General features: G+C 39.3%; 188 protein-coding genes, 2 tRNA genes, 6 rRNA genes, 3 riboswitches and 1 other annotated feature (2 of these 200 running past the window's edge). Of the genes, 159 read left to right on the forward strand and 37 right to left on the reverse strand.

Annotation, left to right across the window (positions count from 1 at the left end):
• Both lon and yihA read left to right on the forward strand, forming a co-directional pair.
• Positions 1-663, forward strand: partial view of an endopeptidase La gene (lon, locus tag BR73_RS0104560; protein WP_033164564.1) — the 3' portion only. Its footprint begins 1,650 nt before the window's first position; 663 of the gene's 2,313 nt are visible here — the last part of the coding sequence; the start codon falls outside the window, past its left edge; the stop codon is at positions 661-663.
• Between the two features lie 163 nt (positions 664-826).
• On the forward strand, positions 827-1,429 hold the full coding sequence (gene yihA / locus BR73_RS0104565; RefSeq protein WP_033167084.1) for a ribosome biogenesis GTP-binding protein YihA/YsxC: 603 nt from the start codon (positions 827-829) through the stop codon (positions 1,427-1,429).
• An 85-nt stretch (positions 1,430-1,514) separates the two neighbouring features.
• Here yihA and BR73_RS0104570 read toward each other — a convergent pair whose 3' ends face one another.
• The 3 genes from BR73_RS0104570 to BR73_RS0104580 are packed head-to-tail and all read right to left on the reverse strand — an operon-like array spanning position 1,515 to position 4,215.
• Complete coding sequence (locus BR73_RS0104570; protein ID WP_033164565.1) at positions 1,515-2,036, reverse strand: DUF4364 family protein; 522 nt, start codon at positions 2,034-2,036, stop codon at positions 1,515-1,517.
• A gap of 26 nt (positions 2,037-2,062) precedes the next feature.
• Positions 2,063-3,019: a TIGR01212 family radical SAM protein gene (locus BR73_RS0104575; protein ID WP_347463151.1), complete on the reverse strand. Its 957-nt coding sequence runs from the start codon at positions 3,017-3,019 to the stop codon at positions 2,063-2,065.
• A 41-nt stretch (positions 3,020-3,060) separates the two neighbouring features.
• Positions 3,061-4,215 carry an NADP-dependent malic enzyme gene (locus BR73_RS0104580; RefSeq protein WP_033164566.1) on the reverse strand — a complete coding sequence of 385 codons (1,155 nt, stop codon included), beginning with the start codon at positions 4,213-4,215 and terminating at the stop codon, positions 3,061-3,063.
• A 243-nt stretch (positions 4,216-4,458) separates the two neighbouring features.
• On the opposite strand from BR73_RS0104580, the gene rho reads away from it, so the two are divergent.
• From rho to BR73_RS0104720, 27 genes are all read left to right on the forward strand, one after another.
• Positions 4,459-6,255: a transcription termination factor Rho gene (gene rho / locus BR73_RS0104585; RefSeq protein WP_033164567.1), complete on the forward strand. Its 1,797-nt coding sequence runs from the start codon at positions 4,459-4,461 to the stop codon at positions 6,253-6,255.
• A gap of 116 nt (positions 6,256-6,371) precedes the next feature.
• Complete coding sequence (gene rpmE, locus BR73_RS0104590) at positions 6,372-6,581, forward strand: 50S ribosomal protein L31 (protein ID WP_033164568.1); 210 nt, start codon at positions 6,372-6,374, stop codon at positions 6,579-6,581.
• 118 nt (positions 6,582-6,699) lie between these two features.
• Positions 6,700-8,208, forward strand: coding sequence for a DUF1385 domain-containing protein (locus BR73_RS28145; protein WP_081848540.1), 1,509 nt, complete (start codon positions 6,700-6,702; stop codon positions 8,206-8,208).
• A 7-nt stretch (positions 8,209-8,215) separates the two neighbouring features.
• Complete coding sequence (prmC, locus tag BR73_RS0104600; protein ID WP_347463153.1) at positions 8,216-9,070, forward strand: peptide chain release factor N(5)-glutamine methyltransferase; 855 nt, start codon at positions 8,216-8,218, stop codon at positions 9,068-9,070.
• 115 nt (positions 9,071-9,185) lie between these two features.
• Complete coding sequence (gene prfA, locus BR73_RS0104605; protein WP_033164569.1) at positions 9,186-10,262, forward strand: peptide chain release factor 1; 1,077 nt, start codon at positions 9,186-9,188, stop codon at positions 10,260-10,262.
• A 504-nt stretch (positions 10,263-10,766) separates the two neighbouring features.
• Positions 10,767-11,090, forward strand: a complete 324-nt coding sequence (locus BR73_RS0104610) for a hypothetical protein (protein WP_033164570.1) — start codon at positions 10,767-10,769, stop codon at positions 11,088-11,090.
• A gap of 75 nt (positions 11,091-11,165) precedes the next feature.
• On the forward strand, positions 11,166-13,133 hold the full coding sequence (locus tag BR73_RS0104615) for a hypothetical protein (protein WP_033164571.1): 1,968 nt from the start codon (positions 11,166-11,168) through the stop codon (positions 13,131-13,133).
• 3 nt (positions 13,134-13,136) lie between these two features.
• On the forward strand, positions 13,137-13,787 hold the full coding sequence (locus tag BR73_RS0104620; protein WP_033164572.1) for an ATP-binding cassette domain-containing protein: 651 nt from the start codon (positions 13,137-13,139) through the stop codon (positions 13,785-13,787).
• A gap of 824 nt (positions 13,788-14,611) precedes the next feature.
• Positions 14,612-15,061, forward strand: coding sequence for a GNAT family N-acetyltransferase (locus BR73_RS0104630; RefSeq protein ID WP_033164574.1), 450 nt, complete (start codon positions 14,612-14,614; stop codon positions 15,059-15,061).
• A gap of 619 nt (positions 15,062-15,680) precedes the next feature.
• Positions 15,681-16,421, forward strand: a complete 741-nt coding sequence (locus tag BR73_RS0104635) for a response regulator transcription factor (RefSeq protein WP_051684965.1) — start codon at positions 15,681-15,683, stop codon at positions 16,419-16,421.
• Positions 16,391-17,665, forward strand: a complete 1,275-nt coding sequence (locus BR73_RS0104640) for a HAMP domain-containing sensor histidine kinase (RefSeq protein WP_033164575.1) — start codon at positions 16,391-16,393, stop codon at positions 17,663-17,665. Before BR73_RS0104635 ends, BR73_RS0104640 begins: the two co-directional genes overlap by 31 nt.
• A 280-nt stretch (positions 17,666-17,945) precedes the next feature.
• A complete protein-coding gene (locus BR73_RS0104645) occupies positions 17,946-18,617 on the forward strand; it encodes an ABC transporter ATP-binding protein (protein WP_033164576.1) in 672 nt (223 codons plus the stop codon).
• Positions 18,614-21,061: an ABC transporter permease gene (locus BR73_RS0104650; protein ID WP_033164577.1), complete on the forward strand. Its 2,448-nt coding sequence runs from the start codon at positions 18,614-18,616 to the stop codon at positions 21,059-21,061. Before BR73_RS0104645 ends, BR73_RS0104650 begins: the two co-directional genes overlap by 4 nt.
• Before the next feature lie 59 nt (positions 21,062-21,120).
• Positions 21,121-21,394, forward strand: a binding site (T-box leader).
• A gap of 193 nt (positions 21,395-21,587) precedes the next feature.
• Positions 21,588-23,186, forward strand: coding sequence for a methionine--tRNA ligase (gene metG, locus BR73_RS0104655; RefSeq protein WP_033164578.1), 1,599 nt, complete (start codon positions 21,588-21,590; stop codon positions 23,184-23,186).
• A 139-nt stretch (positions 23,187-23,325) separates the two neighbouring features.
• Positions 23,326-24,126: an RNA methyltransferase gene (locus tag BR73_RS0104660; protein ID WP_033164579.1), complete on the forward strand. Its 801-nt coding sequence runs from the start codon at positions 23,326-23,328 to the stop codon at positions 24,124-24,126.
• Between the two features lie 104 nt (positions 24,127-24,230).
• The gene (locus BR73_RS0104665) at positions 24,231-24,668 is read left to right on the forward strand and encodes an NfeD family protein (protein WP_033164580.1); all 438 of its coding nucleotides are present in this window, start codon (positions 24,231-24,233) and stop codon (positions 24,666-24,668) included.
• A gap of 1 nt (position 24,669) precedes the next feature.
• Positions 24,670-25,593, forward strand: a complete 924-nt coding sequence (locus tag BR73_RS0104670; protein ID WP_033164581.1) for an SPFH domain-containing protein — start codon at positions 24,670-24,672, stop codon at positions 25,591-25,593.
• 767 nt (positions 25,594-26,360) lie between these two features.
• Positions 26,361-27,107, forward strand: a complete 747-nt coding sequence (locus BR73_RS0104675) for a ThuA domain-containing protein (protein WP_033167089.1) — start codon at positions 26,361-26,363, stop codon at positions 27,105-27,107.
• 127 nt (positions 27,108-27,234) lie between these two features.
• A complete protein-coding gene (locus tag BR73_RS27110; protein ID WP_051684966.1) occupies positions 27,235-29,112 on the forward strand; it encodes an LTA synthase family protein in 1,878 nt (625 codons plus the stop codon).
• Between the two features lie 154 nt (positions 29,113-29,266).
• Complete coding sequence (locus tag BR73_RS0104685) at positions 29,267-30,463, forward strand: patatin-like phospholipase family protein (RefSeq protein ID WP_033164582.1); 1,197 nt, start codon at positions 29,267-29,269, stop codon at positions 30,461-30,463.
• Between the two features lie 528 nt (positions 30,464-30,991).
• Positions 30,992-31,933, forward strand: a complete 942-nt coding sequence (gene argF / locus BR73_RS0104690; protein ID WP_347463459.1) for an ornithine carbamoyltransferase — start codon at positions 30,992-30,994, stop codon at positions 31,931-31,933.
• Between the two features lie 274 nt (positions 31,934-32,207).
• Positions 32,208-32,483, forward strand: coding sequence for a hypothetical protein (locus BR73_RS0104695; RefSeq protein WP_033164583.1), 276 nt, complete (start codon positions 32,208-32,210; stop codon positions 32,481-32,483).
• 144 nt (positions 32,484-32,627) lie between these two features.
• Positions 32,628-33,476, forward strand: a complete 849-nt coding sequence (locus tag BR73_RS0104700) for a biotin--[acetyl-CoA-carboxylase] ligase (RefSeq protein ID WP_051684967.1) — start codon at positions 32,628-32,630, stop codon at positions 33,474-33,476.
• A gap of 578 nt (positions 33,477-34,054) precedes the next feature.
• Positions 34,055-35,599: an ABC transporter ATP-binding protein gene (locus BR73_RS0104705; protein WP_242860621.1), complete on the forward strand. Its 1,545-nt coding sequence runs from the start codon at positions 34,055-34,057 to the stop codon at positions 35,597-35,599.
• Entirely contained in the window at positions 35,600-36,664 is a 1,065-nt protein-coding gene (locus BR73_RS0104710; RefSeq protein ID WP_033164585.1) for an ABC transporter permease, read from the forward strand. It begins immediately after the preceding gene.
• Complete coding sequence (locus BR73_RS0104715) at positions 36,664-37,602, forward strand: ABC transporter permease (protein WP_033164586.1); 939 nt, start codon at positions 36,664-36,666, stop codon at positions 37,600-37,602. Before BR73_RS0104710 ends, BR73_RS0104715 begins: the two co-directional genes overlap by 1 nt.
• Before the next feature lie 100 nt (positions 37,603-37,702).
• Positions 37,703-38,755: a BMP family protein gene (locus tag BR73_RS0104720; RefSeq protein ID WP_051684968.1), complete on the forward strand. Its 1,053-nt coding sequence runs from the start codon at positions 37,703-37,705 to the stop codon at positions 38,753-38,755.
• 108 nt (positions 38,756-38,863) lie between these two features.
• Here the strand turns inward: BR73_RS0104720 and BR73_RS28630 are convergent, their stop codons facing one another.
• On the reverse strand, positions 38,864-39,088 hold the full coding sequence (locus tag BR73_RS28630) for a hypothetical protein (protein ID WP_156034594.1): 225 nt from the start codon (positions 39,086-39,088) through the stop codon (positions 38,864-38,866).
• Between the two features lie 325 nt (positions 39,089-39,413).
• Between BR73_RS28630 and BR73_RS0104730 the strand changes: the two genes are divergently transcribed.
• The 9 genes from BR73_RS0104730 to asd all read left to right on the forward strand — a co-directional run bounded on the left by BR73_RS0104730 (position 39,414) and on the right by asd (position 49,090).
• A complete protein-coding gene (locus tag BR73_RS0104730; RefSeq protein WP_033164589.1) occupies positions 39,414-40,082 on the forward strand; it encodes a response regulator transcription factor in 669 nt (222 codons plus the stop codon).
• Between the two features lie 164 nt (positions 40,083-40,246).
• Positions 40,247-41,272, forward strand: a complete 1,026-nt coding sequence (locus BR73_RS0104735; protein WP_156034596.1) for a sensor histidine kinase — start codon at positions 40,247-40,249, stop codon at positions 41,270-41,272.
• A 292-nt stretch (positions 41,273-41,564) separates the two neighbouring features.
• On the forward strand, positions 41,565-42,332 hold the full coding sequence (locus BR73_RS0104740; protein ID WP_033164591.1) for an ABC transporter ATP-binding protein: 768 nt from the start codon (positions 41,565-41,567) through the stop codon (positions 42,330-42,332).
• Positions 42,322-44,556 carry an ABC transporter permease gene (locus BR73_RS0104745; RefSeq protein WP_033164592.1) on the forward strand — a complete coding sequence of 745 codons (2,235 nt, stop codon included), beginning with the start codon at positions 42,322-42,324 and terminating at the stop codon, positions 44,554-44,556. Before BR73_RS0104740 ends, BR73_RS0104745 begins: the two co-directional genes overlap by 11 nt.
• A 189-nt stretch (positions 44,557-44,745) precedes the next feature.
• Positions 44,746-45,567, forward strand: a complete 822-nt coding sequence (locus BR73_RS27115) for a LiaF domain-containing protein (RefSeq protein WP_051684969.1) — start codon at positions 44,746-44,748, stop codon at positions 45,565-45,567.
• A gap of 52 nt (positions 45,568-45,619) precedes the next feature.
• The gene (locus tag BR73_RS0104755) at positions 45,620-45,955 is read left to right on the forward strand and encodes a DUF6145 family protein (RefSeq protein WP_033164593.1); all 336 of its coding nucleotides are present in this window, start codon (positions 45,620-45,622) and stop codon (positions 45,953-45,955) included.
• Positions 45,956-45,978: 23 nt separating this feature from the next.
• Positions 45,979-46,749, forward strand: a complete 771-nt coding sequence (locus BR73_RS0104760; protein ID WP_033164594.1) for a type III pantothenate kinase — start codon at positions 45,979-45,981, stop codon at positions 46,747-46,749.
• Between the two features lie 46 nt (positions 46,750-46,795).
• Entirely contained in the window at positions 46,796-47,776 is a 981-nt protein-coding gene (gene dusB, locus BR73_RS0104765) for a tRNA dihydrouridine synthase DusB (RefSeq protein WP_278248524.1), read from the forward strand.
• A gap of 231 nt (positions 47,777-48,007) precedes the next feature.
• The gene (gene asd, locus BR73_RS0104770; RefSeq protein WP_033164596.1) at positions 48,008-49,090 is read left to right on the forward strand and encodes an aspartate-semialdehyde dehydrogenase; all 1,083 of its coding nucleotides are present in this window, start codon (positions 48,008-48,010) and stop codon (positions 49,088-49,090) included.
• 188 nt (positions 49,091-49,278) lie between these two features.
• On the opposite strand, the gene BR73_RS0104775 is transcribed toward asd, so the two are convergent.
• The gene (locus tag BR73_RS0104775) at positions 49,279-50,010 is read right to left on the reverse strand and encodes a hypothetical protein (RefSeq protein ID WP_033164597.1); all 732 of its coding nucleotides are present in this window, start codon (positions 50,008-50,010) and stop codon (positions 49,279-49,281) included.
• Positions 50,011-50,557: 547 nt separating this feature from the next.
• Between BR73_RS0104775 and BR73_RS0104780 the strand changes: the two genes are divergently transcribed.
• The 3 genes from BR73_RS0104780 (at position 50,558) to BR73_RS0104790 (ending at position 55,472) form a co-directional block, all read left to right on the forward strand.
• Positions 50,558-52,996, forward strand: coding sequence for a glycosyl transferase (locus tag BR73_RS0104780; RefSeq protein ID WP_033164598.1), 2,439 nt, complete (start codon positions 50,558-50,560; stop codon positions 52,994-52,996).
• 189 nt (positions 52,997-53,185) lie between these two features.
• The gene (locus tag BR73_RS27120; RefSeq protein ID WP_051684970.1) at positions 53,186-54,331 is read left to right on the forward strand and encodes an RHS repeat-associated core domain-containing protein; all 1,146 of its coding nucleotides are present in this window, start codon (positions 53,186-53,188) and stop codon (positions 54,329-54,331) included.
• A 205-nt stretch (positions 54,332-54,536) separates the two neighbouring features.
• A complete protein-coding gene (locus tag BR73_RS0104790) occupies positions 54,537-55,472 on the forward strand; it encodes an ankyrin repeat domain-containing protein (protein WP_197032617.1) in 936 nt (311 codons plus the stop codon).
• Between the two features lie 123 nt (positions 55,473-55,595).
• Here the strand turns inward: BR73_RS0104790 and BR73_RS0104795 are convergent, their stop codons facing one another.
• Positions 55,596-56,027: a hypothetical protein gene (locus BR73_RS0104795; protein ID WP_033164600.1), complete on the reverse strand. Its 432-nt coding sequence runs from the start codon at positions 56,025-56,027 to the stop codon at positions 55,596-55,598.
• A 151-nt stretch (positions 56,028-56,178) separates the two neighbouring features.
• Between BR73_RS0104795 and BR73_RS0104800 the strand changes: the two genes are divergently transcribed.
• The 4 genes from BR73_RS0104800 to BR73_RS0104815 all read left to right on the forward strand — a co-directional run bounded on the left by BR73_RS0104800 (position 56,179) and on the right by BR73_RS0104815 (position 60,717).
• Positions 56,179-56,793, forward strand: coding sequence for a TetR/AcrR family transcriptional regulator (locus BR73_RS0104800; RefSeq protein WP_051684971.1), 615 nt, complete (start codon positions 56,179-56,181; stop codon positions 56,791-56,793).
• 319 nt (positions 56,794-57,112) lie between these two features.
• On the forward strand, positions 57,113-59,005 hold the full coding sequence (gene ade / locus BR73_RS0104805; RefSeq protein WP_242860622.1) for an adenine deaminase: 1,893 nt from the start codon (positions 57,113-57,115) through the stop codon (positions 59,003-59,005).
• A 702-nt stretch (positions 59,006-59,707) separates the two neighbouring features.
• Positions 59,708-59,965 (forward strand): hypothetical protein, encoded by a 258-nt coding sequence (locus BR73_RS0104810; RefSeq protein ID WP_033164601.1) that lies wholly within the window; start codon positions 59,708-59,710, stop codon positions 59,963-59,965.
• 134 nt (positions 59,966-60,099) lie between these two features.
• Complete coding sequence (locus tag BR73_RS0104815; RefSeq protein WP_033164602.1) at positions 60,100-60,717, forward strand: ECF transporter S component; 618 nt, start codon at positions 60,100-60,102, stop codon at positions 60,715-60,717.
• Positions 60,718-60,821: 104 nt separating this feature from the next.
• Here BR73_RS0104815 and BR73_RS0104820 read toward each other — a convergent pair whose 3' ends face one another.
• A complete protein-coding gene (locus BR73_RS0104820; protein WP_033164603.1) occupies positions 60,822-61,286 on the reverse strand; it encodes a YaiI/YqxD family protein in 465 nt (154 codons plus the stop codon).
• A 477-nt stretch (positions 61,287-61,763) separates the two neighbouring features.
• Positions 61,764-62,321 carry a prolyl-tRNA synthetase associated domain-containing protein gene (locus BR73_RS0104825; RefSeq protein ID WP_033164604.1) on the reverse strand — a complete coding sequence of 186 codons (558 nt, stop codon included), beginning with the start codon at positions 62,319-62,321 and terminating at the stop codon, positions 61,764-61,766.
• 416 nt (positions 62,322-62,737) lie between these two features.
• Between BR73_RS0104825 and BR73_RS0104830 the strand changes: the two genes are divergently transcribed.
• The 3 genes from BR73_RS0104830 (at position 62,738) to BR73_RS0104840 (ending at position 65,907) form a co-directional block, all read left to right on the forward strand.
• Positions 62,738-63,400, forward strand: a complete 663-nt coding sequence (locus tag BR73_RS0104830) for a response regulator transcription factor (protein ID WP_033164605.1) — start codon at positions 62,738-62,740, stop codon at positions 63,398-63,400.
• Positions 63,397-64,797 carry a HAMP domain-containing sensor histidine kinase gene (locus BR73_RS0104835; RefSeq protein WP_033164606.1) on the forward strand — a complete coding sequence of 467 codons (1,401 nt, stop codon included), beginning with the start codon at positions 63,397-63,399 and terminating at the stop codon, positions 64,795-64,797. The genes BR73_RS0104830 and BR73_RS0104835 overlap by 4 nt, the downstream gene beginning before the upstream one ends.
• Positions 64,798-65,013: 216 nt before the next feature.
• A complete protein-coding gene (locus tag BR73_RS0104840) occupies positions 65,014-65,907 on the forward strand; it encodes a hypothetical protein (protein WP_033164607.1) in 894 nt (297 codons plus the stop codon).
• A gap of 98 nt (positions 65,908-66,005) precedes the next feature.
• On the opposite strand, the gene BR73_RS0104845 is transcribed toward BR73_RS0104840, so the two are convergent.
• Positions 66,006-66,353, reverse strand: coding sequence for a VOC family protein (locus BR73_RS0104845; protein WP_033164608.1), 348 nt, complete (start codon positions 66,351-66,353; stop codon positions 66,006-66,008).
• A 324-nt stretch (positions 66,354-66,677) separates the two neighbouring features.
• On the opposite strand from BR73_RS0104845, the gene BR73_RS27125 reads away from it, so the two are divergent.
• Both BR73_RS27125 and BR73_RS27130 read left to right on the forward strand, forming a co-directional pair.
• Positions 66,678-67,046, forward strand: a complete 369-nt coding sequence (locus BR73_RS27125; RefSeq protein WP_051684972.1) for a helix-turn-helix domain-containing protein — start codon at positions 66,678-66,680, stop codon at positions 67,044-67,046.
• Positions 67,043-67,375 (forward strand): hypothetical protein, encoded by a 333-nt coding sequence (locus tag BR73_RS27130; RefSeq protein WP_051684973.1) that lies wholly within the window; start codon positions 67,043-67,045, stop codon positions 67,373-67,375. The genes BR73_RS27125 and BR73_RS27130 overlap by 4 nt, the downstream gene beginning before the upstream one ends.
• 1,544 nt (positions 67,376-68,919) lie before the next feature.
• On the opposite strand, the gene BR73_RS0104860 is transcribed toward BR73_RS27130, so the two are convergent.
• Positions 68,920-69,792: a hypothetical protein gene (locus BR73_RS0104860; protein ID WP_033164610.1), complete on the reverse strand. Its 873-nt coding sequence runs from the start codon at positions 69,790-69,792 to the stop codon at positions 68,920-68,922.
• A 294-nt stretch (positions 69,793-70,086) separates the two neighbouring features.
• Between BR73_RS0104860 and BR73_RS27135 the strand changes: the two genes are divergently transcribed.
• The 7 genes from BR73_RS27135 (at position 70,087) to BR73_RS28155 (ending at position 80,912) form a co-directional block, all read left to right on the forward strand.
• Positions 70,087-70,344: a hypothetical protein gene (locus BR73_RS27135; protein WP_051684974.1), complete on the forward strand. Its 258-nt coding sequence runs from the start codon at positions 70,087-70,089 to the stop codon at positions 70,342-70,344.
• Positions 70,345-70,711: 367 nt separating this feature from the next.
• Complete coding sequence (locus BR73_RS0104870) at positions 70,712-72,061, forward strand: radical SAM protein (RefSeq protein ID WP_033164611.1); 1,350 nt, start codon at positions 70,712-70,714, stop codon at positions 72,059-72,061.
• A 252-nt stretch (positions 72,062-72,313) separates the two neighbouring features.
• Positions 72,314-74,062: an ABC transporter ATP-binding protein gene (locus BR73_RS0104875; protein WP_033164612.1), complete on the forward strand. Its 1,749-nt coding sequence runs from the start codon at positions 72,314-72,316 to the stop codon at positions 74,060-74,062.
• A gap of 146 nt (positions 74,063-74,208) precedes the next feature.
• On the forward strand, positions 74,209-75,960 hold the full coding sequence (locus BR73_RS0104880) for an ABC transporter ATP-binding protein (protein ID WP_242860623.1): 1,752 nt from the start codon (positions 74,209-74,211) through the stop codon (positions 75,958-75,960).
• Positions 75,961-76,063: 103 nt separating this feature from the next.
• Positions 76,064-77,116 (forward strand): SGNH/GDSL hydrolase family protein, encoded by a 1,053-nt coding sequence (locus BR73_RS0104885; RefSeq protein WP_033164614.1) that lies wholly within the window; start codon positions 76,064-76,066, stop codon positions 77,114-77,116.
• 789 nt (positions 77,117-77,905) lie between these two features.
• Entirely contained in the window at positions 77,906-79,393 is a 1,488-nt protein-coding gene (locus tag BR73_RS0104890) for a serine hydrolase (protein WP_081848541.1), read from the forward strand.
• Between the two features lie 92 nt (positions 79,394-79,485).
• A protein-coding gene (locus tag BR73_RS28155) for an IS3 family transposase (protein WP_242860624.1) occupies positions 79,486-80,912 on the forward strand; the annotation gives its coding sequence in 2 pieces (ribosomal slippage) (positions 79,486-80,011 and positions 80,011-80,912; 1,428 coding nt in all).
• 139 nt (positions 80,913-81,051) lie between these two features.
• Here BR73_RS28155 and BR73_RS0104905 read toward each other — a convergent pair.
• A complete protein-coding gene (locus tag BR73_RS0104905; RefSeq protein WP_033164617.1) occupies positions 81,052-81,441 on the reverse strand; it encodes a RidA family protein in 390 nt (129 codons plus the stop codon).
• A 232-nt stretch (positions 81,442-81,673) separates the two neighbouring features.
• Between BR73_RS0104905 and BR73_RS0104910 the strand changes: the two genes are divergently transcribed.
• From BR73_RS0104910 to BR73_RS27140, 8 genes are all read left to right on the forward strand, one after another.
• Positions 81,674-82,939, forward strand: coding sequence for a GNAT family N-acetyltransferase (locus tag BR73_RS0104910; protein WP_033164618.1), 1,266 nt, complete (start codon positions 81,674-81,676; stop codon positions 82,937-82,939).
• Between the two features lie 162 nt (positions 82,940-83,101).
• Positions 83,102-83,434: a DUF4234 domain-containing protein gene (locus BR73_RS0104915; RefSeq protein ID WP_033164619.1), complete on the forward strand. Its 333-nt coding sequence runs from the start codon at positions 83,102-83,104 to the stop codon at positions 83,432-83,434.
• A gap of 4 nt (positions 83,435-83,438) precedes the next feature.
• A complete protein-coding gene (locus BR73_RS0104920; RefSeq protein ID WP_033164620.1) occupies positions 83,439-83,831 on the forward strand; it encodes a DUF2752 domain-containing protein in 393 nt (130 codons plus the stop codon).
• A 547-nt stretch (positions 83,832-84,378) separates the two neighbouring features.
• The gene (locus BR73_RS0104925; RefSeq protein ID WP_033164621.1) at positions 84,379-85,329 is read left to right on the forward strand and encodes an ABC transporter permease subunit; all 951 of its coding nucleotides are present in this window, start codon (positions 84,379-84,381) and stop codon (positions 85,327-85,329) included.
• Positions 85,330-85,338: 9 nt separating this feature from the next.
• A complete protein-coding gene (locus BR73_RS0104930) occupies positions 85,339-86,271 on the forward strand; it encodes a carbohydrate ABC transporter permease (protein WP_156034602.1) in 933 nt (310 codons plus the stop codon).
• 113 nt (positions 86,272-86,384) lie between these two features.
• Complete coding sequence (locus BR73_RS0104935) at positions 86,385-88,097, forward strand: hypothetical protein (protein WP_051684975.1); 1,713 nt, start codon at positions 86,385-86,387, stop codon at positions 88,095-88,097.
• A gap of 241 nt (positions 88,098-88,338) precedes the next feature.
• Entirely contained in the window at positions 88,339-89,514 is a 1,176-nt protein-coding gene (locus BR73_RS0104940; protein WP_033164622.1) for a cation diffusion facilitator family transporter, read from the forward strand.
• Positions 89,515-89,659: 145 nt separating this feature from the next.
• On the forward strand, positions 89,660-90,772 hold the full coding sequence (locus BR73_RS27140) for a CAP domain-containing protein (RefSeq protein ID WP_051684976.1): 1,113 nt from the start codon (positions 89,660-89,662) through the stop codon (positions 90,770-90,772).
• Between the two features lie 300 nt (positions 90,773-91,072).
• On the opposite strand, the gene gnpA is transcribed toward BR73_RS27140, so the two are convergent.
• Positions 91,073-93,232, reverse strand: coding sequence for a 1,3-beta-galactosyl-N-acetylhexosamine phosphorylase (gene gnpA / locus BR73_RS0104950; protein WP_033164623.1), 2,160 nt, complete (start codon positions 93,230-93,232; stop codon positions 91,073-91,075).
• Positions 93,233-93,277: 45 nt separating this feature from the next.
• Positions 93,278-94,315 (reverse strand): glycoside hydrolase family 88 protein, encoded by a 1,038-nt coding sequence (locus BR73_RS0104955; protein WP_033164624.1) that lies wholly within the window; start codon positions 94,313-94,315, stop codon positions 93,278-93,280.
• A gap of 401 nt (positions 94,316-94,716) precedes the next feature.
• On the opposite strand from BR73_RS0104955, the gene BR73_RS0104960 reads away from it, so the two are divergent.
• Positions 94,717-95,658, forward strand: coding sequence for an AraC family transcriptional regulator (locus BR73_RS0104960; RefSeq protein WP_033164625.1), 942 nt, complete (start codon positions 94,717-94,719; stop codon positions 95,656-95,658).
• A 120-nt stretch (positions 95,659-95,778) separates the two neighbouring features.
• Here BR73_RS0104960 and BR73_RS0104965 read toward each other — a convergent pair whose 3' ends face one another.
• On the reverse strand, positions 95,779-96,549 hold the full coding sequence (locus BR73_RS0104965; protein WP_033164626.1) for an ABC transporter permease: 771 nt from the start codon (positions 96,547-96,549) through the stop codon (positions 95,779-95,781).
• Between the two features lie 133 nt (positions 96,550-96,682).
• Entirely contained in the window at positions 96,683-97,600 is a 918-nt protein-coding gene (locus BR73_RS0104970; RefSeq protein WP_033164627.1) for an ATP-binding cassette domain-containing protein, read from the reverse strand.
• Positions 97,601-97,800: 200 nt separating this feature from the next.
• On the opposite strand from BR73_RS0104970, the gene BR73_RS0104975 reads away from it, so the two are divergent.
• From BR73_RS0104975 to BR73_RS0104990, 4 genes are all read left to right on the forward strand, one after another.
• Positions 97,801-98,154, forward strand: coding sequence for a CidA/LrgA family protein (locus BR73_RS0104975; RefSeq protein WP_033164628.1), 354 nt, complete (start codon positions 97,801-97,803; stop codon positions 98,152-98,154).
• Positions 98,147-98,848, forward strand: coding sequence for an LrgB family protein (locus tag BR73_RS0104980; RefSeq protein ID WP_033164629.1), 702 nt, complete (start codon positions 98,147-98,149; stop codon positions 98,846-98,848). Before BR73_RS0104975 ends, BR73_RS0104980 begins: the two co-directional genes overlap by 8 nt.
• 1,060 nt (positions 98,849-99,908) lie before the next feature.
• Positions 99,909-100,583, forward strand: coding sequence for a FadR/GntR family transcriptional regulator (locus BR73_RS0104985; protein WP_033164630.1), 675 nt, complete (start codon positions 99,909-99,911; stop codon positions 100,581-100,583).
• Between the two features lie 51 nt (positions 100,584-100,634).
• Positions 100,635-101,591, forward strand: coding sequence for an NAD(P)-dependent oxidoreductase (locus BR73_RS0104990; RefSeq protein WP_033164631.1), 957 nt, complete (start codon positions 100,635-100,637; stop codon positions 101,589-101,591).
• Between the two features lie 215 nt (positions 101,592-101,806).
• Here BR73_RS0104990 and BR73_RS0104995 read toward each other — a convergent pair whose 3' ends face one another.
• The 3 genes from BR73_RS0104995 to BR73_RS0105005 all read right to left on the reverse strand — a co-directional run bounded on the left by BR73_RS0104995 (position 101,807) and on the right by BR73_RS0105005 (position 106,171).
• The gene (locus BR73_RS0104995; RefSeq protein WP_033164632.1) at positions 101,807-103,996 is read right to left on the reverse strand and encodes a methyl-accepting chemotaxis protein; all 2,190 of its coding nucleotides are present in this window, start codon (positions 103,994-103,996) and stop codon (positions 101,807-101,809) included.
• A 229-nt stretch (positions 103,997-104,225) separates the two neighbouring features.
• A complete protein-coding gene (locus BR73_RS0105000) occupies positions 104,226-105,113 on the reverse strand; it encodes a metallophosphoesterase (RefSeq protein ID WP_242860715.1) in 888 nt (295 codons plus the stop codon).
• 35 nt (positions 105,114-105,148) lie between these two features.
• Complete coding sequence (locus tag BR73_RS0105005) at positions 105,149-106,171, reverse strand: DUF4474 domain-containing protein (RefSeq protein ID WP_051684977.1); 1,023 nt, start codon at positions 106,169-106,171, stop codon at positions 105,149-105,151.
• A 326-nt stretch (positions 106,172-106,497) separates the two neighbouring features.
• On the opposite strand from BR73_RS0105005, the gene BR73_RS0105010 reads away from it, so the two are divergent.
• Together BR73_RS0105010 and BR73_RS0105015 are read left to right on the forward strand one after the other, a co-directional pair.
• Entirely contained in the window at positions 106,498-107,829 is a 1,332-nt protein-coding gene (locus BR73_RS0105010) for an FAD-dependent oxidoreductase (RefSeq protein ID WP_033164634.1), read from the forward strand.
• A gap of 602 nt (positions 107,830-108,431) precedes the next feature.
• Positions 108,432-109,472 carry a hypothetical protein gene (locus BR73_RS0105015; RefSeq protein ID WP_051684978.1) on the forward strand — a complete coding sequence of 347 codons (1,041 nt, stop codon included), beginning with the start codon at positions 108,432-108,434 and terminating at the stop codon, positions 109,470-109,472.
• Positions 109,473-109,559: 87 nt separating this feature from the next.
• Here the strand turns inward: BR73_RS0105015 and BR73_RS28635 are convergent, their stop codons facing one another.
• On the reverse strand, positions 109,560-109,715 hold the full coding sequence (locus tag BR73_RS28635; RefSeq protein WP_156034604.1) for a hypothetical protein: 156 nt from the start codon (positions 109,713-109,715) through the stop codon (positions 109,560-109,562).
• A gap of 48 nt (positions 109,716-109,763) precedes the next feature.
• Positions 109,764-110,903 carry a sodium ion-translocating decarboxylase subunit beta gene (locus BR73_RS0105020; RefSeq protein WP_033164635.1) on the reverse strand — a complete coding sequence of 380 codons (1,140 nt, stop codon included), beginning with the start codon at positions 110,901-110,903 and terminating at the stop codon, positions 109,764-109,766.
• A 408-nt stretch (positions 110,904-111,311) separates the two neighbouring features.
• Here BR73_RS0105020 and BR73_RS0105025 point away from each other — a divergent pair, with 408 nt between their 5' ends.
• Positions 111,312-112,793 carry a methyltransferase gene (locus tag BR73_RS0105025; protein WP_033164636.1) on the forward strand — a complete coding sequence of 494 codons (1,482 nt, stop codon included), beginning with the start codon at positions 111,312-111,314 and terminating at the stop codon, positions 112,791-112,793.
• 17 nt (positions 112,794-112,810) lie between these two features.
• Positions 112,811-113,068 (forward strand): hypothetical protein, encoded by a 258-nt coding sequence (locus tag BR73_RS0105030; RefSeq protein WP_156034606.1) that lies wholly within the window; start codon positions 112,811-112,813, stop codon positions 113,066-113,068.
• A gap of 589 nt (positions 113,069-113,657) precedes the next feature.
• Here BR73_RS0105030 and BR73_RS0105035 read toward each other — a convergent pair.
• Complete coding sequence (locus BR73_RS0105035; RefSeq protein WP_051684979.1) at positions 113,658-115,199, reverse strand: M56 family metallopeptidase; 1,542 nt, start codon at positions 115,197-115,199, stop codon at positions 113,658-113,660.
• 16 nt (positions 115,200-115,215) lie between these two features.
• Positions 115,216-115,593, reverse strand: a complete 378-nt coding sequence (locus tag BR73_RS0105040; RefSeq protein ID WP_033164638.1) for a BlaI/MecI/CopY family transcriptional regulator — start codon at positions 115,591-115,593, stop codon at positions 115,216-115,218.
• 987 nt (positions 115,594-116,580) lie between these two features.
• Between BR73_RS0105040 and BR73_RS0105045 the strand changes: the two genes are divergently transcribed.
• The 3 genes from BR73_RS0105045 (at position 116,581) to BR73_RS0105060 (ending at position 121,627) form a co-directional block, all read left to right on the forward strand.
• A 16S ribosomal RNA gene (locus BR73_RS0105045) occupies positions 116,581-118,132 on the forward strand.
• 125 nt (positions 118,133-118,257) lie between these two features.
• Positions 118,258-118,375 (forward strand): 5S ribosomal RNA (gene rrf / locus BR73_RS0105050).
• Positions 118,376-118,717: 342 nt separating this feature from the next.
• A 23S ribosomal RNA gene (locus BR73_RS0105060) occupies positions 118,718-121,627 on the forward strand.
• The 16S, 23S and 5S rRNA genes sit together here, the layout of an rRNA operon.
• Positions 121,628-122,543: 916 nt before the next feature.
• Here the strand turns inward: BR73_RS0105060 and BR73_RS28640 are convergent.
• The 3 genes from BR73_RS28640 to BR73_RS0105075 form a co-directional block, all read right to left on the reverse strand.
• A complete protein-coding gene (locus BR73_RS28640) occupies positions 122,544-122,681 on the reverse strand; it encodes a hypothetical protein (RefSeq protein WP_156034608.1) in 138 nt (45 codons plus the stop codon).
• Positions 122,682-122,914: 233 nt separating this feature from the next.
• Complete coding sequence (locus tag BR73_RS0105070; protein ID WP_033164640.1) at positions 122,915-123,844, reverse strand: hypothetical protein; 930 nt, start codon at positions 123,842-123,844, stop codon at positions 122,915-122,917.
• Between the two features lie 203 nt (positions 123,845-124,047).
• Positions 124,048-124,509 (reverse strand): hypothetical protein, encoded by a 462-nt coding sequence (locus tag BR73_RS0105075; RefSeq protein WP_033164641.1) that lies wholly within the window; start codon positions 124,507-124,509, stop codon positions 124,048-124,050.
• Between the two features lie 53 nt (positions 124,510-124,562).
• Here BR73_RS0105075 and BR73_RS0105080 point away from each other — a divergent pair, with 53 nt between their 5' ends.
• The 6 genes from BR73_RS0105080 to rhaD all read left to right on the forward strand — a co-directional run bounded on the left by BR73_RS0105080 (position 124,563) and on the right by rhaD (position 133,088).
• Positions 124,563-125,618: a protein kinase gene (locus BR73_RS0105080; protein ID WP_033164642.1), complete on the forward strand. Its 1,056-nt coding sequence runs from the start codon at positions 124,563-124,565 to the stop codon at positions 125,616-125,618.
• A 1,079-nt stretch (positions 125,619-126,697) separates the two neighbouring features.
• Positions 126,698-128,231 (forward strand): 16S ribosomal RNA (locus BR73_RS0105085).
• A 169-nt stretch (positions 128,232-128,400) separates the two neighbouring features.
• Positions 128,401-128,518 (forward strand): 5S ribosomal RNA (gene rrf, locus BR73_RS0105090).
• 115 nt (positions 128,519-128,633) lie between these two features.
• Positions 128,634-128,702: transfer RNA gene (locus BR73_RS28645), tRNA-OTHER, on the forward strand.
• Positions 128,703-128,923: 221 nt separating this feature from the next.
• Positions 128,924-131,833: ribosomal RNA gene (locus tag BR73_RS0105095) — 23S ribosomal RNA — on the forward strand.
• Between the two features lie 430 nt (positions 131,834-132,263).
• Positions 132,264-133,088, forward strand: coding sequence for a rhamnulose-1-phosphate aldolase (gene rhaD / locus BR73_RS0105100; RefSeq protein ID WP_033164643.1), 825 nt, complete (start codon positions 132,264-132,266; stop codon positions 133,086-133,088).
• Positions 133,089-133,090: 2 nt separating this feature from the next.
• On the opposite strand, the gene BR73_RS0105105 is transcribed toward rhaD, so the two are convergent.
• Positions 133,091-133,909, reverse strand: coding sequence for a glycerophosphodiester phosphodiesterase family protein (locus tag BR73_RS0105105; protein WP_033164644.1), 819 nt, complete (start codon positions 133,907-133,909; stop codon positions 133,091-133,093).
• A 210-nt stretch (positions 133,910-134,119) separates the two neighbouring features.
• Between BR73_RS0105105 and BR73_RS0105110 the strand changes: the two genes are divergently transcribed.
• Positions 134,120-135,829, forward strand: coding sequence for a S8 family peptidase (locus BR73_RS0105110; RefSeq protein ID WP_051684981.1), 1,710 nt, complete (start codon positions 134,120-134,122; stop codon positions 135,827-135,829).
• 15 nt (positions 135,830-135,844) lie between these two features.
• On the opposite strand, the gene BR73_RS0105115 is transcribed toward BR73_RS0105110, so the two are convergent.
• Positions 135,845-136,270 (reverse strand): thioesterase family protein, encoded by a 426-nt coding sequence (locus BR73_RS0105115; RefSeq protein WP_033164645.1) that lies wholly within the window; start codon positions 136,268-136,270, stop codon positions 135,845-135,847.
• Positions 136,271-136,515: 245 nt separating this feature from the next.
• Positions 136,516-136,606, forward strand: a riboswitch (cyclic di-GMP riboswitch).
• A gap of 340 nt (positions 136,607-136,946) precedes the next feature.
• Here BR73_RS0105115 and BR73_RS0105120 point away from each other — a divergent pair.
• From BR73_RS0105120 to BR73_RS27145, 4 genes are all read left to right on the forward strand, one after another.
• Positions 136,947-137,018 (forward strand) — tRNA-Gln (locus BR73_RS0105120).
• A 276-nt stretch (positions 137,019-137,294) separates the two neighbouring features.
• Positions 137,295-138,014: a LytTR family DNA-binding domain-containing protein gene (locus BR73_RS0105125; protein ID WP_033164646.1), complete on the forward strand. Its 720-nt coding sequence runs from the start codon at positions 137,295-137,297 to the stop codon at positions 138,012-138,014.
• Positions 138,015-138,749 (forward strand): ATP-binding protein, encoded by a 735-nt coding sequence (locus BR73_RS0105130; RefSeq protein WP_033164647.1) that lies wholly within the window; start codon positions 138,015-138,017, stop codon positions 138,747-138,749. It begins immediately after the preceding gene.
• A 130-nt stretch (positions 138,750-138,879) separates the two neighbouring features.
• Positions 138,880-140,688 carry a S8 family peptidase gene (locus BR73_RS27145; protein WP_051684982.1) on the forward strand — a complete coding sequence of 603 codons (1,809 nt, stop codon included), beginning with the start codon at positions 138,880-138,882 and terminating at the stop codon, positions 140,686-140,688.
• Positions 140,689-140,838: 150 nt separating this feature from the next.
• Here the strand turns inward: BR73_RS27145 and BR73_RS0105140 are convergent, their stop codons facing one another.
• Positions 140,839-141,489: a membrane protein gene (locus BR73_RS0105140; protein ID WP_033164648.1), complete on the reverse strand. Its 651-nt coding sequence runs from the start codon at positions 141,487-141,489 to the stop codon at positions 140,839-140,841.
• A gap of 344 nt (positions 141,490-141,833) precedes the next feature.
• Between BR73_RS0105140 and BR73_RS0105145 the strand changes: the two genes are divergently transcribed.
• The 5 genes from BR73_RS0105145 (at position 141,834) to BR73_RS0105165 (ending at position 149,723) form a co-directional block, all read left to right on the forward strand.
• Positions 141,834-142,961 (forward strand): tocopherol cyclase family protein, encoded by a 1,128-nt coding sequence (locus tag BR73_RS0105145; protein ID WP_033167106.1) that lies wholly within the window; start codon positions 141,834-141,836, stop codon positions 142,959-142,961.
• Positions 142,962-142,972: 11 nt separating this feature from the next.
• Positions 142,973-144,376, forward strand: coding sequence for a Wadjet anti-phage system protein JetA family protein (locus BR73_RS0105150; protein ID WP_033164649.1), 1,404 nt, complete (start codon positions 142,973-142,975; stop codon positions 144,374-144,376).
• Positions 144,377-144,815: 439 nt separating this feature from the next.
• Positions 144,816-145,463, forward strand: coding sequence for a DUF4194 domain-containing protein (locus BR73_RS0105155; protein ID WP_033164650.1), 648 nt, complete (start codon positions 144,816-144,818; stop codon positions 145,461-145,463).
• Positions 145,420-148,638, forward strand: coding sequence for an SbcC/MukB-like Walker B domain-containing protein (locus tag BR73_RS0105160; RefSeq protein ID WP_033164651.1), 3,219 nt, complete (start codon positions 145,420-145,422; stop codon positions 148,636-148,638). The genes BR73_RS0105155 and BR73_RS0105160 overlap by 44 nt, the downstream gene beginning before the upstream one ends.
• Before the next feature lie 212 nt (positions 148,639-148,850).
• Positions 148,851-149,723, forward strand: a complete 873-nt coding sequence (locus BR73_RS0105165) for a GNAT family N-acetyltransferase (protein ID WP_051684983.1) — start codon at positions 148,851-148,853, stop codon at positions 149,721-149,723.
• A gap of 4 nt (positions 149,724-149,727) precedes the next feature.
• Here BR73_RS0105165 and BR73_RS0105170 read toward each other — a convergent pair whose 3' ends face one another.
• Positions 149,728-151,146 carry a DUF512 domain-containing protein gene (locus BR73_RS0105170; RefSeq protein WP_033164653.1) on the reverse strand — a complete coding sequence of 473 codons (1,419 nt, stop codon included), beginning with the start codon at positions 151,144-151,146 and terminating at the stop codon, positions 149,728-149,730.
• Between the two features lie 357 nt (positions 151,147-151,503).
• Here BR73_RS0105170 and BR73_RS0105175 point away from each other — a divergent pair, with 357 nt between their 5' ends.
• Complete coding sequence (locus BR73_RS0105175) at positions 151,504-152,415, forward strand: LysR family transcriptional regulator (RefSeq protein ID WP_033164654.1); 912 nt, start codon at positions 151,504-151,506, stop codon at positions 152,413-152,415.
• A gap of 691 nt (positions 152,416-153,106) precedes the next feature.
• Complete coding sequence (locus BR73_RS0105180) at positions 153,107-154,219, forward strand: 5-methyltetrahydropteroyltriglutamate--homocysteine S-methyltransferase (RefSeq protein ID WP_033164655.1); 1,113 nt, start codon at positions 153,107-153,109, stop codon at positions 154,217-154,219.
• A 290-nt stretch (positions 154,220-154,509) separates the two neighbouring features.
• Here BR73_RS0105180 and BR73_RS0105185 read toward each other — a convergent pair whose 3' ends face one another.
• From BR73_RS0105185 to BR73_RS0105200, 4 genes are all read right to left on the reverse strand, one after another.
• Complete coding sequence (locus BR73_RS0105185) at positions 154,510-155,337, reverse strand: ABC transporter ATP-binding protein (protein WP_081848543.1); 828 nt, start codon at positions 155,335-155,337, stop codon at positions 154,510-154,512.
• Between the two features lie 33 nt (positions 155,338-155,370).
• On the reverse strand, positions 155,371-156,519 hold the full coding sequence (locus BR73_RS0105190; RefSeq protein WP_051684984.1) for an ABC transporter substrate-binding protein: 1,149 nt from the start codon (positions 156,517-156,519) through the stop codon (positions 155,371-155,373).
• A 129-nt stretch (positions 156,520-156,648) separates the two neighbouring features.
• Positions 156,649-157,377 (reverse strand): ABC transporter permease, encoded by a 729-nt coding sequence (locus BR73_RS0105195; protein ID WP_242860625.1) that lies wholly within the window; start codon positions 157,375-157,377, stop codon positions 156,649-156,651.
• 186 nt (positions 157,378-157,563) lie between these two features.
• Positions 157,564-158,490, reverse strand: coding sequence for a LysR family transcriptional regulator (locus BR73_RS0105200; protein WP_033164657.1), 927 nt, complete (start codon positions 158,488-158,490; stop codon positions 157,564-157,566).
• A 492-nt stretch (positions 158,491-158,982) separates the two neighbouring features.
• Here BR73_RS0105200 and BR73_RS0105205 point away from each other — a divergent pair, with 492 nt between their 5' ends.
• The 14 genes from BR73_RS0105205 to BR73_RS0105275 all read left to right on the forward strand — a co-directional run bounded on the left by BR73_RS0105205 (position 158,983) and on the right by BR73_RS0105275 (position 175,196).
• Positions 158,983-161,034 (forward strand): alkaline phosphatase family protein, encoded by a 2,052-nt coding sequence (locus BR73_RS0105205; protein ID WP_033164658.1) that lies wholly within the window; start codon positions 158,983-158,985, stop codon positions 161,032-161,034.
• A gap of 187 nt (positions 161,035-161,221) precedes the next feature.
• Positions 161,222-161,731 carry a helix-turn-helix domain-containing protein gene (locus BR73_RS27150; protein ID WP_051684986.1) on the forward strand — a complete coding sequence of 170 codons (510 nt, stop codon included), beginning with the start codon at positions 161,222-161,224 and terminating at the stop codon, positions 161,729-161,731.
• Positions 161,732-162,031: 300 nt separating this feature from the next.
• Entirely contained in the window at positions 162,032-163,297 is a 1,266-nt protein-coding gene (locus BR73_RS0105215) for a hypothetical protein (RefSeq protein WP_033164659.1), read from the forward strand.
• Positions 163,298-163,421: 124 nt separating this feature from the next.
• Positions 163,422-164,096, forward strand: a complete 675-nt coding sequence (locus BR73_RS0105220) for a response regulator transcription factor (RefSeq protein ID WP_033164660.1) — start codon at positions 163,422-163,424, stop codon at positions 164,094-164,096.
• The gene (locus BR73_RS0105225) at positions 164,084-165,268 is read left to right on the forward strand and encodes a HAMP domain-containing sensor histidine kinase (protein ID WP_033164661.1); all 1,185 of its coding nucleotides are present in this window, start codon (positions 164,084-164,086) and stop codon (positions 165,266-165,268) included. Before BR73_RS0105220 ends, BR73_RS0105225 begins: the two co-directional genes overlap by 13 nt.
• A 157-nt stretch (positions 165,269-165,425) precedes the next feature.
• A complete protein-coding gene (locus BR73_RS0105230; RefSeq protein ID WP_033164662.1) occupies positions 165,426-166,316 on the forward strand; it encodes an ABC transporter ATP-binding protein in 891 nt (296 codons plus the stop codon).
• Positions 166,307-167,569, forward strand: coding sequence for an ABC transporter permease (locus BR73_RS0105235; RefSeq protein ID WP_033164663.1), 1,263 nt, complete (start codon positions 166,307-166,309; stop codon positions 167,567-167,569). Before BR73_RS0105230 ends, BR73_RS0105235 begins: the two co-directional genes overlap by 10 nt.
• Positions 167,517-168,161, forward strand: a complete 645-nt coding sequence (locus BR73_RS0105240) for a hypothetical protein (RefSeq protein ID WP_051684987.1) — start codon at positions 167,517-167,519, stop codon at positions 168,159-168,161. The genes BR73_RS0105235 and BR73_RS0105240 overlap by 53 nt, the downstream gene beginning before the upstream one ends.
• Positions 168,162-168,691: 530 nt before the next feature.
• Positions 168,692-169,375 (forward strand): hypothetical protein, encoded by a 684-nt coding sequence (locus BR73_RS0105245; protein WP_033164664.1) that lies wholly within the window; start codon positions 168,692-168,694, stop codon positions 169,373-169,375.
• A gap of 190 nt (positions 169,376-169,565) precedes the next feature.
• The gene (locus BR73_RS0105250) at positions 169,566-170,078 is read left to right on the forward strand and encodes a hypothetical protein (protein WP_033164665.1); all 513 of its coding nucleotides are present in this window, start codon (positions 169,566-169,568) and stop codon (positions 170,076-170,078) included.
• A gap of 225 nt (positions 170,079-170,303) precedes the next feature.
• Positions 170,304-171,518 (forward strand): ATP-binding protein, encoded by a 1,215-nt coding sequence (locus BR73_RS0105255; protein ID WP_033164666.1) that lies wholly within the window; start codon positions 170,304-170,306, stop codon positions 171,516-171,518.
• Positions 171,519-172,302: 784 nt separating this feature from the next.
• Positions 172,303-172,797 (forward strand): RNA polymerase sigma factor, encoded by a 495-nt coding sequence (locus BR73_RS0105260; protein ID WP_033167111.1) that lies wholly within the window; start codon positions 172,303-172,305, stop codon positions 172,795-172,797.
• Entirely contained in the window at positions 172,781-173,905 is a 1,125-nt protein-coding gene (locus BR73_RS29050; RefSeq protein ID WP_197032618.1) for a DUF4825 domain-containing protein, read from the forward strand. Before BR73_RS0105260 ends, BR73_RS29050 begins: the two co-directional genes overlap by 17 nt.
• Before the next feature lie 328 nt (positions 173,906-174,233).
• Positions 174,234-175,196: a helix-turn-helix domain-containing protein gene (locus tag BR73_RS0105275; RefSeq protein WP_033164667.1), complete on the forward strand. Its 963-nt coding sequence runs from the start codon at positions 174,234-174,236 to the stop codon at positions 175,194-175,196.
• A gap of 176 nt (positions 175,197-175,372) precedes the next feature.
• On the opposite strand, the gene BR73_RS0105280 is transcribed toward BR73_RS0105275, so the two are convergent.
• The gene (locus tag BR73_RS0105280; RefSeq protein ID WP_051684988.1) at positions 175,373-177,079 is read right to left on the reverse strand and encodes an EAL domain-containing protein; all 1,707 of its coding nucleotides are present in this window, start codon (positions 177,077-177,079) and stop codon (positions 175,373-175,375) included.
• Between the two features lie 74 nt (positions 177,080-177,153).
• Positions 177,154-177,237, reverse strand: a riboswitch (cyclic di-GMP riboswitch).
• Positions 177,238-177,407: 170 nt separating this feature from the next.
• Positions 177,408-177,551: a hypothetical protein gene (locus BR73_RS28650; RefSeq protein WP_156034614.1), complete on the reverse strand. Its 144-nt coding sequence runs from the start codon at positions 177,549-177,551 to the stop codon at positions 177,408-177,410.
• A gap of 108 nt (positions 177,552-177,659) precedes the next feature.
• Between BR73_RS28650 and BR73_RS0105285 the strand changes: the two genes are divergently transcribed.
• The 24 genes from BR73_RS0105285 to BR73_RS0105405 all read left to right on the forward strand — a co-directional run bounded on the left by BR73_RS0105285 (position 177,660) and on the right by BR73_RS0105405 (position 203,659).
• Positions 177,660-178,349 carry a helix-turn-helix transcriptional regulator gene (locus BR73_RS0105285; RefSeq protein ID WP_033164668.1) on the forward strand — a complete coding sequence of 230 codons (690 nt, stop codon included), beginning with the start codon at positions 177,660-177,662 and terminating at the stop codon, positions 178,347-178,349.
• A gap of 59 nt (positions 178,350-178,408) precedes the next feature.
• A protein-coding gene (locus BR73_RS28160; protein ID WP_242860626.1) for an IS3 family transposase occupies positions 178,409-179,541 on the forward strand; the annotation gives its coding sequence in 2 pieces (ribosomal slippage) (positions 178,409-178,655 and positions 178,655-179,541; 1,134 coding nt in all).
• A 24-nt stretch (positions 179,542-179,565) separates the two neighbouring features.
• The gene (locus tag BR73_RS0105300) at positions 179,566-179,889 is read left to right on the forward strand and encodes a hypothetical protein (RefSeq protein WP_156034616.1); all 324 of its coding nucleotides are present in this window, start codon (positions 179,566-179,568) and stop codon (positions 179,887-179,889) included.
• A 92-nt stretch (positions 179,890-179,981) separates the two neighbouring features.
• A complete protein-coding gene (locus tag BR73_RS0105305; RefSeq protein WP_051684989.1) occupies positions 179,982-181,706 on the forward strand; it encodes a heparinase II/III family protein in 1,725 nt (574 codons plus the stop codon).
• Between the two features lie 480 nt (positions 181,707-182,186).
• Entirely contained in the window at positions 182,187-184,097 is a 1,911-nt protein-coding gene (locus BR73_RS0105310; RefSeq protein ID WP_033164672.1) for a proton-conducting transporter membrane subunit, read from the forward strand.
• A complete protein-coding gene (locus BR73_RS0105315; protein ID WP_033164673.1) occupies positions 184,097-184,957 on the forward strand; it encodes a complex I subunit 1 family protein in 861 nt (286 codons plus the stop codon). Before BR73_RS0105310 ends, BR73_RS0105315 begins: the two co-directional genes overlap by 1 nt.
• Positions 184,958-185,225: 268 nt before the next feature.
• On the forward strand, positions 185,226-185,672 hold the full coding sequence (locus BR73_RS0105320) for an NADH-quinone oxidoreductase subunit B family protein (protein ID WP_033164674.1): 447 nt from the start codon (positions 185,226-185,228) through the stop codon (positions 185,670-185,672).
• 58 nt (positions 185,673-185,730) lie between these two features.
• Positions 185,731-186,081: an NADH-quinone oxidoreductase subunit C gene (locus tag BR73_RS0105325; RefSeq protein ID WP_033164675.1), complete on the forward strand. Its 351-nt coding sequence runs from the start codon at positions 185,731-185,733 to the stop codon at positions 186,079-186,081.
• Entirely contained in the window at positions 186,078-187,157 is a 1,080-nt protein-coding gene (locus tag BR73_RS0105330) for a nickel-dependent hydrogenase large subunit (protein WP_033164676.1), read from the forward strand. The genes BR73_RS0105325 and BR73_RS0105330 overlap by 4 nt, the downstream gene beginning before the upstream one ends.
• 244 nt (positions 187,158-187,401) lie before the next feature.
• Positions 187,402-187,740: a 4Fe-4S binding protein gene (locus tag BR73_RS0105335; RefSeq protein ID WP_033164677.1), complete on the forward strand. Its 339-nt coding sequence runs from the start codon at positions 187,402-187,404 to the stop codon at positions 187,738-187,740.
• On the forward strand, positions 187,733-188,074 hold the full coding sequence (gene hypA, locus BR73_RS0105340) for a hydrogenase maturation nickel metallochaperone HypA (RefSeq protein WP_033164678.1): 342 nt from the start codon (positions 187,733-187,735) through the stop codon (positions 188,072-188,074). Before BR73_RS0105335 ends, hypA begins: the two co-directional genes overlap by 8 nt.
• Before the next feature lie 272 nt (positions 188,075-188,346).
• Positions 188,347-189,003 carry a hydrogenase nickel incorporation protein HypB gene (hypB, locus tag BR73_RS0105345; protein WP_033164679.1) on the forward strand — a complete coding sequence of 219 codons (657 nt, stop codon included), beginning with the start codon at positions 188,347-188,349 and terminating at the stop codon, positions 189,001-189,003.
• Positions 188,973-191,279 carry a carbamoyltransferase HypF gene (gene hypF, locus BR73_RS0105350; RefSeq protein ID WP_033164680.1) on the forward strand — a complete coding sequence of 769 codons (2,307 nt, stop codon included), beginning with the start codon at positions 188,973-188,975 and terminating at the stop codon, positions 191,277-191,279. Before hypB ends, hypF begins: the two co-directional genes overlap by 31 nt.
• Before the next feature lie 13 nt (positions 191,280-191,292).
• Positions 191,293-191,520 (forward strand): HypC/HybG/HupF family hydrogenase formation chaperone, encoded by a 228-nt coding sequence (locus tag BR73_RS0105355; RefSeq protein WP_033164681.1) that lies wholly within the window; start codon positions 191,293-191,295, stop codon positions 191,518-191,520.
• A complete protein-coding gene (hypD, locus tag BR73_RS0105360) occupies positions 191,507-192,550 on the forward strand; it encodes a hydrogenase formation protein HypD (protein WP_033164682.1) in 1,044 nt (347 codons plus the stop codon). The genes BR73_RS0105355 and hypD overlap by 14 nt, the downstream gene beginning before the upstream one ends.
• A gap of 309 nt (positions 192,551-192,859) precedes the next feature.
• A complete protein-coding gene (gene hypE / locus BR73_RS0105365) occupies positions 192,860-193,837 on the forward strand; it encodes a hydrogenase expression/formation protein HypE (protein WP_033164683.1) in 978 nt (325 codons plus the stop codon).
• A gap of 207 nt (positions 193,838-194,044) precedes the next feature.
• The gene (locus BR73_RS0105370) at positions 194,045-194,314 is read left to right on the forward strand and encodes a hypothetical protein (RefSeq protein WP_033164684.1); all 270 of its coding nucleotides are present in this window, start codon (positions 194,045-194,047) and stop codon (positions 194,312-194,314) included.
• Between the two features lie 381 nt (positions 194,315-194,695).
• Complete coding sequence (locus tag BR73_RS27155; RefSeq protein ID WP_051684990.1) at positions 194,696-196,156, forward strand: hypothetical protein; 1,461 nt, start codon at positions 194,696-194,698, stop codon at positions 196,154-196,156.
• 16 nt (positions 196,157-196,172) lie between these two features.
• Positions 196,173-196,538 carry a hypothetical protein gene (locus BR73_RS27160; RefSeq protein ID WP_051684991.1) on the forward strand — a complete coding sequence of 122 codons (366 nt, stop codon included), beginning with the start codon at positions 196,173-196,175 and terminating at the stop codon, positions 196,536-196,538.
• Between the two features lie 846 nt (positions 196,539-197,384).
• Positions 197,385-198,212 carry a PRD domain-containing protein gene (locus tag BR73_RS0105385; protein WP_033164685.1) on the forward strand — a complete coding sequence of 276 codons (828 nt, stop codon included), beginning with the start codon at positions 197,385-197,387 and terminating at the stop codon, positions 198,210-198,212.
• Positions 198,213-198,389: 177 nt separating this feature from the next.
• Positions 198,390-199,793, forward strand: a complete 1,404-nt coding sequence (locus tag BR73_RS0105390) for a glycoside hydrolase family 1 protein (RefSeq protein WP_033164686.1) — start codon at positions 198,390-198,392, stop codon at positions 199,791-199,793.
• A gap of 39 nt (positions 199,794-199,832) precedes the next feature.
• Complete coding sequence (gene ptsP, locus BR73_RS0105395; protein WP_033164687.1) at positions 199,833-201,464, forward strand: phosphoenolpyruvate--protein phosphotransferase; 1,632 nt, start codon at positions 199,833-199,835, stop codon at positions 201,462-201,464.
• A gap of 14 nt (positions 201,465-201,478) precedes the next feature.
• Entirely contained in the window at positions 201,479-203,389 is a 1,911-nt protein-coding gene (locus tag BR73_RS0105400; RefSeq protein WP_033164688.1) for a beta-glucoside-specific PTS transporter subunit IIABC, read from the forward strand.
• Between the two features lie 12 nt (positions 203,390-203,401).
• Positions 203,402-203,659, forward strand: a complete 258-nt coding sequence (locus tag BR73_RS0105405) for an HPr family phosphocarrier protein (protein ID WP_033164689.1) — start codon at positions 203,402-203,404, stop codon at positions 203,657-203,659.
• 146 nt (positions 203,660-203,805) lie between these two features.
• On the opposite strand, the gene BR73_RS0105410 is transcribed toward BR73_RS0105405, so the two are convergent.
• Entirely contained in the window at positions 203,806-204,696 is an 891-nt protein-coding gene (locus BR73_RS0105410; protein WP_051684992.1) for an AraC family transcriptional regulator, read from the reverse strand.
• A 262-nt stretch (positions 204,697-204,958) separates the two neighbouring features.
• Between BR73_RS0105410 and BR73_RS0105415 the strand changes: the two genes are divergently transcribed.
• From BR73_RS0105415 to cobI, 10 genes are all read left to right on the forward strand, one after another.
• Complete coding sequence (locus BR73_RS0105415) at positions 204,959-206,041, forward strand: Gfo/Idh/MocA family oxidoreductase (protein ID WP_033164690.1); 1,083 nt, start codon at positions 204,959-204,961, stop codon at positions 206,039-206,041.
• 209 nt (positions 206,042-206,250) lie between these two features.
• A complete protein-coding gene (locus BR73_RS0105420) occupies positions 206,251-207,216 on the forward strand; it encodes a Gfo/Idh/MocA family oxidoreductase (protein WP_033167119.1) in 966 nt (321 codons plus the stop codon).
• A gap of 277 nt (positions 207,217-207,493) precedes the next feature.
• Complete coding sequence (locus tag BR73_RS0105425; RefSeq protein WP_033164691.1) at positions 207,494-208,210, forward strand: sugar phosphate isomerase/epimerase; 717 nt, start codon at positions 207,494-207,496, stop codon at positions 208,208-208,210.
• A gap of 260 nt (positions 208,211-208,470) precedes the next feature.
• Positions 208,471-208,836: a hypothetical protein gene (locus BR73_RS0105430; protein WP_033164692.1), complete on the forward strand. Its 366-nt coding sequence runs from the start codon at positions 208,471-208,473 to the stop codon at positions 208,834-208,836.
• Between the two features lie 390 nt (positions 208,837-209,226).
• Positions 209,227-209,422, forward strand: a riboswitch (cobalamin riboswitch).
• A gap of 287 nt (positions 209,423-209,709) precedes the next feature.
• A complete protein-coding gene (locus BR73_RS0105435; protein WP_033164693.1) occupies positions 209,710-210,471 on the forward strand; it encodes an energy-coupling factor ABC transporter permease in 762 nt (253 codons plus the stop codon).
• Positions 210,461-210,757: an energy-coupling factor ABC transporter substrate-binding protein gene (locus tag BR73_RS0105440; RefSeq protein ID WP_033164694.1), complete on the forward strand. Its 297-nt coding sequence runs from the start codon at positions 210,461-210,463 to the stop codon at positions 210,755-210,757. Before BR73_RS0105435 ends, BR73_RS0105440 begins: the two co-directional genes overlap by 11 nt.
• Before the next feature lie 37 nt (positions 210,758-210,794).
• Positions 210,795-211,571 carry a cobalt ECF transporter T component CbiQ gene (gene cbiQ / locus BR73_RS0105445; protein ID WP_033164695.1) on the forward strand — a complete coding sequence of 259 codons (777 nt, stop codon included), beginning with the start codon at positions 210,795-210,797 and terminating at the stop codon, positions 211,569-211,571.
• Positions 211,572-211,605: 34 nt separating this feature from the next.
• On the forward strand, positions 211,606-212,433 hold the full coding sequence (locus tag BR73_RS0105450; protein WP_033164696.1) for an energy-coupling factor ABC transporter ATP-binding protein: 828 nt from the start codon (positions 211,606-211,608) through the stop codon (positions 212,431-212,433).
• 175 nt (positions 212,434-212,608) lie between these two features.
• The gene (locus tag BR73_RS0105455; RefSeq protein ID WP_033164697.1) at positions 212,609-213,388 is read left to right on the forward strand and encodes a sirohydrochlorin cobaltochelatase; all 780 of its coding nucleotides are present in this window, start codon (positions 212,609-212,611) and stop codon (positions 213,386-213,388) included.
• Positions 213,389-213,405: 17 nt separating this feature from the next.
• A complete protein-coding gene (cobI, locus tag BR73_RS0105460) occupies positions 213,406-214,104 on the forward strand; it encodes a precorrin-2 C(20)-methyltransferase (RefSeq protein WP_033164698.1) in 699 nt (232 codons plus the stop codon).
• Between the two features lies 1 nt (position 214,105).
• Here the strand turns inward: cobI and BR73_RS28655 are convergent, their stop codons facing one another.
• A complete protein-coding gene (locus BR73_RS28655) occupies positions 214,106-214,363 on the reverse strand; it encodes a hypothetical protein (protein ID WP_156034618.1) in 258 nt (85 codons plus the stop codon).
• A gap of 86 nt (positions 214,364-214,449) precedes the next feature.
• On the opposite strand from BR73_RS28655, the gene cbiD reads away from it, so the two are divergent.
• The 16 genes from cbiD to BR73_RS0105545 all read left to right on the forward strand — a co-directional run.
• Complete coding sequence (cbiD, locus tag BR73_RS0105465; protein ID WP_033164699.1) at positions 214,450-215,637, forward strand: cobalt-precorrin-5B (C(1))-methyltransferase CbiD; 1,188 nt, start codon at positions 214,450-214,452, stop codon at positions 215,635-215,637.
• 204 nt (positions 215,638-215,841) lie between these two features.
• Positions 215,842-216,591 (forward strand): precorrin-4 C(11)-methyltransferase, encoded by a 750-nt coding sequence (gene cobM, locus BR73_RS0105470; protein WP_033164700.1) that lies wholly within the window; start codon positions 215,842-215,844, stop codon positions 216,589-216,591.
• A 9-nt stretch (positions 216,592-216,600) separates the two neighbouring features.
• Positions 216,601-217,632: a cobalamin biosynthesis protein gene (locus BR73_RS0105475; protein WP_033164701.1), complete on the forward strand. Its 1,032-nt coding sequence runs from the start codon at positions 216,601-216,603 to the stop codon at positions 217,630-217,632.
• A 122-nt stretch (positions 217,633-217,754) separates the two neighbouring features.
• On the forward strand, positions 217,755-218,477 hold the full coding sequence (gene cobJ / locus BR73_RS0105480) for a precorrin-3B C(17)-methyltransferase (RefSeq protein WP_033164702.1): 723 nt from the start codon (positions 217,755-217,757) through the stop codon (positions 218,475-218,477).
• A 125-nt stretch (positions 218,478-218,602) separates the two neighbouring features.
• Positions 218,603-219,343, forward strand: coding sequence for a precorrin-6A reductase (gene cobK, locus BR73_RS0105485; RefSeq protein ID WP_033167120.1), 741 nt, complete (start codon positions 218,603-218,605; stop codon positions 219,341-219,343).
• A gap of 208 nt (positions 219,344-219,551) precedes the next feature.
• Entirely contained in the window at positions 219,552-220,760 is a 1,209-nt protein-coding gene (gene cbiE, locus BR73_RS0105490; RefSeq protein ID WP_051684994.1) for a precorrin-6y C5,15-methyltransferase (decarboxylating) subunit CbiE, read from the forward strand.
• Between the two features lie 195 nt (positions 220,761-220,955).
• Positions 220,956-222,413 (forward strand): cobyrinate a,c-diamide synthase, encoded by a 1,458-nt coding sequence (locus BR73_RS0105495; protein ID WP_051684995.1) that lies wholly within the window; start codon positions 220,956-220,958, stop codon positions 222,411-222,413.
• An 18-nt stretch (positions 222,414-222,431) separates the two neighbouring features.
• A complete protein-coding gene (locus BR73_RS0105500; protein WP_033167122.1) occupies positions 222,432-223,625 on the forward strand; it encodes a nicotinate-nucleotide--dimethylbenzimidazole phosphoribosyltransferase in 1,194 nt (397 codons plus the stop codon).
• A gap of 29 nt (positions 223,626-223,654) precedes the next feature.
• On the forward strand, positions 223,655-224,206 hold the full coding sequence (locus BR73_RS0105505) for a bifunctional adenosylcobinamide kinase/adenosylcobinamide-phosphate guanylyltransferase (RefSeq protein ID WP_033164704.1): 552 nt from the start codon (positions 223,655-223,657) through the stop codon (positions 224,204-224,206).
• Positions 224,194-224,952 (forward strand): adenosylcobinamide-GDP ribazoletransferase, encoded by a 759-nt coding sequence (locus BR73_RS0105510; RefSeq protein ID WP_033164705.1) that lies wholly within the window; start codon positions 224,194-224,196, stop codon positions 224,950-224,952. The genes BR73_RS0105505 and BR73_RS0105510 overlap by 13 nt, the downstream gene beginning before the upstream one ends.
• A 17-nt stretch (positions 224,953-224,969) precedes the next feature.
• Positions 224,970-225,377: a bifunctional adenosylcobinamide kinase/adenosylcobinamide-phosphate guanylyltransferase gene (locus BR73_RS0105515; protein WP_033164706.1), complete on the forward strand. Its 408-nt coding sequence runs from the start codon at positions 224,970-224,972 to the stop codon at positions 225,375-225,377.
• A gap of 193 nt (positions 225,378-225,570) precedes the next feature.
• Positions 225,571-226,152 (forward strand): histidine phosphatase family protein, encoded by a 582-nt coding sequence (locus BR73_RS0105520; RefSeq protein ID WP_051684997.1) that lies wholly within the window; start codon positions 225,571-225,573, stop codon positions 226,150-226,152.
• A 119-nt stretch (positions 226,153-226,271) separates the two neighbouring features.
• The gene (gene cbiB, locus BR73_RS0105525) at positions 226,272-227,243 is read left to right on the forward strand and encodes an adenosylcobinamide-phosphate synthase CbiB (protein ID WP_033164708.1); all 972 of its coding nucleotides are present in this window, start codon (positions 226,272-226,274) and stop codon (positions 227,241-227,243) included.
• Between the two features lie 101 nt (positions 227,244-227,344).
• Complete coding sequence (locus tag BR73_RS0105530) at positions 227,345-228,394, forward strand: threonine-phosphate decarboxylase (protein WP_033164709.1); 1,050 nt, start codon at positions 227,345-227,347, stop codon at positions 228,392-228,394.
• Positions 228,395-229,004: 610 nt separating this feature from the next.
• Positions 229,005-230,528 (forward strand): cobyric acid synthase, encoded by a 1,524-nt coding sequence (locus BR73_RS0105540; protein WP_033164711.1) that lies wholly within the window; start codon positions 229,005-229,007, stop codon positions 230,526-230,528.
• Between the two features lie 39 nt (positions 230,529-230,567).
• On the forward strand, positions 230,568-230,686 hold the start of the coding sequence (locus BR73_RS0105545; RefSeq protein ID WP_033164712.1) for a cob(I)yrinic acid a,c-diamide adenosyltransferase. 409 nt of this gene lie beyond the right edge of the window; 119 of the gene's 528 nt are visible here — the first part of the coding sequence; its start codon is at positions 230,568-230,570; its stop codon lies off the right edge, out of view.

Genomic DNA, 230,686 nt, shown 5'->3' on the forward strand with positions numbered 1-230,686 from the left:
TGTCGAAAAGCAGCCAAGGAAATTGTAAGCAATAATACGGAAAAAGTACGTGTTAACGATAAAAATCTTGAAAAATTCCTGGGAAAGCAAAGATACTTTTTCCAACAGGCTAATGAGAAGGATGAAGTTGGTATCGTAAGAGGACTTGCCTGGACAAGCGTAGGCGGTGACACATTGCAGATAGAAGTCAATGTAATGCCGGGAAAAGGTAAATTCGAACTTACAGGTCAGCTTGGTGATGTCATGAAGGAATCTGCAAGAGCGGGCATCAGCTATATACGTTCCGTAAGCAATGAGTATGAAATCAGTACAGATTATTTTGATAAGCATGATATTCATATCCATATTCCGGAAGGTGCTGTACCAAAGGATGGACCATCTGCGGGTATTACAATGGCAACTGCCATGCTCTCTGCTATAACCGGCAAACCTGTTAAGGCGGATACTGCAATGACCGGTGAGATTACTCTTAGAGGTAGGGTGCTGCCAATCGGAGGGCTGAAGGAAAAGATATTAGCAGCAAAGACGGCTCATATGAAGCAGGTTTTGGTACCCTTTCAGAATAAGAAGGATATTGAAGAGATATCAGCAGAAATACTGGAAGGTATCGATCTCAAATTTGTAGATAACATGGCGGAAGTAATAAAATATGCCTTTGCATAAATACAACGAATAGATCGTAACACCAGTGCATCCTAAATTCACGACTTGCTGTTTTACGCATAGGTATTACACAGTGTGGAACAACAAGACCGGCACAGGCATTTCAGCTGCCTGGATGAAAACCATATGCTGTTATCTTATAACGGCAGGAAAGGAGAAACATATGCATGTAAAGAACGTCAACCTGGAAACAGTCTGCGGTATAACCAGCACATTACCGGAAAATGATAAACCGGAAATCGCCTTTGCGGGAAAATCAAATGTAGGAAAGTCCTCACTGATAAATGGACTGATGAATCGAAAGTCGTATGCCAGAACCAGCAGTCAGCCCGGAAAAACCCAGACTATTAACTTCTACAATATTAATGAAGAATTGTATTTTGTAGATTTACCAGGCTATGGTTATGCTAAAGTTTCCGAAGCATTAAAAGCAAAATGGGGGAAGATGATTGAGAACTATCTTAAGACCTCCAAGCAGCTTAAGATAATCTTTTTATTATTGGATATAAGGCATGAACCCTCTGTCAATGACAGGCTGATGTACGATTGGATCGTTCATCAGGGCTACGAGCCTGTAATTATCGCAACAAAACTGGATAAGATTAACCGAAGCCAGAAGGATAAGCAGATTAAGCTGATAAGGCAGGGACTTGGTGCAAAAAGCACAACCAGAATTCTTCCTTTCTCAGCCTTGTCAAAACAGGGCAGAGATGAAATATGGGATCTTATCGAAGAAAATATTGAAACAGGCAGTTCAGAAGAATAAATTAAAATACCGGTCTTATTGCAGTATTGGAAGAAATATCCCTGCTCTGCAGCAAGACCGGTATTTTAATTTTCGAGTTTATTTGTTATTCCTTCAAAAGACTGCTTAAGACATAAGAATATATTTCCTGGCTTTGTCCACGCCAGTTTCTGCAGATTTTGGAGGCATCCTCCTCGGTAGGTACGGCTAGATTGATATCTATGATTGGATTCTTTTTTTCCATAACACGCAGGGAAACCGTATATTCATCCTTGCCGGTTTTATGGTATTCGGAAAGAATGGAAGATTCATCTCGTAAGGAATACTTATTTTCCTTTAGATAGCTTATAATCTCCTCTTGAATTGCAGAGGATATCATATTCTGAAAAAAGGAAAGGGTTTCTTCACCAGAAGGGGTTATCTGGTACAGGGAGCTGTGACCGACGGTTTCCACCGTCATGAATTCTTCTTCTGTTAATTCGGATATGCACTGTTGCAGGCTGAAATAATTGGTATATTCCTTGTCCAGGATAAAGTTAGAAATCTGAGCATTTGTCAAAGGGAAATCTACTTTGTCCAAAAGAAAAAGTATAATCAGTTTGTATAGAGTTAACGCATCTGTCTGCATAAAAAGCCTCCTTTCGCAAAAAGAAATTACAACGATTTTCCCTGCCAGGAATCCCTGGCCTTCATCTCTTTATGAATGTGATTTAATACAAGTTTCTTATTACCGCTCCATAATGGGGAGATTAACAGTTTCTTAGGCCCGTCACCGGTAAGCCGGTGTATTACCATGGAATCCGGCAGTTTCTCAATACAGGCTATTAAAAGATCAGTATAATCTTCCAGTTCCATAGCTTTATAGGGTATGTGGGCAAGATCCGTATCTTTAAGTACATGGAGGAGCTGCAGCTTAACACCTTGTATGGGCTGTTTTGCCAGATAGTCCATGGAGGCAAGAACTTTTGAGCTGTCTTCGCCGGGAAGCCCCAGTATCATGTGGGTAATAATCTCTGCTCCAATGGCATTAAGCTCCTCAACGGCTTTCTCAAAGACTGAAAGCGGATATCCTCTTCGGATGAGTTCTGCAGTATCCTCATGAATGGTCTGAAGCCCCAATTCTACCCATAATGGCTTTTTAGCGGCACATTCCGCCAGAAGTTTAAGAACTTCCTCTCCCAGACAATCAGGTCTGGTAGCTATGGATAAGAGGGCAATGTCTTTATGATTCAGTGCCTCCATAAATGTCTTTCGCAGGTAGGAGATTTCACCGTAAGTATTTGTATAAGCCTGAAAATAAGCGATAAAGGAAGCCTCATTTTCTCCGGAATTGACCGGAGCAGCTTTCACAGCTGCCGGAAGCTTCTTGTATATAAGTGCTTTACCGGCTTCAATCTGTTCTGTAACAGATAATAAAGGAGAAGCACCAAAATCGCCACTGCCGCCACTGCTGCAGAAGATACAGCCGCCAAGACCAAGGGTTCCGTCTCTGTTAGGACAGGTAAGACCTGCATTTAAAGAGAGCTTATATATTTTCCTGCCAAAGGTTTCTTTCAGGTAATAATCCAGGGAGTAATAGGGTTTGTCGCCCCTCATTCTTTTCTCTGACAACAGGCGGCTCCTTCCTAAGATTCTGCTAATAGTAAATAAACTTATTTCATAACGTGGGATTTCACGGCATTGCTGACTACCTCACAGACTCTGGGGTCAAAAGGTTGAGGCAGAATATTATCTTCATTCAGCTCATTTTCAGCTACGAGTCCTGCAATTGCAACTGCAGCAGCTAACTTCATCTCTTCCGTAATCTGACTTGCTCTGCTTTCAAGGGCACCTTTAAAGATACCGGGAAAAGCAATAACATTGTTTACCTGATTGGGAAAATCAGATCTTCCGGTTCCGATTACCTTTGCACCGGCTTCTTTTGCAAGGTCCGGCATAATTTCAGGTACAGGATTTGCCATAGCAAACAATATGGCATCTTTATTCATGGATGCGACCATTTCCTTTGATACAATACCGGGAGCGGATACTCCGATAAAGATATCGGCACCTTTTAGGGTATCGCTTAATGAGCCTTCTTTCTTATCCAGGTTGGTTACGGCGGTGAGCTGTTTCTGCATCCAGTTCAGATCCGGCGTATTTTCTGAGAGTATACCAACTCTGTCACAAAGTGTCAGGTTCTTAAAACCGTAGCTTAAGAGCAGTTTGGCAATGGCAATACCTGCAGAACCGGCGCCGTTAATAACCACTCTGGAAGTTTCCTTCTTTCTTCCGGTTACTAAGAGTGCATTGATTACGCCTGCCAGTACAACGATTGCTGTACCGTGCTGATCATCATGAAATACAGGTATAGTAAGGCGTTCTTTCAAACGTTCTTCGATTTCAAAGCAACGGGGGGCAGAGATATCCTCCAGGTTGATACCGCCAAATGCAGGAGCGATTCGGACTACAGTCTCGATGATCTCTTCTGTATCCTGTGTATCCAGACAGATGGGAAATGCATTAACACCTCCAAATTCCTTAAATAACACTGCTTTACCTTCCATAACCGGCATGGCAGCATAGGGGCCGATATTACCCAGACCCAGTACGGCACTGCCGTCTGAAACAACTGCTACGGTATTGGATTTTAAAGTATATTTATAGGCTGCATCCCTATCTTCTGCTATTACCTTGCAGGGTTCAGCAACACCTGGGGTATAAGCAAGTGCCAGGTCCTCTCTGGTTTTAACGGAACATTTTGTCTCTGTTGAAATCTTTCCCTGCCATTGTTCGTGTAATAACAGAGCTTTATCACTGTTTGTCATAAAATTAACCGCCTTCCTTATGAATGCCGCTTGGCTAAAGACATCATATCACTGAAAAGTAGGGAAAGCAAGATAAGAAAATTATATAAAGCTGTGTAAAAGATACTTTATTTTTTGTATATAATAGGTTATAATATATCACAGTAGTAATATTTTGGTTTAATTCATGAGAACTTCTAGATCAAATCGAAACCATTCCCAAATACTTTAAACAATTTTATACTTGTAAAGGAGCAAGAATTCATGGAAGTACAAATTAGTGAAATGTCCTTAGCAGAGCTTAGAACATTAGCAAAGAGCAGAGGCATTAAAAGTGTATCCACCCTGCGTAAACAGGAGCTTATTGATATATTAGGAGCGGGTACAGAGGCAGTGGAAGAAAAGAAGAATATTGCTGGGAAAGGGGAGGCGAAAAAAGAAGTTGAGCTGACGAAACCGGCAAAGCAGCAAACTGTAATTAAAGAAGAACGTGAAACAAAAGAAGAGGCTGGTAAAGAAGAGACGGGCAAAGAAGTATATAATAAAGTAGTATATAATAAAGAAGTGAGTAATAGAGAAGCTAATAATAGAGAAGCAAACAGTAAAGAGCTGATTAATAAAGAACCTATAAACAAAGAACTAACAAATAAAGAAGCGGACAATAAAGAAACAGACAACAAAGAAGAAGAAAAAGCCGCTTCAACTCAGATAAGAAGAAATTACAGAAACGATAATAATACGGATACAAGAAATATCTCCGACACAAGAAGTACTTCCGGAAATCAGGAGGGATATCCCCGCAGAAATCCCCAGAATCCGCAGTATACCCAGAATTTACAGGAAGACGGCCGAAAGAATTCCTATTGGCAGAATGGCAACCAGGAAAATGAAGTCAGAAGAAGCAGCCTGCCCCAGGATACAGAGGCTTTAGATAGTGGTGAGACCAAGGAAGGCATCTTGGAAGTGATGCCTGATGGTTATGGCTTTATCCGCTGCGATAATTATCTGCCCGGTGAGAATGATGTATATGTATCACCTGCTCAGATCAGGCGTTTTTGCTTAAAGACAGGAGATATTGTTGTTGGAAATACCAGAATTAAGAGCCAGGGAGAGAAATTCAGCGCTCTTTTATTTGTTAAGAGTGTTAATGGCTTTCATCCTGCTGAAGCACAGAAACGTAAGAAATTCGAGGATCTGACCCCCATATTCCCCAATGAGAGAATTCACCTTGAAACACCTGGAGCGAATGTATCCATGCGTATGGTGGACCTGGTATCTCCTATTGGAAAAGGACAAAGAGGTATGATTGTTTCCCAGCCTAAGACCGGTAAGACCACACTTTTAAAGCAGATTGCCAAAGCAATTACCATAAATCATCCCGGTGTGAAGCTGATTATTCTTCTGATTGATGAGCGTCCGGAAGAAGTAACGGATATTAAGGAATCCATTGAAGGTAAGAATGTAGAAGTTATCTACTCTACGTTTGATGAACTGCCGGAAAATCATAAAAGAGTATCAGAAATGGTAATTGAGCGTGCTAAACGTCTCGTAGAGCATAAACAGGAAGTAGTAATCCTCTTAGACAGTATAACAAGGCTTGCAAGAGCTTATAACCTTACAGTCCAGGCAAGCGGAAGAACTTTATCCGGTGGTCTGGACCCTGCGGCACTCCATATGCCAAAACGTTTCTTCGGAGCAGCTAGAAATATGAGAGAAGGCGGCAGTCTTACCATACTTGCCACAGCCCTTGTAGATACCGGAAGCCGTATGGATGACGTAGTATTTGAAGAATTTAAGGGAACTGGTAACATGGAACTTGTTCTGGATCGTAACCTTTCTGAGAAGAGAATCTTCCCTGCCATTGACCTTCCCAGATCCAGCACCAGAAGAGACGACCTCTTATTAAGCCAGTCAGAGCTGGAAGCTACTTATCTCATGAGAAAAGCTTTCAATAGCCTGAAATCCGATGATGCTGTAGAACGGATTATAGATATGTTCCTGAAAACGAAGACAAATGCAGAATTTATCGAGACTGTGAAAAAAACGAAATTGATTAATTAGGACTTGCAAACCAAATAATCCTATGTTATAATTAAAAAGCTGTTTTAAATGATGAATTAGTTTGACAATTAGTCAACTTTAAGAAAATTATGTTTGTTTGTAAAGAGGTGAAAAGCATGAAAGAAGGAATCCATCCTAATTATCATCAGGCAAAGGTAGTTTGTAACTGTGGTAATGAATTTGTAACAGGCTCAACAAAGAGCGATATCCACGTAGAAATCTGTTCTAAGTGCCATTCTTTCTATACCGGACAGCAGAAAGCTGCAGCGGCTCGCGGTGCAATTGATAAGTTCAACCGCAGATATGGTCTTAATCAGGAACAATAAATGACAATAATGACTATGTGTTAAAAACAGGTTGAGGTATGATTATCTCAGCCTATTTTTAAATTCGTATTTAGATTTATATTATCAGGGCATGTTTTATCAAAGAAAGGATAAGCATATGAAACCATCAGGAATCGGAGGACAGGCAGTTATTGAAGGCGTAATGATGAAGAATAAAGAACGTTATGCCATTGCCGTAAGAAAGCCGGACAACGAAATTATAGTAAAAGAAGACTCTTTTAACAGTATTGCAGATAAATATAAAGTGTGGAAGCTGCCAATCCTAAGAGGCGTACTGGCTTTTGCAGAGTCCATGTCAATTGGGATTAAGACTCTTAATTTCTCCGCAAGCTTTTATGAAGAAGAGGAAACAGCCAAAGAATCAAAAGTGGACAAGGCTATATCAAAGGTTTTTAAAGATAAAGGAGAAGCAATACTGGCAGCTATCACCATGATTATTGCCGTGGTGCTGGCAGTGGGAATATTTATTGTTCTGCCTGCATTTGCTGCCACTCAGTTAGGTAAGGTTATCTCATCGGACAGCCTGGTTGCCCTGGTTGAGGGTATTATAAGAATTGTCATCTTTGTATTGTATGTAGTTGCAATCTCACAGCTTAAGGACATTAAGCGGGTATTTATGTACCATGGTGCGGAGCACAAGACCATTAATTGTATTGAGAATGGCTTTGAACTAACAGTTGAAAACGTAAAATGGCAGTCCAGACAGCATAAAAGATGCGGAACCAGCTTTTTATTTATCGTTATGTTTGTAAGTGTAATCTTTTTTATGTTTATCCGTACAGATATTACCTGGCTTCGTTATGCAAGCAGAATTATACTGATCCCGGTAATTGCCGGTATATCCTATGAGTTTATCCGTTTTGCCGGAAGAAACGATTCTATTGCAGTCAGAGTGTTAAGCAAACCGGGCATGTGGCTTCAGGGACTTACCACCAGAGAACCTGATGACGATATGATAGAGGTAGCAATTAAATCAGTAGAAGCGGTATTTAACTGGAAAGACTTTTTAGGAGTTGAGGACAGTGAAACCGGTGAGGTTCCAACAGAGGAAGGCAAGACGGCAGGAAACGAAAAACAGTCAGCTGTTCCTGAAGCAAAAGGAAAATCAAACAACCGGACGAAAAACACCAGCAGTAATAAAAACACTTCTAAGAACACACAAAATAATTCTAAGTCAGCTCAGGCAAAATCTGTCCAGAAGACTGGAAGCAATAATAAAAGCAACAATAGTCAGAATAGAGATAATAAGAACATAGAGAATAAAAATCTCAAGTCAGAGGATAGTATAAAGTCAGAGAAAAGTAATCAGAAACAAGCAGATATCCAGAATCAAACAGATGTCCAGAAGCAGGAAAGTACCCAGAAACAGAATTCAGCCGCAAGAAATAATAAAAAAAGTACATCTGGTAAAAAAGACAGAGCAAATACTGCAAGAAGCAATAATCAGAAGAAAGCAGAAGATAATAAAGCTGTAAGAGAAACTGCAGCAACCTCTATGAGAATGGAACCTTTACAGGCAAGGGATATCTTTGAAGAAGAGGATGAAATCTTAAGAGCGTTGGATGACTTTGTGGCTGTTACCGATGAGGCTGACAAGAAGGATTGATCGTAAAATGATAACCATACAAGAGGCTTTTCAAACCGGCAGGAGAGAACTGTCAGACAGTAATATAGAGAATGGTGAAATTGATGCATGGCTGTTATTGTCTTCCTTGCTTCGTATAAGTAAGGCAGAGTATCTCATGAATCCTTTGAAAGAAATGTCACTTGAGGATTATGAAGCCTACCAGGAAGGTATAAAGAAACGCTGTCGTCACATACCACTCCAGTATATAACCGGTGAACAGGAATTTATGGGTTTAAATTTCCGGGTTCGGGAAGGTGTATTAATACCAAGACAGGATACAGAGATACTGGTTATGGAAGCTCTGAAGCTAAGTGAAGGAAAGGGTGTACTTGATATATGCACAGGTTCCGGATGTATCCTTTTATCTTTAGCCAGGCTTGGCGGCATCAAATACGGAACGGGTATAGATATATCAGAAGCAGCACTTGAGATAGCACGGGAAAATGCGGAGGCATTACAGGTTTCCGTTGATTTCATAAAAAGTGATATCTATTCACAGGTTGAAGGAAAATATGATATAATAATATCAAATCCACCATATATTCAAACAGAAGTTATTCCTACCTTAATGGAAGAGGTAAAGGATCATGAACCAGTTATAGCCCTTGACGGTAAGGAAGACGGACTGTTTTTTTACAAAGAGATCTGCAGGGGGTTAAAGGATTATCTTAATCCCGGCGGACACGTCCTTTTTGAGATTGGATATGATCAGGGAGAGGCAGTGAAGAAATTGTTACAGGAAGCAGAAATGAAAAACATTAATATAATAAAAGATTTGGCAGGACTTGACAGAGTAGTTACAGGAACATGGAGTCAGAAAAAAGGGGAACCTTTTACTTAGCGTTTCAAACCTGGAAAGTTTAAAGTGCTAATAATTTGAAATGGGTATTGATACCATAAATTGCAGCGAGTATCAAAAAACCCAATTCAACCAATGTAAAAATGGAGGAACCCAAATGTTTGATAAATTAGAAGATTTATTAATCCGTTACCAGGAATTAACGGATGAATTAAATGACCCAGGTGTAGTAAATGACCAGGCGCGTTTTCGTAAGCTTATGAAGGAGCAGAATGACCTTGCTCCCCTTGTCGAGAAATTCACAGAATATAAGGATACAAAGGCAGGAATTGAAGACAGCCTTATGATGTTAGAGGAAGAAAGCGACGAAGAACTTCGTGAGCTTGCCAAAGAGGAACTGAATTCCTGCAAGGAAAAGATCGAATCAATTGAAAAGGAACTTAAAATCCTTCTTCTTCCCAAAGATCCTAATGATGACAAGAACGTTATCGTGGAAATCAGAGGCGGTGCCGGTGGTGATGAAGCAGCTCTCTTTGCAGCCGAGCTCTTCCGTATGTATTCCAAATACGCCGAAAGCCAGAAGTGGAAGATAGACATGATGAACTTAAATGAAAACGGTCTTGGAGGTTTTAAGGAAGTCGTTTTCATGATTAATGGTAAAGGTGTTTATTCCAAAATGAAGTATGAAAGCGGTGTACACCGTGTACAGCGTATACCGGTAACCGAGTCCGGCGGACGTATCCATACCTCCACCACAACGGTTGCAATTATGCCGGAAGCAGAAGAAGTAGACGTAGAGCTTGATATGAAAGATTGTAAGTTTGATGTATTCCGTTCCTCTGGTAACGGTGGACAGTGCGTTAATACTACTGACTCTGCTGTTCGTCTGACTCATATTCCTACAGGTATCGTAATTTCCTGTCAGGATGAAAAGTCCCAGTTAAAGAACAGGGATAAGGCGTTAAAGGTATTACGAAGCAAGCTTTATGAGCTGGAGCTTGAAAAAGCCCATAATGCAGAGGCAGAAGCCAGAAGAAGCCAGGTGGGAACCGGAGACCGTTCTGAGAAGATCCGTACCTACAATTTTCCTCAGGGACGTGTAACAGACCACCGCATAAAGCTTACCCTTCACCAGCTGGATAATGTTCTTAACGGAGATCTGGAAGAGGTTGTGGACAGTCTTATAGCAGCAGACCAGGCGATGCGCTTAACCAAGCTTAGTGAAGATATGTAAAACACCTTGATTTTATTGGAAATTTTTGTAATTTTAATAATTTTTATAAAAATATGGTCTTTCTGCTTGTCAGAGAGACCATATTTCTTTCTTTTTGTAAGTTACTTTAGCTTAAAATCCTCAAATAAATTTTATTGATATCTTTGTCGTTCCTGAAAAATGTTATAGATAGTTTCTTAGCCTGAAAGAACCAAAAGAACCTTTCAGTAATATGTTATTTGATTTAAAAAGCTTGATTGGATGCATTAAAATTTTTTAACACTATTAGTATTAGTGAAGTTCTGGATGAGAGAAGATTTACTAGATTTTTATTTCATTATTTGGTTTTAATTAACAGATAATATATTTTAACATGGTAAATTTTAACAAAGTAATGTATATTAAATTATTTATTTTATACATTGGAAAATGATGTCATTAAATATGCTATATGATATACTTGAATTGACAAAATTAAACAGGCATAACAATATCAACCTAAACAACCGAAAGGAGGATTTAGAAATGAGAAACATGAAACTGAAATCAAAAGTTGCAGGTCTTGCAGTAGCTTCTCTTGTACTTGGTACACCAATTGCAGCATATGCTATTGATGTAGCTGGTGGCGATTTATACTACAATGGTGGACAAACCAGTTCTGTTGTGTACTCTGAAATAGGCCGCAAAGAGGGTATTACCCGAAACTATATGGTAAAAGCGACCGTAAAGGTTGGGGGAGATACTTATACCAGTGGTTTTCTTTCAAACTATGCTTACAAGGAAGCGAACCGTTCATTTTGGGCTAATGAAACATCTTATTATGACTATTACCCATATGATGCTAAATAATTAATTAGTCTTCTGAGAGGGGCTATTCTTAGCCCCTCTCAATATTTTTATTATTGAGAAGGGGAGTATTGCTCCATGAGAAATTTTTTAAAAGTTTTTGTTTTACTGGAGATAATGTTATTTACTTATATATTCAATAGCTCTATATACAATATATACGAAAAAAATAATATAGCTTCGAATGGTTTATATGGATACACATTTGAAGACGGTAATTCAAATAATTTAGATAGATTTTATGATATGTTTATGGAAAATTATCCGGAATATAAGTTAGAAACCATACATAATACATTAACATCTACTGATAAATCTGTTTATGAGTTACACTGCTATCCTATAAATGATTTTTCTAGAAGACAGCCTATTTCCCAAACTATGCAATTTGAGTACTATGAATTAACAAAAGAAGATTTCTTGGATAGCGTAGGTAATTTCTATACTAATGTTCCTTATGAAAAATTACTGACTATCGCTTCTGAATTAGAAACTAACATCAAACCATTTAAAGATAATACTATACCATATAACATGGTATTTAATTTGAATATTTTGAATTTTGCGATATTATTAGTAATCATTCAGATTATTTATTGTATATATACCTCATATAGTTTTAAAAAAATTGGCATTAAGAAAAGCATGGGGTTTTCAAGTGCACGTATTTTGAAAGAACAAATTTTTAATATAGTTAGATATTATGTTGTTATTTATGTTGTAATTGGATTTATACAAGATATTTTTTATATTCTATCTAGGAGGTTTACATTTTCTTATTTTATATTTCGCTTAATTTTCTTTTTAATTGCTTTGCTCTTAAACATCATTGCTATATTGAATACCTCAGTCTTAATCAAATTGGTAAATTTGGAAGCTATGATAAAAAATAAGACTTTAAATATAAGTACCAATATTTTTGTGCAATTTGTTAAAATAGTATTTTCAATTATGATTGCATTTACAGTCATCACATTACTTAAGCAAAGTAACCAATATAAAGATAGCCAAAAGGCAGTTTTAGATTATAAATATCTTGAGGGTTATTATACTGCAAATGGATTTAATTCAGTAGATTATGATTACGCTTTAAATAACTTAGATATCTTATTAAAGTATTCAGATTCAATGAAAGAATTATATACAAATAATAACTCATTGCTATGTGATAGTAGTGCATTAAATATCAATAAATCTGATATTGCTTCTTCAAGGCCTTATTATGAAACGCATTTTGTAATTGCAAACAAGAATTATCTAAATAATTTTTCTAATATAAATACAGCGATAGGCAATCTAAATACGAGTAAAATAGATACACCTACTATTTTAGTACCAAAAAAATATAAAGAAGATGAGAGCGTTATTAGAGATTTTGTTTTACAGCAATATTATAGACTTTTAAATTATAATCAGTTTTATCATCTACAAGAAGAAACAAGGGTGGCAAATAACTATGACATTATTTATGTAGAAGATAATTCAACAATAAAAATTAACACTGAAAAAGGTTTCTCAGATATGTCAGGAAACATAATAATTCTTGATACAGGAGAGTTCGACGGTTTATATTACTTAGATTCATTAAACACAAGGAGTACTTTTTTTGAGTTGGATTCAAGAGAACAATTTTCAAAATTATTGACAGATTACGGATTGGGTAAATTAGTTACAGCAGGAACATTATTAACTCCATATTTAATGGAACTAGAAGGTGTAACGTTTGTATTAAAAACTATTATCATCTTTGCAATTGTTTTTATTGTTTCTTTGATGTTCATCCTTTATATGTCTAATTACGTTGATGTATTTGTAAATAAACAGAGATATGCACTAAAAGAAATTATGGGTTTCTCTCATTCGAAGATATTGAAAAACAGATACTTTTTATGGGGAATTGCAATAGGTATAACAGTTATTTTTAGTATAATTAGTCCATATTTTTCATGCTTATTTTTAATTATTCTCATAGATTGGGTATTTTGTGAATTGTTATATAAGATATATATACGAAAAGTATTATATGAAATTGAGAAGGGAGCATAATTTATGTGTTATATTAAGCTAGAACATATAAAAAAACAATACAACAAAGAACAAGTATTATTTAATGACTTATGTCTTGACATAAATAAAGGTGAATTTATAGGATTGATTGGAAAAAGTGGGGCAGGAAAAACTACACTGCTCAATATTATTGGTTTAATTACAGACATATCAGAAGGCACAATTCAAATTGACAATTATACAAAATTAACGATGTATAGTAAAAATGCACTTCTATTAAGACGTTACACAATTGGTTATCTATTTCAGAACTATGGATTAATTGAAGATGAAAGTGTGTTATGGAACCTGAAGTTGGCGTTAGAATATAAAAGAATAAGTAAAAAAGAAAAGTTAGAGCGAATCGAAAGGTATCTTAATAAATTTGGATTAATTGATGTCTCCAATAAAAAAGTTTATCAGTTAAGCGGAGGTGAACAGCAACGAATAGCAATTATTAAGCTTATCTTACAAGAGAGTAAAATTATATTAGCAGATGAACCGACATCAGGTCTTGATAAAGATAATGAATTGATTGTTATGAGTTTATTGCAATCACTGAATAAAGAGGGAGTTACGATAATTATGGTAACACATAACTTAAATTTATGCAAATATTTTACAAAGACAGTAGATGTTGAGGTATATAGATAATAATCAGAATTAACTTATAACTGATTTGTTACAATTGTAAACTTATACGGATTTGACACATTACAATGATTTAAGTTGTATGTTAGAATGTGGAGTCTTAATAAGCAAATGTGGCATAAAGAAGAGGTGATTCTTTTTTAGAAACACTGACAATATGCGCCACAGTATCTGTAGGAGTAAAGAGCTGAGATGATAAGTCTTGGCTCTTTTTTTGTGGGGTATCTGATCGGTCAAAAATAAAATACTTAGCCCCATTGTCAAACCTCTTTCATTGTATGGTATGAACTCAAAAATTAAATGCCATTTTTCGCTCCATTTTCTGGGCACACAGGATTTTAATGGCGTTTCTTGTACAGTGCCTACAGTGCTACTGCTCCCTAAATCGCTTTAAAATCACTTGCGAATTGTGGGCGGGTTTTTGCTTAAATCTGTTCTTTAATCATAGTATGTTTTGCTAAAGTACAAGAACAGCTAAGTATCTATCATGACGATTGACAAGGCTCTTTTTTATGTCTAGATATCAGAAATTAAATTATTTTGATACATTTTACTTTAAGATGAAAATTTACTATAATAGAAAACAGTATGGTTCAAGGAATATAGTTGGAAATATTAGATATTAACGCTAAAATAGGTGAATTACTCTTATATTTAAATCCGAAATTTACCTGGCTCATTAGAAGTAAGACTGTTATAATTGTAAAATAAATAATGCAGTTAACTATTTTACATAGAATCAGCTGAGAAAGGAGGAGCATTTATGAAGAATAATAAGCAAAGAATACCAGGGAGGGTTTCGCCTCTTTAAAAAGGATGGATAATAAATGAGACTTGTAGATATAACGAAAGAAAACTGGGAAGAAGTAATCCTGCTTACTTCAAACGAAGATGGCAGCCATACCATTGGCGAAAAATATGTGGCTTCTAATGCATACTCCATCGTACAGTCGATATATGAAAAGGGCTGGGTAACCAAAGCAATTGAGGCTGAGGGGAACCTTATAGGTTTTGCCATGTATGGCTTGTGCGAAGAAGAGAATATCTATGAGATATGCAGGCTGATGCTTGACAGAAGGTATCAGGGAAAAGGCTATGGCAAGCAGACCCTGGCATTAATTCTTGAAGATATGAAAAAGCAATTCCAATGTAAGGAAATTTATTTATCTGTTGCATTGGATAATATAATGGCAAAGGGTTTATATGAAAAAGCAGGTTTTGTTACTACCGGAGAAGTGGTAGATGACGAAGAAGTGTATAAATTGAATATTATTTAGTGTTTACATGTTAAATCCCAAGGTTCTATACTCTGTCGAATACATTCTTCGGTAAGGTAAATCCTTGGGATTTATTATGTATTTTACGGTTGCTTTTAGTTCAAGGTTAAAAATTCATAGTTATTAATCGAAAATCAAGAGCAGGAAATAGTGCCCTCATTCTGGAAAATGCTTTTACAAGGCAATAGAGCAACAGATAACGTAGATTCAGTATATGACTTTAAATTATTTGAAAGTTTATTATATTATAGAAAATGCTAAAGCTAGAGAAAAAGCTAGAGATAAAATTCAATAAAATAATTGAGCTGAGTCAAAAAATTTATGAATTTGACCAGAAAGTAGGTTTAATTTATTTTTGCCAGAGTCACTTACCATCACGTTATTCCAGAAAAAGGTTGTAATATATGAAAATTACAGCTATATTTGAGATAGGATATGACAATATAGTTAAAATTAAGGCCTGAGATTAAAGCCTGAGATTAAAGCCTAAAATTAAGGCCTAAAAATAAATCCTTAAAATTAAAACTTTAAAATATAGTGATGTTTCAAAGGATGAAAAATAGTTCCAGGTCAAATTATATAGAAGCGTTTACTGAACAACTCAACAAAGGACATAGGCATGAATTACAATAATAATTCAGATTTACTACAACCTAATATTCCAACCAGGAACCGGATATTAATCCTTGAGGACGAAGACAGTGTTAACAGAAGTATTGCCTTCCTGTTGGAAAAGGAAGGATATCAGGTATATTCCTGTTTTTCACTTGGAGAAGCCAGGCGGTTATTTCAGAAAGTAAAGCCTCAGCTTATTGTTTGTGATATTACCCTGCCAGATGGCAACGGACTAATGTTCATCCGTGAAGTCCGAAAAGTAAGCCAGGCACATATCATATGTCTTACAGCAATGGACAGAGAAGCGGACCAGGTCATAGGATATGAAGCCGGTGCAGATGACTATGTGACAAAACCCTTCAGTCTGTCTGTACTAACTATGAAGGTGGCAGCTTATTTTCGAAAACAGAGTCCGGTAAATTCAGATGTAATAGAGTCTGGCAGAATAAAATTTTCTATATCTGATATGCGTGTTCAAATAGAAGGTAATTCTATCGATCTTACAAAAAATGAATGGAAGCTGCTTCGATTATTCTTAGAGCACCCAAAGCAGATTTTGTCCAAGAACCAGATATTAGAGCAGCTTTTTGATATGGATGGCAATTTTGCGGATGAGAATACAGTGGCAGTCAATATAAGGAGACTCAGAGAGAAGATAGAACCAGACAGTGCCAAACCTGAGTATATTAAAAATATAAGAGGAATGGGATATTTATGGAATCAGGAATGCAGAAGAAATATATAACAGCCGCGGTGCTCCTGTTTTTTTTGATACTTTTGGCAGTGGCAGGTTTATCCTGGGGAGAATATCAGAATTACAGGGAGAAGATTCAGATAATCAGCAGCATTGCAGCGGAGAACCCAGAAAATACCGATTTTTTAAGGCTTGCTTCTGAACTGCTAAAAGGACAGAAAATAAGCAATGAAAGTATAGGCGAGGATATTCTGAAAGAATATGGATACTTCAGCGGCATTGATAATGTCTACAGCCAGGAACTAAAGGATAAACTGATAACAATCGGCGTATGTTCTTTGTGCTTTTATTGTACTGTTCTTGTTATATTAATCTGGTTATGGAGGAACAACCGAAAGCTGGTAAAGAGTGAGCTTAACAGCCTCGAAGGACTGCTTGTCGATTACAGTAAGGGGGATTATAGAATCACAGACTATGAGGCGCTTAGCGAAAAGGAAGCTGCTATTAAAAGAATTTTAATCCAACTGGAATCCTTGGGGAATTATTTTAAAATGAAGGAAGAACTTATTAACAGGGAAAAAAATGAAACCAAGACCCTGGTAACAGATATCTCCCACCAGCTTAAAACTCCGGTGGCAGCTTTGAAAGCCTGTTTTGATATACTAAGAAGAGAAGATATCAGCCTTGAAGAGAGACAGGAGTTCTTACACCGTTCCGGTGCCATGTTAGCAGGGCTTGAAAATCTTCTGGCAGCATTAATCAATATTTCAAGGTTAGAAACCGGTTTGATTGAGATAAAGATTGCGGAAGCAAATATCTTTAATACCCTGCTGGAGGCAGTTAATCGTGTGTACCAGAAGGCGGAAGCAAAGCAGATAGAAATTGCCATGGAGGCAGCGGAAGAACTGCAGAGCCTTATTATACCCCACGATGCTGGCTGGATGTGTGAAGCTGTGGTAAATCTTCTGGATAACGGGATAAAATATAGTGAAGCGGGCAGTTGTATAACCATAACGATGGCAAAGCGGGTCTCTTTCTTACGAATAGAGATCTCCGATGAAGGAATTGGAATACCAAAAGAAGAATATCATGAGATATTTAAACGCTTTTACCGTGGAAACTCACGTGAGGTTAAGAGCCAGAACGGTTCAGGGGTGGGGCTTTACCTGACCAGGGAGATAATAACCAGACAAAGGGGAATCGTAACGGTTAGCTCCGGTAAAGGAAATGGAAGTAAAGGAAGCTGTTTTATTATACAACTACCATATATAAGTGAAAGTCTTACAGAATTGTAAGACTTTTTTCATGTTCTGTAATGGAATGGAAAGGGAAGGCTGTTATAGTTAGGAATATAGTATAATTCAATGATTAAGTATAAACTTTGTTGTGGCAGCACAGTAATAATATCAGTTATGACAGTAAGATACCTAAGATTCCATTATATAACTACTTTGACTGGTAATCTTACAGGCAGAGGCTATTGCTGAAATATATAATATAACATAGTATTGATTCAGGTAGGTTCATATGGAATGTAAAGGCTCTAAGGTAAAAATGAGAAAGGGGTTATTATAAATGAATACGGTCTTGGAAAGTAAAGATTTATGTAAGTATTACGGTAAGGGAGAAAATGTGGTAAAAGCAGTTCACAATGCTTCCATTGCCATAAAGCAGGGAGAGTTTGTAACTATATTAGGAAAGTCAGGTTCAGGAAAGAGTACCCTGTTACATATGCTTGGGGGACTCGACACACCCACAAGGGGGAAAGTTTTAATAAACGGTAAGGATATCTTTGGTTTGAAAGAGGAGGAACTTACTGTTTTCAGAAGAAGAAAGATTGGATTTGTTTTTCAGGCCTATAATCTGATCTCTTCCATTAACATTTGGGAAAACGTCGTCTTGCCCATAGGACTCGACAACAGACAGTTTGATAAAGAGTTTATAAAGGATATTATAGCTACACTGGGTATTGACAGTAAGATTCACAACCTGCCCTATACCCTGTCCGGAGGACAGCAGCAGAGAGTGGCTATAGCCAGGGCATTGTCAGTAAAACCTGACATCATTTTAGCAGATGAACCTACAGGGAATCTTGACTCCAGAACAGGGGAGGAAGTCATAGGCCTGCTGAAAATGTCTGCCGTAAAATATGGTCAGACCCTGGTTATGATAACTCATGATGAGGAAATCGCTCAAATCGCCGATCGCATACTGGTCATGGAGGACGGAGGTATCAGGGAAAGATGAGCACCTTAACCAATATAGCAATTAACAACAACAGAAGAAATAAAACCCGAAGTATCCTGATAATAATTTCAGTATTTCTTACGACGCTTCTTCTTACGGTTATCCTTACCTGGGGTTATGGTATAGTCAAATCCAATCGGGTAAATGCAGTGAACTTATATGGAAGCTACTATGGCGTATTCAGAGGTTTGTCCTATGAACAAACAGAAGATATGAGACTTCGAAATGAGTTTGCCGAAATTGGATTGATGTCATATGCGGGTGTAATTGAAAACAAGGATAAACTAAGCCTGTTTTTTGCAGATGAAACAGCAAGAAATCTTACCAATATGGACCGGCAGTTAGAAGAAGGTACCTATCCTCTTCAAGAAACGGATATAACTGCCAAGCCGGAATTCTTTCGAAAGCTTGGGATTACAGAACCCAGGGTAGGCGAGGTTATTCAGGTATCTTTCCGGCCGGATCTGAATAGTAAATATGAAAAGAAGAACTTTCGAATCAGCGGTTTAATGAAAGAAAGCAATACAGACATCAATAACAGCACTATGACTGCTTTTATCTCACAAGGTTTCTTTGAAGCAGCAATCTCTAAGAGTAACCGGCAGTTTCACGCGTATTTCGCATTGAATAAATCCATGAAATTAAATTATGATACCGCAAAAGCTAAAATAGAGGAACTAGGGGCTGAATATGGATTGAAGGAAGAGTATATAATGCCAAATGTCTATTTCCTTATAGCTGCATTGGACCCTGGAACGGAAACCATATGGGGAGTGACTTTTCTTGGATTTATTGTCATTCTTTTCTCCATTGTAGTCATCTATAATATTTATCAGGTTGGGTTGGTACAAAAACTTCAGGAATATGGTAAATTAAAAGCTTTGGGAGCTACGAAAAAACAGCTGAAAGAAATTGTTATCCGAGAAGGAATGCTCTTAGGAGCCATTGGAGTTCCCTTAGGCTTAGGTTTTGGATATTTGGTGTCTGTTATTTTCTTTGATTTATTGATGAAACAGGGAAATGCCGTAAGGGGTGATGTGGAAATGACAAAAGTTTCAATCTTTTCACTTCCGCTATTGCTGCTGGTAGCAATACTTGCATTGACAACGGTCTGGCTTGCTCTAAGAAAACCTATAAGAACCGTTTCCGTTCTTTCGCCCATAGAAGCTATCGTTTATCAGGAAAGTAAGGGAAAGGATAAAGGTCTCCGAAAAGGAAGGAGCTCTATTCACCTGATTGGTATTACCCTGGCGGGTCTAAAGGGAAGTCTTAAGAATAATATATCAACTATCTGCACAATGGGACTTTCCTGTGTTCTTTTTGTGGGAATTGCAGGTCTTGCGGGAAATATAAACGATGAATACAATGCCAGAAAAGAGGTAGAGTATGGTAGGTTTTATCTCAGCCTGGATTACTCCTTAAATGACAAAGCATATCCAGAGAATAATCTGGATAGAATCCTTAAGAATAATCCACTTAATAGTGAATTAATAGAAAGAATCAAAGCCATATCTGGTGTCACGGAGGTAAAGGTAAGAAAGCTTCTCGCTGTTCATAAAGAAAAGGGAAACAGCGAAGAAGAAAGCATGGCAGATGTAATGGTATTAAACAAAGAAGACTTTACAAGGTTCAGCAAATACAGCACCACTACCGGTGACTTCAACTATGACAAAGCTTCTTTAGAAAACCTCATATATTATGGCTGGGCTAATTTTATGGAGGATTATGGTTATTATGTGGGGCAGGATATATCAATGGAAATTGCCGAAGGTAGCTCTGGTGAGAAGAGTGGCAGGCATATCTTTCACCTTGCCGGTTCTTTCTCAAACATGGATACGGATTGGGTCATTACTGAAGATACTTATGAAAAACTGAAGGTTTCAGGGGAAACTAACGGGTACCTCTGGATTGACTGTGATAAGAAAGCGGAAGGAAATGTGAAAGAGGAGCTTGAAAAACTCCTGGAAAATACAGACAAGATTACTTTAACTTCTTATGCCAAGGAATTAAAAGCATCACAGATTGCTACCGAAATGATAAAATTTATGGCTTACACATTTCTGGGAGTCATGGGCCTTATAGGCTTTTTAAATATGGCGAATACTATCATTACCCGTATTATTACAAGGCGGCAGGAACTTGGTATCTTACAGGCAGTGGGCATGACAAACCGTCAGCTTAACAAGATGCTCCAAATGGAAGGGCTGCTATTTACGGCAGGAACAGTATTTATAGCATTAGCGGTTGGTACGCCGGCCGGTTATCTGTTATTTCGCTATGGAAAAGAAAATTCCTGGTTTGGATTATATGAATATCATTTTCCCGTGATGGAAATGGGATTAATGGTTGCTGCCATAGCTGTTCTGCAGATCACATTATCCTATCTGTTAAGCAGAAATCTCAAAAAAGCTTCACTGGTGGAGCGGATAAGATACCAGGAATAAAGAATTTTTGATTTGACAACTGGAATTTACTGATTTATAATAACCTAAATCTTACATCAAAAAAGGTTATGAAAAGAAGAGTAAGAAACAAGGAGAACCACAGAGAATCCTCATTTGGTGAGAGGGGATGTTTAAGCTGTTTCTGAAAATGATCTTGGAACTGCGTACCGACTGCATAAGAGTATTATTGCATAGGCTGCGACGGGTGCACCCGTTACCGTGCCGGGCTGTCGATATACCATTTTATATCCGCAGCTGACAAGGCCCTTATTGTGAAATATGGGTAAATTTGAGGTGGTATCGCGAAGCTTAACTATGGCTCTCGTCCTCGAAAATAATTTTTCGGGGGTGAGGGTCTTTTTTATTTGAAAAATACTAGTGAGTTATAAGAATTTGTAAGATAGGAACTCTAGTTTGTGAACCTACAAGTTAATAATTTTATAAAGAATTGTAGCATGTTAGTTGTAATAAAGATACTGTTATATCTTTCGCGAGACAAATCAAATAAAAAAAGTGAGGTTGTAATATGAAACAGAAAATATTAATCGGAGGAGCCTGGCCTTACGCCAATGGTTCTCTCCATATCGGACATATAGCAGGATTACTTCCAGGAGATGTATTAGCAAGATATCATAGAGCTATTGGAAATGATGTATACTATGTGTCCGGCAGTGATTGCCACGGTACACCAGTTACGATCAGGGCAAATAAAGAGGGCAAGACACCGGGGGCTGTAAGCGAAGAGTATCATAAAGAATTTACAAAGTGTTTTACAAAGCTTGGTTTCTCCTATGATTATTATGGGAAAACAACACAGAAAGCCCACAAGGAATTTGTGAAAGACTTTCATAAAAAGCTTTATAACTCCAAGTATGTGTTTGAAAAAGCACTTCCCCAAAGTTATTGTAATCACTGCGGTGAATTCCTGCCTGACAGATATGTGGAAGGAACCTGCCCCTATTGTGGAGGTCTGGCAAGAGGTGATCAATGTGAGATCTGTGGTACTGTTCTGGACACGGAGCAGCTTCTTGAACCGAAGTGTCTTATTTGCGGGGATACACCTGTGCTAAGAGAAAGCAAACATCTGTATCTTGACCTTATAGGACTGCAAACAGAGTTACAAAGTTTAGTGGACAGTCATCCGGGTTGGAGAAAAAATGCAATTTCTTTAACAAATAGGTATCTGGCAGAAGGTCTTAAGGACAGGGCACTTACAAGGGATTTAAAATGGGGAATAGATGTTCCTTTTGACGGATATGAACAGAAGCGGATTTATATCTGGGCAGAAAATGTGCTGGGATACCTTTCAATGAGCAAAGAAGTTGCAGAAAAACGTGATGTGGATTTTAAGGAACTATGGGGAGAAGGAGCAAGGCATTATTATGTGCATGCCAAAGACAATATCCCCTTTCATACCCTTATCCTTCCGGCACTTCTGATTGCAGAAGGAGAAGGGTATCATCTGCCGGATGATATTATATCCAATGAATACCTGACGTTGGAGGGAACTAAAATCTCCACCAGCCGTAATCATGCTATCTGGGTAAAAGATATTTATGAGAGTTATAATCCTGATGCCCTTCGATATTTTCTAATTGCAAATGGTCCGGAGAAGCGGGATACGGATTTTACCTTTCATGAATTTATAAAAAGCAATAATACCGAACTGGTAGGAGCATATGGTAACTTTGTAAACCGGACGCTTGTATTTTTGCATAAATACTTTGATAGTACTGTTACCAATGGGAGCCTGGACTTAGAGATTAAGACCGCAATAGCGGACACTTATGATAAAGCCGGAGCACTTCTTGAGCGAGGATCCATAAAAGAAGCTCTTGAGAGTATTTTAGAACTTGTTAGAGGGTCTAATAAGTTCTTTGATAGGAGAACCCCCTGGACTACCAGAACAACTGATATAAATAGCTGTGAAGATACTCTGTATAACTGTGTTCAGCTGATAGCAAATCTTGCGGTGCTATTTGCTCCCTTTCTGCCCTTTTCATCTGAAAAAGTATCGAAATGGCTGAAAATCAGTAAAGACTGGAAGCTTCAGGTGGTGCCTGCCGGACTGAAACTTCCGGATAGCGATCTGCTATTTGAGAGAATAGAGAAAATTAATCATTGAGTATAAAAAGAGCCCGGACTCTTGCAGTATAGCTGATGTTAAGTTAGAATAAAAGAGTTATAATATGTTAGCGTACAATAATTTTCCCATTATAGAAATATATGAGGCAATTTAAGAAGCAGAGAAGACAGGAGAAACCATGATTAGCAGTACATCAAATCCACAGATAAAAAATCTTATACAGCTACAGACTAAGCCTAAGGAACGCCAGGAGCAGAAAGCTTTTGTTGTGGAAGGCATAAAGATGTTTGAGGAAGCAAAAGCAGGTGGACATCTTATGAAAGCCTATATATCCGAGAAGCTGTATGAGGAAAAGATCAGCCTGCAGCCGGATTATTTTATCGGCACTTCATATGAGATAGTGACAGAGCAGGTAATGAAAGCTGCCAGTGATACTTTGTCGCCCCAGGGGATATTAGCGATTGTAAGAAAACAGGAATATTCCATAGAAGAGCTTATCCGTAAATATGACATAAATTTGGTGCTTTTGGAGGATATACGTGACCCGGGAAATCTTGGTACTATAATAAGGACAGCAGAAGGAGCAGGCGTTACAGGAATTATCTTAAGCCAGGCTTCAGTTGATCTCTATAATCCGAAGGTAATCCGGTCGACAATGGGTGCCATTTACCGAATGCCCATAGTATATTCAGAGGATTTCCTGGAAACCTTAAGGGTAATAAAAGCTGCGGGTATTTCCATATATGCTGCACATTTGAAGGCGGCATCAGAATATGATACGATTTCTTATCCAGAGAAGACTGCTATTCTAGTCGGAAATGAAGCCAGAGGGCTCAGTGAAGAGGCAGCAAGGCTTTCAAACAGTAATATCATTATTCCCATGGAGGGAAAGGTGGAGTCCTTAAATGCCGGTGTTGCTGCTTCTATCCTTATGTATGAGATCTACCGTCAGAAAAGGCAGGGAAAGATTAAAGGTTGATTAGATTTCTTATAGAAAGCTAAAAGATGTCATACAGATATTGTTATTTCTTCATTTATGAAGTAAAATGTAATTATCAAATTTACGGAAGGGGGTAATATTCCGTGGACTCAATTTATTGGCTCGTTGCTCTGACAATACTTCTGATTATCGAAATCATAACACTGGGATTGACATCCATATGGTTTGCCGGAGGTGCATTAGCCGCATTCCTGCTATCCCTGTTCACAGATAATCTGATTTTAGAGGTTGGTGTATTCGTTGCAGTATCTTTAGTCTTACTGTACTTTACAAGACCTATTGCAATGAAATATTTCAATAATAAGCGTGAAAAGACCAACTATGAGGCCTTGGAGGGAAGTTCCGGTAAAGTCCTTGAGAAAATCGACAATTTTAACAGCACCGGTGTTGTGCTGCTTAATGGACTGGAATGGACAGCAAGATCCAGCGATGATACGATCATCCAGGTAGGAAAAAAAGTCATAGTAAGAGAAATCTCCGGTGTGAAATTAATCGTAGAGGAAGAAAGAGAGGGTGTTTAAAGTGCCATATGCATTAATTATTCTTGTAGTTTTATTATTATTAGTAGTAGCGTCCTGTGTTCGAATTGTTCCCCAGGCTCATTCCTATGTAGTAGAACGTTTGGGCGGATATCAGGCAACCTGGAATGTGGGTATCCATTTTATGGTACCTTTCATTGACAAGGTAGCAAAGAAAGTTATTTTAAAGGAACAGGTAGTTGATTTTGCTCCTCAGCCCGTTATCACCAAGGACAACGTAACCATGAAGATTGATACAGTAGTTTTCTTCCAGATTACAGATCCAAAACTGTTTGCGTACGGCGTGGAACGTCCTATTCTTGCAATTGAGAACCTGACAGCTACAACTCTTCGTAATATAATTGGTGATCTGGAGCTGGATCAGACGCTTACTTCCAGAGAAATCATCAATACAAAAATGAGAATTTCCTTAGACGTAGCGACGGACCCTTGGGGAATCAAGGTAAATCGTGTAGAATTAAAGAACATCATTCCTCCAGCAGCTATTCAGGATGCCATGGAGAAACAGATGAAGGCAGAGCGTGAGCGAAGAGAAGCTATCCTTCGTGCAGAAGGTGAGAAGACTTCACAAATTCTTGTAGCAGAAGGTAAGAAACAGTCAACCATTCTGGAAGCAGAAGCAGATAAGGCATCAGCAATTCTTCATGCAGAAGCGCAGAAGGAGGCTACTATAAGAGAAGCAGAGGGTCAAGCAGAAGCTATTCTTACCGTTCAGAAAGCAAATGCTGACGGTATCCGTTTCTTAAACGAAGCGAATCCCAGCATGGCAGTTCTTCAGATTAAGAGCCTTGAGGCTTTCCAAAAGGCAGCTGACGGAAAGGCTACTAAGATTATTATTCCTTCCGAGATTCAGGGTATTGCAGGCCTTGCAAAATCCATTACGGAAGTAGTATCCGATAAACAGTAATATGGACTAACTGCCCTGCCTCTGTCCGGTTGATGGAAGCGGGGCAGTTTTGTGTGTCGGGTTATGTATTCTTTATTCTTCAATTTTGTAATTAATTACGGAAAACTGATTGACAAGAAAGTAAAGGAATAGTATGGTTATTTCTTGGATAAAGGTAATACTAGGGTTATTAGATAATATATGATTTGAATGTCAAAAGTGAGGGTTTTTACAAGGGGACGGCGAACTGCACAAGACAGAAGGAACTCATGCTTCAATTTCAATGTATAAGAAGTCCTAATTCTCTGAAGATTTTGTGCTTGACATAACCTCAAACAGATAACTCGCTGCGCTCAGACAATCTGTTTGAGGTTATAGCACATAATCTTCAGAGAAAAGGACTTTTAATACATTTCCATAGGCACATTCGTTCCTTCTGCCTTGTACATTTCACCTGAAATTGTATGGAAGCGATCTTTTGACATGCTGATTAATAAGAAAAGAATAAAGTAGGATTAGGTTTAGTGCTTAAAAAGATTGATTACGAAAAGCTTTTGATACTTGAATTGCTTAAAAAGATATAATTAGAAAACATAAAATTAGAAAACATAGAATTAATAAAGATAAAATTAATAAACATAAAATCTATTAGTAAACATAGTAATGATAACTCTAGAGACTAGGTGTGAGAGAAAATAAAAAAGAAAGGCTGCCACAGTAAATTCTTTCACATATTATTACGAGTGGCAGAATCACAGGCTTGCCTGGGGTATACAATGGGTGTAAACATGAGTGATAAAATACGTGTAACAATTTGGAATGAATACCGCCATGAGAAAATGGAAGGAAAGATTAAGGATATTTATCCGGAAGGAATCCATAAGGTTTTGGCGGATTGTTTTAAGGGTGAGAACTTTGAGGTGCGTACGGCTACTCTGGATGAGGAATTCCATGGACTGACAGATGAGGTTCTTGAAAGTACGGATGTTCTGTTCTGGTGGGGGCATATGGCACACAATGAAGTAAGTGATGAAATCGTTGAAAAGGTACAGAACAGAGTCTTAAACGGTATGGGACTTGTGGTATTGCATTCAGGTCATCATTCCAAGATCTTCAGACGTTTAATGGGAACCTCCTGTAATTTAAAGTGGAGAGTTGCTGATGAGAAAGAACGATTATGGGTAGTGGAACCGGGACATCCTATTACAGAAGGTATTGGAGAGTATATAGAGCTTCCCAGAGAAGAAATGTATGGGGAACAGTTTGAGATACCAAACCCCGATGAACTGATTTTCATCAGCTGGTTTGAAGGCGGGGAAGTATGCAGAAGCGGCTGCTGCTTTAACAGAGGAAGAGGTAAGATCTTCTATTTCCGTCCGGGTCACGAAGAATACCCTACCTACTATAATAAGGATATTCAAAGAGTATTAGTAAATGCAGCCGGTTATCTGGCACCTGTGAAAAGAGGGGATACAAGACCGGAGCATGCGGAAAATATACCCGTACCTTTGGAGAGCATTAAAAATAAGGAGTAAAATTTTTGAAATCGTTAAGATAAACTTAAGAATTCACTCCTTGATAAAAATTTGGCAATGAGCTATTATAAATTAGAGTTAAATGAGTTAAATTATACGTAAAGTTGTTGTTAAGGAGAGGATGTAAGTGGAAAAAATTAAGGAGATCATCAAGTCTCCCTATATGATTTTATTATTCTTTGCAATCAAATTGGTAGTGTATTACCAGCTTATTAACGTGGATATATCTGATATTACCTTTATACTGGTCAGTGTAATGGCCTTAGGATTGATTTTCCTAAGCTTTATACGAAGCAGGCTAAAGAGGAAGAATATAATATTCCTGGTTGTATACAGCTTGTTAAGTCTCTTGATGTTTGCTGATACGATGTATTACAACTATTATAATCAGACAGTTTCCATTAAGCAATTGTGGCAGGCAGCCAATGTAGCAGCGGTTCCTCAAAGTTTTGTAGCGACACTGATACCTGCAAGCTTCCTTTTATTCGCTGATATACCATTTATTTATTACTATTTTAAAAAGCTCCTGAAACAGGACAGCAATCGTACCGGCTGGAGCTATAAGAGAGAGCTAAAATATCTTGCGATCAGTTTTATAGGATTGTTCTTACTGTTGGTAGTAAATCCTTTTGACAGTAAGACCATTGATAAGGTAAACAGCGTAGAGTTCTTTTCTAACCATGTTAACGATATCTATAATGCAATCGCAGATAATATTGTTACAGAGGAAGTACCTGAGGAACAGGTACTGGATACGGTGAAGGAAGTTACTCCTCAGGTTAGCGGACTTAAATACAAAAATATTGGAGAAGGCAAGAACCTGATTGTATTACAGGTAGAAGCTTTACAGAACTTCGTAATTGGTGCACAGTACAACGGGCAGGTAATAACACCGAATCTCAATGCATTTTTGCAGCAGGATACCTTATATTATGACCGTTATTACACGAACATAGGTAAAGGTAATACAGCGGATGCAGAATTCTCTACCTTAAACAGCCTTTACCCCGTAATAGACAGAGAGTGCTATACACTGTACCAGAATAATACCTTTAACGGACTTCCTTGGTTACTGAGAGATAAGGGGTATGATACACTTGCTATTCACGGCTATAAGGGGGAGTTCTGGAATCGTGAAGCAGCATACCCGGGCCAGGGTTTTGAGAATTTCTACAGCATGGAGGATCTGGATCAGAGTGATATTATCGGTCTTGGTATATCGGATAAATCCATGTTCCGGCAGGCAGCAGATATACTGTCTAAGGAAGAAAAGCCCTTTTTCAGTTTTATAATTTCTTTAACAAGCCATCATCCTTTTGTCATAGAAGATAAAGATGTAACCTTACAGTTAAAAGAAGAAGATAAAGATACTAAATTCGGTTCCTATTTAAAGACCGTGCGTTATTTTGATGAGGCCTTCGGTGAGTTCTTACAGGAATTAAAAGATGCAGGACTGTATGATAACACTGTAATTGCACTTTATGGCGATCACCATGGTCTTAACCTGAACATGGATAATAACAAAGAAATGATGGAAAACTATCTGGGAAGAACTTATGATTATGATGAGATGCTCAGAATCCCTCTAATGATTCATGTACCAGGAAGCGGTGTAAAAGAGACGATTTCAACGACTGGAGGACAAATTGATTTTCTTCCTACAATTGCTAATATTATGGGTCTGGAATTCAATCAGCCTTACATCCTGGGGCAGGATTTAAGTAATGCCACGGATGGATTTGTTGCTTTTACAGCATATCTTTTTGAGGGTTCCTTTATTCACAACGATACCATGTTCGAGATATCCAGAGAAGGTGTGTTTGACGGAAGCAGAGCCTGGAAGATTGGAACAGATGTGCCGGTAGATGCATCTGTTTATGAAGCGGACTATAATAAGGCAATTACCATCAAAAAGACCTCAGAAGAGATTCTGAATCAGGATTTGATCAGTAACTATATTCATAGAGAACCGGTTGCTGAAAGCAATTCAGAAAATAATAAATAAATGACGTAATTACTAAAACACATAATTAATAAAGACATAATTAGTAAAGCAATAATAGATAATCAGCTCATTAACATGCTGTATCAACAAATCTGTATTAGGATTATGAACCAGGCAGACCCATGGCATTCAAATAACCTGAATGGGAGCAAGTATGGCGAAAGAATTTGATTTAACTAAGGAATACGGAATTGTTCTTGAAGGCGGCGGAGCAAAAGGAGCCTACCAGATTGGTGTCTGGAAGGCTCTTTTAGAATGCGGAGTTAAGATAAAAGGTGTCTCCGGTGTATCTGTGGGAGCTCTAAATGGAGCCTTGATGTGCATGGGGGATTATGAAGCCGCTGAAGAGTTATGGAAGAATTTAACCTATTCGGATATCATGAATGTAAATGATAAACAGATGCAGTGTCTGATGAAAAAGGACATAAAAAATCTGGATTTAAAATCTCTTACAAAAGATACCACCAGAGTAATCACAGAACGGGGTATCGATGTGGCACCGTTAAAAGAATTAATCAACAAGTTCATAAATGTGGAAAAGATAAAACAGTCGGGGATGGAATTCGTCTTTGGAACCTTTCTTGTGGATAAGCTAAAGGAACTTGAGATAACAGCTCAGGAAATAGAAGAAGAGAATCTGAAAGATTACCTCCTTGCCAGTGCACTTTTGCCGGCTTTTAAAAGAGAGAAGCTGAATGGGCAGCGCTACCTGGATGGTGGTATGTTCAATAATGTTCCTGTAGATATGCTTATTAACAGGAATTATAAGGATATTATCATCATTAGAATCTTTGGAATGGGACTTCTAAAAAGCGTAAAAATTCCCGAGGATGTTACAATTACACAAATATCCCCCAGAATTAATCTGGGCGGCATGCTGGAGTTTAATTCTGAGAAGAGCAGAAGAAATATAGATCTTGGCTATTTCGATGGTTTGCGCAGTATAAGAGGCTTAAGCGGAAAAATCTATTATCTCAAAGCTGGTTTGAAGGAAGAAGAGGCAGTAATGCGGCTCATTCATATAAATGAAGCAGTGAAGATGGCTTTTTTGGAATATTACAAACTGGACTTTGGAGATGCAGCGGTTTATACCAGACGCTTTTTAGAAGGAGTATGCCAGAACCTTGCAAATAGCTTAAGACTGCAAAAGAACTGGACCTATCATGAATTATACTTAAGTCTTTTGGAGCTGGCTGCGAAAACAGTCCATATATCCAAATTTGCAATCTATACGGAAGAAGAACTGATAAAACGTATAAGAGAAAACTATGAAAAGAGTCAGAAAAGAGGTTATGAAATAGAACTATTTCTTACCCTTGTCATTAAGCTGATAATCCTGCCACCCTCTTAGGATTTATGTGTCTTAGTATAACTGCTAATAAATTTAATAAATAAAAATAATAAATGAAATAATAAATAATTATAAGTGAATAGTTAAAAAATCCTTGCTCATAAAAACAGAAGGATTCGTGAGGTAAATTTAAGGTTTGTTTTACAGTTGAATGCAGATGAAGGAAAGAAAGAGAAGCTCTTTCTATGGCTGCTGACTGTGAAGCAGGCCTTATTCCGTTATTTACAAAGTGCGAAGAGAAAGCTTAATTGGTATAAGGATAGTAATAAGGAGTTAAAAGAAAATCAATTTTTATTATTTTTAACGATATATTTGTAAGTTACAGCAAAATTTATTAGATAAAATAAAATCCAAGAAAAGAAATGAAACTTGACATATGCATAAAAATAAAGTAATATGAATAAATAAACATATAGCTAAACCTTAAGATCAGAAAAAGGAGGTATGCATTGTCCGGCTATGCAGGTGAGAAAGGCAGGACAGATATTTTAATCTTTCATACTATACGGAAAGGTTAAAGTGGCAGAGATGATAATGAATTTAAAAGGACGTAGTTTTCTAACCTTAAAAGATTATACACCTGATGAAATTGAGTATCTCATAGACCTTGCCAAGGACCTTAAAGCAAAGAAAAAGCAAGGTATTACAGGAAACAGTCTCAAGGGGAAGAATATCGCATTAATATTTGAGAAACCTTCCACCAGAACCAGATGTGCATTTACTGTAGGTTGTATCGATGAAGGCGGACATCCTGAATATCTTGGAAAAGATGATATCCAGCTGGGTCACAAGGAAAGTGTTGAAGATACCGCAAGAGTACTTGGACGTATGTTTGACGGCATTGAATTCAGAGGCTTTAAGCAGGAAACTGTAGAGAAGCTGGCCAAATACAGCGGTGTTCCTGTCTGGAACGGTTTAACCGACTTGGACCATCCTACTCAGATCCTGGCAGATTTCCTGACCTTAAAAGAGCAGTTTGGCTCTTTAAAAGGGCTTCATCTGGTGTATGTAGGTGATGGACGTAATAACATGGCTAACAGTCTGATGATTGGAAGTGCCAAATTAGGTCTTAACTTTACCGTGTTGTCCCCCGAAGCCTTATGGACGGAGGAAGCACTTGTGGCAGAATGCCAGGAATATAATAAAATCTCCGGCGGATCGATAACCATAACTGACAATATTGCTGAGGTTAAGGGGGCCGATGCCGTATATACTGATGTATGGTGTTCCATGGGTGAAGAGGCACTGGCAGGAGAGCGTATTGCTCTGCTAAAACCTTATCAGGTTAATACCAGTCTTATGAATGCTGTAGGTACTGAGAAAACAGTCTTTCTTCATTGTCTTCCGGCGGTAAAGGGTTATGAAGTGACGGAAGAAGTATTTGAAGCTCATGCAGATGTAATATTTGATGAGGCAGAAAACAGAATGCATACCATTAAGGCAGTAATGGTGGCAACCCTTGGGAATTAATAGGAAACCTCTAAGAAAAGAAGGTTATCCTTCATAAAGTTACAATTTATCATAGTCAGGGTTTGTGAACAGATTTCAGAAGTCGTTCACAAATTCTGGCTTTTTCCGATGAAAGACGGTATTGATACTTGACGCAGGAACCAGGATTTTATATGATTAAAGGCAAGGATTGTTTATGATACCTGAAAATGGCATCATATCAGCGAGGGAGGAAGAAAAGCATTATTGCGTCTACTGATTATACGCGTACTAAACACGCAGATGGGAACGAAGTATGAATAAACTGATAACGGTAATTAAGGAACAGAAATTAGCATTGGATATAATTAATGTTGCAATAGGATGCGTAATAATCGTATTAGCAATATTCTATTTTATGGACCAGGACAATATTCTGCTTATGGCAGTTGTTCTTTTATTGGCAGGCACCATAAATATATTAAACGGAGTGAAACGGCTAAAGGGGACCAATAAGAGAAACAGTATCGGATTTTTTGCGGTTGGTGTCATAATTTATTTTGTAGCAGCTTCCTTTTTTGCCATGATATAAAGAAACAGCTAATCTGTCTTGGACTTATAGGTTTGGCATAAAACCTATTACCATAAGTGAGTACTTAACAAAGTAACTGGCAGGAATAACTAATAACATCGAAGCGCGGAACGAATATTAATTTTGAGATAGAAAAGGCAGCCAATGAATTATATGAATGTGAAATATATGAATGAAAACGGCAAATTAAATATAGATGAAATGAAAGGTATGCTGTCAGGAAAGTCATTTGGCAGTAAGATATATTACCATGACCAAATAGATTCAACCAATACAGAAGCTAAGAGATTATTGACAGAGCATCGGGGAGAAGGTAAAAAGCTTCATGGGACACTCATTTTGGCAGAGGAGCAGACCAACGGAAGAGGAAGGCTTGGAAGAGACTGGAGCTCACCTCATGAAGGAGGTATATGGATGTCTCTTGCTCTGCAGCCGGAGCTGCCGGCACAAACCTGTCCCATGCTAACAATTATTGCAGCTCTTGCTGTCAATAGTGCCATCAGGCAGCAGACAGGACTTTCCTCCTTCATTAAATGGCCTAATGATATCATTATAAACGGTAAGAAAGTCTGCGGTATCCTGACGGAAATGGCAGGCTTATCCCAGGGAACACCGGATATTGTAATCGGAATAGGCATAAATGCCAACCGAAGTGAATTTCCGGAGGAATTAAGGGACAGTGCAACTTCACTTGCTCTGGAAAAAGGCGGGAAGATTAATAGAAATCTATTAATAGGTGAGATATTAAACCGTCTGGAGGAATATTACCAGCGGTTCCTTAATAGCAGGGATTTATCTGAGCTGAAAGGAGAATACGAAGAATATCTGATTAACAGAGGAAAACAGGTAAGGGTACTGGAAAGGGACGGTGAATATACCGGAACGGCTCTGGGAATTAATGAACAAGGTGCTCTTTTGGTAGAGAGCAAAGAAGAAATCAGAGAAATTATTTCCGGTGAAGTATCGGTTAGAGGACTTCATGGTTATGTATAAGGCTTAAGCCAGGTAGTACAGTGCCTGGAAGGGCAGGTTAAATTGAGAATGAAAATCAATTAATTAAGCAGTTTTCTGCATAAATATTCGAATATTCTTTCGTGAAAAAAAGTATTGACTGTTCAATCAAATAATGATATAGTAACTATCAAATTACTGCTGACTTTAAGCGAGACAAAATGAATAGTAATAAATCAGGTATACAATAGTGTAGATAAATCCTTCTGGATGTATCTGCACTTTTTTTTATGTAATATGAAATTATGCCCTGTTATATAAAAAGCCCTGCCAGGCGGTAGGCAGATGACGTACTTAGGATGAGTCCCTATTGTGAACAGCGTGTCAGCGCCAGAGTCTGACAAGCCAGACTCTTTGTTCTGTAAATGGCTTAAAGTTAATCTGGTATCCATGAAAGGTATTAGTGTGAATTATTAATAAGCATATTTTGCACCCTGATTTTTGGCAGTTCCGTATCTGCAGGCAGATACGGCAAGTAAAAGGGAGTTACTGTGAAATAAGAGAAATTCCACACGTAAATATATGCCTGCGTTCTAAAGTCTGCAGGTTATGAGAAAGGCATGGTTATTAAAATGAGCGAGTATCTCAAGATGGAAAACATAACAAAAAAGTTCGGAGAAGTTTATGCCAACAAGGATATAAACTTTACAGTGCTGGAAGGAGAAGTCCATACACTCCTTGGTGAGAACGGAGCAGGAAAAAGCACGCTGATGAATATTCTTACAGGTCTGTATCAGCCAACAGGCGGTGAAATATATTTAAAGGGTGCCAAGGTTAAGATTGATTCACCCTCCAGAGCAGTAAAGCTTGGAATCGGAATGGTACATCAGCATTTTATGTTAGTGGAAGCCCTTACGGTATTTGAGAATATCATCCTTGGTATTACAAAGGATAAATCCCTGTTCATTAAGAAAGAGGTTCTTCGCAAGGAGATTCTTGAACTGGCAGAACGCTATGGACTGGACATCGAGATTGACAAGCCGGTAACGGAAATATCCGTTGGTGCACAGCAGCGTGTAGAAATACTTAAGGCTTTATACCGCGGAGCGGAGCTTTTGATCCTGGATGAGCCTACGGCAGCGCTTACTGATATTGAAGTAGAAGGACTTTTTAAAATCATCAGAAAGCTAACCGCCGAGAAAAAATCCGTCATCTTTATATCTCATAAGATGAGAGAGGTACTTGAAATCAGCAGTCGTATAACCATCCTCCGTACCGGCCAGACCATTAAGACCCTTACGAAGGAAAGCACCAACGAAACAGAGCTTGCAACCCTCATGATAGGTAAAGAGCTGGTGAATAACGTCTATAAGAAAGTCAAAGGAAAAGCTGAAAAGGTACTGGAGCTGGATAAAGTAAGTTATCATAAGGAATCCAAGCATAACGGTGTCTGCGAAATCTCTTTAAATATCAACAAGGGTGAAATACTTGGTATCGCAGGGGTAGACGGTAACGGTCAATCCCAGTTAGCACAGCTGGTTACCGGAGTACTCTGTCCACAGGAAGGCAGTGTTGCAGTAAATGAACGGAAAGTTGCCAGATTTATTCCAGGTGATTTTATAGAAGCAAATGTATCCCATGTACCGGAAGACAGAAACAAAATGGGGCTTGTAGGAAATATGAGCGTAAAAGAAAACCTGATAATGAAAAGTCTTTACAAAGAGAAAATATCCGTATTAAAAGGCTTGTTTCTGAAACGTAAGGCAATTACTGAATATGCCAATGAAATGAAAGAAAAATACGATATCCGCTGCGCTACCATAGAGCAGGAAATCCGTAATCTCTCAGGGGGTAACCAGCAGAAGGTGGTACTTGCAAGAGAACTGGAGGAAAAGCCGGACCTTCTGATAGCCGTCCATCCCACCAGAGGACTTGATATCGGTGCTACCAGATATGTCCATGACCTGATGATAGCAGCAAGAGACAAAGGCTGCGCCATCCTGCTTATCAGTGCGGATTTTGATGAAGTATTAAAACTTTCAGACCGGATTGCAGTTATGTATGAAGGCAGGATTGCAGGCGTCTATCCGGGAGAGAATCCGCCTATAAACGAAATATCTCTTGCCATGTCAGGAAAAGAGATTACAAAGAAGGAGGCAGTATAAATGAAAATGAAACGACTTCTGATACAGATACTGGTACCAGTGGTATCTATACTGATTTCCTTTCTCGCGGGGGCTATACTGATTGCCGGAATCGGAGGTAATCCGGGAGAAGCTTTCTCCTTTCTGTTAAAAGGAGCTTTTGGTACAAAAGCCAATTTCGGAGAGACCATTGTAAAATCCGTTCCGTTAATCTTTACAGGACTGGCAGCAACCTTTGCCTATAAGTGCGGGGTATTCAATCTTGGTGCGGAGGGTCAGTTTGCAATGGGAGCTGTTGCCAGCATATGGGTATCAACATCACTGACTGGAATATCCGGCATACCTTTGCTGGTCATCAGCCTGATAGCAGGTGTATTAGCCGGTGGTTTATGGGGCTGTATTCCCGGTATCTTAAAAATTACCAGAGGCTTAAATGAAATGATCGTAAGCATTATGCTGAACTATATTGCAATTCTGTTTATGGGGTATCTCTATTCCAGCCCTTTAAGGGAGGGAAGTGTTCCTCAGACAGCGGCAGTTCCTGTAAAGCTTCCCCGGATTATGGAGGGAACAAGACTTCATGCAGGAATTATATTTGCCATCGTCTTAGCACTTCTCCTGTATTACTTTCTGTTTCATACGGCAGCAGGGTTTAAGCTTAGAGCGGTAGGGTTAAATCAGACAGCAGCCCGCTATAATGGCTATTCCGTTAAGAAAATTATGCTGGTATCCTTTATCATCTCCGGAGCCATAGCCGGACTTGGCGGAAGTGTTGAACTTCATGGGACACAGTTCAGGCTGATGGCTGGGTTTGGTGACGGTTACGGATTTGACGGTGTAGCCATTGCATTGATCGGCCAGCTTAATCCCATTGGGACAGTTCTGGTAGCGTACCTCTTTGCGGTATTGCGTACAGGAGCAACTACCATGCAGGCAGGAAGCGGAATGCCCACCTCTGTTATTGATATTATACAGGCATTGATCATTGTCTTTGCCGTAGCCGGCAGTGCCTTAACCAATCTCCCTAAGATCAGACAGGTACTTACCAACATGCTGTCTAAAAAAGCACAGGAGGGTAAAGCATAATGGATTTTTTAAATATGACCTTTATACAGGAACTGCTCCTGTCCACTGTTCGTATGGCAACGCCCATATTGATTGTTGCGCTGGCAGAACTTTATTCGGAAAGAGCCGGACAGGTTAATATCGGATTGGACGGTATCATGGCTTTTGGTGCCCTGGCTGGTTTTATGGTCTGTTACATAACAGGAAATCCCTATCTGGGCTTATTAGCTGGAGCAGCCGGCGGAATCCTTATAAATATGGTATATGCTTTTTGTACCATTACCTTGGGGGCAGAACAGATTGTTTACGGTATGGCGATTAATATCTTTGCTCCGGCAATCGCCTCCTTTATCTACAAGGTTTACTTTGGCATATCCTCAACCCTTGCTCAGGCGACCTTAATGACACCCATGCCCATACCTTTCTTAAGCAAAATACCTTTAATCGGGCCGGTATTCTTTAAGCATACAATTATCGTTTACATTGCCTACCTGTTAGTACCGCTGTCTTTTATTTTCTTTCAGAAGACCAAGGCAGGGCTTAACTTCAGAGCCGTTGGAGAGTATCCAAAGGCGGCAGAATCACTGGGTATTAATGTAGTAAAGCAGAAATACCTTGCCTGTATCATCTGCGGTGCTTTAGCCGGGGTAGGCGGAGCCTATCTGACCACCTGTTATATCAGTACTTATACTGACGGAGTAGTATCAGGACGTGGCTTTATTGCCCTTTCAGCAGTTATCTTCGGCAGATGGATGCCGGGCGGTGTATTAATCGCAGCGCTGCTCTTTGGTTTTACCGATGCCCTTCAGCTGCGTCTTCAGGTATTAAGTTCCCAAACGCCATATCAGCTGCTGGCAATGATTCCTTATATCTGTACTCTCTTTGTGCTTGCTTTCTTCGGTATTAAGAAAGCTGGTCCTAAGGCGAACGGAAAGCCTTATTTCAGAGAAGAGCGTTAATTTGCAGTCGTTTTGGTTAATTACAGGAGGTTAATCCCCAAGGCTTCCTGAATTATATACCTTTCACAACCCACTTTTACAAAACCAGGAGGAAATCATTATGAGAAAGAAATTATTAGCTATCGCCATGACTGTAGCTATGGTCGCAAGTCTTGCAGGCTGCGGCTCCAAGGCAAACACTAACACCTCTAGTAATTCTGCAACCCCTACAGCAGCTGCTGAAGGAAGTACGGAAACTTCCGGTTCAGAAACAACTCCGGCTGCAGACAAGACTTATAAGGTAGCCATGATACTGGATTCATCCATCTCAGATGGCGGCTGGGGTGCAGCCTGTTATAACGCAATGGTATCAGCAGCAGAAGACAGCGGATTCGAAACACTTTATACAGACGGCCTTACAACAGCAGATTTTGCGTCCAGTATCAGAAGCTACTGCGATCTTGGAATCGATTTAATCTTTGCACCCGGTAATCAGTACACAGATGCTGTAAAAGAAGTTGCGGCTGATTATCCCGATGTTAAATTTGCTTTATTAAACGGAACAGTAGAGACAGAGAATATCGTCTCCATCCTTCCAGATGCACAACAGATCGGTTATATGGCAGGTGCACTTGCAGGACTTATGACCAAGACCGGTAAATTAGGTTTTATCGGTGGTATGGAGCTTGATACAACAAAAGCCAAGCTGGCAAATTACGAAGCCGGTGCCAAAGCAGTTAATCCTTCTGTTGAAGTATTCTCCGCTTATGCAGGTTCTTTCTCCGATTCTGCAAAAGGTAAAGAAATTGCTGATTCCATGGTCAGTATGAATAATGTAGATGTTATGTTTGGTGATGCCAGTGCAGTAGACTCCGGTGCCCGTGAAGCTCTTGCAAACTACACTGACAGATTTGATATCGGACAGCCCAGTGATATTCTTGCAACACAGCAGTCCGAGGTAGTTATCGGTAGTGTTGTTACTGATAATGCAACTATGTTAAAACTCTGTATGGAGGACTTAAAGAATGGTACCTACGGAAACAAGACCATTTATGGTAACCTTTCAAACGGCAGTTTAAGTGTCGGAACTTTCAGTGATAAAGTAACCGATGATATTAAGACAAAATATCTTGAATACATCGAACAGATCAAGGATGGTTCCTTTATTAAATAATCCCCTTCCCAACAAGCTTACCACTATAATTTGATAGATTTTATATACCTTCTAATTAACAAAAAAGACTGCAGCCGGATATATGCCACTGGCTGCAGTCTTTTTGTGCTAATCAAAAAGAGCCTGCACAAGAGCCTGCACAAGAGCCTGCACAAGAGCCTGCACAAGAGCCTGCACAAGAGCCTGCACAAGAGCCTGCACAAGAGCCTGCACAAGAGCCTGCACAAGAGCCTGCACAAGAGCCTGCACAAGAGCCTGCACAAGAGCCTGCACAAGAGCCTGCACAAGAGCCTGCACAAGAGCCTGCACAAGAGCCTGCACAAGAGCCTGCACACAAGAGCCTGCACAAGAGCCTGCACAAGAGCCTGCACAAGAGCCTGCACAAGAGCCTGCACAAGAGCCTGCACAAGAGCCTGCACAAGAGCCTGCACAAGAGCCTGCACACAAGAGCCTGCACACAAGAGCCTGCACACAAGAGCCTGCACATAAGAGGCTGCGCATAAGAGCCCTACACATAAAAGCTTGCACATCAAAACCCTTGAAAGATTAATTTGCAAGCATACGTTGGATTTGTGGTGTCTTTGGTTTGAATTAAGTGGATAAATTTAGCTGCTTTTGCTACAATAGGGTATATGATAATAAAGCCAGGAGGAAGCTCATGTATAAGATAGCAGTAGTAGAAGATGACAGGATGATTCGCAGCGAACTGCATCTGCTGCTGACCAATAATGGCTATGAAGTTTGTGATATCCTGGAATTTAACGGGATAGCCGAACAAATTAAGGAATTGCAGCCCCATATTGTATTATTGGATATTAATCTGCCGAAGGAAGACGGACATCAGGTCTGTATGAAGCTGCGTTCATTTTCAAAGCTTCCTATCATCTTTGTGACCAGCCGTGATTCTGATATGGACGAGTTGCAGAGCCTCATGATGGGTGGGGATGATTATATCACCAAGCCTTACAACATTTCCATATTGCTGACGAGGATAGCTCTGTTGTTAAAAAGAGTGTATAAAGATGATAATCAGATGCTTCTTGAGCATAAAGGAATAACTCTGAATATAGAAAACGGTAAAGTAACAAATGCAGGTAATACCATAGACTTTACGAAAAGTGAAACAAGAATTCTGGCATATCTCTTTCGGCATACCGGAAAAATTGTATCAAGGGCTGATATGATAGACTATCTTTGGGATAATGAATTATTTGTGGATGATAATACCTTAAGTGTTAACATGACTCGTATCCGTAAGAAGTTGGAGGAAATTAAGGTGTTCGATTTCATTGAAACAAAACACAGGCAAGGCTATTATGTGGAGTAGAAGCAGTGGGAATATTACAAGCAGATAAAGCATGTAAGGGGAGCCTGAGCGTGTTTGTAAATCCCTGTACCGTTTGGAATGCTTTCCATGGAGATATGCGGCATTTCATTTTTACTTAGAAGGTATTAGCTTTTGTTATAAGTTTTGCAGGTTGAGAGAAAGGTTTGGTTGTTAGCATGAAGTTAACCAATTATGTAAAAGACAAAAGCATACCCATTATCCTGCAGATACTGGGAGCAATAGCGGTTTCTATGTTTCTGGGGAAGGAAAGGAGTTCATCTGATGCTGCAATACTTCTGTTAACCGGCTGGGGGCTTGTTGTTTTCGTTTATTACCTAATAGATTACCAAATCAGGAAACGCTACTATAATATACTTTTTATAAGCCTTGATGAACTGGATCAGAAATATCTTATTTCCGATATCCTGTTAAAACCCCGCAGGCAGGAGGATATTCTGTGGCAGAAGGCATTGCGGATAAGTAATAGGGCAATGCTTGAAGAGATTACACGTATCCGGCACGAAAGCAGTAATTATACGGAATATATTGAGCAGTGGGTCCATGAAGTAAAGACACCTGTCTCTGCAATAAAATTGATATGTGAGAACAGTCCCACAGAAGAAACAAGAAAGATAAAGCAGGAATTAGAACGTGCCAATCGATTTGTGGATCAGGTGCTTTATTTTGCAAGAAGCAGTAATGTGGAGAAGGACTACCTTATCAGAGAGGTAAGCTTAGAGGAAGTGGTAAAGAAGGCCCTGCAGAACAATAAACATCTCTTATTGGAGAAAAAGGTACAGATAAATCTTTCATGTGAACAGAGTGTCTTTACCGACAGCAAATGGATTGTGTTTATATTGGATCAATGTATCGTTAACTCAGTGAAATATGGTGCTGGCAGTATTACGTTTAATAGTGAGGTTAGGGGGAGTAAAACAGTACTCCATATTACCGATAATGGTGTGGGGATAGCCAGGGAGGATTTGCCGCGTATCTTTGAGAAAGGATTTACCGGAAAAAATGGTCATGAGACGGAGAAGTCCACCGGAATGGGTCTGTATTTGTGCAAAAAGCTATGTGATAAGCTGGATGTAGGTATAGAGGCAGAATCTGAAAGGAGCAGCGGAACTACAATTCGCATGGTATTTTCCACAGGCAGACTAATGCACGCCGCTCTTTACAAACAGTAAACAGCCCGGACTATTATACCAGCTGCCGTCATATAGTACGGGATAACACCCTGGCACCTGTGCTTTTAAACCTGTACTCCAGGAGATGTATTCCCGGCTTAAAACCAACTATATAGAAAGCGTGTACGAAGGTATGACTGAAAAGCAACTGGTGCTTCTGAAATAACTTACTTACTTCTTACAAAATTGTAAGAAGTAAGTAAGTTATTTCTATATATTTAACCCTGTAAATAAGGGATAATGTAGTTAACCTTAAGGATTAATATGCTGTTCAACACTAAAAGGAGAGGAAATGAAGGAAATACTTACTATAAAGAATATCGAGAAATATTATGGCAACAAATCCAATGTAACAAAAGCTATCGATGATATCAGCTTCTCTGTCGGGGAAGGGGAATTTATCGGTGTTATGGGTGCTTCCGGTTCCGGTAAAACTACGCTTTTAAATGTAATCTCAACCATTGATACGGTTAGTGCCGGACATATTTATCTGGAGAAAACTGATATCACTGAAATTGATGACAGAAAGCTGGCAGAATTCAGGAGAAGGAATCTGGGATTTGTCTTTCAGGATTTCAATCTGCTGGATACTCTTACCCTGGAAGAGAATATTGCATATGCCCTGACCATTAACAGAATACCAACAGCTGAAATAGCCGTCAAGGTACAGGAGATAGCTGAAAAGCTTGGAATCGGAGACATATTGAAGAAGTATCCTTCTGAGGTATCAGGCGGGCAAAAACAAAGATGTGCCTGTGCAAGAGCCGTAGTGAATAAGCCCAAACTGCTCTTGGCGGATGAACCCACAGGTGCTCTGGACTCTAAATCCGCACAGATGCTCATGGAAACACTGATCAGTATGAATGAAGAGCTTAAGGCAACCATTCTTATGGTAACCCACGATGCGTTCTCTGCCAGTTATGCGAAAAGGATACTGTTTCTGAAGGATGGAAGAATATTTAATGAAATAATCAGAGGGGATAAGACCAGAAAACAGTTCTTTGGCGAGATACTGGATGTTATGACACTGCTTGGAGGTGATTTACGGGATGTACGGTAAACTTGCCTTACGCAATGCTAAAAAATCCGTGAAAGATTATATCATATATATACTTACACTAACTATCTGTGTAGGCTTATTCTATGCCTTTCTATCGGTCTGCAGCAGTTATTATGTAAGTTCCCTGCCTGTAGAATATAACCTTGAAATGCTTCAGCAGCTTATGCGTTTTCCCGTTATAGGTATTACTGCTCTGCTGATATTTCTTATTCAATATGTAAATAACTATATGCTACGAAGAAAACAAAAGGAATTTGCCATTCAGACCCTTCTGGGTATGGAACAAAAGCATACTGCCCTTCTCTTTTTTGTAGAAACGCTTATGATGGGACTGATATCCATAGGGGCTGGAATTATGCTGGGGGTATTTTTTTCTCAGGTATTAACGCTGCATATTATGAATTTCTTTGAAGAGGAATACAGCTTACATTTTTCGTTGTACCCGGATACCTTAATTATAACAGTTATAGGGTTTTTAGGTGCCTTTCTGTTAATAGGATGCCTAAATATACGTAAGATCAGAAGGTTAAAGATTATAGATATGCTGCGGGCTGAGAAAGAACTGCAGAATGACCTGAAGAAGGACTATCTGATGCCCATACTTATTCTGACAGGTGGAGCTGTATCCATACAGAGAGTGATTGATATAATACATTTACACAGGAAATATAAAGAAGCAATAACTGGCGGTGCTATGGCAGCACTTGATATACTGCTGTTTTATTCTAATTTACTGCTGCCTGCCTTGTTTGTAATTACAGTGGTGGTGTTTCTTGCCGCCTGTCTGATTAAGCGAAAATTATTATCTCTTAAGAAGCCGGTTATACTTCTAACGGGACTGGCAGCTTTGATGGTTATCTGCAATCTGCTTATTGTAGCAGGGCATCCGGCCTTTGACAGCAGCACCACCAACAGGGCTTATGTATTTGTTATGGTATATCTGGTATTCCTTCTCTTTACTGTTTTCTATGCACTGTCAGCTCTTATGCAGGTGTTTAAAGAGAAATCCACAAAGCTTAAATACAGAGGGAATATTCTTTTTGTTACAGGTCAGGTTAATGCAAGGTTATCCTCTAATTTTCGCACCATGTCAGTACTGGCTGCAGCTATTTTACTGGCTGTTACCACTTTTATTATTGATCCTATTCTATCGGGATGGGCACTGGGGTATCTTAAGGAAAGAGCTGTATTTGATATACAGATCAGTACGGAGGCTAACTCACATACTACCTATGAAACCCTTCCGGAGGGTGATTTTTCTTATGTAGATACCTATCTTAAAGATAAGGGAATAGAACTTGAGAGTATCTGTAAGGCCGACTTCTTTTATATAAACCAGGATAATTTTATAGCGGGCAATACGGATATGGAACAGCCGGATATGGTAATGCCTTTGTCCCAGTATAATAAACTCCTTACCATGGCAGGTCTTAAGACAATAGAGTTAAAGGATACAGAATTCACCATGCAGTGGCAGTACAGCGTTGTGGAAGCGGAGGTTCAAAAATTTCTGGAAAAGTTTGAGACAATTTCTATTAATCAGAAAGTTCTCAGACAGGCAGAGGATATGAGACACCGGGCCAAGCTTGGTGAAGTAATTTATCCCTACTTTAACGGCCGGGTTATTATTGTGCCGGATTACATCTGTAAAGGGCTGCTTCTTGGAAAGAGCAATTATTATGCAATGACTTCCGATAAACTATCTTTTGAGGCTGCGCTTAAGGTTAATAATGACTTGAAACATATAATAAACAGCAGGGAGACAAAGGATCAATATTCCACCATGGTGCGCCTGCGTACTCTGCAAAGGAATGAAGGGATATCCGGGGCATTGGTTTTTAAACTGCTGTTATTCTATGGAGGAATTGTATTATTTGTCATCAGCTTTACCGTACTGTCACTGCAGCAGCTGGCGGATTCCTCTGAATTTAAGCAGAGATTTCGGATAATCAAAAAGTTAGGGGTAGAAGAGAGCTCCATTAACAGGATTATTTGCTGGCAGATGGGGGTGTGGTTTGGACTCCCTATTCTTACAGCAGGTATCAGTGCTTTGATAACCGGCAGCTTCTATATCAAATGGATGAATCTATATATTGAGACCTTTATTGGGAGAAAGGATTTCTTTGAGTCATTAACGGAGATGCTGTTAATAATTATTGTATTGCTTGGTTGTTATTTTATCAGTACCTGGATTTTGTTTAAGAAGAATATAGAGGCGGATTAAGTAAAATATACCAGTATGAACGGTGGGAGTGCATCAGTTATCAGTAGTCTGATAAACAGAGCGGCGCTCCCATTTTTGCCTGACAACACTTTTATAAGTTGCCCTTGAATTATTCTCCTTTTTTTTATATTATTAAGAGAAGAACTTTGTATTTAAATACCAGGTTCATAAGGTAAAGGGGTTTTGTACATGAAAAAGGATGTAACAAAAATTTTATGGGGCACCTTTCTTGTAGTAATGGGACTTCTCTGGATATGTACCAGCACCGGCTTGATTGAGAGCAGAACCTTTTCCGGACTTCTCTTTGCGTCAATATTAGTACTGATTGGTGTATCGATCATGCTTAAGAATGCAAATCAAGAGAAGGCTGACGGAGATAGCACTGCAGGTAATACAGGTTATTCTTCTAAAGAGAATGAGAGTGGGAGCTTCTCAAAAGAAGACAGCTATGAAGGTGATTTCAGGCAAAGCGGTTATGAAGATGGATTCTCTCAAACGAATTATGAATATGATGCAGGACAAAGTAATAAGGAGGACAGCTTCAGTCATAATGGTTATGAGAAGGATTTCAGTCAGGATAGCTATAAAAATGAATCAGGTTATAACAGCCATATTTATGGGAATGGTAAGGATAATAACTTCAAACAGGACGAAGAGTTCAGACAGACCATAAATAAAGTTACCGGCAAAGAGCATTATAGCAGTATTCTTTCCTCACAAAACGTTATATTTACAGAGGAATTTACAGGAGCTGAGTTAATGGTGCTGGCAGGCGGTATAGAGCTGGATTTAAGGAATGCGGTTATAACAAGGGACATTGTGATAGATGTCAGCTGTATTATGGGGGGAATAACCATATTTCTGCCTTCAAATGTAATGGTGTCAGTAAGCTGTACCCCTATTATGGGAGGGGTGGAGAGTAAGATAGACGGAAGTTATAATAAGAAGGATAGTAATGTTACGGTATATATTCGTGGGACATGCTTTATGGGAGGCATTGAAATACGATAGAATATACCAGGGGCGGGATTATCCCAAACTTAATATCCGAAAGAGAGGTTTTATGTACCAGGAAAATGTAGTTCTATGTGCAAGCAGCTCATATGAACAGAAATATTATTTAAATGAGGATTTTAATGGGTTGCCGGAAAGCATAAAGGAAGAGCTTAAAATTATGTGTGTACTTTTCACGGAAGATGTAGGTGGGGTACTTACTTTGGAATTTGACGAAGAGGGAAACCTGCTCTTTCAGGTAAGCAGTGATGAAGGAGACCTCCTTTATGATGAAATCGGCAGCGTTTTAAAGATCAAGGAATTACAAAGAAGCAAAGAAGAACTTCTGGAATCCCTTGAGTTATTCTACAGAGTATTCTTCCTTGGAGAAGACATGCCGGATTAAGGGAGACAGAAAAGGAGAAAAACATGTTATTAGTAATAGATGTAGGAAATACCAATATCACCTTTGGTGTATTTAAAGAAGAAGAGCTTGTTGCCAGCTTCCGTATGACAACAAAGCTCCAGCGTACCTCAGACGAATATGGCTTTACCATGTGTGGACTGCTTAAAAACAGGGGCATTGAACCTAAAGATGTAGAAGCTGTTATTGTTGCCAGCGTTGTTCCGGGAATCATGCATTCCTTTAAAAACGGAATTATGAAGTACTTAAATCTCAAACCTATGGAAGTCGGTATCGGAACAAAGACCGGACTTATTATAAATATGGCAAATCCCAAGGAACTGGGAGCAGACCGTGTGGTAGATGCTGTGGCTGCTTATGATATCTATGGCGGACCCCTTATTGTAATTGATTTCGGCACGGCCACTACCTATGACTTAATTAGTGCCAAAGGTGAATTTATTGCAGGAATAACCAGCCCCGGAATCAAGATCTGTGCGGATGCTTTATGGAATGAGACTGCAAAGCTTCCGGAAATAGAGATTAAAAAGCCTGATTCCATTCTTGCAAACGAGACGATCTCCAGTATGCAGGCAGGACTTGTGTACGGTTATATCGGACAAACGGAGTATATTGTACGCCAGATTATAGAGGAATCTAAAATTCAGAATGTAAAAGTTATTGCAACCGGAGGTTTAGGTAAGATAATAGCCGATTCCACGGATGTTATTCAGATATATGACCAGCTATTAACCTTAAAAGGTCTTCGTATTATTTATAATAAAAATAAGAAATAGAAGCAGCCTTAAACTTATGTAGTCTTATTAGAAAGAGGAATTCATTTTGCAGATAGGCAAGATCAAAACAGAGGGGAATCTGGTACTGGGGCCAATGGCCGGAGTGACGGATTTACCCTTTCGTCTGTTATGTAAGGAACAGGGAGCGGACTTAATCTATACAGAGATGGTCAGTGCAAAAGGTATACAATATAATAATAAAAATACAGAGGAACTCCTATTGGTTAAAGAGGAGGAAAGACCTGTGTCTTTACAGCTTTTTGGCAGGGATCCGGTTATCTTAAGCGAAACCGCTAAAAAGATCGAACACAGGAACTTTGATATTCTGGATATCAATATGGGCTGCCCGGTACCAAAGGTAGTAAACAATGGTGAAGGTTCAGCACTTATGAAGGAACCGAAACTTATCGGAGAGATTGTTTCTGCTGTATCCAAGGCCATCTCAAAACCTTTGACTATTAAAATACGCAGAGGTTTTAATGAGGCAGAAGTAAATGCTGTGGAGGTTGCCAGGATTGCAGAAGCAAACGGTGCGGCAGCTATTGCTGTTCACGGAAGGACCAGAGAACAGTACTACAGCGGCAAAGCCGACTGGGAAATTATAAGGCAGGTAAAGGAAGCAGTCTCCATACCGGTTATCGGAAACGGGGATGTGGGTACTTATGAAGATGCGGTAAGGATTCAGAAGGAAACCGGATGTGATGGTGTTATGATTGCCAGAGGAGCCCAAGGTAATCCATGGATATTTATGCATATAAAGGAAGCAATGAGGAATAATGCTGCCCCTCTAAAACCTACTATAAGAGAAGCTGTGGATATGATGTTGCGCCACGCAAAACTTGAGGTCATGTATAAGGGAGAGTATGTTGGTATCCGTGAGATGCGTAAGCATGTTGCCTGGTATACCACCGGATATCCCATGGCAGCCAGATTCAGACAGAATGTCAACCTGATAGATACGTATCCTCAGCTGGAGGAACTGCTTTTAGCCTATCAGTCATCTGTTGAAATGATGGATAATAAGTAACAATGACCTGGGTAAAAGTAGGTTAAGATTCTACAAATTAAACAATAAATGAATATTTAGTAGAAAATAGTTGATTTTTATAGACTCTAATAGTAATATATTTATTAGAGCGACAGATGTCCGCGTAGCACGAACACACACTTCCACATCTGCCGCATAAATATGTATTAGGCAGATTAGGTGAATTCACAAGCGACATAAGGTTAAGTGGAGAGCCGGAAAGAGGTTTGTATGAGTAAATTAAGAGTTGGTATCCTTGGTGGTACCGGAATGGTAGGCCAGCGTTTCGTTTCCCTTTTGGAAAATCACCCCTGGTTTGAAGTAGCTGTTATCGCAGCCAGCCCCAGAAGTGCAGGTAAGACTTATGAGGAAGCAGTAGGAAGCAGATGGAAGATGAGTACCCCCATGCCGGAGGCAGTTAAACATATTATTGTGAAAGACGTGAATCAGGTGGAAGAAGTAAGCAGCCAGGTTGATTTTGTCTTTAGTGCAGTTGATATGACCAAAGAAGAGATTAAGGCCATAGAAGAAGCTTATGCAAAAACTGAAACTCCTGTAGTATCCAATAACAGCGCTCATAGATGGACCCCTGATGTTCCCATGGTGGTTCCGGAACTTAATCCTGAACATTTGGAACTGATTCCTTTTCAGAGAGAAAGACTTGGAACGAAGAAAGGTTTTATCGTTGTAAAACCGAACTGTTCTATTCAGAGCTATACCCCTGCATTATTCGCTTTAAAGGAATATGGTCCTAAGTTAGTGGTAGCAACCACCTACCAGGCCATATCAGGTGCCGGGAAGAACTTTGATGAATGGCCTGAAATGATAGATAATGTTATTCCCTACATTGGTGGTGAAGAAGAAAAGAGCGAGCAGGAGCCCCTGAAGATATTTGGTAAGGTTGTTGAGGGTAAGCTTGAAAAAGCACAGGGACCTTTAATTACCACTCAATGTATCAGAGTTCCGGTATCAGACGGACATACTGCAGCAATTTTTGTTAACTTTGAGAAGAAGCCCTCCAAGGAAGAAATCTTAAAGGTCTGGAAGGAATTTAAGGGTCTTCCACAGGAATTAGAGCTTCCTATGGCGCCTAAACAGTTTATTCAGTATTTAGAGGAAGACAATCGTCCTCAGACCAAACTTGACAGAGATTATGAGGGAGGAATGGGTGTTTCCATCGGTCGCCTTAGAGAAGACAGCGTATTTGATTATAAATTCGTAGGACTTTCACATAACACATTAAGAGGTGCAGCCGGCGGAGCCGTATTAATAGCGGAACTGCTTACTGCCAAAGAATACATTACAGCGAAATAGCCGAAATAAAAATTGCCGATTCTGCTTGCATTAACCGTATATCACACGGTTTCTGTCAGCAAAATCGGCAATTTTTAAAGGGCTCTGTTTCAAATAGCTGGAAAACAGACTTCCAGTATTTATATTAAAGCTTTTAAAGGTAGAGGGTTCCTGGAGCCTGTCATACCCAGTATATCAAGCCTTCATTATCATTCTTTATAATCAAGGAGATATTTCAGATAATCCACACTGTTATCCTGATTTTTAGAGTTGACTACAATACCGAATACCGGTCGGTCAGCGGCACTGGAGGCTCCTTTGAATAATTCTGCATTGTCCAGATAGATGCCATAGGCACCGGATACCGGATTATCCGAGGTACTTGATTCAAAAACGGAATCAGAAAGAGCGGTAATCATTTCTGTAGGCAGCAGATCCGTCAGTTTACTGAAAAAGCCTGCCGTTGCATAAGACTGAAAAGCGGATTCAGGTGCTATGATAACATCGATATCACCGGCAGCTATATAAGTGGTAAGCTTTTGCTGAGCACCCATAGTGTATTCCGAAACATCATTACCGGAGCCCAGATAATAAGAAGCATCAATAAATACTTCTTCCATATCGTTATCGCCTATAAGCCTGTTCTCCATATCACTGGTCATCTTATCAATGGCTTCATCGGAAAAGGGATAGTTTAAAATCGCTGCATTCAGCACGGTGACTGGCTTCGGTGAAACTATCGTATAAATGAAATAGGCCGCAAAACCGAGAATGATAAGGCCTATAATGGTCTTGGAAAGGTAATAGCTCTTATAATAAGAGACCTTCTCCTGAAAATTCATTTCCTTAAATTTTTCTTTCTCGCTTTTTTCATCTCTTGGCGCATAAATGGATGCATTATCATCCAGTGCTGAATCTTTTAATTTATCTTCACTTATCATGGCTTTTCTCTCCATTAAAGTCTGTATTCTGTGACAATCATGTAGTATTACATAAATATTGATATAGTCAATTCTGCCCATAGAAAAGTCACAGTATTTTTTACTATGGGTAGTTTAACACATTTGACTAGGAAAAAAAAGAAATTAATTCTAAAATATTAGTGAAAAAATAATACATTTGGGATAATAAAAAAGATAGTATTACCTGATATTTAACCCTTTAGCAGACAAAAAGACAGCTGGGACGGTAAACAAAACTATAAATCCCAGCCAGTATGAAGAAAGATAAAAATCCAAGACTTACGAAAATTTCGTAACTGAAAGTAAGATAAAAATAAATTTTTATCTTTTTAAACTGTTGCAATGATTGTTTTCATAGGCTATAATGACAGTAAAACTAATCGTTAATACTATCATGCACACCAGATGTATCAAATGTCTCCGAAGCTGTTATTGCAAGGGAAAAAAGCCTTGATATATCGAAAGTATATAATTACGAAAGTTTAGTAAGTCATGTTGATGTTATTAATGTAAAGGAGAGTACAGTATGCAGTACGGTTATTTTGATGATGCCAAAAAAGAGTACGTTATCACTACTCCGGCAACCCCTTATCCTTGGATTAACTACTTGGGTTCACAGGATTTCTTTTCACTTATATCCAACACAGGAGGCGGTTACAGCTTCTATAAAGATGCAAAATTAAGAAGAATCACACGTTACCGCTATAACAACGTTCCTTTGGATTTAGGCGGCGGACGCTATTATTATATCTATGATGACAAAGACGTATGGTCTCCCGGATACGCACCAGTTAAGAAAGAACTGGACCGTTATGAGTGCCGTCATGGTATGGGATATACCAAAATAACCGGTGAGAGAAATAAGGTAGAGACAGAGATCACTTTCTTCGTACCCATCGATTTCAATGGAGAAGTTCATAAGGTTGTTGTAAAGAATACCGGAACTACCGAGAAAAAGGTTACTCTATTCTCTTTCGTTGAATGGTGTTTGTGGAATGCACAGGATGACCAGACAAATTATCAGAGAAACTTAAATACCGGAGAGGTAGAAGTAGACGGCTCCGTTATTTATCATAAAACAGAGTATAAGGAAAGACGTAATCATTATGCGTTCTTCTCAGTAAATGCACCTGTTACAGGCTTTGACTCAGACAGAGAGAGCTTCCTTGGAACCTATAACGGCTTCCATAACCCGGATGCTGTATTTGAAGGCAAATCTACGAATTCCGTAGCAGATGGCTGGTCACCTATCGCTTCCCACAGCCTGGATATAACCCTTAAGCCCGGCGAATCCAAGGAGTATGTATTTATCCTGGGTTATGTGGAAAATGCACAGGAAGACAAATGGGAGTCTAAGAATGTAATCAATAAGACAAAAGCCAGAAAAATGATAGAAGAATTCCAGACAGCAGCAAAAGCAGATGAAGCATTGAAAAAATTAAATGCTCACTGGGAGGACTTGCTGTCCAGATACACCCTTGTATCAGGAGAAGATAAATTAAACCGTATGGTTAATATCTGGAACCAGTATCAGTGTATGGTTACCTTTAACCTTTCAAGAAGTGCTTCCTATTTTGAATCCGGAATTGGCAGAGGAATGGGCTTCCGTGACTCTAATCAGGATTTATTAGGTTTCCTGCACCAGATTCCTGACAGGGCAAGAGAGCGTATAATTGATCTTGCTTCCACGCAGCTTGAGGATGGCGGTGCTTATCACCAGTACCAGCCTTTAACCAAGAGAGGTAACGACGAGATCGGCGGTAACTTTAATGACGATCCTCTCTGGCTTATCCTTGCAGTTGTTGCATATGTAAAGGAAACCGGAGATTATAGTATCTTAGACGTTTCCACTCCTTATGACAATGATGAGAGCAAAGCCGAGCCTTTAGCAGATCACTTAAAGAGATCCTTTGACCATGTTATCAATAATTTAGGACCTCACGGACTGCCTCTTATCGGAAGAGCAGACTGGAATGACTGTCTGAACTTAAACTGCTTCTCCATGGAGCCCGGTGAATCCTTCCAGACTTCCACAAGTAAGGACGGAAGAGTTGCTGAATCCGTTATGATTGCAGGTATGTTCGTGTATATCGGAAAAGAATATGCAGAACTTATGAAGAAGGTCGGAAATGATGCAGAAAGCAGCCGAGCTATCCAGGAAGTTGAGAAGATGGAAGAGGTTGTTATGGAACATGGCTATGATGGCGAGTGGTTCTTAAGAGCTTATGATGACTATGGAAGAAAAGTCGGAAGCAATGAGTGTGAAGAAGGAAAAATCTTTATCGAGTCTCAGGGTGTTTGTATTATGGGCGGTCTTGGTCTGAAAGATGGCAAAGCCATCAAAGCACTGGATTCCGTAGAAGAAAGACTGGGAACCAAATACGGTCTTGTTCTTAACAATCCTGCCTTTACAAAATATTATGTAGAGTACGGCGAGATTTCCACTTACCCTGCCGGCTATAAAGAAAATGCCGGTATCTTCTGCCATAACAATGCATGGATCATGTGTGCCGAGGCAGTTGTTGGAAGAGGAGATAAAGCCTTTGATTACTATACAAGAATTGCACCCGCTTACACAGAAGAATACAGTGAGATCCACCGCATGGAGCCTTATGTTTATTCACAGATGGTTGCAGGTAAAGATGCAAAGCGTTTCGGTGAAGCTAAGAATTCCTGGTTAACCGGTACCGCCTCCTGGAACTTTGTTGCAATAACCCAATTCATCTTAGGCGTTAAACCTGATTATGATGGAATCTTAATCGATCCTGCAATTCCTACAAGCTGGGATACCTATCAGGTTACCAGAAAATTCAGAGGCGATGAATATAAGATTACCATTAATAATCCCAAGCATGTATCCACAGGTGTGGAGAAGCTGGTATTAGATGGAAAAGAGGTAGCTTCCAATGTAATTCCTTATGTCGGAGATGGTAAGGTACATGAGGTTACTGTGACTTTAGGTTAATTTATTGAATAACAATTAGTTTATGATTTATAAAAGAGTGAGAATGTAGAATTGGAACATTTCTCACTCTTTTTTTGCAATTGTTTACAGATATCTGGTAAATGTTGATTATAAACATAGGAAATAGTAATTTATTCCAATGATACTAACTGGAAAGACCTATTAACAGCCTATAATAACGAGAAAATCTTGTATGATGCTATTGGAAATCCTACGCACTATTTAGGAAATATGAATCTTACTTGGGATAATGGACGTGAACTTTCGAAACTAAGTAAGCCGGGGATTGAGGCAGAATATTCCTATAATTATGATGGAATCAGAATAAAGAAGGAAATAAACGGGATACAGACAAATTATCTCTTAGATGGAACGAAAATAATAGCAGAAGAGACAAGCGGCAATACAATATGGTATTCCTATGATTCAAATAATCTTGCAATCGGGTTTGAATATAAAGGGAAGGTTTATTATTATGGTAAAAATATTCAAAATGATGTAGTAAATATTTATGGAAGCAATGGTGATATTCTGGTAGAATACACCTATGATGACTGGGGGAATGTAATTGATATTTCGGGTGATAAAGAGCTTGGAAATATAAATAAGTTTAGGTATCGAACATACTATTATGACGATGAAAGCGGATTTTATTATTTACAAAGCAGATATTATGACAGTGAAACTGGCAGATTCATTAATGCAGACAGAAAACTGGCATCTTTCAATGCTTTTGCTTATTGTGATAATAATCCAATAAACTATGTGGATTATACTGGTGAGGATGCAACTTATTTTATTATAGGTCTTGTTTTCGTAGGATTTGCCTTATTGCTGGCATTTTTTGTTGCTGCCAACTTTATGAGATTGTGGGAAGAATATTATGCACCTTATATATCTCAATTAGCAAATGGCTTAATAAGTATTGGTAGTAGTATAACGGCTGCAGTTATACAAGGAATTGTTAGCTCAGCTAACGGAGTTTCACTCTACGTTGCTAGTAAGTTACGGGAATATACGGTTGCACCATCATTTAGTTCACAGTATCAGGTTCATCATATTGTTGCTGAAAGAGCAGCTGAAGCAGCGCCAGCAAGAGACATCTTAAGAAGGAGTGATGTTAATATTGATGTTAATAGTACCTATAATTTAATACCTATTAAATCAGGTGTACATTCACATTTACATACCAGTCTATACTACAATTTGGTGAATTCCTATATTATTAATGCATATTATGTAGGCAGTACCAGTGATAAATGGACTAATGTTGTAAGAGCATTAAATGAAATAAGGGCTTTCCTTCATGTATTAAGTAATGGTGCACCATTTTAGACTCCTTAAACTATAATAAATGGTACATTCTGTTAAAGTATAAAAAACACAGTAATTGATGGTGCATTAAGGAGATGTTATGAAGAAAATTGAAGACTTATGGCAATATGACCTGACAGAAGATATTATAAACGGAGATATTAGTAAACTACAGAGAGAGTATGACAACGGATGGAATGTGAATGACCCATTGGTAAGATATGCTATGCAGGGAAAATATACATTACCGCTAATGCTTGCAATCCAACATAATAAAAAAGAGTCTGTAATATTTTTAGTAGAACATGGAGCTATGTTGGAAGCGGATCCTGATCATGCATTTATTTATGCAATGAGGTATGCAGACGAGGAGGTAATACGTTATGTAGTAAAAAGAGGTGCAAAAGTTCAAGTCTATAGTAGAATATTAAATGCATACGATTTTATAATACAGGAAAAAAGAACGGAGTATATTCCTCTTGCTATAGAACTGGGATTACCAATACGGCCATTTGCTCAAGCTGCCTTTTACACAGAAATTTATCGCAGTCATTATCCGATAGTTGAACTATTAATAAATTATGGGATAGATATAAATTATAATAAAAAAACAAATTGGAACCCAGTGGGAAACACTCCATTGTGCCATGCCGCCTGTTATAGTGATATTAAAATGCTTAAATTACTAATTGACCATGGTGCTGATCCAAGCATCCAAAATAAATCAGGGATGAGACCATATCTAATAGCTTTAAAACAAGGAAAAATTAAAAATGCACAACTATTAAGAGAATATGAACCAAATAAAGACGGTCCCGATGAAAAGCTTCTAAAAAAGATTCCAAGGGAACTGCAGGAGTTTTTGGAAAAAGGTGATTTGAAGGTTTCTATGCCAGAGAAATTAGGCATAGAATATCTTGAATTCCTGCCTCTCAGAGATTTGGCAGCAGTAAATTTTGAAGGAAGAAAAGGGATATTACTTACCAGAAAAGTGGAAAACTATCCGGATATCTGTCTGCTGTGGAACTCAAAAAAGAAATGCGTTTCTTATTATGAAATGGAACATATGTGGTATGGTGATTTTAATGTCAGTTTTGGCACTTTTATGAAGGAACCGGAACGCTATCTTCGAGGGATTTTTTCGCAGGAATTTCTTTGTTAAATAAATAATATAATTAATAAGACAGTATGAAAGAAGGAGATTCTTTCTTACTGTCTTATTTAATGAATTATTCATTCCGTTAATATAACAATATAGTGGCAATAAATTGTAAAAGTCCATTGTTTACGCAGATAATTTAATTTTTAACTTCTTTTTATAAAATTTAAATAATAGAACTGTCCCCCAAATGCCTCCCAACAGCATAACTTCAAAAATACCTGCAATGTGAATAATATACTTAAATGAAAAATTCTGTAGTAATGAAATGAGATGGTTTGTACCTAATACCCAACAGAGTACGGTCAACTGAAAGGTCAAAATTTTCATATATTCTATGTTCTGTTTTATGAGTGCTGCAAGAATCGCACTGATAATACCAATATTCCATAAAGCAATTTCCCGCTGCCAGCCTCTGCTATTTCCCCAACTTGTTAAACGACCGCCTATATCTGGAAGTACAAACTGCCATATAAATGCACCGCTGCAAGCAATAAGCATAAATATAAGATAATATTTATAGTGTTTCATTGGAACACTTACCTTTGAATGGTTCATAATAATCCTCCTAAATATGAAATATATTTCATATTTAGTATATAGCTGTTTCTATTTGGTGTCAATAAAATATGAAATATTTTTCATGTTTATTGAATTGGCTGAAGGTTTGTAATATAATAGATAAAATAATACAGGCAGGTGGAAATTAATGCAAAATAATGAAAAAATCAGAGAACCAAAGCAAAAAAGATCGATAGAGAAAAAACAGAAAATAATAATAGCAAGTTATAAGTTGTTTAGTGATAAAGGGTACTATAAAACAAATACTGCGGAAATCGCACAAGCTGCCGGTGTATCAACAGGAATTGTATACAGTTATTTTGAAGATAAAAAGCATATTCTCGTAGAAGTAATTAAGCACTATATCTCTTTGTTGTCAGAGAAACTAAACCCTCTGCTCTCTGCACCAGTGAGTAAAAATAATTTAACGGCCTTAATAGAGGAGCTTATTAATATATCAATCAAGTCACACACCATGAATAAAGAAGCCCATAATGAATTTTTAGCCCTGTCTCTCCTGGAAAGTGAAATACAAACTTTATTTGATGAATTTGAAAACACGGTGCTGTTAAAATTTTATGAATTGTTGGCAGCGGCAGGCTTCTCTAGAGATAATATGCTTGAGAAGGTTCGGCTTGGCTATGGTATAATAGAACAGGTAAGCCACTATCATATACAGGAAAAGCTGCCGCCAGACGAATTAAATACGATAAAATTACTTGCTGTCAACATAATAGTGACCACTTTAAATGAAAATAAATGACATTAGTAAGTACCTCAAACAAGTAATAAAAACTTTCAGGTTACAGATGAAAAAATCGTATGTTGCAGACAATTTTATAAAGCTGATAACCAAAATTAAGTATAAGTGGTTATAGTCTACATGTCAGAAATTCATCCCAGTTTCTTGTATACAAAATAATAGAGAGAAGTTGACTGCTTTTATATTTTTCATTCCCATACTATAATAATTCATTTGACAATTGCATAGTAATCTGAGTAATATAGTATTTAAAAATTTAAAAGAAACATAATTAATGGAAGCGATACAGACTAAGATAGAACGGAAGGAGACGATAAATATGGCAGCAGGTTATGTTACAGAAACCATCAATTTAGACTCGAAGGAATTCCTGGAGACAGTTTCACTGCAACAGGAGCGAATCAAGGCAGCTGTTGGGGAACTTTGGCCGGATACGATATTTAAAGATGCGGGAATCGTCAATGTCTTTACTGGGGAATTGGAATTCGGCGATATTGCAGTGTATAAGGGTAAGATTGTCGGAGTTGGAAAATATGCTGATATAGAGAAAAAATTCTCAAAAGAAATAGAAATTATAGAGTGTAAGAATAAATTTATTGCTCCGGGTTTTATTGACGGGCACATTCATATAGAGAGCTCTATGTTATCCCCGAAAGCCTTTGCCAAGGCGGTTATGCCCCATGGAACAACCGCTGTCATCACCGACCCACATGAGATTGTAAATGTAGCCGGAAAAGCCGGACTTCGATTTATGCTGAGAGAATCAGAAGGACTTCCTCTTGATGTATATGTGATGCTGCCCTCCTGTGTACCTGCAACGCCGCTGGAGGAGTCAGGAGCTGTAATAAGGGCAGAAGATCTGGTGGAATTTATGGGAGAGCAGTATGTTCTTGGACTGGCAGAGGTTATGAACTCACTGGGAGTAATTCAGGGAGAAGAAGAGCTATTAAGAAAAATACTTCTAACACAGCTTTCCGGAAAGATTGCAGATGGTCATGCACCAGGAATAAAAGGAAAAGAAGTGAATGCTTATTGCACTGCTGGAATAACCTCCGATCATGAGTGCAGTACCAAAGCAGAAGCACTGGAGAAATTAAGAAGAGGCCAATGGATCATGATAAGGGAAGGCACTGCAGCCAGAAATATGGAGAGCTTAAAAGATTTACTGAAAGCACCTTATGCAGCTCGATGTATGCTGGTAACCGATGACAGGCATCCGGGAGAGCTTCTGCATCTTGGGCATCTGGATTACCTTCTCCGTAAGGCAGTAGAATACGGAGCTAATCCTATAACTGCAATTCAAATGGTAACGCTCCATCCTGCACAGTATTTTGGCCTCACAGGCAGAGGAGCAATAGCACCTGGGTATTATGCGGATCTGGTAATTCTTAAAGACCTGGTTCATTTTACGGTGGATTCGGTATATAAGGATGGAAAACTTACAGCAAAAGACGGGAAGATACTAGAAACCTCCTTTGATATTAAAGGGTATAAAAAGAACGAATTACAGAAAGATAAAGCGTACGTAAATAAAGACAAGGACAGGGAGACACATTTACATTCATCTGATAAAGAGAGAATCTTTCAATCATTTCATCTAAAGGAACTGACACCTTCAGATTTCTATTTTAATGAAACCGGCAGTCAGAAAAGAATTATGGAGCTGATTCCCGGCGAGCTGATAACAAAGGAACTAATCCTGCCTTGCAGTAACAATACAGATTTTAAGTCTGGAATAGAGCTAAAAGAGGATATTGTCAAACTGGCGATGATAGAACGACACAAAGAGACCGGGCATATTGGCCTTGCCTTAATGAAGGGATATGGATTACAGACAGGCGCCGTAGCCTCCAGTATTGCCCATGATGCCCATAATATAATCGTAGCCGGTGCCACAGAGGAAGATATGTGTCTTGCGGCAAACAGAATAAGAGAAATCAACGGAGGTCTGGTAGTCGTTAAGGAAGGAAAGATAATCGGTGAATTACCCCTTCCCATTGGTGGATTAATGAGTGAAGAAAGTGCTGAAGCGGTGGATAAAATCCTTGAGAATCTAAAAGAAGAAACCTACAAACTCGGAATAAAAGAAGGAATAGACCCCTTCATGACCCTTGCATTCTTATCCTTATCTGTAATCCCAAGACTTAAGTTAACCACCAGAGGACTGGCAGATGCCAAAACACAGGAATTACTGCCCATATATCTGCAATAAAACTACTTAACAGTTGTAACAATTAATCTTCTCAATGAAAAAAGTATAAGGGTACAGCTTACAGTAGGCAAATCATCTAACCATTAATCAACTGATTAATGTAATAGTATAACAGGATATCAACCGCCATCGTTAAAGCAGGGTAATAGGGTAATCATCTTCTCAATAAGCAACCCTGATAAGCAAATACACAGATGACTGGTGGGATTGTTTTGGAGTTTTGTCTCGAGGAGTTCCTTATGACACTTAAACGGCAGGAAAAGTAACTAGTACTGCCTTGCATAAATATCACTTAATTCAGTACCTGCTATTTCCGCTGATACTGCGTTGGCGTCAATCAGCGTAAGAGCCGCTACGCTTCATTCCTTCGCCTTGCCTCAGCGAAAATATCAAGCACTGATATTAAGCGATATTTATGCAAGGCAGTACCAGGTAAAACAGTGCTAGTGTTTGAGCGCAGGAAATAAACGCAGTTCAAACAGTTACAGCGAGTTTGGCACTGTTTTACCTGTACAGTTACTTTTCCTGCCGTTTTAGTGGAATAAGGGTTTCCTCGCAACAAAACGGAAAAACAATCCCGCCAGTCATCGTCCGTCTGAAATTAACCTTCACCCTCTGTTTACCATACGAATTATATTTTTCTTGCTATTTTTATCAAAAACTAATAAAATAAAAAAGACAAAAGCATAAGGAGGTTTTATTATGGAAAAATGGTCCTTACCTATTTCCCTGCATTCCTTTCTGAGAATGTCAATTGCACCCTTATTAAGGGGCGGTATGATAAGAACGGAACCGAAAGCTGCCTATGCTGATTGTATCAGAAAACCTATCAGTCTTGACCGGAATATTACGGCGGGAACTAAACGAATTTTAATGCTGTGGAATTTAGTTTCTGCTGTTATGCCCTGGCATAGACAGCACCTATATAGTGAGCGCTGTTATGCCATAAGAATCCATTAGGAAAGCTGGCAGACAGCGTTTTTTAATTTATAATATACTTTATGAATTAAAATGCACTGGACTGGGACAATCAGCAAGGAACATATTTCAATTAAAAATGACACATAATAAGCATTAGAATCGGAGGAAGATTTATGAGAGAGAAAAACGGAGTAAATACATTTAAACTGACACAGTTGGCATTGCTGACAGCAATAGTACTGCTGATGGCTTTTACGCCAATCGGATATATTAAAACCTTAGGACTTGAGATTGCACTGATTGTTATACCTGTAACAGTAGGAGCAATTGTACTTGGACCTGCCGCAGGAGCCTTCCTTGGCGGTGTATTTGGTATCACGAGTTTTCTGCAATGTTTCGGACTGAGCGCTTTTGGTGCGGCGCTGCTTAGTATCAACCCTGTAGGAACCTTTATTGTATGTGTTATCCCCCGTATACTAATGGGATGGCTCTCAGGGCTTTTATTTGCCGCATTAAAGAAAGGCAAAACAAAAACAATTGCGTATCCTGTTGCCAGTTTGGCCGGCCCCTTATTAAATACCCTGTTATTTATGACAACGCTGCTGGTATTCTTTTACCGTACTGATTTTATTCAGGGGATCGCTGATACTCTTGGAACGGGAAATGTAATTCTGTTTGCGGTAGCTTTTGTAGGCGTTAACGGTTTGGTAGAGGCAGCTGCCTGCTTTGTTCTTGGTACGGCCATTGCAGCTGCACTGGGAGCAGTTAACAGAACTACAAGCAGAGCGTAAACCTGAAATATAAGTAGAAGACTTATTTCATCCTTTTCCAGGTATTATTTTCGTGGAAATCCTACCTGGAAGAGGTAATCCTTTGTTTAACCTATAGATTCAATTTAAGGAAAAGATACATCAGGCATGGGAGGAAGAGCTTGGTTGCATAGCCAGGAAAAGGCTGCTTCAAAATGGAGGTCATCCTCTTTTGAACGCTTTTTCATGGTTCCGATGCGGCCACCAGCTCTTCTTTGTTTTTTGGCAAGATGGCGTTCGAACATCATTAAATCTATGTTTTCTTCCGTGTAATATTTTCCGTTCTGATTGATGGCATAGGCTTTTTTACCCAAAGCCATGGAAGCTACGCCATAATCCTGCGTAACAACGATATCTCCAGCCTCTGTACGGTTGATCAGGGCTATATCTACAGCATCCGGAGCCTTACTTACCTGGATTACTTCACAATAATCGGATTCCAGTATATGACTGGTATCAATAACCATCAATACCGGAAGCTGATAATTTTTGGCTACTTTAACGATTATATTCTTTACCGGACAGGCATCTGCATCAACTAATATTTTCATATATTCTCCCATTCTTTTAACAGTTATATAAGTTTAATTTCGGTCTTTCCAAGGGGGGCTGAAAACTCATTGTACAGTTTCGAAGGTCCACTTTGTAGTTTTCTGCGTTGCAATTTTGGGTACCTAACACCATTACGTTCCCAAATCGCGTCTTGCTGTTTTTCGCAAATTGCCTCCCGTAAATTAGAACCTCCAGTCCGGCACAAAGCAGTTTTCAGACAAGCCCTAGTATGTATAGAAGTTAATTATATATATTATTGCTTCAACTTATAGGAACACTGCTTTCTGCGTTTTCTAATGATAAGAACACTTCTCATCTACATATTATACCACGGTTGTATTGCCAATATGACAAGTTTAGAAGCATAAAGCGATACAAATAAAAACCCCTTCCCAAATGGGAAGAGGAAGCATCCTTGCACTCACTCTGGCAATATAAAAGCTATCGTTCTATATTAATACAATTCTTCAAAAGGCTTACTCTGTTAGTGTAACCACTGTCAGGGAATGATGAATATGAGGCAGGATTTTCTCTGTTAAGTCTCTGGTCTTGATCTTAAGACTGGTAGTATTAATACAGGGATGACAGCCAAAAAACTCGTCTTTTAATACATCCTCATCAATTAGGAGCTGTACCTGGTTATTTTTATCATTCATCAGACCTAATACACTGACAGAACCCGGAGTAATATCTAAATATTCTTCCATATAGGAAGAGGGAGCAAAAGACAATCTGGGACTGTTAATCTGCTTTCCCAATTCTGAGGTATGGAATTTTTTGCTTCCTGGCATCATTAAGAGGTAGAATTTATTTTTCTGTGCATTGCAAAGAAATAAATTCTTACAGATTTCTATATCTAAAAGACGATCAATGTCATTACAGGCGTCAATGGTCGGTGTTATATCATGGTCTAACCGAACAAAAGAAATCTCCAGTTTCTCAAGCAGGTCGTAAACCCTCATTTCTTTTTCTAAACGTCCGGCAGGAGCAGGTCTAGAAGTATACATAACAGGATCAATGTAAAAGTCGTTCATAATTACCTCGTATTTCTCTTTCTCTACTGCATTGTCTATGCTAGTTGTAGTGTCTATGCTAGTTTGTTTACAGACATAGAAACTGGCAGTGCCGTAAGGGGTGGCAGGATTATCTTTTGATAGTTTAACACGTTAAAATAGAAATGTAAATGATGTTATCGGGCTTGCAATTAAACAGGATACCTGCAAATTAAGTTGTACAGAAAAATAGTACATTATACCGAGCGAGAACATAGAAAGCATACAGATGACGAAGCCTGTGGATTGGATGGAAAATAAAGTAAGCAGGTTGTTAATATCCAATTTATTATGCTATAATGAACTGCGTAGAAGATATAAGAATATAGAAGTTTACATAGAGCCAGGTTAAAAGTTATATGCATTTTTTCAGAGGTTCGTGAGGCGGAGGAAAGATTTTGGGACATATACTTGTTGTAGAAGATGAAGATAGCATCAGGGATTTAATCGGAATGAATCTTATCATGGTTGGGCATACCTGGGTTGGGGCGGCTGATGGGAAAGAAGCCATTGTAGCGCTAAACAGCAACGCCTTTGATTTATGTCTGTTGGATGTTATGCTTCCGGGAACTGATGGCTTTGCTCTCCTGGGGCAATTTCAAGAGGCCCAGGTTCCAGTAATCTTTCTAACAGCAAAGAGTGCCCTTGCTGACCGGGTAAAAGGATTGAAGCTTGGTGCCGAAGATTATATAATAAAACCTTTCGAAACCCTGGAATTACTGGCACGGATTGACGTAGTGCTACGTAGGAACCCGAAAGAAAAAGAGGTATTCAACTGCAAAGACGTTGAAATACGCTTAAGAGAACATCTGGTACTAAAAGATAACAGGGTAATTGAATTGACTGCTCAGGAGTATGCCTTATTGGAAGCGCTGGTCAGGAACCGGAACCTTGCATTAAGCAGAGAGCAATTATTATCTGCTGCCTGGGGGTATGATTATATTGGTGAGACCAGGACAGTGGACATGCACATTCAGAGACTTCGTAAGAAACTCGAATGGGAGGAGGTTATTAAGACCGTCTACAAGCTGGGTTACAGACTGGAGGTTCCAAAAGAATGAAATTATGGCTGAAAATTTTTCTAAGTATACTTATACTGTCACTATCCAGTTTATTTATCAGTACCTACTTTGTTATAAGGAAGAATCATAACAGCAATCTAAGCAGGGAACAGGAACGTTCCTTAAATGAATTGGAATTAATCAGGATTTCCTTAGAGAGTAATGTAGATTTTGCAGTGTCCTCCAAAGAAGCAATGACTGCTCTGATCAGCAGATACGGAGAGTATTACGAGCAGAAGGGAATCGGGCTGCTGCTTTACCAGAAGGAAGGATATCTTTATAACCGGCTTAATAGCCTTAAAGCATCCCAGTATGAAGCTTTATTATCTGTCAAACCGGATAATAAGATGGTTCAAGTATTAACAGGCAAAGATGGGAAGTACATACTGGTATCCGACCTGTTGTCAGAGAAAAGCAATACAGTATTACTCTACAGCCGTAATATCAATGAAATATATGAGTCCAGAAATCAGAGCATCCGGCTGACCCTATACCTGTCTGTTATCCTGTCTCTGCTGCTTGGTATTTTTTCCTATGTCTATACCCGTTTCATAACCAGACCTTTTAAAAAGCTTCAGGGAAGCGCAGCTGTTATAGCAGAGGGAAATTACAGTATAAGGCTTGAGGAAACAGACAAGGAATTTGCTCCGGTTGCTGCAGCCTTTAACCAGATGATCGAAAATATCGGACAGCATACCAGGGAATTAGAAAACCGTGCAAGAGAGCGGCAGGAGTTCATTGACGACCTATCCCATGAAATGAATACGCCCTTAACCTCGATTCAGGGATATTCTGAATTTCTGCTGACTGCAAATGCAACAGAAGAGCAAAGATACCTTGCCGCTCAAAGTATTCATAAAGACGCCAAGCGGATGCGTGAAATGTATACAAAACTGATGAACCTGACCTTTATCAGAGAGCATGCAGTGGAAACTGAGGAATTTTCAGTAGATGAACTTGTGAACAGTGTCAGGGAGAGCCTTTTTATATCATTTAAAGAACAGGGAATTCAATTAATTACAGAGAATCAGCTGAAAATGATAAAAGGAGATAAAACCCTTCTGGAAATGCTGCTGACAAATCTGCTCTATAATAGCCAACAAGCTACGGGCAGTGGAGGTATGGTTATACTTAGGGCTTATATGGAGGGTTCTGCACCAATCTTTATGGTAGAAGATAACGGTTGTGGCATACCAAAGGATAAAATTAGTGAGATAATTAAACCTTTTGTCCGTGTAGATAAATCCCGGTCCAGAAAGACCGGCGGTGCCGGACTGGGACTTGCATTGGTTCAACGTATTGCAACCCTGCATCAGGCAAAGCTGATTATTGAATCGGAGTATGGAAAAGGAACCCGGGTGATTGTACAGTTCCCGGAGGCAGCAGTATGCACTTGACGGATTTGCACCGTGTACCCGGCGGGTTGTATGGGAGTAGGAACCCCGTAAAGCTGCTGGGGAAAGCCAGATATATTTACAACTCTGTTACAAGTTGATTAATACTCTGATAAATCCGACGCCTAAAATAAAGGCATAATAAATAATCCCGGGAACCGAGGAAGGAATAACCCTCCATAAGAACCGGGAGCTTTATTAAGGATTGGAGGAAAGAATATGAAGAAAGTATTAGCAGCCACGTTATTTCTGGCAGCTGCCATCAGTATGTCTGCCTGCAACAAGGCTGAAGTAGAAAAGAAACCAGTTATTATTGAGGATTCCGCTCAGTTAAACCTGGAAGATCCAGTCTTGGCAGAATCTGAAGATAAGGCTGCAGCTGTCGTTGAAGACAATAAAAAGACGGAGGAAGGTTCAGTTGTAAAGGATACCGGAAAGGAAGACTCAGCGGCAGAGGCGGAAAGTAACGAGGAAGCCGAAGCAAGAGCCGCCGAAGCGAAAGCAGCCACTGAGACAGAAGAAGAACGCATCAGGTCAATGGCGGAAGCAAGGCGTGTAGAAGGCGCGGAAGCTGGTGGTGACAGAGCTTCAGAAGCCCGATCAGCAGCCGGGGAAGTTTCTGAAACCGATGAAGCTATGAACGTAAGCATTGAAGGTACAGAGGAAAGGGTCCAGGGCAAACGTTATAAAAGTAAGCAAGGCTATGAAATAGTATACGATTCTGAGAGATTTAAAAGGGAAAGCCAGGAGAATACAGACAGTTTTCTTGCAGATAATCCGGATCCCACGATATATCCGTATATCTATGTTAATATCAGCCGGTTAGAGGATACCACTGTTGAGGAATATTCCAAAGAACTCTATAAAAGGTTATCAAAGGAAGGCCATCGTAGTGTAACCATATCAAATGACACTGAGAAGGGACAGGATTCCAGTAAGGACGTACAAGTCACAGTACAAACAGGATATAATTGGGATTCAGTGATACGCAAATATCGTGTGATTGGTGAAGCGGGTAAGGTCTTTCTCATTGAAACGCAATACTATCTGGAAGCAGAAGAAGGTTATGGTGCCAGAATAGAGGCAATGATCGATACCTTCTATGTTCCGTAAATTCATCTGAATAATCCCCTTTTCCCTGCAATGGCAATCAGAGCAGAGGAAAGGGGATTTTCTGCGAAGATTTAAGATATTAGCGGCTTTGTAGTATATTATTTTGCCAGGCTGCGCAAGTAAATCCTGTTTCCGTCTGGATCCAGAAAGCTCATATTACGTGCTCCCCAAGGGCGGGTTTCCGGCTTATCCATTATTTCTACACCTGTTTCCAGCAGTCTCTGGTATTCCTTATCCACATCCTCAACGGTAAAAGCAATACATATGTTATTGTTGTTATTATCTTTTCTTGAGCCGTCGTTATAGATGGTAAGCATGGTTTCTTCAGAAATAATCGTTTGATGAACTTCATCGCTGCTTCCATTTTGTATTTCCAGCAGAAATTTGTAAAAGTCTGCAAGTCTGACAACATCATTTGTTAATAAACTAACTTCTCCTAAACGCATAACCTATCTCCTTTTTATTAGTAGTACTGTTTGGGATTCTGATAAAAACTATTGATACAGCCAGTTATTATAGAGTCTTAATAGGCAGGAATTATTTATATAAGATATTTGGAGCGGTGTTAAAGGTTGAATTCCTTTTAATTACATTTAAATTATAAAGAAAATATAAGAAATAATCAATAATCCTTTCTAACTTATTGAGAAAAACTTTGCTCATCCTCAAAGGAAGTCCACTGGATTTACGCAGCCGAATGAGATCCGTTAGTTATTGGGCTCTTTTTCTGTTATTCTTAAGACACTGGCGGTATTGGAAAGGAGTCGTCTATGTCTAAATTTTTAACCTTTGAAGATCGTCTCATCATTGAGAAGGGACTTTGTGAAAATCAGTCCTTCGGTTTCATTGCGAAAGAGCTTGGTAAGGACCGAACCACTATAGCAAAGAAATCAAAAAGTATGCCTACGACCTCAAGAGCGGTTATTCAAGCTATCCTTATAATGCTTGTGTCCACAGAGTTGCGTGCAAAGCAAAGAGAGTTTGTGGTAGCGCCTGCACGCGTTCATCTACATATAAGTGTAGCATTTGTAACAAATGTAATGATAACTGTCCGGATTTCTCAGAAGAAATCTGTCAGGGTAGATTCAAAACACCATATGTCTGTAACGCCTGCAAACAGTATGGAAAATGCACTTTGAAAAAGTACATCTATAATGCAGAAGATGCCCATCTGTGCTTTTCCGAAAAACTGTCCGAAAGCAGAACAGGTATCATGGCTGCTGAAGCTGACTTATTTCGTATTAATGCCATCATCACTCCGCTTATCAAGCAAGGACAATCCATCCATCAAATATATGTAAATCATGCGGATGAACTTATGTGTAGTGAGAAGACTCTCTACAACTATGTGGATGCCTGCTTTTTTGAAGTAAGAAACATTGACCTGCCCCGCAAGGTAAAATATCGACCTCGATATAAGAAGCCAGAAAACCAGCTGAAGCAGAGGCATGAAGCTCTTTTAACATAGATTTGTTAATTTCTTTAGAGAGGTGGCTCTCCACCACCACAATCTACTCTCAAGTAAGTATGAATCAAACCAAGGCCTATCTAAGAAAACTCTAGTATATTCAAAATTAACTTTTAAATCTGTAACATCAGATTCTTTGTATTTACGGTTTCTTTTCCATTTGCATTTGCAGAGCCCCAGATCAAATTATAAGATCCTCTTGCACCTGCACTCCAACTTCTTGAAGGAGGACTTTCATATTTTTCTGATTCATGTTGAGAAAAACTAAACTGATTCCATTTGACTCCTTCTTTGTAAAAATCATTCGGTATACATAATGTGGGGACAAATTTCTTACCTTGACTAGTCACTTCCTGAATTAAAGAAATTTGTAAACATTAAAGGTGCCAGAAACATCATTGGTTCACTGGTGGTTACAATTAAAACAGGGATTCCTCTTAAGATTGTATTTGAACGAAAAACAATAAGAAAAGTGAATGTTTATTATCCTAAGCACAGATATTTCACTGTAAGATGTAGAAATCATACGTGTTTATGGAAATAGATGGTCAATCGAGTGTTTCTTTAAATCATCTAAATCTATCTTTTAACTGGGTACTGAATTTCAGAGCCATAATTATGGTGCAATAGTAAGCCATACAGCCATTGTGTTTACAAGATATATCATTCTGGAATGGATGCTGTCTCAAGCCTCATTTATCCAGGCTTTGTTTGGAAGTATCTGCTGGGAAGTTGAGTTAAATAATTATTCAAAAATAAAAAAAATAGCTATCCTCTTCCATGACAAGTTGTAGGATAGCTATTCTCAATTGTTGAGTTAGTCAAGCGACCTTCTGCTATATTATAAATCCATTAGCTGAGATAGTGCAAGCAGAAGTAGTTAATCTGAGGTTACTGTATCGGTAAAGCGAACTGGTACCTTACCATATTTAATAACCCTTAACCTAATTGTAATATATACTTGAATTATTTAATGCCGATAAATTGGATTAGTATAAGAGATAACCCTTCTTCAGATGTTCTTAAAAGTTATACTTTGTGGCACCGTATTTAAAATCTAATAATGTAGCAAACTATTTTTTATTATACGTAAGTAACCCAATCAATATTAATATAAAACCGATGTATAACCCATAAGAAAACAAAACCATATAAGAAAGGACGCTTTTATATATAGCACAGGTTATAAAAAATGTTCCGCCAAAAAGCATTAATGCGAAGCCAAATATTATTATTTTTAAACTTTTATTCATATTAATATGTGAATATTCCGGATGTGAATCCATAGCCTTCCGGTTGCCGAAATTATGACTTTAGACAACAAGAATATTCACCATGCCCTTTCTATAGTCTTGTAATTTGTGCAGCGCAGTATAAAAAAAATCGTAGGTATTTGCTTAATCAGTATAAGTTCCATCATTCAAGCACACATATAAGTAGTTCTATTTAACACTCTCTAAATGTGCGACAGAACAGGAAATAACTTTTAACCTTGAAAGTTATTTATCAACCTGTCGTGGTTGTAAGCTCCTTTTTTCTTACTATTACTGTAAATTCAAAGCATCATTAATTGTATAGGGTGTTTTAACATGTGCTGTACCAATACTGATTCCATAAGGGTAACTTACGCTAAAATTACTAATATCAAGTATATAGTTTAGACTATCATATTCTCCGAATGCACTACAATAGTTAACACTAGGGAAATTTTTATAAGCCTCACATGATATAACTCCATAAGCATCTGATGAAGCATAAGGTAAACTAAAGGAATATCCTATTGCATTATTACCTGTTGCTTGAATCGATAATCCGCCATTGTATGATGTGTAAGTTTCGACTTTACCTGATGTTATCTGAACAGCAGTTACTCTTCCTGCATAAGTACTACCGTCCATCGACATCATACTATCTAATGCTAAACCAACTATACCTTTTGTATAGTCAAGTAGAGTAGCAGGAGGAGGAGTCAACCAATCATATACGCAAGCGACAAAAAACCTGTTACTAGTATATTTGTATAAACTTAGTCCTATTAGCATTTGAGTATAAGTAGTATTATATACTGTTTGACCTGGATTAACTGTATTTACATTAAAATTAGTTTGTATATTTTCTATTTCTTTTTCTTCTTGGTATTTATCCATGCTTTCCTGATCAGAAAAAGTTTTTTCAGTTGTTTTAATAATTACACCATTTTGATCTGATACAATTTCACTTAAAATATAATTCGTATTACTCTGTACTTTTTGTGCATTTGGATACTCTTTAATTAATTCTTGATATGGTTCGTAATCTTTTAATTGTTCAGACATCCAATTACTTGAGGTATCTTGTTCGGCTTTAGCAATAAACGCATTATTGCAAACTAGCAGGGAAAGTAATAATACTCCAGAAATAATTTTTTTCATTTTCATTTGATATTCTCCTTTATTATATGAATTTTATTAAACTTCCTAAAAAAGGAGATCTATTTCTAAATAATACCATTAATTGTTTTGTTTTACAAGCTAAATTGTGGCTTTATATTTATTGCTAAGTATAAGACAGTACCCTCAATTCGTCATGGAAATCAAGCGTATATGGAAAAAAAGTAATTCGTGAAGCTGGTGGATGTGAGAAGTTTGTTGAAACTATTACTTATCTGGATTCAAAAACTCAAATGCCGTCTAATCTCTATGAATATATAATCAATGGAAATGAAGTTATTGATGATTTTGATAATGTTGATCCTGATGAAGCAAATAACGGAGACTATAGAACCGGAAAAGGAATTGCTTAATCTTTATAGTGTAGATACAGATGGAAACGGTAAGTTAACAGTAGCTGAAATTAAAGTAGCTGGTTATTCCATGTCTAGTTACTCAGACCATTGGTTATATCAGGATGATAGAGAGGGGATGGTTGGAGAATGGAGCAATAATAAATCAAATTGTATTTTATCTTTTGGGTATTCTATTGTATTTTGAACTAACTTATTTTGGGTTAGAAGATAAAGACCTTGCTTTGCTAAGTCAATGCAGGCAATGGGAGAAAAATGACAAAAAAACCTAAGAATAATATATTATTTAAACCGGACAAGTACTGGAAGAACATTTATAAAATTGATTTTGAGTACGAAAAATTAATACCTTACTATTGAGTATCCTATAATTAATCATTGCATAATTATATTTATTGTATTACAATAAATATATATTGAATATAGTCAAAATAGAAACGTTATTCAATAAATCAAACAGTGAAAATGTAAGCCGGGTGTTAACATGTGGTTAATATGTACTTAAATGTTGTATTTATAAAATACCCTGGAAATTAATTATCAGGAGGTTACTGATGAGAATTAAATTTATTTTACCTGCCTTAACAGAAGCCAAAAGCCCATTCTACCGCCCTATAAAATATTCCCTTTTCCCTCCGCTGGGCCTTGCTACTCTCGCAGCATTATGCAAGGACGAAGATGAGATAACCATAATGGATGAACATATTGAAGAGATAAATTACAACGACCAGCCGGACCTGGTCTGCATACAAACCTATATTACAAATGCCAGGCATGCATATGAAATTGGAGACTATTACAGGAATAGGGGTGTTTATGTAGCTATGGGAGGACTTCATGCAACAACACTGCCAGAAGAGGCAAAAGCTCATGCGGATACGGTGCTTAAGGGCTTAGGGGAGAGTTCTTTTCCTATCTTCTTGGAAGACTTAAGAAACCACAGAGCAAAGCCCTTCTATGAAATGGGGAATGTATCCCTTCATGATCTCCCTTTGCCCCGCAGAGATTTACTAAAAAAGGATAGTTACCTGGTACCCAATTCTATGGTCATCTCCAGAGGCTGTCCCAATGGCTGTTCCTTTTGTTATGTTAGTTCCTTTTACGAAAAAGGAAAATCCTTTTATACCTGTCGTATAGACCGTATACTAAAAGAGCTGGATACCCTTAAGGGGCGGCATCTTTATTTTCTGGATGATAATCTGTTTGCTGACGAAAAGCTCTGCAGAGAGCTGTTTCGGGAAATGCGGGGGATGAAGAAGGTGTTTCAGGGGGCTGTAACACTAAGCTCCGTGTTGAAAGGCGATTTGATTGAAGAGGCTTACGAAGCCGGGTTTCGAAGTGCCTTTATTGGTTTTGAATCCATACGAAAGGAAAATCTTATCCTGGAAAATAAATATTCCAATCTGAATCAGGATTATCAGAAAGCCATAAAAAGGCTGGATAAACTGGGTATCATGATTAATGGAAGCTTTATCTTTGGAATGGAGCATGATACCCTTGATACTTTTAAGGAAACAACTGACTGGGCAATTGAAAGCGGTATTACTACAGCTACATTTCATCTGTTAACACCTTACCCCGGAACTTCACTGCACAACAGAATGAAGGAGCAGGGAAGGATAACCAGTGAAAATTGGAATGATTATGACACCAGACACCTGGTATTTAACCACCCCAATATGACCAAAGAGGAAGCAGAGGAGGGTTATCATAACGCTTACAGAGAATTTTACAGGTTCCGGAATATTCTGGAGGCTGCAAAACAGCATGAGTCAAGCAACATGAAAAGAAAGCATTTTCTATATTCCTGTGCCTGGAAGAGGATGGAGCCTATGTGGAACCTGATAATTAAGCAGAAGCTATTCCCTCCGGCAAGAAGTATTCTGGTAAGAACTTTAAGATAAACTAACAAAGTTCCGGTCATTTTCTTAAGATTTAAGAGGATGTAAGGAACTTTTATTATTCTGTAAATATTTCAGGAGCCATTGACGAGTTAGTTGTGAGTATTAAATGTCTAAATATGATATGCCCCAATAATGAAACTTGTTAAATCCAGATGTATAAATTGCTTAATCCAGGTTTAAATTCATCTTGAAATCTCTGAGAAAATACTACATAATAAAAGGATGTGCAGAATCTGAGGGAGGACATTAGGGATGAAAGAACGTAACAGAGTTATTAAACACATACAAAAATACTGGCTGTCTTATCTGCTTGGGGTTATTACCCTGTTTATTGTAGACATAGCCAGTCTGTACATTCCCCAGTTCACCGGGGATATTACAGACGGACTGGAAGCTAAAACTTTGGAAATGGAAGGTCTTATGACAGGAATCGTGAAGATTCTCTGTGTAGGGTTTATCATGGCTATTGGAAGGTTTGGCTGGAGATATTTTATCTTTGGTTCCGCCAGAAATGTAGAATATGATTTGAGAAACGGTATGTTTGCCCATCTGGAGACACTGTCCATGGGGTATTACAATAAGAATAAAACAGGGGATCTGATGGCCCATTTTACCAATGATCTGAATGCTATCAGAATGGCAACCGGACCTGCGGTCATCTGTGCCTTTGATGCAATCATCATGACCATTATGGTTTTGTGTAAGATGATACTGCATGTTGACTTGAAGCTGACCTTACTTGCTTCCATCCCGCTTATCTTTATTGCCTTTGGCGGTATAATCTATGGCAGGGCCATTGAGAAAAGGTTTACCGAGAAGCAGGAGGCTTTTTCCGGACTTTCTGATATGGTGCAGGAAAGCATCTCAGGAGTAAGGGTGGTGAAAGCTTTTGTACAGGAGAGAAAAGAAATCAGGAGCTTTGCAGCAGCCAATAAAGAGAATAAACAGAAGAATCTCGGTGTTGTGAAGCTTCAGGCAATCGAGTATCCTTTGCTGGATATAATTATCGGAATATCCAGCCTTATTACCCTGCTTTACGGCGGTTACCTGGTTATACAGGGAGAGATTACCCTTGGACGTTTTATAGCCTTTAATCAGTATGTAGGTATGCTGGTATGGCCCATGCTGGCAGCTGGTGACAGTATTACCTTTATCTCTCAGGGAATCGCTTCGGCGAAGAGGATTCAGCAGATCTTTACAGAGAAGCCGGAGGTATATGACGGGGAGGATGTGCTGCCCATTCATAAACTTGAAGGTAATATAAGTTTTCAGGACTTATCCTTTGCTTTTACAGCAGTAACACCTGAGGTTCTTAAAGGGATAAGCCTTGAGGTGGAAAAAGGTTCTACCCTTGCCATCCTTGGAAGAACTGGAACCGGAAAGTCTACCATTGCTAACCTGCTCCTTCGTTTGTATAATTCAGAGCCTGGTATGATTTCCTTAGACGGGAACGATATAAATAAGATTCCGCTAAAAACCCTTCGTGAAAATATTGCCTATGTACCACAGGATAATTTCCTGTTCTCGGATACCCTCCGTAATAATATAGCCTTCGGTGCATTGGATAACAATCTGGATAAGGTGCAGGAAGCAGCTAAAGCTGCCTGCATTCACGATAATATAATTGAGTTTCCCCAGCAATACGATACGCTGGTAGGAGAAAGAGGCGTAACGGTTTCCGGTGGTCAGAAGCAGAGAAGTTCCATAGCAAGAGCCCTGCTGAAAGATGCTCCCATCCTTATTCTGGATGATGCCCTTTCTGCGGTAGATACCAATACGGAAGAAGAAATTCTATCGAATTTAAAACGAGACCGTATAGGTAAGACCACCATCATGATAGCACATCGTATATCCACTGTTCAGAATGCAGATAAGATACTGGTACTTGAAAACGGAGAGATGGCTGAGTACGGAAGCCATGAGGAACTGCTTGGCTTAGACGGTATCTATGCAAGAATGTATGAGAAGCAGCAGCTGGAGAAACAGCTGGAGGCGGTATAATGTTGCAGTAAGCATATTTTGTGCTCCTTAGTAGGTAATTCTGGGGGACAGGTTGACTCATCGGATTATCAACCATAAATTTGTGGCTGAAGCTCTTTAAGTCACATCTATAAGCGCAAAATGCGAGTGCAGGAATGGAGGAGAACATGGAAGAATCATTGGAATACAGCACCAAAAGCAAAGGAAGTGTCCTTAAGAGGCTGTTGATCTATGCTAAGCCTTACTGGCATCTGATACTTTTTTCTCTGGTGCTGGTTTTATGTATAACAGGCCTGGAACTATACCGTCCCATACTGGTGGGGCAGGTAATAGATGAATTTATAGCCAAAAAGAACTTTGACGGAGTAAAGCATATAGCATTAATTTATTTAATAGTACTGCTTTTAAGCTTTTTCTGCAATTTTCTTCAGACCTGGATCTTATCCCTTACGGGACAGAATATTATCTATAATATCAGGCAGGAAGTATTTGAGCACATACAGAAATTGTCCTTAAGATTCTTTGATATAACGCCTGTGGGAAGAATCGTGACCAGGGTTACCAATGACGTGGAAGCCCTGAATGAAATGTATGCCAATATCCTGGTGAAGCTCATAAAGAACATTATTAAGATCATCGGACTGGCAATTGTCATGTTAAGTTTGAATATCAGGATGTCCCTGTATGCTTTTCTGCTGATACCGCTGATAATCGGACTTACCTCATTGTTTACCTACATATCAAGAAAGACCTACCGTCAGGTAAGAACAAGGTTAACGACGATTAATACCTACCTGTCAGAGCATTTATCCGGAATGAAGGTTATTCAGATATTTGCCAGAGAAAAGGAAAAACAGAGAGAGTTTGAGGCGAAGAGTAAGGACCTGCTAAAGGCTAACTTTAAGGAGATGATGGTATTTGCAATCTTCCGTCCCTCTATTTATTTTCTTTCTGTAATTGCTATGGTTATTATTATCGGACTGGGTGGTTCCTCTGTAATCAATGAGACCCTTACGATCGGCACCTTATATATTTTTATACAGTATATCGGTTCTTTCTTTGAACCCATTCAGGAGCTTTCCGAGCAGATTGGCACGCTGCAGTCCGCCATGGCCAGTGCAGAGAAGATCTTCACCATACTGGATGAGGAACCTATGATAGTAAGTCCAGAGAAACCTGCAGCACTGTCAGAAGTGAAGGGAAAAATTGAATTTGAACATGTATGGTTTGCTTATGAAGAAGAGAACTGGATACTAAAGGATGTAAGTTTTGTGATAGAACCCGGTCAGAGAGCAGCCTTTGTGGGAGCTACCGGTGCCGGAAAGTCTTCTATCCTGAATCTGATCGGCAGGTATTATGATATACAAAAGGGGCGCATTACCATTGACGGTGTAGATATTAAAGAGATGGATACGGATCAGCTAAGAAGTGCCATCGGACAAGTACAGCAGGATGTCTTTTTATTTACCGGTGATATCAAGAGTAATATAAGATTGAAAAATGACAATATCAGTGATGAAGATATTGTAAATGCTGCCCGTTATGTGGGAGCGGATCATTTCATTGAGGAATTGAACAATACCTATGCAGAGGCAGTAACGGAAAGAGGAAGTACCCTCTCAGCCGGACAGAGGCAGCTCTTATCCTTTGCCAGAACCCTGGCTTTTGATCCTTCCATTCTGGTAATGGATGAAGCCACCGCGAATATTGATACGGAGACAGAACAGCTGATTCAGGAAGCCCTTGAAAAGCTTATGACCGGAAGGACAACCATTATGGTAGCCCACCGGCTTTCTACTATTCAGCATGCAGACGTTATAATGGTAATGCATAAGGGGAAATTACGGGAAAGCGGAACCCATCAGGAATTACTGAATCAGAACGGCATCTATAGAAAGCTGTATGAGCTGCAGCTGTAGCCGGTATCATTAAGTTTTTTTTACGATGCAGGCAGGGAACCAGGAACCATAAAGAAAAATCATGAATGAAAAGGCATGTAAAACATGCAGATGGGAGCCAAATATGAAATTTACGGCAGATGAGAAATATGTAAAGGTTATGGGACGAACTTTATGGCAGGATAATATCCGCTATTTGAATTATTCCTGCTCTGCCATTGAATTTATTTTTACCGGAACCTGTGCAGAAGCCGTATTATGGACGGACTCCGGAAATTATGAAGATAAGCTGAAAGCCTGGGTTGCTGTATTCGTTGATGACGAAGAGATACCTTCAAAACGTTTTCCTCTATTACAGGAAGAAGAAACTTATTTGCTTTATAAAGGAAGTTCAGTGAAAGAGACCAGGATACGACTGGTAAAGTATTCAGAAGTTGCTTTTGGAAGAGTCGGTATCAAGGAAATTATCACAGATAGCAAAGAACAGCCAATGCCTGCTGATACAAGTGAAAGAAAGCTTGAATTCATAGGTGATTCCATTACCTGCGGTTATGGAAACGAAGGGGTCTGGAATACGGATAGCTTTAATACAGGCCAGGAGAATCCCTGGGAAGCATATGCAGCCCTAACTGCTAGAAGCCTGCAGGCAGATTACCATCTAATATCCTGGAGTGGTATCGGAATCATCTCCAACTGGACAGATCAGGAGGAGCCTAATGCTGACTGGCTTATGCCTGGGATGTATCCTTACACGGACAAGGCAGCCGACCTTGCATTTAAGAAGCAGGCACCGGAGGTCTGGGATCATAAGAAGTATACCCCTCACTGCATCATAATCAATCTTGGAACCAATGATTCCAGCTATACCAAAGGAGTAGCAGAGAGGATAGAAGACTTTGGAAGAGAATATTACCGGTTCGTAAAAGAAGTGAGAAGGTTAAATCCCAGTGCAAGAATACTGTGCACCCTAGGAGCTATGGGGCAGGACCTATACCCTGAAGTAGAGAGTCAGGTGGAACTTCTGAGAAGAGAAGGGGATAAAGAAATCTATTCCATGGCCTTTGAGATACAGAAAGAAGAAGACGGTATCGGCTCCGACTGGCATCCCTCCAAGGCTACTCATAGAAAGATGGCAGATAAGCTAACGGAAGAAATCCGTAATATCATGAACTGGTAAACAGAGATTGAGATGCTGGTACTAAATTGCCAACATAAATTTATATATATTAATTATTCTATAATAACAATGTGCTAAATCAGCTGTCAGCGGAAAATAAGCAAAGGCTAGGAATTAAACTTATGACAGAAGAGAAGAGCGTATAGTTTTTTTGAGTACACAATAATGGGGGTACAATAGAACCCGGCTGAATAAAGGACCGCCAGATCGATTTTAACGCTGGCGGCTTTTTATATTTCCTCCTGATGAATGCAATTTAACGGGTACAAGATCTATGTGCTGGCAAGCTGCCATCAGCCTACCGGAGAAAATCCTGAGTCATGTAGCAAGATTCCAGTACTTTCGGGGAAGTGATTGTGTTGTAGAATCTGGTTGAAATGTGACAGATAAAGGAAGTGCTATCTCCAGGACTTGGAATTTGTTGATAAATATTATAAAATAATATAAGAAGTCTTGTTCTTTCATGTTTACTCTTTGATAATGAAGCAGGATTTTTAGTGACCGGGTCAAGTGTTTCATCTAAAATGAGTATACATCAAAGGGAAGAACAGGGAATGCATACTGCGAAGTGGGATATTTAAAAAGGTGTTATGAATTTCAGACACACCCATGAGATTAGTGGAAGCTATTTAAAAAAAAGAAGGAGAGGGCTGTATGAAGGATATTATAGCATTGTTAAATTCAGTGAATTTAGGCGGGCTTAAGAAAATCCTTCAGTTGTTAGAAAGAGATTTACAGGAGCAGCTATAGGTATGTATGCATTAAATAGAGAGGAGGAAGGAGCGTTCTATGGGAAATTCAAAGCATTTAAGTACTTGCCAAAACAAGGATATTTTTAGTGAAATTACAACGCCGGAGAGTGTAGGTATACCATCTGCGGCAGTGCTGGGATTTATTGATGAGCTGAAAAAGGATGGGCTTTGCATTCATGGCTTTTCTATGATGAAAAGTGGCAAAGTATTTACAGAAGGATACTACGCACCTTTTCATAAGGATTTTGAGCATAGGGTATACTCTGTTACAAAAAGTTTTACTTCTTTGGCCATAGGTTTATTACAGGAGGAAGGGAAACTCTCCCTTAGCGACCATATCTGTGATTACTTTCCGGATAAGCTTGGGGAAAGGGAGGTCCATCCCTATCTTGCCATGACTACCATTAGAGATATGCTTATAATGGCAACACCATATAGGTATACCACCTTTAAACAGCTGGAGATAGATGATTGGGTGAAGACCTTTTTTGTTGTAGAGCCCAATCGATATCCGGGAAAGTGCTTCTGTTATGATACCTCCTCCTCTCATGTGCTGGCTGCTCTGGTGGAACGCTTAAGCGGCAGGCCCATGTTGGATTATCTGAAGGAGAAGCTCTTGATTCCCCTTGGCTGCTCTGAAGGGATGAAGATTCTTAAAGATCCCGTAGGAGTGAGTCAAGGCGGGTCCGGTTTACTTTGTACGGTAAGGGACCTCACTAAAGTAGCCTATACCTGCATGAATAAGGGAGTGTATCAAGGAAAACAGCTGTTACCTGCTGATTATCTGAAAGAAGCCACTTCTTTTCAAATCAGTACCTGTCTGCAGCCGGTTATTGAAGAGCAGCAGGGATATGGATATCAGTTCTGGAGATGCAGGAACAATGGTTTTGCTTTATACGGTATAGGAGGACAGCTTGCTATCTGTCTTCCTGACTATGATTTTATGCTGGTGACAGTAGCGGATACCTTATCCATACCAAATGGAGTGCAAGGTATCTATGAAGCCTTATGGCATCAGATACTGCCCTGTTTAAAAGCAGGAGAACAGACCCCTTTGCCGGAAGCTGCTTTTATTAAGGATAAGCTGCTTAAGACTCTAAGGGGGCTTAAGGTCAGTACGGTGGAAGGCTTAAGCGCCTGTGCCATAGCTCCACACATCACTGGGAGTATTTATGAGCTGGGACGAAATCCGATGCTCCTATCAAGCTGCAGCTTCGAGTTTCAGAGAGAGGAGAGCGGCGGAAGCTTTATTTATACGAATCCTGCCGGAACCCATCGGCTGGATTTTGGCTTTGGAACCATGAAACTACAGAAATTTCCGGATACGGAGTATGATTGTATTTCCTCTGCTGCCTGGGTAACGGAGAATACGCTCCATCTTCGCACCAGTATTATAGATGAATGTTTTTCCAGTGTAAATATGAGTTTCACTTTTGAGGATAATACCATTACCATTGCAATGAAAAAAGGGATAGAGCCGTTTTTAGAGCTGTATGATGGGTTCGCCTCAGGAATAAAATGTTAAATAACTAATTCTAGTAAAGGGGCTGTGCTGTCAGATGAACCGACCCCCAAAAGTTAGACCAAAAATCAAACGATTGGGAGGTCGGTTTTTTCATGGCAAAACATAGCTTTGAATTCAAGAAAAAAATTGTAACGGAGTATTTGGAAGGAAATGGAGGTACCCCTTATCTTTCAAACAAATATGGGCTAGGATCCAACACACAGCTACGTAAGTGGATTAGCGCATATCATGAATACGGTGATGAAGGATTAATGCGCTCCAGAAAAAATCAAACATATTCTTTTGAATTTAAACTTCATGTGGTAGAGTTGTATTTATCAAGTGAAGTCTCTTTTCAGGAGTTAACCTTATCACAAGGAATTAATAATCCAGCACTTCCTGCCAAATGGGTAAATGATTTCAGAATTGCTGGACCTGATGCTCTGAGACCTAAGAAGAAAGGTCGTAAGAAATCGTTGGATTCAAATAATAAGAAAAAACAAGTACAGTCTGTACCAGACATTCCCCCTGTAGATACAAGCGCTGAGCATGTAAAACAGCTTGAAGATGAATTATTAAAATTACGAATAGAGAATGCCTATTTAAAAGAATTGAGGAGGCTGCGTTTAGAGGAGGAAGCTCTTCAGAAAAAACAGCGAGAATCATCCACAGCCTCCGAGGAGATTTCAAATTAAAAGATATTCTCGAAGTTGTTGGATTTTCAAAAGCAACTTACATGTACTGGCAAAAAAGAAGATTTGACAAAGTTAATCCTAGTAAAGAACTTGAAGAAAAAATCATGGAAATCCATTCGTTTCATAAAGACTTTGGTTACAGACGTATGCTAGGGGAGCTTCGCAGACAAGGATACTCTGTGAACAAGAAGCGTGTTCAACGGATTATGCAGAAACTATCCTTACAAGTTACATCTTTTACCAGAAAAAGCCGCAAGTATAGTTCCTATAAAGGTAAAGTAGGTAAGATGGCTCCGAATCGATTGCGCAGACGCTTTGATACAAAAATCCCACATCAAAAAATCACAACAGACACTACTGAGTTCAAATATTATGATGTGGATTCTAAAGGTCGTATGATTATCAAAAAGTTGTATTTAGATCCATTTATGGATTTGTGTAATAGAGAAATTATAAGCTATGGTGTATCTCCAACACCATCTGCTAAAAATATAATGGATGCTATGAATGCTGCGATAGAAATCACATCGGATTGTCCATATCGTAGAACATTTCATTCAGATCAAGGCTGGGGTTATCAGATGAAGGTATATGTTAACACATTACAAGAACATCGAATCTTTCAAAGTATGTCCAGAAAAGGAAATTGCCATGATAATTCAGTTATGGAAAACTTCTTTGGAATAATGAAACAGGAAATGTATTATGGAGTAGTTTATTACAATTATGACGAGCTTAAAGGAGCGATAGATAACTATATAGAGTATTACAACAAGCAACGAATAAAAGAGAAACTAGGATGGATGAGTCCTGTTGAATACAGACTCAGCCTCTTGGCAGCATAAAAGAAAAATGCGAAGTGGAAAATCCACTTCGCAATAAAGTCTAACTTTTAGGGGTCACATCAAGAAGCCAGCCCTTTTTTACAATCTATTGAACTGATTGATGTTACCTACAGGCCGTTAATGAATAGTCCAAGGGGTTTTAAACGTCTGCACATGCCCAGGCATCAATTTCCACTTTTAATGAAGGGGAAGCCAATCCTGCAACATACAGTACAGTCATGCAAGGCATGTGATCCTTTAACACTTTGGAAATCGCATCCCGCCGTCTTATAGTATCCGTATCGCCGACCAGATAAAACACCAGTTTTACAAGGTCCCCTACCTCCATATCTGCCGCCTTCAGGTTTTCAATAATGTTCTCTAAAGCAAGTTCAATCTGCAGGATTGGGTCTTCCGGGATATTTCCTTTCAGGTCTTTGCCAACCTGTCCGGAGAGTACCAGCCAGCGAGATTGTCCGGTAACCTCAATCTGATGTGTATAAGCAGCAAGTGGTGCATGAATATTTTCTGGGTTTCTATAAACTTTCATATTTTAGTCCTCCGTCATTCTTTTTCTGTTGCAATAAATAATCCGCTATCATAATAGATCTATATGTAAGCGGTGTAGAAATTTCACTTAAGATTACTATATAACCCCAGTAATGTAAAGAGAAGTTTTAAAGGATGATCACAAAAACATACTATTAAGGAAACTTAATAAGAAAGAATTGAAAAGATATGGGGAAAAAGATATAGTTATAAAGGTAAAAAGATAAAAGAGATTGCAAGTAACGAATATCCCGATTATAAAACAATCGGAAGGATTTGTTGTAAGAAGCTGTAAAAATAAGGATGTAAAACGGACGAAAGAAAGGACTGCCAAACAAATGATTCAATGCAGAAAAGCTATACCGGAAGAATATGATGAGATTATAGACTTTATTAATTATGTATTCAGTCAGAATGAGAGGCCTCATGACTTTAAGAAACTACTCCCAAAACTATATGGCGACAGCAGAAATTATGCAGGAATTCATTATCTGGTTAAAGAAGATGATAAAATCAAGGCTTTAATCTGCGCCATGCCCATAGAATATAATATATACGGTAATGGAATTAAAGCCTGCTGTATCGGTATGGTATCAGTCCATCCCTATGCCAGGAGTAAAGGTTATATGAAGCGCCTCATGAAGGAAGTTTTGACAGATATTAAAAATCAAGGTTATCATTACGTATTTTTAGGTGGTCAGAGACAACGATATGAATATTTCGGCTTTGAGCCCTCCGGAATACAGATGGAATTTAGTTTAACTTCAGATAATGCAAGACATGGTCTCACAAATACGGACTGTACCCCCGTTAAGATTGTGCCCCTGACAACAGAAGAACTGCTGGATAAAGCATATTCCTTCTACTTGGCACAGCCGGTGCATGCCCATAGAAGCAGGGAGGATTTTTACGATATCCTAAGCACCTGGGGATGTGTTCCTTATGGAATAATCGTAAATTATGAGTTCAGTGGTTATCTGACAATGGGCCCTGACGGCTGGATACCGGAATTGCTGCTTGCCGATAAGAAGCACTATTCTGCGGTTTTAAAAGCATTATTTACTTATACCGGGAAAGAGCAGTTTCGTTTGTTGGCTGCTCCTTATGATTTAAATAAAATCAATTATCTGCAAAATATTGCGGAAACCTACAAAATAACAACTTGTGAAAGTTATAGGATATTTAACTGGAAGCAGGTCCTTCAAGCTTTCTTAGAACTGAAATCCCATTTAGTGTATCTTTCAGATGGAGTATTAAGAATAGGGATAGGAGACAATGTATATGAGATAAAAGTGAGGGGAAATGTACCCTCTGTACATAAAAGTTCAAAAGAAGCTGATCTTGCCATGACGGAACTTACAGCAACCAGACTTCTGCTATCCCAGATAGGCAGCTATGGATTAACGGACTATACAGGGGGTCTTGCAGCTGACCAATTAAACTGTCTCAGCAGTTGGTTCCCCCTTCCGTTAACAGCTATACCTGTAGATTGCTGCTAAAATAAAAAAACTAATAAAATGGAATCATTTGACGATTTTTGGGGTTTACAATAACTATAAATCTTTATATAATAATAAAAGCTTGTTAACAGTCCAGAACCAATTCAATAAAAAGGGACTGCGGAGCGTATAATATTGGGTAAGAAACGGGAGGTGAATCAAATGGTTAGGAGAAACATTGCACTGTGTATCATATTTTCTCTAATTACCTGTGGTATTTACAGTATCTATTGGTTTATTTGTCTGACAAATGAGACAAATGAAGCGGCTGATCAACCGGATACATCAGGTATAGCCGCATTTCTGCTTGTAATTATTACTTGCGGTATCTATGGGCTTTACTGGGCATACAGAAGAGGTGAGAAACTTGATCTTGCAAAGCAGAAGAGAGGTTTAATTTCTTCCAACAGCGGTATATTGTATCTGTTGTTATATCTCTTCGGTGGTATCATAACATACGCACTGATTCAGCATGAATTAAATCAATTGGATTAATGGAATGAAAGAAAGAGTACACAAGGTTATTTATTATAGCTCCCTTCTTGGTATAATCGGGATGGCATATTATCTTTTTGGAAAATACACAGGACTTTATATACCCTGTGTATTCCGACTGGTAACAGGCTTCTATTGTCCGGGCTGCGGCTCAACACGTTTGGCAGCAGCTTTGATAGAGGGTCGCCTTACCGCAGCATTTCGGAGTAATGAAGCCTTGTTTCTAATGCTGCCTATTCTGGCCATATTCTTAATTAAATATCTTATTCGATATATAAAAGGTATGCAGAGAAGTACCACCAAAACAGAGAAGATTGTCACCGGAATTATGCTGGTGGGAGTGATTGCATTTGGTATTATGAGAAATATACCTTATTTCTCTTATTTAAGACCATAATGGGATAAATATTAAACCGGGCGGTTTCCTATTTGAGAAGCTGCCCGGTTTCATTAAGTGGAGAAGTTTCAGATTCGTTCTGAAACTTCTTTTATGTTATAGTTGACTGCCTTGTAATGCATAAAGGTATCTGCCGGAAAAAATTCATTGTACTCGTAACAGAAGTACCTTATAGGGAGTATACGATAGCAAGCTGATTCTATGTTAAAAAATATCACTATATGCTAATATTGCTAACTATCAACTATATTTAATCTAAAACATTTTAGATAATTGTTATGTATAAATAATATTGTCGGGAAAAATGTGAAAGTGTAAAAATTTTCTGTGCAAATTCCCTTGAATAATTAATAGAAATTCAAGGGAAAGAAATAAAATAATCATAAACTTTCGTTAATAGCAAAAATAATAAGTCGTTTTTGCATTGTTTTAAAAAAGTATTGATTAGAAATCAACATCAAAATATATAATAATATACTTACAAGTTAGAGAAAAATATATAAAATGACGAGAAAAGCTTTGACAGAAATCATAGGAGGTTAAAAAGATGGAAAAGAATAAATCGGCCATACCCAAGATTAAAAATAAGGGTACCTTAAAAACTGCTTTTAAGAGGGACTGGCAATTATATCTGTTGCTTTTGTTACCGTTGTTAATGGTAATTATTTTTAATTATGCAGCTTATCCCGGATTGCGGATGGTTTTCATGGATTATAAACCGGCTAAAGGATATGCAGGCAGTGAGTGGGTCGGATTTGAGACTTTTATCAAGATCTTTAAGGATGCGGATTTCATACGGGCACTTCGAAATTCCATATCATTTAACCTCTTGGACCTTTTAGTGAGTTTCCCCGTGCCGATTATTCTGGCATTAATGTTAAATGAATTAAGATTTCCCAAATTTAAGAGAATATCACAGACGATTCTTTACCTTCCCCACTTCTTATCCTGGGTAATAATCGGAAGTGTAGCTTATACAATGTTCAGACCCAGTACTGGTCTCGTAAATGTAGTAATGCAGAATATGGGACTCATTCAGGAAGGAATACCTTTCCTGACTGAAAAATGGAATTGGGCAGTTACCTACCTGATGATTGGTGTCTGGTATGGAATGGGCTGGGGTACCATTATCTATCTCGCAGCCATATCCGGTGTCAGCGGTGAATTATATGAAGCTGCTATGATTGACGGTGCCGGAAGATGGAAAAGAATGTGGCATATAACACTGCCTGGTATTAAAGGAACTGTTGTAACTTTATTAATCATGAACTTAGGACGTATCATGGGAAGTAACTTTGAACGTCTTGACGTATTCGGTAATTCACAGGTTCGAGAATTTCAATACCAGCTTGCGATTTACATATATGAAAAAGGTCTTGGCGGCGGTAAGTTCAGCCAGTCAACGGCCGTGGGTCTATTCCAGTCCCTGGTAGGTCTTATGCTGGTACTATTGGCAGATAAAGTAGCCAAGAAGCTTGGTGAAGACGGATTAATTTAGGAGGAAAGTATGATGTCTAAGAAAAAAGAAAAGTCAATGCATAAAGAAGAAGGACACTCTGACGGCAGCAGGGCAATCAATAAATTCAGAGTAAGTGATGCAGTGATTATGTTCGTACTGGTTATCCTATGTGCAACATGTATTCTGCCGTTTTTACATCTTGCATCAAAGTCAATTTCAGAAAACTCTTTTGTATTGGCAAAGCAGGTATATCTATGGCCAAGAGGATTTAATATAGACGCTTATGCATCCATTTTCCGCGATGGTTCCATGGTATATTCAATGGTATACAGTATTTTTGTAACAGCTCTGTTTACACTTCTTGGTATGCTCTGCTGTATCTGTGCAGCTTATCCGCTGTCCAAGAAAAGATTAAAGGGAAGAACCTTCTTTACCTTCCTGCTTATGTTTCCTATGTATTTCAGTGCCGGTCTGATTCCTTCCTACCTGCTTATGAAAGATTTGAATATGCTTAACACCATGTGGGTTCTGATTCTGCCCCTGATATATTCACCTTACAATATGCTTATTATGAAAACCTACTTCCAGTCAAATATTCCTGATAGTTTAGAGGAATCTGCTTTCCTGGATGGCGCAACTAATTTTCAGATATTAGGAAGAATCGTTATCCCTTTATCTAAACCGATTTTGGCTACCTTGTCTCTCTTCTATGCAGTAGGACGCTGGAATCAATATGCGGATAATAAATTCTACATCAAAACAGAAACCTTAAAACTTATCCAATACAAGCTGTATCAGATGGTAGCGTCCGCCACAGAGGCGCAGACTACGACCCTTTCTGAAGCAGCAGCGGTAACAAGTACGCCTGAGGTACTTCAGGCGGCAGCTATTATGTTTGTAACAATACCAATTATTTGTATCTATCCGTTTTTACAGAAGTACTTTGTAAAAGGCGTTATGGTTGGTGCGGTAAAAGGCTGATAATACTAATAAATTTTTGATTAGTTTATTGGGGATATGAATTCTGTGACCGGCTCATGAGCGGAATTGCAGATTTATATATACATTTTCTAAATAAAGAAGGAGGAATTATTGTGAAAAAACTTAACAAAGTTGTGGCTTTAATGCTTGCAGCTACTATGATATTCGGTTCACTGGCAGGCTGCAGTAAGTCAAATGACAAAAATGGGGAGACAGTAAACCAGACAACACCTACCGCCGAAGCAACTGGCAGCGAAGGTGAAGGAACTACAGATGCAGCTGGGATTGAGGGTTATACAGCATTTGCAGAAAACGTTACATTAAAGATACCCGTATACGATAGAGGTGTAGAGGGTGTGCCAACTGTAGACGATAACTATTGGACAAAATGGATTCAAGAGAATTTTGGTGATAAATACAATGTAACAGTTGAATATGTACCTATTACACGTACAGATGTTATGACAGATTATGCTTTATTAGCTTCATCTGACGAACTTCCTACAATCTTAATGGAGTATGATTATCCTAAAACATCACAGTGGGCTAATGAAGGCTACTTAACAACCTTTAACATGGATGATTTTGCTAAGGTAGCTCCTAATTATTACAACAGAATGGTAGAAAGTGACCAGCTCGCTTACTCCTCCATGAACGGAGAGACATATTTTGCTTTAGGTGCCAGACCTTATTATGATACGAATTACTCCTTCCAGACCTTCGTGCGTATGGACTGGTTGAAACAGGTTGGATATGATCATGTTCCTTTAACACGTGCTGAGTATGTTGATGCTATGACAAAGATCAAAGAAGCAGGCCTTGCAAAGAATCCTAAGGGCGGCGCTATGATCACAGGTGTTGGTTCTGATCAGAACTATGCATTTAGAACATATCCTCAGAATGAAGAAGATTGGGCAAAAGCAGGAGATGTAAACATTCCTCAGCTTGGTTCAGATGCTAACTTTAAATTACTTCAGAGAGAAAATGAAGATTATAATTTAGGCTTTACAAATCCTGAGTACTACATTACAGATACAGAAACAGACAAAGCAAACTTTATCAACGGCTCCTCCTATTCCTATGGTGGATATATTTCTACAAACATGGATTGGTTAAACTCCTTCTATGAGCAGAATCCTGGTGCTGAACTGGCTGTTGCTCCTATGGGTATTGTTGATGAAGCTGGCGGTACAGTTCCTGCATACCGTACAAATAATCCATTTGGTATGATCGTTGGTTTCTCCTCAAGTGCATCTGCAGATGAGATCAAAGCAGCTTGGATGTATATGGAATGGATGAGCCAGGAAGATGTACTTTTTACAATGCAGTGGGGTGTAGAAGGCGAGAACTACACTGTTGATGCTACAACAAATCTTCCTGTATCTGTTGTAGATTATGCTGGAGACAAGAAACAGGGTTACAATAACAGTGTTGACTACTGGTGTATCGTAACTGCAACTAAAAATGCCGGTACAATTGAAGATATCATTAAATCCTCCGCTCCTCAGGGATTACCTCAGGATTTCACAGAGGATATCATTAAGGTATACTATCAGCAGAAAGAACTGGCAGAATCAGGTTATGGTATCTTAGATGTAATCTTCTCAGTTCCCATTGAAGCAGAGACTGAATTCAGCGGTGTATTACAGGAGAAATACAAAGAATACCGTGATAAACTTACAATGTGTAAACCTGAAGAATTCGAGGCTCTGTATAAGAAATATACAGACGAGTATTTAAAAGCCGGATATGAAGAAGTAATGAACCAGAGATTACAGGCATATCAGGATGGCAACAGCACAAAATTACCTGATAATCAGAAATAATATCAAGTGATTATTTATAAGGGACACTGCCTTGCTTTCTGCAAGGCGGTGTCCCTTTTTCAAGCAGAGTTACCTCTTAAAATTATTCTCTGCAGATGGAATAAACATCCAATGAAATAGTTTAAATACATCTTAAATACGTGAGCAACTCAGACCGGACAGTTAAATTTCAGCAAACTGGTATTTCCTTTATAAATATGGTAATATATAAAATATTACCATATGGATTTGGAGGCTCTTAATGACGGAATTCCTTTTAAAACATTTTGTGAAAGATCATAAGAATACCAGCAATGCTAAAGTACGGGGAGCTTATGGTATGCTTTCCGGCTATATAGGGGTAATCTGTAATATATTCCTTTTTCTGATTAAATTAATTGGTGGATTTGTTATAAACAGTATATCAGTCACAGCAGATGCTTTTAATAATTTATCCGATGCTGCATCTTCTATTGTAACCCTTGTAGGGACGAAGCTTTCACAAAAACCAGCAGATAAAGAGCATCCCTTCGGACATGGAAGATCGGAATATATATCTGCTTTTATAGTTGCCTTCCTGGTATTGCAGGTGGGGTTAACCTGTCTAAAAAGCGCATTCGGGAAAATATTAAAGCCTGAACCTGTATTATTTCATATCGGAATTTTAATTTTATTGGTACTATCAGTGCTTATTAAGCTGTGGCTGGCCTTTTTTAATAAAAGTATGGCAAAAAAGATTAATTCCTCTGTACTTAAAGCCACAGGGACAGATGCATTTGGTGATGTCTTAATAACCTCTGTTACCATAATATCAATATTGATAGGCAAATTTACAGGACTAAAAATTGACGGTTGGATGGGTGCCATCGTTTCATTAGTAGTATTACTGGCTGGTTTTAATATAGCAAAAGAAACCCTGGAACCCCTCCTTGGAGAGGCCATTGATAAAGAAACCTATGACGGGATAACGAAGAAAGTGGAAGGTTATAAAGGAATCCTTGGCTGTCATGATCTGATAGTTCATAACTACGGACCTTCTCATATAATGGCAACCATTCATGTGGAGGTAGAGTCCAAAGAAAATCTAGAAGGTGTACATGAAATCATCGATAAGATTGAACGCGATATCTTAAGAGAAATGGGGATATTTATTGTAATCCATGTGGATCCTGTAAATCTGGAGGATGAAGAAAGTCAGATTAGGAAAAAGGAAGTAATTGCAGTAATCAAAGAAATCGAACCTGAGGTTTCAATTCATGATTTTCGAATAATAGACGAACAGGATAAATTGAAACTGATTTTTGATATGGTATTACCCTATTCATATGGTGAAAAAGAGAAAGAACAATTGCTTCATAAAATTGAGGCTGCTGTAAAATCTATAGATGTAAAATACGAACTTGTTATAACCATAGACAACAGTTTTATAGGAGAATAAACTTGTGATTATGTACCTCAGGGGTTACCCCTGGGGTATTTTATCGTATATGCCTTCCAAATTCTGTGTGTTGACCCTCTTTGTGTGTTATGTTAATCTTATTAAGCAACTTACTTGTGAACAACAATAAGGAGGGCAAAAATATATGAAAAGATTTTTCATATCAACAGTTCTTATAGTAACTCTGATGATGGCATCCATATTAACACCGGACTTTAATATAAATAATGCTAGTAGTCCCAATGAAGCCTCTGCGGCAGTCGTTAATCCCATCAAATCATCAACTCCCACATTAAAAGCAGTTTCCAGAACTGCAACTACAGTAACTTTGACAGCAGGAAATGTTAGTAAAGCGACAGGCTATCAGATATACAGAGCAGCCAGTGCAAATGGAACTTATAAATATATCGGCAAAACAACAAGCGGAGCTTACAAAGATTCCGGTCTTACTTCAACAGCCGGCTATTCTTATAAAGCAAGGGCTTACAAAAAGATCAGTGGCGAAAGTTATTACAGCAAAACTTCCTCTGCTTTAGAGGTACCCCGTACCTTAAGTAAAACGGCAGCAATAACTGCAAGCAGTACAACCGCTAAAACCGTAACACTGGCTTGGTCTGGAATAAGCGGAGCACAGAAATATAATGTTTACCGCGCAGCATCGCAGAGCGGAAGTTATAAATATATAGCTACTACAACCGGTACAAGCTATACAGACAAATCACTGACAGCAGGAAAAACCTATTATTATAAAGTAAGAGGAATGAAGACTGCTAAGAATGTTAAATACTATAGTGTATATTCAGATATCGCATCAGCTAAAGTTAAGGGAAGTACTGCTACAGCAACACCTACACCAACAGGTACTTCCGATGATACCAATTATGACAGCAGCTTTGCAAGCCAGGTACTAAAGCTTGTTAATGAAGAACGTGCAAAGGCGGGAGCATCTCCGCTTTCTATATCACAGGAACTTGTTGCCCCGGCTAACAAACGTGCAAAGGAGATCAAACAATCCTTCTCTCATACCAGACCTGACGGAACAGCTTGGAGTACGGTTCTTACAGAGTATAATGTAAGAGTAAATGCTGCCGGAGAGAATATTGCTTATGGCTATAATACACCAGAGAAAGTTATGAATGCCTGGATGAATTCACCTGGACACAGAGCAAATATCTTAAGTACGAATTTTAATCATATCGGTATTGGTGTATATGAAGTAAGCGGCACTGTATATTGCTCACAGCTTTTCTCTGACTAATACCCATATAGTTTTATAGTATTTATGCATAGGGTTAGATTAATTATGGTTGCCAAATAAAATGAAACAAGCTTATTATGTGCTAGTGATAATAGGAATAATGTAACGATAAATCAAGTTCGCAAGTATAAGTTAAACGGATTTGTTGCACCTGCACCAACCTACTAATGGTCAGGAATTTATGAAAGTTTAACTTTAAATATAGAAATAGCCTCTGATCACAGGAAATGGTCAGAGGCTGTTTTTATTCTTTTATAAAATCAGGTTTTTAATAATTACATTGTATCGGTTCTTTCCATTTTAAGCAAGGGTCATAATCTGTATATCTGCTGGTCCAAGTTCAGCAGTAATAATACCGAAATCCGTAGTCACGGAAGTAACCTGAGCAGTATCACTGTTATTAATTAAACACAAAGTCTTACTGGCAGGGAAATAAGTGCACTCTGTATTCTTGTTATCTGAAATATAAGTATCTTTATCCTTGCCTTTCATGAAAGAGAGGAGAAGATTAAGGAGAAGTTTATTGTTTTCTTTGCTGATGGAGAAGGAGGAAAGATATATACCATTACCTTCACCAAATTTATAAGCGGTAAGCAGGGGATTGCCATCCTGTGCTTTTAATACCCTGGCTTTACCATCTGTCAGGTACAAACCGTCTTTGGATTTAAGTGAAGCATTGTCAGGCCAGAGTTCAGACTCTTCTTCTGCAAAGGTCCATTTACCATGGCAGATTCTGGCACCGGTATCCTTATCGATACCCAGCAGGTGAGAGAGACGGAAAAAGGTATCATAACCTTCTGTTGCGGAAGGCTCATTTACACCAATAAAGGAACCACCCTCATATACCCACCTGGTGATTAACTCAATGATTTCATTATCCTTCCAGGCATCACCGCCGCTCCAGGCAGAACCGGCATACCCGGCATTGATTATTACTTCATAATTTTTTAAAGCACCTTTTTTTACATCCTCAAAACTAATAAAATCAACCTCAAAAGGGAAACCGGATAAGGCTTCGTTGATATGTATCAAATCATGGACATGTGTCTCGTGAAAGTGCCCTGACAAGGTCCAGGAGCGTAAGTGTCCCCAACTATGAAGAACGGCAATACGAAGGTCTTTCACCAAAGGAGTTCCTTGGCTGTGAAGTTTCTTTATGGTACGGAATTCGCCTGCAACTTTTTCTATATAATCAACAAAATCCGGAAAGGGTTCAACTAAATGCAGATATCCCCCAAGACCGATACGGTCAATAGGTGCACGAAGAAGAGCACGACGGATATTTATCCAGAATTTCTCTGCTTCCTTTGTAGGTTCTCCGCCCTCCATAAAAGTAGGAGTTCCGTTTAAGCCTACGGGGAAGAGATAAGGATGAAGCCGCAGCTCATGTACCGGAACCTTTACATCAGAGCACAGTCTGGATTCATAACCGGAAAAGACACATTTAATGATACCGTCAAAGCCGAATTCTTCAAAACGTTTGCTGTAAGGCTCTAAGCCAACCCAGCTGTCATCGTAGAAGACATAAGCAAGCTTTCCATAAGAATGTACGATATCGATTAATTTCTTTCCAAAGCTGATAACAAAGTCATGAATGTATTCCATCCAGTCTTTTTTCTCTTTGGTTCCTGGTATATGGGTAACCATATGCTTACCCATATTGATAAAATCTTCAGAGGTCAGGGAATATCCGTATTTTTCTCTGAAACCATCCAAGGCCTTTGGACTTACCGTGAAATCGTATGAACCCCAGTCAGAGAAAAGATAAGGATTCTGTTTACTGCTGCCCCAAATCCATGCAAAGTTATAGAAAAGAGAAGTAAAACGCACGACATTGGTGGTTGGATGTTCCTTGCACCAGTTAATGAGCCAGTCTGTAAGGTAGTTTTGTACCTCTTCATGAACAGGATCTATCTGCAGCAGATGCTCTTTATCCCAGTTATTTGTGGTATGGTTATACATGGAGATTTCCTCCCAGATACGGAAAGCAAGGAAATTCACAGTGTATTTATGCATTGGTTTTATTTTGCTAATAATAACGGATTCTGTATTGGAATCATAAGTCCACTGTTCTCTTGGTACTTCCGTATTCTCTGTACGGTCAAATACCTGCCAGTACCTTAAGGAATCCTCCTGACTGTTAATTTGAAACTGCTCTTTAAAATAATCTTTCATTAAACAGATAGTTAGACTGTCTGTTGTAGCAACCACAGGTGCTGTCATAAGAAAACTCTGCTGAAGTTTATCCTTATTTTCGCTGGCCCATTGGTTATGATCTCTGATGATACAGATTGTGGAGTAGATATCGTAGCCAGCTTCTGTAATTTTAGGGGAAAGAACGGTTCCGTCGCTGTCGCGAATAACATCAGCTCCCCATTTCTCTGCCAGTTGCAATGTAAGATCTTCAAAGCCTGCTTCGCCGGGAAGAGTAAAGCTGCCCCAATTGTCTGAATTTTTCATAGTATCCTCTTTCCTGCATATAAACTTGGGTTCAATATGCGTCTTTTACTTAAAATCAATGTCCTTTGCTTCCAGCATGTCAGCAAGAAAAGCCAGTGCAAGCCCCTGGCCCCAACCCTGCATCCAGGACTTGGGAATATTAAGATAACCCGCTTTATCTTTCATGACAGCAGTTCCGCCGGAAACGTTTAATACACGTCCGTCTTCTGAAATATTCTCAATAATACCATAGTAAGCCTTATCAATATATTTCGTATGCAGAGGGTTATTGTTGTTGATCATAGCTGCTGCAATACCACAGGAAGCAGATACTTCTTCATAAGCTTCCTCTACGTCCAGTACAGTTCTCCATAAACCATTCTCTGTCTGAAGAGATTTAAGAGCAGCCAGCTGATCCCTTAAGGCACATTCAATTTCCATGCAGGGAGGATAAAGATACCATTCTTTCACTTCTTTCTTCACTCTTGACATAGTGTAAGCGGCCCAGGCATTGGCACGTCCCCAATAGAAGCCTGACATATGGCTGTTAGCCACGTGACTGTAGCCGTGATACCAGAGACCGGTAGAAGGATCCTGAAGAAATTTGATATGCCAGTAATACTGGTTTAATGCATCATCAATAAAGTCCTGGCGGTTTAACATGTTTCCTGCACGAAGGAGGAAAAAAGCAGCCATAAATAAGGTATCTGCCCATGCCTGTTCAGGAAAATCATTATTCTGAGATACTGTATGCTGCAATACATTCTCACCGAAACGAAGAGCGTGTTTGGTTAGATATTCTGCTTTGCTCAGTATGATATCAAGATATTTCTGATCCTGTGTTTCTTTGTACAGAGTCAGCATGGTATGCCCCATGGCACAAGTGTTGACTGTCCAGGCAGGAAGTCCAAGCTCCATATATTCATCTGTCCAGCGGATCAGCATATCTAAATACTCTTTTCTGCCGGTAGCTTCATAAGCTCTGCAAACACCGTAATAAGCAACGCCGCAGGGCCAATCCCAGGTTAAATCCATGGACATGGTCTTATGAACAATACTGTCCATTCTATTTAGAAGTTCTTCTTTGTCATATACCGGTTTCATTAATTTTCAGCTCCTTATAGATTTTCTGATAGTTATAATGCTTCTAATGATATCTTAGTCGAGATATCTGTATCTGTCTAATCATTCACCATATAAAACTATGCAAAATCAATCATAATATCAATTGAATATGGCTAATTACCATAAAATTATCAATAAAACTTGAGAAATAGACGAAAAAATATGGAAAAAATGAGCATAATGCACAAAAAATATTACGCAATTCAGCGGAATTTGATTGATGAATATGATCAGTTATGATATAATGAAAGCGTAGAGAGGAATTTGGAGCTCGCTCCATAATTCCGACCGGAGCAACAAGAACATGAACACGCACTTTGTTCATGTTATAATGAAAGCATAAATTATCTATCAGGATTATTATAGAAAGGATGCAGCTTATGCCGAGAAAGAAGAGATCAATCGTTGAATACCGCCACTATAATTTGCCACTAAGTTTTCCTATTTTGCTATTGTCCGGCGAACGTTGGAGAATATCAGAGGTGAAAAGCTCTAATCTGCATTTTCATAATTGTCTTGAAATTGGTATTTGTCTGGCAGAAAGCGGAATTATTGATATTGAAGGTGTTCCACATACCTTTAAAGAAGGAGATGTAACCTGCATACCAAGGCACATCCCCCATACCACCTTCAGTTCTCCGGGAGAAGAGAGTCTTTGGGTATATATCTTTGTAGATCCGGAAGAACTTTTCAGAGATATGTTCAGAGATTCCATAGAAAATTTTGAAAGCCCCATGTCACCCATCAGGCATTACAAATATATTATGAATAAGCAGGAATATCCCAAGGTGTATTTCCTGGCAAAGACAATTGCAGATGAATTAAAAGAGCAGAAATTCAACTACCAGGCAAGTGTCAAGGGTCTGATGCTGTCTCTGTATACAGAACTTTTGCGTATACACAGTGCAGAGAATCAGAATACCGCTAAGAATAAGCAAAAAGACGAAAGTGTTGTAATTATTGCTGATGCAATAAATTTTATACACAGAAATTATATGCAGCCAATAACAATAGAAGATTTAGCCGATATGTGCCATTTAAGTGTGAGCCATTTCAGAAGAACCTTCCATTCCATAATGGGTGCAGCGCCACTTGATTTCTTAAACAGTACAAGAATTGATGAAGCCTGCAGACTGCTTCGAAGTACTGAGGACAGTATCTTAAGTATATCAGGTCAGGTTGGTTTCCATTCCATCTCAAGTTTTAACCGATGTTTTACTAAGCTTACAGGTTCGTCTCCCAGAGTGTGGAGAAATACCACACTGCAATCGGAAGCCAAGTCCTCAAAAGCAACCATTTTGGAATTTACCGGGTGGATGTAAATTAGACTATCTGCTGGAGAAGTTAATAGAAAGCAGCCATATCAGCAAGGAGTTATACGAGAACAGATTATCTGTTACTTATATCAATTCCGGCTGAAATGGCTGTATTTGGTTTTACGGTTATTTTATATCTGATTTTGTGAAGGCCCATATTCCAAGCACGGTGGTTACTGCCAATACTACGAGTCCAACGATCGCTGATCTTAAATAATCAGATCCGGTGGCTGTATCTGCAGCATAGAAAGAGATGTTGTTTAACAAACTGAATTCTGTAAATTTAATTTTGCTTTTAACAGCATACTGGAGTAAGGTGAATATCAAACGCTCTGCCATGAGAGCGTAAATAATATTAATTGCAATGACTCCGCCAAGATTTTTTACAACCATAGAAAGCATCAGAAACAGGGAGGTAACACTGGCATATAAGAGCATTTCTATACCAAGAGTCTTAAACATCCAGCCTACATATTCACCCGAAAAATCCCCCAAATTACCGGTTACAATTGTTGCACTGATTGTTCCGACCAATATAACAACAGCGATGAATATATAAGAGGCGGCAATCATAGTAATCAGTTTAGAGAGGTATATATAAATCTTCGAGTAGCCTTTTGATACTACATTTTTCATAGTTCCATGGCTGAATTCTGCAGTAACAAATATGCCTATTACTATTCCAATCAGCATGATAAGGTCACTGCCAAATACAGCACTCATACCGTAGTCAATTCCGCTTGAGGGATCGGTAATTACCATAGTGGGATCTGAATTTTGCATTAAATATAACACTACAATACCCAGGATAAAGAGAAAGGCCTCTACAGCCATGCAAATATAAAAAGACTTGCTTTTAAACAAACGATAAAAATCAGAACGCAATAAATTAGACATAGTAACTCCCATCTGTGTACCTACTGTACACTGAGCAAATCAGTAAGTTAGAACAATAATCTCTGATTTGCTATTCTTTAATATGTAATTGATATATTATTTTGTAATTAAATGTATTGCAGGTCATATTTTCTTAAACATAACTTTTCTCAGTGCTCTCCATCAGCTGCATAAAGTATGCTTCTAAATCCTGCCCGACAATTGAACTGGAATTAACAGTTATACCACTTTTAGCAAGTTCGGTATTAATGGTACCGGCCTTTTCTAAATTCCTAGATATTCGTATTGTACTCTCATCCAAGACTTTAACGGCATCTTTCTCTATCATTCCCGTTATTATATTTACAGCTTCAGCGGTTTTATCAACCTTTATCTCCAGTTCTCCGGCGCAGCGCTGTTCCAGCTCCTCATTGGTAAACTCTGTAACCATAACTCCGTTATTAATAACCCCATAACGGTTAGCAATCCTTGAAAGTTCTCCAAGAATATGACTGGAGATAAGAATAGTAATCTTTCTTTCACGGTTTAAATGAAGGATCAATTCACGGATTTCTTTTATGCCGGTTGGATCAAGTCCGTTAATAGGCTCATCTAACATCAAAAATTCCGGATCGCCAAGTAAAGAGATACCTATGGCAAGCCGCTGTTTCATACCAAGGGAAAAGTTTTTCGCTTTTTTCTTACCGGTATCAGATAAACCTACAAGGTTTAACATTTCAGGTATTTTCGTTACGGGGTCAAGTCCCAGCAATCTGCAATAATAATGAAGGTTCTGTTTAGCTGTCATCTGGGGGAACACTGCCGGATTCTCTATCATTGTTCCTGTCTTGCTTCTTTGGGTATCTAAATCATTACTTCCAAATAATTGAATGGTTCCTTTGCTTGGATGGGCAAGTCCTGCCACCATTCGGATAAATGTAGTTTTACCGGCACCGTTACGTCCGATAAATCCATAAATATCACCCTTATAAACGTTAAGATTCATACCACTTACTGCCGCTCTTTTACCAAATACCTTTGTGAGGTCTTTTGTTTGCAGTACATATTCCATTTTGATATCCTCCTGCTTTTTCTGTTGAAATTTTACAACAATACATATATTACCATATAAGAATTAAAAACACATTAGAAAAACCTAAATTTATCCTTTTATTTTCTATTGCGCTTCTGGCTAATTGGTGCTACACTAACGTAAAGTGGTATGACCAATATACCAATTTTATTGACAGAGCAGAATGACAGGAGGATGTTATGAAGTATCTTAGACAGTTGCTGATTATTTTAGGTATCTATTTTGCAGGGCAGGTAATACAGGAAATATTTCATTTACCGGTACCGGGTTCTGTAATAGGCATATTGATAATGTTTTTTGCATTGCATACCGGTGTTCTTAAAGTTCACATGATAGAAGAGGTCTGCGATTTTTTGTTATCACATATGGCATTTCTCTTTGTGCCCGCAAGTGTGGGGCTCATGACCTCCTTTGGCCTGATAAAGGGAAAGCTGGCAGGTTTTCTGGCAGTTATCGTAATTTCAACGGCGGTTATCTGGATTATAACTGCGCACATAGCAAAGCTGCTTAGAAAGGAAAGTATCAATGAGTGAAATAATTAAATCACCGTTATTTGGAGTTATTCTGTCTATGGCTGCCTATGAAGTAGCCATTCTGATTCAGAAAAAGACCAGGTTATCCATATGCAATCCTTTATTGCTTGCCATGCTGCTGGTAATATTGGTGCTTTCGAGTTTTAACATATCCTATGAGGATTACAGTCAGGGGGGACAGCTTATCTCCTTTTTCCTGTATCCGGCCACAGTAGCCCTGGCATTACCAATCTATCGTAAATTTCATCTGTTAAAAGCAAATGCACTTCCTATTGTTGTCAGTATTTTAAGCGGTAATGTTTTAGGTATCAGCTGTATTATCCTCCTGTCAAAGGTTTTTGGCCTTTCAGAGGTATTGACAAAATCATTGATTCCAAAATCTATTACGACACCTATTGGTATGGAGGTTTCAAACCAGCTTGGAGGAATTCCATCGGTTACAGTAGTTGCAATTATACTGACCGGAATATTGGGAGCAGTGATTGGTCCGTTTCTCGCTAAGTTATTCAAAATGAAGGATAGTGTGTCTGTGGGAATTGCTATGGGGGTTTCTTCTCATGCATTGGGAACGGCAAGGGCTATGGAGCTTGGAGAGATTGAAGGCGCCATGAGCGGGCTAACAATGGCGTTGTCTGGTATTGTTACGGTAGTTCTAGCTCCTGTTATATGGAGATTATTTTTGATTATTCTTTAGGGATGGGGAAGGGTGGGTTTTTATAAGGGGGACGGCATATTGTACAAAACAGAAAAAACTCATGCTTCGATTACAAGGTATAAGAAATCCTAATTCTCTGGGTATTTTATGCTGGACATATTCTAAAACAGATAACTCGCTGACGCTCAAACAATCTGTTTTAGAATATAGCATAAAATATCCAGAGAAAAGGACTTCTAATACCTTTCCATAGGCGCATTCGTTCTTTCTGTTTTGTACAATATGTCTGAAATCCTATTAGAGCAAGACTTTTTGATAATTGAATCAAGAACATGAATTAAGAACATGAATTAAGACCATGAATTAAGACCATGAATTAAGAACATGAATCAAAAACATGAATCAAGAGCATGAATCAAAAACATGAACTAAGAACATGGATCAAGAACATGAACTAAGAACATGAATTAAGAACATGAATCAAGAACATGATCAAGAGCATGAATTGAGAGCATGAATTAAGACCATGGATCAAGAACATGAATAAAGACCATTAATCAAGACCATGAATCAAGATATGAATTAAGAGCATGAACCAAGAACATGAATCAAGACCATGGAGCAAGAACATGAATAAAGACCGTTAATCAAGACCATGAATCAAGATATGAATTAAGAGCATGAACCAAGAACATGAATCAAGACCATGGAGCAAGAACATGAATTAAGAGCATGAATCAAGACCATGAATCAAGATATGAATTAAGAGCGTGAACCAAGAACATGAATCAAGAACATGAATTAAGAGCATGAACCAAGAGCATGAACCAAGAGCATGAACCAAGAGCATGAATCAAGAGCATGAATTAAGACCATGAATTAAGACAATATTTTAAGAGAGACATTTAGGAATGTGGTTAGAAAATGTGGTTTTAAATATGATTCTAAGAAAATAAACTTATTGGACATTTTTTATGTATAATCGTAAGTATATCAATATCTAATTCATAAAGGAATAATAAAATCTGTTATATAGGATATGAATATAGTACTTAAGTGATAGAGAAGTACTTTGGGGAATTATCGGAAGGAGAAGGTGATGTTTGAAGCGATAAAAAACACAAAAGTTTTTGATCAGGTTATTGGGCAGATTAAAGAACTTATAAGACAAGGTGATTTAAAGCCTGGGGATAAGCTGCCTTCTGAGAGAGAGATGTGTGAACAGCTAAGAGTCAGCAGGACTTCCATAAGAGAGGCCTTGCGTGCCCTTGAGATGCTGGGTATTATTGAAGCCAGGCAGGGGGGAGGCAATTATATCAAAGAGCAGTTTGAGGACAGCTTCTTTGAGCCTCTGTCCCTGACCTTTCTCCTTCATGGCAGTAATATCGATGAGGTGATTAAATTTCGGCAGATGATAGAGCCTCAGGCAGCCGGGGAGGCTGCGCTCAGAAGAAGCGAGGAACAACTGGAGGAAATGAAGAGATTACTTTGTGAGCTGAATACTTCGGAGAATGAAAGCGTGAGTGCAGCCATTGATAAACAATTGCATTATAAGATAATAGAAGCATCGGGAAACAAACTGGTATCCTACACCATGTATGCCGTCTCAGCTTTGGTAGAAGAGTATATTATTAATACCCGCAGCAGTATGTTTAAGAATCCTGAGAATAAAAGACTTCTTTATAAGCAGCATGAGAGTATCATCCATGCAATTGAGCAGCAGGATAGCACAGCAGCTATAAGGGCAATGTCGGAACATCTGTTAAGCACATAAGTTTGAGACTATACGAAATAAGATGATTAAGGGAAAGGAAAGATTGATAATATGAAAAAGGCAGTATTCCTAAATTATGCAAAAGTAGACTATGACAATAAATTAGATTGTAACAAATTAAATAAAGCGGCAGAAATCACATTATTTGAAAAATCAGCACCGGAGGAAATCTGTAAAAAGGCAGAGGGAAGCCATATTTTAATTACAAAAGAGCTGCCCATGGGAAAGGAGATTATCGAAAACCTTCCTTCAACCGTAGAGCTGATATGTGAGGCTGGTACCGGCTATAACAATATAGATATAGAAGCAGCAACGAAGAAAAACATTACAGTATGTAATATTCCTGCTTATAGTTCCAGAGCTGTCGCACAGCTAACCTTTACCTTTATTCTATCCTTAAGTTCTTCGCTGACCGCACAGCAGAACCTGCTGACAGAGAAGAGGTATGATAATTTTACGAAGTATATGGCGCTGAATCACAGTGAAGTGGCCGGTAAAACCCTGGGGGTAATCGGAGCCGGAAAGATTGCGGGGGAAGTAATTAAGACAGCTGTTTTCTTTGGAATGAAAGTCTTGGTGTACAGCAGAACACCAAAAGTCTTTCAGGAGGAAAATGTGAGCTTTGTATCCCTGACGGAACTGCTCACAAAAAGTGATTTTGTAACAATTCACTGTCCCTTAAATGAGGATACCAGATATTTGATAGATCAGGAGAAGCTTGCACTTATGAAACCTTCAGCTTATCTTATCAATACTTCCAGAGGAGCGATTATCAAAGAAAAGGACCTTGTGGAGGCACTTAAGAACAGAGTAATTGCTGGTGCGGCGCTGGATGTACTGGAACAGGAGCCGGGAACTCCGGATAATCCGCTTTTTCAGCTGTCTAATTGTATCCTGACACCTCATATAGGCTGGAAGTGTATCGAGACCAGACAGCGGCTAATTGATATGCTTGCTGATAATATACAGGCCTTCCTGGAAGGAAAGCCTATCAATAAGGTTAATTAAATAAGCTGGAGAAGGGTAAAATATTGGAACTGAATATTTTTTACCCTTCTCTATTTAGGTTAACGGGCTTCTTCTTTTCTTAGTTACCGGATACTGCACCTTATTCCTAGTCCTTCATAGGCATTAATATCAGATACTGAATTTGCGTAGTTTACGGAATGCAGAACAACACAAGTGGGGGGATTGAGAACGGTCATGAGTTTACTAGACAGACCTTAGTATAATTTAAAGGATTTAACCACAGTATCGAGTTCAGTAGCATTGCGTCGATTACTCTCAACCATTTTTCTTGTGTCGGAGGTCAGTGAGACAATATCAGTATCTCTTGCTGCTACATCGCTGACACCGGCAGAGGAATCCTCAACCATGTTATTGATCTCACCTATAGAAGTGCTGATATTCTTAAGTTCGTCTTTTAACAGATCAATTCCTCCGTGTATAGATTCCAGAGCTTCATTGATATCTTTGGCATTATGACTGTATTCCTTGCTAGTCTCCAGGAAATCCGTATAGTCAGTAAGAACATAATCCTCCAGGAAGGAAAGGGAGCGGTTAAGGCTCTCTGTCAGTGCTTTTACTGCCTGATTAACCTCTGCGGTTATGGCATTTATACTGTTAACAGTACCGGCAGACTGATCTGCCAGTGAGCCTATCTCACCGGCCACAACGGAAAAACCTCTGCCGGCTTCTCCCGCTCTGGCGGCCTCAATAGAAGCATTTAATGCAAGCAGGGTAGTCTGATCTGCTATTTCTTTTATAACATTGGTTAAGGTATTAATCTTATTTACTGCCTCTGCCTGCTTGATAGCAAGGGAGGTATCTGACTTTACTTTTTCATAGATTTCTCTGGTTCTTGCGACCGCCTCTTCTGTTGCGGCCTTCAGATTCGTGGCACGGTCAATTAAATGAGAAGATTTTGCGATTCCATCGTTTGCTTTTGTATAAATGGACTGGGAGTGATGCTCAATGTTAGTGATGTTATTGCATATAAGTGTTGTGGTTGCAGCGGTTTCCTCCATACTGGCTGAAAGTTCCTGGGCTGTGGCACTGTTATCGGAGGCATAATCATTTACGGATATGGTTATCCTGTTAAGTCCGTCTGCCGTAGTCAGCATATTATCGGAAGCTTGTCCAATCTTTTCTATCATTCCTCTCAGGCTGATTCTCATACTTTCAATAGCTCTTCCCATTTCACCGGTTTCATCTTTGTTTTGAAGAATTGATTGAAAGGCAGAGCCATCAGTAAAATCAAGTCCTGCGGTTTTGTTGATGTAACCTGTAAGTTTCTTTATAGGTCCTGAAATACTTCCGGCAAACAGGTAGGTTAACAGGCTGAGTATTATTGTGAGTATCAGAGTAATACCCAATGAAGTAACGGTTGCTTTTTGCAAGGGAGCCATGATCTCTGCTTCCTCCACGGCAAGAACGAGAATCCAACGGCTGTTTTGCAGAATACTATAGGAAGCAAAGGTGCTCTTGCCATCATATGTATAAGTGAGTGTACCTGTCTCAGAGATATTACCGGACTGGATGTCCTTTGTCAGTGAAGAGATTGAATCCACATTCAGATTGGTACCGACTACTTCTTCGTCAGGATAATAAACAGCGTTTCCATCCGTATCTAAGAGGTAGGCATATGCCGTATCCATGCCGGATAAAGTAATATCAGATAACAGCTTACTGAATTCTGTAACCTCAACAGTAACTGTGATATAACCGATTATTTCTGCATCCGACTGGCTGGTATCACCATTGCCATTCTGTGTATTGCCAGCCATAGGTGTTTCAGTTTTTATCTCTGCTGAGGGAACTGCCCCAGCTTCTCCCTCATGCTGCATACCTTCCGGTCCCTGGCTGAATTCCATGTTCCGAAAAGGAATGATAAAGGTAACACGAGGGGTACTTTCGGTATCAGAAACAAAAACATTGCTCTGAGAGCTTGTACCACTGGCAAGGGTATTTTGAAAATAGGTTTCGTCAGAAATGCTTGTGCCTGTTAAGGAATCATCCGTACTATATAAAATAATACCTCCTGTATTTATTAGACTTATATCAGTACGGTATGTATCCATGTTCATAAACATATTAACATAGTTTTCAATGCTTTCTGTATCAGTGGTGCCGGAGGATTGCAGCAGGGATTTGATCTCCTGGGACTGCATAAGAAATTGAGCGGAATTACTGATGGAGATTACGGACTCGCTGATATTCTTATTGTAAGAGTCTGCCAGATTCTTCATTGTAAGCCTGGTATTATCTGTAATCGTACTTTTGGATACCCTGTTAATAGCTGTAAAATTCACTGCAGATGCAATAATGATAAAGAAAGCACACAGCAGGGAGATCTTTAATTTAATTGAGAGAGTACGGTATCTTTTTTCTCTGGATTTGTTATTATCTTTCATTCAACCACCTGTTACGCCAGGGCATAGTTTGCCAATCTGCCCTTTTTGTCCCTTTCTGTCTGAAAATATATAATTGTGGAAAAAGAATACCAGATGATTATGTAACAAATGTGTATAAGGTGTGAAAAATGAGTGAATCGTAATATAAAAAGAATCACCCATATAGACAACTGCTGAAATGAATATTCCTACATAGACAGGATATTCATTTCAGCCAGGAACCCTTTTATCAGGGTGAAAAGAAATTTTTTAACGGAACAGGACCTTCAAGTGGAGTACGTTCAACATACAGAGTACGATCCGGTCTTGTTTTCACAGACCACTTAACCAGGGTAATTGATTGATTTTCAATTTCAATAGAGGTAATACATCTGGGATGAACACAGCTGCCATCATTGAAATATAAGGGTTCGCCTACAGCCGGGAAGGCAGGTCTGTGAGTATGACCTGCAATCAGCATTTTATTGTGTTTTTTTGTCCAATTAATAAGATGATTCTCAACCTTTTCCTTCTTATTAAAGTTTTTTGAGGCACTGGTCGGATCTTTTACTCCAATAAGTTCAAAGGGTCTCCATAGATAACGTACCAGGAATCTGGCAAGGCGCCATAAGGTGTCATTAAAGTAATCCGCCTGATGTCCGTGTACCAGTAAAATTTTGTGGTTTGTATTGGCTATTCGAAGAACGAGAGCTTCCCTTATACGGATATCCGGCAGCAAAGCAACCTGCTTCTTTAAGCTTTCATCATAAAAAGAGCTAAAGTGTTCTTTGGCAAAGGACGGGTTTCTTTTTACAATATCGTGATTACCATAAAGCATATAAAAACGCTTACTTTCATAGAATTTGGACATTAGCCAGAAAGCATAACTGTGAGTAGAAATGATGTCCTCTTCCGATCTGTTTTCCCAAAGCTCATCTCCATCCCCTAATTCAATATAAATGAAATTCTTATCATAATAATAGGACAGAGCAGCGAAATACAGATTCTGGTTATTAAACAGGTTATCGCCCCAGTTACCGATTCCTCTGTGGCAGTCGCTGATAAGCACAATCTTGGTATTTTTCTTTAGTACCAGTTCTTCTGCATTTATATAAGCATTTGTCAGCTTCTTATCCACAGACAATTATAACACCTCCCATCCCAGCCGTTTTCTTACTGTTTATGCTCTTTTGCACTAAGGGCAGCAGCTTTGCTTTCTGTATTAGACTGCTGCAGGCGTTTATAATCCTTAAAGATATCAGGAGTATTTCTGATATTGAGTATCTTATTATACATTTTAGGCGCTTCATTTTTTACCAATATGAATTTATCCAGAGGATCTCCAATAAGTTTAGTTGCTTCATTATATGCATAACAATTCCGTTTATTGTTGGTTTGCATAATGAAATCCATAACTGCATTTCTTGTAAGCGGCTGTTTGGAGCGGGGTTTATCAAATACGAAACCTACGGTATTATTCGTATAAGCTATTTCATTTCTTTTATACCCGGTCTTTACTAGGGCTTCGATAAAGATATCCCTCATTTCCTCGTTCTTCAGTGTTATCTGGGCATGCATAACCAGATCTTCCGGTTCAGAAAATTCACCGAGACGGAAACCGGTAAGCCACCAATGAAGATCGCTGCGGTAAAAAAGTACTTTATCCTTCTTTATAAGGGTAAAAGCCAAAGGCATCCGCTCTTCATCGGAAGCACATTCATAGAAGGTTCCGTAAAAAAGGCCGGGAATATCTATAAAAGGTACAGTGGTATTATAGATACCGATTTCACAGCCTGTAGTCATACCATACTGACCTTTCCAGAATTCGATCATCCACTTCTTACCATCATAATCAAAATATATTGGCTCGCAGTCTATAATCATGCTAAAGGCAGCGCAGCCTTCATCATAAAGTCTGCAGTAACCGCATTCACGCTGCCAGCAATTCATCAGGGAATAGAACATATTCTGAGGACGGTAATATGCAAATCCAAAAGGGGCCAGTTCCTTGTTGAGATCAATAAGTTTATTGGCCTGGGCATCAGCAAGGATAAGGGCCAGATCAGTTTCTTTTTCGAAGCTGGTAGCACTGACCTGAGGCAGGGATAAGGATTCTTTTATTTCGTTCTTTAAAGTTTTTTTCTTTATAAATAATCTGCTGAAAGATGGATAATACTTTCTATCAAGTTTCTTCATAAAAGGACTCCTTCCGATTAAATTTAAGTTGAATTTAGCAAGCTAGTTCCAGATATTAAGAGTCAAGATTTTTTTAAACACTTAAAATTCAACTTATATAGTAAAAATATGCATAATATAGAGTATATGCTATATTATCATATTCATAAGGAGGGCAGGGTGTTAATTAAATATTTTGTGATAATAATAACAATTATTAGTTGCAAAATTACCAAAGTTGGATTACAATGAGGCTGTAAGAAAGATTAACATCTCTGCGGCAAAAGGAACAAGGAAAGTGCCGTATTTTAAAATTAGATAAATAATCATCCTAAGGAGGTAACATTATGAGTAAGATAGTAGTAGTAGGAGCAAATCATGCCGGAACAGCAGCGTTAAATACTATACTTGATAATTTTAAAGGAAATGAAGTTACAGCTTTTGATTCCAATTCCAATATAAGTTTTTTAGGCTGTGGTATGGCTTTATGGATTGGAAAACAAATCAGCGGGCCAGAAGGATTGTTCTATTCCAATAAAGAGAAGTTGGAGAATAAGGGTGCAAGAATCTTCATGGAGACACCTGTTGAGTCCATTGATTATGATAACCGAATCGTTCATGCGAAAGGTAAAGACGGCACAGAGTATCATGAAAACTATGATAAACTTATCCTGGCTACCGGTTCAGTACCTATTGTACCTAATATTGAAGGCATTCATTTGAAGAATGTGCAGCTGGTCAAACTGTATCAGAATGCAGAAGAGGTGATCGAGAAATTAAAAGAGGAATCTGTTAAAGATGTTGTGGTTGTTGGTGCCGGATATATCGGTGTAGAACTTGCAGAAGCATTCCTTCGCTGTGGCAAAGAAGTTACCTTGGTTGATTGTGCAGAAACTTGCCTGTCCGGATATTATGATAAAGATTTCACAGATATTATGAGAGAGAACCTTAAAAAACATGGTGTTAAGGTCGCTTTTGAGGAAACTGTACAAAGAATGGAAGGTAAGGATAAAGTCGAAAAGGTAATAACTGATAAGTCCGAATATAAAGCAGATATGGTTATTATGGCAATAGGCTTTAAGCCAAATACAGCACTTGGAAACTCTCAGCTTAAGCTGTTCAAAAATGGTGCTTTTCTGGTAGATAAACACCAGGAAACCAGTGTTAAAGGAGTTTATGCAGTAGGCGACTGTGCAACCGTTTATGATAATTCCATACAAGAGGTTAATTACATTGCCCTTGCCTCTAATGCTGTTAGATCTGGTATAGTTGCGGGAAATAACAGCTGCGGAAAAGAATTGGAATCCGGAGGAGTTCAAGGTTCTAATGGTATCAGCATCTGGGGTGTTAATATGCTTTCAACAGGTCTTACGCTGGCGAAAGCTGAAAAGCTTGGAATAAATGCAGCAGCTGTTGACTATGAAGATTACCAGAAGCCGGGATTTATGGAGGAGAACAATCATAAGGTTAAGATAAAGATTGTCTATGATAAGGAAACCAGAGTAGTATTGGGAGCGCAGATGACTTCCGAGTATGATATATCCATGGGACTTCATATGTTTTCCCTGGCTATTCAAGAAAAGGTGACCATTGATAAATTAAAACTTGTTGATTTATTCTTCCTGCCACATTTCAACCAGCCGTACAGCTATATAGCTTTAGCTGCACAGCAGGCATAGATAAGTTTTATTCATAGATCGGTGCGTAATTTTAGATAAATGTACATTTTTAGATAAATGCACAACTTAAGATAAACGCACAATTTTAGATAAACGTACAATTTTAGATAAACGCACACTTTAGATAAACGCATATTTTTAGATAAATGCACAACTTTAGATAAACGTATAATTTTAGATAAACGCACAATTTTAAATAAGTACACTTTTAGATTAACACGAAATTATAATACTAATAATGTGATGGGATAGATAACAGTATAATAAATAATTAAATAATTGATCTTTTTTTAGTACACCCTAAATAATAGAGTATCAGGTTAGTTGAAACTTTCCTCACCACTTGTAAAGAAGCCCGAATAGTTAGCTTTTTATAGTGTTAAAGGTTATGATTTTAGTCTGCCTTATAGATAGCTTTTATTTAGGGGTACTTTTTTTGCATTTGCTAGTATCAGTACAAATCATACATGTATTTTCAGAAAGTAATAATTATTAGAGGACAGAACTGTACAAAAGCAACTGAAATAATCCGCCAGGTGTCTTAATATACCTGCCTCATCATATGTTTTAGAAAGGCAGGTATATATGGGAGGATTAGGACAATGAAAAATACATTAGCAGGCAGAAGCAGGCAGGTAGTTATTCTGTTAGGTTTTTTGCTGGTGCTGTTATTGGTATCCTATTTTGGTATTAGTATGTATTTAGAGAAAAAGAGTGCCAATACAATGGTGATGGGAGGGAAATACTATGAGATGCTACATATAGAGAATAAAGCAGAGTTAACGGCGGATTCTCGTGCAGAAAGCTTAGCTGAGGAGAAGGAACCGGATTTGGAAACTTATTTCAGACCTTCCAGCCTTCCAGTATTAAATACCCGTTATGACTGGAACTTCATTGATGATTATTATGACAAAAAGCCATCTGAAATAAAACTGCCTTCAGAACTTTTTAAGACGCCCGAGGATACAATAATTAATTACTTCAGTATTTTACGGGAAGCTGCCAATATTGAAAAAGGCAAATCAGCAGGCTGCGGAACACTTGGGAATGCAGGTATTCCCTATCCAATAGCCTACAACTTTCTTGACGATATCTATAAAGATCGATTGAGTTATAAGCAGTACCGAAAGACCTTTGAAAATATCCTGCATATCAATCTTATAAAATACCACAGCGTGCCAGTTTATGATAACAAAGAGAATATACATCGCTATTTTGTAGAGCTGGAGACTATTGAAGGAAATGAAAAGAATCAGGGAAGTTTTGCGTATTATTACGGGTTTGTAGATCTTAAGGAAGAAATGAATGAATTCAAAATATCAAACATTGAATTCCATGGAGAAAACTATTTATGTGCGCCTTATCATGGTTGGGCATATGATGCTGAAATGTCTGTTAAGGTACGGTACGGAGAATGGTGTGAGCTGATAGAAAAATTATATCCTGTAAAGCAGGAGGGTTATATTAAAAACATAGCCTTTAAGGGAAATGACGGATCAGACTATCTGCTGGTATATTATCAATTAACAAATGGTACGGATATAGAGATTGCCCAGTACCGAAAGGCAGGCCAAGGAGAGTGGGAGCAGATCAGGATTAACCCTGAGGACTGCGTAAAGAAGGAGAATGAAGCCGTTCAATAAGCCATAAAGGCTGTATCAAACCAGGATTATACGGTAGATACAGCCTTTATGTTTTATATTAATAATACGATTGATTTCATAAAAGAATTACTGTCTATCCTTCTTCTTGTCCAGAAAGTTTTTCTCAAACCATTGAAAAAGCATGACAAGCAAAGTAATTATTATTATAACAACAAATATACTAAACATACCTTTCCACATAATATCAAGTGATATCAAAAGATCTTCAATACTAAAATTCATGACTGACTCCTTTCATCCTAAGGCAGTGGGTTCATTTACAGCAGCGGACTATTTTAAGATAGTAGTTAACAGGTTTAAGATAATACCGCCGGCTAATACGGAAGCAATCTGACCGGATACGTTTGCGCCGATAGCATGCATCAGAAGATGGTTGGTAGGGTCTTCCTTAATAGCCATTTTCTGAACTACACGGGCTGACATAGGGAATGCGGAAATACCTGCAGCACCGATCATAGGATTAATCTTATTCTTACGGAACAGATTGACGAACTTAGCAAACATAACACCGCCGATTGTATCAAATACGAAAGCGATAAGACCAAGACCAAGGATTAAAAGCGTCTGCCAGGTTACGAAAGCTTCCGCTCTCATACTAAAGGAGATGGTGATACCCAATAGCAGAGTAACCAGATTTGCTAATATGTTCTGAGCGGCATCGGATAAAGTGGTAAGCACACCGCACTCTCTTAATAAATTACCAAACATTAAGAAACCAACCAAAGATACGGAAGTAGGAGCAACAAAACCTGCAATAATTGTTACTGCAATGGGGAATACTATTTTAATCCTTTTTGATACAGATACGGGATTATAAGGCATTCTGATAAGGCGTTCTTTTTTTGTCGTAACAGCTTTAATGGCAACCGGCTGAACCAGAGGCACCATAGCCATATACGAGTAGGCCGCGACTGCAATAGGACCGATATACTTGGATTCCAGTATCTGTGATACAAGAATGGCAGTAGGGCCGTCGGCAGCACCGATAATACCGATGGAAGCTGCATCACGAAGGTCAAAGCCTAAGAGTATAGCAACTGTTAAAGTTAAAAAGATACCAAACTGTGCAGCAGCACCGAATAATAACATGATAGGATTGGATAACAGAGGGCCGAAATCAATCATGGCACCGATACCGATAAACAGCAGTAAAGGCAGTGCTTCTGATGCTTCTATACCTGTTTCGAACAGCCACTGTATAATACCGTGGGTGTTACCAATACCTGGGAGCACCTGGTCGATAACACCTGATAACGGAAGGTTAACCAGGATAGCACCAAATCCCATAGGAAGAAGTAAGCTGGGCTCATAGCCTTTAGCAATAGCAAGATAGATTAGCAAAATTCCTACAGCATACATGACTAATTGTGGAACAGTTACGGAAGTAATACCCGATAGTAAAAAATCCATTGTGAATCTCCCTTCGTACTTGTAAAGCTTTTGATGTTAGTGAATAATTACTAATTTTTAATGGGTGTGTTAGTCTCTGACATAAAAAAAGCCTGTACCCTAAAATAGGATACAGGTCTTGTCTTTTCAAATTAAACCAGAACATTAACTAACGTTCGGCTGTTGGTTTAACTGCATGTCCGAAATACGGTTTATACTATAACATGCTGACTACTCCCCTATATCTGATTACCTTTAACAGTAGCATAAATATAAGGGGAAGTCAATAAAAAACCACATTTTTCAACAGGTAAGAAAGAAGAAAAACCACTGCATTTTTGGAATTCGGCTGACATTTTAAGTTGACTTTGATATAATAGAAATAACTGAGTCTGCATAGGACCGGACCAGTAAACATAAGGAGCAGCTATGATACGTGATACTTTCGATAAAATAAGGGAAAAAGCAGATATCAGAGAGAATCTGATAAAATTAAAGGCTGAATTAAAAGAAACCCATAGTAAGACTGCTCTGTTGTATTATATTGGGGCAGATTATCAGATACTACTTAATTTGCTAAAGGAAGAAGATCCCAAAATCAGAAAAAATACCGCATTAATTTTAGGAGAACTGAACATACCGGAAACTCTTAACGATTTATATGAAGCCTATGAAAATGAGGAGCAGCTATTTGTCAGAAGTGCTTACCTTACAGCTTTAAAGAACTTTGACTATACCGCCTACGTAGATAACCTGGAGAGAAGATATGATATTTTAAGCAGTACAGAAATAACCGAAGGGAACAAGAAACATGTGGAGGAAGAACTACGACATCTTTCAGCACTGATTCGTAAGGTAAAAGGAGCCAAAAAACATGAATTTACCGGCTACAAAGTACCCTCCTCTCTTATTCTGCTTACCAACAGAAATTATATAGGAGCTACCTTAAAGCAGCTTCAGGGAATCAACGCAAGAGAATTTAATGCAGGTGTCATGGTGGAATGCGACGACTTGGAGAAAGTGCTTTCTGTCAGAACCTATACTGAAATCCTGTTTATATTAAAAGACATAAAATCCGTGGACAGAGATGTGGTAACAGGTGCAAAAGCATTGGCAGAGAGCAGTCTGATGGAATTTCTGATGCAAAGACACCAGGGAAATCCACCTTTTTATTTCCGGATAGAACTAAAAGCTAAAATGGAGCTTGATAAGCGTAGCAGTTTTACCAAGAAATTTGCTTCAGAATTAGAGCGGAATACTGGAAGAAAACTTATTAACAGTACGTCTGATTACGAATGGGAATTAAGGCTTATTGAGAATAAAGAGGGAAGATTTAACGTCCTTATAAAGCTGTGTACCTTAAAGGATGACAGATTCGGTTATCGCAAGAATGTAATCGCTGCCAGCATAAATCCTGCTATGGCAGCACTTATAGCAGCACTTGCCAAAGATTATATGAAAGAAGACGGCCAGGTGCTAGATCCTTTCTGTGGTGTGGGTACAATGCTTATAGAAAGAAACCAAGAAGTTAAAGCTGGGACAATGTATGGATTGGATGTATTCGGGCAGGCAATTGAGAGGGCTAAAGAGAATACAGCCTTAAGCGGAGACACTATCTATTTTATTAACCGGAATTTCTTTGATTTTAAACATGAGTATCTCTTTGATGAGATTATTACCAATATGCCCAGAGCCCAGGGACATAAAGATGAAAATGAAATCTGTGAATTGTACCGTAGATTCTTTGTAAAGGCCGGGGAGCATCTTAATGAGGACGGAGTGATTATAATGTATTCCCATAACAAGGATTATGTACACAAGTTCTATAACCGCAAGAATTTCAGAATAGTCAAAGAGTTTGAGATTTCCAAAAGAGAAGGTGCTTATCTGTTTATATTACAAACAGTTTAAGATGATGATATGACCATATGGTCTGGAAGAGATGGTATTTTGAGTATACGTATAGTTTGGGGATGCAAGGGCAGTTCTTTACAGGGGGGAAGTTCTTAACAAAGGGACAGTTCTTTGCAAAGGGAAGGTTCTTAACAAAGGAACAGTTCTTTGCAAAGGGAAGGTTCTTAACAAAGGGACAGTTCTTAACAAAGAGACAGTTCTTAACAAGGGGACGGCAAAATGTACAAGTCAGAAAGACTCATGCTTTAATTCCAAGGCATAAGAAGTCCTAATTCACTGAAGAGTTTGTGCTTGACATATTATCAAACAGATAACTCGCTACGCTCAAACAATCTGTTTGATAATATAGCACAAACTCTTCAGTGAAAAGGACTTCTAATGCCTCTCCATAGACGCATTCGTTCTTTCTGACTTGTACATTTTACCTGTGCTCTTAATGAAATAAGAGTTTTGATGACAAAGGCTACTTACTATTATAAGCTTAGGGATTAAGTGATAAGGTAAAAGGCTAAATATATAGTTGTGTCTGTCTTTCCTATAAATTTGAATGATGCTGGGCTAAAGGTCATTTTTATTAATAGCAGCCGAGTTTAAACTGAGCAAAAAAAGTATTTCAAAGCCTTTATTAAGCATGTTGATGTTATTTTTGTATGTTAACATTGTATTCTTGGCTGATATCTTTTACCCCCAAATTTGATTGTATTAGTATAGATGGAATATCCAGATTTATCGTTATATAAAATGGCTTCTGATTCTGTTATGTTGAATCAGAAGCCATAAAAATTGACAGCTACATAAAAATTGACAGCACATAAATATTAGCATCTATTAATAGTAGTTGTTGTTTAATAACTTCATATGTTAGAAATCTTCACTCAGTAGATATACAGCAAAGGTTGCTTCTGTCTTAGTGTCATAGTTTACTGAAATAAAACCATTATCGTATTTGAAATGCATATCACCATTATTGTCACTGACAGGTTCGCCGAACGCTACCTTGAAGCTGTCTATCTTATCGCCGATTTTGGCTCCATTAAAATCTATATCTGCTCTATCGGTAAAGATCTGGCTAACAGCTGTGTATTCTGAATTAAACCAGATTCTGATTCCATTTTCCTTAAATTCTAATCCTCCTTCATCTATCTTAGAAGGTTCTTCCTTAAGAGTTTCTATTAATGTTTCTTTTGTTGATCCCAATAGGTCGAAATATTTCTGAAAGCTTACTGTATTAATAACAGTAATACTCTCGTCTTCTGGGTCAGTGTCATTGTTCTGTGTTTCAGTAGGAGCCTCTGGTGTGGTTGTATCGGAGGAAGCAGAATTCTTTGTACCGGTATTAAGTTCTTTGTCAGGGGAATTGGCAGAACCGGTCAGACTGGCGCAACCCGTTAGCAGAGTTAAGCATAATAAGGTTATTACTGCCCATTTTGCAGATGTTTTTTTATATTGTGTAATCATAATTATTCTCCTCTTATTCTGTTTGCTGGCAAAACCTGCAGTTCCTGGAACCAGGTGCAGTTCATTTATTCTTTTCATAATATTAAGGATTGTAAGTCCGTATTTCTTATAATCCTCTTCTGACAAAACACGAAGGACGGAGGCATCACAGGATATTTCGCAATCCTGTTTCATTTTGTACATGGAATACCATATAACCGGATTAAACCAATAGATACCTTGTATAATCATACCAATCAGATTAAGGGATAAATCATTTCTCTTTATATGAGCTATCTCATGCAGAAGGATAAAACTAAGCTCCTCCTGAGTTAAGGTTTGAAGCAGTCTTTCAGGCAGCAGAATCCGAGGGTGAAAAATACCCCACACCATAGGTGATTGTATGTGTTTACTGTAAACAATAGAAACTTTGTTTCTTATATGAAGTTTTGTTTTGCAGTAAGCTAGCGTATGAATGATTTCTGTTTGGGTACAGGACTTATATTTCTTTAACTTTAGTAAGAAAATAGTATTTACTAAAATTATATAACCCCAAATCACCAGTACGCCAGCAAGCCATAGATAAGCGAAACTCTCCATACTGAAGGAAATATGACCTATAATATTGGTATGCTGGTTATTGTCTCCACTACTTACAGGGGAAACAGGGGAAATAACGCCATTCTCTGTGGAGGTACTGTATACAGGAGAGACTGTTTCGGTGTTGGTAAGAGTCTGCCCGGTGACAGCCATATCCTTTTCAGGTTGATATGGAAATAAACTTACAGGACTCTCAAAAGTAAACGGCAGCACAAGCCTTATTATTAATAGTAGCCAGATATAATATTGCAGCCTTGCGCTGAGCCGGTCCTTCAATATACCTTTTAATAGAAGGATACCTAGAGCAGGAATAGTTCCCATAAGGGAAAGCAAAAATATACGTTCAAATAAGATTACGATATCCATTTTATCACCTGCCTCCTTATTTCAGTTTCTCGTCCAGAAGTTTTTTTAATTCTTCCATTTCTTCAGCGGTCATTTTCTCGTCATGAATAAAATTAGCAACTAAATTATAGATAGAATCTTCATAGATCTTACGGACAAAAGAACCGGTTTCTTCTTGTATGCATTCATCCTTGGTCACAAGAGGATAGAATTTATGCTGACCGGACTCTTTATCAACACCCAATGCTTCCTTTTTAACCAGGCGGGCAATCAGTGTATGGATAGTTTTGGGACTCCAGCTGGCTTCTTTGCTTACAGCCTCAATTATTTTAGTAGTCGTAAGAGGTGAGCTTTTCCATAGTACCTTCATAATCAGCCATTCTGCATCAGATATTTTGCAGTTACTGTCTTTCAATATATTACCTCCTTCCTACATATGTAGTCTGTTTGATGTTTATAGATTACACTTGTAGGAAGTTGTTGTCAAGTAGAAATGTTAAAATTTTCATTAAGAATGTAAGTGAATAATAAAAAGAAGACAACCTTTTATTTAAAGGGGAGAAATATAGGAGGTGGTATTTGCTTCATTTAGAAGCTTTTATGAGTATTAATAACAAACATATAGTAACATATATAACGAATATTTATTAACAAATGTAATAACAATCGTTTAATAACCAAACACCCAATATTTCAATATCATAGGTGATTAAATTATTTTATAAAACTGTTGACATTTCTGTGGGAGGGTGGTATCCTATACACCTGCGTTAGAAAAAAACGCTGAGTAATCAGAAAAAAACATTAATTATTTGCTGTTGACACACAATAAGAAATGTGCTAATATGATTAAGCTCTCTTGAAGAGCAAACACAGTGGATAAATCATACGAACTAAATATGAACTAAATTAGTAATTGTGATTAAGCACTAACTAATTTGTCTACAATATAAAAAGTTTAAAAACATTTCTGGAAATTGTCAATTATATATAAACAATTCGTGAAAAAGAATGATAAAAAAACTTTAAAATAAATGTTGACAAACAATAAGTACTATGATATAGTAATAAAGCACTGATGAGCTGCTGACATAAAGAAACTGAGTAAGCAAGAATAGCTGCTGAAAATTAACTGATTAGCCGCTTGAAAGAGCAAATTGAACATTGATAACTGAACAGTATAACAACCCTGAAATTTTCTTATAAATTTCATTCAGGATTTAAGGCTTCGGTCTTAATGATTGAAAAAGAACAGTACCAGAAATGGTACAACCTTAAAACAGTAAAAAGTAGTACAACTTATGTTGAACTACCGGAAATTAACGATTGTTTGAATTGGATTTGCGAAGCAAATCCTAAGATTCTTAAACAGCCAATGTTAATTCTGAAAATGATTAAACTTTAATTTGAGAGTTTGATCCTGGCTCAGGATGAACGCTGGCGGCGTGCTTAACACATGCAAGTCGAACGGAGTTTATAAGCGGAAGTCTTCGGATGGAAGCTTATGAACTTAGTGGCGGACGGGTGAGTAACGCGTGGGTAACCTGCCTTACACAGGGGGATAACAGCCGGAAACGGCTGCTAATACCGCATAAGCGCACAGTGCTGCATGGTACCGTGTGAAAAGATTTTATCGGTGTAAGATGGACCCGCGTCTGATTAGCTAGTTGGTGGGGTAACGGCCTACCAAGGCAACGATCAGTAGCCGGCTTGAGAGAGTGAACGGCCACATTGGGACTGAGACACGGCCCAAACTCCTACGGGAGGCAGCAGTGGGGAATATTGCACAATGGGGGAAACCCTGATGCAGCGACGCCGCGTGAGTGAAGAAGTATTTCGGTATGTAAAGCTCTATCAGCAGGGACGAAGTGGAGTTCGTGAGAACTCCTTTGACGGTACCTGACTAAGAAGCCCCGGCTAACTACGTGCCAGCAGCCGCGGTAATACGTAGGGGGCAAGCGTTATCCGGATTTACTGGGTGTAAAGGGAGCGTAGACGGTGATGTAAGTCAGATGTGAAAGCCCGGGGCTCAACCCCGGGACTGCATTTGAAACTATGTTGCTAGAGTGCAGGAGAGGTAAGTGGAATTCCTAGTGTAGCGGTGAAATGCGTAGATATTAGGAGGAACACCAGTGGCGAAGGCGGCTTACTGGACTGTAACTGACGTTGAGGCTCGAAAGCGTGGGGAGCAAACAGGATTAGATACCCTGGTAGTCCACGCCGTAAACGATGAATACTAGGTGTTGGGGGTCAAAAGACCTTCGGTGCCGTCGCAAACGCATTAAGTATTCCACCTGGGGAGTACGTTCGCAAGAATGAAACTCAAAGGAATTGACGGGGACCCGCACAAGCGGTGGAGCATGTGGTTTAATTCGAAGCAACGCGAAGAACCTTACCAGGTCTTGACATCCCTCTGACTGGATCTTAACCGGTCCTTTCCTTCGGGACAGAGGAGACAGGTGGTGCATGGTTGTCGTCAGCTCGTGTCGTGAGATGTTGGGTTAAGTCCCGCAACGAGCGCAACCCTTATCCTTAGTAGCCAGCAGTTCGGCTGGGCACTCTAGGGAGACTGCCAGGGATAACCTGGAGGAAGGCGGGGATGACGTCAAATCATCATGCCCCTTATGATCTGGGCTACACACGTGCTACAATGGTGACTACAAAGGGAAGCAGCCTCGTGAGAGTGAGCAAATCCCAAAAAGGTCATCTCAGTTCGGATTGTAGTCTGCAACTCGACTACATGAAGCTGGAATCGCTAGTAATCGCGAATCAGAATGTCGCGGTGAATACGTTCCCGGGTCTTGTACACACCGCCCGTCACACCATGGGAGTTGGAAATGCCCGAAGTCTGTGACCCAACCGTAAGGAGGGAGCAGCCGAAGGCAGGTTCAATAACTGGGGTGAAGTCGTAACAAGGTAGCCGTATCGGAAGGTGCGGCTGGATCACCTCCTTTCTAAGGAAGTAAGTAGGGGTTGTTTTACTGTTGAGTTATCAAAGTGGTATTGAATGATACTACATAATATGGAGCAATGATGTTAGTTGGCATTGCAGCATATTAAAATTGAATAACAAAAGATTTCCGGTGGCGATGCGCTTATGGGACACACCCGTTCCCATCCCGAACACGATGGTTAAGACGTAAGCGGCCGATGGTACTATACTGGAGACGGTATGGGAGAGCAGGTGGCTGCCGGATTATTAAAAAAATAACTACTCTGTAGTTATTTCATATAAGAAAAAGGGTTATAGCTTAATTGGAAGAGCAGCTGGTAACAGCAGGCATGAGTTCAATTCTCATTAAACCGCTGTTTCTTAGACTTTATTTACAGGCAATCAACAACAGTCTTGTATGCGAAGAGTAGTAAGAAACAAAGCAAACAATTGTACCTTGAAAACTACACATTTGATTTGAAGACATCTAATAAATATGCGTTTGTTTTTTTGTCACGCTAGACGGAAAAATGATGCAGACAGAAGAAGCAAAGGAGATTGTATCAAGTTTGTGGAACTGAAGACACAACAGTCGAAAGACTGCGAAGGTCAAGCTAATAAGAGCGCAGGGTGGATGCCTTGGCACTAAGAGCCGATGAAAGACGTGATAAGCTGCGATAAGCTGCGGTGAGGAGCAAATATCCTTTGACCCGCAGATTTCTGAATGGGGAAACCTGACGGAGCAAACCTCCGTTACTATTAAGTGAATACATAGCTTAATAGAGGGAACCCGGGGAACTGAAACATCTAAGTACCCGGAGGAAGAGAAAGAAAACTCGATTTCCAGAGTAGTGGCGAGCGAAATGGAAAGAGCCTAAACCAGGGGATTTATCCTCTGGGGTTATGGACCGCAACAAGTGAGATGAAAGGTAGCAGAATGGTTTTGGGAAAGCCAGCCAAAGAGAGTGAAAGCCTCGTATGCGAAACCGGAAGTCAGCGAGCGGGATCCGAAGTACCACGAGACACGAGAAACCTTGTGGGAAGTTGGGGGGACCACCCCCCAAGGCTAAATACTACTTAGTGACCGATAGTGCATAGTACTGTGAAGGAAAGGTGAAAAGAACCCCGGGAGGGGAGTGAAAGAGAACCTGAAACCCTGTGTTTACAAGCTGTGGAACACCTATTTACAGGTGAACCGCGTACTTTTTGTAGAACGGTCCGGCGAGTTACGTTTACTGGCAAGGTTAAGAGTTTAAGACTCGGAGCCGAAGGGAAACCAAGTCTGAATAGGGCGAATATCAGTCAGTAAAAGTAGACCCGAAACCGGGTGATCTACCCATGTCCAGGTTGAAGCTGCCGTAAAAGGCGGTGGAGGACCGAACACACATCCGTTGAAAAGGGTGGTGATGAGGTGTGGGTAGGGGAGAAATTCCAATCGAACCCGGAGATAGCTGGTTCTCCTCGAAATAGCTTTAGGGCTAGCCTTGATTTAGTCTGATGGAGGTAGAGCACTGAATATCCTAGGGGGCGTCAAAGCTTACCGAAGATTATCAAACTCCGAATGCCATACAGATGATGATCAGGAGTCAGACTACACGAGATAAGTTGGGTAGTCAAAAGGGAAAAAGCCCAGACCACCAGCTAAGGTCCCAAAGTGCGTGTTAAGTGGAAAAGGATGTGGGATTTCGAAAACAACTAGGATGTTGGCTTAGAAGCAGCCACACATTAAAAGAGTGCGTAATAGCTCACTAGTCGAGAGGTCCTGCGCCGAAAATGTCCGGGGCTAAAACACGACACCGAAGCTGTGGATAGTAGTAATCTAACGATAACTACTGTGGTAGAGGAGCATTCTTAATACCGACGAAGCGGTACCGTAAGGAGCCGTGGAGGGATAAGAAGAGAGAATGCCGGAATGAGTAGCGAGATGAAAGTGAGAATCTTTCAGGCCGAATATCTAAGGTTTCCAGAGTAAAGCTGATCTGCTCTGGGTAAGTCGGGACCTAAGGCGAGGTCGAAAGACGTAGTCGATGGACAACAGGTTGAAATTCCTGTACCTTATAAAAACAGAACTGTGGGGACGCAGAGACAAAGTCAGGGCCGGGTGAGGAATACCCGGTACAAGCGAGGTACCAGTGGAGCAGGAAAAACCGTTCCATAATGGGAAGACGTGATGTGGACCGAAATATAAGTAGGGAAGCTGATGGAGGCACTGCCAAGAAAAGCCGCTATTGTTTTTTATAAGCCCGTACCGTAAACCGACACAGGTGGATGAGGAGAGAATCCTAAGGCCGACGGGAGAAGCATTGTTAAGGAACTCGGCAAAATGACCCCGTAACTTCGGGAGAAGGGGTGCCTGTAGAAATACAGGCCGCAGAGAATTGGCCCAAGCAACTGTTTAGCAAAAACACAGGTCTATGCAAAACCGTAAGGTGAAGTATATGGGCTGACGCCTGCCCGGTGCTGGAAGGTTAAGGGGAGATGTTAGGGGTAACCCGAAGCGTTGAACTTAAGCCCCAGTAAACGGCGGCCGTAACTATAACGGTCCTAAGGTAGCGAAATTCCTTGTCGGGTAAGTTCCGACCCGCACGAAAGGCGTAATGATTTGGGCACTGTCTCGACAATGCACCCGGTGAAATTGAAATACCAGTGAAGATGCTGGTTACCTGCGCCAGGACGGAAAGACCCCATGGAGCTTTACTCTAGCTTGATACTGGGATTCGGTATTGCATGCACAGGATAGGTGGGAGGCTAAGAAGCGGTGACTCCGGTTGCCGCAGAGCCGTTGTTGGGATACCACCCTTGCAGTACTGGGTTTCTAACATGTGCCCGTGATCCGGGCAGTGGACAATGTCAGGTGGGGAGTTTGACTGGGGCGGTCGCCTCCGAAAGGGTATCGGAGGCGCTCAAAGGTCCTCTCAGGATGGACGGAAACCATCCGAAGAGTGCAAAGGCATAAGAGGGCTTGACTGCGACACCGACGGGTGGAGCAGGTACGAAAGTAGGACTTAGTGATCCGGTGGTATAAAGTGGGATTGCCATCGCTCAACGGATAAAAGCTACCCTGGGGATAACAGGCTTATCACTCCCAAGAGTTCACATCGACGGAGTGGTTTGGCACCTCGATGTCGGCTCATCGCATCCTGGGGCTGTATTAGGTCCCAAGGGTTGGGCTGTTCGCCCATTAAAGCGGTACGCGAGCTGGGTTCAGAACGTCGTGAGACAGTTCGGTCCCTATCCGGCGCGGGCGTAGGATATTTGAAAGGAGCTGACCTTAGTACGAGAGGACCGGGTTGGACTGACCTCTGGTGTATCGGTTGCACTGCCAAGTGCATGGCCGAGTAGCCAAGTCGGGACGGGATAAACGCTGAAGGCATCTAAGCGTGAAGCCCCCCTTAAGATAAGATATCCCATGCGAATGCAGTAAGACCCCTGAAAGACGATCAGGTGGATAGGTTAGAGGTGGAAGTGCAGTAATGCATGCAGCTGACTAATACTAATAGGTCGAGGGCTTGACCTAAGATTAGATGAAATCAAAAAAGTGTGTAGTTTTGAAGATACAAATCGAATGAAGGACTGTGAAGGTCTTATAAATAGAAGAGAAACCTGTGAAACAGCTTAGTAAGTTGAATTCACAGGTTTCTTTGTATTCTATTAAATGATAATATCTCATACCGGAAAATTAGCTAGTATTGGCTTTTGATCTGCTAATTTTATAGGTTCTCTAACATTATAACGTAAGCGCACCATAAGTTCTCACCAAAATTAGTTAATCTGATAAAAATGTTCATTTAACAAGAAGTATTGCTTTGAGCAGTAAAAAACTATTTCTTCCATATAGTATCCTTTTAGCTCTAACTTTATTTTATTTACGCTTCCTTCGGCTAATCCATTATTACATTTATAATAAATGCCATTTTTATGGCAGGTAAATCTTTTCAATCCACTTATATAGTTATCCAGCTCATCCACTTGCAAAGTAGAAGCTACTTCTATCCATGAATCCAGTTCACTATTTTTTTGTGAGCATACTATTCTGTGAAAATCTTTTAGAAGAGTGCATAGTTTACCCAATATAGGATATTTTTAAAGCTGCTAGTACTGATCCGGTGTTAGACCTTTTATTTGCTGGATATGTTTTCGTTCCATGACATTCTCTTGTAAGTCTGGGATTTCGTCTTCTGGAATTGATAAATATCTGCTAATGGTAGTAGTGGCTGAATGTAAAAGGAAGTCAATATCGTTTACAGTACACAAACTTTTTCGTTACAAGAGATTTATCCACAATGGTTGGCATTTTTTAAAGCAGGTCAAAGATGCTGCTTTTACTCGTTTTAGTACTGTTTGCGTTTCATTAATGTTGCTGCGCTAGCATTGTATTTATAAGTAACATACTTAAGCTTACCTATAAATTACTTTTTCAAAAGAGCGACTTATTAATAAAGAGCTATGTTAGCGATCAATAGGCTCTTTATCTTCTTAGGTGAATAACTATTTCGTTTGTTATCAACAATCAGCTGTCCCTTTTCATTTTTAGGATATCTCATGGAAACGTCCATTTCAGCTTCCAGCATCTATCTCCATCATGTCTTTCTGTCTCCTAGTAATTTGTAAACATAACCTACTACCATATAATCCATCATTTGAAGAGATTTTCAGAATATCCATATAAAAACCACCTTCCAAGTGAGAGTATTCATATCTAACTCTCATCAGGAAAGTGGTTTATATTGCTGTGACACAAAATTATTGAACTACCTGCTTAGATTTTATATTAATTTTTCGTTTATCTCAAATCTCCTGCAGTTTATTTTGTAGAAAATGTGATAGGATCTGAATCTGCAATTGTTTCAAAAGTATCTACATCAAAAATATTGAATTGTAATTCTACCTCATCAATACTCTCGATTCCATTCTCCTCTAACTCATTGGACATAATGGTAATGTCATTAATCGATTTCTTCCCATCGTATACATTGCAAGAGAAGTAGGGAGTCATCATAAAGCCATTGATTGACATATTTGTGCATTGTATTCCTACATTAGTTCCTGAAGTATTCTCCATGTAAAGCAAAATAGCGGTTCCCCAAAAACTATTCTCATCAACTGTCTTACCTACAATTCTTATTCCGCCCTCGTTATAAAGTTCCGTACCGGCATCATTTGAGGTGGTGTCCATATCTGCATATTTTGATGTTTGAATGGTCACAACATCTGTTGTTAAGATATCTTCATATGAAGCACTGTCATATACATGAAAATATACTTCTACCTGTCCGACAGAATCAATACCGGCAGCCTCTAAAGAGGTGCTTGATAAGTACATTGTTTCGTTCGATTTTTTACCGGCTGCAACCTCTGCTACAAATATATCTGAAATCATATAATTATTTACGATTAATGCATTAGTACTTACAGTAACATTCGTATCAGAATTATTTTCAATGAGTAGCTTAATTCCATCACCCCATATCGCATCTGATGTATACTCAGCCGCTGTAATAACGATATCATCCTGGTTAACAAGAACCTGTTTCTCAATTGTAACAGCTGCACTACTTGATTCTTTGGCCTCTTCCGCAGCATCATTAGTTGTCTCGTCACCAGAGACTTCAGGTTTTTCAGAAGTAACAACATCCTTTGTTTCAACCGGATCAGAGGAGCCGCATCCCATGGCCATTGATGCAAATAACACCAGACATAATAAAATAGCAATCCATTTACTTTTCTTTTTCATATTTATTTCTCTCCTGTAAAAAGTATTTTTATAATAAGAACAGCAACTACCTCAGCTAGAAATTCAACTTAAGTATCCTACAAGTCAAATGTTCCTTTGGAAATAGGTGTAATCCGAAGGAATTCCATAGCGGTTGAGAAAATATAAGCTATAAGGAAAATCTTCAAGAAACTTGCTGTATTATTACCTAATTAATATTTGTTTTATTCTTGCAAACCACTTGTCCTTAATGGGTCAAAGCCATTTTGTTTCAGTAAGCTATTCACATCGATGATGCTTTTTGGCCGTTCGTTAAAAATAATCAGCAAAAGAGCGTCTCTTGGCAGCTTTGGATATAATGGTGGCATCTTATATTTCTTAAGAGCCTGCTGGGTTTCCTCAGAAGTAAACTCAGCTGCATAACATATTCTCAAAATGATATCCCGCTGTTTGGTATGCTTTTCTCCCGATAAAATTTTATATCCATATCTTTCTGGAATATCTGCTTTTAAAAATACAATTTGTTGTGTCAAACCCTTTGCTTTAATCAAGCTTTTAACATAGGTATTAAATGCATCTTTTTCATCCAGTAAGCTTTCCTTATTATTTTTGCAAAATAAATCAAAATTTCTAGAATGAGTACTTCCTAAGATAGTTTCTAATTCTTGTGTATTTTTTTCATTCATAATAGGCTCCAATCTGATATAATATACTTATCTATTGACGAAAGGATGAATTCATGGATTTCTCAAAACGCTTATCCTTATCATATTATAAAGTAATAGCAACCCTGAATGATGAACATCAAGTACATGTAGTTCAACATCAGGAAACAAAAAAAATATATATAAAGAAAAAAATGTACGTCTACAATACAAACATTTATTTGCAACTACAAGCAACACCTATAGAGGGAGTACCACAAATCATAGAACTATACGAAGATGATTCCTCCCTTACAGTAATTGAGGAGTATATTTCCGGAGATACCTTACAGGATAAAATTAATACATGTTCTTTCGTGAAGAGTGATATAAATTACTACATCAAAGAACTTTGTAAAATATTAAGCAAGCTGCATAACTTAAATCCGCCAATCATACATAGAGATATCAAGCCATCCAATATTATAATAGCACCTCATAACCGTGTTGTTCTTATAGATTTCAATGCAGCCAAATATTTTACTGACATAAGATTACCCGATACTGTCTTATTAGGGACCAAAGGCTATGCCGCTCCGGAACAGTATGGTTTTGGCTCTTCAACACAACAAACCGATATTTATGCTATTGGTGTGCTATTAAAGGAACTAACATCTTCATTAAAAATACAAACCCATGACTTTGATGATTTAATTGTAAAATGTATGCAGATTAATCCGTCTGACAGATTTAAGTCCGTTTCAGAGCTGCTGAAAAAGCTTCGGATCAAACCAGCGGGTAACTTTCTTCAAATTGAATCATGGAAATTGCTTATTCCACCAGGATTTCGTACCCGTACTCCTTGGCGCATGATGCTAGGAACTCTAGGATATTTATTGATTTTTTTTCTATGTTTAACAATTGAAATACCAAATATAGCAGGTATTGTTCTTTGGGTCGAAAGAATTTTTTGTCTGTTGATGTTATTATTTATCGTGTTTACCAGTACCAATTACTTAAATATTCAAAGCATAATACCTTTATGCAAGCATAAGAACCGTATCGTTCATTACTTCGGCATAATAATCCTGGATATAATGTTTATTACTATGCTAACGATTTTCATAATAATTATCGAATCCTTTTTGTAAGGGTAAAGTAATTATAACACAAAAAAATAAATAATTTTGCCACCATTAAGGTGGCAAAATTATTGCTTTTTAAAATTATCGCAAAATCACTAAAAGGAATCTTCTTAAAATATATAGCAGAACAAAAGTAAGCCGGGTTATATAAATGATATTTTTTTTGGTACATACTTTTTTTTGTTAATCTCAGAATTATTTAAAGAATTCATTTAATAGTAGAAACGGTCATCCAACTATCGCTGGAACGCTCATGATGAACTGTTTATGCTTAATTTAGAAGTGAATAAGGCAATACCAGTATCGGTTACTCTAATTGTTTTAAATCGTTATTGGAGTGACGTATATAGATGTTTTCAAAGAGTGTTGAAGCAGATCTTTAATTATATTAATAATTATTATGAAAACAGTTGACATTTCTGCTAAGGGGTGGTATCCTATATACCTGCGTTAGGAAAACAACACTAAATAATCAGAGAATAATAAAAATTATTTCTTGTTGACACACAATAATAAATATGTTATTATGACTAAGCTCACTGAGTGCATATACAGTAGATTAAGTCATAAGACTTTAAGAGTTGTTGTGAAGTTGTCAATTAATATTTTAGATTCATTTTTGAATTGAATGAAAATTCAAAAAAATGTCCATTTATTTATAATTAATTAAAGAAAATGATTGATAAAAAAAACTAAAAATAATTGTTGACAAACAATAAACGCTGTGATATAGTAATAAAGCACTGACGGGCTGCCGAATAAAAGAGACACAGTAAGCAAGAATAACTGCCGAAAAGTAACTGATAAGCCGCTTGAATTAGTAAAGAAATAAAAGAGCAAATTGAACATTGATAACTGAACAGTATAACAACCCTGAAATTTTCTTATAAATTTCATTCAGGATTTAGGACTCCGGTCTTAATGATTGAAAAAGAACAGTATCAGCAATGGTACAACCTTAAAACAGTAAAAAAGTAGTACAACTTATGTTGAACTACCGGAAATAACAATTGTTCAAATCGGATTTGCGTAGCAAATCCTAAGATTTTGAAAAGCCAATGTTAATTCTGAAAATGATTAAACTTTAATTTGAGAGTTTGATCCTGGCTCAGGATGAACGCTGGCGGCGTGCTTAACACATGCAAGTCGAACGGAGTTTATAAGCGGAAGTCTTCGGACGGAAGCTTATGAACTTAGTGGCGGACGGGTGAGTAACGCGTGGGTAACCTGCCTTACACAGGGGGATAACAGCCGGAAACGGCTGCTAATACCGCATAAGCGCACAGTGCTGCATGGCATCGTGTGAAAAGATTTTATCGGTGTAAGATGGACCCGCGTCTGATTAGCTAGTTGGTGGGGTAACGGCCTACCAAGGCAACGATCAGTAGCCGGCTTGAGAGAGTGAACGGCCACATTGGGACTGAGACACGGCCCAAACTCCTACGGGAGGCAGCAGTGGGGAATATTGCACAATGGGGGAAACCCTGATGCAGCGACGCCGCGTGAGTGAAGAAGTATTTCGGTATGTAAAGCTCTATCAGCAGGGACGAAAAAATGACGGTACCTGACTAAGAAGCCCCGGCTAACTACGTGCCAGCAGCCGCGGTAATACGTAGGGGGCAAGCGTTATCCGGATTTACTGGGTGTAAAGGGAGCGTAGACGGTGATGTAAGTCAGATGTGAAAGCCCGGGGCTCAACCCCGGGACTGCATTTGAAACTATGTTGCTAGAGTGCAGGAGAGGTAAGTGGAATTCCTAGTGTAGCGGTGAAATGCGTAGATATTAGGAGGAACACCAGTGGCGAAGGCGGCTTACTGGACTGTAACTGACGTTGAGGCTCGAAAGCGTGGGGAGCAAACAGGATTAGATACCCTGGTAGTCCACGCCGTAAACGATGAATACTAGGTGTTGGGGGTCAAAAGACCTTCGGTGCCGTCGCAAACGCATTAAGTATTCCACCTGGGGAGTACGTTCGCAAGAATGAAACTCAAAGGAATTGACGGGGACCCGCACAAGCGGTGGAGCATGTGGTTTAATTCGAAGCAACGCGAAGAACCTTACCAGGTCTTGACATCCCTCTGACCGGATCTTAACCGATCCTTTCCTTCGGGACAGAGGAGACAGGTGGTGCATGGTTGTCGTCAGCTCGTGTCGTGAGATGTTGGGTTAAGTCCCGCAACGAGCGCAACCCTTATCCTTAGTAGCCAGCGGTTCGGCCGGGCACTCTAGGGAGACTGCCAGGGATAACCTGGAGGAAGGCGGGGATGACGTCAAATCATCATGCCCCTTATGATCTGGGCTACACACGTGCTACAATGGTGACTACAAAGGGAAGCAGCCTCGTGAGAGTGAGCAAATCCCAAAAAGGTCATCTCAGTTCGGATTGTAGTCTGCAACTCGACTACATGAAGCTGGAATCGCTAGTAATCGCGAATCAGAATGTCGCGGTGAATACGTTCCCGGGTCTTGTACACACCGCCCGTCACACCATGGGAGTTGGAAATGCCCGAAGTCTGTGACCCAACCGTAAGGAGGGAGCAGCCGAAGGCAGGTTCAATAACTGGGGTGAAGTCGTAACAAGGTAGCCGTATCGGAAGGTGCGGCTGGATCACCTCCTTTCTAAGGAAGTAAGTAAGGGTTGTTTTACTGTTGAGTTATCAAAAAAGTAGTTTTCGCAATGCGTATAACTGCATGCCGGCAATATAAAACAGCTGGTAAAAAATACAGGTTGATTATAAAAACATGTTTTGTTATTATAAATAAACCTTCAATTGAATAACAAAAAATTTCCGGTGGCGATGCGCTTATGGGACACACCCGTTCCCATCCCGAACACGATGGTTAAGACGTAAGCGGCCGATGGTACTATACTGGAGACGGTATGGGAGAGCAGGTGGCTGCCGGATTATATAATACTAAAATGACTTACACGAGGTTGGATATATCGAGTTTTATTAAAAACCTGGTTAAGTAAAGCGAAAGTAATAAATTAAAAGAAACTATTTTTTAGAATTTCATAAAAGGGTTATAGCTTAATTGGAAGAGCAGCTGGTAACAGCGGGCATGAGTTCAATTCTCATTAGACCACTGTTTCTTAACTTTGAGTACGGACTATCCTCAGATGGTCAAGTACAGGAAGAAAGAAACAAAACAATTGTACCTTGAAAACTACACATTTGATTTGAAGACATCTAATAAATATGCGTTTGTTTTTCTGTCACGCTAGACGGAAAAATGATGCAGACAGAAGAAGCAAAGGAGATCGTATCAAGTTTGTGGAACTGAAGACACAACAGTCGAAAGACTGCGAAGGTCAAGCTAATAAGAGCGCAGGGTGGATGCCTTGGCACTAAGAGCCGATGAAAGACGTGATAAGCTGCGATAAGCTGCGGTGAGGAGCAAATATCCTTTGACCCGCAGATTTCTGAATGGGGAAACCTGACGGAGCAAACCTCCGTTACTATTAAGTGAATACATAGCTTAATAGAGGGAACCCGGGGAACTGAAACATCTAAGTACCCGGAGGAAGAGAAAGAAAACTCGATTTCCAGAGTAGTGGCGAGCGAAATGGAAAGAGCCTAAACCAGAGGATTTATCCTCTGGGGTTATGGACCGCAACAAGTGAGATGAAAGGTAGCAGAATGGTTTTGGGAAAGCCAGCCAAAGAGAGTGAAAGCCTCGTATGCGAAACCGGAAGTCAGCGAGCGGGATCCGAAGTACCACGAGACACGAGAAACCTTGTGGGAAGTCGGGGGGACCACCCCCCAAGGCTAAATACTACTTAGTGACCGATAGTGCATAGTACTGTGAAGGAAAGGTGAAAAGAACCCCGGGAGGGGAGTGAAAGAGAACCTGAAACCCTGTGTTTACAAGCTGTGGAACACCTATTTACAGGTGGACCGCGTACTTTTTGTAGAACGGTCCGGCGAGTTACGTTTACTGGCAAGGTTAAGAGTTTAAGACTCGGAGCCGAAGGGAAACCAAGTCTGAATAGGGCGAATATCAGTCAGTAAAAGTAGACCCGAAACCGGGTGATCTACCCATGTCCAGGTTGAAGCTGCCGTAAAAGGCGGTGGAGGACCGAACACACATCCGTTGAAAAGGGTGGTGATGAGGTGTGGGTAGGGGAGAAATTCCAATCGAACCCGGAGATAGCTGGTTCTCCTCGAAATAGCTTTAGGGCTAGCCTTGATTTAGTCTGATGGAGGTAGAGCACTGAATATCCTAGGGGGCGTCAAAGCTTACCGAAGATTATCAAACTCCGAATGCCATACAGATGATGATCAGGAGTCAGACTACACGAGATAAGTTGGGTAGTCAAAAGGGAAAAAGCCCAGACCACCAGCTAAGGTCCCAAAGTGCGTGTTAAGTGGAAAAGGATGTGGGATTTCGAAAACAACTAGGATGTTGGCTTAGAAGCAGCCACACATTAAAAGAGTGCGTAATAGCTCACTAGTCGAGAGGTCCTGCGCCGAAAATGTCCGGGGCTAAAACACGACACCGAAGCTGTGGATAGTAGTAATCTAACGATAACTACTGTGGTAGAGGAGCATTCTTAATACCGACGAAGCGGTACCGTAAGGAGCCGTGGAGGGATAAGAAGAGAGAATGCCGGAATGAGTAGCGAGATGAAAGTGAGAATCTTTCAGGCCGAATATCTAAGGTTTCCAGAGTAAAGCTGATCTGCTCTGGGTAAGTCGGGACCTAAGGCGAGGTCGAAAGACGTAGTCGATGGACAACAGGTTGAGATTCCTGTACCTTATAAAAACAGAACTGTGGGGACGCAGAGACAAAGTCAGAGCCGGGTGAGGAATACCCGGTACAAGCGAGGTACCAGTGGAGCAGGAAAATCCGTTCCATAATGGGAAGACGTGATGTGGACCGAAATATAAGTAGGGAAGCTGATGGAGGCACTGCCAAGAAAAGCCGCTATTGTTTTTTATAAGCCCGTACCGTAAACCGACACAGGTGGATGAGGAGAGAATCCTAAGGCCGACGGGAGAAGCATTGTTAAGGAACTCGGCAAAATGACCCCGTAACTTCGGGAGAAGGGGTGCCTGTAGAAATACAGGCCGCAGAGAATTGGCCCAAGCAACTGTTTAGCAAAAACACAGGTCTATGCAAAACCGTAAGGTGAAGTATATGGGCTGACGCCTGCCCGGTGCTGGAAGGTTAAGGGGAGATGTTAGGGGTAACCCGAAGCGTTGAACTTAAGCCCCAGTAAACGGCGGCCGTAACTATAACGGTCCTAAGGTAGCGAAATTCCTTGTCGGGTAAGTTCCGACCCGCACGAAAGGCGTAATGATTTGGGCACTGTCTCGACAATGCACCCGGTGAAATTGAAATACCAGTGAAGATGCTGGTTACCTGCGCCAGGACGGAAAGACCCCATGGAGCTTTACTCTAGCTTGATACTGGGATTCGGTATTGCATGCACAGGATAGGTGGGAGGCTAAGAAGCGGTGACTCCGGTTGCCGCAGAGCCGTTGTTGGGATACCACCCTTGCAGTACTGGGTTTCTAACATGTGCCCGTGATCCGGGCAGTGGACAATGTCAGGTGGGGAGTTTGACTGGGGCGGTCGCCTCCGAAAGGGTATCGGAGGCGCTCAAAGGTCCTCTCAGGATGGACGGAAACCATCCGAAGAGTGCAAAGGCATAAGAGGGCTTGACTGCGACACCGACGGGTGGAGCAGGTACGAAAGTAGGACTTAGTGATCCGGTGGTATAAAGTGGGATTGCCATCGCTCAACGGATAAAAGCTACCCTGGGGATAACAGGCTTATCACTCCCAAGAGTTCACATCGACGGAGTGGTTTGGCACCTCGATGTCGGCTCATCGCATCCTGGGGCTGTATTAGGTCCCAAGGGTTGGGCTGTTCGCCCATTAAAGCGGTACGCGAGCTGGGTTCAGAACGTCGTGAGACAGTTCGGTCCCTATCCGGCGCGGGCGTAGGATATTTGAGAGGAGCTGACCTTAGTACGAGAGGACCGGGTTGGACTGACCTCTGGTGTATCGGTTGCACTGCCAAGTGCATGGCCGAGTAGCCAAGTCGGGACGGGATAAACGCTGAAGGCATCTAAGCGTGAAGCCCCCCTTAAGATAAGATATCCCATGCGAATGCAGTAAGACCCCTGAAAGACGATCAGGTGGATAGGTTAGAGGTGGAAGTGTGGTAACACATGCAGCTGACTAATACTAATAGGTCGAGGGCTTGACCTAAGATTAGATGAAATCAAAAAGTGTGTAGTTTTGAAGATACAAATCGAATGAAGGACTGTGAAGGTCTTATAAATAGAAGAAAAGCCAGTGGTTCAGCTTAGTTAGTTGATTTCACGGGCTTTTTTGTATATAAAAAGGGAGCCAAATATCACAATCCATTTAATGATATTTTTGTATATCTTTTTATTTTTTGTTATTAAGGGTTATAATCTGAAACAAAATAATATTCATATGACACTTTTTATACTGGTTTTAATAGATAAATATTACTAATTAATATGAAATAACTAGAAATAATGCACCTACAGTGGAAAGGATTGTTAAATAAAAGATTTATTTACAAAACAACATTAACGAAGTATAATATAACTATAAAACAACAAAATAAAAGGAAAGGAAAGGGAAAACAACACAATCCCAATATAAATATATGAAAATATTAGATACGAAATTCGTTAAAGGATTTATAAAGATGGCAGATGACGGCTTTCAACAAGGCTGGCATGAAAGAAACGGAGGGAATCTTTCTTACCGTTTGAAGGAAGAAGAAGTCATGGAGGTCTTACCAAGACTTTCTAATAATGATGAGTGGCATAACATTGGCACCAGTGTTCCTTTACTTGCAGGAGAATTCTTTCTTGTAACAGGAAGTGGGAAGTATTTTAGAAATATCAGTGTAGACCCGGAGGTTTGTATCACTATTATAGAAATAGATGAAACCGGTGAAAAATACCGTATAAGATGGGGATTAGCAGAAGGTGGAACTCCTACCAGTGAGCTTGCCACTCATTTAATGAACCATGAAGTTAAGAAGGCAGCAACCGGCGGTAAGCACAGAGTTATTTATCATGCACATACTACCAATATTATTGCATTGACCTTTGTATTACCTTTAAGCGACAAGGTATTTACCAGAGAGTTATGGGAAGCAGCTACAGAGTGTCCTGTAGTGTTCCCAAGAGGTGTTGGTGTTGTACACTGGATGGTTCCCGGCGGAAGGGACATTGCGGTAGCAACCAGTGAATTAATGAAGAAATATGATGTAGCCATCTGGGCACACCATGGTATGTTCTGTTCCGGTGAAGATTTCGACTTAACCTTCGGTCTTATGCATACGGTTGAGAAATCTGCGGAAATATTGGTTAAGATATTTTCAATGTCCGGTAAGCGACAGACCATAACACCTGATAATTTCAGGGATTTGGCTGAAGCCTTCAAAGTAGAACTTCCGGAAGAATTTCTATACGAGAAATAATTTTATTGCGGAATAAACTGATCAAAAATAAAATAATCAAACCGGCTCCGGCTCAAATCCAGGCTTTCCTGACTTTTAATAGTCCAGGCAAAGGCCGGGGTCCGGTAGAAATGCTTACACAAAATCAAAGACAGCATATTTCTGTGCTTATAATTGTAGGATATAAAATCCGGCTTGGTTATAAAATTAAGCAGGAGATTCTGAAGAACAAAGTACAGGGAGAAGCTTCCTACTTCTTTATCTTTTATCAGATTACTTGCCAGCTGACCTCTTATTATGTCAGGACGCTTACGTCTATACCAGAGCAGGACAAGAGGATTAAAGGATTCAATGCAGTATTTTCCATGGTATTTTTCTAACACAGGAGCTGTAATATCACACACAGAGGTATCTTGTAATTCTACCTTAAATTCAACAATCAATGGTACTTTACCCTGGACCATTTCAAGGACTTCCTGCAGGGTTGGAATTCCTTCATTGGATTGGTGAAGTTTGAGCTCCTTCAGTTCTTTTAAAGTTAATTCTCTTACTTTCTTATTAATATGGCACATTCTTTTGAGTGTAAAATCATGAAATACCACCGGTACATTATCTTTTGAGAGTTGAACATCCATTTCAATCCCGTAATTGTTCTTAACGGCAAGCGTAAAGGCAGCCATAGAATTTTCCGGAACCTTGTCTGGGTCATTGTGCAGGCCTCTATGGGCATAATATGTTCCTTGAAACGGAGTGAAGTCTTTTCTGCGGAATAATTTCGGCATGATAGCCATCAGGTATAACAGAATTACCACTACCGGTATCAGACATAAATAAATCAACATAATTTCCTCCAGGACTAACATTTTGATAGAATACAATAGTCTCAAATATTATAACACCCTATGAACCAGGCTACAATCCTAACAGAAATAATTTTACAATTATTTAAAGCTGTATTATCATCAGTTATTTTTATATGGTTTTATCTAAAAAAGAATAAACCCGATTACAAATCATATATTTAAATAAGTTTAGTTAGAGGGAAAATAATTTTGGACCAAAATTGCAGGGATTGGATAATAGGGGAAGAATACAGCGATTTTATTTTTGAATATAGAAGAGATATTAATACCTTAGCTTCAATCCCCAATATCTGTTATAACATTATAAATGAAACATATGCCGCCGTCTATATGCCAACAACAGCAGTATCAACCAATGACTTGATGCATTCTTATGGTTATGGTATCTTTCCCAATCTATACGGCTTAATGGATGTTAGCAGTTTGGAGGCCTCAGGGGTTGTACGAGTGAGGAATGTTCCTACTCTTGCTCTTAATGGGGAAGGCGTTCTTATTGGAGTTGTAGATACCGGAATTGACTATACCCATGAAGCCTTTCGAAACGCAGATGGGACTACCAGAATTGCATCAATCTGGGACCAGACAATACAAAGCGATGCATTCCCGGATACCTATTATTATGGAACAGAATATAGCAGAGAACAGTTAAATGAGGCACTGGCAAATGCTGACCCAAGGTCAATAGTACCGACAACGGATGAATTAGGACATGGTACATTTATGGCTGGAATTGCTGCCGGAACCCCGAATCTTCAAAATAATTTCTCTGGTGTGGTACCAATGTCTGATCTTGTTGTAGTGAAATTAAAGCAGGCAAAGCAAAGTTCTAAAAGTTTTTTCCGTGTTCCGGCAGACGCAGTAAGTTACCAGGAAAATGATATTATGTTTGGCATACGTTATTTGGTGGAGGTGGCCCGCAGGCTTTCTAAACCGATAGCAATCTGTATAGGGCTTGGAACGTCACAAGGGTCCCATGACGGGAGAGGAGCATTGGCAAGCTATGTCTCTGTATTAGCAGATCTGCCGGGTATTGTAATATCCATAGCTGCAGGAAATGAAGGGAATTCTGGTCATCATTTTAAAGGAGTCATAAATAGAGGCGGTGATCAGACGAATATGGTGGAGCTTAGGGTGGGTCCTAATGTTTCGGGATTTTCCATGCAGTTATGGGGAGCTGCTCCTGGAACTTTCTCCATTGATATTTTATCCCCCACAGGAGAGTACATACCCAGAATACCTGCAAGAATTGGCGAATCCAGAGAAATCCGTTTTATATTTGAAGAAACGGTTATTTTTGTTGATTATTTTCTACTGGAAACCCAAACCGGTGATCAGCTTATACTTGTAAATTTTGACAGGCCGACTGAAGGAATCTGGCGCTTCAAGGTATATTCCAGTGGGGATTTGAATTCGGAATTTAATATATGGCTTCCGATTAGAGACTTTATAGGCACAGAAACGTATTTTACTCAGCCGGATCCCTTTATTACCATAACCTCTCCGGGAAATACAGTTATACCAATTATAGTAACAGCCTATGACCATACGAACAACAGCCTGTTTCTGCCGGCAGGGAGAGGCTTCACCCGGCTGGGAGCCGTAAATCCAAGTCTTGCTGCACCTGGCGTGAATCTTGTAGGGCCGGAGCCGGGAGGTACCTACGGAAGAAGATCCGGAACCAGCCTGGCGGCAGCCCATACAGCAGGCATAACCGCAATGTTACTTCAGTGGGGGATTCAAACAGGTTATTATTCACAGCTTGACAGTGTTGAAATCAAGAATCTGCTAATAAGAGGTGCCAGAAGAGATCCCAATAATACTTACCCTAACAGAGAGTGGGGATATGGTATTATTGATATCTATAATACGTTCATAAGCCTAAGGGGAGAACCAGGATAGAGGGAGTGCAGAGGATTATTCGTCTGCATTCCCTTTTTTACAATTGTTGAAAATATCAAAGACTTCAGGATAATCTCTTTTAAGAGAAACCGGCTTAAAGGAATTATTCAGGAAACAGTGTTCAGTTTCGCCTGTAGAATATGTAACCTTGTCCTCCGTATCTGTAATGGTATAGGTAATTGACATTTTAATACCATTAAAAGAGCTTATGACAGAATGTATAAGAATATTATTGTTAAAACGTACAGGCTGTTTATAAATACAGGATATGTTTAAAACCGGAATCATAATACCTAATTGTTCAAGGGCAGCATAACTTAACCCCATCTGCTCCATAAAATCAATGCGTGCTTCTTCAAACCAGCGAAGATAATTCGAATGGTGAATGATACCCATCTGGTCTGTTTCATAATATTGGGCTTTTCTTGCATAAGGTTTCATAAGTTTGATAAGTATCCTTTCTTTTTATTCTTTGTAAATCGTAACACAGTTGATACACAATAACAAGTCATGTCTTTTTACAACACTTAAGTATTTCAGGAATGCCAGTAGAATTGGCAGTATTCATATAAATGTGAGGTACGTATTACAAATATTTGGTAATAATAGAATAGTGTTTACATTTCAAAAAAAATGTGATAAAATCTATAACAGTAAAAAAAGTGATAACGGCAATACGTTGGTTTCAACGAAAAAGGCAAACCTGTTGAAAAGCAGGGACGCAAAACTATAGGGTCTTCCTGAGTAAACTAATTCAGATGACAGCCAGTTTCCGAAGGAGATCTTTTTTTATGCAAATTTGTGTTAACTAACATTGATGAGGGTGAGTAGTTAAACGATACAGGATAATGCTTATGGGGAGTGAGCATATTTGGAGATTATGTCAGCGAATAATTGAGCTGCCATAATCTCTTATCCTGTATAAGCAATAATTTACAGAAAACAGGGTATAATATATCAGGTATTGCAGGTATAAATGCATTCCGCATAAACAATTTGAATAATTAAAAAAAATAAAAAAATTTTAAAAAAGTACTTGCCTTTTGTTATTTTATGAGTTATAATATCATTCGTGGCTGACACAGTGGATGTCAGAAGAAACACAAAAAATGAATAATGGGCTATCGCCAAACGGTAAGGCACTGGACTCTGACTCCAGCATCTCAAGGTTCGAATCCTTGTAGCCCAGCTCTTAGAAATGAGTATCCCATGATGCTCATTTTTTTTTGTGTTTAGAAATAAAAAACAGTATTCTTTCTGGCATTTGAAATCACAAAATGAAGAAAGAAACCTGAATCTTAAAAACCTGTTTGTGTACTGTAGGATTAGTTGTTTGTGTACAATAGGATTAGTTGTTTATATACTGTAGAATTGGTTTTATTGTAAATATAAGGAAAATGCGTTAATATAATAATTGGAAAATTACAAGCTATCAGTTATAAGTAGTAGAAAGAAGGGTGAATAAATGTTCCATATAGCCATATGTGATGATCAACAATATATCTGTTCGGAAATTGAACAGGTAATTTTAAATTATACAAAAGCTAACTTAAATGAGGTAGAAGTAGATATTTATTATACGGGTGAAGAGCTCTGTCAATTTATGAAAGGGGGAGAGGTATATGATCTAATATTTTTGGATATTGAATTAAGAAATATCAATGGCGTTGAAGTTGGCAGGACAATCAGGGATGAGATGAAGAATGACTTGGTACAGATCGTCTACATCTCGGGAAAAGACAATTATTATCTGGAATTATTTGAGGTAAGGCCTATGCATTTTCTGCATAAACCATTAAAGCCTGAAAAGATAATAAAGGACATTGAAAAGGCCATGGAATTGTCAGGAAAACTCAATAACTTCTATACATATAAACAAAATCATAAGGTCTGCAAAATACCGATAAAAGACATCCTGTATTTTGAAGCGGACAATAGAAGGGTCAAAATAATTACGGCAGATTCTGAAATCTATTTTTACGCCAGTTTAGAGGAAGTGTTTTTAGAGGTGGAAAAACACCGATTCCTGTATATCCACAAATCCTATATTGTTAATTATGCCCATATAACGAAATTCGGCCATAAGGAAATAGTAATGACCAACCATACAATTCTTCCAATCAGTCAGCAAAGACGAAAGCAAGTCCTTGAACAGCAGCTGCTATATGAGAGAGAGGTGATGTAAATGGGGGTTATATTATATAATGCAATCTATATCCTTATCATTATGTTCCTAACATATATCGTATTTCGTTATATGGGTATTTTGTTTGAAAGAAATGAAAAGGATAAGTATCATGAAATAAATAGTTATTATGAACGTCAATTTGAATTAATGAAAACTACCCTGGTTAATACAAGGGCCCTCCACCACGACTTACAGAATCATCTGTCCATCATTCATTCCTTATCAGAGGGCGGTGAGATGGAGAAATTAAAGGAATACATATCGGAACTGTTAGAGGAAAACGAGGATATATATCACTATACTCATTCAGGGAATGTTGTTATTGACAGTATCATGAATTTTAAACTCCAGGAAGCTGGAAATAAAGGAGTGTGTATTGCTGCAGAACTATATGTACCGGAACAGCTGCCGATAAAATCCAGTGATCTTACGGTTATATTGGGTAATTTGTTGGATAATGCCATAGAGGCCAGTATTTTCTTAAAGAAAGGGAAAAGAATCATCGAAGCAGCAATCCGCTATGATAAAAGCAGACTAATAATTGATATCAAAAATCAATATGACAATCTAATTCTATATGATAAGGATAAACTGGTAACTACAAAGGAGGATAAGAAAATCCACGGTGTAGGTCTGGAAAATGTAAGAACTGTAGTTGAAAGATACGGAGGGATCCTTAAACTGGAACATTCAGGGGGGATTTTTAGAGCTTCGGCCCTGCTGTTCCTTTAATCTTTCATAAAGAGATACTGTTTATTACATAAATCGTATCATTTACTGCAAGAGCCGGCACACTTGCAAATTATATGATAATATGCAGATGTAACATAGTAATGGATATTCATTGAAAGGAGGAAAATCAATGAAAAGAGAAAAGGATTACAAAAGAGAATTGAAAGAACCGTATACAAAGCAAAGGCAGATTAAAAAGGTACAGCAGCTCTCTATAAGGGATACAGAGGGTGAATGGAATATAAAAGCAATTAAAGCAGATACCCTTAAAAGGAATAATGTAGATCCTGCACGAATTCAGGTATTTGCCTCCAGTTCCAATTCTTACACCGGTAACAGGGTTAAGGTTGCAATAATTGATTCCGGTGTGGATTATACCGAAGATATTGAAGTTTATATGAGAAAGAATTTTATACCTGGGGAAGACGGCATATCCGTTCTTTATGAAGACAGTCTTGGTCATGGGTCCAGTGTGGCGGGTATTATTGCTGCAAATGGCAGTAATATAGGGATTACAGGCATCAACCCCAATGTTGAACTGTATTCGGCAAGAGTTCTTGACAGGAATAATTCAGCACCTGTCAGCCGTGTAATAGAAGCTATATACTGGGCAATCGAGAGAAAGGTAAATATTATTAATATCAGCTTTGGTACTAATGTTGATTCAGAAGCACTGAAGAAGGCAGTAAAGGATGCACATAATGAAGGAATATTACTTGTTGCAGCAGCCGGTAATAAAGGAAAGCTTGAGTATCCTGCAGCTTATGATGAGGTAATTGCAGTAGGCTCAGTTAACAGTAAGGGAATCCGCAGTAAAAGCAGTCCGGTCAGCAGTAAAATTGAATTAATGGCTCCCGGTGAGCAGGTATTAACAATAGGTGATTTAGGCGGAATGCTGGTAGCCTCCGGAACAAGCATGGCTGCACCTCATGTAACAGGGGCTGCTTCCCTGCTCTGGCAGAAGGATTTAACGGTATCCGGTGAGTTCATACGCAAGCTCCTTGATTACAGTGCCAATCTGTATGGTAATCCCCAGGAATACGGATATGGGTTACTGGATGTGGAATATGCGATGGAACAGTATGATACATTTAAGGCTGCCTATTCAGAAGAAAAATCTCTTGATAATATACTGAAAGAGGCGCAGGCAAAAGGTGAATTACCGGAAAATACCCACTATGTGTACTCCTTTAACGCTGTGGATTATGTGAAGGGAAGCTGGCTGTCAGATGCCCATTACGCTTTTGCAGAAGAAAACAGCTCTGAATCCGGTAATCCTATGACAGATGGTGCTATAGCGGTTGTAAAATTAGGAGCAATTGTAGCAGATAATGAACTTTCAGGTTTCAATTCATATCCCCAGTTCCACGGGTTTATGACAAAACAGACAGGCTCCATATATCAGTCTAATTACCTGGCATCTTACCTTTATCTGACACATAAAGCAGTCGGTTTATATAACAATACTGCTCCGGTGGTGCCTCTTTACCTGACCGGATTTGACAGGAATGGAATTGATACATACCTGACTACCAGCGGGTTTAACGGAAAATCCTGGTCTACCTTGCTAGGCGGAAATACGGTAAATGAAAGAAACAAAGCATTATTTGTTTTCGGTATGGCAATGCATTCCGTTACGGATTTATATGCCCACTCCACCTATACGCCGGAAGGAGCTTATATCAATCATGCAATGGGAGCTGATCTTACAACCTTCTATCCGAACAGATATGCGTGTGCCAGACAGATTGCGCAAATATTGATATCGCATATCAAACGTTTTGAACCGGGGGATATATCTGATTTTAATGCTGTAGCAACGGGTCAATATGACGGAACCTTTAAAATGGGCAGGTTAAGCCAGTATGTAAAGTCAGTGGATTTAGCTTTCTACAATGCCAATTCAACTGCAATTGAAAATATGAATATTAACAGATAATAATATTGGGATTACTATTAGAGAAAAACCAGATGGAGGTTTGCGAAAGTTAAAAAGTAAAAATAAGCCGTAGAGGACATATCCAATAACAGTGGATATGCCAATCTACGGCTTTTATATTTAGTAAGTAAAGATACATACCATGTGCTGTCAGCCTGCCTGAGCTGTTTGAATAAACACTTTATCCAATCTGTTTTTCACCCAGGCTATTACAGGACCAAGTAAAAAGGCTATTGCAACAGTAATAATTCCGATGGTAGTGCCCATTAAGAAACCAATGATACAAGCTGTTATGTCCCAAGCCATACGGATTACTCGAAACGGAATCTTCTTAAAGCGTGTGGCCAGTATAAATACAGTTGCATCATAAGGAGCAGAACCCAGATCCACAGCCATATATACAGCAGCTGAAAGGATAAACAGTATCAGTGCCGGAATAAGAACGATAATACGAACAAGCAGACTGTGGAAGGCCCCTGCCGGAAGTATCTGATCAAACAGCCAGGTAAAAAAGTCAGCACAGTATCCAACTAAAAGCATATTGGCCAGTGTTCCCCAGCCTATTTGCGTACGGTCAAATAAGATTACAATAATAAATAACAGGGAATTAAAGATAACCTGCCAGCTTCCAAAGGATATGGATAGTTTATTTGAGATACCGAGGTTCATGCTGGAGCAGGGGTCTGTGCCAAAGTTCAGCCGGATGAGAAAGGATAGTGAAAATCCCATTATAATAACGGCAGCCAGTACGGCAAGAATTCTTTTTTTGTCTTTTAAGTCAAATTTCATCTGTGTCTTCATAAGTTCCTCCAAGTGTCGTAAATACCTATCTAGCATCTTACAAAGAAATTTTCTATTTGTCTATTTAAAAATAAATATGATAACCATATTTAATTCGATAATAATTTTATAGCCATTTGAAACATGATAGAACAGAAAGGAATTTGCGCACTTGTTCCGTAATCCGATTGGCACAAAAGAACTTATTATCCCCAGGATCTGCACAACAGGAGATTCAGGCCAATTTACTGACAAATCCAAAGATTAATGATATAATAGAAGACAGTGTTGTAATAAACAAAATGAAAAGGGTGGCTCAACTAATAAAGCAAAAGATTAAAGGAAGGGACAGGTAATTGGGAGTAATGAACAAATCAGACTTACGCAGGAATCTCTATATGTTAAAAGGGCCTCTGGCAACCCAGGGGTATGACTGGTGGTGGCATAATTTTACCGGTTACAGCAGGAAAACCGGGGAGGAAAAATCCTTCTTTATTGAGTACTATGTCTGCAATCCGGCACTGAGCAGAAATACGCCTATATTAGGGCAGCTGCCAAGGAACAGGGCTGTTAACAGAAGACCCTCCTATGCGCTGATAAAAGCCGGGGTTTGGGGAACAGGTGCAAAGCAGATTCATAATTTCTATCCAATTTCTGAATTTACCTCTTCTGATACGTTCCTGAATGTAAGAATCGGTAACTGTCTTCTAACTGAAACCAGAATGGACGGCAAATGCAAGGTTACCGAAGAAGAAGCAAAAGCCCATCCGGAATATATGTGTAATGCAGGTACCATGGAATGGGATCTGTCCATAAATAAAAAGATATCCTATCACGTAGGTTATGGTGCCTCCAGAATCTTTCGAGAGCTGAATGCCTTTGAGATGTTCTGGCATGCGGAAGGAATCAAAACAGAGTATAGCGGTGAAGTTATTTTAGATGGTGAAATATACGATGTAATTCCGGAGAAGTCCTACGGTTATGCAGATAAGAACTGGGGACAGGACTTTACATCGCCCTGGCTCTGGATTAGCAGCTGTGATCTAAAGAGCCGAATATCTGGAAAGACACTTTCGAATTCTGCTGTTGAATTCGGCGGAGGAAGACCTAAGGTATTTGGAATTCCTATGGAAAGAAAACTTCTTGGCGGTCTATATTATGAAGGAAAAATGTATGACTATAATTTCTCCAGGTTCTGGACAGGTGCCAAGACCATTTACAAATTTGAGGAAGGTAAAAGAACCAATACCTGGAGGGTTAAGGCTGTTAATAAAGATTCCGAACTGGAACTGGTATTGAAGTGTCCGAAAGAAGAGATGCTGCTAATTAATTATGAAGCTCCTAACGGAAAGAAACTGCATAACCAGCTATGGAATGGCGGTACCGGATATGGCAGAATCAAACTATATGAAAAGTATAACGGCAGAAGAATACTTATTGATGAAATAGATATGAGACATACCGGCTGTGAATACGGGGAATATGACAAGTAAGGAACAACTATATGAAAAACCTGTTTGAGTGCCTTCCTGATGATTTTTTCAAACCACTTACGGGAAAGTACAAAAGGGAGTATGCGGATTGCATACAACTGATATTTAATACTTTTAAGGCTGAAATATCCTATGGCATCAGCAGGGAGATACTGGTGTCTGCCTTAGAGGGATATTTTGAATATGATGACCATGAGATGGTATTAGAAGACGAGGATACGGTACTCTTTGATGCCAGAGCAAAAGCGAATGGTGTAATTAAGACCCTGAGGGATACAGGCTGGATTGAATATGAGCAGGGTGATAATCATCAGATTAACGTCCTTCTGTTTGAGTATACCGTTCCAGTAATTGAAAGCTTTCAACGGATTATTAAAGAAGAAGAGACCGAGTATCAGGGGATTATCTCCCAGATACATGCGGCTCTTCAGAATAAGGAACTGTATGCAAGGCCTTATGAGCTAATTCTTAAGGGAGTAAGTGAGAATACCGAACGACTGATTTCTGAATTAAAGAAATTAAATGCCAGCATTAAGCGGCATATGGAACGCCAGACCAGTGAAATGGGAGCGGCACAGGTGCTGGAGCATTTCTTTGACTATCATAAGAACATTGGCTCAAAAGCTTACTTAAGAATGAAGACCAGTGAAAATATTTCATATTTCCGCAGTGCCATTATCAGTAAACTGGAGGAAATACTCTCAAACCAGGATATTATGGAAGGAGCAGTCTCAGGCTATATGGAGATTGAGCAGATAACGGAAAGAGAAGAGGCCTATGATCTGGTGTTATCTCTAATCCTGGATGTTAAGAGTGTTTTCTACCGGTTGGATGAGATAATTGAAGAGATTGACAGAAAGCACACCAGATATTTAAAAAATGCAGTAATGAGAGCCAAATTCCTTCTGTCCACCGGAAACAACATGGAGGGAAAGATACTCAGGATATTGGATTATCTGGCCCAGGAACTGAATACTTCAGAGAATCAGAATATCTACGAGGATTCCAAAGCAGACCTCTTAAAGCTCTTTCAGATATATCCCCAGAATTTTATTGATGATGAATCCTTGCGGGCAGTATCTGTAACAAAGAAGTTAGGCATTGTTGAAGACCTGGAGGAAGGTATGATACTGACAGAGGAAGAACGGGAGCTTTATAAAGAAGCCCTTAAGGAAAAGAACAGAAATCGTTTTTCAAGAAATAACATAGATTCTTATGTCAGTGAGCTTCTAACAGAACAGGGCAGTATGAAAGCTTCTGCGCTGCCCCTGGAGAGCAAGAGGGATATGATAAGAATCATTTATATCAGCCTGTATGGGAATAACCGGTCCAACTGTTACCGGGTGGAACGGTCGAATCTTCTTGTGCAAAAAAACGGTTTCCATTTTCATGATTTTAAGATTGTAAAAGTATAATCGAAGAAAAGTCAGTCTTTCACAAGAAGACAACTTATTGTAAATCATGAAACATGCTTTTATTCCAAGTCACGTTCGTTTCTATTTTTGCAATTTGTCTGCTATCCATTTGGCGGCTTTAAATCAAAGTATAGAGATATATTTACACAATAACTTATTTCTTGAAAGGAGCGGAATTTATTATGTTACAAGACGTTAAAATCAACAGATCTATTTTACCTGCAAGTGACAGTAATTATTAATAATATCATCAACAACCATTAACAAAGAATTGGGTTGATCAGGTAATAGCGCAGAAGCTTTCATTTAATGGAAATAAAATAATTTTACTGCTTCCAGCTATAGAATACAATCGATTCAAAATTTTTAATTGATGAGAATTAAATACATAATTTATGTTGATATAAAAGAGATACATAGGAAGAGGTAAGGAAAAGGTATGTTTAATATCTTCGAAGAATCCGTAGTTCAAAAGGAACGGTTCCGTCTGGCAGCTAACAGGCTTCTTAACCAGTGCTTTCTGGTAAAAAAGAAGGAAAGCACCAAAAAGGATTATATGTTCGTGTATCAGAACAGAGAACTGTTTATACCGTATTTTGAATTATTGGGTTATCAGCTTAAAATAAATGAAGATCAGGGAGTAATCGGCCTTGTGAACCAGTTCGGAGCAGGAAGGCTGTCCATGAACAAATATGAGAGCATTATGCTTTTGCTCCTGCGACTGCTCTATCTGGAGAAACGCAGGGAGCTTGGAACCTTTTCCGAGGAAGTAACGGTACTGATGGAAGAAATCCGTGAAAAGTATGCCATGCTTAAGATAAAGAGCAAACCCGTAATGGATAAATCCATGGAACGTACTATTATAACGGCATTTCGTAAGTACAATCTGGTGCTGAACTTAGAGAGTGATATATCCCAGGCAGATGCAAGGATTATCATTTATCCCTCCATCGTTATGGCTGTACAGATGGAGGATGTCAGTGCTTACTACGACCAGATTAAAGATAGATTAGCCAGCTACAGTGATACCGGAGGAGAAGAGGATGGAGAAACAGAAGAAATTACTGACGAGGATTCGGCTGATTAATTGGCATTATTTTGAGAATGAAACCGTCAGCATATATGGCTCCACCTTAATCAGCGGTGAGAATACCGCAGGTAAATCCACGGTACTAGATGCCATACAGTTAGTGTTAACCACTAATACCAGAAGATTCAATACGGCTGCCAATGAGAAAGGCAGCAGAGATTTAAGAGGTTATGTCAGATGTAAAGTCGGTAACGTGGGGGAGACTTACCTTCGTAAGAATGTAGTTATCGGAAATGTAGCCCTGGAATTTTATGAGGAGAAAACAGATAAGTATTTTGTCCTTGGTGTACATATGACCTCAGCTGATGAACTTAGTCCCGTAACCACCAGATGGTATATGGAAGAAGGAAGGCTGGAAGAGCTTAGTTTTCTAAACGGAACGAAACCCTCACTTCCGGAAGAGTTCTTTGCAGGGGAAAGAAAAGTACGTTTTATAGAGCAGAAGAATGCTGCCAGAGAACGTTTTAAGCGAAGGATGGGAAATCTGGAGGATCGTTTCTTTGATATCATCCCCAAATCCCTGGCCTTTAAGCCCATGGACAACGTAAAGGACTTTATCAATAAATTTGTATTACCGGAGGAACGAATTGATGTAGGCAGTCTCAGGGTTAATATAGAGACCCTGTCTGAACTGGAAGAGCTGATGGAGAAATCAGCTGCCAAGTTAGAACAGTTAGGCAAAATTATTTCCAGGTATGACGGAATCAGAAAAAAAGACAAAGAAATTGCCGTGAATGAACTGCTGCTTATCTTCGCGGAAGTAGAGAATCTGAAAGAAGAAATTGATAAGCTGACAGAAGAGACGGATAAAGACAAGCAGTATTTAGAGTCCAATGAAAAAGAGACGGGAAAATTAGAAGAAGAAATAGCAAGAGTTGATAAGAGGCTCATAGACTTAAATGTGGCAATGCGTCAGAATGAAGCCAGCAAGCTGGTGGAAGGTGCTAACGCAAGAATTGAAGAAATAAACCGTAATATCAAAGATGCAGGCAAGATGAAGGAGAAACTCCTTGAGGCAGTTCTAGGACTGCGTAGTCTTGTCAGTATACTAGCCGGATATGATATCAGGATACTGTCAAAGGAAGAACTGGAGCTGCTAACTGAACCCGTTGAAGCGGCGAAGAAAATAGAAGTAACAGGAAAGCTTCAGGCAGAGCTTAACAGCCATATGAATACGATAGCAGAAAGCCATGGCGAACTGAAGGCACGTAAGAAAGAACTTGACAGGCAGATAGAGGGACTTCAGAACAGACTGAAGGAATTGGAGAACAGAAAGCTCTCCTATCCTGTTCATACCAGTGAACTGAAGAAGGAAATCGAGAAAGAATTTAAGACCAGGGGAATTGTCAGCCCCGTTCATATCCTGTCGGACTTGCTGGAGGTTACGGATTCCTTGTGGCAGAATGCCGTTGAAGGTTATCTGAATACACAGAAGTTCTATCTGATTGTGGAACCGGAATACTATAATATCGCCCTGGAAGTATATCATAAGAAGATGGCGAAGATTCACACCGCAGGTATTATCAATACCAGAAAAATTGAGTTGAAAAGCAGTGCTGACCTCTCCTCTCTGGCATATGTGGTTCATAGTGAGAACAGCTATGCCAAGGCTTATATCAACTATCTGCTGGGGCGTGTAACCCGCTGTCAGGACAGGGCAGAGCTTGAGAAGCATAAGATTGCCATGACACCGGAAGGTTTCCTCTATCAGGGGTATGTAATCAGAAATCTGGACAAGGAAAGCTATAAGAATCCCTATATTGGACAAAATGCTTACCGGGTACAGATTGAAAATACCAGAACCGAGCTTTCTGAAAAATCAGGAGAACGGAAAACCTTAAGAGCCGAAATCACGAAGCTTTCGGAAGTTTTAGAAGCAGAAAAAAAGGTCAATATTGAACTCCTTAATACCTATCTGGAAGCACCCTTGCTGCTTCGCCAGTATGAGCAACAGTTAGGCGTTCTTAAGACAGAGCTGGAAGCTGCCAGAAAAGACCCTACGCTGATTGAATTAATGGAACAGATTGAAACTGTCACAATAGAGAAAGCAAAGCTTAATGCGAGTAAAACAGGTCTTGAGCGAGAGAACGGCAGATTAAAGAACCGTACAGAGCAAAAGAGCAGCGAACTCTTACTAAAGCAGCAGTACTATAAAACCCAGCATAGCTTACTGGAGGAAAAGGCGGACTTAGACGGGGCCTCCATGTCAGAAGCAAAAGAACTGTTTCATTCAAACAGAAAAAGCAGACCTGCTAAAGCAATTCAGGAAAGGTGCCAATACCGTAAGAGTATACTGTTAAAGGACAAAGATGAACTTCTTAACGGCAATAATGGACTGAAAGAACTGCAGGAGGAATACAATCACAGATTCGATCAGGATTTACTGCGTGGTATGGAAGGTATCAGAGATTATATTGATGCCAAACGACAGCTGGAAACCGTAGAACTGATTCGCTTTGAGGAGCAGCTGAGGCGTGTGAAAAGCGATTGCGAAGAAGTATTTCGCAGCGATTTCCTGGCAAGGATGCGTGAAAATATCGAAAATGCCAGAAATGAATTCAAGAGCCTTAACAAAGCCTTGGAAAATATTTATTATGGTGAGGACAGCTACCGTTTTGTAATAACCTATGACAAAAAGAAGGAGAGTCTGTACCGTATGATAACCTCCGAAAAAAATATGGAGGGATATAATCTCTGGACGAAGGCTTTTGAAGAAGAGTACAAAGAAGAGATGGCGGAGCTTTTTGCCAAGCTTATAACCAAGGATGATAAAGGCGAGAAGGTAATCGAAGAATATACCGATTATCGTTCCTACCTGGACTATGATATTGAAATACATAAGAAAAGCGGAACCGTACAGAAGTTCTCTGCTATCTATGGTGAAAAAAGCGGCAGTGAAACCCAGGTACCTTATTATGTAGCAATTGCAGCCTCCTTTGATCAGCTGTACCGTTTTGGAAATACCATTCGTATCATGCTGTTAGATGAAGCCTTTGATAAAATGGATGATGAACGTATTGCATCAATGATGGAATTCTTTAGCAGTTTGGATATACAGGTGATTCTGGCTACACCCCCGGCTAAGATTGAAGTAATCGGTGAAAAGGTAACTACCATACTCACAGCAATACGTGTAGGAACCAGAAGTATCATTGAAGAATATGAATTATAGGAGTGGTTTAATCTATTAAGAGCTAAAGACAGAACATAAATAATTTTAAAAGAGTATAAGGTGGTGTTTCTGCCATTCTTCAGTTACTATGAGTTTATTCCGTTCTATAACTATTCAGGGTTAATAAAGAAGCATAAGACAAACAGTAAGTAAAAATGACGACGGTAGACCCATAGGTGATTGCATTTTATTTGATGGAGAAAGGTAAGAAAATGAACCAAAAATTTGATTTTATAGCAGATTATAAAGAAAATAATATACTAAGAGAGAGCTTTAATACCCTTGCCAGAAATACCTTTGGTATTCAATTTGAGGATTGGTATAAGCTTGGCTACTGGACAAAAAACTATATACCCTACTCCATGAAAGTCGATGACATGATTGTTACAAATGTATCTGTTAACCTGATGGAATTTAATCAGAGTGGCAGTTTTAAAAAATATATACAGCTCGGTACGGTTATGACGGACAAGAACTATCGTGGTCTGGGGTTAAACGGTTATTTGATGAAGAAGGTAATAGAGGATTACAAGGATAAATGTGACGGTATCTATCTATTTGCAAATGATAGTGTTCTGGACTATTACCCCAAATTTGGTTTCCGTAAAGCCAATGAATATCAATATAGCAGGAAGCTTTCCATAACCGGAAATCGTAGTGTAAGTCCTTTTCCTATTTCGGATAAAAAAGCCTTGGAAGAAATGGAAAAGATAATAACCACCAGTAAGCCCTGTGGTCAGATGACAATGAATAATATGGGACTACATATGTTCTATCTGTCTTCTTTTATGAAAAATACCGTTTACTATGTAGAAGAGCAGCAGGCCTATGTGGTGGCAGAAGAGGAGGAGGGAAATCTGGTTCTTCATGAGATTTTTGCAGCTGGAGAGGTTGATATTACAGCAATTGCAGCTGCCTTTGGTAATCAGAATCAGAAAGTAATCCTGGGATTTGTTCCGGATAAGAAGGAGAATTATGACAGAGAATTGCTTATAGAAGAGGACACGACACTATTTGTCCTGGGAAATGGTTGGGAGGAATTTGAAGAAGCGGGTTTACGCTTCCCCACTCTCTCCCATGCCTGATGGATTATTTATCTTCGTAGGCTTTCACATAAACAAAATTTTCATTGTTCCTGTTCATCCGGTAATCTTTGTTTAAAATGGCATTCACAAATTCCTGCCCGCCGGATTCAATCGGTACAAGCTCAATACCCAGTTTATTTTCTACGTCTGCAGTAGTTACATCATCCAGGAATACATTTTCACCGGTTCTTAACATACTGGAGGGGATAAGGAGGCTGTCGCCTAAGTCAGTGTCCTTATCCTTAAGTTCTTTTAATTGCTTTATAAGATCTTGTCCCGTAATTAATCCGGCAACGGTAATAGTCTCACCAAAAAAATCATTACGGATGCATACTACCCTTATCTTAATGTTAGGAAATACCTCCATGATAGCCTGGGCAAAGGATAGGATAGTACTGAAGGCCAGCTTTCCGGTAGCTATGGTAATATTCCGTTGAACAGTTTCTTTCAGGTGGGGATAATCTTTTGAAGCGGTGGTGTTCTTTAAGGCTTCTTTAAATTCATTAATGAATAACCTCATCATACCTACGCCATTTTCCAGCTGGATATAACCGTCATAACGTTCTTCCTCAGGAAATTCCCGTTCGGCAGTAATATAAAATTCATCACTGGCATGAATAAAATGGAGACCAAAATTATCGTAAAAGCCCTGCTGATAGCTCTCAATCAGATCAATAACAGCACCGGCCTCTTCTTTCGTAAAGACCTCAAGTGGCTCCAGCTTACTGCGGAACTTGGTAACCCCTGCTGGAACGATAGATACACTTCTCATAAAAGGCAGGTATTTGGAGAGGTCCTTAATGGATCTTTCTAATTCTGCACCGTCATTGACATTCTTGCACAGTACAATCTGGCCGTTCATTTCAATACAGCCCTCGTATAGTTTATCAAGATTTTCAAGAGCACGTCCGGCAAAGCGATTGTTAAGCATCTTACAACGCAGTTCCGGGTTGGTCGTCTGCACGGATATATTAATCGGTGCCAGATTAAATCGAATGATTCGGTTTATATCTTTTTCAGACATATTTGTCAGGGTTATATAATTACCTTGAAGAAATGACAATCTTGAGTCATCATCTTTAAAGTAAAGGGTATCACGCATGCCTTCCGGCATCTGGTCAATAAAGCAGAAGATGCATTTATTATGACAGGAACGGTAATCACTCATCAGACCATTGTCAAAGTCTATCCCTAAATCCTCTTCATATTCCTTATCGATCTCCAGTATCCACTCTTCACCGGAGCTTTTTCGGATGAGAATTTCAATATATTCGTCTTTGATGAGATACTGATAATCAAAGACATCGTCAATTTCTTCATTATTTATGGCAACCAGGTAATCACCGGGTTCAATTCCCATTTCTTCACCGATAGAATCCGGTGTAACGGTTTTTATTAAATGACCTTTTGGGTTCTTTTTCATTTTGTAACCTCTTTCTAAAACAAAGCTATTATAAGTTACCAGCATCACTTATTATACACACATCCTATTTAATTGTAAATGGCGGTAAATTGTTATTGCATGTAAGCAGCAGGATGGTTATGATAGGTAGTAAGAGCTTTTCTGGTTTATAATTTAGCTTCACGGAGCTGTATTATCAGAAACAGATAGGCTGAAGTAGATTTTTAACCTGCGCTTTCTATAAAAAGTGCTGTGGGAAATGTATATTCAACGTATATAGAAAGTAATTCCTTAACTTTAGGCACTTTATACTTGGACAGGAATAGCTAAGGTTTATTTTACATAACAGAAGTATACCCCAAAGGAGAAGTGGAGCAAATGACATTACAGCAATTAAGATATGTGGTAACAGTTGCAGAAAAGGGGACGATAAGCGATGCTGCAAAAGAATTATTTATTTCTCAGCCCAGCCTTACCAGTGCCATAAAAGAGTTGGAAAATGAAATGCAGATAACGATCTTCAATCGAACCAATAAAGGGATAATTGTTTCAAATGCAGGAGATGAATTTCTCTCTTATGCCAGACAGGTACTGGAGCAGGCAAATTTACTGGAAGAGAAATTTTTGAATGTAAAAAAGCAAAGCCCGAGATTCTCTGTCTCTGCCCAGCATTATTCCTTTGCTGTAAATGCTTTTGTGGATGTTATTCGTGAATTCGGCGGAAACCAGTATGATTTTACACTAAGAGAAACCCAGACTTATGAGATTATTGAAGACGTCAGTAAACTGAAAAGTGAAATTGGTATCCTTTATACATCCTCTAAAAATGAAGAGGTGATTATGAAGCTTATCAAGCAGAATAATCTTGAATTTGAAGAGCTTTTTGTGGCAAAACCTCATGTATTTATAAGCTCCAGGCATCCCCTGGCAAATAGAGAAGGTATTTCACTTGAAGAGCTGGAGGAATATCCCTATCTTTCCTTTGAACAGGGGGAGTATAATTCCTTTTATTTTTCAGAAGAGATACTAAGTACCATTGATCGGAATAAGAATATTAAGGTCAGGGACAGGGCAACCCTCTTTAATCTTGCCATTGGGTTGAACGGTTATACTGTAAGCACTGGTGTGATCAGTAGGGAGCTTAATGGAGAGAATATAATTGCCAGACCGCTTCTGGTAGAGGAGTATATGCGGGTGGGTACCATCAAACAGAAGAATATGCCCCATAGCAGATATGGTAAAGCTTATATGGAAGCGCTAAAAAAACATGTTATTGATTATGCAGATTAAAGAATAAAGGTAATTGCCCTGGGGCTGTTTACATGATTTATATATATTGAGACATACTAATTATACTGCCTGGATTAAATTCTCCTAAGTGAAAGAGTAGAAATGGTATAGCTAAAAACTATATCAAACCTACTCTTTTTTGTATTTTTCAATAGAGAGAAAGTATTCTATACTACTATTCAAGAGAAGCTTCTATATAAATTTTAATTATTTTTTTATCTTATGATGGTATATAAAAACTCCGTATATTTAATGGGTATTACCTGGTATAAAACCAAGGCACAAATAACAGACATAAATACCAGTCATGAATGGCAGGCACAAATGCCATAAACATAAGTCATGAATGGCAGACATAAATGCCATAAACATAAGTCATGAATGGCAGACATAAATACCATAAACATAAGTCATGAATGGCAGACATAAATACCATAAACATAAGTCATGAATGGCAAAACCAATACCATAAATACCAGTCATGAACGGCAGAAACAAATACAACAAATACCAGTCATGAATGGCAGGCACAAATAACAGATATAAATACTTGTCATAAATGACAGATATAAATACCAGGATTTATATACATGGTGTACATGACTTTTTATATCCGAAGGAAGTAAAAAGTAACTCATTTATAGCTTTAAACCAAGTGACTAAGTGATATGAAAGAAAGAAGGAGAATAATATGGGAAAGAATGCACCTTTTAAATTTGATATTGTAGGAAGTTTTTTAAGACCTGAGGATTTGAAACAGGCAAGAAGTGAATACGCAGAAGGAAAGATAAACCTTGACGCACTGAAAGCAGTGGAGGATAAGGCTATCAAGGCATTAATCGGGAAACAGAAAGAGATTGGTCTTCCCGTTATAACTGATGGTGAATTTCGAAGAAGTTCCTGGCATTTGGATTTTATGTGGGCATTTAACGGTGTTGGACATGAAAAGACCAAAGAGGGTATACCTTTTCATGGAGAACCAGCCTTAATCGATGATACTTTCCTTACCGGAAAGGTATCCGTAGATAATCATCCCTTTGTAGAGCACTTTAAATTCGTGAAGCTCTTTGAAGATGAGAATACCGTAGCCCGTCAGACAATACCGGCACCGGCACAGTTTCTCTTCCAGATGATTATTCGAGGAAATATTGATAGTACCAAAGCTATTTATCCAAAGGAAGAAGACCTGATCCAGGATATTGCAACAGGCTATAAAAAGGTGATCAGAGAGCTGTATGAGGCCGGCTGCAGAAATATTCAGTTTGATGACTGCACCTGGGGAGTATGCGTGGATCCCAATGCCAGCTTTATTTTAGGCACAGATGAGGCGGGACTGCAGCAGTTTATTGATAAATTAATCCGTATCAATAACCTTGCCATAGAAGATAAACCGGAAGATCTGGTTATCAACACCCATATCTGCCGCGGTAATTTTCATTCTACCTGGGCTTGCCAGGGGGGATATGACAGAGTGGCAAAAGACCTTTTTGCAAAAGAAAATGTAACCGGTTTTTATCTGGAATTTGATGATGAGCGTTCCGGGGATTTTGCTCCTCTTCAGTATGTTAGTGAGGATAAAACGGTTGTACTGGGGCTGATTACGACAAAATCTCCGGTATTGGAGAAGAAAGAGGATATTATTAAACGAATCAGAGAGGCAGAGAAGTATGTTCCCATAGAGCGTTTATGTCTGAGTCCTCAGTGTGGATTTGCTTCTACAGAAGAAGGTAATAAAATAACGGAAGAAGAGCAGTGGGCTAAATTGAAATTAGTAGGGGAGATTGCAAGGGAGGTGTGGAAGTAAGATCAACCGGTTAGTATTATGTTCTATCGATTGGTTGAGAGTAGTATTTTCATAAGGTAGAATTATTTACTGAAAGTTAACGATGCACTTGACCGATTCGCACCGACCACCCAGCAAACTATGTCAGAGGATCGGAACAAACATAGTAGGATGAAAAGGAAAAAGATAGTTATTTTCTGAATAAATAGAATAAGCGGATAAGTTAATCAATCTTCCCCGATTACATATCCGCTTATTATTTTAATCTATATGATTTTAATTTTAATAATAATAACTAACTTACGATTAACCTAATTACTATTTATAAGGCTTAAGATATAATTTCTTTTCTGATGGAAGCTTTCTGTATAACGAACATCGTCGGAATTGTCCTCTACGTAGCTTCTGGTATAAACAGCCTGAAAATCTGTAACTATCTTTCCGGGATGCTTGGACATTATCAGAATACGGGTTCCAAGTAATAAAGCCTCATCCACATCGTGGGTAATAAAGAAAATTGTCTTACCGGTATTCCACCAGATATTCCTGATAAAACCCTGCATTTGTTCCCTGGTAAGAGCGTCCAGCGCGCCAAAAGGTTCATCCATAAGCAGGATTTCCGGATTGTTTATGAGGGCACTTGCAATAGCTGCCCTTTGCTTCATACCGCCGGAGAGTTCATATACTTTTTTATCGGCAAACTCTTTCAAACCTACCTTTTCCAGATAAGTATCAACCTCTCTTTTTAGCTCAGCCTTTGGCAGCTTCTTCATAAGAGGACCAAAAGCAATATTTTTACGGACGGAAAACCACTCATAAAGGGGCGGCTGCTGGAATACAACACCTCTGTGGGAGTCTATGCCTTTGATTTCCTGCTGGTGCAGCTTTACCTTTCCGGCAGTAGGCGTAATAAAACCAGCCAGGATATTTAGAAGGGTGCTTTTGCCGCAGCCGCTGGGACCCATTACACATACGAACTCACCGGGATAAATATTGATATTGATATTTTCCAGAGCAGTTACGGACCTTTCTCCTTCACTGTATACGTAAGATATATTGTCGATGGATATGAGCTCGTTTACTGCCTCATAATAATCTTTGATACCTGATAGGGTATTTACATCTTTGTTTTCACTCATGATTTTCCTGTCCTTATAGAGTCATTGATTTTATTATTTCAGTGCCAGTTCCACGAAAGAGGTATCAATAGCATTCTGAAATACGGAAAGTTCGGGGGAAGAGCCTAAATTACCCTGCTCCGTATGGAAATCAGCAATCGTTTTTAAAGTATCCGCAAGCTTACCCTTACTGTCCCGTGTTCCAAGATAATCGGCCGTTAACTGATCCTCACCGGATACCCAGATGTTATCAGCTACCTGACCTTTCGCATTTTCTTCCGTTACACCCTCCCAGGCTGCAACTGCTTTCGTTGCCTGATCAGGATTATTCTTAACCAGGTCATAGGTGTTTATCAGTGCTTTTATGTATTGGCTTACCAGGGTAGGATATTTTTCTGCAAATTCATTTCTGGCAACCGCTATCTCAGGAATGCTGACCCCTTGCCTTGCAAGTTCACCTACATTTGTTAGGATTACACCATCATTCTTAACACATTCATCCAGAGCAGGACTCCAGATATAAGCTGCATCAATATCACCTCTGGTCCAGGCTGCTACAATATCAGCGCCGCCCATATCCAAAAGAGTTACATCAGAAGGAGAAAGACCTGCTAGTTTTAAGGTATTTAACAGAGCATAATGAGAAGTTGTTCCAAAGGGAGCAGCAATGGTTTTCCCTTTTAAATCTGCTACAGCAGAAACTCCCAGGGACTTCTTTACCACCAGGGCTTCAATATTTCCCCCTTCTAAGTAGCTGACAAATACCGCTTTGTAATTAATACCGTTTGAGATGCCAAGTGCAATAGGGGAAGAGCCGAAAGAAGCAACATCTACATCACCGGATACTACCGCATTATTAATATCGGTACCGGCTGAATAATTTACTGCATTTACTTTTACATCAATATCTTTAAAATAATTTTCCTGTATTAGGATAGCGGATTCCGGACCGCCTTCAATCACACCAATATTTATCTGTTCCGGATAAGTTTCACCGGTGATCGGATCTTTACCGTCATTGTCTTTACTGTTATCGTTATCTGCACTATTGGCAGCAGGAGCAGGTGTATCTGTTGCCGTTGTGGCTGTTGTTGCACCGGTGTCAGGTGCGGATGTTTTGGTGCTGTTGGATGAACATGCCGTAAAAAGGCTCCCTGCTGCTAATAGCAAAGCTAAGGATAAGAGTAATTTTATCTTTTTCATAATTTGATACCCATTTCATACCACAGTACGCCTGTGGTACTGCCACAATTATACAGGTTGAAGGAAGGAGATTGTGGCACCTTTCTATCGTCGTATTTTCTATCAACCTGGGACTCCCTATGGTGTAAATTAATTTTTGCCTTTCCAGAAGACAATTCTTTTCTCCAGCAGAAGTAATATTTTATCAAGCATGATCCCTGTAATGCCCATGAGAATGATTCCGATAAAGATTACATCACTTCGCAGATATTTACTGGCATCCAGCACCATCCAGCCGATACCAGATGCGGCAGCAACCATTTCAGCAGCTACAGAAGTGGCATAGGCACCGCTCATGGCATTTCGAAGGCCTACAAATATATCAGGCAGAGATGATGGGAAAATAACATAGAAGAAAACTTGAAGTTTATTAGCTCCTAAGGTCCTTGCGCGGTTTATATAATCGGCTTTTACTCTGGTGACTCCGGCAACGCAGGAAAGGTAGATTGGAGGAAAAGCACCTATAAACAGCAGAAGTATCTTGGAGCCGTTGCCTATACCCATCCATAAAATAATTATGGTATAGTAACCAAGGGGTGGAAGGGGTCTGATAAAAGCAATGATTGGTTCAAAGACTGCTCTTATTTTTTCGGAATATCCGCTTAACAGTCCCAGTGGAATGGCAGTTACTACAGCAATGAAATAAGCAATAAAAAGCCTTTGCAGGGAAGCCAGTAAGTGCTGCCACAGAGAATGGCCTTTATAACCGTTTTCCAGAAGGGTTATAAAGCTGCTCCATACTTTTTGGGGAGAAGGAAATATAATATCCGATACCTTATGTACAGAAGTAATGATTGCCCACAGACCGATAATTACCAAAGCTGTCAGTATGCTTATTATATAGCTGGCTTTTCTTGATTTAATAATCTCACCTCCAATTCCTATAGAAATAATATGATTAGTATGATATATTCACTTTAACTTATTTAATGCCATATGGGAATCCTGTTTTCTTGAATATGGGATATCAAAATTTTTCATATCCGAGAAAGTGATAAGATGTAATCACCTTATAGAGATACAATTTTTATCGATTATTTCTTTTACAGTGTCTTTTATCACCTCCAATACGATCTTATCTATTTTAGGAGTCTTGTACTTTTTACTTTCGATGTAACCCACTTCAAAGCTGAGTTTCTTATCGGATACCGGCAGTCTCCTGATCTGCCCGCTCTGTACAAAATAGTCGTTCTGGGACATGTGCTTGGGGAAAAAGGCCACATAGTCATTCTGGGTTATCATATTTTTGATAGAGCAAAGGTCATCGGTTCGAAAAATTATAGCAGGAGATTTATTGGTGCCAAAGATATCCGTAAGTCCTCCGTTATAGCTTCTGAACTCATCCCGGTAAGCAATATAAGGCTGTGTAATAAGTTCCTGATAGGAAATACTTTCTCTGTCCCAATAAGGTGAATTCTTCCCCACATAAAGGAGGTATTCATCTTTAAATAAGGGAGTGTATTTAATGTCTGTATTCCGTTCAAGCCCGTCATAAGAAATAAGAATGCCAAATTCCGATATCCCGGAGGAAACGTTGTGGGTTATCAGCCGGCTTTCTGAGGTCGTGACAGATAGTATAATATCTGCGGCTTTCTCCTTTAAGTTCCTTAAGGCCCTTGGAATAATCCAGTCACAGAGACAGGGGATGCAGGAGATATGTACTTCACCCGAGTGCCTCATTTCTTTTGCCATCTCGGTGATATCGTTCATAGAACGAAGAATCTCCTCGGTACTTTTCAATACCAGCTCTCCCATATGGGTAGGAGTTACTCCCGAGTTGGTTCTCTTAAGAAGCTCAACGCCCAGTTCCTTTTCCAGCTTTAAGATGGAATAACTGACAGAAGACTGGGACATGTAATTCTTTTCAGCCGCTATTGAAATAGAACTGTATTTTACTGCTTCCTTAAAATAAAAGAGCTGTTCAAACTTCATTTTTACTCCTATCCGTGTGTTTTAAACACAATTTAAAAATTCATACCAGCACCTCTACGTACCGTAAGTCTGCTTGGGGTACTACCTAAATAAAAGGTGTAAAAATCTCTTTATTTACATAATCCCATGCATTTTTGTAACTTATCTAGATTATAGGTTGTGATGAAATTCAGCTAATTATTAATACCCAATTTAATATTAATATGCAATATAACTATATTCATATAGAAATAATAGGTTTAAAGATAATATAAGTTTTTTTTCAGCTGACGTCAAGTAGATTTCTATCAGAATTATCGTACTTTTCGATATCCCATATGTTTTTTTGCTTCTACACTGATTTCAGTGATTGAGTTATTATTAATCCATATATGAATAGTGTGAATATTAACTTAAAAATATAATACTGATATGACAGTACCACATACAGCCAGACGAGCAGGTACTGAAGGTATTTGACTGTTACTAAATTGAAATGTGAAAGGAAGAAACATGAAAAGAAAACCTATTACCAAAAAATTAATTGTACTGGGTATTGATGGTATGGATCCGGATATCACCAAGAGATTACTGGAGGAAGGGAAACTTCCTAATGTACAAAGGTTTCTGAAGTATGGAGCAGCCAGAGAAGATCTGAATATGTTAGGTGCTCATCCTACCATTACCCCTCCTTGCTGGACTACTCTGGCAACAGGAGCTTATCCGGGAACACATGGAATTACCTGTTACTGGCGCCAGTCACCGGATAGTCTGGATGCTGTAGTCTATAATATGGATTCCAGAAATTGTACAGCAGAGCAGATATGGAATACCACGACAGAAGCCGGATTAAAAACTCTTGTATGGCATTGGCCCGGTTCCTCCTGGCCGCCTACGTCCAAAAGTCCATTGCTCCATGTGGTTGATGGAACTCAGCCTGGTTCTGTAAATATGGGGGTTGCTCAGATGGACTGGGAGAAGGTAATCTATGCTGGAGCGGATTTAAAGAAGCTTAAATTCATTCCCCATACCCAGAAAGCTGCCGGTGTGGGCTGTAATATTACAGATATTAACGAAGCCCTGTCCATCAAGGAAGAAGAAGCAGACGAGATGATGGAGCTCTGGTGGGGAGATGAAGCCAGAAAAGGCGGAGAAATCAGAACTTATGTTAAAAGCCTTGATGACACAGAGATGATGATTGGTGCCAAGGTAGCCTATGATATGATCTTTACTCCCATACGACCTGCACAGGACTGGATAAAGCCCAAAGAAGATGCACTGGAATTCACCTATCTGGTATCAGCAGGAAAAGAAGAGCGCTTTGGTCTGATAACAGGAGCTGCCGGTGTCTATGACACAGTAAGTCTATATCGTTCCAAAGCAGAGGCAGAGCCATTTGCTGTTATAAGGGAAGGTGAAATGATAACCGGAACAATAGATGATACCACAAAAAAGGGGAGTACCAAACCCTGCTGCAGATCCTATAAGATCTTGGAGCTGAGTCCTGACGGCAAGAATCTCAGGCTTTGGATCAGCAATGCATTGGATACTACCAACAATATGCTTTGGCATCCCCTTTCTCTCCATGAAAAGATTGTTCAGAAGGTAGGGCATATTCCACCGGTAAGTTTAATCGGAGGAGAGGATTCCGAACTGGTAGACAAGGTCTTTGAGCCCTCCTGGGACATTTACAGTCAGTGGCAGGCGGATTGTCTTAATTACCTGTTAGAAGAGGAAGGCTATGAGGCAGTATTCAGCCATTTACATAATGTGGACTGTGCCGGTCATCAGATCTGGCATTTGGGAAAGACGCTGGAACCCTGGAAACATACCGATGAATTAGTATACCAGGGACTTATAGAGCGATTCTATGTACAGACGGACCGTTATCTGGGAAGATTTCTGCCGCTGTTAGAAAAAGATTATACGGTTTTTATCGTATCGGATCACGGTCTTTTGGTAGGTGAAAATGTTCCGCCTATTCTGGGGGAATATTCAGGACTGAATACCAAAGTTATGGCTGAGCTTGGATATACGGTGCTAAAAAAAGACGCTGCCGGAAATTCTCTGGACGAAGTGGATTGGGAGAAGACCAGGGCCGTACAGATTAGGAGTAATTATATCTATGTGAATCTGGCAGGACGTGATCCTCATGGTATTGTGAAGCCTGAGGAGAAATATGCGCTTGAGGAGCAGATTATTTCAGATCTGTATAACTACCGGGATGAAACTACCGGAAAAAGAGTCGTTGGAATCGCCCTCAGGAATAAAGATGCTGTTCTTCTTGGGGTAAATGGAAAGGAATGCGGTGATATATTCTTTACCGTAGAAGAAGGCTTTAATCGTCTGCACGGGGATGGACTGACTACGGCAAAAGGTTATTTTAACACTTCTGTATCGCCGATCTTCCTTGCAGCCGGTCAGGGAATTAAGAAGAATCATATAACGGAAAGGGTAATCAGACAGGTGGATGTTACGCCTACAGCGGCAATACTGCTTGGAGTGAGAATACCTGCCCAATGCGAGGGAGCTCCAATCTATCAGATACTGGAAGAGGAAATATAACTGAGGATTTTTTAATGTTCTTTAAAACATACAGGTTATTTGTAAGAGGATTCAGTATTTGCTTACAGTAACCTGTTTTTGCAGTGATTTACTGAATAATTTATTTGTATTTCGTATAAAGTTCGGGTAGTATAAGTATGTAATTAGAAAATGTAAAATAACGGCTGCAATTAAAAGGAGTACAGTTATGGAGGATAAGCAAAAACAAGAAGAGTGTTCTGCCATTAAGAAGCAGGAGACTAAGACTTATAATATAAATGAAGTAGCGGAGATGACCATGCTTTCAGACAGGACCATACGTAATTACCTTCGCAGGGGACTTTTAAAGGGGAAGCTGAAAGGAGGAGCCTGGTGTTTTACAGAGGAGGAGTTAAGTGAATTCTTAACGGAGGACTATGTAAAACAGGCAGCTGTTGGTAAAGCGGAAGGAATTGTAGCACGATTTTTGGATGAAGATAAAAAAAGTATGGATTCACTGTGCACCATCTATGATATGAATGTCAGGGAGGCGGAGGAAGGCAAAAGCCTCTGCGAGAAACTGCTCTTAGAAATCAATACAGAAGAAAGTAACCGGGTTACCTGTTCCTATCGATATGATGCAAAGAAAGGAACAGTAAGAATTATCCTATCAGGTGACGCGGATAAAGTCTGGAAGCTTCTTGGAATCTTGAAAAGCAACAGACTAGAATCTGTGTGAAAATGCTTTTGCCTGGTTTAGCGGCAAGAACGGAACAGTGATTCCAACGTTCATAGTGCTAAAAGGTTTAAATATTGTTGGTATAGAGCAAGAGCAGAATAATGATTCATAACGCTCCTGTAAAAGAATCTGTATTTATTTACATATCGTGCTATGAAAAACCGGAGGATTTTCAAATTGAAGAGCCTCCTTTTTCTTTCTATAATTTTATTGACTGGAACAAGTAAGAATTTATTTTTATAGTTATGAGATTTTACTGAATCCAAAAAGATAAGAGGAAAAAGGGAGGTAATATAAAAAATGAGACAGCTTTATGCAGAAGTAGCGGATATTATTAAAAGTATTGATTTTAGTATTTTGTGGAAAGGGTTTCACCCCTATCCCTTTGCTCTGTATAACGTTGAAACAATCTGGCTGGAAAAGGAGGAAATTCCTTATCAGTCAGAGTTTTGTGCAAATACCTGCATTCACTTCAGAAATGAACTGCTTGCCATCTGGCAGATAACAGAATCTGAGGAAAGGGAGCTAGACAAGATTAAATTATTCCATAATTCCATAGCAGAAAATCTTGAATTGAGCCAAAGAATGCAGATAAGACATCTGGCAGTAACTATAGCAGCCGGGGTTGTCCATGAGATGTTTCATTGTTATCAGGAGGAACTGGGAGAAAGCAGGTATCCGGATGATCTAAAGCTTCTTTCTTATCCTGTGGGGGAAGGAAATTTAAGAGTAAAGCTGAATGAAAACAGGCTTTTAGCTGCTGCAATGAGAACCCAGGATATAAATACAAGAAAAATATTGCTGACATATTTTAAGGCATACAGGAAGTTCAGGGGAGAACTGATAGGTGATGATATCTATCAGGAATACAGGGTTGAGACCATAGAGGGAGCCGCTGAATATATCTCTCTTCTTGCATTGAAAGAGATGGGGGAAGAAGGATTATATAAACAGAAGCTTGAAGACTATTTGACGGTATTAGATGAATGCTCTGCCAGGCTGCTGGATATAAGGCGAATTTCTTATGTGACAGGGGCAGTTCTTTTATTGGTATTATCACAAGCCGGAATCCAATTGACACCGGGAATTGGGAAAACTACTGATACTTTCTGGGAGCTGGCAGCTGAGGAAGGTATTAAGAATACAAATACTAGAATTACTGTAAATAAGAATTCGATTGATTATGAGCTTGCTAATATAATAAAGGAGCTTTACAATCAGCAAAAATATCGTGTTTATCAGCAACAGCATATAAAAACGGAGGATTTAAAAGCGTTAGAGGGCAGCTGTTCCTGTGATGTTGGAAAACTTATAGAGGAGTATAAAGAGAAGTCCAAAGAACAATTGAGACTATTTTTTCAGGAAAATAGAAAGGAATACATAATGGAAGGATGGATTTCAGGATATGACCCGATGAATATGATTAAACTTGATCGCTTTCTATTATGTAGTCATTTTATTGTTATAACAGCAGCAGAGAGTAAAAAACAACTGGTACTCAACGGCCCTGTAGTGGTACAATTAAAGGAAGATAAAGGAAGAGAAATTCGTGGTTATTATAAGTGACAGAGAGTCATGAATGGCGGACAGTAAATGTTTAGGACCTTAAAAATAAAGTAGAGAATAAATAGTGAATTTACTGCTACTATATCATTGGAGAAAAATTATTAAATCTTAAAAGGAATAGATTATGGCATATAAAATATTGATTGTAGATGATGAAGAAGATATCCTGGAAATGTTAAGGTCTTATTTTGAATTGATGGGATATCTGGTATATACGGCAGACTGCGGTGGGGCGGCACTAGAGAAAATCTCGGCATCCCCCGATATTATACTGCTGGATATTAATCTGCCCGACATGGACGGGCTCTCCCTATGTCAGAAAATCAGGAGTCATATTAACACACCCATTGTATTTCTCACAGCGAAGGTGACGGAGCAGGACAGAATCAACGGACTGCTGCTTGGCGGGGATGATTACATTACAAAGCCCTTTAGCCTGGAGGAACTTCATGCCAGAGTGGTAGCTCATTTGCGCAGAGAAGGAAGAAGCAAGGGAACCGGTAAGATCAGGGTAGCCGGGGAATTACTGATTGAATATGACACCAGAAAGGTATACTGGGGAGAAGAAGAAATCTTACTCACAAAGACAGAATTTGATATTTTAGAGATATTAAGTCTTCACAAAGGCCGTATATACGATAAGGAAAGTATTTATGAAAAACTCTGGGGGTTTGACAAGGAAGGCAGTAGCAGTATAATTACGGAGCATATAAGAAGGATAAGAGCAAAACTGGGACAGCATTGCAAGACGGACGTAATTGAGACCGTATGGGGAGTCGGCTACCGATGGATTATATAGAACAACTTATAGAGAAAATAAAAAAATATCTTAAGAATTCCAATCTAAAGAAGTCACTGGGGTTTTATATTATAATGGCAATAATTTCCTGTGGGCTTTGTTATCTGGCAACGTATCTGTTCTGCGAGGGCTGGAAGAATGTGATTCTATCTGCGGAGGGGGTTAAGGATTATGCTATTATTTATAGGGACAATAAGAGTTATACCATAGATTCTTCTAAAATTCCGGCAGCAGTTAATAAGAAGCTGCTTTTATTTAATCTTATAGAGACCTTTTCCGTCTTTGTTTATGCCAGCATAGCCATATATCTGGTGAGCCACATGTATTATAAGAATAAACTGATGGAACCCCTTGCTATATTAAAGAAAGAGATCGAAGCGGTGGGAAGAAATGATTTCAGTCTGGATTGCAGTTATCAAAGTAACGATGAAATGGGTGAAATCTGCCAGGCCTTTAACCAGATGCGTCTTCGACTGATAGATAATCAGAAAAGCATCTGGAAGCTGGTACAGGACCAGAGGGAGTTAAATGCTGCCTTTGCACATGATATCAGAACACCTCTTACTGTTATGAAAGGTCATACGGAAATCTTGCGCAGGTTCCATCCAAACGGTCTGATTACAGAGGAAAAACTGTTGGATACATTAGCTTTAATAGATGCACAGGCAGACAGGCTGGAACAGTTTGCAGATACCATGAAAGAAATAAATACCTTTGAAGAGTTGGAACTAAAGAGAAAAAAACATTCAGGAAAAGAATTATATAATGAGTTGGAACAACTGGTAAAAGGTATGGTTCCTCCGGAAATTACGGTAAATATGACCATAGAGCAGGAGTTGGAGGCGAGAGATATCTATTGTGACAGCAGTGCTGTATTGGAGGTTGCCGGCAATCTTATCAGTAATGCCTTGCGATATTCCAGTCATTTTATCCGGATAACTCTGCAATTGGAAAATGGTATGCTGTATCTATATATAAAAGATGATGGTACGGGCTTTGACAAAAGAGCTCTTCAAAATGCGAAGAAACCATATTTTACAACAGAAAAAGGACATTTTGGCCTGGGGCTTACCATTTGTAAGCTGCTGTCCGAGAAGCATGGAGGAAGTCTTGAGCTAACCAATGGAATCCATGGTGGAGCCATTTCCTGTGCAAGTTTTTTTACAGCGTAGTGAAAGGATAGATATTTACAGCTTAGAATAAAATCATCCCGGTCAGGGGTGATTTTTTAGACAATATTAGAGAACAGTTTGAAAAATAACTCCTGGCACAATCGCATTGGGCAAGTATAACCAGCCCTGCGAAATACAGGTAATAAGAGAGGTTATCATGAGTCAGGAAATTATCTTAAAAAATGTCAGTAAGACCTACGGAAAGAAAAAAGCAGTAAATGACGTCAGCTTGACCATAAGCGAGGGAATGTTTGGCCTGCTTGGAAGAAACGGCGCCGGTAAAACAACATTGATGAAAATACTTGCGACCATACATGAACCCACAGGCGGACAGGTGCTGGTAAATGGAACGGATATTAAGGAAAGTGGTAAAATACGCAGTATGACAGGTTATCTTCCCCAGGATTTCTCCATGTACGGCGGAATGAGTGCCTATGAAGCCATGGATTATCTCGGAACACTCTCCGGTATGAAAAAGGAGGAGAGAAAGGCAAAGATTCCGGCACTCCTTGAAAAGGTAAACCTAGCTGCCAACCACAGGACCAAGGTAAGAGCCATGTCCGGTGGTATGCGCAGAAGACTGGGTATCGCCCAGGCAATTCTTCATGATCCCAGGGTATTAATAGTAGATGAACCTACGGCGGGACTGGACCCGGAAGAACGGGTACGTTTCCGGAATCTTCTTTGTGAAATAGCACAGGATAGGATTGTTATACTTTCAACCCATATTGTAGGGGATATTGAAGCAACCTGTGAAGATATTGCTGTACTGGATGAAGGCAGGCTTATATTTAAGGGAACAGTAAGGGAGCTCTTAGAAATGGCAGAAGGAAAAGTATATACCGCAGAGATATCCAGAATGGAGCTGGAGGAGTTAAAGACCAGACATATAGTAACTGCCATCCTGTCAAAAGGAAGTAAAGCAGAAGTACGCTTTCTGGCGGAAGGTGGAACTCCTTTTGAGAAAGCTTTTATAGCAGAACCCAATGTAGAAGATGCCTACCTTTACCTGATGGGAAAGGAAGGAGGAAAAAACCTATGTGGTTAACCTTATTTCTAAAAGAGTGCCGGATGTGGTGTAAAAGTATCTTATTCCTGGGCTATATAGCTATGATCGTATTTTTTTACCTGACTCAAATGGGGTCAGAGGATATTCCCTTAAAACCGGAGCCCGGACAGGAAAGCTATGGCTATCATTACAGCACGAAAGAGTCAGATATTATGCGTACTGCTACTGAGAATCTGCTGCAGGAATACGGCAATGGAATTTATGTCACCTATCCCATCGGATTTTACAAAGCAGTTCGTTTGAATGAAGAGAAAACAGCCAGAATGGAAGAAATCCTACAGAAACTAACAGGTACAACGGCAGAAGAGTTTCAGAAAATTACTGATAATTACAAGGAAGCTTCAGGTTTTGAGGAAAAAGACGGGATGATTATTAAAATCGAAGGTTCACCTTTAAGTTTAACGGTAAGGACGGATATCCCCTATAAGGAATTCTTAAGTTATATGGCACAGGCAGCTGAACTGATTGGAAAAGGCAGCTCTTACAGCAAGGACACTGTGGTCAAGAATGCAAAAGTCCCCTTAACCTATGAAGAAGCATTAAAGGATTATAATGAAATTTATGAAAAAGACCGCTTGTCAGGTGCTTATGCCAGACTGTTCTGTGATTACATGGGAATTCTGTTAGGTGTCCTGCCGGTATTTTTCATCACCGCAAGGATTCTAAAAGATAAACACAGTAAAGTAGTTAACGTTATATATGGAAAGAGTATTTCCTCCATTACTCTGGTTACTGCCAGATATGCAGCCATCTGTTTTATGTTATTTGTACCTGTACTGCTACTGTCCTTTCTGCCTTTGTCCCAGGCGGTATATGCAGGGAAAACAGCCGGTATAACCGTAGATTATCTTGCCTTCTTAAAATATTGTACCGGTTGGCTTCTGCCAAGTATACTGGTGGTTACGGCCCTGGGTTATTTCATAGGTGAACTGACAGAGCAGGTATTGCCGATTCTTTTCCAGGTAGTATGGTGGTTTGGTTCCATATTTGCCAGTTCAAATAACATGATCGGAGGATTCGGCTTCAATCTTATTCCACGTTTCAATACCTTGGGAAATTACCAGGTTTTTCAGGCGGGAAAACATCAGCTGATTCAGAATCGCTTAGTATATACCTTATCTGCCGTTATACTTATGGCAGCAGTAATTTATCTTTATGACTGCAAGAGGAAAGGAAGCTATGGAAGAAATGGAAAGATATCAAAAAATAGCATACGTAAATCTGAAGCATAACCTAATAATTCCTTATGTCCTTGTGGTGCTCCTCTGTCTTTTGTCACCTCTGGTAATCGGACTGGAAAATCTAAACGAGAATCAAACAGCTAAAGTCATAGAAGTCTTTATCAGCCTCTTTGGTATTATCTTGCTGATGAGTATCTTCACACCGGACATAGACAGGGATATAAGAGATATCATATCCTCCAAAAAAGAATCCATGATCGTGAATCATGTACTTCGTAGTATAAGTGCGCTAATTCTCATAGCAGTAACAGGGGTTCTATATTTGGGCTGGATGGCATTAGGAGGCTGTGAGTTCACCTTTTCCGGTATGTTTTTTGTACTTATGGCAAACAGTATATTTCTTGGTGGACTTGGAGTGTTTTTCTTTTCCATAAGCAATCAGCCAGTTTTGGGTTATATGGTGCCGATTCTGTATTATGTATTGAACTTTGGCTCAGGAAAAAAGTATCTGGGAGATTTTTATCTGTTTTCTGTAATGCAGACCGGTTCTTATCAGGAAAAGTATATTCTGCTGGCTGGAGGCATAGGGCTATTGGTTTTATCCGTCATCTGGCGTGATGTTATATGGAAGAAATTCAGATAGTGAGATTGTGGTAAAGTAATATTGAAAATGATAATTTACCAAGGTGTATGAAATTTTGTAATAAATGTTCACACGTTAGATTAAGATCCGAAGATAACATTAGATATGTATGTTCGGATCTTAATTTTATTTAGTGGCAAACAGTTTATAGAAATGGTAAAATAAAGAAATGAATTATCTGCAAAAGCAAAAGCTTAAGATAAGGGCTGAAGATAAGAACTGAGATAAGAACAGAGATAAGAACAGAGATAAGAACAGAGATAAGAACTGAGATAAGAGCTGAGATAAGAACAGAGATAAGAACAGAGATAAGAACAGAGATAAGAACTGAGATAATAGCAGAAGATAAGGGCTGAAGATAAGAGCTAGAGCTGATGATAAGAGCTTAGGATAAGAAGTAAAGATAAGACCTGAAAATAAAAGCTGAAAATAAAAGCTGAAAATACGAGCTAAAGATAAGAGCTGAAAATAAGAACTGAAGATAAGAGCTGAAAAGCTAAAGATAAAAGCTAGAGGGAGAGGCTAAAAAGATGATAAATACAATAAATAATTATGAGGAATTTAAGGACAACCTGTATCGGGCAGGTATGAGTGTCGGTGGGGGAAATAACGAAGGAGTTTTTTCTCTCTGTGATTACTATGGTGCGAATATAATCTGGCATACGGAGGACGCTGATACAGACCCCTGGGAATGGAGAATGCGAGTGCTTCGTGAAGAAATGGATATAGCATATGGCAAGTTCTTCTTTAAGAAAAGCGGATTTATTACAAAAGAGTGGTATCCATATTTTTATGCAGTCAGAAGAGGAGACAGAGATCTTTATGAGGAATATGAAGCAGGAAATATCAGCCTGTTTGCAAAGAAGATATACGAGCTTATCACAGAATATAAAGAGTTGCCCATTCATCTTCTGAAGCAATACGGAGGTTTCTCATCAGAAGATAAAAGTAAATTTGATGCTGCAGTAACTGAATTACAGATGAAATTCTATATAACCATGTGCGGCAGAGCAAGAAAAATATCAAGAGCTGGTGAAGAATATGGCTGGTCGGCAGGAGTGTTCTGCTTAACAGAGGATTTCTTCTCAGAGGATGTTCTGGAGAAGGTCTCCGAAATTACAGCTGAGGCTGCTTATGATAAAATCTATCAAAGGATATTAACCTTAAATCCTGAGGCAGTACCGAAGAAAGTCAGGAAATTCATATTAGGTTAGCTTCCGTTTATTATATCTGTAAAAGAGTCTGATGGATTTTGCCAGGGAACTTCCTGCAGAGCAGCTTATCCTAAATATTTTCTTTTTATATTCTCCCAGATAGTTTTATAGAAAATAATACTTTGCTGCTGTACAATGTAAAGAATAATTCTCATTGGATTATAAATCTGCTTAGAGATGGAGTGAAGTTATGAAAAGAATTAAAATATCAATTGGCGGTATTTCAAAAGAAGAACTGATTAGCTTATTAAAAGAAAAGAATATATTAATCAATCCTTTAGGGGAAAAGCTACTGGAAAGTGAATTGTTTCTTGTAACGAAAGAGAGACAACAAATTGATTTAACAGAAATATCATTAATTGAATTAGGCTTAACGGATGGAAAGGCAGGACTTCTGGAGGTCATTAGGCAAGCACAAAATGTTGGGTTGAATATTTGCTCTCCTGATGTGGCACCATTTTTAAGATTAGCCTATTTTGATGATAAAAATAGTCACGGTACGGAAAAGAAACATAAAACTCCTGATGGTGCTGTAACCGTAGTATCTGAAATATTGGACGAAGATGTGCATTTTCCAAAAGGATTTTATCTTAGAAAAATTGATAACGACTATTGGCTGAGAGGGTATATTTGTGACTATGAACATACCTTTGAACCAAATGAGAGATTCATATTTATGGGGATTTATAATAAAAATCATTAGAAAGTGCCACCATAGTTTGAAAAATCACCAAGAAATCCTTCTAAAGCTTTGAATAATAGAATTCTGAGGCGGCCTTCGTATGAAAAATCCTGCGTTTAAATCCGTAACTATACGCAAAAAACACAGTTTTATAAGTTATAACTTATAAAAATAAAATATCGGTGTTATATATCAAATATACTTGTGATATACTTAAAGCAGTGAAGCAAAGGAGGAAACGCCTTTATGATAAAACGAGAGTTATATATGAGCCGTATTCGCCCCTTTATAGGGAATGAGCTTATCAAGGTACTTACTGGTGTTCGACGCAGCGGTAAGTCAGTTATGCTGGAGATGATATACGAAGAGCTGATTTCTTCTGGTATATCCGAAGACCAATTCATCTTTATTAATTTTGAGAATATGAGCAATTCTCATTTATGTACCGCCAAGGCCTTACATGACGAGGTACTAAGCCGAGTCTCCGTAATCAAAGATAAAGTTTATCTTTTTTTTGATGAGATTCAGGAGGTGGAGGAATGGGAGAAATGTGTTAATTCCTTTCGGGTAGAGTTTGACTGTGATATATATATTACAGGTTCTAATGCAAAGCTGTTATCAGGCGAATTGGCTACGTATCTGGCAGGACGTTATGTGGAATTTATTGTCTATCCCTTTTCCTTTGAGGAGTATACCCATTTATATCTATCTATTTATCCAAACACTTCTCAAAACGAAATTTTTAGGCAATATCTTACTCTTGGTGGTATGCCTTATCTGAATAATCTCCGTTATGCTCCTGAGCCCAGCCGCCAATACCTTCAGGATCTCTACAACTCAGTTGTCCTCAAGGATGTGGTTAAGCGGAATAATATCCGGGACGTAGACTTGTTAGAGCGTATCATTGCTTATATAACTGCCAATGTGGGAACTACTTTTTCTGCTACAGGAATTTCCAAGTATCTTAAAAATGAGAGCAGGACGGTTTCGCCTGAAACTATTCTTAACTACATTAAGGCATGTGAAGATGCATATCTTTTTTACCGTGTGAAACGGCAGGATTTGCAGGGGAAGAAAATACTTACAGTAAATGAAAAATATTTTATCGCTGACCATGGCATACGGGAAGCTGTATTTGGCGGTAATATGAAAGATGTTAATCTAATTTTGGAGAATATCGTATTCTTGGAGCTTTTGCGTCGTGGATATGATGTCACAGTAGGAAAAACGGGAGACAAAGAAATTGATTTTGTCTGTAATAAGCAGGGACAGAAAATCTATGTTCAGGTGGCCTATCTGCTGGCATCTGAAGAAACCACTGAACGGGAGTTTGGTGCATATGACAGCATAAGGGATAATTTTCCGAAGTATGTGGTCACAATGGATGATCTGGACATGAGCCGAAACGGTATTAAGCATCGAAATATTCGAGACTTTCTATTAGCTCCCAACTGGGATTGATAGTTAAAGAGTTTTAAACACATTGCCTTAACATATATGAAATAACTAAAATTAGTAAACAAGCACCACCGTCCTGTGTCAAAGATATGGGTAGGAGGTGCTTGTTCGCGCTTAAGCTGGAAGAATGTGCAGAGGTGGTCGGGCTAAAAGGTCCTTGGAAGTAATACTGGTGTCAACATATAAAAGGCATGAGCATAAAAAGGCATGAGCATAAAAAGGCATGAGCATAAAAAGGCATGGGAATAAAAAGGCATGAGCATAAAAAGGCATGGGAATAAAAAGGCATGAGCATAAAAGGCATGAGCATAAAAGGGCATGAGAATAAAAAGGCATGAGAATAAAAAGGTATAAGAATAAAAAGGAATGAGAATAAAAAAGGCATGAGCATAAAAGGTATAAGAATAAAAAGGCATGAGAGAATAAAAAGCATTAGAATAAAAGCATGAGCATAAAAAAGGTATGAACATAAAAAGTCATAAGCTTAAAAAAGGCTTAATATAAAAGCGGGTATGGTAATATAAAAGGAATGAGTTAGAAAATCCTAGAATAACAAATAATGCGCCTGAAAGAAACAAATGCTATTGTAATACAGAGGACAGATAAGAAAAAGACATATATCAAAAATTATTAAAAATAAAGAAAGTTCCTTTTTTCAAGCTATACATAATACGATACTAATGAATGAAGATTAAAAGCAAAAAATCTCTAATATTTTGTAACGAATATTATTTTGGCGGGTCTAACTTAAGTAACAACAGAAATGAGGTGATAAAGGGTGGAGAAAATTGACTTTGACCGTATATACAAAGAGTACTTTAAACAGGTATATGCCTATGTACTGGGGTTATGTGCCAATCCGGCATTAGCAGAAGACCTAACCCAGGAAACCTTTTATAAGGCACTTAAAAGCATAGACAGGTTTAAAGGAGAGGCGAAAATCAGTACCTGGTTATGTCAGATTGCAAAGAACTGTTATTTTACTTATTGCAGAAAGCATAAGAAGGAGTCACAGTGGGACTATGACAAGGAGTATGACAGCCCGGATTTATTTATACGGTTAGAGGATAAAGAAACGGTTCTGGAGATCCACAAGCATCTTCATAACATGGAGGAGCCTTATAAAGAGGTCTTTACACTGAGGATATTCGGAGAGCTGTCTTATCTTCAGATAGCTGAGATATTCCATAAGACCGAAAGCTGGGCAAGAGTCACTTTTTATCGCAGCAAGAAGATGATCAGAGCATTAATGGAGGAAAAAAATAATGGAAAAGACCTGTGATATTATAAAAGACCTGCTACCGTTATATCTGGACAATGTGTGCAGCGAAGACAGCAAAAATGCTGTGGAGGAGCATATTGCAACCTGTGAGAATTGCAGAAGGGAATTAGAAGCATATAGATCGGATATTACAGCAGCAGACAGCAAAGGGGAAGAAGTAATCAAAAAGTTATCCAGCCGTTGGAAGAAGACTAAAAGAACCTCGCTACTAACCGGTATACTTTTTATGGCTGTGCTTATTGTTGCAGGCATATCCGCCTTACTCTATTCCTTTTCCGAACGTCCGGTAAAACCGCAGGAAGTGGCAGTGGAGGAATTAAGTATACTTAAGAATACTAACATCTATTTTACTCTACGGGTTTCAGAGAAGGTCAATGCAGACGGGATGAACTGGTTTGAGCAGAACGGAAATGTATATATAACATTAAAGACAGACCAGGTGCAGTTGAAAAAGAAGAAGGTATCACAAAGTTTTGAAGAGAATACTGCAAATTATAGCAGGTGGGAATTCAATACGCGCATGAGTGGCATAAAAAACATCTATCTTTATGACAGCCTCGATACTTACGATAATGGAAAGGACGGAAAAACTCTAATCTGGAGTAATGAAACAGAGCTTAAGGAGGCAGGAACAGAAGCAGAGACCTGGATTAAAACCTATTCCTCCTGGGGAAATGTAGAACCGGGACTCTTAGCAAAAAATCTCTATAAACATCGCAATCCCTATGTGGGAGATATGTCTGCCAACGGCAGGATTTTAAATGATCTTAAGGTTGCAAAAGTCCTTGGTAATTTTAAAAATGAATTGCAGACGAAAGCAGAGCCTTATGGTTATACCTTATTATTTGAAGATACGGTACAGGAGCAAGAAAGCGATGAATTTAACGGTACCATGAAATCCTATGCCTGTATTATGCTAGCCATGATTGATAATTTAAGCGAAGTAACGTGGAAATATACCGTGGAGACCGGAAAAGGCGAAACAGAAATTATTCAGTCAATTACAACAGCAGAAGCCGGAAAGTTAGCAGGTTCAGACATCAAGAGCTTTTCTGACTCCGTGAGTGAAATACAGAATCTTTTGTACATTCTGGGTATTGAAAAATAAGCAATTTAATAAAGTTCATAAAAAAATTATTCGCTTCCTTACAATGAAAAGTTAAAGTACTATTGTAAAATAGTAAAAACTTGACAAAATATGGTGAATAAAATACTATATATGTGTAATAAGGCATAAAACAGAAGTAACTTTATTGAGGGGAATAAAAGATAACAGCTATTTTTGCCTTATTACAAATATACACTATATAATATAATGATAAATGTAAAAATATAACTACCCTTGTTTGAAATAATTATAACATTGATAATTTGAGAAATAAAGAAAAATAAGGGGACAGTTATGTCCCTGTTACGAATGAGGTGAGGTGTGAGTGATGAATTATGAACATTTTGGTACTTTTTTAAAAGAACTCAGAGAGGCTAGAAATTTAACGAAAGAACAACTTGCTTCTGGTTTGTGTACACGAAAGGAGATTTATAGGATTGAAAAAGGAGAGTATCAACCGTCTTTATATTTATTGAATAAATTGTCGATTAAATTAAATGTTGATTTAAATGAATATTTTAAGATGTATTATACTGTTAAGACAGCAGTTGGATTAATCGGAATACAGGAAATAAATGATGCATTAACTATGGGAGATCTTATTAGTTTAAAAGAAGTGATTAAAAAGTATGAAAATAATGAGGATTTTAAACAGGGAGAAAATCTACAACATATATATTATGCTAAAGCTATTTGTGAAACGGATATAGGAAATTACACAGAATCCCTAGAATACTGTATGAAAGGTATCTTAATAGAAAACACATTATTTTCAATCGATACAATAACAGAGTTCATGTATTCAAATGTAGGACTTGCTATTATAAATTGTATAAGTATAAATTATATGTATATGAAAAAAAATGAAGTTGCATATAAAATTTTATCAGACATATTGTCTCTTATTGAAAAGTACTACATAAATTCATCGTATACAATGTATCAGGCAGGCCAGTTTTCTAAAAAAATGTATATTGGAATTCTATGTAATTTAGGACATATATATCTATCAGATAATGAAATAGATAAAGCTGAAGAAATGATTAATAAAGGGATTGAGTTTTCTATAAAAGAATATAATTTAAGATTTATACCAAATCTAATCTATAATAAATTTAGAGTTTTGTATAAAAAAGGTAATTTTAAGGAAGCAGCAGATTATTTTGTTCAGGCAATCGGTTTGTTTAAACTTGTAAAACAAATGAATACAAGTATAGAGATTGAAGAGTCTGCCAAAATAGATTATCCAGAGATAATAAAATATTTAGATGACAGGGATGTAGAAAGATAAGATATGAAATATGGAGAATTATGACATAAATAGTAATTAAAGGATAGTTGAAAGTGAAACAGGAAAGTAATCTAAATGATATTGAAGTGTGTAAATAGTGACTGTATTACCATTATCTTTATACAAGCAGATTTTGTTAACACAGTCTCTATTTATTAGCAGGTTTTATTTGTTTCTCATTTCGTTAATCCGGCATATCTTTCAAAGGAAGCAACCGGAAGTGGCGGCGAATAGAAATATCCTTGCGCGATTTCACAACCTGAACGATATAAAAATTCTGCCTGGCTGAAATTTTCAACCCCCTCAGCAACCACTTCTATACCAAGACTTCTGGCAAGTGCTATGGTATATTCCAGAACGGTTTCTTCCTTACGGTTCTCCCCAGTCCCGTCAAGAAATGCCTTATCCATCTTAAGAATATCTAATGGAATGTCTTTCAGAAAATTCAAAGTTGAATATCCGGTACCAAAATCATCCAGAGAAAGTCGGAATCCTTTCTCTTTTAGCGTATACAGTTTACTTTGCAAGTCCGTTTTGTAGTTAAAGAATGCTGATTCTGTTATTTCAAGCTCTATGTAGGTAGGAGGTACCTGATATTTCTCAGATATATACATGAGCTTGTCTACAAAGTCGGAGTTGCTGAAATGGATACGGGATACATTAATTGATATAGGTATAACAGGATAGTCTTCTTTCATCCATTTTGCAATCGTTTGAAAGGCCTTCTCCCAAATAAAGTAGTCCAGTGAGATTATAAATCCGTTCTTCTCAAAAAGCTGTATAAACCTTTCCGGAGGAATGATACCTTTTTCCGGGTGATTCCAACGTACTAAAGCTTCAGCTCCCACTACCTCAGTGGTAGGGATGGACATTTTAGGCTGCAGATACATTTCAAAATGATTGTTTGATAATGCGGAAATCATTTCATTCTCAATATCACTGTCTTCAAGAGTTCGTTTTCGTAAAGAATCTTCATAAAAAGCAAGAGTCTTCATAACATCATTCTTGATTGTCTTTTTAGTGAGAGTTGCACGTTCGCACAGTACATTCATGGAAAGGTCTTTGCTCTCAACAAGGCAGACACCGATAGAAAAGGAGATTTCCATTTTTAGAGGATACTCTTTCATCTGTTTTTTTAGAAATAAAGCAAAATCATAAATTTCGGATTCATTTCTATACTCAGTAAATACTGCGAAATTATCCGAATACAGCCTGCAATAAGCATAACAGCCTGCTGTATTGGAGGACAGGACAGTGCCGATATATTTTAATACTCCGTCTCCCTCTTTGTTACCATATAAGTCATTAATAACACTAAAACGTTTAATATCAAATACAATAACGGCAAATTTTTTGTCAGGGTTAGTTCTTCTTATACGTCTGGTTTTGTATTCAAACCGGCTAAAAGTAGGAATATTGACACCCATCAAAAGATCATTTCCGTTTACTGTATAGGCAACCATTTCTTTACTAACTTCCTGGGCAGTGCCAAGGACTCTTGTTAACCGGCCATCTTCGTTAAAGTAGCATTTACGCTTACAACGCACCCACATAAGTTCATTGTTCTCGGTTCTTCTGCGGAACGTAATGGAGGTGGAAGCCTGGTCGGGGCTTGCTGTCCTTATAAATTCTTTGAATCTCAATAAATCACTGGGATGTATGTATTTTAATCCAAGAAGATGCTTAAAGGAATTCTTCTGGTTATATAAGGATATCCCTGTTAACTCCATAAAATTTTCAGATACATAGAATGTATCATCCTCGAAATTGATGTCAAAAATGACTAAGTTTGTTTGTTCAGCAATTACATCATACCGTTCACACATTTCTTCAAAATTGGTATCTGTAGATAACATGTTGATATTGCTGCCTCTTTTGTTCATTAAAATCCCTCGCTTTTCAAATCACATAGTAGATCAGCCTCTTTGTACATTTTTGATTTTATTTCGTAGGAAATAATTGCAACTGGCTGCCATACCTGTCAGGTTTAGGCCCTATAGCTTTGCGTCACTGCCTTTAGACAGTTATGCCTTTCTTTCGGGAAATAAATGGTGATATTTAATTTTTAATTTATTTGAATCAACTATCTTAGTTGTGATTAAATAATAATATTTATACTAAATATAAAATATCCTTGAAGGATATTTTATGCCATAAGTGTCAAAAGATTTGATAACTTTGTAAAATTATGCTATAATTCATAGTAAAATATTATCTGGTCTCACAAATAAAAGGAAAGGGATCATTTAAAGTGGTTATTATTCCAGTACCTCTGGAAGGTGAGGTTATACCAGATACAGAGACTAGAACCAGTAAAACAGCAATAAAGTAACGTATTTTTGAAAACAATTTCATAAAATTTACCTCCGGATTCATAATAAATTATTCTTTGGGTAAATTATACCATTGGTTTTTTTATATATAAATGGACACTTATGTCCATCAAAAAAGGCGGATTACTATATGAGTTACGAGCATTTTGGCATATTTCTGAGGGAACTGAGAGAATCAAGAAGCCTGACAAGAGAGCAATTGGCAAAAGGTATCTGTACACCGAAGCAGATTTACCGTATTGAGAAGGGAGAGTTCGAACCCTCACTATATTTATTAAACCAGTTATCCATTAAGTTCAACATGGATCTTAATGAATACTTTAAAATGTATTTTTCAGTAAATACTGTTATTGGATATGAGGGTATTCAGGCTATAAACAATGCAATATCTTTAGGGGATAGGGAACTGTTGAAAAATCTGGTAGAAAAATATGAAAAGCATAAAGACTTTACTAAAGGTGAGAACCTTCAACATATTCTGTATGGTAAGGCAATTTGCGCTGCTTATGAAAAGAATTATATGAATTCATTGAATTATTGTCTTAAAGGGATAATGATAGAAGAACCGTCGTTTACATTAGACTCTATAACAAAAAGTACATATTCTAATGTGGGACTATCTATCATTAATTTTATGAGTACTAATTATATGTCTCTAAAAAGAGAAGATATAGCGAATAAAATACTACTGGATTTGTTATATGTGTTGGAAACTAATATATTGCCCTCACCATATCCTATGTACCAGGCATCTCAGTTTGCCAAGAAGTTTTATCAAAGTATATTAGCTAATCTTAGTTATTTTGGTGTTAGTATATAAGTGTGGACACGAAAAGTTTAACACGATAAAATGTTTCATAGAAAGGTGTGTGTTAAACAATGTCCAAGAACGGTACCCGTTATTCGGAAGAATTCAAACAACAGATTGTTGATCTGTATAATTCAGGTAGCTCAGTTTCCTACTTGAGTAGTGAATATGGTGTCACAAATGTAACGATTTATAGTTGGATCAAGCAGCTATCTCCAGTCAAAGTATCAGAAAAAGAAGAAATTAACTCTAAAGACTACGAGAAAATGAAAAAACGTATCGCTGAACTTGAAATGGAAAATGAAATCTTAAAAAAAGCTACTGCCATATTCGCAAGAAAACGATAGAAGAAATCGTTACCTTCATCGAAAAATACAAAACCAAATATACCGTAAAGCTTATATGCAAAGCCTTGAAATTCCCTCGAAGTACCTATTATAAGGCTCTCGTTCGTGTACCTTCAAATCGACAGCTAGAAGCCGATAAATTTAAGGCAGAAATCAAGAAAATCTGGACTGACAGCAAAGCCAGATATGGTGCACCTAAAATTCACCAGGTACTGATCAGCCAAGGTAAATCAATTAGCCTAAAACGAGTACAACGATATATGATTGATATGGGACTTCGTTCCATTGTTATAAAGAAGTTCCGATATCACTCAGAAAGAATCACGACGGACCAAAAGAAAAACATCCTAAACCGTGACTTTCGTACAACTGGAATTAATCAAAAATGGTGTACAGACATTACCTATATCCATACAGTACGGGATGGATGGACCTATCTAGCTTCCGTCATGGACCTTCACAGCAAGAAAATCATTGGTTATGCCTATGATACTTCCATGACAGCCGAATTGGCTACGCAGGCAGTTAAAAATGCATGTTTAAATGTAAAGGTTACGGAAGGCATTCTTCTGCACAGCGATTTAGGCACACAGTATACCAGTAAGATATTTGAGGATTACCTGTCTCTCAAAGGGATTATCCATTCCTTTAGTCGAAAAGGAAATCCATATGATAATGCATGTATTGAATCCTTCCATTCCGTCCTAAAGAAGGAAGAGATCAATCATCATAAATACAGTGATTTCAATGCTGCCCGCAAGGTCGTATTTGAATATATTGAATCCTGGTACAATAGAAAAAGGATTCATGGTGCCATTAATTATTTGACTCCGCAGGCTGCTCATGAGGCTGCCTAAGCGGCATCAAAAGTTAAACTTTTTGTGTCTACATTATTGACACAAGTCCATTTGTTATTAAACAATGAAGATTATGTAAATGCAGAAAAAATTATAGAAAAAGGTATAGATTATTCTATACAAGAAAACTATATGCGATTTCTACCCGGTTTGATGTTTATGAAATTTAAGCTTCTTTATAAGCTGGAGCAGTATGACAAAGCAAAAGAATTTTACGATCAGACAATATGCCTTTATAAAATTACAAAACAATTTACAGCATTGGAAGATTTGGAAAGCACGATAGTTGAAAACTATCCAGAAATTTTTAAGGATAATAAGTCCAATACAGAAGAGGGAACGTTATAAAAAATAATATTGACGTGAAGAGAACGGGTTCTCAATAAGCATAAGAAATTACATAATTGTGCAAAGAGAACTTGTTTAGGGGAGAGACACAAATGGTTACAGAGTTGGAACAGTTCTTAGAAGCATACATAGACAAGCTTGAGCTGGCAGGGGAAGAACTAAGAGAAAAAGAAATGCCATGGATTTCAGAGGAGTTATATTCCTTATATGAAAGAACGGGCAATCGCCTGGAATTTGAAGCGGTATATTTTGAACGCAGAAAATATCTTGCAGTATTTGGTATGCTTGCTGTAATCAAAAGAAGAGTAAAGGATATCAGGAAGCTGGAAGAGATTATGCTTGATATCTGCCTGGAGGAATGCTGGGCACTGCCACCTCATGTGGACAGAACCAATAATCCTGTATGGAGAAAGACCATCGATTTATTTGCGGCAGAAACTGCACAAGCCTTATCAGAAATCATTTATCTGTTAAAAGATGAAATAAACATAGCAGTTTATGAAAGTGTAAGAGACAATGTTTTCACCAGGGTGTTAAATCCTTTCTATCGTAGTACCGCACCTTACAGCAGTTGGGAGCATTCTACCCATAACTGGTGCGCTGTCTGCAGCGGTTCTTTGGGTAGCGCCTCCCTTTATATGCTTAAAAATCAACCGGAAGAATTGAGAAATGTAATAGAACGTATTACAGATTCACTTCAGTATTACCTGAAAGGTTTTCCGGAAGACGGAACCTGTATGGAAGGTATCGGTTATTTTACCTATGGAATGACCTACTTTACAACTTTTGCACAGCAATTAGCGGAATATAGCAATGGTGAGCTTAACCTGTTCAGGAACGATAAGGTCAGACGTATTGCTGAGTTTCAGCAGAAATGTTACTTTGAGGAAGGACTTTCCGTTAATTTCTCTGATAGCGACAGCCATACCAGATACAAAATGGGGCTTACCTTAAAGCTTGCCCTGCAATATGATACGGTTAACCTCCCGCCCCTTGGACTTGCCGGAGCTTATGACACAGACCCCTGTTTCAGGTGGGCAGCTATCTACAGAGACTACCTATGGACCAAAGAATATATCGAAGCTCTTAAGACGGGTACGATAAAAGAACGGAATCTGCACCTGAATGCCCAGGATACTCTAAAGGAAGCCCAGTGGAATGTCATGCGCAGTAAGAATAAAGCAGGACTTGCGATGAAAGGGGGGCATAATGACGAACCCCATAATCATAATGATATAGGAAGCTTCCTTTATGTTTATAAGAAAGCTATGTTTCTGGCAGAGCTTGGTGCAGGAGAATATACCAAGGATTATTTCGGAAACGGAAGATATGACATTTTATGTAACAGTTCCTTAGGCCATAGTGTCCCAATTATTAATAACAAAGGACAGTTAAGCGGCAGAGAACATGCCTGTACTTATTTTAATGCGGATAAGGCATTTGAAACTGTAGTTCATCTGGAAAAGGCTTATGAAGAAAATAGTATAAAAAGTATCAAAAGAACGGTAACCTTTAATCCAGAGGATGGTTCAGTGCGGATAAGAGACGACTTTCAATGTACAGAGCATACCGCTTCCATCAGGGAAAACCTGATAACCGGTATTAAGCCTGTAATAGAGAAGAACAAAATTTTATTAAAGAAAGACTCTTTGAAATGTTGTATTACAATAGAAGACAAGGATGCAGCAATTGAAGTTAAACCAGTGCAGCACAGTGACCACGAAGGAGTACAGCAAGAAGTCTATCTGATACAGTGGGAATTGCCACTCACCAAGGAAACCTCCTCTGTAATATCCATAAATCCGGAAGAAAATTAAATTATGTTTCATTTTAAGCATCAGCTCTTATTTAACATATGAGCTGATGCTTTTTTGCTCTAGGAGCAGATTATTCAATGGGTTTTAGATGGAAAAGATTGTTAAAAAATTAATAATATCACAAATTATTACATTACAGTCTATAGAAGCATTTTCCATATTAAGCGATTTGCAGTCATAGAAAATCGTCATAAAAAATGTATTAGTGAAACATTTTGTCGAAGCTTATTGTTAAAATATAAACAAATACACTAAAAATTTTATAAAAAATATTAAAATTTTGGGCAAAAAACAAAGAATAGTTTTGCGTTGTTTAATATTTGGGTGTATAATTAGACAGAATCACGTAAAAAGTGATTAGAAAATAAGCAGATATTATAAAATCAGCCTATACAGATGGCAGCCATGCGACGACTTGCAGTCTGAAGACTCCTTTTTATTATTACCGGCTTTATATCAATTGACGGCAAGGTGACGAATATGAACTTAATAACAACACTCATTCTATTTCCAATGGCAATAGCAATCCTCTCTTTTGTTATAAGACAGGATAAAATAAGAAATGCTATTGTAACTTTAGGGGCTGCAAGTATCGCCCTTCTGACCGTTCTGGTAACCGTGAGATATTTCGGAGACGGTATTACTTATTCTTATCATCAAGAAGTGGAAATTTCATACCTGATAATGTGTCTTGAGATTATAATCGCAGGTTATATTCTTGTGAAGAGCATCAGGGACAAAAAGTACTTAGTGACTGTATTTGCGGCGGTACAGACACCTTTGATCCTGTGGTTTGAACTATCCGCAGGACATCACATCCGGATAGTGAACCAGATGGTATATGATAAGCTGTCAGGTATCATGGTACTTATTATCGGTATCATTGGCAGCCTTATCTGTATCTATGCAGTGGGTTATATGAAGGATTACCACCATCACCATAAGGAATATGCCGAGAGAAAATCCTTTTTCCTGTCCATCCTGTTTTTATTTCTCTCCGCTATGTTTGGACTGGTGCTAAGTAACAATCTGACCTGGCTCTATTTCTGCTGGGAGGTTACTTCTCTTTGTTCTTTCCTGTTAATCGGGTATACAAGAACAGACGAAGCAAAGAACAATTCCTATCGTGCGTTAACGATTAATCTTGGTGGCGGGCTTGCTTTTGCTGTTGCCATCGTATTTATTGGTTTACATTATGACACCCTTGAGTTATCAACACTGATTTCTCTTGAACCTGAAGCCATAGCAATGGTGCCGGTCTTCCTGATGTCTGTGGCAGCTCTCACAAAATCTGCCCAGTTTCCCTTTTCCTCCTGGCTTCTTGGAGCTATGGTGGCACCTACACCCTCCTCAGCGCTGCTGCATTCCGCAACCATGGTTAAGGCAGGCGTGTATCTGATTATCAGACTTGCACCTATGCTTGGGGATTCACCGGTGGGGATTGCTGTAACGGGAATAGGCTGTGCCACCTTCCTGTTAAGCTCATTGGCAGCAGTTACCCAAAGTGATGGAAAGAAGATTCTTGCTTATTCCACCGTTGCCAACCTGGGACTGATTGTTATCTGTGCCAGTATCGGAAGCCAGGAAGCACTTTGGGCTGCCATTCTGTTAATTATTTTCCATGCTTCAGCTAAATCCTTAATGTTTTTGTGCGTGGGTTCTATTGAGCATCAGCTGGGCAGCCGTAATGTAGAGGATATGGGAGACCTGGCAGAAGTGTCCAGAAAACTGAATCTGTTTATGTTTATCGGTATTGCCGGTATGTTCCTGGCACCTTTTGGTATGCTTATCTCAAAATGGGTGGCAATGAAAGCATTTATCGATTCCAGACATATACTGGCTGTTATAGTGATTGCTTACGGCAGCGCCATTACCCTGTTCTATTGGACGAAATGGATGGGTAAACTGGTATCCGGTTCTAATCGGAAGCAGGAAAAGGACCATGCTTTTTCCCTGTTTGAAGAACTGCCTATTATCATACATGCCATAATTGTTATTGTTTCCTGTTTTGCTTTTCCGCTTATCTCCGATTATGCTCTTGTACCCTACTTGACAGAGCTTTTTGGTAAAGAAGCGATAATACCTATTGGTACAAGTGATGTCAACCTTATGATAATGATGCTTGCCATGCTGATTATCATACCTATTAGCTTTATTCCTCTTTATAAAGGAGATAAAAGGCGTATTGTTCCCATTTATATGGCCGGTGAAAATACCGGGGATAATGAGACCTTCTACGGCAGTCTTGGCGAGAAAAGGAAAGCTGAGATGCGTAACTGGTATCTTTCTGAATATTTTGACAGTAAGAAAATGCTGTTCATCGGTGATATTATCGCGATACTTATACTGGTGCTCGGCGTAATACTTCTAATCGGGGGGCTTGCTAAATAATGTTGATACTTAAAATAATTGCAATCATTCTTTTAACGCCGATAGCAGGGGGGCTGCTTACGGGAATGGACAGGGTAATTACTGCAAGGATGCAGGGAAGACAGGGTCCGCCTCTGCTTCAACCCTTTTATGATGTGTTAAAGCTCATTCAGAAAGAAGCCATAGAAGTTAACCTGATGCACCGCTTTTATGTGTATTTGTCCCTGATCTTTGTAATATTGACCTCAGTAATACTTCTACTGGGCGGGGATGTACTGCTGGCGGTTTTTGCCCTGACCTTGGGATCGGTATTGTTTATCCTTGGCGGATATGCCTCCAACTCGCCTTACAGTCTGGTAGGCTCTGAAAGAGAACTTCTCCAGATGATGGCTTACGAGCCTATGGTATTGCTTACCGGAATCGGTTTCTATCTGGCGGATAAGAGCTTTTTCATTTCTGACATTATTAAGAACAATATACCGGCAATTGTATATCTGCCGGGAATGTTTATAGGTTTTGTATATATACTCACTTTTAAATTACGTAAATCACCTTTTGATTTCAGTATGTCCCATCATGGACATCAGGAAATCGTACAGGGAATCACCACAGAATATTCAGGTAAAGACCTGGCAGTAATTGAAATTACACACTGGTATGAGCAAATTATCGCATTGGTATTCGTTTTCCTGTTCTTTGCTACCAGCCATATATCCAGTATTATCGTCGGTGTAATTGTATGCCTGCTGGTGTATTTTCTGGAGATACTAATTGATAACGGCTTTGCCAGGATGAAATGGAATTTCGCTTTAAAGTCTGCCTGGCTGGTTACGGCTGTTTTGGGGTCTGTTAATTTAATGGTATTGTCCTATTTCAGATAGCTGAACAGCTGTTATGATAAAATAACCGGTACTGCATTGCAGGAATTTTACTTTATTCAGCACCTGCTATTTACATGGATATGGCATTGTCGCAGGCAGGCTGGCATACTTGCTGTTGGGAGTTCTCCGCCTCATTTCTCTGCCTTGTCTCAGCACAAATATCAGGGATTTCAAGCAAGCAGAACTTTGTAATGAAGTACTAGTAAAAGTGACTTAACTTATCGTTGGCTTATATAGTAACAGAATTGACGTAAAAAGAGAGGTTCCTATGAATTTTATAAAAAAATCACCCTGGATATTACATTATGACGGTTCCAGCTGCAACGGCTGTGATATTGAAGTGTTAGCCTGTCTTACGCCTCTTTATGACGTAGAGCGGTTTGGTGTAATCAATACCGGAAATCCCAAGCATGCGGATATCCTTCTGATAACCGGAAGTGTAAATGAACAGAATATACCGATTGTAAAACAGCTCTATGAGCAGATGCCTGAGCCAAAAGTTGTGGTGGCAGTGGGAATCTGTGCCACCTCCGGCGGTATCTTTGCTGAATGCTATAACATTGTCGGCGGTGTAGACAAAGTGCTGCCCGTTGATGTATATGTACCGGGCTGTGCAGCACGTCCGGAGTCTATTATTGACGGAGTGGTGAAAGCTCTTGCAATCCTTGATGAGAAGCAAAAGGTTTTATCCGGTAAGAAGGCTCTGGCAAAGTAGTGCAGCATAATCACTGACAGCAATGTCCTGAGGCACTTAAAATTGAGGAGAAGGAAGAATGGAACAGCAGAATATTAAGGAAATACAACCTGGGGAACTGCTTACCCACGTTGTACATTATAAACATGAAGGATACCGCCTGGTGGCAATATCCGCAACTACAAAGGACGGAATAGAACTAAGCTATTCCTTTGACAAAGAATATGACTTTATACATCTGAGACTTTTAATCGACAGCGCTACTGAAATTGAGAGTATCAGCTCCCTCTATTCCTATGCATTTCTTTATGAGAATGAAATCAAGGAATTATTCGGAGTTCAGATAAAAGATATTTCCATTGATTTCAACAACCAGCTGTACCGTATACCGGTACCTACACCATTTGCCGCAAAGGAGGAAAAAGCATGAGTGACCGTACTGTAATCCCCTTTGGACCCCAGCATCCGGTACTGCCGGAACCCATTCATCTGGATCTGGTACTTGAGGATGAGACCGTAGTGGAGGCCATTCCTCAGATCGGATACATCCATAGAGGTCTTGAGAAGCTGGTGGAGAAAAAAGATTTTCAGCAGTATACCTTTGTAGCGGAAAGAATCTGCGGAATCTGTTCCTTTATGCATGGAATGGGTTACTGCATGTCCCTTGAAAGCATCATGGACGTAAAGATTCCGGACAGAGCAGATTTTCTTCGTACTATCTGGGCAGAGCTGTCCAGAATGCACAGCCATCTTCTGTGGCTGGGATTATTGGCAGATGCTTTTGGCTTTGAAAGCTTATTTATGCATTCCTGGCGTTTAAGGGAACAGGTACTGGATATTTTTGAAGAGACTACCGGCGGACGAGTAATTTTTTCAGTCTGTGAAATCGGTGGAGTTAAGAAGGATATCAGCTCTGAGACCTTAAAGAAGATAAATGATACCATGTATGTTATTGAGAAGGAATTGACAGAGCTTACTACCGTATTCTTTAAAGATTCCTCTGTAAAATACCGAACCAAAGGTGTGGGAGTCTTGTCAAAACAGCTGGCTTTTGAACTTGGAGCAGTAGGACCTATGGGAAAGGCCAGTGGTTTGAACTTTGATATGAGAACCCAGGGTTATGCAGCTTATAAGCACCTTGATTTTACACCGGTGATTGATACGGAAGGGGATTCTTATGCAAGAACCAGTGTCCGTATCAAGGAAATCTTTCAGTCCATTGACCTTATCCGTCAGGCTATCAGCTTAATACCGGAAGGAGATATTAAGGTTAAGGTAACGGGAAATCCCAATGGAGAGCATTTTACCAGAGTAGAACAGCCAAGAGGAGAGGTGATTTATTATACCAAAGCTAACGGTACAAAATTCCTTGACAGAGTAAGGGTTAGAACACCGACCTTTGCCAATGTTCCGGCACTGTTAGAAACACTCAAAGGCTGCTCACTGGCAGATGTTCCTATTCTGATATTGACCATAGATCCCTGTATCAGCTGTACCGAAAGGTAGATGCTGTCAGGGTGTGTCTGAAAACTCATTGTACATTCTGAATGCTCCGCTTTGCGGTATTTTGCATTGCAATTCTGGGAACGTAACACCCGTTCCTAATATCGCGCCTTGCTGTTTTTCGCAAATTGCTCCCGCAAAGTGGAACCTCCAGCCCGGCACAAGCAGTTTTCAGACACACCCTAGACTAACTTATATAAATATTCTTTATAATTCAAGGTAAGAACGTATCGGAACGGAGGAATTTATGGCGATACTAAATATGACGAAAACACTTATTAAAAGCTTGTTTCACGGGCCTTACACCTGTCTTTATCCGTTGAAGGAAAAAGATAAATATGAGCGCACCAGAGGTAAAATAGAAATTGATATGCCCCAGTGCATTTACTGTGGAATGTGCCAGAGACGCTGCCCCACAGGAGCAATTCTGGTAAGCAAAGCAGATGCCTCCTGGGAAATCGACCGCTTAAAATGCATCCAATGCGGCTATTGCAGTGAGGTATGTCCCAAGAAGTGCCTGACAATGGATAATCACTACACACCACCATCTTATGGTGAGTCTAAGGATCAATACACCAATGCATGAGTATCCCGTAACACAAAGAATAATTGAAATGGCAGAGGAGTACCTGAAAGAAAATAAGGGAACCTCTGTGGAACAGATAAACCTGGTAGTAGGAGATTACTCCGGTTATGTGGCAGATTCCATTAATCTGTATTTTGATATCATAGCCGAAGGGTCTCTCTGCGAGAAGGCGAAATTAAACATTGAGAGGGTTAAGCCGAAGCTTAAATGCACCTCCTGTCAGGCGTATTTTGAACGAAAGCCCTTCTCCTTTGAGTGTCCATATTGCAAGGGAGATGGAGAACCTACAGAGATTGGAAAAGAATTTTATCTCAAATCCATTGAAATCAGGTAGAGCCTGAGGGGAATTTTAATATAGTATATAGACTTACAATAACATAAATGAAAGCGTAAATAAAAGCTTGAGGTATGAAGCAACTGGAAATACATTTTGCATTAAACGGTTATATGGTGATGTATATATTATTTAAAGGAGGATTGGTTTTTTCTATCTGGTTATATAAGATTACACCTTTCATTAAGGTATATCTTATTATGGCAAAAAAACTAAAATCAGCCTATAATGTAAGTATCTGAAAGTTCACCAGGTCAGGAAAGAAGGTATATATGGAAGAGACAAAAGAAATTGAAATCATGCAGTCTGTTTATGATAAAAACGATGAAGTAGCGGCTAAAACCAAAGAGAATTTTACCAATAAAGGTATATTTGCAGTGAATGTTATGGGAGCTCCGGGAGTAGGAAAGACTTCTTCCCTGGTACAGATTATAAAAGGGTTGGAGGATATCACCTCCTATGTAATAGAAGGGGACATTGAAGCAGATTTTGATACCAGGCTGTTACAGTCCTTAGGAGTGGAAGCCATTCAGATAAATACAGGAGGAGCCTGTCATCTGGACTCTCCTCTGATAGAAAAGGCAGCGGGAGAGCTTGATCTGGCACCTGGTGTTCTGTTTATTGAAAATATCGGAAATCTGGTATGTCCGGCAGAATTTCAGATTGGTGAGCATGTAAAACTGTTAATCGGTTCTGTAACCGAAGGAAGCGATAAGCCTTATAAATATCCCCTTGCTTATGAGAAAGCAGACATCATATTGTTGAATAAATGTGATCTTCTGCCCTATGTGGATTTTGATGAAGAATTTTTCTTAAAAGGAGTACGTGCCTTAAATAAAACAGCTCCTGTAATCAAGGTATCTGCCAGAAGCAGAGAAGGCTATGAGGAAGTAGTTCAGTGGATAAAGGAAAAAAAGGAATCGTTATAAAAAGGATATTGGTATACGGTATTGTACAAGGGGTGGGTTTCCGCCCTTTTGTATATTCTCTGGCAGAGAGGCTTGGAATTGTTGGAGGCGTCTGCAATCTGGGCGGTATTGTAGAGATTATCGCTGCTGCTTTGGAAGAAGTGCATAAGGAATTTCTGGAGGAACTAAGGAATGAAGAGGGAAAAGACTATGAAATCCATGCCCTTGAAACACAAGAGATTACTAAAGAGCAACTAACCAGGGAACAGCTTGCTGTGTATGAGAGCGGTAAATTTGTTATAAGTGCCAGTGCTAATAATATGCGAGGTTTTTCTCTTACCCCGGATATTGGTTTATGTGAGAACTGCGCGTCTGAATTAGCGGACAAACTTAACAGAAGATACCGGCATCCCTTTATCAGCTGTGCAGCCTGCGGACCCAGATATACCATACTGGAGCGCACCCCTTATGACAGGAATACCACAGTAATGAAGGAATTTTCCATGTGTGAAGCCTGTAATCATGAATATACGGCAGCTTCTGACAGACGGTTTCATGCTGAAACCATATCCTGTTTGGAATGCGGACCTGTTCTTCGATGGGAGGTACACACAGGGGAGGTATCAGACAATTCCAGGGCTGAGGGGGAAACAGCTCTGGCTGAAGCGGTAAAGGTTATCAGGGCAGGCGGCATAGTAGCGGTTAAAGGAATCGGGGGTTTTCATTATGTGTGTTCTCCTTTTAGAAATGAAACAGTACAGAAGCTTCGTCTGCTGAAAGGAAGGGAGAAGAAACCCTTCGCGCTCTGTTTTCCCGATATGGATACGTTAAAAGCTTATGCCCAGGTGAACACAGAAGAGGAGAAACTGCTTCGCAGTAAGGCAAGGCCAATTGTGCTTTTATACGAGAAGGAGAGAAGAGTAGCAGATGAGGTCAGTGGTGGAAGCATTTATCTTGGGGCCTTTCTTCCTTATACACCGATTCAGCTTTTGTTAACGAAAGAGCTTGGACCTCTTATTATGACCAGTGCCAATTTATCGGGAAAACCAATCATACGAGAGAACAGTGAGATTCTCTCCCTTAACTCTCCTTATCTGAATGGGGTATTATACCATGATCGTGAAATTCTGCGCTCTGTGGATGATTCCGTGGTGAAAGTGGTAAATAAGAAACGCCAGATCATACGAAGAAGCAGGGGTTATGCACCTTATCCGGTTTTATTGCCTGAAAGCGATGGAGAAATATTTGCAGCCGGGGGAGATCTGAAAGGGTCCTTCAGTCTTTATAAGGATGGTAGAGCAGTATTGTCTCAATATTTTGGTGATTTAGAGGAATATGATATCTTAAAGGAATACCAAAAAGCATACGAGGACTTAAAAGCCCTTCTATTCCTTTCACCAAAGCTAGCAGTATGTGATATGCATCCGCGCTACCATTCCACAGAATTTGCAAAGGGATTGGCACTTCCGGTGCTGCAGGTTCAGCATCACCATGCCCATATAGCTTCTGTTATGGCTGAACATGGTCTTAAGGGTAAGATTCTTGGGATTGCTTTTGACGGAACCGGTTATGGGACGGACGGGAATATTTGGGGTGGGGAATTCCTGCTTTGTGAGGGCGGAGAATTTACAAGAGTGGGACACTTAAGTTATACACCTTTAATGGGAGGGGATGCTTCTCAGAAGGATGCGGGAAAGACTGCTCTTTGTTATCTTCTGGCAGAGGGGCTTTCAGAGGTTATGATGGATGACAGGACGGCCTTGATCAAAGCAGCCTTAACCCATGGTACAAATACGGTACTTTCCTCCAGTATGGGAAGGCTCTTTGATGGGGTTTCGGCTCTGCTTGGAATTTGTTCAGAGAGTAGGTATGAGGGAGAAGCCGCAGTGCTGCTGGAGCAGGAGGGCAGAAAAGCTTTGATAGCTGAAATTGCACCAGTTTTTATGGAATTTGACATAACAGAAGTTAACGGAATATTTCAGATGAAGCCGGGAAGTGTGATTCGTACACTTGCAGCTTCTAAAAATGCTGAGGACAGAGGGGCTTTATCCCTTGGATTTCATTACGCTATAGCCGAAGCAGTATTATGTATCTGCAGTAGTCTTAGCCGGAGATTAAATATTTCTGCGGTTGCCCTTAGCGGAGGAGTCTTTGCAAATTCCTTGCTGCTAGAGAGAGTAACCCAACGTTTATCAGAGCAGGGGTTTCAGGTATATCGTAATGAAGCGGTACCTCCGGGGGATGGAGGCATCAGCCTTGGTCAGACTTATATAGGAATTTATCGGACAATGCAATAGAAAAGAGGTTAATATGTGTGTAGCAGTACCGGGAAAAATAACTGAGATAAAGGGTGATACCGCCAAAGCGGATATCCTGGGAAATATATGTGAGACCAATATCAGTCTGGTGGAGGCGGAGGTGGGGGATTATATCTTAATCCATGCAGGCTTTGCCATTGAAGTGGTGAAAAAAGACCAGGCGGAAGAAATGATAAGTATTTTTTCAGAATTAAATGAGGTAATGAATGCTGACACTTGAGAAGGTAACAGAAGAAATTAAGAAGTATAAAGGCAGAAAGATTAAGATTATGGAGGTCTGCGGAACCCATACAGCAAGTATTTTTAAGGCGGGAATACGCTCTTTGCTGCCGGAAGGAATCCAGCTCATATCAGGTCCGGGCTGTCCGGTATGCGTAACTCCCTCCGGTTATATCGATGAATTAATAGAGTATGCCGGCAAAGAAAAGTATGAAGTCTTATCCTTTGGAGATATGATGAAAGTGCGAGGCAGCAAGTATTCCCTGACCCAGGCTAAAGCCATGGGCGGGCGTGTAAGGTTTCTTTACTCTCCTTTGCAGGCTGTTAAGCTGGCTAAGGAGAATCCAGGTATTACCTATATATTTGCAGCGGTGGGTTTTGAGACTACAGCTCCTTTGTATGCTATACTCATAGAGGAAATGGAGAGAGAAGGCATCAGGAATCTGAAGCTCTTAACAGCTATAAAGACCATGATACCGGCATTGTCCTATCTGTGTGAGAAAGAAGAAGGCATAGATGGATTCTTATGTCCGGGGCATGTAAGTGTCATTATAGGCAGCAAGGTATACGAACCCTTGGCGGAAAAATATCATAAACCTTTTGTGGTAGCAGGTTTTGAAGGAGAGCATATCCTTGCCGCTGTTTACGAGATTCTGGCACAAGTTTCTGCGGGAGAATACCGGGTTAAGAATCTTTATACCAGTGCAGTGAAAGAAGAAGGAAACAGGAAAGCCATGGATGCGGTGATGAAATACTTTGAACCCTCTGATGCCTGGTGGAGAGGTATCGGTAATATACCATCTTCCGGTCTCGCCCTGAAAGCGGATTATGCCGATTATGGTATCCACAGTGAATTATCTGAGGTGGAAGAGAGCCTCCCGTCAGGCTGCCGCTGTACGGAGGTAATCCTGGGCAGAATCAGTCCTTCCCAGTGTCCTGCCTTTGGAAAACGCTGTACTCCAATGGATGCCTTAGGCCCCTGTATGGTATCGGCAGAAGGAGCTTGTGGAATCTGGTATAAGAACAGTTGAAGATAAAAGGCTGGATAATATAGCTTTATCAAAGGTGTGTAAGATAAGATGTCATAATTTAATTAGGATGTTATTTAGTACCTGAACTTATGAAATCAGAAAGTAAAATTGAATAAAACTTAAATGCATTATAAATATATGATAAATGTAAATGGATAGCTTATAAATGTAAATGGCTTATAAAGTGATTCAATTACTAATAAATTACTAATAAATTCATTAGGAACATAAATGAAGTAAAACCTTCAACGAATAAGAAGAAAATAATAAATAATAGATATCATGACAGAGTTGGGAAGGAATCAGAAGATGCAGATAGATATGTCTTACGGCAGTGGCGGTAAACAGACCACCAGCCTGATAAATGAAATCTTTATGAAGCATTTTAATAATGAAGTGTTAAACAAGCTGGAGGATAGTGCTGTGCTGACGGTTAAGAACAGGATAGCCTTTACAACGGATTCTTTTGTGGTAACCCCTATGTTCTTTCATGGCGGTGACATTGGTAAAGTAGCTGTGTGCGGTACGGTAAACGATCTGTTAATGATGGGAGCCATACCGAAATACTTAACGGCAGGATTCATAATTGAAGAAGGAGCCTCTTTTAAAGACCTTGAGCGAATTGCCTTTTCCATGTCAGAAGCAGCGAAGGAAGCAGGCGTATTTATCGTAGCAGGTGATACCAAGGTGATAGAGGGAAATGGCGGTATTTATATTAATACTTCAGGAATCGGAGAGATAGAGAAAGAAGGAATCAGTATAGCTGCCTGTAAAGAAGGAGATGTTATCCTTCTCTCCGGTAACCTGGGAGAACATCATGCAGCCATAATGTCCCACCGGATGGAGATTGAGAATGACATCCGAAGCGACTGCGCGCCGCTAAAAGAGCTTGTTACAAAGCTTATAGAGGAGGGAATTGATATTCATTGTATGAGGGATGTAACAAGGGGAGGACTGGCTACCGTGTTAAATGAAGTAGCAGCGGCATCCTCCTGCCAGGTACTGCTTGAGGAAAAAGCACTTCCTATAAGCCAAAAGGTTAAGGGTTTTTGTGATATACTGGGACTGGACCCATTATATATGGCCAATGAAGGCAAGCTTATTGCAGTTGTCGCCAAAGAGGATGCAGAGAAGGCTTTACAGATTATGAGAAATTCGAAATATGGTGAGAATACTGCATTAATAGGCAATATTCGAAGTGGTTCAAAGGTAGTACTGAACACTATCTATAACGGCAGCCGTATTGTAGATGTACTCTATGGAGAAGGGCTTCCACGTATATGTTAAGGTGTATGTGTAACTTATATTAATCAAATGAAATACAAGGTGATAAAGCATATATATTTCTTTAGGTAGAAAGTTTCATGATTTTATTGTATAACAAAAAGAAACCTCCTGCCTTTTCAGAACTAATAAGGGGCAGAACAAGAGAACAGGCAGCAGCTGGTTAGGATAAAGAAGAAATACTTTTATTCTAATCAGCTGCTTATTTTTATGATGATAATATCTAATTTGAAGAAGATGAGTCTGCAATTGCAACAAGGAAGCGACAACAAGGAAGCGACAACAAGGAAGCGACAACAAGGAAGCGACAACAAGGCAACTACAATAAAGCAGCTACAACAAGGCAGCTACAGCAAGGCAACTACAGCAAGGCGCTACAACAAAGCAGCTACAACAAAGAAGCGACAACAAGGCAACTACAGCAAGGCGCTACAACAAAGCAGCTACAACAAAGAAGCGACAACAAGGCAACTACAATAAAGCAGCTACAACAAGGCAGCTACAGCAAGGCAACTACAGCAAGGCGTTACAACAAAGCAGCGACAACAAGGCAGCTACAGCAAGGCAACTACAACAAAGCAGCTACAATAAAGCAGCTACAACAAGGCAATTACGATAAGGCAGTTACAATAAGTCAATTGTAATTAGACAACTACAATAAAGCAATTGCCATAAGTTAGTTGCCATAAAACTCTTGAATACTAGTTAAAATACATCGAAATTACAACGAAAAAAATATCATCTGTCATATTGTATGTATGTTGTATGTATAACCAAAATAAATTTAAAGTTTGTTTTGATATAAATACGTGAATTGTAAGTGACATACGTATAAAAAAGAAAATGAGGTGATAGTTTGTTATGTCGGATTTTGTAATAGAATATGATGTGCTGGAGTCTGTCATAGGATACTCCAAAGACCTGGAAAGACAAGCGAATGACTATGCGGAGGAGCTAGAGCAGAATATTGTAACGGCAATAGATAATGTTACAGGTGCTTCATCAGGAAATTTAACAAATGCAAGAGATTTGGTAAGTGACAAAATCAAAATGTTGAAACAAAAGTCTGAAAATTTTAATCATTTAGCAAATCAAATTTCAGATTTACTTGAAGTGGCTATTCAGATGGACCAGGAAGTTGCAGATACAATTGCAATGCAAAGCAGATATAAATTGGTCCATAATGAATCCGGTCGTCTTGAGAATTGGATAGACAAAATATTAAAGTTGTTGGTTAGCATTGGTGATAACAAATTAGTAATGAAGTTGATTGCAGACAGATTAAAAGATCTTTTGCCCGGTTCAAGATTCACGAAAGATTTTATTATAGAATGGTATAAGGAAGTATTGACAGAATACGTATACTATGAAAAGTCAGACTGGATGTCAGAATACGGAAAAGAGGTAAGATTATTTCCCGACTTGAAAAACGACCCGGATAATGGTAATGTTAATTTAAAAAATCTAATAAAAAATTGGTATAAGAATCCAGATCCCAAACAAAACAGCAAAACAGAAGATAAAGAAGATAGAAATTTATTGCCCTATGAACAGGACTTAAAAAAATTATTGACTGCAAGGAATTTACCACAGGCATACAGATACCTGTTTAAATACTTATGGGATAGATATCCAGGGCTTTATTCAGAACAAATGAAACAAATGGCGATAATTGGTGGGATGGATCCGGAATGGGCAGAGATATACGGAGATTTTGCAACAATGCCACTACTTGAAGGGTTTGCCGTAGTAACAGTTAAAGGGGTACAAGCAATAAAGAATTTAAAAACCGGCGAAATAATATACAGTGAAAGTGTGGTAGCCGGTAGTGGTGTTGGGAATCTAACGAATAAGGCTAGTGGTGGGTCCAAAGGTATTCGTGAGGGAGCCGGGAATGCTGGAAAGGCTATTAAGGGTTCGGGTAAAACAACGGCCAAGGATTGGGCAGGTAAAACCTCTGATTTGGCAAAACAATCTCCAATTAAAATACCTGATAATGCAACTGCCAAAATACAAAACAAAGCAGGAGGTTATGATCAGATTACTTATCAATGGTCTGATGGCACGCATACTTATAAAGCTCGTTGGCATACTCCAACCCCGAATGCTCCAGTGGGTTCTAGTAACTCATGGGTAGTGGAACAAGTCACGCCAGGTACCCCAACAGGGCAATTAAGAGTAGAAAAAATATATACACCTGGAGTGAATGGAGATTGGACACCTATGTGGCAGTGGAAAGATGCTGTAGATGCGTATAACAATGGAACAATGAGTAGTTCACAAAGCGAAATAATGAAAGCGGGACATATTCCTGCTCCTTAAAAAGGAGATAGTTATCATGAAATTAATAAATGATTTTTACAAAGGATATGAAGGGGAAAATGAAATAAGATTTATAAAAGAATGTGAAAATGATGTCGAAGTGTTAAGTATTTGGGACGGTTATTTTAACGATATCATGGAGCAATTCAAACCAACAGAGAAGGGATGGGAAGGTTTGGCATACTATTATCATCTTCATATTGGATGGTATGAAAATAGTCCATGGGAAATCCTCGATCTTGAAAGTGTACTACAACAGTTTCGCAGTGTAGAACAAACCATACTAAGGTTTGAAAAATCTTCAGAAGTATTATCTGCAATTTGTCGTTTTATTTTAGACGCAATTATGGAGAATGCTAGATTGTATATATCTGAAGAATGAATAATAATGAAGTGAAGAAATATTATGAATTGGATAATCCATCAAGGAGAGAAATTAAAGAATTTAGTTGCCTTGAAAAATTAATGGAGAAATTATTGAGTGATTCATTGCTATAATATATTATCAAAAAATGTACAGACAAGAAAAAAAGGTGAAATTTTATGTTCCCTCCACCCATTGGTTTGTTGTAGGTAGGATGTCGCTCCCTTGCGGACTCGTGAAGAGTTAACGCTGTCATCTGAGGTTGACAGTGCGGGTACTGATTTGTTGGAAACAAGATCTGGAGGGAGAGAAAGAATTGCAGAAAAGAGAAAATCTGCTTCATGTAGGGATTGAACTGCATAAGGAAAGTCATACCGCAGTGATGGTGAACTACTTAGAGAAGAAAACGAGCCTAGTGAATTTAAAAAGCTGGCAGAAAAGGTAAATTGAAGCTGTCAGAGAATCTAGCCGATTTAGAGAGGAACTAAATCAATATGCTCTCATTAGAAAATGCCATAAACTGATTTCAAGGTTTCAGAGGTTGCAAAAATAAGAAAAGAAAGAGATGTACAATAAAAAAATGCACAAAAACAAAATAATATTTTGATTATTTTTAACAAAAATAACAAATGTACTTGACGTAATACAATTCGTATGGTAATTTATCTATATAAAACAGCTATGTTTTATACAGTATTTGTAATTTAATAGGATTGTTACTGGGAATTGACGAGCAATATGCTCGAAAATTTGAGCAGGCAAAACCAATCTCGTAATTCATAGTATTGCTATGGTTTAGATGATTGGTTTTTTTTATTTCATGAATAAAACCGCCAGGATAACAGCATTCTTAAGGAGAAAGTCATGGTTGTTGAGAAAATTATCAATAATAATATTATAAGCTCCTTTGATGAAAAAGGGAATGAAATTGTTGTAATGGGACGGGGGCTGGGATTTAAGGTTAAGCCTGGGCAAACCATTGATCAGGAGAAGGTAGAGAAAATATTCCGAATGGATAATGACCAGGAAGCAAAGCAATTGGAAGCAGTGTTAGCTGATATACCAATTGAAAATATCCAGCTGTGCAATGAGATAATCAGTTATGCAAAAACAGTAATCAAGAGCAAGTTGAGCAAGAACATATACATTACCCTTACCGATCATATTAATTACGCCATAACCCGGTACCAGGAAGGCATCCATTTTACCAATGCACTTAAGTGGGAGATCAAAAAATTCTATCATGAGGAATTTGAAGCAGGGAAAAAGGCAGTTGAATTGATTCGGGAAAGAATCGGTATTGATATGACGGAGGATGAGGCAGCTTCAATAGCATTACATTTTGTAAATGCAGAGCTTGGAATAGAGATTTCCAATACAATTGATGTTACAAAGCTGATTCAAAATGTACTAAAGATTATTACCTACCATTTTCAGCTGGTTATAAATGAAGACACCATTAATTATGAAAGGTTCATAACACATTTAAAATTCTTTTCACAAAGGGTTGTAACGAATAACAACAATACAGGGGTGGATGAAGAACTCTATCAGATGGTAAAAAATCAATACCCGGCAGCATATGCCTGTGCCGAAAAGATTAAGGCTTATGTGGAGCAGGAATATCACATAGAGCTGCCGAAGGAAGAGATGGTATATCTGACCATCCATATTAAACGAATTGTAAGTTAACGAACCATTATTGCTAATTTCATAATCAGGATTGTTACTGTTGTACAGAGGCTTCGGCATTCGATGAGAACAGGCAAAACCTAAACGTTGTTGCGGAGAGAATATTCTTTGCTTACGTTTAGGTTTTTTTAATATAAAACACAAATAATAAGTATAGCAAAAACAGGAGGAAGAAAAATGATATCAAAATTTAATGAAGGATTTTTATGGGGCGGAGCAGTAGCAGCCAATCAATGTGAAGGTGCTTATAACGAAGATGGTAAAGGACTCAGCATTCAGGATGTAACTCCGAAAGGATTTTTTGGTCCCATGACGGAAGAGCCCACGCCGGATAATTTAAAACTGGTAGCAATTGACATGTATCACCGTTATAAAGAGGATATTAAATTATTTGCGGAAATGGGTTTTAAAGTATTTCGTACCTCTATCGCCTGGACAAGAATCTTTCCAAAGGGAGATGAGGAACAGCCCAATGAAAAAGGACTTCAATTTTATGACGAGCTTTTCGCTGAATGCCTGAAATACGGTATTGAACCGCTGGTTACAATTTCCCATTATGAAACTCCGCTTCACCTGGCAAAAGAGTATAATGGCTGGTCAGACAGAAGACTTATTGGTTTCTATGAGAATTATGTCAGAACAATCTTTAACAGATACAAAGATAAGGTAAAATACTGGCTGACTTTCAACGAAATCAATTCAATAGCACACCTTCCCTTAACCGGAGGAATCCTTACTCCAAAAGAGAAATTGTCCAAACAGGAATTGTTTCAGGCAATGCATCATGAACTGGTAGCCAGTGCTCTTGCAACCAGAATAGGACATGAAATTATGCCGGAGGCAAAAATCGGCTGTATGGTGCTTGGAATGCCCGTATATCCGCTGTCACCAAAGCCGGAGGATATTATTAAGACGATGGAAACAGACAGGGCGAACCTTCTGTTTACCGACATTCATGTAAGAGGAAAGTATCCCTCATATACCAAAAGGCTTTTTAAGGAAAACAATATCGAGATAAAAATGGAGCCTGAAGACGAAGAAATACTGAAGAACACAGTGGATTTCATCTCCTTTAGCTACTATATGAGTATCTGTGAATCTGCAGATATAACAGAGAGAGGGAAAGGAAATATCATGGGAGGTATTCCTAACCCATATCTGGAGGCTAGTGAATGGGGGTGGCAGATAGACCCCAAGGGTCTCAGATATCTGCTGAATGTACTATATGACCGTTATGAAAAGCCCTTGTTCATCGTAGAAAACGGGTTAGGTGCAGTGGATGAACCCATAACTGATTCAGAGGGAAATATAACCGTAGAAGACGATTACAGAATACAATATCTCAATGATCATCTGGTACAGGTAGCAGAGGCAATCGAAGACGGTGTAGAAGTCATGGGATATACAACCTGGGGCTGTATTGATGTGGTAAGTGCTTCAACAGCAGAGCTTAAAAAGCGTTATGGCTTTATATATGTAGATCGTAAGGATGATGGAAGCGGTACTCTGAATCGATATAAAAAGAAATCTTTTAACTGGTATAAGGAAGTTATTGCTTCTAACGGTGCTAGTCTAAAATAAGAGCAGTAAGGTAACAATAAGGCCGGAGAGGAGACAGAGATGAATGTATTGACAGGAAAAAGCGTATACCGGGATATCTGTTATGGAAAAATTCATTTTCTTCGAAAGAAAACCGGAAATATTATGCGGTATCATGTGGAAGATACAGAGAATGAAATAGAGCGGTTTCATGAAGCCAGAGAGAAAGGTATAACGGAATTATCAGACCTTTACCAAAAGGCACTTAAGGAAACCGGCGAGGCAAATGCTGCTATTTTTGAAGTTCATCAGATGATGCTGGAGGATGAGGATTATTGTGATTCCGTAAAAAATATAATTAAGACTCAACAGGTAAATACAGAATTCGCCATTGGCATTACCTCGGATAATTTCGCTGCCATGTTTACTGCAATGGAAGATTCCTATATGCAGGGAAGAGCAGCAGATATCAGAGATATATCAGACAGGCTGCTTCAGATATTAAGCGGTGCTTCAGAGAAAGGCGATCAGCTTACAGAACCGGTTATAATAGCTGCGGATGATTTACTGCCAAGTGAAACGGTAAAGCTTGATAAGAGCAAGGTCCTGGGTTTTGCCATCCGATACGGATCCGTAAATTCCCATACTGCAATATTGGCAAGAAGTATGGGAATTCCGGCCTTGGTTGGGCTTGGTGAAGATTTTGATTCAAAATATGAAGGTAGCTCAGCAATACTGGACGGGCTTTTGGGCAGGCTTATTCTGGAGCCTGGGGAGGAGGAACTTAGAAGTGCTGCGGACCAGCATAAGGAGATAGTGAATAAAAAGAAGCTGCTTCAGGAGTTGAAAGGGAAAGAAAACATTACCCTTGATGGCAGGAAGATAAAGGTATATGCCAATATCGGAAATGTATCCGAGGTGGCTGCAGCATTGGACAACGATGCGGAGGGAATCGGATTATTCCGCAGTGAATTTCTATACCTGGAAAACAGTGATTATCCATCAGAGGAAGAACAGTTCTCGGTATATAAAAAAGCAGCAGAAAATATGGCTGGTAAAAAAGTCATTATAAGAACCCTGGATATCGGAGCAGATAAACAGGCAGATTATTTCGGACTGGAAAAGGAAGAAAATCCAGCAATGGGCTATAGGGCAATCAGAATCTGCCTTACCAGAATCGATATCTTTAAGACACAGCTGCGGGCTATCCTTCGGGCAGCAAAGTACGGTAATATCTCAGTTATGTTCCCTATGATAATTTCTACAGCAGAGATACGAAGAATAAAGGAAATTATGGAGGAAACCAAAGAAGAACTGAGGAGCGAAGGAATTCCGTTTCAAGAAAACCTTGAGACGGGAATCATGATAGAGACGCCGGCAGCCGCCCTGATCAGCGAAGAATTGGCGATGAAAGTGGATTTCTTTAGCATCGGAACCAATGACCTTACCCAATATACACTGGCAATCGACAGACAAAACCAGAGATTGGAGGAATTTTATGATTCCCATCATCCTGCTTTGCTGAAACTTATAAAGCTGACGGCAGAAAGTGCCCATAAGGCCGGAATATGGATTGGTATCTGCGGAGAACTGGGGGGTGATATAACTTTAACAGAAGAATTTATAAAGATGGGGATCGATGAACTTAGCGTAGCTCCATCTGTTATCCTGGAGCTGCGTAAAAAAATAAGAGAAACAGACACTACAAAATAAAAAGGAGAATAGGTATGGCAAGTAAATATGATGCTTTAGCAAGAATTATTATTCAGAATGTTGGCGGTAAAGCAAACGTAATCAGCCTTGAGCATTGCATCACAAGATTGCGTTTCAAATTAAGGGATGAAAGCAAAGCGAATACAGAGGTACTGAAAAATACCGACGGAGTCGTTACTGTAATTAAGAGTGGCGGACAATATCAGGTTGTTATTGGTAATCATGTACCGGATGTCTTTGCTGCAGTAAACGAAATCGGAAAGTTTGGTAACCTTACGGAAGGGGTAACGGAAGGGGAGAAATCAAAATTAAACCCAGGGGCAGCTCTAATTGACATTATATCAGGAGTATTTCAGCCCACCCTCGGCGTTCTGGCAGCAACAGGTATGATAAAAGGACTCCTGGCCTTATTCACTTATTTTGGCTGGATGTCGGAGACCGGCGGAACCTATCTTCTGTTGTATGCGGTAGCCGATGGATTTTTCCATTACCTTCCCATCTTCCTGGGATTTACGGCTGCCAAAAAGTTCAATGTAAACCAATTTGTAGGTATGGCCCTTGGTGCCGCATTGTTATATGCAAGTGACATCATTAACATTGCGGGTTTTGAACCGGTATCCACACTTTTTGAAGGCTCCAAATTTGCAACCAGTGTTTACACCACTTTCCTTCATATACCGGTAATGATACCCTCCGGCGGATATGCCTCAACAGTAATACCAATTATTTTAGCTGTTTGGGTGGCAAGTAAGGTTGAAGCTTTTTGGAAGAAAATCATACCAGATGTGGTAAAGACCTTCCTGGTACCTATGATGACACTTATTATCTGTACACCCCTGACCTTCCTGGTAGTGGGACCAGTAGCTTCTCTGCTGACCTCCTTAATCGGTGTTCTGACTTCTGCAGCCTTTGACTTCAGCCCCTTGTTCGCAGGCTTACTGGTTGGTGCTTTCTGGCAGGTACTGGTTATTTTCGGTCTTCACTGGGGACTTGTGCCTATCATGATGCTCAATCTGACAAACTTTGGTTATGATTTTGTACTTGCGCCATATTTTGCTGCCTCCTTTGCTCAGACAGCAGTGGTTACAGCTATTCTATTCAAGACAAGAAATATGAAATTAAGAGCACTGTGTATCCCTGCTGCAATATCCGGTGTTTTCGGAGTAACAGAGCCGGCAATCTATGGAATCAGTTTGCCGAAGAAGAAACCCTTTATCATATCCTGTTTTGCAGCCGGTGTAGGCGGAGCCATTATCGGAGCTGTTGGAGCGAAGATCTACACCTTTGGAGGACTTGGAGTATTTGGTATTCCTACTTTTATCAATAATGCTACAAAAGATATTTCCAGTATGGTCTGGGCATTGATAGCCGTGGGAGTAGCAGTTGTAATTGCCTTTGTGGCCACCTTTGTTACTTATAGGGATGAGGAGCAAAAAACAGAAGATCTTACTGCGCTGGCTCATAAAACAAGTATAAGAGGAGTAATCGCAAGCCCTCTCAAAGGAGAAGTTGTGGAGCTTAATAAGGTTGAGGATGAAGCCTTCTCAACAGAGGTACTTGGTAAAGGAGTAGCAATCCTTCCCGTAGAAGGTAAACTTATTGCACCAGTTGACGGTGAGGTTCTCTCACTCTTTCCTACCGGTCACGCTATTGGATTAAAGACCGATTTTGGTGCGGAAATACTCATTCATATTGGTACGGATACCGTGAAATTAGAAGGCAAATTCTTCACTCAGAAGGTAAAGATTGGAGAAAAGATAAAAAAAGGGCAAACACTTATTGAATTTGATATAGAAGGAATAAAGAAAGCAGGCTATTCCGTCGTTACACCGGTAATCGTAACAAATACGGAGGAGTACAGTGATATCATTAGTGAAAGCGAAAAGAATATTGACTATGGGCAGGATTTAATGACCTTGATATAGAACAGGAGTAATATGAAAAAATTTGAATATACCATAAAAGATGAGCTGGGAATTCACGCCAGACCCGCAGGTTTACTGGTAAAACTGGTTAAAAATTATGAGAGCAGTGTCTTAATAGCTTCAAAGGGAGCTTCTGCCGATGCCAGAAAGCTGATGTCAGTAATGGGGCTTGGAATTACGAACGGAGCTCAGGTAACCATAACTGCTGAAGGTACGGATGAAGAAGCTGTGATTACAGAAATAGAGAAATTTTTTACAGAGAATCTGTAAGACAGATTTTAAACGCAAGAGAACGTGGGATTTATAACTGCATAGAAATAAGAACTTAAAAAGGGCCGCTGCTACAGGAATGGAATAATAAAAGAAATCTTCTGAAATTCCAGTAAAGCAGCGCCCTTTCTTTGCTGATTACAGTGTTATAGCTTTCTATAGTTCAGTTGATATTGCTTGGGGCTTATATTTTTATGTGCCTTAAACTGACTGATAAAATAGCTGGAGGTAGTAAACCCTGTCTCCAGAGCAATTTCTGTTATGGTATTATTGGTACTGATCAGAAGCTTTTCTGCTTTGGAGATACGTACATAGTTAAGGTATTCCTTGAAACTTTTCTTCATTACCCGCTTAAACATTCTGGAAAAATAGCTGTAGCTCATATTGCAGTATTTTGCCATTTCTCTTGCGGTAATATCTTCGTTGTACCGCTCATCAATATAGTCAAAGACCTTTCTAAGCTGAGTCTCCATTTCCTTATTAATCGAAACACCTATATTTAAGTCAATATTCTGGACATGCCAGCTTCTTATAATATACAGGAATAAGCGGAAGAGATCTGACCGGATCGCGAACTCATATCCGTAAGCGGCTTTGGTATATTCCTTATTCATATTTTCAATAAGAGAAGGAACGACGGTAGTTGCTATTTCTTCTCTGGTGAATATTTTCTGATGGGAGGAATCCTTTAATATAAAGGGCATCAGATATTTCATTTCAATCAGAGACCAGGAGGTATAGAGCAACTCAGGTTCAAATTTGATACAGATATACCGGTTCAAACCCTCGCTTTCTGAAAAAACATTATGAATTTCGTTGGAATTGATCAGAACCATATCACCTTCTTTGAAGGTATAATCCCTGTTGTTGAGAAGTATCTGGTATTTTCCGGAGAGGGCGTAGAGAATCTCAATATAATCATGCATATGGGCATGGGCCATTTCTCCGGTTCCGTTCAATACCTGCATATGAAGGCTGAATTGCAGTGGCAGATCATTATAGGTATCCCGCTTTTCAATATAATAATTCTGTTCCAAATCATAACTCCTTAGAGGACAAATAATTGATATTTTTTTGTGGATTTATTATATCATGTACGAATTATTTATGCTATATTTTAAAAAAATAAACATATAGCAGAAAATGAGTAGCACAGATTTACAGGCAAGACAGATAATGTCCATAAAATTAAAGTTTACATTATTTTGGCGTTCTAAAAAACTATAATGAGTTTTAAGACACACCTTGTAAAGAACAAGGTATCAGCAATTAAAAAAAGAAGAAAAGGGAGAAGTTAAGATGGAAAGAAAAGTGAAGGTTGGTATCATTGGCTGCGGCGGCATTGCAAATGGAAAGCATATGCCATCTTTAAGCAAATTAAAGGATGTTGAGATGGTTGCCTTTTGTGACATCGTGGAGGAAAAAGCAATAAAAGCAAAAGAGCAGTATGGTGTACCGGAAGCCAAGGTTTACACAGACTATAAGGAATTATTAAAGGATAAGGACATTGAGGTAGTGCATGTATGCACTCCTAATCGCTCCCATGCGCCCATATCCATTGACTCCCTTCATGCCGGCAAGCATGTTATGTGTGAAAAGCCCATGTCAAAAACAGCCGAAGACGCCAGAAAGATGGTGGAAGCTGCCAAAGAAACCGGCAAAAAGCTGACAATCGGATATCAGCACAGACATAAACCGGAAGCTCTTTACTTAAAGAATGTTATTGAGAGAGGCGACCTGGGAGATATTTATTTTGCCAAAGCTTTTGCGGTAAGAAGAAGAGGCACTCCCAACTGGGGTGTGTTCTTAAATGAATATGAGCAGGGTGGTGGTCCTCTAATCGATATCGGAACCCATTCCCTGGATATTACTTTATATCTGATGAACAATTATGAGCCTAAGATGGTAGTAGGAACGAAATATAAGATGGTGAATAATCCTCAGTGCGGCAATCCCTGGGGAGGTTGGGAGGATGCAGATAATACCATGGAAGATTCTGCCTTCGGTTTTATCGTTATGAAGAACGGGGCAACAATTATTCTGGAATCCAGCTGGGCTTTGAACACCATAGAACCGGTTCAGGAGGGCAGCACTGTTCTTTGCGGAACCGATGCAGGAGCTCAGATAAAAGGCGGAGTTTCTATAAACAAGGCAGAATTTAATCGATTGGTTGAGCTTAAGCCCGATATGGCAAGCGGCGGAGTAGCCTTTTACGAAGGTGTATCAAGTGATCCTGCGGAGGTAGAGGCAAGGCGCTGGATTGATGCAGTTAAGAATGATACAGAAGTAATCGTGAAACCGGAGCAGGCCTGTGTGGTATCAGAGATTCTGGAGGCAATTTATACCTCTGCCAGAACCGGTCAGCCCGTATACTTTGATTAATAAGACAGATTGCATTTGTGCAGTAAAGGGGCAGGGGTGAAGGAAATGCTCTTCACTCTCCCTTGATTTTGCACGGGTGCCAAATCAAGCAGAGAGTAGCTAAGAGTGAAAGAAAATTATAAAAGAAGGATGCCACGTTTGCGATTCTTTCACTCCTTAATGTTTGTGGCAGTATCGCAGGCCGCCTGCGATATGTAATGGGTGTAAACATGAATATAGCAGTTATAAGTTATTGGCATGTCCATGCTGAGGGCTATACAAAAGAAGTGTTGGAGAACACGGACAATAAAATAGCAGCTGTGTGGGATGAAGAAGAGGAAAGAGGCAGAAAGTATGCAGAAGAATTTTCTGTGCCTTTTATAAAGGATTATGATGAACTCCTTGATAATTCCGATATTCAGGGAGTTATCATAACAGCACCGACCTCTATGCATAAGGAATTAATTATAAAAGCAATAAAGAAAGGAAAAAGGGTATTCAGTGAGAAAGTACTAGCTCTGACTCTTACTGACTGTCTTGAAATAAAGGCAGCACTTCTTGCTTCTGGAAAGGATATAACACTTTCACTGGTAAAAAAATGTGAAAGCAGATTTCTATTTGCCAAAGAGCTGGTAGAAAGCGGAAGTCTTGGCAGAATTACTTATGCACGTATGAGGAATGTTCATAACGGAAGCACAGGAAACTGGCTGCCGGAGCATTTCTACAACAGGGAACAGTGCGGTGGAGGCGCCATGATAGATTTAGGGGCTCATCCGATGTATCTGCTCACATGGCTGCTTGGAACACCGCTTACTGTTCAGTCCGTATTTACAGATATAACGGGACATGGAGTGGAAGATAATGCTGTATCTATCATTGAGTTTGAAGGAGGGGCAATCGGAGTGGCAGAGACCGGATTTGTATCTGTTTATACTCCTCCAATACTGGAAATCAGCGGGACAGATGGAACCTTAATAGTGGGAGAAACCATCAGCTATGCAACAAAAGAAACAGAAGGCAGATGGATAACTCCTGATAAACTACCCAATGCTCTTCCCTCTCCCTTAGTGATGTGGGCAAGAGATAAATGGGAAGGGAATGTAACCTTTGGAATTGAAGATTCTATAACCCTTACAAAACTGATGGAAGCAGCTTATGAATCCCACGCCACCGGAAAGAAAGCAGTTATAGCTTGAGAAATTTGATAAATAATTAATCTTCCGGGTTTGTCTGAAAACACATTGTACCGTTCTGAATGCCCCACTTTGCGGTATTCTATGTTGCAATTTTGGAAACGTAACACCACCACGTTCCCAAAATCGCGCCTTGCTGTTTTTCGCAAATTGCCTCCCACAAAGTGAACCTCCGTCCCGGCACAAGCAGTTTACATACACACCCTATAAGCAGTATCGCAAATAAGCTTGCGATACTGCATTCGTATTTAAGCAAAAATCAGGCAGAAAAGGAGCAGCAATGGAAATATCATTACAGCTTTTCTCCATTCACGGAGAAACAGAAAAGGACTATAAAAAAGCAGTAGAAAGAGTAGCAGAGCTCGGATTTAAAGGAGTTGAATTTGCCGGCTACGGTGGGCTGACCGCTGAGGAAATGGCAGACTTTCTAAAGGAAAATAATCTCTATTCCGTAGGAGCTCATATCGGAGTAGAACAATTTAAAGAAGCCTTGGAGGAGGAACTGAGATATCATCAGACAATCGGCTCCAAATACCTCATCTGCCCCTATGCACCAACAGATACCCTTAAAGAAATAGAAGAGCTTGCAGCTATACTGAATCATGCAGCCGTGAAAGCGAAGGAATTCGGCATCAAAATAGGCTATCACAACCACGGAGCAGAATTCAACAAGATTGACGGAAAATATGCGCTGGACCTGTTGGCAGAGAAGACAAATGAGAATGTCATATTGGAACTGGATGTCTACTGGGCAGCTTATGCCGGAGTTGATCCGGTAACCTATATAAAGAAGTGGGGCAGTAAAATAGAATTGATCCATATGAAACAGATGAATGAAGCACTGGAAAATGTGGATATGGCAGAAGGCAGCCTGGATATGAAGGCAATACAAGAAGCAGCCACCCATGCTGCATATTTTGTACTGGAACACGAAGAGTATGATAAGCCTGTTTGGGAAAGCATCAGAAATGATTTTGAGTACTTATCAGAGCTCTAATGACAGCTTTCAATTACAGTAGTACCTAAAAATCACAAGAAAAAATCTAAGCAATAAGAAATATATGTAATTTTTTATAAGAAAAGTAAAAAAACAATGTCCAAACATAAGTATATTGTATAAGTACACAAAAATCCTATGAAAGTAAATTATTGTTGTATCTACAATAATATGTTAAAATATAAACATCTAAACGAAAAATGCAACTTGCTGATCATAAATCATATTGGGATTTATATGAAAAGAAGGAGTGTGCTGCAATGGTACGTAAAATGAGTAAATATTTGGACATAGTAAGAATCGAGTTACAGGACCTGATTAATGACATAACAGAATATATCGAAACATCCCACAAAGATCATGCAAACAGGGTCATAAAGAATTTTACCTATCATGGAAACCTGACAATATATGAAAAGCAGCTCTATGGAATAAAAGAAACCTTAAAACTAATCGAAGAACTGGATGTATCTGAATACGAAACTCCACAAGAACTGGCAAAAGTATTAAAAGAGCAGATAAAGCCCTTTTTTACCACCAGAGGAATTCTCGAAGGCGGTTATTCCTTAACCGTAAAGAGAATAGAAGGAGCCAGAGACTACGTAATAAAAACTGAAAAGAAATAAGAAGAACCTAATAATAAAAAGCAGTCTTGAATAGTACTGCAAAGAGTCTTAAGAAAAATCAGAAAACCCGGCTTCCTCTTTGGGAGTTTTTGTCTCGGAAAGGTTCCTTATGACACTTATACTTCAGAAATTGCGCCAAGTTCCGAATAAACCACTGTTTGAGCTTCAAAAGACCATATTAAAACCACAGATGGTTCATTAGCGAGTTTGGTTTATTCGGAACTGTCCTAAGCAATTACTGAAGTATTAGTGGAATAAGGGTTCTTATCCGAACAAAAACGTACAAAGAGGAAGCCGGGTTTTCGTCCACTGCCACAACCCCACGTCTTAACCTCTCCTCACCACTCCATTTAGATTGACACAACCCCTCCATAATGATACACTTTAATAGAAATATAAATACTAAAAGGTGCTTGGAGCATTTAACTGCAGACAAGATAATAGGGAAATGGGTGAAAAGCCCATACGGTCCCGCCGCTGTAAAGGAAGAGTAACAGTTACCGCATAATCACTGTCACAAGATGGGAAGATAAACTGTTGCATGGAAGCCTGAGTCAGAAGACCTGCCTTTTCGTATGTTTTATACACAAGTTACGGACGATGGCTCTGTGTATGCTTTCCTTTCCTGTATTGACCGGTATTAACAGGAAACTATTTAGGGTACCCTTTCACCCTGCAATCGTTCGTATAAGAATGTGAGCAGAGTAAAAGGGTATTTTTATTGCGCCAGTCTGACGAATAGGATGACTGGCATCTACAATATGAAAAAGAGGACAAGGTTGGAAGAAATAAACTTTCAACTGCAAAGCTGTGTCTGTGAAATCCCAGACACATATTTGGATGCACGAAATGCATGTGCAGGAATGGAGAAAAATGAACAAAAAACAGAAAAAATTTGTGGTGGCCTTAGCAATCATCTGTCTTGGTGCTTCGATTACGCCCAGAGTAAATGCCATGCACATAATGGAGGGGTACCTTCCCCTGAAATTTTGTATAGCCTGGGGGATAATTTGTATACCCTTTTTTGCAACAGGGTATTTTAATTTGAAACGAATTGTTACGGAACACAGAAAAGCCCTGATTGTACTGGCAATGTGCGGAGCTTATGCCTTTGTGCTTTCCGCTCTTAAAATACCTTCCGTTACAGGCAGCAGCTCCCATCCTACCGGTACCGGCCTTGGAGCCATATTATTTGGACCAAGCGTAATGAGTATCCTTGGTGTTATCGTTCTGTTATTCCAGGCGTTATTACTGGCTCACGGCGGTCTTACAACCCTTGGGGCCAATACCTTTTCTATGGCAATTGCAGGACCTTTTGCAGCATATGCCATCTATAAGCTCAGCTTGAAATTTAAATTGCCAAAGCTTACGGCAGTATTTCTGGCAGCTGCCCTTGGGGATCTGATTACATATTGTGTTACCTCTCTGCAGCTTGCCCTTGCTTACCCGGCAGAAGTAGGTGGTGTGGGAGCCTCCATGATCAAATTTATGGGAATCTTTGCGGTTACCCAGGTGCCTATTGCAATTATTGAAGGTATCGTAACAGCGCTGGTTGTAATGACTCTTAGCTCCTATGCAGGCAATGAGCTGAAGGAAATCGGTTTTATGAAGGGAGGAATTAAAAATGAGCAGTAATGGAAAGAAAGCAATTATCTTAATATTATTGTGTGTTGTTATTGCAGTGGTTCCGCTGATAGCAATTAAAGATTCCGAATTCGGTGGTTCTGATGATGCGGCGTCCCAGGCAATCAGCCAGCTTACCGGTGAGGAGGAATATACCCCCTGGTTTTCCCCTGTTTACGAGCCTCCAGGCGGGGAAACAGAATCCCTGTTATTCTGTCTTCAGGCAGCTCTTGGTGCCGGTATCTTTGGCTATGGTATTGGTGTACTGAAGGAAAGAAGAAAGTACGCAAAAGAATAAGAAGGTAATACATAATGAACTGAAAGGAGAATTAAATATGCTGTTAATTGATAAATTATCCTATTCGTCCAGGCTTAGGGATAAAAGTCCGGTCTTAAAAGCATTTCTTGCGGTTACTACCCTGTTGATATGTGTAGCTGCAAGATCAGTTTTATTCTCCTTTCTGGTTCTCACATTAATGACAGGGCTGACCGTGATTCTGGGAGGAACGTCTATATTTGATTACATAAGGCTTATGCGTGTGCCCTTAGCTTTTCTGCTTATCAGTACTGTCACTATTCTTTTTGGAATATCACAACATCCGGTGGAGGAACCCTTTATTAAAGTCTTCGGATTATTCTATTACTTTGAAAGTGGTAAACTTATTTTTGGACTGCAATTAATCTCTTCGGCTTTTGGGGCAGTAGCCTGTCTGTATTTTCTCTCTTTGACAACACCATTTACGGATATCCTGAGAGTACTTCAGCTGCTTCGTTGTCCCACTGTTATATCGGAGTTATTATTGTTAATTTACCGGTATATCTTTGTGCTTTACGAGACAGCGGCAGGTATAACCACTGCCCAGGAGAGCAGACTGGGCAACCGCAGTTTTAAGACTGCGCTAAAGGGAAGCACAGGACTGTTTTCTATTCTCTTTATCCGGGCGATGAAGAAATCCTCCTTGCTCTATGATGCAATGGAAGCAAGATGTTATGATGGTACCATAAAGGTCTTATGGGAGAAGAAGAATGCCGGAAAAGGTGAAATCGCAGCGGTAATTTTATTAGTCACTGTTTTGGGTATATGCAGCTGTTATCTAAAAAACATAGTTTAAAAGTTATTTTTAATCCCGGGGATTGGAGAAACATATGAATATCTTAGAAATTGATAAGATTACCTACACCTACAGCGATGGAACGAAAGCTTTAAATGGTGTAAGCCTTACAGTCAGGCAAGGAGAAAAACTGGCTTTTATAGGTGGTAACGGGTCCGGTAAGTCCACATTGTTTTTGTGTCTCAACGGAATATTAAGACCCCAGAGCGGAACGATAAACTACAAAGGGAAGCCGGTTATATATAAGAGAAAAGAACTTTTAGAGCTTCGAAGCAAAGTTGGAATTGTATTTCAGGACCCGGATAATCAATTATTTGCCGCCAGTGTTTATCAGGAGATCTCCTTTGGTGCCTGTAATCTGGCGTTAAGCCAGGAGGAGGTAAAACGAAGAGTAGATAGTGTTATTGAGGAGTTAGGCATTACGCCTTTCAGTCAAAAACCAACCCATGCATTGAGTGGTGGGCAGAAAAAGCAGGTAGCGTTAGCAGACATATTGGTCATGGAACCGGAGGTATTGATTATGGATGAACCGGTATCAGCCTTAGATCCACTACATACGAAGCTGTTAAATGAGAAATTGGAGGAACTTCCGAATAAAGGAATAACTGTTATAGTGGCAACCCATGATATGAACTTTGCCCTGGAATGGGCTGACAGAATCGTAATGCTAAAAGACGGAAATATCATAAGAGACGGAAATCCGGCAGATATCTTCCAGGAGGAAGAGCTGTTAAAGGAAACCAACCTTAGCCAGCCGGATGTAATAACCTTATTCAATAAATTAATAGAGAAAAAAATTCTGAAAGAGACCCTTCCCGTACCAAGAAATCTAAAGGAGCTGGAAGGTTATCTGACAGACTGAAATATAGAAATTATACTGTATCGAGAGAACTGTGTTATGAAATGGGGTAGAGATTTGGATACTTTCACTCCACCTTATTTCGTAATTGCTAAATACGCTTATGGGAGCCAGGAGTGAAAGCTCTCGCTCTCCCTAATTTTCTATGCGAGTTGAAACACACAGATGGGAGCAAATTATGAAGAATAAAGGATTGCTGGTAGTTAGCTTTGGAACCAGTCATTTAAATACCCTGGAAAAAACAATCGTTAAGATAGAAGAGAAATTATCAGAAACTTTTCCGGAGTATGTACTTTACCGTGCATTTACCAGCAAAATGATTATAAGGATTCTAAAAGAGCGGGATGGGATGGAGATATTTACTGTAACCCAGGCCTTAAGACAGATGGCGGAAGATGGTATCAGCGATATTATCGTACAGCCTACCCATATACTAAATGGGGTAGAGAATGACAGGATGTTAGAGGATATAAGAGAGCTGGCACAGGAATTCCATACCATAAGGGTTGGAACACCGCTCCTTAGCAGTACAGAGGATTATATGAAGGCAGTAGAAGAAGTTGCAGAAGTAATGGATACCGGAAGTGCAGAGAAAGCCCTGGTATTTATGGGGCATGGAACAAGTCATTACACCAACAGCTCCTATGCGGCATTGGAATATGTGTTCAGGGACAAAGGCCATGAGCATGTTTATGTGGGAACAGTTGAGGCGTATCCTTCTCTTGAAACCATTCTGCCAAGATTAAAAGCAAAAGGTTATAAAGGTGTCTGTCTTGCTCCCTTTATGGTAGTATCAGGAGATCATGCTGCTAATGATATGGCGGGTGAGGAGGATTCCTGGAAGGAGATGCTCTTACAGGAGGGCTTTGAAGTGGAATGTATCTTAAAGGGGTTAGGCGAATACAGAGGAATACAGGAAATCTTTGCAGAACATGCAAAAGAGGCGATTAATTTATAAGAGAGGAAACAGAACATATGGAGAGAGATACAGCTGTATTTTATGGCATTGGTGTAGGACCGGGGGATCCGGAACTGCTTACTTTAAAAGCGGTAAGAATTATAAGGGAGTGTCCGGTGATAGCCTTACCTGCCGAAAATAAAGAAAACTGTGTATCCTATAGGATAGGGTCTGAAGCAATACCAGAGCTTAAGGAGAAAGAAATCCTATATCTGCCCATGCCTATGACGATGGATAAGGAACTGCAGAAGCAAAGCCATGATACTTGTGCCGGTAAGGTAGAGGAATATTTGGAAAAAGGCATTAGCGTTGCCTTTCTGACCCTGGGTGATCCTACGGTATATTCCACCTATGGCTATCTGGAGGAACGCCTTAAGAAGAAAGGGTTAAGCACCTGTACGATTAATGGAGTTACTTCCTTTTGTAATGCAGCGGCTCTCTTACAGACAAGCCTTGCTGCCGGAAGTGAAAAGATACATATTATTCCCGGGTTGCATGATGTTGAAGAAACCTTAAGGCAGCCGGGGACTAAGGTTATTATGAAATCAGGCAGGAAGTACAAAGAGCTGGTTCAGAGAATCAAGGAATTGGGCTTACGAGCCATGATGGCAGAGAATTGTGGAATGGCAGAGGAAAGAATCTATGAAAAAATAGAAGATTTCCCGGCTGAAGCAGGATATTTTACCCTTATAATCATAAAAGAGCAGGCTGGATAAGTCAGATAACAGATAGGATGGATAGAACAGAATGACAGGTGGAACCGGCTGACAGATAGAACCGGCTGCCTGATAGAACCGGATGCCTGATAGAACCGGATGACAGATAGAACCGGCTGACAGATAGAACCGGATGCCTGATAGAATAGGCTGACAAATAGAGCAGGATGCCTGATAGAATAGAATGCCAGGTAGAATAGGCTGCCTGATAGAATAGGCTGCCTGATAGAATAGGCTGACAAATAGAACAGGATGCCAAATAGAACAGGCTGACAGCTAGAACAGGATTTCAGACAGAATAGGATAGGACTGATAGAACAGGAAGATAATTCGGAAAGAGGCAGCATGGAGGAATTATATATCTATAAGGATAATAAAAAGCTGCGGTGCGGTTATACAACAGGTTCCTGCGCTGCAGCTGCGGCAAAGGCAGCGGCTATAGGGCTGCTGTTGCAAAAAGAAGCCCGGCGGGTAACCATTGATACGCCAAAAGGAATAGTTCTCACACTTGATATCATCACTACAGAACATAACCGGACAGATTACGGGAAGGGGCAGCTTTCAGAGCCTGATGACAGCCAGTTTTTCTCCGCAACAGTACCTTCAGTTACCTGCTCGGTTAAAAAGGACGGCGGAGATGATGCAGACATTACCCATGGAGTATTGGTCTATGCCACTGTCAGTAAAACAGACAGGGGGATAACCATTGACGGAGGTCTGGGAATCGGAAGAGTCACCAGGACAGGACTTGATCAGCCAGTTGGTGAGGCTGCCATTAACAGGACACCAAGGCTTATGATAGAAAAGGAAGTAAAGGAAATCTGTGAGGAAGCAGAATATAAAGGAGGTCTCAGGGTAGTAATTGCGGTTCCTGAAGGAGAGCGCCTTGCAGAGAAGACCTTTAATCCAAGACTTGGAATTACCGGAGGTATCTCCATACTTGGAACCAGCGGAATCGTTGAACCCATGAGTGAAAAGGCTCTTGTGGATACAATCCGAACGGAAATAAGAATGCTCTCTGTCAAAGGGGTTACAACTCTGGCAGTAGTGCCGGGAAATTACGGTGAAGCCTTTGCAGGAAGCGAGTTGAATTTTGGCGAAGAGAATATGGTAAAGTGCAGTAATTTTATCGGGGATACCATTGATATGGCTTATGAATTTAAGTTAAAGGGCTTTCTGCTGATAGGACATATCGGCAAGCTTGTAAAGCTTGGAGCAGGAATTATGAATACCCACTCCAAATGGGGAGATGCCAGACAGGAAATCCTGTGCAGCTGTGCCTTAAAAGCGGGCTGTGATACGGAGGTATTAAACAAAATACTGGACTGTGTTACCACAGAGGAAGCCTTGGCAGTATTGAAAGAACATGGGAAAATGGAAGCAACCATTAATATTCTAATGGATAAAATTGATTATTATTTAAAGAAAAGAGCCTATGATGGATTAACAATAGGTGCTGTCCTATTTTCTAATAACTTCGGTCTTCTTGGAAAAACAACAGATGCAGAGAGGCTGATAAAACAGTTGTGTTAAGGTTGTAGTCTATTCTAACGTTTAATGCACCCTGACTTATTTTAAAGTGATAAGTATTTCATAGGTTTTAGGAATTCATGAGATATAAGAATTTGATAGATATGAGAATTTAATAAGTATATAGGTATTTCCTGAGATATAAGTATTTCATCAGATTAGCCTTCAATCAGTTATAAATTTTTAATAGAAAGGAAAAAGATAACTATGGTCCATTTTGTAGGAGCGGGCAGCGGAGCCACGGATTTGATAACAGTCAGAGGCGCGAGGCTTCTTGGTGAGGCAGGTGTTATTATATATGCCGGCTCTCTGGTTAATAAGGAACTGCTAGAGTATGCCGGGGAGGACGTTGTTCTTTACGACAGTGCCTATATGACACTGCCTCAGGTATTGGAAGTCATTGATAATAACAGGGAGAAAGAGATTGTACGCCTTCATACCGGTGATCCGAGTATTTATGGTGCTATCCGTGAGCAGATGGATGCACTTGAAAGTATGGGAATAGCCTATGATATCTGTCCGGGGGTCAGCAGCTTATTTGGTGCAGCAGCAGCTCTTAAGACAGAGTACACCCTGCCGGGAGTTACTCAGACCGTTATCATAACCAGGATGGCTGGCAGAACGCCGGTACCGGAGAGAGAATCCATAAAGGCTCTGGCGGCTCATAAGGCGACCATGGTAATCTTCTTAAGTGTTAGTTATACAAAGGAGTTATCTGAAGAGCTGATAGCAGGAGGGTATGGTGAAGCTACACCCTGCGCTATTGTTTATAAAGCCAGCTGGGCGGATGAAAAGATTGCAAGAGGAACTATAAAAGAGCTATCGGCTTTAGCGGCAGAAAACGGAATAAAGAAAACCGCATTAATCGTAGTAGGTGATTCCCTGGGAAATGATTATGAATTATCAAAGCTCTATGATGAAAGGTTTACTACGGAGTACCGGAAAGGACAGGAATAGAGGGAGCTTATGAAAATAACAGTAATATCCTTTACCAAAGGCGGAAACAAGCTTAATCAGCGCCTTTGCCGGGCCTTAAGAAATAACGGGCATGATGTGGAAGGGTTTCAGCGATATTCCACAACACCCGTTGATGAATTAGGAAGCTTTGAAAATATCAGTGTTCTTACCGGTACACTTTTTGAAAGCAGGGAAGGAATCATTTATATAGGTGCCTGTGGTATCGCAGTAAGAAGTATAGCTCCTTACCTTCAGGGTAAAGAGGTTGACCCTTTTGTCCTGGTGCTGGATGAGAAAGGAAATTACGTTATATCTTTGCTCTCAGGCCATCTTGGCAGAGGCAATGAATTATGCAGGAAGGTTGCAGAGTTAATAGAAGCGAAACCGGTAATAACTACGGCAACTGATTTAAACGGTGTTTTTGCGGTAGATTTATTTGCCGGACAGCATGAACTGGTAATAAAGGAAATATACAGGATAAAGTCAGTTTCTGCAGCACTCCTGGCCGGAGAAGCAGTGGGAATCTATAGTGAGTATCCTTTGCTTGGCAAACCGCCGGCGGGCCTGGAACCGGGAGTGAAAAAAGTTGGTATCTATATAGGCAGTGATATAAACGCTGCTCCCTTTGAAACTACCCTGCATCTGGTACCTAAGAATCTTGTACTTGGTATAGGCTGCCGTAAAGGTGTTACAGGTATGGCGCTGCATAAAAGGGTAACGGATGTCTGCAGCCAGGCAGGTATTGATATTGCCAGAATTTCTGCCATCTGCTCGGTGGATTTAAAAAGTAAAGAACCCGGAATTCTTGAGCTGGCAGACAGGTTGAAAGCAAAGACGTACTTTTATTCAGCAGAAGAATTATCAGCAGTGACAGGAGAATTTATGCATTCTCCTTTTGTGGAGGAAACGGCAGGAGTAGGCAATGTCTGTGAAAGAAGCGGCGCTCTTGCGAGCAATTCTGGAAAACAGCTGCTGCCAAAGACTACTGGTGCAGGGATTGCAATGGCAGTCTATGAAAAGGAATTCAAAATTGAGTTCTAAGTAAAATTTAATATGTATATAAAATTAAGTTACACATTAAAGGATAAAACACATCATACATTCAATCCTTATATCAAATAAGGGAAGTATGCTTGAGTGTATTATACAGAAAAGAGGATAATATGCTTTATATTGTTGGTTTTGGGGCAGGCTCCCTTGAATATATGACAAAACAGGCCATCGAGATATTGGAAAAATGCCGGATTATTACCGGATACACTACATATGTAGAACTTGTGAAGCCTTATTTCCCGGACAAAGAATACTTAAGCACCTCCATGAAACAGGAAATAAGCAGATGCCGGCTGGCCATGGAGGAAGCAGCGAAAGGTATGGATATCGCTTTAATCTGCAGTGGTGATGCAGGAGTTTATGGACTTGCAAGTCTTTGTTTTGAACTGAAAAAAGAATATCCTTCCGTTAAGCTCAAGGTAATACCAGGCGTTACAGCTGCTTTAAGCGGTGCCGCACTCTTAGGAGCACCTTTGAACCATGATTTTGCAGTAATCAGCTTAAGTGATCTCCTCACACCCTGGGAAGTAATCGAGAAGCGGCTGCAGTGTGCAGGCATGGGTGATTTCTGTATCAGCCTCTATAATCCCTCCAGCAAGAAGCGGGCAGATTATCTGATGAAGGCCTGCGATATACTGCTGCAGTACCGGAAAGGAGATACTGTTTGCGGTATTACCCGCAATATCGGGAGAGAAGGAGAAGAAGCAGAAGTACTCACCCTGACAGAGTTAAGGGAGAAAGAAGTGGATATGTTTACTACTGTGTTTATAGGTAATTCCAATACCCTGCAGATAGAGAACTCCATGGCTACACCAAGAGGTTATTCCGTATAAATTATCAATACATGATTAATATGAAGGGTCATTTACAACTTGTAAAAGCTGACTTATTTAAATTATATAAGACGGAAGCCTTTGTCAGAGTTTTATGCACCGGATATGACAGAAGAAAGGAAAACATGAGTAAAATCTTACTTTTTGCAGGTACTACAGAAGGAAGACTCTTATATGAATACTGCGTGGAAAAGAAACTTCCTGTTACTGCCTGCGTAGCTACAGAATATGGAAAGACCTTATTAGATAAAGGAGACTGGGGCAGTATTCGTGAAGGGCGTCTTAACAGTCAGCAGATGGAACTTCTCATGAAGGAAGAAGGAACTACTGTTATTATAGACGCAACACATCCATACGCCTGTGATGTAACGGATAATATCAAACAGGCGGCACAAGCAGTTGGAGTTCCCCTATTAAGAGTTATAAGGGAAACCTTGTCTCTTAAAGGAATAATAGAAGTAAAAGATATGAAGGAAACCATACGGTTCCTAAATGATAATGAAGGAAATGCCCTGATTACCACAGGGAGCAAGGATTTAAAAGAATATACCAGAGTAAGGGATTACCAGGACAGGCTATATATAAGAATACTTCCGGATCCGGACGCTTTAAGGAACTGCTTTGAACTGGGCTATCAGCGAAAGAATATTATATGCATGCAGGGACCCTTTCATAAGGAATTGAATTACGCCATGCTAAAGCAGATAAATGGAAAGTATCTGGTCACCAAAGAAGGCGGAAGTCTTGGAGGATATGAAGAAAAAGCAGAAGGCGGAAGAATGGCCGGTGCCAAAGTTATCGTAATTCAACGGCCCAAAGAGGAAACAGGTTTTTCAGTAGAAGAAATTATGGATAGACTGGCATAGTGAAGTGGTCAAAGAATATGCAATGAGAATGCAGCTCTATCTTAAATCGAGTAATTATCGGTTTGGTCAATCATTCAGACATTTGGTGATTTGTATGCATTAAGTTGAATTAAGTTCTAACCTTTTCCGGAATAAATAGTAAAGTTACAAAGAGTCCCTCCGGAAATAGCCAGAACTAGAACTAAAATACATTTGCAGAAAGGAATTTATGAAAAAAATCAACTTAGTTGGGATTGGAATGGGTAACCCAGACACACTTACACAGGAAGGGATAAGAGCCATTGAAAATGCACAGGTATTCATTGGTGCAAGGCGGATGCTGGAAGCTGTATCCTGTGGTGGCAGAGAGATTTTTGAATCCTACGACCCTTTGGAAATAAAGCAGTTTATCGAAACTTCTGTCTATGAGCGGTATACTATACTTTTCTCAGGAGATACAGGCTTTTACAGTGGAGCAGGTAAAGTCACAGAAGCCTTAAGGGAAAAGGGGGAATATGAAGTTAAGGTAATACCCGGTATATCCACAGTTTCCTATTTCAGTGCTCTCCTTGGAATCTCCTGGGAGGATGCCTGTATCTTAAGCCTGCACGGAAAAAGCAGTGACTTTACAAGAGCAGTAAGAGGGCATTCTAAAACTTTTCTTCTGACCGATGGAAGGCTCTCTGTAATAGGAAAGGAACTAATGGCTGCCGGTCTTTTGGAGCTTGATATCTATGCTGGGACAGCCTTATCCTATGCAGAAGAGGAAGTTATAAAAGTGACACCGGCTGAGCTGGCGGTTATGGAAGATAAACCGCTTACCTCCCTGTTTATAATAAATAATTTCTATCAAAAAGAGTATCATCTTGGTATACCCGATGAAGGATTCATAAGAGGCGATATCCCTATGACGAAAAGCGAGGTAAGGCTTCTTTCAATAAGCAAGCTTTCGCTGAAAGATAACGATATCCTATACGACATCGGAGCCGGCACCGGTTCCTTAAGCGTGGAGGCTGCTTTACTATTAAATAACGGCTGGGTCTATGCTGTCGAGGAAAAAGAAGAGGGTGCAGAGCTTATCGAAAGAAACAGGGACAAGTTCTCTCTTAAGAATCTGACTGTAATCAAAGGAAGTGCTCCGGACTGCTTAGAAGAGCTACCGGTGCCGGATGCTGCTTTTATTGGTGGCAGCAGAGGTAAACTGAGCAATATACTGGAGGAATTACTCCAAAGAAATCCTTCCATAAGGCTGGTGCTAAATGCCATAACGCTGGAAACCTTAAGTGAAGCCCTGGAGGCTTTCAGGAAATTAGAAATAACCGATATGGAAATATTACAGGCAGCCATTACAAAAACCAGAACAGCCGGACCCTATCATATGCTTTCTGCACAAAACCCGGTGTTTATTATTAAAGGCAGAGGTAAAGGGAATACATAGAAACAGTAAATTACCACTTCTGACGGGAGGGTGCCAAGGAATGAAGGGTATTCCAAAGTGTGAAATTAAGTACAAATCATACTTCTTATTTGGGCAGTAGCGATAGCAGGCTTGGGATTGCACGGGTATTCATGTGGAAATGAAAAGCAATATTGGCTTCTGACTTGATACGTCAAGGCGCGAATGGGGGTTAAAATGAAAAGAAACCGAATTATGTTTGCCGGAACCAAAAGCGGAACCGGAAAAACAACTATTACCTGTGGAATCTTAAGGTGTCTTAAAGAGCGAGGAATGGTAATCAGTTCCTTTAAATGCGGACCGGACTACATTGATCCTATGTTTCACAGGAAGGTAATCGGAACAGATTCCTATAATCTGGACATTTTTCTTTCGGGGGAAGAAGCTGTAAAAGAAGTATTCCTGGAAGGCAGTAAGGATAGCGATATCTCGGTAATGGAAGGAGTTATGGGCTATTACGATGGTATTGGGTTCACGGAACGAAGCAGTTCCTATGAAGTAGCTTCCCTTACCGATACACCGGTCATACTGATAATTGAAGCCAAAGGAATGGGAAACTCTCTCGGAGCACTGTTGCATGGTTTCTTACAATACAAGAAAGACAGTAAGATAGCAGGCGTAATCTTCAACCGTTTATCTCCCGTGCTTTATGAAGCAGCAAAAAATAAATGTGAAGAACTAGGTACAAAATGCTTTGGTTACGTACCGGAGCTTAAAGATATCGTTATAGAAAGCCGTCATTTGGGACTGCTAATGGCAGAGGAAATTAAAAACCTGGGTGATATTCTTTCCCGTTTGAGCAGAGAACTTGAGAAAACGGTGGACATAGAGGGGTTACTGGAGCTTGCAGCGGAGGCACCAGCTGTAGAATATTCTACATGTGTAGGAAAAAGTGGAAAGAATGACTCGGCTAAACCATCAAATATTAATACTGAAAGTGATTTATCCAAGCATTCCCAGTTAAGTGGTCCCTTATACCAAAATATCTACCAAACACCTGTAATCAGACCTGTAAGAATAGGTGTAGCAATGGATGAAGCTTTTACCTTTTACTATAGGGAAAATTTAAGGCTGTTAGAAAGTCTTGGGGGAGAAATTATTACTTTCAGCCCACTAAAAGATGGCAGGCTGCCTAAAGACCTTTCAGGACTTTACCTGGGCGGGGGATATCCTGAGCTCCATGGAGAGAGGCTAAGTAAAAACCAGTCCATAAGAGAAGAAATTGGAGAGTGCATCAACAAGGGTATTCCTGTAATAGCAGAATGCGGAGGCTTTCTTTATCTTCAACAGGAATTGGAGGATAAGGAAGGAAAAGTATATGAAATGGTGGGAACCTTTTCTGGAAAAGCCTTTCCCACAGGCAGGTTAAGACGTTTTGGTTATCTGGAATTAAAGGCAGAGAAGGATAGTATGCTGACTGAAAAGGGTGAGAGCCTGAGAGCTCACGAATTTCATTATTGGGATAGCGATATAATCGGTGAAGATTTTCTGGTAAGGAAAGCTTCCAATGGACAGGAATGGAGAGAAGTAATAGCGACCGACAGAATGTATGCCGGCTTCCCCCATCTTTATTTTCCTGGCAATACAAAAGCTGCCTGGAGATTTCTTAAAAAAGCTGAAGAATATGGAAGATAAAAGGTGCAGGTTATGGACATGAAACAGTTTAAGGATTTAGTAAGAGGAAGCTTTGAACTTGATAAGGGGGCCATGGAGGCCTGTAAGCTTCACTGGAATGAAGTAGCCAAACCTCTGTACAGCCTTGGAACCTTTGAGAAACACCTAATACAAATAGCCGGTATCACCGGTTGTCAGGATATTAAACTGGAGAAGAAAGCAATCGTGGTAATGTGCAGTGATAATGGTGTTGTAGAAGAAGGTGTCACCCAGACAGATCAAAGTGTAACAGCAGTTGTAGCTGGACATATTGCCGAGGGAAAAGGAAATATCAATACCCTTGCCCGCTATAGCGGAGCACAGGTAATAGCAGTAGACATCGGTATGAACACAGAGGAAAAACCAGAGATACCGGATAAGTCCGCAGAGAAAGATAAGCCAGAGGAACCGGTCAAGCACACAGAAGAAAAGAACAAGAACCTTGATAAGCAGGAAGAAGCTGCTAGGCAGGATAATAGAAGCGTTACAATACATAATGGTTTAATCTATGCAAGAGTTGCCAGTGGTACCGCTAATATCGCCAAAGGATCGGCTATGAGCAGCGCGCAGGCAATACAGGCTATTATGACAGGTATAAACCTTTTGAAAGAGCTGAAGGATAAGGGATATTCGATTGTGGGAACCGGTGAAATGGGAATTGGGAATACCACTACCAGTTCAGCCATGGCAAGTGTATTATTAAAGCTTCCGGTGAAAGAGCTTACAGGACCTGGTGCTGGCCTGTCAAGAGAAGGCGTTCTCCATAAGATAGAGGTCATCGAACGGGCAATCAAAGTTAACGAACCGGACTCTTCTGACCCCTTGGATGTCCTTGCTAAAATAGGAGGTTTTGATATTGCGGGGCTTACCGGATTGTTCCTTGGGGGAATGCTTTACCGTCTTCCTGTAGTAATCGATGGGATTATTTCAGCTGTGGCAGCCCTGACTGCCTGCCGGATAAATCCTGATGCCGTTCATTTTATGCTGGCCTCCCATCAGGGCAGGGAGAAGGCTTGTGATTATATCTTAAAGGAATTGGGACTTACGCCGGTTATTTACGGCAATCTGGCTTTGGGTGAAGGAAGCGGTACGGCGTTTCTGTTTCCGTTGTTAGATATGGCAGAGGCAGTGTACAGGAACTCACCAACCTTTAGCGGAATGAAGATTGCAGCTTATGAAGATTTAAAACAATAACTAAGCAATTGCGGAAAGGCGGATAATCTATGATGGTTCTGGTGACCGGGGGTAGTGCCAGCGGTAAATCGGCTTTTGCAGAAAAGGTAATTGAAACCTTAAAAAAGGACAGGGCAATATACCTGGCTACCATGATTCCCTGGGACGAGGAATGCAGGGAGAAGATAGCAAAGCACCGGGCAGTGAGAGCCGGCAAGGGGTTTGAAACCCTGGAGCAGTATACGGATATAGCAAGTGTCACACTATCAGACAGACCAGTGCTGCTTTTGGAGTGTTTGTCCAACCTCTTAGCCAATGAAATGTATGATTCGAAGGGGTATTGCAGTAAATACGGTGTAAACGGGCTCTGTGATGCCATAATCAGTGGGGTGAATAAATTAAGAGGACAATGTGAGCATGTGGTGGTTGTCACCAATGAAGTATTCTCCGACTATGGCTCTGTATACGAGGAAACCATGAGCTATCTTAAATACCTGGGTGAAATCAACAGACGGCTTACTGCAATGGCTGATAATGTATATGAGATTGTATCAGGGCTTAAGCTGCCTTTAAAAGAGGAGGAAAGACGATGGGACTTTTAAAAGGATTGGCGATAACATTTTCTATGTATTCCAAGATTCCGGTACCTATCTTTGAATGGAAAGAAGAGGATATGAAATATTCCATGGTTTTCTTTCCGCTTATAGGAATCGTTATTGGTGGTGTATTTATTGCCTGGTATTATGCTGCGGCAAGCTTAGGTTTTGGAAGGAGCTTTACAGCAGCTATAGCAGCTATGCTGCCATTAATGATTACAGGAGGGATCCATATGGACGGCTTCCTGGATACAGTAGATGCACTTAGCTCCTATCAGTCAAGGGAAGTAAAGCTAAAGATCTTAAAAGATCCTCATTGCGGTGCCTTTGCAGTTATTGGAGGGCTTATGTATATACTGATTCTATTCGGTGCTTTGACGGAAATAAAAGAGCTGATACCTTGTCTGCTTATTGCTTTCGGATTCGTATTATCCAGGGCTTTAAGCGGACTTTCTCTGATTTGGTTTCCAAATGCTAAAAAAGAAGGAACACTGCATACCTTTTCCTCTGCTGCGCAGAAAAAAGTTACAGCTGTGGTGCTCTCCGGAACGGTTATCGTTATGATTGCGCTGATGTTTATAATAGGCGGAGTGAAAGGAATGGTACCTGCAGCAGCGGCAATACTTGTTTTTGTTTATTATAGAAGAATGTCTGATAAGAAATTTGGAGGCATTACAGGGGACCTGGCAGGCTTCTTCTTACAGCTTTGTGAGCTGTTTGTGGTAATAAGCTGTGCAGTGCTGTATAGATAAAAGAAAGGAGGAAGTTAATGGAGCTGTATATCGGTGGATTAAATCAAGGAAAATTAGATTATGTAATGACAAAATATAGTATTACAAAGGACAGTGATCAACTCTGTGATGGAGCCGTATGTACGAAAGAGGAGTTATTTAAGAAGAGATTTATTAACCATTACCACGAATTTGTAAAGAGGTTGCTTACAGAAGGTATAGAGCCGGAAGAATTTACTGAAGAACTGATTAAATGCAATCCATCGGCAGTGATTATCTGCAATGAAGTGGGAGCCGGTGTAGTGCCTCTGGACAGGAAAGACAGACGTTTTAGAGAAGCAGTCGGTCACTGTACTTTAAAAATCGCCTCTAGTGCCGTTCATGTTGAGCGAATTTCCTGTGGGCTGGGACTGGTACTAAAAGAATCTGAAATAATAGTAAATTAATATTAGTGTAAAACATAGTGTAAAACATATTTCATACCCTGATTTGTGGCAATATCTCATATCGAAGCAAATGTATCATAAAATTGGGGAACTGGTGTAAAACATCTCAACTTAGAAATAAAGTGCAGTATCGGGAGCAAACTTGCATTGAAAAAATACACCAGATTAAATTACGTTTCAGATGGAGGAAAATGTGGGCAGAAGCATAAGATTTATACGGCATGGATTAACAGCCGGAAACCTTGAGAAACGTTATGTTGGTAGTACGGATGAAGGCCTATGTGAAGCCGGAAAACAACTAATTATTGAGAAGTCCTATCTGTATCCCTTTTCAGAGGGAGAAATTATCTATGCAAGTCCGCTTATCAGGTGTAAGGAAACCGCGGAGATACTATTTCCTGCAATAAAACCAATATTACATAAGGGACTCAGAGAATGCGATTTTGGTGAGTTTGAATACAGGAATTATCTGGAGCTTTCGGGAAATTCCAATTACCAGACATGGATAGACAGCGGAGGAACCCTGGATTTTCCGGGGGGTGAAGGAAATGAAGCCTTTAAGGAACGCTGTATAAAAGCTTATGAAGAAATAATTCTTAACACCGGCAATGCACCAATAACCTTCGTAGTTCATGGCGGCACTATTATGGCAATTCTGGATAAATACAGTCTTGAGAAGAAAGCTTATTTTGACTGGCAGGTAAAGAATGGAGAGGGTTACTTATGCGAATTGGAAGGAAAGTTTTCTTTCAAGGTATTGCATAAGTTAAGCTAAGTATTCTTATAAGAAATGTAAAACCAGCACTTATAAATAACAAAGTCGTATTATAAATGCTGTATGCAATATCAAATTTGTTATAGAACTTCTTGAAAACAGGGAGATAGAGGTAGATTATGGTATACGATATTCTTTTGGCATGTCTGGCAGGTTTTCTGTTGGATTTTATACTTGGTGATCCCTATTGGCTGTATCATCCGGTAAGAGTGATCGGGAAACTGATTCAGATAACGGAAAAGATGCTTAGAAAATTTCTGCCGGCAACGAATAAGGGTGAGCTTATCGGTGGTTTTATATTAGTACTGGTGGTTTTAGTATTCTCGGGGGGAATTCCTTTCCTTCTAATACAGCTCGCTTATCAGCTCAACAGCTGGCTTGGATTTAGCATTATGACTGTGATGTGTTATCAGCTGCTGGCAGTCAGATGTTTAAAAAAAGAGAGTATGAAGGTTTATAAATCTTTAGGCAAGAAGGATATAGAGGAAGCAAGATACAATGTTTCCATGATCGTCGGCAGAGATACAAAGGAACTTACGGAGGAGGGAATTATAAAGGCAGCAGTTGAAACCGTTGCGGAGAATACCTCTGACGGTGTAATAGCCCCTTTGTGTTATCTTTTGCTGGGAGGGCCTGTACTGGGCTTCCTATATAAGGCAGTAAATACCATGGATTCCATGGTAGGTTATAAGAACAGTAAATATCTTTATTTCGGAAGATGTGCAGCCAGACTTGATGATATATTAAACTATATCCCCTCACGAATAGCAGCCTATTTGTTTATTGCAAGCTGCCCATTGACAGGCTTACGGCTGAAAGAGGCTTTTCGCATTTACCGAAGAGATAATAGAAACCATGCCAGTCCGAATTCTGCTCAGACAGAAAGTGCATGTGCCGGAGGCCTGGGGGTACAGTTAGGCGGTGACGCCTCCTATTTTGGGGTAATTCACCATAAAAAGACTATAGGTGATAATACCAGATCGGTGGAAAGAGAAGATATTAAGAGGGCAAACCGCCTGATGTATGCCAGTTCGTTACTGGCACTTCTTCTCTTTGGCGGATGCAGAGCCCTTATAATGATGTATTTATGAAACGGAACTTAATGAACTTAAAACTAATATACAGCGAAGTAAAGTTTGTTTACTTAAACTAAGCAGTAATTAAATATTGTAAGAAGGGAAAGAATTAGAGCATGTTAAGTTATACACACGGTGGTGAAATATACGATAAGAAGGTATCTTTGGACTTTTCTGTAAATACGAATCCGTTCGGTATACCGGAAGGGGTTCGCAAAATCCTGATAGACTCAGTGAATTTATACGACCGCTATCCGGATGATTATTACAGGGAGCTTAAGGCAGCACTTGCCAAGGAGCACTCCATTGACGAGGAAGAGCTTATATGTGCTAATGGTGCTTCAGATCTGATATACCGACTATGCCAGGTAATACGGCCGGCAAAAGCACTTCTCTGTGCACCTACTTTCGTAGAATATGAACAGGCTCTCAAGACGGTCGGGTGCGAAATTACTTATTATAATCTAAAGGAAGAGAATGATTTTACGTTACAGGAGGATTATCTTATCCACCTGACACCTGATATTAATATGGTATTTTTGTGTAATCCTTCTAATCCTGTAGGTAATCTTGTGGATAGAAAGCTTTTGATAAAAGTTGCAGAAAAATGCAAGGAACTTGGGATATTTCTGGTCGTGGATGAATGCTTTCTTGATTTTATTAAAGAAGCAGAGTCGATTATAAGCCATAGAAAGAAATATCCAGGACTTTTTATCCTTAAGGCATTTACAAAATTTTATGCCTTAGCAGGGTTGAGGCTTGGATACGGTATCTGCAGCCGTAGAGAATTAATGGAGATGCTTTTGCTGCATACCCCTTCCTGGAATATATCACTGCCTGCGCAGCTTGCCGGTGTGGAAGCCCTAAAGGATAAGGTGTATCGGGAAAAAACATATGAATGGATTGTGGCCGAGAGGGATTATTTAAGTTCAGGACTTTCCGCTTTGGGTTTTAAGGTGTATCCTTCTCAAGGTAATTTCCTGCTTTTTCGTGGGAAAGAAGGGCTTTATGAGGAATTATTAAAACATGGGATTCTGATCAGAGAGTGTAAAAATTACAGACAGTTAGGACCGGGCTACTACCGAGTTGCCGTTAAATTAAGGGAAGATAATGAACAGCTGCTCAAAGAAATCGGTGAGATTTTAGAAATTAGCAGGGCCATATAAAGCAGACATTTTTAGAAAGTATTAACTAAGAGGAATATATTTTTGTACAAGATCATCTAAAGTGGAACTTATAAAAATAATGAGTAATAGAGAACAAAATAATTATAAATAGAAATAAAACGATAATCTGGTATAGAGGAATAAAGAGGAATAAACAAATAAAGAACAATTTAGAACACAAATTCAAAATAATAATTATAGATAACAGAAGCTTACAGAATAATTAAGAATAGGTACCTAAGTTTATTAAGAACGAAAATATAAAGTTTAAGATAAGGTTCAGTAATTAATAGTTACATTATAATAGGAAGCTTTTAATAACAAATAAAGAAATCCTTACTAATTTCTTACTCAGAAAAAGAAATTTATGAATAAAATAAAGGTATTTCTGCAAGGTAATACCAGAGTGTGTTTAAAGTATCATTTTACCATACGGCCGTCCACATTGGTTTATACAGGGGTGCATTTTTTTAATATAATTCCACCAAAATCGCACCTTGCTGCCATATGCAAATTGCCTGCTCCAATTAGAATACCCGGCCTGGTAAAAATATTTTTAAACCTGCTCTATTATCAAAGCAAAGATTGAATATTCAGAAAAGAGGTCTTTATGGCAAAGAAAATTATGATCCAAGGAACCATGTCCGGGGTAGGAAAGAGTCTTTTAACGGCTGGCTTGTGCAGAATCCTGCGTCAGGACGGATATAGGGTTGCACCCTTTAAGTCACAGAATATGGCCTTAAACTCCTTTATAACAAAGGACGGGCTTGAAATGGGAAGGGCGCAGGTGGTTCAGGCAGAGGCAGCTATGGTCGAACCCAACGTACTTATGAACCCCATACTTTTAAAGCCCACTACCGATGTAGGCTCTCAGGTTATTGTACGGGGTGAAGTAATCGGGAATATGAAAGCGGTGGAATATTTTAAATACAAGCGATCCTTAATGCCGGTTATTCTGGAAGCTTTTCAGGAATTGGAAAAAGATTACGACTATATTGTTATAGAAGGGGCCGGAAGCCCAGCTGAAATTAATCTTAAACAGAATGATATCGTAAACATGGGACTGGCGAAAGCTCTTCAAGCTCCGGTGCTATTAGTGGGTGATATCGACAGAGGGGGAGTTTTTGCCCAATTGGCAGGCACCATGATGCTGTTAGAGGAAGAAGAGAAAGAACTGGTCAGGGGAGTAATAATCAATAAATTCCGGGGAGATAAAGAAATTCTAAAACCTGGTCTTACCATGCTGGATGATTTGATAAATCGTCCCACGGCAGGTGTCATTCCTTATGTGTATCTTAACCTGGATGATGAGGATAGTCTTACAGAACGTTTTCAGGACAAAGGTAAGGTAAGCCAGTTGAAGGCAGCAGTTGTGAAACTCCCCAGGATTTCCAATTTCTCTGACTTTAGCATACTGGAATCACTGGATTATCTGTCGCTGGTATATGCAACAGGCGCAGGTGATCTTGAGAATGCAGATATTATCATAATACCCGGTACAAAAAATACTTTAAGTGATTTGCTATGGATGAGACAGAACGGAATAGAAGCAGCTATTAAGAAGCTGGCGCAGAAGGGTGTAATTATCATGGGAATCTGCGGCGGTTTTCAGATGTTGGGGGAAGTGCTGAAGGACCCTGACAATATTGAAGGGGGAGGCGAGTTAAGAGGGCTTGGTTTACTTCCGCTGGAGACAATCTTTGAAAAAGAGAAAGTACGCACCAGAGTACAGGGCAGAGTTAATAATAATATACAAGGCGAATTAACAGAGCTTAGCGGTGCAGAATTCGAAGGATATGAAATACATATGGGACGCTCAAGGGTCCTCTCAGATATGGCAGAGGAAAGCTTTTCTGAGGTTACCCCTATCACAGAAAAATCTGAGGGTAAGAAAGAGGGATTTGCAAAAGGAAATGTATTTGGTACTTATGTTCATGGTATCTTTGACCAGGGGAATTTCTGTGAAAACTTAATGAAGCTGCTTTTAAAGAGAAAGGGTCTTACTTATGAAGGAATTGAACCTCTTGACTTTAATGCTTACAAAGAAAGTCAATACAATCTCCTTGCAGATACCGTCAGAGAGAATTTGGATATGGATCTGATTTATCATATTATGGATGAAGGTGCAAAATAATCCTTGTTTAAGCGCACCTAAGCGCGAAGGGAGGTTATTATGAATAAAGGATTGATACATGTATATTGTGGCGACGGTAAAGGTAAGACCACAGCCGCTGCAGGTTTAACCATTAGAGCCGCAGGCAGTGGGTTAAAGGCCGTATTTTTTCAGTTTCT

It is taken from the genome of Clostridium sp. KNHs205 (assembly GCF_000702945.1).
In the GTDB taxonomy this organism is placed as follows: Bacteria; Bacillota; Clostridia; order Lachnospirales; family Lachnospiraceae; genus Anaerocolumna.

What these genes read in the sequence shown, in the direction of transcription:
- BR73_RS0104720 (WP_051684968.1), top strand. Translation starts at nt 37,703, where the DNA reads ATGAGAAAGAAATTATTAGCTATCGCCATGACTGTAGCTATGGTCGCA.
- BR73_RS0105530 (WP_033164709.1), top strand. Translation starts at nt 227,345, where the DNA reads ATGTTAAGTTATACACACGGTGGTGAAATATACGATAAGAAGGTATCT.
- BR73_RS0105430 (WP_033164692.1), top strand. Translation starts at nt 208,471, where the DNA reads ATGGTACGTAAAATGAGTAAATATTTGGACATAGTAAGAATCGAGTTA.
- BR73_RS0105230 (WP_033164662.1), top strand. Translation starts at nt 165,426, where the DNA reads ATGAGTCAGGAAATTATCTTAAAAAATGTCAGTAAGACCTACGGAAAG.
- BR73_RS0105080 (WP_033164642.1), top strand. Translation starts at nt 124,563, where the DNA reads ATGGATTTCTCAAAACGCTTATCCTTATCATATTATAAAGTAATAGCA.
- BR73_RS0105325 (WP_033164675.1), top strand. Translation starts at nt 185,731, where the DNA reads ATGGAACAGCAGAATATTAAGGAAATACAACCTGGGGAACTGCTTACC.
- BR73_RS0105450 (WP_033164696.1), top strand. Translation starts at nt 211,606, where the DNA reads ATGAATATCTTAGAAATTGATAAGATTACCTACACCTACAGCGATGGA.
- BR73_RS0104915 (WP_033164619.1), top strand. Translation starts at nt 83,102, where the DNA reads ATGGTTAGGAGAAACATTGCACTGTGTATCATATTTTCTCTAATTACC.
- BR73_RS0105315 (WP_033164673.1), top strand. Translation starts at nt 184,097, where the DNA reads ATGTTGATACTTAAAATAATTGCAATCATTCTTTTAACGCCGATAGCA.
- BR73_RS0104610 (WP_033164570.1), top strand. Translation starts at nt 10,767, where the DNA reads ATGAGAAACATGAAACTGAAATCAAAAGTTGCAGGTCTTGCAGTAGCT.
- BR73_RS0104845 (WP_033164608.1), bottom strand. Translation starts at nt 66,353, where the DNA reads ATGCGTTTAGGAGAAGTTAGTTTATTAACAAATGATGTTGTCAGACTT.
- BR73_RS0105070 (WP_033164640.1), bottom strand. Translation starts at nt 123,844, where the DNA reads ATGAAAAAGAAAAGTAAATGGATTGCTATTTTATTATGTCTGGTGTTA.
- gnpA (WP_033164623.1), bottom strand. Translation starts at nt 93,232, where the DNA reads ATGAAAAATTCAGACAATTGGGGCAGCTTTACTCTTCCCGGCGAAGCA.
- BR73_RS27155 (WP_051684990.1), top strand. Translation starts at nt 194,696, where the DNA reads ATGTCGGATTTTGTAATAGAATATGATGTGCTGGAGTCTGTCATAGGA.
- cobK (WP_033167120.1), top strand. Translation starts at nt 218,603, where the DNA reads ATGAGTAAAATCTTACTTTTTGCAGGTACTACAGAAGGAAGACTCTTA.
- BR73_RS0105425 (WP_033164691.1), top strand. Translation starts at nt 207,494, where the DNA reads ATGGAAATATCATTACAGCTTTTCTCCATTCACGGAGAAACAGAAAAG.
- BR73_RS0104630 (WP_033164574.1), top strand. Translation starts at nt 14,612, where the DNA reads ATGAGACTTGTAGATATAACGAAAGAAAACTGGGAAGAAGTAATCCTG.
- BR73_RS0105285 (WP_033164668.1), top strand. Translation starts at nt 177,660, where the DNA reads ATGAGTTACGAGCATTTTGGCATATTTCTGAGGGAACTGAGAGAATCA.
- BR73_RS0105035 (WP_051684979.1), bottom strand. Translation starts at nt 115,199, where the DNA reads ATGGATATCGTAATCTTATTTGAACGTATATTTTTGCTTTCCCTTATG.
- BR73_RS0104810 (WP_033164601.1), top strand. Translation starts at nt 59,708, where the DNA reads ATGGAAAAATGGTCCTTACCTATTTCCCTGCATTCCTTTCTGAGAATG.
- BR73_RS0105150 (WP_033164649.1), top strand. Translation starts at nt 142,973, where the DNA reads ATGAAAAACCTGTTTGAGTGCCTTCCTGATGATTTTTTCAAACCACTT.
- BR73_RS0104960 (WP_033164625.1), top strand. Translation starts at nt 94,717, where the DNA reads ATGCCGAGAAAGAAGAGATCAATCGTTGAATACCGCCACTATAATTTG.
- BR73_RS0105440 (WP_033164694.1), top strand. Translation starts at nt 210,461, where the DNA reads ATGAGCAGTAATGGAAAGAAAGCAATTATCTTAATATTATTGTGTGTT.
- BR73_RS0105355 (WP_033164681.1), top strand. Translation starts at nt 191,293, where the DNA reads ATGTGTGTAGCAGTACCGGGAAAAATAACTGAGATAAAGGGTGATACC.
- BR73_RS0104795 (WP_033164600.1), bottom strand. Translation starts at nt 56,027, where the DNA reads ATGAACCATTCAAAGGTAAGTGTTCCAATGAAACACTATAAATATTAT.
- BR73_RS0104755 (WP_033164593.1), top strand. Translation starts at nt 45,620, where the DNA reads ATGTACCAGGAAAATGTAGTTCTATGTGCAAGCAGCTCATATGAACAG.
- BR73_RS0104620 (WP_033164572.1), top strand. Translation starts at nt 13,137, where the DNA reads ATGTGTTATATTAAGCTAGAACATATAAAAAAACAATACAACAAAGAA.
- BR73_RS0104990 (WP_033164631.1), top strand. Translation starts at nt 100,635, where the DNA reads ATGAAAAAGGCAGTATTCCTAAATTATGCAAAAGTAGACTATGACAAT.
- BR73_RS0105200 (WP_033164657.1), bottom strand. Translation starts at nt 158,490, where the DNA reads ATGAAGTTTGAACAGCTCTTTTATTTTAAGGAAGCAGTAAAATACAGT.
- BR73_RS0105205 (WP_033164658.1), top strand. Translation starts at nt 158,983, where the DNA reads ATGAAAAGAAAACCTATTACCAAAAAATTAATTGTACTGGGTATTGAT.
- BR73_RS0104780 (WP_033164598.1), top strand. Translation starts at nt 50,558, where the DNA reads ATGCAGTACGGTTATTTTGATGATGCCAAAAAAGAGTACGTTATCACT.
- BR73_RS0105330 (WP_033164676.1), top strand. Translation starts at nt 186,078, where the DNA reads ATGAGTGACCGTACTGTAATCCCCTTTGGACCCCAGCATCCGGTACTG.
- BR73_RS0105400 (WP_033164688.1), top strand. Translation starts at nt 201,479, where the DNA reads ATGGCAAGTAAATATGATGCTTTAGCAAGAATTATTATTCAGAATGTT.
- BR73_RS0105455 (WP_033164697.1), top strand. Translation starts at nt 212,609, where the DNA reads ATGAAGAATAAAGGATTGCTGGTAGTTAGCTTTGGAACCAGTCATTTA.
- BR73_RS0104840 (WP_033164607.1), top strand. Translation starts at nt 65,014, where the DNA reads ATGAAGAAAGTATTAGCAGCCACGTTATTTCTGGCAGCTGCCATCAGT.
- cobM (WP_033164700.1), top strand. Translation starts at nt 215,842, where the DNA reads ATGGTCCATTTTGTAGGAGCGGGCAGCGGAGCCACGGATTTGATAACA.
- BR73_RS0105505 (WP_033164704.1), top strand. Translation starts at nt 223,655, where the DNA reads ATGATGGTTCTGGTGACCGGGGGTAGTGCCAGCGGTAAATCGGCTTTT.
- prfA (WP_033164569.1), top strand. Translation starts at nt 9,186, where the DNA reads ATGTTTGATAAATTAGAAGATTTATTAATCCGTTACCAGGAATTAACG.
- metG (WP_033164578.1), top strand. Translation starts at nt 21,588, where the DNA reads ATGAAACAGAAAATATTAATCGGAGGAGCCTGGCCTTACGCCAATGGT.
- BR73_RS0105185 (WP_081848543.1), bottom strand. Translation starts at nt 155,337, where the DNA reads ATGAGTGAAAACAAAGATGTAAATACCCTATCAGGTATCAAAGATTAT.
- BR73_RS0104825 (WP_033164604.1), bottom strand. Translation starts at nt 62,321, where the DNA reads ATGAACGACTTTTACATTGATCCTGTTATGTATACTTCTAGACCTGCT.
- BR73_RS29050 (WP_197032618.1), top strand. Translation starts at nt 172,781, where the DNA reads ATGGAAAAGACCTGTGATATTATAAAAGACCTGCTACCGTTATATCTG.
- BR73_RS0104835 (WP_033164606.1), top strand. Translation starts at nt 63,397, where the DNA reads ATGAAATTATGGCTGAAAATTTTTCTAAGTATACTTATACTGTCACTA.
- BR73_RS0105190 (WP_051684984.1), bottom strand. Translation starts at nt 156,519, where the DNA reads ATGAAAAAGATAAAATTACTCTTATCCTTAGCTTTGCTATTAGCAGCA.
- BR73_RS0105235 (WP_033164663.1), top strand. Translation starts at nt 166,307, where the DNA reads ATGTGGTTAACCTTATTTCTAAAAGAGTGCCGGATGTGGTGTAAAAGT.
- BR73_RS0104745 (WP_033164592.1), top strand. Translation starts at nt 42,322, where the DNA reads ATGTACGGTAAACTTGCCTTACGCAATGCTAAAAAATCCGTGAAAGAT.
- BR73_RS0104905 (WP_033164617.1), bottom strand. Translation starts at nt 81,441, where the DNA reads ATGAAAGTTTATAGAAACCCAGAAAATATTCATGCACCACTTGCTGCT.
- BR73_RS0104930 (WP_156034602.1), top strand. Translation starts at nt 85,339, where the DNA reads ATGATGTCTAAGAAAAAAGAAAAGTCAATGCATAAAGAAGAAGGACAC.
- BR73_RS0105370 (WP_033164684.1), top strand. Translation starts at nt 194,045, where the DNA reads ATGATGATAATATCTAATTTGAAGAAGATGAGTCTGCAATTGCAACAA.
- BR73_RS0104615 (WP_033164571.1), top strand. Translation starts at nt 11,166, where the DNA reads ATGAGAAATTTTTTAAAAGTTTTTGTTTTACTGGAGATAATGTTATTT.
- cbiQ (WP_033164695.1), top strand. Translation starts at nt 210,795, where the DNA reads ATGCTGTTAATTGATAAATTATCCTATTCGTCCAGGCTTAGGGATAAA.
- BR73_RS27115 (WP_051684969.1), top strand. Translation starts at nt 44,746, where the DNA reads ATGAAAAAGGATGTAACAAAAATTTTATGGGGCACCTTTCTTGTAGTA.
- BR73_RS0105030 (WP_156034606.1), top strand. Translation starts at nt 112,811, where the DNA reads ATGGTCTGGAAGAGATGGTATTTTGAGTATACGTATAGTTTGGGGATG.
- BR73_RS27135 (WP_051684974.1), top strand. Translation starts at nt 70,087, where the DNA reads ATGATTTTGATAATGTTGATCCTGATGAAGCAAATAACGGAGACTATA.
- BR73_RS0104800 (WP_051684971.1), top strand. Translation starts at nt 56,179, where the DNA reads ATGCAAAATAATGAAAAAATCAGAGAACCAAAGCAAAAAAGATCGATA.
- BR73_RS27125 (WP_051684972.1), top strand. Translation starts at nt 66,678, where the DNA reads ATGTCTAAATTTTTAACCTTTGAAGATCGTCTCATCATTGAGAAGGGA.
- BR73_RS0105250 (WP_033164665.1), top strand. Translation starts at nt 169,566, where the DNA reads ATGAAAAGAATTAAAATATCAATTGGCGGTATTTCAAAAGAAGAACTG.
- BR73_RS0104715 (WP_033164586.1), top strand. Translation starts at nt 36,664, where the DNA reads ATGGATTTTTTAAATATGACCTTTATACAGGAACTGCTCCTGTCCACT.
- BR73_RS0105245 (WP_033164664.1), top strand. Translation starts at nt 168,692, where the DNA reads ATGATAAATACAATAAATAATTATGAGGAATTTAAGGACAACCTGTAT.
- BR73_RS28640 (WP_156034608.1), bottom strand. Translation starts at nt 122,681, where the DNA reads ATGCTGGAAGCTGAAATGGACGTTTCCATGAGATATCCTAAAAATGAA.
- BR73_RS0105005 (WP_051684977.1), bottom strand. Translation starts at nt 106,171, where the DNA reads ATGAAGAAACTTGATAGAAAGTATTATCCATCTTTCAGCAGATTATTT.
- BR73_RS27140 (WP_051684976.1), top strand. Translation starts at nt 89,660, where the DNA reads ATGAAAAGATTTTTCATATCAACAGTTCTTATAGTAACTCTGATGATG.
- BR73_RS0105510 (WP_033164705.1), top strand. Translation starts at nt 224,194, where the DNA reads ATGGGACTTTTAAAAGGATTGGCGATAACATTTTCTATGTATTCCAAG.
- BR73_RS0105540 (WP_033164711.1), top strand. Translation starts at nt 229,005, where the DNA reads ATGGCAAAGAAAATTATGATCCAAGGAACCATGTCCGGGGTAGGAAAG.
- BR73_RS0104790 (WP_197032617.1), top strand. Translation starts at nt 54,537, where the DNA reads ATGCAGGGAAAATATACATTACCGCTAATGCTTGCAATCCAACATAAT.
- BR73_RS0104870 (WP_033164611.1), top strand. Translation starts at nt 70,712, where the DNA reads ATGAGAATTAAATTTATTTTACCTGCCTTAACAGAAGCCAAAAGCCCA.
- BR73_RS0105225 (WP_033164661.1), top strand. Translation starts at nt 164,084, where the DNA reads ATGGATTATATAGAACAACTTATAGAGAAAATAAAAAAATATCTTAAG.
- BR73_RS0104975 (WP_033164628.1), top strand. Translation starts at nt 97,801, where the DNA reads ATGAAGTATCTTAGACAGTTGCTGATTATTTTAGGTATCTATTTTGCA.
- BR73_RS0104740 (WP_033164591.1), top strand. Translation starts at nt 41,565, where the DNA reads ATGAAGGAAATACTTACTATAAAGAATATCGAGAAATATTATGGCAAC.
- BR73_RS0104860 (WP_033164610.1), bottom strand. Translation starts at nt 69,792, where the DNA reads ATGAAAATGAAAAAAATTATTTCTGGAGTATTATTACTTTCCCTGCTA.
- hypA (WP_033164678.1), top strand. Translation starts at nt 187,733, where the DNA reads ATGCATGAGTATCCCGTAACACAAAGAATAATTGAAATGGCAGAGGAG.
- cobJ (WP_033164702.1), top strand. Translation starts at nt 217,755, where the DNA reads ATGCTTTATATTGTTGGTTTTGGGGCAGGCTCCCTTGAATATATGACA.
- BR73_RS0104705 (WP_242860621.1), top strand. Translation starts at nt 34,055, where the DNA reads ATGGTTATTAAAATGAGCGAGTATCTCAAGATGGAAAACATAACAAAA.
- ptsP (WP_033164687.1), top strand. Translation starts at nt 199,833, where the DNA reads ATGAATGTATTGACAGGAAAAAGCGTATACCGGGATATCTGTTATGGA.
- BR73_RS0104650 (WP_033164577.1), top strand. Translation starts at nt 18,614, where the DNA reads ATGAGCACCTTAACCAATATAGCAATTAACAACAACAGAAGAAATAAA.
- BR73_RS0105170 (WP_033164653.1), bottom strand. Translation starts at nt 151,146, where the DNA reads ATGAAAAAGAACCCAAAAGGTCATTTAATAAAAACCGTTACACCGGAT.
- BR73_RS27150 (WP_051684986.1), top strand. Translation starts at nt 161,222, where the DNA reads ATGGAGGATAAGCAAAAACAAGAAGAGTGTTCTGCCATTAAGAAGCAG.
- BR73_RS0105390 (WP_033164686.1), top strand. Translation starts at nt 198,390, where the DNA reads ATGATATCAAAATTTAATGAAGGATTTTTATGGGGCGGAGCAGTAGCA.
- yihA (WP_033167084.1), top strand. Translation starts at nt 827, where the DNA reads ATGCATGTAAAGAACGTCAACCTGGAAACAGTCTGCGGTATAACCAGC.
- cbiE (WP_051684994.1), top strand. Translation starts at nt 219,552, where the DNA reads ATGAAAAAAATCAACTTAGTTGGGATTGGAATGGGTAACCCAGACACA.
- BR73_RS0105160 (WP_033164651.1), top strand. Translation starts at nt 145,420, where the DNA reads ATGGAGAAACAGAAGAAATTACTGACGAGGATTCGGCTGATTAATTGG.
- BR73_RS0105220 (WP_033164660.1), top strand. Translation starts at nt 163,422, where the DNA reads ATGGCATATAAAATATTGATTGTAGATGATGAAGAAGATATCCTGGAA.
- BR73_RS0105475 (WP_033164701.1), top strand. Translation starts at nt 216,601, where the DNA reads ATGAAAATAACAGTAATATCCTTTACCAAAGGCGGAAACAAGCTTAAT.
- rpmE (WP_033164568.1), top strand. Translation starts at nt 6,372, where the DNA reads ATGAAAGAAGGAATCCATCCTAATTATCATCAGGCAAAGGTAGTTTGT.
- BR73_RS0104880 (WP_242860623.1), top strand. Translation starts at nt 74,209, where the DNA reads ATGGAAGAATCATTGGAATACAGCACCAAAAGCAAAGGAAGTGTCCTT.
- BR73_RS0105130 (WP_033164647.1), top strand. Translation starts at nt 138,015, where the DNA reads ATGGGGGTTATATTATATAATGCAATCTATATCCTTATCATTATGTTC.
- BR73_RS0105495 (WP_051684995.1), top strand. Translation starts at nt 220,956, where the DNA reads ATGAAAAGAAACCGAATTATGTTTGCCGGAACCAAAAGCGGAACCGGA.
- BR73_RS0105020 (WP_033164635.1), bottom strand. Translation starts at nt 110,903, where the DNA reads ATGGATTTTTTACTATCGGGTATTACTTCCGTAACTGTTCCACAATTA.
- BR73_RS0104685 (WP_033164582.1), top strand. Translation starts at nt 29,267, where the DNA reads ATGGCGAAAGAATTTGATTTAACTAAGGAATACGGAATTGTTCTTGAA.
- BR73_RS0105435 (WP_033164693.1), top strand. Translation starts at nt 209,710, where the DNA reads ATGAACAAAAAACAGAAAAAATTTGTGGTGGCCTTAGCAATCATCTGT.
- BR73_RS0104710 (WP_033164585.1), top strand. Translation starts at nt 35,600, where the DNA reads ATGAAAATGAAACGACTTCTGATACAGATACTGGTACCAGTGGTATCT.
- hypB (WP_033164679.1), top strand. Translation starts at nt 188,347, where the DNA reads ATGGAAGAGACAAAAGAAATTGAAATCATGCAGTCTGTTTATGATAAA.
- BR73_RS0104980 (WP_033164629.1), top strand. Translation starts at nt 98,147, where the DNA reads ATGAGTGAAATAATTAAATCACCGTTATTTGGAGTTATTCTGTCTATG.
- BR73_RS0104970 (WP_033164627.1), bottom strand. Translation starts at nt 97,600, where the DNA reads ATGGAATATGTACTGCAAACAAAAGACCTCACAAAGGTATTTGGTAAA.
- BR73_RS0105175 (WP_033164654.1), top strand. Translation starts at nt 151,504, where the DNA reads ATGACATTACAGCAATTAAGATATGTGGTAACAGTTGCAGAAAAGGGG.
- BR73_RS0105280 (WP_051684988.1), bottom strand. Translation starts at nt 177,079, where the DNA reads ATGAACAAAAGAGGCAGCAATATCAACATGTTATCTACAGATACCAAT.
- BR73_RS27160 (WP_051684991.1), top strand. Translation starts at nt 196,173, where the DNA reads ATGAAATTAATAAATGATTTTTACAAAGGATATGAAGGGGAAAATGAA.
- BR73_RS0104775 (WP_033164597.1), bottom strand. Translation starts at nt 50,010, where the DNA reads ATGATAAGTGAAGATAAATTAAAAGATTCAGCACTGGATGATAATGCA.
- BR73_RS0104885 (WP_033164614.1), top strand. Translation starts at nt 76,064, where the DNA reads ATGAAATTTACGGCAGATGAGAAATATGTAAAGGTTATGGGACGAACT.
- BR73_RS0104985 (WP_033164630.1), top strand. Translation starts at nt 99,909, where the DNA reads ATGTTTGAAGCGATAAAAAACACAAAAGTTTTTGATCAGGTTATTGGG.
- BR73_RS0104955 (WP_033164624.1), bottom strand. Translation starts at nt 94,315, where the DNA reads ATGAAACCGGTATATGACAAAGAAGAACTTCTAAATAGAATGGACAGT.
- BR73_RS0104730 (WP_033164589.1), top strand. Translation starts at nt 39,414, where the DNA reads ATGTATAAGATAGCAGTAGTAGAAGATGACAGGATGATTCGCAGCGAA.
- BR73_RS0104995 (WP_033164632.1), bottom strand. Translation starts at nt 103,996, where the DNA reads ATGAAAGATAATAACAAATCCAGAGAAAAAAGATACCGTACTCTCTCA.
- cbiB (WP_033164708.1), top strand. Translation starts at nt 226,272, where the DNA reads ATGGTATACGATATTCTTTTGGCATGTCTGGCAGGTTTTCTGTTGGAT.
- BR73_RS0104820 (WP_033164603.1), bottom strand. Translation starts at nt 61,286, where the DNA reads ATGAAAATATTAGTTGATGCAGATGCCTGTCCGGTAAAGAATATAATC.
- argF (WP_347463459.1), top strand. Translation starts at nt 30,992, where the DNA reads ATGATAATGAATTTAAAAGGACGTAGTTTTCTAACCTTAAAAGATTAT.
- BR73_RS0104700 (WP_051684967.1), top strand. Translation starts at nt 32,628, where the DNA reads ATGAATTATATGAATGTGAAATATATGAATGAAAACGGCAAATTAAAT.
- BR73_RS0104920 (WP_033164620.1), top strand. Translation starts at nt 83,439, where the DNA reads ATGAAAGAAAGAGTACACAAGGTTATTTATTATAGCTCCCTTCTTGGT.
- BR73_RS28635 (WP_156034604.1), bottom strand. Translation starts at nt 109,715, where the DNA reads ATGAATTTTAGTATTGAAGATCTTTTGATATCACTTGATATTATGTGG.
- asd (WP_033164596.1), top strand. Translation starts at nt 48,008, where the DNA reads ATGAGTAAATTAAGAGTTGGTATCCTTGGTGGTACCGGAATGGTAGGC.
- BR73_RS0104660 (WP_033164579.1), top strand. Translation starts at nt 23,326, where the DNA reads ATGATTAGCAGTACATCAAATCCACAGATAAAAAATCTTATACAGCTA.
- BR73_RS0105105 (WP_033164644.1), bottom strand. Translation starts at nt 133,909, where the DNA reads ATGTTGATTTATTTATGTCTGATACCGGTAGTGGTAATTCTGTTATAC.
- BR73_RS0105025 (WP_033164636.1), top strand. Translation starts at nt 111,312, where the DNA reads ATGATACGTGATACTTTCGATAAAATAAGGGAAAAAGCAGATATCAGA.
- BR73_RS0105305 (WP_051684989.1), top strand. Translation starts at nt 179,982, where the DNA reads ATGGTTACAGAGTTGGAACAGTTCTTAGAAGCATACATAGACAAGCTT.
- ade (WP_242860622.1), top strand. Translation starts at nt 57,113, where the DNA reads ATGGCAGCAGGTTATGTTACAGAAACCATCAATTTAGACTCGAAGGAA.
- BR73_RS0105215 (WP_033164659.1), top strand. Translation starts at nt 162,032, where the DNA reads ATGAGACAGCTTTATGCAGAAGTAGCGGATATTATTAAAAGTATTGAT.
- BR73_RS0105180 (WP_033164655.1), top strand. Translation starts at nt 153,107, where the DNA reads ATGGGAAAGAATGCACCTTTTAAATTTGATATTGTAGGAAGTTTTTTA.
- BR73_RS0104635 (WP_051684965.1), top strand. Translation starts at nt 15,681, where the DNA reads ATGAATTACAATAATAATTCAGATTTACTACAACCTAATATTCCAACC.
- BR73_RS0105125 (WP_033164646.1), top strand. Translation starts at nt 137,295, where the DNA reads ATGTTCCATATAGCCATATGTGATGATCAACAATATATCTGTTCGGAA.
- BR73_RS0104815 (WP_033164602.1), top strand. Translation starts at nt 60,100, where the DNA reads ATGAGAGAGAAAAACGGAGTAAATACATTTAAACTGACACAGTTGGCA.
- BR73_RS0104760 (WP_033164594.1), top strand. Translation starts at nt 45,979, where the DNA reads ATGTTATTAGTAATAGATGTAGGAAATACCAATATCACCTTTGGTGTA.
- BR73_RS0105310 (WP_033164672.1), top strand. Translation starts at nt 182,187, where the DNA reads ATGAACTTAATAACAACACTCATTCTATTTCCAATGGCAATAGCAATC.
- BR73_RS0104925 (WP_033164621.1), top strand. Translation starts at nt 84,379, where the DNA reads ATGGAAAAGAATAAATCGGCCATACCCAAGATTAAAAATAAGGGTACC.
- rhaD (WP_033164643.1), top strand. Translation starts at nt 132,264, where the DNA reads ATGAAAATATTAGATACGAAATTCGTTAAAGGATTTATAAAGATGGCA.
- BR73_RS0105405 (WP_033164689.1), top strand. Translation starts at nt 203,402, where the DNA reads ATGAAAAAATTTGAATATACCATAAAAGATGAGCTGGGAATTCACGCC.
- BR73_RS0104695 (WP_033164583.1), top strand. Translation starts at nt 32,208, where the DNA reads ATGAATAAACTGATAACGGTAATTAAGGAACAGAAATTAGCATTGGAT.
- cbiD (WP_033164699.1), top strand. Translation starts at nt 214,450, where the DNA reads ATGGAGGAATTATATATCTATAAGGATAATAAAAAGCTGCGGTGCGGT.
- BR73_RS0104875 (WP_033164612.1), top strand. Translation starts at nt 72,314, where the DNA reads ATGAAAGAACGTAACAGAGTTATTAAACACATACAAAAATACTGGCTG.
- BR73_RS0104890 (WP_081848541.1), top strand. Translation starts at nt 77,906, where the DNA reads ATGGGAAATTCAAAGCATTTAAGTACTTGCCAAAACAAGGATATTTTT.
- BR73_RS0105165 (WP_051684983.1), top strand. Translation starts at nt 148,851, where the DNA reads ATGAACCAAAAATTTGATTTTATAGCAGATTATAAAGAAAATAATATA.
- BR73_RS0105155 (WP_033164650.1), top strand. Translation starts at nt 144,816, where the DNA reads ATGTTTAATATCTTCGAAGAATCCGTAGTTCAAAAGGAACGGTTCCGT.
- BR73_RS0105075 (WP_033164641.1), bottom strand. Translation starts at nt 124,509, where the DNA reads ATGAATGAAAAAAATACACAAGAATTAGAAACTATCTTAGGAAGTACT.
- BR73_RS0104645 (WP_033164576.1), top strand. Translation starts at nt 17,946, where the DNA reads ATGAATACGGTCTTGGAAAGTAAAGATTTATGTAAGTATTACGGTAAG.
- BR73_RS0105015 (WP_051684978.1), top strand. Translation starts at nt 108,432, where the DNA reads ATGAAAAATACATTAGCAGGCAGAAGCAGGCAGGTAGTTATTCTGTTA.
- BR73_RS0105140 (WP_033164648.1), bottom strand. Translation starts at nt 141,489, where the DNA reads ATGAAGACACAGATGAAATTTGACTTAAAAGACAAAAAAAGAATTCTT.
- BR73_RS0105320 (WP_033164674.1), top strand. Translation starts at nt 185,226, where the DNA reads ATGAATTTTATAAAAAAATCACCCTGGATATTACATTATGACGGTTCC.
- BR73_RS28650 (WP_156034614.1), bottom strand. Translation starts at nt 177,551, where the DNA reads ATGAAATTGTTTTCAAAAATACGTTACTTTATTGCTGTTTTACTGGTT.
- cobI (WP_033164698.1), top strand. Translation starts at nt 213,406, where the DNA reads ATGGAGAGAGATACAGCTGTATTTTATGGCATTGGTGTAGGACCGGGG.
- BR73_RS0104580 (WP_033164566.1), bottom strand. Translation starts at nt 4,215, where the DNA reads ATGACAAACAGTGATAAAGCTCTGTTATTACACGAACAATGGCAGGGA.
- BR73_RS0104675 (WP_033167089.1), top strand. Translation starts at nt 26,361, where the DNA reads ATGAGTGATAAAATACGTGTAACAATTTGGAATGAATACCGCCATGAG.
- BR73_RS28145 (WP_081848540.1), top strand. Translation starts at nt 6,700, where the DNA reads ATGAAACCATCAGGAATCGGAGGACAGGCAGTTATTGAAGGCGTAATG.
- BR73_RS0105500 (WP_033167122.1), top strand. Translation starts at nt 222,432, where the DNA reads ATGAAACAGTTTAAGGATTTAGTAAGAGGAAGCTTTGAACTTGATAAG.
- hypE (WP_033164683.1), top strand. Translation starts at nt 192,860, where the DNA reads ATGCAGATAGATATGTCTTACGGCAGTGGCGGTAAACAGACCACCAGC.
- hypD (WP_033164682.1), top strand. Translation starts at nt 191,507, where the DNA reads ATGCTGACACTTGAGAAGGTAACAGAAGAAATTAAGAAGTATAAAGGC.
- BR73_RS0105115 (WP_033164645.1), bottom strand. Translation starts at nt 136,270, where the DNA reads ATGAAACCTTATGCAAGAAAAGCCCAATATTATGAAACAGACCAGATG.
- BR73_RS0105420 (WP_033167119.1), top strand. Translation starts at nt 206,251, where the DNA reads ATGAATATAGCAGTTATAAGTTATTGGCATGTCCATGCTGAGGGCTAT.
- BR73_RS0104940 (WP_033164622.1), top strand. Translation starts at nt 88,339, where the DNA reads ATGACGGAATTCCTTTTAAAACATTTTGTGAAAGATCATAAGAATACC.
- BR73_RS0105240 (WP_051684987.1), top strand. Translation starts at nt 167,517, where the DNA reads ATGGAAGAAATGGAAAGATATCAAAAAATAGCATACGTAAATCTGAAG.
- BR73_RS0104965 (WP_033164626.1), bottom strand. Translation starts at nt 96,549, where the DNA reads ATGTCTAATTTATTGCGTTCTGATTTTTATCGTTTGTTTAAAAGCAAG.
- BR73_RS0104570 (WP_033164565.1), bottom strand. Translation starts at nt 2,036, where the DNA reads ATGCAGACAGATGCGTTAACTCTATACAAACTGATTATACTTTTTCTT.
- BR73_RS0105275 (WP_033164667.1), top strand. Translation starts at nt 174,234, where the DNA reads ATGAATTATGAACATTTTGGTACTTTTTTAAAAGAACTCAGAGAGGCT.
- BR73_RS0105255 (WP_033164666.1), top strand. Translation starts at nt 170,304, where the DNA reads ATGATAAAACGAGAGTTATATATGAGCCGTATTCGCCCCTTTATAGGG.
- BR73_RS0105010 (WP_033164634.1), top strand. Translation starts at nt 106,498, where the DNA reads ATGAGTAAGATAGTAGTAGTAGGAGCAAATCATGCCGGAACAGCAGCG.
- BR73_RS27145 (WP_051684982.1), top strand. Translation starts at nt 138,880, where the DNA reads ATGAAAAGAGAAAAGGATTACAAAAGAGAATTGAAAGAACCGTATACA.
- BR73_RS0105385 (WP_033164685.1), top strand. Translation starts at nt 197,385, where the DNA reads ATGGTTGTTGAGAAAATTATCAATAATAATATTATAAGCTCCTTTGAT.
- BR73_RS0105515 (WP_033164706.1), top strand. Translation starts at nt 224,970, where the DNA reads ATGGAGCTGTATATCGGTGGATTAAATCAAGGAAAATTAGATTATGTA.
- BR73_RS0104640 (WP_033164575.1), top strand. Translation starts at nt 16,391, where the DNA reads ATGGAATCAGGAATGCAGAAGAAATATATAACAGCCGCGGTGCTCCTG.
- BR73_RS0105415 (WP_033164690.1), top strand. Translation starts at nt 204,959, where the DNA reads ATGGAAAGAAAAGTGAAGGTTGGTATCATTGGCTGCGGCGGCATTGCA.
- BR73_RS0105335 (WP_033164677.1), top strand. Translation starts at nt 187,402, where the DNA reads ATGGCGATACTAAATATGACGAAAACACTTATTAAAAGCTTGTTTCAC.
- prmC (WP_347463153.1), top strand. Translation starts at nt 8,216, where the DNA reads ATGATAACCATACAAGAGGCTTTTCAAACCGGCAGGAGAGAACTGTCA.
- BR73_RS0105145 (WP_033167106.1), top strand. Translation starts at nt 141,834, where the DNA reads ATGAACAAATCAGACTTACGCAGGAATCTCTATATGTTAAAAGGGCCT.
- rho (WP_033164567.1), top strand. Translation starts at nt 4,459, where the DNA reads ATGGAAGTACAAATTAGTGAAATGTCCTTAGCAGAGCTTAGAACATTA.